Below are 230,686 nucleotides of genomic sequence, written 5' to 3'. Positions count from 1 at the left end.
GATAATCGTACGGTAGCCCTGCGGGCTCTTCCTCTTAATAAAAAATCTACTCGTCTTGAAACGCGAGTAGTAGGTTCAGATGTGAACCCTTATTTGGCGATGGCTGCATGTCTGGCCTCAGGTCTATATGGTGTAAGAAAGCAACTTATACTTGCTCAGCCTGCCACAATTGGTAATGGTTACCGTGATTACTCTAATGGAACAATGCCTCGAAGTTTAGAAGAGGCTACTCAACAAATGAAACAATCAACGCTTGCCAAAGAATTGTTTGGCGAGGCATTTGTTGAGCATTTTACATCAACAAGGGAGTGGGAGTGCCGCCAATTTGCAAAAGCAGTGACTGATTGGGAGCTCAAGAGGTATTTGGAGATTATATAACATAACACTATAAGCTCAAAACTTTCATTTATGATATTTGACAAAGTATATCAATATAATTTCCCAACAATCATTCGTTTTGGTGCAGGCGCTGTAAAGGAGCTTCCTGCCTATCTTCAATATCATGGTTTGAAGAAACCCTTGATTGTTACAGATGCGATAGTGGCTCAATTGCCTTTCTTTAAAGAGATCTTAGAAGATTTAAGACGAAACTCCATTGCAGTGGAAGTATTTTGTGATACACATAAAAACCCTGTAAAGTCTGATGTTTATAAAGGAACTGATGTTTGGGATCATACGGAGAGAGATTCTATTGTAGGAATAGGAGGTGGGGCTTCATTAGATATTGCCAGAGCAATTGTCTTGCGCATTAATCATCGTGAAGACCTGTTCAAATACGATGATTTAATTGGCGGTGATATCTATGTAACCAATGAAGTGCCCCATTTTATCGCAATTCCCACTACTGCAGGTACCGGTAGTGAGGTAGGCAGAAGTGCCATTATTGCCGATGATGAAACGCATCAAAAAAGGATTCTGTTTTCTCCTAAACTAATGGCTAAAGTTGTGTTTGCAGACCCAATCTTAACCTTGGAATTGCCGGCCTTTGTTACGGCTGCTACCGGTATGGATGCTCTTACGCATAATATGGAAGCTTTTCTTGCTAAAAATCCACATCCGATTTGTGAAGGTATAGCCTTGGAAGGTATTTACCTGATCAAGGAATCGCTCGAAAAGGCAACTAATAAGCCTGATTTGGAATCACGAAGTAAAATGATGATGGCCTCTATGATGGGAGCCATAGCCTTTCAAAAAGGGTTAGGAGTGGTACACTCTCTGGCGCATCCACTTTCGTCCTTGTTAGATACTCATCATGGTTTAGCCAATGCGGTAAACATTCCCTACGGCATGGAGTTTAATATTAAAGGGTTTGAAGATAAATTCAGGAGAATTGCACGAGCTCTGGAGTTAAAAGAAGAAACCGGCGAGGCAGTAGTGAGCTATTTGTTTGATTTAAACTCGAAGATCAATATCCCTCATAAGCTTCGGGAAATTGGAGTAAAGGATGTTCATATTGAAACCCTGTCAGATCTGGCTGCTGCTGACTTTGCCCATCCTAATAATCCTAAACCAGTTACAAGGGAAGATTTTAAGTCTTTATATTTAAAAGCATTATAAACGTTAATCTCTTCATTTAAATTCCATGATTTGAAAGATAAACTAACCATAGGTATTACTGATTGCAGTAAGTATAGTAATTATAGCAACTGGGTTATATCCTACGCCGATACAGTTGAAGTGTTGAAACTTGGTGTCGGAGATTTTGATGCTATTAAAAAATGTGATGGACTGCTGCTTACAGGAGGAGAGGACGTGAACCCTCGGTTTTATAATAAGCCCGAAAATCTTGAGTATTGCTATGCCGATGACATGAACGAGGCGCGTGATGAGTTTGAATTGAAATTATTAGAATATTCTCAGCAAAATGCATTACCTGTGCTGGGGATTTGTCGGGGGATGCAAATAGGCAATGTTTTTTTCGGAGGGACACTTATTCCTGATATTCCCTCCTGGGGTAAGCCTAGTCATGCAAAATTGGCCAATGGAAATGATAAGTATCATCCGGTGAATATTGATTCACATTCCTGGTTGAGAAGAATATTACAGGCAGACGAAGGACTCATCAACAGTAATCACCATCAGTGCGTAGATAAAATAGGTTATGGATTGGTGGTGAGTGCTCACTCGCTTGACGGTATAGCTGAAGCATTGGAGCGAAGCAGTCCCGAAAACAGTTCATTTTTGTGTTTGGTTCAATGGCACCCTGAAAGGATGCAAGATCAGCAAAGTCCGTTTGTAAGGAATATACTGAACGCGTTTATGGAGGCTGTAAGAACATGGAAGAGAAAATATTAAAGAACAAATTCCCAAAATAACTCCAATGAATGTCATTAACCCAGCCTCCGAAGAAATCATAACTACACTAAAAGAAGACGGCCAGGATTCCCTATCGATAAAATTTCAGCTCTTACAAGCAGCACAACCTAGTTGGGCCCAGAAGCCTTTGGAAGTTCGGATTGAGCTACTGCGTAATTTTTGCAATTTGCTGGAAAATGATAGCGAACACTTAGCAGGCATCCTTACTGCTGAAGTGGGAAAACCTATGCAACAATCCCGAAATGAGCTAAAAGGAGCAAGACGTCGAATTGATTGGATGCTCAAGAATGCTGAAAAGTATTTAACAGATGAACTTATGACCTTTGAAGAAGGTCTAATAGAAAAAATATCGTACGAGCCTTTGGGTGTTGTTTGTAATATATCAGCTTGGAATTACCCTTATCTGGTAGGAGTTAATGTTTTTGTTCCAGCGTTATTGGCGGGCAATGTAGTTATGTATAAGCCTTCTGAGTATGCCTCTCTAACTGGGTTACAAATAGAGAAATTATTAAAAAAAGCAGGGGTTCCCGAAGATGTTTTTCAGGTGGCCATTGGCGGAAAAGATACAGGAGAGCTATTGCTGGATATGGAGTTTGACGGCTACTTTTTTACCGGATCTTATAAAACCGGAAAACATATTTATGAATGTGTAGCCTCTAAAATGGTGCCTTGTCAATTGGAATTAGGAGGAAAAGATCCACTTTATGTAGCAGATGATGTACAGGATATTATTGCTGTGGCGGAGGCAACAGCTGATGGGGCATTCTATAATAACGGTCAGAGCTGTTGTGCTGTGGAGCGTATCTACGTACATGAAAAAATTTATGATCAATATGTAGAGGCATTTTTAAAAGAAGTTCAATCGTGGAAGGTGGGAGAGCCTACTGGGCAAGGTGTGTATATCGGGCCATTAACCCGCAAGGATCAAATAGCCATTTTGGAGCATCAGATTGACGATGCACTCGCCAAAGGTGCTACAGTATTAACAGGGGGTAAACGTTGTGAAGGAAAGGGATATTATTTTGAACCAACGGTTTTAATTGGAGTGACTAATACTATGAAAATAATGCAGGAAGAAAGTTTTGGCCCTGTTATCGGCATCATGAAAGTGAAAGACGATGCGGAAGCTTTAACGCTTATGCAGGATACCCAATATGGGCTTACGGCAGCCGTTTATTCCAGTGATGAAGGACGAGCAAAGAAAATATTGGAGCAAATAAATGCTGGAACCGGCTATTGGAATTGCTGCGATCGTGTGAGTGCGGCACTGCCATGGAGTGGTCGCAAACATTCGGGTATTGGAGCCACACTTTCGCATCAGGGCTTTCGAGTATTTACAAAACTCAAAGCTTGGCATTTAAGGAATTAATGGTTTTCTTATTGGCAATGTTTTCCAATAAGTTTAAATAAAGCCACGGTTTAAAATTAAGCAGCCCCAAGTGTCTAAACTTTTGGAGGTAGTCTAATTTGGACCGGGCTTTTTTCTTTTAAGTGAATGGGGGGGGGTGTTTTTTGATGCTTGCATGCTTTTGATTGAAAGTATATTAAATTGTTAATAAATTAAATTAAATATTGATAGAATAACAATAATTGTTAATTTGCGGTTATATTCAATTTAAACGCAATGGAACACCTGAGTGAAACATTACTGAATGATTTGCATTTGGCGAAAGAGCGGATGGGCAATTCTTTTCATGATTTGGAATTTATTTTGACCTGTTTTAAAGAGGTCTTGGAAGAAAGCGGCGAAAAGGAACTTGCCCGTTTTATTCCTTGGATACATGATGAAATTCCCAAGAGTGAAGAGCTTTCAATTAAGCATATTCAGTTGTATTCCATGGTTTTCCATGTTCTCAATCTCATAGAAGTTAATGGGGCTGTTCAGCATCGCCGTAAAAAGGAGAATGAACAGTTGAAAAGTGCTAATGGCTTATGGGCACAAAAACTTAATGCATTAAAAGAAAAAGGGCTTGATTCAAGCGCAATTGCTGGAAAACTTAATGCAATAAAAGTTGAGCCGGTTTTAACTGCGCATCCAACTGAAGCGAAACGTATTACAGTATTGGAGCATCATCGCCAACTCTATTTATTGTTGGTGCAACGCCAGAATACAATGTTTACCGGACTGGAACAAGAGCAAATTCGGAATGAAATTAAGCTGATACTAGATACACTATGGCGTACCGGTGAAATCTACCTGGAAAAGCCTAATGTTGAATCGGAGTTGAGAAATGTGTTACACTACCTAACTAATGTGTTTCCTGAAGTTTTACCAATTCTAGATAGCAGGTTAGAACAGGCTTGGGTTGATGCAGGTTTTGACATTGAATTAATACAGGATATCAGAAATCGACCTAAGATTTCTTTTGGTAACTGGGTTGGCGGCGACCGGGACGGGCATCCTTTGGTAACTGATCAGGTAACTGCAGAGGCTCTTAAAACCCTCCGTTTAAATGCATTTGTGGTTATCAGACGATCATTGCTGGAGTTGGTAAGAAAGTTAAGCTTTACTCATCCCTTTGAAGATGCAGATGCTGCTTTACAACAGCGTATGCTTGAAATGAGGGCCATTTTAGGAAAAGAAGGCGATGATGCATTTTTCCGAAATTCAGGAGAAGCATTCCGTCAGTTTATTAACCTTTGTTTGGCCATGTTGCCTGTTAAGGTTAAACGAAATCACCTTATTGAAATTAAAGAGGTTGAGGTAGGATATAAATATGCAAATGAATTATTGAACGACTTGGTACTCCTGCGTCAGTCGATGATAAAATATGGAGCCAAGCGCGCTGCATTGGGTTATCTTAACAATGCTATTCGGGTAGTCGATACTTTCGGATTTCATTTGGCCAAGTTAGATGTGCGTCAGAATTCAGCTTATCATGACAAAGCCATTAACCAATTATTGCAAGCGAGCGCTTTGCAAGGCGACAATTATGCGGAGTGGACAGAAGAACGTAAACAAATGTTCCTTAACTGCGAATTGCAGTATAACCGCCCGTTCGTTCACCCTTCTATAAAATTGCAGGAAAACGCTAGTGCTGTACTGAAAACTTATGACGAACTGGCCAAGCATGTTGAAAAATATGGAGCTGATGCAATTGGTTCACTCATTGTTAGCATGACCCGAAGCGTTTCAGACTTGCTGGCTGTTTACCTGTTGCAACGAGAAGCAGGTCTTTCTGAATTTACCGAGGAAGGCTTGGTTTGTCATCTGCCGGTTGTTCCGTTGTTTGAAACCATTGACGATTTAAATAATAGCTTGGCTATTATGGATACCTTCCTCGGCCATCCTGTTACCCAGCGAAGCTTGGCGTATCAAAGCAGACAAGCTGGCGGACAAGAACCAGTACAAATGATAATGGTAGGTTATAGCGATAGTAATAAAGACGGTGGTATTTTGGCTTCGCAATGGTCGTTGTATAAAGCGCAGTATGAATTGGCTGAAATTGGTCGTAAGCATGGTGTTTGTGTCCGTTTCTTCCATGGTCGAGGAGGTTCGGTAAGTCGTGGAGCCGGTCCGGCAAATTGGTTTATCCAGGCGTTGCCGCATTCTGCACTGCAAGGCGATTTACGAGAGACAGAACAGGGGGAAACTATTGAGCAGAAATATGCCAATAAAATGAACGCCAGCTATAACCTTGAATTGTTATTGGCAGGTACAACAGCCTCTACCTTATTGCACCAGCATACGGAGCGTCAACCTCATCCTTTGGCCGCAATATTTGAGTGGATGGCAAAAGAAAGCTGTTCATTTTATGGCGATTTAATCCATCGGCCTAATTTTATTCATTTCTTTAGCCAGGCCACCCCAATTGATGCAATTGAGTCAAGCCGTATTGGTTCGCGTCCGGCGAGAAGAACAGGAGAACGTACCCTGGCAGATTTGCGTGCTATTCCCTGGGTGTTCAGTTGGAACCAAACCCGCTGTAATATGACGAGCTGGTATGGCGTAGGTTATACATTGGAACGATTATTTAACGAACAACCTGAACAGTTTAAACAATTAAAAGATGCGTTAAATTCAGATCCTTTGGTTCGTTATGTGTTTACTAATGTTGAGTCATCATTAGACTCCACCGATGAAGAAATCATTTCAGCTTATGCTGATTTAATGACAATTATTGAAGCAAAAGAAGAGATATTAGCCTTGTTGCTGGATGAGTTATCCAGAACACGTGAGATGCTTGCTAAACTACAAGACCGTTCTTTTGAAGAGCGTCGTAAAAACCGTTACTATTCAACACAACTGCGGGCTGTAGCATTAAAGCCATTGCATCTAAGTCAGATTAATCTGTTGAAGGAGTGGAGAGAGATGAAGCAAAAAGGAAGCTCTGTGGTGGAAACAGAAAATGTGCTGATTACTTTGTTGACTTCAATTAATGCTATTGCAAGTGCATTGGGAACAACGGGATAAGTAAGCTTCTGTAGAGATAAAAACAAAACCGCTGTACTTTTTTTTACAGCGGTTTTGTTTTTATGAATAGTGTGTACTTAAGTGATTAATGTTACTTCTCCGGCACAAATTTCAACGAAACAGAGTTAATGCAATAGCGATCTCCTGTGGAGGTTGGTCCATCTTCAAATACATGGCCCAAATGACCACCGCAATTTGCACAGGTAACCTCGGTGCGTACCATTCCATAACTTAAGTCTTTATGATACTCAACTGTTCCGGCTATGGCATTATCAAAGCTTGGCCATCCACAGTGAGAATCGAATTTGGTGCCCGATTCAAACAGTTTGGCATTACATGCGGCACAGTGGTACGATCCTTTTTCGAAGAACTTATCATATTTTCCGGTAAAAGGTCTTTCTGTACCCTTTTGGCGTAATACCGAATATTGCTCAGGAGTTAGTTCTTTTTTCCACTCCTCATCCGTTTTGTGAACTTTATAACTCATCTTCTTTTCAGTTTTGGGATCTGTGTTTTTTTGTTGAGCGCAAGCGGTGAGCCCGCTTGTTATCAGTATCAGTGTAATTAACAATGTTATTTTTAACGTTTTCATCTTACTGAATTTTTGTTCAGTTTTAGTTACGAAACGGAAAGCATTACGGTTTTGTTTTAGTTAAACTGCTTGAAAAATGTTACAGTTGAGTTTACTTATTTTTCTAACTGTAGTTCTTTAAAGCTCTTGATGGCATCTTTCAGGTCCTGGTTGTTTTTTAATTCTTCCTTGGCTGCTTTATAGCCCAATTCGAAGATTTCATCTGTGCGCTTTACATGGAACAGGCTGGTTGCGCCTAAGCCCTTGGGCTCAATAATTACGTTGCAAAAACGCTTTTTGCTTTCGGTGCGTGAGTTGAGACTGATAACCACTGAACGTTCAATTACCGATTTGATTCCATTAACGTGGTCAATCTTTTCCAGATGGTTACAGCATGAACCAATAATGAAATCACAATCGTCCATGATAACTTCTACCGGAAAATTATCAAGTAAACCACCATCTACATATAATTTGCCGTCAATTTCAATCGGTTTAAAAACGGCAGGAATGCAACTTGAAGCCTGTATAGGTTTAATTAATTCACCAGAAGAAAAATAGGTAACTCGGGCATTGCCCAAGTCTGTTGTAGCCACAACTAATGGTATTTTCAGTTCTTCAAAGGTTTTAGGTAAAAACTGATGGTATAAAACCTCAGTGTTTTGTAATGAAAGCAATCCAAAGCCCTTAATGGTAGGTTTGATGTATTTAAACAGGTTGGTGACCTTAAACATGTTTAAGATATAATCAGGTTGGTAACCATTAGCCAAAAAGGAGCCCACAATGGCCCCTGCACTTGTGCCGGAGATCTTCGTAAAGGTTAAACCAGCTTCATACAAGGCCTTTGCAACACCAAGGTGCGCAATTCCGCGGATACCACCGCCCGACATAACAAATCCAATCTTCATAAAGTTTTAAGTTGAAGGTTTTATGAGTAGGTAATGATTACATTGTCAGTTTTCGTCTTAACCTTACTCAGTACTTATTACTTTATTTAGGTTTATACTTCGAATCCTTTAATATCTTCTGACTATCTGATTCGCTCATTAATTGTGCCAGTGTTATCTCAGGATGTTCATTCATATATTGACGAACAATTTGCCATCCTGTCCAAACTCCTAACATTGGTGCAGAGTCATTTTCTAGGCCCGAGGTAAATGGGGCATCGTTCAAGTATTTTGCATATTTCAGCTCGTCGGTCGAATACAAAATATTTTGCGCCATTAAATCAGTCCACACATCAGCTTTATAAGTGTTACACCAGTCAATTTGTTTTTGTGAAAAACCGATTTTTGCAGAATCCGGCATATCTGGCAAAATATTATCCAAAAAGTATAAAATTTTGCCCTGATAAATCATCTGATGAAGCAGGGTTTTGTCGGTTTCATCCAAAGGGTACAATTGCTGAGCAAAAGCTTTCATTGCTGTAGGTACAATGTGGTCTTTATTTAATTTGCGTTGAATAAAATTAGGAAGGTTGACATTTTTCGACTGGTAAAAACGATAGCCTTTGCCCATAAACATATCCAATTCAACGGCCAATGTATTATTTACTGTACTGGCTCCCAGTTGAAAATCAGCAATATAACTAACAAGTTGTGGCACATTGCCTTTAGGGAAATAATATTTATAGTACTTGAAAGCATCAGTAAACTGTTCTTCAACGTTTTGTAATTGCGGATATACCGAATCAACATCATGTTTGAGCAGTTTAAAATCATGATTGTTTCTAATCATTTGTATCAGCTGCAAGTTGTTGGGATCATTAGGATCATTGCTGCGTAAAATGTTACGGAAATAGACTGAGTAAAAATCAGGGTATTTTTTACGGAGCTGAGCAGCAGATTGGGCAATATTAGTAGTGTCTAAATTAAAAAGGTCGTTCTCAAACCGGTTTATTTTTATAGTAAGGTTGATGTTGGATACATCCGGGTGCTTTTTGTTATTATAACAACCAAACAACCCCAGTAAAGGCAAACAAGTTATTAGATAAGTAAATGTAACTTTTATTTTCGGCATAAAAATCTGGTTTTAATTGATGTAGACAAAGGTATCTTATTAAAGTCAGAAATTAGATAAAAGTAAGAAAAGCAAAGAGTAAAGATCTTTTAATAACGTAAACTTTTATTTTAAAAACTACCCGGATGGATAAACTCTGAAAGCTATGCAAATTAAAGGCTGCTTGAAACCTTTTTCATTTATCTTTGTCAATCAAAAAAGAGGCTGCTCAATAACAGAATAATTGTTCAGTTCTTTTTTTTACTTGAAAACACAGGTTAACTTTTATGAAAATAGCCCTAGCTCAATTAAACTATCACATAGGTAATTTCGAATTAAACACAAAAAAGATTATTGAAACTATACATGCTGCCAAAGCAAAAAAGGTTGATTTAGTGGTGTTTGCAGAACTGGCAGTTTGTGGTTATCCTGCGCGTGACTTTTTAGAATTTACCGAGTTCATTGAACTATGTGATAAAGCTGTTGTTGCTATTGCCGCTGAGTGTAAAGGAATTGCCGCCATTGTGGGTTGTCCTTCTGTAAATCCTAAGATTGAGGGCAAGAACCTGTTTAACTCTGCGTACTTTTTAGAAAAAGGACGAGTAAAGGCTAAAGTGCATAAAACACTTTTGCCTACTTATGATGTGTTTGACGAATACCGCTATTTTGAGCCCAATACGCAGTTTGAGTTGGTTGAACTTATGGGTAAGAAAATCGCTCTGACCATTTGTGAAGATCTTTGGAATGTTGATGAAGACCCGCTGTATGTAAAAGCTCCTATGGACGAGTTGATTCACCTCCGTCCAGATTTGATGATTAATATTGCGGCATCACCTTTCGACTATCGTCATCGTGAAGATCGTTTAGAGGTGTTGAGCAATAATTGTGAGAAATATAATTTACCCTTGATCTACGTAAATCATATTGGTGCTCAAACCGAGTTGGTTTTTGACGGAGGTTCGATGGTAATGAATGCAAATGGACATTTAATTGATGAGTTAAAATATTTCGAAGAAGATTTTTCAATAGTAGAATTTAACAGCGGATTATGCGCATTTGAAGCCAAAGAAGTTTCAATTGGGGGCGCCTGGCAAAATGAAGATAATGATAAACCACTTGATGTTTCGGGTCTTGAAACCATTGAGCGTATATACAATGCCTTAGTGTTAGGCATTCGCGATTATTTCCAAAAGTCTGGTTTCAGCAAAGCTACCTTAGGAATGTCTGGCGGAATTGACTCTGCAGTAGTGCTGGCTTTGGCTGCTGAGGCATTGGGTAAGGATAATGTGTTGCCGGTCTTAATGCCTTCGCAGTATTCAACAAATCATTCAGTTGATGACTCAATGGATATGATAAATCTCATTGGCTGTAAGCATGAGACGATTGCCATTAAAGATATCTTTGATTCATTTCAAACTGCTCTTAAACCTCAGTTTAAAGATTTGCCGTTTAATCTTACCGAAGAGAATATGCAGGCGCGTATCCGTGGGGTGCTGTTAATGGCAATATCCAATAAGTTTGGCTATATTTTGCTTAACACATCAAATAAAAGTGAAAATGCAGTGGGTTATGGAACCCTTTACGGCGACATGTGCGGCGGACTTTCAGTCATTGGAGATGTGTACAAAACACAGGTGTTTGCCTTAGCTCGTTACATTAACAGAAACGGAATCATCATTCCTGAAAACATCATTACTAAAGAGCCATCAGCAGAGCTTCGTCCAGACCAAAAGGACAGTGACTCATTGCCTGAATATGAAGCTTTAGATAAAGTACTTTATCAATACGTTGAGTTAAGGAAAAGTTCGCGAGAAATTATTGCTCAGGGTGTTGACGAAGTCTTGGTAAAACGAATTTTAAAGCTGGTGAATACTAACGAATATAAACGCCATCAAACACCACCTATATTGAGAGTGTCGCCAAAAGCATTCGGTATTGGAAGAAGAATGCCAATAGTAGGTAAGTATCTTTCTTAATTGTATTTTAATGTGCTTTCTTATAATTGGTTACCCGATATGATTGGTAGGTGTAATCTTTACAAGAAGTGCTTTTAAAAAGCATAAGAATAATTAAATTTACCTCACAAAAATTAAAACATGGAAAGATACCTAGGAATAGATGTGGGTGGGAATCATGTTAAAACCGGAATCGTTGATAATATAGGAGAGATTCAGGATTTTAAAAGTTATGAGACTGCCGAATTAAGAAAGAACGGTCAATTTGTTGAAAACCTGCTTGATCGAATGGTTTATAGACTTATCAACCATAAAGACGTAAAAAGAATCGGTATTGGTCTTCCGGGTACAATAACTAAAGATCGCTCAGCTATGATTGAAATTACAGCCATTCCTGAGCTTAATGGGGTAAAGCTGTTAAAGGCATTTGAAGATAGGTTTCCTGATATGGATATTTTTCTTGAAAATGATGCCAATGCTGCTGCTTTAGGTGAATTACATTTTGCTAAAAAAAAGGCGCCTGACACCTATGGCTTCATTACTTTAGGTACCGGTATTGGAAGTGCTGCGGTAATCGATCGAAAAGTTTTTACTGGTGGAGATGGAAATGGTTTGGAATTAGGGCATATCCCATCACGCAATAATAAGACCCTTGAAGAGAATATCGGTAAAAAAGGGATCTTGAATTTGATTGAAACCCGTTTGAGAGAATATTCAGGACATACTAAGGTGTCAAGAGAAGAGCCGGCCTCAGCTACTAAAACAGTTATTGCTGCAAACGAGGGTGATGAGTTTGCCCGTCAGGTGTTCTTTGAAGTGGGTGAAGTTTTAGGTGAGGGATTGGTTGCATTTATCCGAATTATGGATATTAAAACTATAATTATCGGCGGAGGCTTATCTGCAGCTTATGAATTTATTGAGCCTGGTATAAAAAAGCAACTGGAATATTTTTTAACTCCTTATTACCTCAAAGACCTTGATTTGCGTTTAGCATCTTTGGGTAATGATGCTGGGTTGTTGGGAGCAGCATCACTTTGTTTTGATTAAATTTCATAAGTAGTATAGGTTAATAAAAAGGGTCGGAAGTATCTTCCGACCTTTTTTATTAACTCTTAAACTTTGGTCCTTTACTGATAAATCGCCACAAGAAAGACAGTGCAATAAATCCTCCTGCACCAATGCAGGCGAGCATGGCAATAATGTCTCCACGCTTGCTGTAAAAGGTGATTTCGGTGTTCAGATTCAGGTCAGCTTTAATGGCAGCTTGTTTCCACCATTCGGTTTGCTGAATAATATCACCTCTTTGATTAATAAATGCAGAAATGCCGGTATTGGCCGACCGAGCTATACTCCTGCGGGTTTCAATAGCACGCAGTTTGGCATATTGCAAATGTTGCTTATATCCGGATGTGTTTTTCCACCAGCCGTCGTTAGTAATAATAGCTAACAATTGTGCATCTTTTTGAATATGATCAGCCATGAATGACCCAAAGATAGATTCGTAACAAATCGCCGGAGCCACACCAATGCCGCTTTGAGTATAAACAACCGGGTTGGGATTGTCTTTGCCATATCCGCCGGAAGTTCCCCCAAGATCAATCACTATGTTTCCCAGAAAGCCTAACACGTTGGAGTAGGGATAAGATTCAACACCTGGAACCAGCTTGCTTTTATGGTAAACCTGTACTTTTGAGGTGTTTTCAATCAATAAGCCGGCATTGTAAACATCATAATACCTGCTACTTTCTTTATTGTATCGGGCCGTTTGCGTTTTCTTATCGTTGTACCATTTTACCGTAACAGCACCCGTGAGAACATTTCCGTTTTTGTATTTTGACAGGAATTTCTGTATTAACTCAATGCTTGGATCATAGGAGAGATCATCCTCTCTAACTAATGGAATTATGGCTGTTTCAGGCCAGATAAAAAACTCAGTATTCGGTTGCCCAAGGGAGTCAGAAAGATGAATCAAACGTTCCATTTGCATTTCAGCAGGCATGCTGTCAAATTTCTCGGAAAAAGGATCAACATTGGGTTGCACGATTACTATATTGGCCGGATTGCCGGCTTCTTTATATCCGAAATAGATTTTTAATGAAATTGCAATGGGAATAATTAATAGTAGCGTTAACTGTCCAATTCTTACGATTAGCTTTGAATCAGACTCTTTAACAATGATTTTGTAAATTTTGTAGATAAAAATATTGCTAAGCAATATCCATAACGAACCGCCAAATACACCTGTATATTCATACCATTGTACTAATTGGTGATATTCGGCCAGGCCATTTCCTAATGTCATCCAGGGAAAAGCCAGTTGCCATTCCTGGTGAAGATATTCATAGCCCAGCCAGGCGCAAACCAGCGCTGCAAGGCCAATGTTTTCTCCAAAGTTCCTTCTTATTCGATGGTAAAGTAAAAACGGTAAGCTCATTAAGAGCGAGCCCAATAAAAGAGGAACACTAACAATACCAAGTGCTCCGGCAACACCTAATTCTTGTCCGGCATTATAAATCCAATAAAGACAAAGTGTATTCCAGATGAAAAAGCCGATATAGCTATTGGCAAATATCTTTCGGCCTGCCTTATGAGCATGCTTAAGTTGATCAGCAAGAATTAATAAAGGAACAAATGCAAAAAATAATAAAGGGGCATAGGGGAGAGGAGGCCAAGCTAACCACAATAATATGCCTGTTAATGCGGCTAGAAGCAAGTTCTTTAGTTTAGACATTTAATTTATTTAGGATTTACTTTATGTTTAACTTACTCTTCGTCGTTATCAGAGCTATCGTATTTGCTTTTATTTTTTTGTTTTTTATCCTTGCCTTCATTTCCAGCTACGCAAACTACAAATTCACCTTTTAATACATTGTTTTCAAAATGTGATTTTATTTCTTTTAATGAACCTCGTACATTTTCTTCAAACACTTTGCTGATTTCACGAGAGGCACAGGCCTGTCTGTCTTTGCCAAAAAACTGAATAAACTCTTCAATAGTTTTGAGTAGCCTGTGTGGTGATTCATAGAAGATCATGGTCCGGTCTTCATTAACCAGCTCTTTTAAACGGGTTTGTCTTCCTTTTTTTACCGGCAGAAACCCTTCAAAACAAAAGCGGTCGCAAGGTAAGCCTGAGTTAACCAGTGCCGGAACAAATGCTGTGGGGCCTGGCAGGGTTTCTAATGGGATCTCTTCTTTAATACATTCGCGTACCAATAAAAAACCCGGATCAGAAATTCCGGGGGTACCCGCATCACTAATCAAGGCAATGTTTTGCCCGGCCTTTAAAAATTTAATTACCTCAGCAACAGCCTTGTGTTCATTATGCTGATGATGAGAAAACATCTTTTTATCAATACCGAAATGTTTTAATAATTGTCCGCCATTGCGTGTGTCTTCAGCTAAAACAAGATCTGCTTCTTTTAAAATACGAAGCGCTCTCAAGGTAATATCTTCCAGATTTCCAACAGGGGTTGGAACCAGGTACAGCTTTCCAGTCATAATTAGTAATTGTGGGTTTGGGTTGTGGCTTATGAGATTTAAATGAACACTCTTAATAAGGGTTTAAACACTTATTATGTGCAATCTTCAAATCCGTAATCCACAACTCGTAATCAAAAATTTCTATCTTTACGCACAAATTTGAGAAACGATGCTGCAAATTAACTACATCAGAGAGAATAAAGAGGATGTTTTAGCCCGTTTGAGCAAAAAAAACTTTAAACAGCTCGAACTGGTAGATGAAATTTTAGAATTGGACCAAAAGCGTCGCGCAACACAAGCGCAGCTGGATAATGTGCTTTCACAATCCAATACAATGGCAAAAAGCATCGGAGAATTGGTTAAGTCCGGTCGTAAAGAAGAAATTGAAAAGATAAAAGAAACCACTTCATTATTAAAAGAAGATATTAAAGTTTTAGGTGAAGAACTGACTGAAATTGAGCAACAACTGCATAATAAATTGGTTCAGGTGCCTAACTTGCCACATAATTCAGTTCCGGATGGTAATACTCCTGAAGAAAATGAAGTGGTATTAACGCACGGCAATATTCCTACATTACCTGAAGGGGCACTTCCTCATTGGGAATTGGCTGCCAAATACGATATTATAGATTTTGAATTAGGTAATAAAATTACTGGTGCAGGTTTCCCGGTTTACAAAGGTAAAGGGGCTAAACTACAACGTGCTTTAATCAATTTCTTTTTAGATGAAGCGGAAAAAGCGGGGTATTTTGAGGTGCAGCCGCCAACTGTTATTAATGAAGCTTCAGGTTTTGGAACTGGTCAGTTACCAGATAAAGAAGGGCAAATGTATTTTATCGGTGAAGATAATTTATACCTGATTCCCACTGCTGAAGTTCCTGTAACGAACCTTTACCGTGATGAGATTGTAAAAGAGGAACAGCTGCCAATTAAAAATACAGCCTATACTCCGTGTTTCCGTCGCGAGGCAGGTTCATATGGTGCGCATGTGCGGGGCTTAAACCGTTTGCATCAGTTTGATAAGGTAGAGATTGTGCAGATTGCACATCCTGATAAATCATATGAGATCTTAGAGGATATGAGCACTTATGTACAAAGTTTGTTGCAAAAACTTGAATTGCCATATCGTGTATTGCGTTTATGTGGCGGAGATATGAGTTTCGCCGCTGCATTAACTTACGATATGGAGGTTTACTCAACAGCTCAGCAACGTTGGTTAGAGGTAAGTTCAGTTTCAAACTTTGAAGCGTTCCAGGCAAACCGACTAAAATTGCGTTTTAAAGGGAAAGAAGGCAAAGCGCAGTTGGCTCATACCTTAAATGGAAGTGCTTTGGCACTACCACGCATTGTTGCTTCTTTATTAGAAAACAACCAAACTGAAAACGGAATTAAAATTCCGGCTGCTTTGGTGCCATATACAAAGTTTGAGTATATCAACTAAGGATAAAAGTTAAAATGTTATTTATGGGGAGCTGCTGAAAATGCGGCTCTTTTTTTTGTACTTAGGGTAAGCTGCTGTGCTTTTTGGGGAAATCGGCTCAATAGTTAGAATTTTATATTTAGAATGGAGGTTTTGGAGGCATTATTATTTTGTTTGTTTTTGTTAGAATAGAATAAAAGTGTGAATATTACAAAGTTCGACTGTTGAAATTAAAATCTCTTTTATTTTTCTACCTTTGCTTTCGCGAGCCTGTCGACTATGAGCTCCTGATTTAATGAATTCGTATTGTTAAGTCGAAAAATATAAAGTAGTTTTATAGAAACGTCATTTAATTTGAATTTTTTTCAATAAAAGATTTAATTCTCAATAAAACATTTATTAATTTTCACTTATAGGTATTAACTGCTTAATTGGCATTCTTATAGAATGACTGGACGCAGAGGATAAAAATTCAACCTAACCTAAATAATGAAGATCAGGAAAGTACTCATTGCCAACAGAGGCGAGATCGCCATCCGTATTGCCCGCGCATGTAACGAGCTAAACATTGCTACAGTTGCTGTTTACACCTACGAAGACCGTTATTCTTTACACCGCTACAAGGCTGATGAAGCCTACCAAATTGGTGAAGATAATGATCCCCTAAAGCCTTACCTTAATATTGATGAAATTATTCGCATTGCCAAACAATGCAAGGCCGATGCTATTCATCCCGGTTACGGATTTCTTTCGGAGAACAAAGATTTGGCTCAAAGATGTGCCGACAGCGGAATCATTTTCGTTGGTCCGCGACCTGATGTAATGGAAGCTTTGGGAGATAAGGTTATTGCCAAAGAAAATGCGAAAAAAGCACAAATTCCAATTATTGAGGATAATGAACGTGATTTGATCGACTTTGGAGTTGCTTTGGAAGAAGCAAACCGAATTGGTTATCCGTTGATGTTAAAAGCTGCTGCCGGAGGTGGTGGTCGTGGTATGCGTGTAATTCGCAATGATGAGGAATTGGAAAAAGGTTTTCGCGAAGCAAAAAGTGAAGCAAAAAATGCTTTCGGCGATGATACTGTCTTTCTTGAGAAGTTTATTGAGAATCCGAAACATATAGAGATTCAGATTGTTGCAGATAGCTTTGGAAACATCCGTCATTTGTTTGAACGTGATTGTTCAGTACAACGCCGTTTTCAAAAGGTAGTAGAGGTTGCTCCTTCAGTGGGATTAAAGAAGGAAACTCGTGATAAGCTATATGAATACGCTATCCGTATATGCTCAACAGTAAATTACAATAATGTTGGTACAGTTGAGTTTTTGGTTGATGGACAAGAAAACATCTATTTCATTGAAGTAAATCCACGCGTACAGGTAGAGCACACCGTTACCGAAATGGTTACGGGAGTTGATATTATTAAAACGCAGTTATATGTTGCTGATGGTTATAAACTTACCGACCCTGAGATTGGCTTGGGTGATCAAAGTAAAATCAAGTGCAACGGAGTGGCAATGCAATGCCGTATTACCACAGAAGATCCTGCAAATGGCTTCAAGCCGGATTATGGTACGTTAATTACCTACCGAAACGCAACTGGTTTTGGTGTTCGTTTGGATGAGGGGTCTACTTATCCGGGGATGAAAATCAGTCCGTTTTTTGATTCGATGCTGGTTAAGGTGAGTACCTGGGGTAATGATTTAAATGATGCTTCTAAAAAGATGCATCGTGCACTTCGCGAGTTCCGTATTCGTGGGGTGAAAAATAATATTCAGTTCCTTGAGAATTTGATTTCGGTTCCTGAATTCGTTCAGGGAAAAGCTACCGTTGGTTTTATTCAGGAACATCCTGAACTGTTCAACTTTAAAACCCGCCTCGACAGGGGTACAAGGATATTAAAGTTTTTGGCTGATGTGGCTATAAATGGAAATCCTGACGTGACTAAGGTGAATCCTAATGCTCGTTTTGATAAGCCGATTATTCCGACTTTCGATCCAGCTGTTCCCTATCCAAAGGGGACCAAAGACTTATTGACCGAACTGGGACCTGAAAAGTTTGCAGAATGGTTAAAGAACGAGAAGAAAATTCAATATACGGATACTACGTTTCGTGACGGTCACCAGTCGTTATTGGCTACGCGCATGCGTACCTATGATATGCTAAGAGTTGCTGAAGCATTTGCCAAAACGCATCCACAAACATTTTCAATGGAAGTGTGGGGAGGTGCAACTTTCGATGTTTGTATCCGTTTTCTACGCGAAGATCCATGGAAACGCCTTGAATTGTTACGTGCCGCAGTTCCCAATATCTTGTTACAAATGCTTATCCGTGGTTGTAACGGAGTTGGATATTCGGCATATCCTGACAATTTAATTGAAAGCTTTGTAGAAAAATCTTGGGAAAAAGGTGTTGATATCTTCCGCATTTTCGATTCGTTGAACTGGATGGAAAATATTGCTCCATGTATTGAAATGGTTCGTAAGCGTACCGGAGGTATTGCCGAAGGAGCATTATGTTACACAGGTGATATCCTCGATCCGAAGAAAACCAAATACACACTTAATTATTATCTTCAATTAGCCAAAGATCTTGAAAATGCCGGAGCACATATTTTGGCAATTAAAGATATGTCAGGCTTGTTGAAGCCGTATGCCGCTTCAGAGTTGGTTGGTGCGTTGAAGGAAACCGTTAAAATTCCAATTCACTTGCATACGCATGATACTTCTTCGCTGCAACCTGCTACTTATTTGAAAGCTATTGAAGCCGGGGTTGATGTTGTGGACTGTGCTTTAGGAGCATTATCAGGCTTAACTTCTCAACCTAACTTTAACGCTGTGGTGGAGATGATGCGTTTCCACGAGCGTGAAAACCCTTATGATATCAAATCGTTGAATCAGCATTCAACATACTGGGAAGCTGTTCGGGAGTATTACTATCCATTCGAATCGGGGATGAAAGCTAGTTCTGCAGAGGTGTTTCAACACGAAATTCCAGGAGGACAGTATTCGAACCTAAAAGGCCAGGCCATTGCGCTGGGTCTTGGCGAGCGTTTTGAATTGATTAAGGAACGCTATGCAGAAGTGAATGAGTTGTTTGGTGATATTGTGAAGGTAACGCCAAGTTCTAAGGTGGTGGGCGACATGGCACAGTTCATGGTTTCTAATAATCTTACCAAAGAGGATGTGCTTACTAAAGGTGAAACCATTTCATTCCCTGAGTCAGTAATTCAATTCTTCCAAGGGGAAATTGGTCAGCCGGCAGGAGGATTTCCGCTTCAACTGCAGAAAATTGTGCTGAAAGATAAGGAACCTTATAATGATCGTCCGAATAAGCATTTGCCGTCAATCAACTTCACTAACGAATTTGAAGAATTTAAGAAAGAGTTTGGTGCAGAATTACAGTTCACAGATTTCTTATCATATAAATTCTACCCTAAAGTTTTTGAAGACGGGGTGAAATTCTGGAAAGAATATGGGGATGTTTCAACTATCCCTACCAAATATTTCTTGTACGGAATGAAACTGGGTGAAGAAACCACCATTGAAATTGCCCCTGGCAAGACTTTGCTGGTTCGATTGCTAAGTATCAGTCCTGCTGATGAAAATGGTATGCGTACTGTGTTCTTCAAATTGAATGGGCAAACCCGTAATATAGAGGTGCTGGATAAATCGATTAAAGTACTGAAACAAGAAAACAGGAAGATCGATAAATCAAACGGCAATCATATTGGGGCACCATTACAAGGCATGCTTTCGAAAATATTTGTAAAATCAGGAGATAAAGTGAAAAAGAACCAGCCATTGTTTGTAGTTGAAGCCATGAAAATGGAAACTAACATTACAGCTTCACATGATTTTACGGTAGGCGATCTTATTTTAACTTCCGGAACATTGGTCAATACCGATGACTTGGTGTTAGAAATTGCTTAGAATAGCTTTTTAATTTTTATCAATAGTTTGGGAAAGGCGGTCGTAGGGCCGCTTTTTTTGTAAAAAGATATGCATACAGGATTGGGAGTTAATAAATAAGAAAGTTTTGCTAGTGTAGGTTATGTTTGGGAATTTTCTCTATCTTTTTGACTTTCAATTTTATGTGTATGCAAACAAATCAACCAAAAACCAAAATTTGGGAAGTTATTTTCGCTTCCTCCGCCGGAACACTCATAGAGTGGTACGACTTTTACATTTTCGGCAGTTTATCATTAATCATTGCTGAAAAATTTTTCCCTGCATCTAATCCTACGCTTGCTTACATTTCTACCCTCGCCACTTTTGCTGTAGGGTTTGTTGTTCGTCCGTTTGGAGCTTTAGTATTCGGTCGCCTTGGTGATTTGGTAGGAAGAAAATATACTTTTTTGCTAACACTACTGTTAATGGGAGGATCCACCTTTGCAATAGGTTTGGTTCCTTCTTATCAGCAAATAGGAATTTTCGCACCAATAATTGTTTTGTTATTACGTTTGGTGCAAGGGCTTGCTCTGGGCGGGGAGTATGGTGGGGCAGCAACTTATGTAGCAGAGCATTCTCCCCAAAATCAACAGGGATATTATACCAGTTTTATTCAAACTACGGCAACATTAGGTTTATTCCTCTCTCTTGGTGTAATTCTTTTAACACGTTTGAGCTTATCTCCAGAATCCTTTAATGCTTGGGGTTGGCGAGTTCCGTTTTTATTGTCGGTGTTTTTGGTGATTATGTCCTATTATATTCGCATCCGCTTACAAGAATCACCATTGTTTACTCAACTTAAAACTGAAGGCAAGGTATCTAAAAATCCATTGAAAGAAAGTTTTGGAGAAAAGGAAAACCTTAAAATGGTGATGTTGGCTTTGTTTGGAGCTACAATGGGACAGGGAGTGGTATGGTACACAGGCCAGTTTTATGCTCTTTCTTTCTTGCAAAAAACCATGAACGTTGAGTTCGTGCAGTCGAACCTCATTATTGCAATAGCGTTATTATTAGGGACACCCTTTTTTATATACTTCGGTAAATTATCCGATAAATTGGGGCGTAAAAAGATAATGATGGCAGGTATGCTGATAGCAGCCATCGCTTATTATCCTATTTACAAAACAATGGATAATACCGTAAACCCAGATTTAAAAACAGAGTTAGCCTTTAAGCGTAAGGTTCAATACAGTACAGTTCAACGCGCTGATGGACAGTCGGGTCGACAGGCAATTGAAACCCGGTTTTATGATGATGAAACTGTTATAAAAGAAACTCGTATTACTTTACCCGGTTCGGCTGCAGCTACCGATCTGGAGTTAAAAAAAGAAGTAACCTTAGGTATTGGTAATATCATCAGGCTTATTTTTTTGGTGTTGATTCAGGTGATTTTTGTGACAATGGTTTACGGTCCGATTGCGGCATTTTTGGTGGAACTGTTTCCAACTCGTATTCGTTACACTTCTATGTCTTTGCCATATCACGTTGGTAATGGTATAGTTGGAGGCATTTTGCCTACCATTGCTACTTTGCTGGTGTATTCAACCGGAAACCATTTTGCGGGCTTAATTTATCCGATAACTGTTGCTTTAATATGTTTTACAGTTGGCTGTTTGTTCATTAAAGAAAAAAACGGAATAGAGGCAAACGTTAAAGAGAATGTAATGAGTGAAACGGTATAAAATTTAATTTAATACAACCTGGAATATTATTCCGGGTTGTACTTTTAAAATGGTTTTCCATGAGTTAGGCCAATTAAGGATGAAGTTAATGAAGGAAAACTATTTAATGCTCTAAGTGCTGTATTTGTTACCAGAGGACGACCAAATAATTGTTGAAACCAACGACCTGTACGTAAACGGGAATTAAACTGAGCCTTCCAAATCGAAGCGTATTGTCGCTCTGCATCCAATCGATTCAAATTCCCTTTGAGTAAATTATCCAAAATAGGAACTACTAGTTTTGATCCATGCAAGGCCATGCTCATGCCATTGCCACAAAGTGGGGCAATCATTCCAGCAGCATCTCCTACCATGAAAATGTGGTCGTTAATGGCTTCTTTCGAGGCAAAACTAATTTGTGAAATTACTAATGGCTCATTAAAAATGAATTTGGAGAACTGGAAGTATTGATTCAAGTGGGGATTTTTTGCCAGGTAAGTTTTTTCAAGTTTTTTAATATCATTATTACATTGCTGCAAATTGTAGGCTGTTGTAAGGTAGCATAAACATTGCATGTTGTTCTCAACTGTAGAAATGCCACAATATCCGTTTTCAAAATTGTGTAACTCTATTAGGTCATCTGGAAAATCAGTTTTAACATGATATTTAACTGCAATAAAATGCTGATTTTTTTTAGGGGGCTGATGAATGAACTCTCGCCGCAACTTTATATCAATATTGGCTCTTTTTCCCCATGATCCACAGGCGACTTTAGCATTGAAAGTAGCGGAGTTAGTTTTAATTACGCTTTTACCTTGGTAAAAATCAATGGCTAAAACTTTTGTGTTATCGTAGACGACAACGCCGCTTTGCTTTGCGAGTTGATGAAGTTCATTATCAAGGCTATATCTGCTGATTCCAAATCCGCCTGGGTTAAGTTTATGTGCCAGGAGTTTACCTCTGCAGTCAGAAATATGCAACCTGGTAATTTTAGGTAGTTGCATGTTTTCTAATGGAACTCCCAAACCTTGAAGAAAGTCCCAGGATTCCATTGCAATATATTCACCGCAAACCTTGTGGAATGGAAATGTTTCTTTCTCAAACAAAATAACTTCATAACCAAGTTTGTTCATTTGAATTGCGGTGCTTAAACCGGCCAATCCCCCACCAATAATAGCAAGGTCAAAATCAGTTTTTATCATTGTTTTTTACCACAATTAAATGCCTAAAAGCCCATCTCCATGATAAATGCCGTTTTCCAACTCCGGCCAATGCCAATAATTGCTTCCATTCATTTTTCAAAAAACCACGGGCTACAGATAGTTTAGCATCATTTTTTACCAAATATGATTTTGAAAATAATGCAGTTATCAACGCTATACTTTTATATGCCATGTAATGCCGATGAAGGTCATTAATGACAAATCCTATACGGGCAGTTTTGAGCATCCATTTTAGAAGATCAATAATTTCCTCATTAGTAAGGTGATGGCAAAATAATGATGAAATTATAATATCAGGTTGAATATTGAAAAGTTCAATATCCCGGAAATCAGACTGTATAAAGGAGATCTCCGGGTACTGTATGCTTCTTTTTTCTGCAAAATGAATACATTCATTTTTTAGATCAACGCCGATAAGTTTTACAGCGACTTTGTTGCTGCGAGCCCAAAGTGCTATAGCCCGTAACGTATCGCCTCCACCGCTTCCAAGGTCAAGAATTGTTATTGGTTCCTTACTGGTAATAAGTTTTTTTAGGCCTTTTATGGTAATAGAATGCCCTCCTAAAAAACGGTTGATGGTTTCAAGTTCATTTAAATTTTTAGCAAGGTCATGGTACGGAATATTACCGCTGTCAAGCAATTCCTTACGGTATGAACGTACGTTTAATTGCATTTATTTGTGTAAGCTAACTAGATAACAACATGCTTTCCATTGTTAAGCCTGGTCCGAAACCTGCTGCAAAAACCAGTTCTTCATTGGTGATATCAAGTTTGTTGTCTAAAATATCCTTTAAAACATACAGAACAGTGGGAGAGGACATGTTGCCATAATTTTCCAACACTGAGAATGCAGATGAAAGGTCGCTGGTTGCAAGAGCAAGTTCCTTTTGAATTACTTCAAGAATACGCTTGCCGCCTGGATGAATGGCCCAATGTTTTATTTCTGAGGCTGCTTTGTTACTTAGATTTAAGGTTTGGTTAACCAAGTTCTTTATGCCTTTTTCAACCAAGTCCGGGATATAGTTGCTAAGGGTCATTAAAAAACCATTAGAAGACAATTGCCAAGCCATGTCTTTTTTTCCGTTGTAATGAACCTCAGAATAACTGTTTTTTATTTTCATTCCCTTCCAGTTTTTCTCATTTGCAATTTCATCCGAACAAACCAACGCAGAGGCTGCCCCATCGGCAAATAACAGATTGGCGGTTAAATTATCCATGTCGATTTTGGGTTGAAAATGGATGGTGCAAACTTCAACTGAAACAATTAATACTTTTGCATTCTTGTCGGCTTTACAAATTAAATCAGCTTGTTTTAATGCATGTAAAGCTGCATAGCAGCCCATAAAATTGACAGAGGTACGATAAATCGTTGGGTTTAAGCCAAATTGTTCCATTAACTCAATGTCTAAGCCCGGTGCAGATAATCCCGTACAGCTAACTGTTATTAGGTGTGTAATTTCTTGTGGACTTATCCGTCCGTTCAGGCATTTTGTTGCAGATTCGAGGCCTAATTTACCGGCATGTTTATGGTAAATTTTCATTCGAGACTCCAGTGAAGCATCTTCTTCTACATTATCGAAAAATGAAGTATGGTGACTGGCATATCGTTCTGAAAATTCAGGTAAAACAGAATATCGATGCTTTATTCCACTCCGTTGGTATAAGATGCTGAGCAGTTTTCGCTCGTCCATTGATGGTTGCAGTAAATCAACCATGTACTGCAAAATGTCTTCTTGTTTGTGTTTAAAAGCCGGATTTGATGTGCCAATTGAAATTACAATGCTCATAAGAAGTGATTTAGTATGCTTAAAATAATAAAGCAGCCATTCATACACACTGAGGCAGTCAGGTTCATTTTCATGGTATGCTCAAAGTCTGCCTTGCAAGGGTTGTTCCAAACCTTCACTATCCAACTTACGAAATAAATTGCAACCGGAATAAAAAATAATTGCAGGATTATGAAGTTATTTAATTTTTGTGCCGAGTTGAAGTAAATGAAAAACAGAATATTTGTAATAATAAATTGGATAGCGCTAAAAATAAAGGTTCCTCTAAAGCCTAGTTTATAACTGATGGTGATGTCGCCATGTTTAATGTCCTCTTCGTGCTGATACACTTGTGTAAGGGGATATACTCCTGCAATTAATGTGCTGCAGGCAATTAAAGCCACAAGTTCAGTGGTTATTATATGCGAAATTTCAATATGAGTAACTGCAATATAGGCCATTAGATAAGAAAATCCACCTTGAAAGATAACAACTGTCAAAAAGCCCAGGTAAGGATATTTCTTTAACCGAATGCCTTTGTAACTGTACGCTCGTGAAGCCAGAATGTAGAGTAAAACACAAACAGAGAACACAGGAGAAATAAGAAATGAAAGCAGAAGGCCTGTACTATCAAGGATCAGTGAACCATAAAAAAGTTGTTGGGTTGGCTTGGGAGGATGTTTCAGGCCGCCAATGCTTCCTTCATCCTTATCCATAAAGCTGTTGTATCCATTGCTTGCAGGGTAGATAAATAGATGAAGTATTAAGAAGGATAAAATAGTCCCTTTCCAATTAATAAGCTTTGCTTGGCTTAATGCAAGTAAAAAGACAGGCATTAAAAAGAATGAGAAAGGAAAGCGAAGGAGCTTAATAGTGTTTTTAAGGGACATAGGGTAAAAAGATTTAATGATCCACAGTTAACTGATGTGGAAATGGATCATAGTCAGTGCCTATAATCTTATTCTTTCTGCAATCAGCCGAACTATTTCATCAGGATGCTGGCTTCCAATTACATAGATAAGGCCATCGTTGTCAGTTAATTTAATGGCATATTTACCACGTGTATAAAAACGAATGGTGCCTTTTTTATGCAGATTGTAAACCGGGTTGTTCATTAAAAAATTACTGTAAGGTGTTTTTTCAACAGTTTTAATACTGCCAAAGTCAATTTTAACCCTACTGGTCGTCCAAAAGCCATCCAGTACAAGTGATTTATCGTAAATAGATGTTTTATAATGAATGATAAAAGTTAGCAAGCTGGAAATTACTAAAATTGAAACTCCTACTACTAATAATAAATCAGCGTTTCTGTCTCGGTTTTCTTCAATGGAGTAAATAATGAAGCAGAAAATGGCAAGTACAAGTCTGGTAAGCAGCCAATTACGATTTAGTCCCAAATATTGTTTTTCTACGAAGATTGGTTTTTCTTTCATGCCAATAAACACCTATTTTTTGAACTCCAAAATATAAATTTTTTTAGTCTCAGGGGTGATTTTATAGCGGTCGTTAATCCGGTAGCCTGCCACCCAGATAATTTCCCGCCCTGATAAAACGACCTTCACTTTTTCTTTCTCACTTAAGGGTATTTTTAAATCAATAAGGAAGTCACTGAGTTTTTTGTGGGTTTTCATGCCAAGAGGCACAAAGCTGTCGCCATGCTGCCAGTTACGAACTTCAAGCGGAAGCGTTAATTTATCATAATCAAAGCAGCCAATAGCACTGCTAAACGGTATCCCAAATGATTTATTCTTCTCAACTCGTGCAGTAAACAAGTCATCAATTGTATACTTTTGACTCTCCGTAGTTATTTTTGATAGGATTAGTTCGGTTCTATCCTTTAATACTTTATGTGTTGAAGAATAAAATTGCTTGCCGGGTTGAGCATTTAAAGCATCAATTATTTCGGTTACAGTGCTGGCCACAAAGCCAAATGGTTTTAGTAAGCCAAATAATAAAGCTTTTAAGTGCTTTTGTTGCTTAAGTTTTTCAATACCGATTAATATTTCGTTATTACGATGTTGAAATAATTCATCCTTCTTTTCTTCCAAGTAAAGATTGACTAAATCTTCGCTCTCCTTTAAATATTCAATTGTTTGTGAAAAGGTGTGTTCTAAATCCGGGTTAATTTCTTTTAAAATGGGAATAACCTCATTACGTAATTTGTTTCGCAAGTATTTGGAAGAGCGGTTGGTGACATCTTCACGGAAATGAACATCACTTTGATTGGCTACTTTTTCAATTTCTTCACGGGTTAGAAATAGCAAAGGGCGAATAATGTCATCTCTTTTGGGTAAAATTCCATGTAAACCGGCAAGTCCGGTGCCGCGTAAAAGGTTAATTAACACAGTTTCAATTGTGTCATTTTTATGATGTCCTACAGCAATACAGTTATATCCGTATTCTTCTTTAATATTACGCAACCAGCTATAACGCAAATCACGGGCTGCCATCTGTACAGAAACCTTTTTCTCTTCGGCATAAGCAGTAGTATTGAGTCGAACCTGGTGGTAAGCAACACCCAGTTCAGCCGCAAGTTCTGAAACGAATGCTGCATCTGCTTCCGCATCTTCTCCACGCAACTGAAAATTGCAGTGTGCAATCCCGAAATTAAAATGCGCCGCTGCAAATAAGCGTGCCATCACAACGGAGTCTACGCCACCACTAACGGCAAGTAATACTCTGTCGGAAGGACCAAATAAGCCTTGGGTGCTTATAAAGTTTTTAAATGGAAGTAAATAATCAGACAACCTATACATGGGCGCTAAACCTACATGATTATTTAAACAATAGCAATATTCCCTTAAATGTTTGAACAATTTTTTTTGCTTGGCCTGGTCAGCAAGGATAGGAAAAACTCGGTCCGTTCAAATAAGTGAAAAAAGCTATTTTTGTGCTAATGAAATTCCGCATATTATTTCTACTGATTATATTCTTGTTTTGTGCAACGAACAATTTTGCACAAAAGAAAACTACACGCGTTCAAATTGAAAACTCTGATGATGCTGAATTCAGAATTAAGGAAGGAGTTTCTCACTTTGTAGGTAACTGCCGATTTAGACACGAAAATGCATTAATGTATTGTGATAGTGCAGATTACTTTGAAAAGGAAAACAGGTTAAATGCTTTCGGAAACGTACGCATTTTACAAGCTGATACTATCAACGTTACAGCCAAGCGACTGATTTACGATGGTAATACCCGTAGAGCCGAACTTTTTGAAAATGTAACGCTGACGGACGGAAAGGCTGTGCTTACCACTGAATATCTGCAATACGATATGGCGACGAGGATAGGAACCTATCCGAATTCAGGCAAAATTACCAACCAGCAAAATGTATTGACGAGCAATACCGGTTATTATTTTGTCGGTTCAAAAGATGCATTTTTTAGACACAATGTAAAAATTAATACACCTCAGACCGAAATTACCAGTGACACAATAAAGTACAATACCCAAAACCGTATTGCCAATTTCTTTGGGCCAACGCATATTAAAGGTAAAGACGATTATTTATATACCGAAAATGGCTGGTATAATACCTCTACTGATCAGGCAAAGTTTAACGAACGTTCTTTCTATCAATCAGGATCAAAAACCTTAAAAGGCGATACGTTGTATTACGACAGGAGAGCTGGGTATGGAAGAGCCGTCAAGAACGTTTACTTTATTGATACTGCCGACAAGGTGATCTTAACCGGAGGATATGGTCAGTATAACAAGCCATCTGAAATAGCTTATGTAACTAAAAGGGCACTGCTCTCCATTGTGCAGGAAAAAGATACCATCTTTTTAACGGCTGATACATTGAAAACAACACTTTCTGATCCGAAGCAAAAGTCTAATAAAAATGGTGAAATTTCAAAGGATACCACTGTTGTTACTAAAATTCAGAAAAAGGAGCAAGTTAATGCCGATGATGATATGCCTCCGATGGGACCAGGGATCACGGAGCCTATGAAGCCTGTTAGTAAAACAACTGATACGTTGAAAAGGGCGAATGAGGCAAAGAATGTAGCGGATAGCTTGCTGAAGAAAACAGATACAACAAAGGTTGTTAAAGAAGATACTACCCGTTATAGGATATTATATGCCTATAAAAACGTTCGCATGTATAAATCAGATTTACAGGCAGTAGCCGATTCGCTGGTTTATACTTACTCTGATTCAATTATGCGATGTTATAAATCGCCGGCTGTGTGGACGCAAGGCTCGCAAATAACAGCCAATCAAATTGATATCGAGCTGAAGAATAAAAAGATTGACCGGATGAAGATGAATGCTTCAGCTTTTCTGGTGGGTACGGAAGGAGATTCTACTTTGTTTAACCAAATAAGTGGTAAAAACATGGTGGGATTCTTCAATGACAATAAACTTACTCGCTTAAATGTTATTGGCAATGGCGAAAGTATCTATTACCCAAAGGAGGACTCTGTTACTTATACCGGAATGAATAGAGCCCTTTGTAGTAACATGACCTTAACATTTAAGAATAATAAAGTTGCCAGGGTGAAAATGGAAAAAGATATTGAAGGCAAATTGCACCCTTTGGACAAAATACCTGAGGGGGAAGACAAGCTTAAAGGGTTTATTTGGCGAGTTGAAGAGCGTCCGGTTTCTAAAGAGGATATTTATCGTAAGGTAGCGGTTAAGACGGTTGTTGATTCAACAGAAAAGAAGAATGGCCGTCAGATTCAGCAAGGAGAAAAGAAAACATCAGTACTTCCTGCAGCTCCTAAAAAAGCAACCATAGCCCCTGCTAAAAAGGAATCATTTACTCCTCGAAAGGAGCGATAAAAAACAAATGATTTGGATAGTTAAGAAAGTGCACATTGAATAATTTCATTATTTAGCGTGCATTTTTTTTTGACCATAAATATTATTCTGCCCCAAAAATAAAAAGCCCGTAATTTGCATTACGGGCTTTCGAAATAAATATCGTGTATGAATTAGATAACTTTTACGTTAACTGCATTCATGCCTTTTTTACCTCTTTCCAGTTCAAATTGAACACGGTCGTTTTCTTTAATTTCGTCGATAAGGCCGGTCACGTGAACGAATGTTTCATTGTTTGAATCATCGTGCTTAATGAAACCAAAACCTTTGGTTGAATTAAAGAATTTTACTACTCCTGTTTGCATTTTATTTTGATATTAAATTAAAAATTAATGACAAATGTATTTGCTTACCATTTACTTAGCAGGCAATACAGTTATTTTTTTAAAGATCTGATTAGGAAGTTTGATGATAAGGAAGATAAAATCTTTTACTTAACAGCCTACTACTCTGTATCAAAGCTTTGCAAAGATTAGGTTAATTATTTACAAAACCAATTTTATTTAAATTAAAATTCGAATTTGATGATTTATATATCAGATTAGAATAAGCTTTTAATAATAGTTTCTACACTTACTCCTTCAGCCTCGGCCTTGTAATTGCGAATAATACGGTGACGCAGCACTTCAATGGCAATCGCCTGTACATCTTCAATGTCGGGTGAGTATTTGCCCATAATAGCTGCATGACATTTTGCTCCTAATACCAAGAATTGCGAGGCACGCGGTCCTGCTCCCCAGGTTAGGTATTGGTTAACTTTATCTGTAGCGTGAACAGTTCCAGGGCGAGTTTTGTTGGCTAATTTTACTGCATAGCTTAAAACATTGTCTGTTACCGGTATGTTACGCACCAAGTGTTGAAAATATTCTATCTGTTCGGCTGATAGAATCGTTTCAAGTTCAGGCTTTACATTTGATGTGGTGTTTCTTACCACTTCCAACTCTTCCTCAAAACTTGGATAGTCCAGTTTAATATTGAACATAAAGCGATCTAATTGAGCTTCCGGTAGGGGGTAGGTGCCCTCTTGTTCGATGGGGTTTTGGGTAGCTAATACAAAAAAAGGCTTTGGCAATTTATGGTTTACGCCACTGGTGGTAACGGCTCTTTCTTGCATTGCCTCTAGTAAGGCAGCCTGTGTTTTAGGAGGAGTACGGTTAATTTCGTCAGCCAGAATGATGTTTGAAAATAATGGACCTTTTATAAATTTAAAGCTGCGATCCTCTCCTAATATCTCCGAACCTGTAATGTCAGAAGGCATCAGATCGGGAGTAAACTGAATACGGTTATTACTCAGATCAAGAACCTTAGAAACCGTTTGTACCAGTAAGGTTTTAGCCAGACCAGGCACTCCAACCAACAGGCAATGGCCATTACTAAAAATGGCAATTAATACTGATTTAATCACATCTTCCTGTCCGACAATAACTTTAGAAACTTCCGCTTGTATTTCTTTGTAAGATGCGGTAAGGGCTTCAACGGCTTCTACTTCTGAACTGTATAATGACATACTTTTGGTGCTGTTAAATTACTATGCCCTGAATGTACAAATACCAATGAATACAACAAAATCAAACTGATGAGTAATAATTATTTTGCAGTATAAAAAAATCCCGGCTGATAGGTCAACCGGGATTTTCTATTGTTCCACAAAATTGTTGGTCTTTTTATTTAGAGGCCTTTGGCTTTGGAGCGTCTTTTTTGATCCATGGTTGTATTTCCGGACAACTAGAATACTCAGTAGCGATGCGTATGTATTTCTCAGCACGTTTTTTGGCAACCCATTGCTCAAATTTCTTACGCTGTTTTTCCTGCAAGGCCGCATCTTGTATTCTTGAATAATCCAAATTTAAGTTGGCGCGATGAGGTTCAGATTGCGATTTAAAGTAGATTACTCTAAAGCCTTGTTTACCTTCTCTTGGATTAGCATAAGCCGCTACCTTACTAAAATCTCCAACCTTCATGCTATCCAGCATTGCAGGTAGAGCGCTGTCCATTTGTCCTAATAGTTCAAGTGGAATTGAATTAGAACGCTGACTTTCTGGATTGCGTAGCATACCTCCATTAGAGCGGGTTTCCACATCATCCGAATAAATAACCGCTGCCTCGGCAAAATTGATTTTGTTATTTTTAATGTTATAAACGGCACTATCCAGATCTGTACGTGCCTTTGTAAGTTCTTTTGAACCAAACTCCGGCTTAATTAAGATGTGACGAACATTCACTTGATCTCCTCTGCGATCTATAGATTGCAAAATATGATAGCCAAATTTAGTTTCTACAATTGGCGAAACTTCACCCGGTTTTAACTTAAAGGCAACAGCCTCAAAAGGCGTCACCATCATACCGCGACTAAAATAGCCGATTTCTCCATTTTGGCTGGCAGAACCTGGATCTTGTGAATACAATGCAGCTAATGTTCCAAAGTCTTCTCCTGCACGTACACGGGCACGTAAAGCTTCCAGTTTAGCCCGAGCTAAATCTTTTTGCTCTTTACTGTAAGAGGGGTACTTTACTAATTGACCGATTTCAATTTCGGTACCATACAGTGGTAAGCTGTCCAATGGAATTCTATCGTAAAAAGCTTTTACTTCAGCGGGAGAAATTGTTGTTCCTTCAGCAACCTTTCCTTGCATCTGACGTGCCAGTAACTGTTCACGAATCAAAGGGCGAATGTCTTCTTTAAACTGAAGAATGGATTTGCCTAATAATTCTTTTTCCAGTTTTTCTATAGAACCTCCCACTTGTTGGGTAAAATATTGTATACGCTGGTCTATAGTTTGTTCAACCTGTGCCTCGTCAACTATTAAACTGTCAAGCTGAGCTTGGTTTAATAAAAGCTTTTGAAGTAAAAGTTCATTTAAAATAGTGCACTTTACTTTTTCATTAGGCGGATTTTGTTGGCGCAAATACTCCAAGTATTGTGATTCTACGTCTGACTGTAGAATGATTTTGTCGCCTACAACACCAACAACTTTATCAATTGACTTTTTTTGAGCAAATGCCCCGAATGCGCCGGCTATCAATAAGCCAAATATTAAAAGTTTCTTCATCTGTAATCTTCGACCCAGTTAAGGGGCGGGTTTTAACTTTTTTAGATAACTGCCAAAAATACATTTTTATTTTAGTTGTGAATAAATTGTTTTTGAGAGTACTTAAGGTTTATTTTAAATGTATTTTTGAACCATGGAAAATCTGCAAACTCACCAGGATGCAATAATGCTGGCAACGTTGCTTACTGAAACAATTTATAAAGTTGATGAATGGGGGGCTGAAAAGGTTTTGTTTTCTGGTAATCAGGAGGTTGTGTCGGTTTTGCAGGAGGGTAGTGCAGATGCTTTGCCTACAGCAAGTCTAAATAGTTCCGGAGCATTTGATTACTTAGGTGAAAACAATAAATATATTTTGGTATTGGTAAAATATCCTAATTCAAAACATATTCCAGATAAAGACAAAGAGTTTTTGCTCAAAATAATTGGTGCTTTAAAATTGGGATTAGAGGATGTTGCCATATTAAACTATGCTCATTTTGCCTCGGCTGATCTGCAGATGCTGAAAGATTACTTCAGCTGTAATAAGATCATAGCTTTTGATTTAGCACCAACTGCTCCAATCTTCAAAAATTTAAATATTCAAGATTTTGCAACCACTGCTTTTAATGGAGTTTCAATTATGAGAACTCCAGATTCTTTAGCTATAATTGAAGCTGATAAGAATAAGAAGATGGTGTTGTGGAATGCCTTAAAATTGCTTTTTAATGTTAAATAAACTGGTTTTTGCTACCAATAATGCTCATAAGGTAGAAGAAGTAAGTGCTATGCTCGATGGCGCTTTTGAATTATTTACACTTGATCAAATTGGCTGCGATGCAGATATTCCTGAAACAGGCAATACCTTTGCTGAGAATGCCGGACAAAAGTCGTGGTATGTATATGATAATTTTCAATTGAATTGTTTTGGAGATGACAGCGGACTGGAAGTAGATGCGCTAAACGGCGAACCTGGAGTGTATTCAGCACGTTACTCGGGTTCACGCGACCATGATAAGAATATCGATATAGTGTTAGAAAAGCTTGGGAATGCCGCCAACCGTACTGCGCGCTTTAAAGCAGTTATTTCATTAGTGATAAATGGTAAAGAACATCTTTTTGAAGGAACAGTAGAAGGTACAATTAGAAATGCCCGCTCTGGAACAGATGGTTTTGGTTATGACCCCATTTTTCAACCCGATGGATATGATGTTACCTTTGCTGAGATGACCATGGAAGAAAAAAATGCCATCAGTCACCGTGGGCGGGCTGTTGCTAAATTAGTGGAGTTCTTAAATAATTTGTAAGGTCATCCATTTTTAAATTAAGAGTTTTAAGATAAGCCCAACTGCAGCGGCAGCAGCAATGATCATCGGTTCTTGAATTTTCTTAATATATAATAAGGTTAGAATAGATATCCCTGCTATTAAAACGGTAGGAATATCGATAAGAGTTCTCAATGCAATTACCACAACAGCGCCAGCTAAAGCTCCAACTACGGCGGCTGTGATTCCATCAACAAAAGCTTTAATGCTTTTATTGGCGGCTATCTTTTTAAAATAAGGTGCAGGGATAATGGTAAACAAATAACAAGGCAAAAATGTGGCTAAAGCTGCTATGCATGCCCCTTGAAGGCCCGCAACTAAATAACCAATAAATCCAACCGTAATTACCACCGGCCCAGGGGTAATCATTGCAACGGCCACAGCATCAATAAATTGTTGCTCAGTAAGCCAGCCATACTCATTAACCACACCGCTGTGTAAAAAAGGAACAATAGCCAATCCGCTTCCGAATACGAATGCCCCTGCCTTTGTGAAAAACCATGCAATTTTGATCAGTATACTTGATTCAGGTTGGCCTAGTGTACTGCTGATCAATAAAAAAGAAGAAGCTGTTCCCGGTTTTCGGAGCCAAAGTGGAGGCGCTTTAACAATCATGTAAATCATTCCTGCCGATATGAAAAGCAATACTTCTTCTCTTTCAGTCAGGATAGTAATTAATGCTGTTGAAAGATAAAAAAACCATAAAAGCCAGTTCTTTTTTGCCGAAGCGGCTTTACCAACTGATTTTTTAGTTAATTTATAAGCGCTGATGGCTATGATGCCTATAACTGCTGAGCCTACTCCATAGAAAACCGCTTGCATCCATGCCAGTCCACCGTAAAGTTTGTAAGCTATGCCTAATAACACAACCATAATGAAAGAAGGGATTACAAAAGCTAGTCCGGCAATGGTGGCCCCTAAAACGCCGTAATGCACAAACCCAATATAGATTCCTAATTGAGCTGCCAAAGGACCGGGAGCCAGTTGAGCTAATGCCAGCCCCTCTTTGTAGTCATCTTCGGTGATCCATTGCCGTTTTTCTACCAAATCACGGTGCATGTAGCCAACCAAAGCAATGGGGCCTCCAAATCCGGTAGTGCCTAATCTTAAGAAATAGCGAACGAGGTCAAATAATGAGTAGGCGGGTTGTTTTGTTATAACAGAGGGTTCCATATGTGTTTTTCTCCTTGTGCAAATTTTGCCCAGGCGTAAAGAGCGTCGTAAATTTTTAAGCCAATCTGAAGCATCTGATGGTCGTCCTGAAAATTATAGGAGAGCCCTGCAGAGATTGCCCATAACCCGGCAGCTTGTGGGGCTATATCAAACCGGTCAGTATCTGCCCCTCTGACAATTATAGCCAATTGGAGTAAGGACGGATCGGTTAATTGATGTTTTTTGATAATGTAGTCGAATGTGCAGAATTCGCCTTCGTGTGAGTATTCAGCACCGGGAATGTCATATGGAATAGCCTGAAGCTCTTTTGCCTTCTCAAAAACTTGCTCTTTCGGTACGTAAATAAATTCCGCATCCATATCAACAAAGTTCCTAATTAGCCATGGGCAAGCAATTCGGTCAATTTTGGGTCGTTCACGCGTTATCCATTTCATTTTATTAAAACTTAGACTACAAATTTGGTAGAGTTGATGCTTTTGAAATAGAATAGAAATGACCTATTTGTACATAAATTACTTTTTGAACAAATTTTTTCTGAACGCTGAGGGGCTTTGTCCTATGTGTTTCTTAAAGATGCGTGTAAAGTGACTTTGGTCTGAAAAGCCCGTTAGATATGCAATTTCTGTTAACGAGTAAACAGGTGATTGCAACAATTGAATCGCTTTTTCGATGCGAAGCTTACGAATGTATTCACCAAATGATAGATCATCAAAATACTTCGAGAATTCGCGCGATAGGTATGATGGGTTTACATTTAGATCTTTAGATAAGCCTTTTAGACTAAGGCTTAGTTGAGTGTCAATTTGATCCTGAATGATGTTTTTTAATTCTTTTGCCCATTTTGGAGTACGTTTCTTTGTCTCTTTCTTTTCATTAAGGTAGGCATTCAATGCTTGCAGAAGAAGCTGTTCAAAAGGATTTTGAGTATGTTTCTCTTTCTGAAGGTAACTTGCCCAGCTGTACAATGCATCGTAAATTATCAGTCCTTGTTGAAGCAGCTCCTGATCATTAGAAATATTATGGGCCAAGCCTGCTGAAATGGCCCAGAGTCCGGCTGATTGTTGAGATAGGTTATGCCGGTCGGTGTCAGCTCCCCGGATAATTAATGCCATGGTATGGATGGCTGGATCGTCGATTTCGTATTTTTCTACGAAATAATCGAAGCTACAGTTTTCTCCGTAATGTGTAAATTCAACTTCTGGAACGTCGAAGGGAATGGCTTTCTGTAATTCCGCCTGTTTCTTTACTTGGTCAAAGGGTACGTAAATAATTTCCGCTTCTTTATCAATAAAGCGTTTAATTAACCAAGGACAGGCTAATCGATCAATTTTGGGTCGTTCACGGGTGATCCATTTCATTCTTTATTCAACATTCTACTATAACATTCCCATTTTAATCAGGGAATAAAATATGGATGAAGTGTGCATGGCTTGAGGAATTTTGTTTTCCATAACCAGTGTTTTTAACTCATTGATAGAAATTAATTCCACCAAAATATCTTCAGAATGATCCAGCTGTTGTTCGCTCACTTTTCTGCCACCAGTGGCTAAGAAACTATAAACCTTATTGGAGGACGTTGATGGATTGGGGTATAAAACAGCAACCTGCTCCACTTTATCAAATTCATAACCGGTTTCCTCCAATAATTCTCTTTTGATTGTATCCTCCGGTGAGTTGTCGGTCGGATCAATAACACCACCAACAATTTCTAGCATGGTCTGTTCGGCGCCATGCCTGTATTGATGTACCATTATCACCTCATTGTCCTCAGTTAGAGCAACGGCATTTACCCAATCTGAATATTCCAAAACATAATAAGGTTCAATAATTTTCCCATTGGGCATACGACATGAATCCACTCGTAGGGTAGCCCATTGATCATTTAATATGTATTCGGATGACACTTTCTGCCAATGTAAGTCTGTTGACATAATTTAAATAAGGAGTTAAATGTTATCAAACATACAATGATTTTGCCGAAAATTCTGCTACTTTGGTAACGCTGAAATAGATCAATAATTTATGCGGAGTATATTGCTTTCCACTCTTTTGTTTGCGTTCGTTTTTATTGTTATTTTTTCTTGTACCAACAAAGGTTACAATAAAGAAATGAGATCCTCCGAAACAACTATCGATACAGGAAATTACGCTTTGGTAATTCATGGCGGAGCCGGTACTATTTTAAAGGAAAGGATGACGTCCAAAAAGGAGGCTGCATATAAAGCTGCGCTTACACAGGCCTTACAAGCCGGTTATGATATTTTAAAAAAAGGCGGTAATAGTTTGGATGCTGTAGAGGCAGCAGTTATAGTAATGGAAGATTCTCCCTTGTTTAATGCCGGAAAAGGGTCGGTATTTACCAATGAAGGAAAAAATGAAATGGATGCAGCTATTATGGACGGTAAAAGCCTGATGGCAGGTTCAGTTGCTTCGGTAACAACTATTAAAAATCCTATTATAGCAGCAAAAACTGTTATGTTAAAATCGCCTCACGTAATGATGATAGGGGCCGGAGCAGAGAAATTCGCCAAAGAACAGGGACTTAATATTGTTGATCCATCTTATTTTTACACGAAAGAACGTTGGGAGCAGTTACAAAATGCTAAGGAGAAAGATAAAATTCAGCTAGATCATACTGATTCAATTAAAAGTCATTCATTCCTGAAACAGCCTGAAAATCATGATTATAAATACGGAACGGTTGGGGCATGTGCGCTTGATATTCATGGTAATTTGGCAGCAGCTACTTCAACAGGAGGGATGACCAATAAACGTTTTGGCAGGGTAGGAGATGCTCCGATCATTGGAGCAGGTACCTACGCCAATAATAATAGCTGCGCAGTCTCATGCACCGGATGGGGAGAGTTTTTTATCCGTAATGTAGTAGCACATGATGTTGCCGCTTTGGTGGAGTATAAGGGGCTAAATTTAAAAGATGCTGCCGAAGAAGTAGTGATGAAAAAGGTGCCGGCCCTTGGAGGCGATGGGGGATTAATTGCTATTGACAGAAAAGGCAACATTGCTATGCCATTTAATACTGCCGGCATGTACAGGGGGTATGTAAAGAAGGATGGACAAATTGTAGTTGAAATTTATAAATAATCTCGTGTTTGAATTTAATTGGTTAAATTGAGAAGATTAGTGATTCAGTTCATTTAAAGCCCAAAAAAGGCTATTGAGCTGGTTGTGTTGAAGTTTCCAATTTCATTTCTAAATTCTTCTTTCATATTTAATTTATAATACCTACTTTTGCGGGCTAATTTACAGGTACGTACATTGAAACCGGATAAAGAGTATATTATTCCTTTTGTTGGCTTAAATTTTGGTGATAACCAATTTGAATATGTTATCAACAAAAAGTTTTTCGATGAGTATGAGTATTCTTTGGTGAAAGAAGGAGATGTTAAAGTGTATTTAACATTCAATAAACAAGAAAATTTGTTTGTTCTTGACTTTCATCTTGAAGGTACCATTGAGGTTATGTGTGATCGTTGCCTGGCGCCATATCCTCAAAATGTGAATGTACGCGAGCAGCAAATTGTGAAATTGTCTGATTCGGATTTTGATGATAGCGGAGAGGTGATAGTGATTGGTAGAAGCTCGTATGAGTTCGACGTTGCTCCGTTAATTTATGAGTACATTAATTTGCAAGTGCCAATTATCACAGCATGTGATGGAAAGCAGAGCTTCTGTGACCAAACAATGCTTGATAAATTAAATAAGCTTCGCACTGACGAAGAAAGAAGTGAAGATAAGCCTACTGACCCTCGTTGGGATGCTTTGAAAAACTTCGGAGATAATTAAGAAATAATATTTTTGGATATATAAAATTGTAATAAAATGCCAAATCCTAAGCGTAAATTTTCGAAGTCGAGAAGAGATAAGCGTAGAACTCACTACAAAGCATCGGCTACTCCGTTGTTCGTATGTAAAACTACCGGTGCTGTACACTTGCCTCACCGCGCTTACACAGTTGACGGTAACTTATACTACCGTGGTAAACTGATTGTTGAGAATACTGCACAAGCTTAATACTCTAACACTATCTTACCATGCGTATTGGTTTAGATGTGATGGGTGGAGATTTTGCTCCTAAAGCTGCTGTTTTAGGTGCTATTGAAACCTTTAAAACGCTGCCTGCCGACCAACATCTGGTTTTAATTGGCGACAGCAATCAGGTGAAAGAAATCTGTGCCGAAGTGGGCTTCGATGTGAAAAATTTTGAATTAGTTCACACCGATGATGTAATTGGTATGGGGGAACACCCCACCAAGGCCATCGTTAAAAAGCCTAACTCGAGTATTACCGTAGGTTTCGGATTGCTTAAAGAAGGAAAGATAGATACTTTTTCGAGTGCAGGTAATACCGGTGCAATGCTGGTAGGTGCTATGTTCTCGGTAAAAGCAATTCCTGGAGTAATCCGCCCTTGTATGCCAACCATTGTACCTAAGTTACATGGCGGTGTAGGTGTGATACTGGATGTAGGTGCAAATGCCGACTGTAAACCTGATGTATTGCTCCAATTTGGTGTTCTTGGTAAATTATTGGCCGAGAATATCTACGAAGTGGACAATCCGAAAATTGGCTTGTTAAATATCGGTGAAGAAGAGGAAAAAGGTAACTTACTAAGTTTAGCTACCTATCCTTTAATGAAGGATACCGAACTATTCAATTTCATTGGAAATGTTGAAGGACGAGATTTGTTCAATGACAAGGCCGATGTTATTGTTTGTGATGGCTTCACTGGTAATATTGTGTTGAAACTGGCAGAATCGTTTTATGTTCTTACCCGTAAAAAGGGTATGAAAGATGAATTCTTTGACCGCTTTAACTATGAGCAGTATGGAGGAAGTCCAATTTTAGGAGTTAATGCTCCTGTAGTAATAGGACATGGAATATCGAGCCCGAAAGCAATTAAGCATATGTTGCTGCTTTCACGCGATCTGATAACTTCAGGTCTTATTGATAAGATCAAACAAGCATTTAAATAAGAAATTATTTACTGAAACCCAACAACTTGATTTCCCGCAATTAATCAGGCTGTTGGGTTTCTCTTTTCTTGAAAATCTCGTATTTTCATAATAATTTCCTATTATTGCCGCGCTCTTCTAAAGAATTGCGATAATTATTTTCCAAACGTATGTCAAAAATTAGTGCTGCAATAACTTCGGTTTTTGGTTATGCTCCAGAAGACAAGCTGACTAACCAAGACCTTGAAAAAATGGTTGATACTAATGATGAGTGGATCCTTTCACGCACAGGTATCAAAGAACGAAGAATTCAAAAAGAGGGCGCAACATCAGACATGGGCGTTAAAATCATGGAAGGATTACTTGCTAAACGCGGTATTACTCCTGAGGAAATTGACCTGGTGATTTGTACCACTGCGACCCCTGATTATGTTTTTCCAGCCACTGCCAATGTTATTTGTGATAAAATAGGTGCCAAGAATGCCTGGGGATATGACCTCAGCGCTGCTTGCTCGGGCTTTATTTATGGTTTAACTACCGGAGCTCAGTTTATCCAAACGGGTATGTACAAAAAAGTAGTGATAATTGGTATCGACAAAATGTCATCGATTATTGATTACCAGGACCGTGCTACCTGTATCATTTTTGGAGATGGTGGAGGAGCTGTTTTGCTAGAGCCAAATGAAGAAGGCTTAGGCTTCCAGGATGCGATTTTAAGAAGCGATGGCGCTGGTCGTCAGTATTTACTGATGAAAGCCGGAGGTTCTGCTAAACCTGCATCTCGTGAAACAGTTGAAAATCGTGAACACTTTGTTTATCAGGAAGGTAAAACCGTATTCAAATTTGCGGTTACCAATATGGCCGAAACAGCTGCTGAAGTAATGGAGCGTAATAACCTTACGGCCGATGATATTGCATGGTTGGTACCACACCAAGCTAACAAACGCATTATTGACGCAACAGCTGATCGCTGTGGAGTGCCTGCGGAAAAAGTGATGGTGAACATTGAACGCTATGGTAACACTACCAATGGAACTATTCCTTTATGTTTATGGGAATGGGAAAGCCAGCTGAAGAAAGGCGACAATCTTATTTTAGCAGCATTTGGTGGAGGCTTTACCTGGGGAGCTGTTTATATAAAATGGGCCTATTAATTAAATCTAACCTAAAGTATGTGATATAGTGTAGTTGAATGTGTTGAAAACTTACTCATGAACTTACATTAAAATAACTAACTTTAATAAAACTACTTAAACAAACACGCAAACTAATGGAAATCAAGGAAATTCAGGAACTTATTAAATTCGTCTCTAAGTCAGGCGTTAATGAAGTTTCAATTGAACGAAAAGATTTTAAAATTACTATAAAAACTACTTCACAACAAACTGTACAAGCGGTTGTTCAGGCAGTTCCGGCTGCGGCCCCTGTAGCGGCAATTCCGCATGTAACAGCTCCTGCAATTCCTGCAGCAGCTCCAGCTGCCGCTCCTGTAGCACCAGTTGCTCCAGCTGCAAGTGAAGAAAACCTGATCACTATCAAATCGCCTATGATTGGTACTTTCTACCGTCAGGCAAGCCCTGAAAAACCTTCTTTTGTAAATGTAGGTGACGAAATTCGTCCAGGACAAGTATTATGTATCATTGAAGCTATGAAATTGTTTAACGAAATCGAGTCTGAAATTTCAGGTCGTATTGTTAAAGTTTTGGTTGAAAACGCAAGTCCGGTTGAGTACGATCAACCTTTGTTCTTGGTTGAGCCAATGTAATTTCAATTTGAAAATTAGAGAGTGGAACCCAACTCTTTGAAATGAGGACATTCTCAAACTCACACATTTTCAAATTTTCAAATTAGTAAAACATGTTTAAAAAAATACTTATTGCCAATCGTGGAGAGATTGCGTTGCGTATTATTCGCACGTGTAAAGAGATGGGCATAAAAACAGTTGCAGTATACTCAACTGCTGACCGTGATAGTTTGCACGTACGTTTTGCAGATGAAGCGGTATGTATTGGTCCTGCTCCAAGTAAAGACTCATACTTAAATATCCCTAATATTATTGCTGCGGCGGAGATCACCAATGCCGATGCGATTCACCCAGGTTATGGCTTCTTGTCTGAAAATGCTAAGTTTTCAGGAATTTGCCGTGAAAATGGGATTAAATTCATTGGAGCCAGTCCGGAGATGATTAATGCCATGGGCGATAAATCATCTGCGAAAGAAACTATGAAAAAAGCAGGAGTACCTACAATTCCTGGTTCTGATGGCTTGTTGAGCGATGTTAGTGAAGGGATTAAAGTTGCAAACCAAATAGGTTATCCGGTAATTTTGAAAGCGACTGCCGGTGGTGGTGGTCGTGGTATGCGTATCGTTTGGAAAGACGAAGACTTTGAGAACGCTTGGGATTCAGCTCGTCAGGAAGCCGGTGCAGCTTTCGGTAACGATGGTATCTATCTTGAGAAATTTGTAGAAGATCCTCGTCACATCGAAATTCAGATTGTAGGTGACCAGTATGGAAAAGTTTGCCACCTTTCTGAGCGTGATTGTTCAATTCAGCGTCGTCACCAGAAGTTGGTAGAAGAGTCTCCTTCTCCGTTTATGACTGATGAACTACGTCAGAAAATGGGTGACGCAGCTATCTCAGGAGCAGCAGCTGTAAACTACGAAGGTGCAGGAACAATTGAGTTTTTGGTTGATAAACACCGTAACTTCTACTTCATGGAGATGAACACTCGTATCCAGGTAGAGCATCCGGTAACTGAAGAAGTTATCAATTACGACTTGATTAAAGAGCAGATTAAAGTAGCCGCTGGTGTGCCAATTTCTGGCCGTTCTTATCTGCCAACAATGCATGCTATCGAGTGCCGTATTAATGCGGAAGATCCTTTGAACGGTTTCCGTCCGTCTCCAGGTAAGATTACCAATTTCCACTCTCCGGGTGGTCATGGAGTGCGTGTTGATACTCACGTTTACTCAGGCTATGTTATTCCACCTAATTACGACTCAATGATTGCCAAGCTAATCACCGTGGCGCAAACACGTGAGGAAGCTATTTCTACAATGGAAAGGGCTCTTAGCGAATTCGTAATTGAAGGAATTAAAACTACAATTCCATTCCATATAAAATTGATGCAGGATCCAAACTTTAGAGCTGGTAACTTTACCACTAAGTTTATGGAAACCTTTGAGATGGATAAATAATCATATTGAGAAAAATCAATAATGAAAATAACAGACAGCCGTATGATGAACTCATGCGGCTGTCTGTGTTTTAGCGAATAATAGTTTTTAGGATTGCTTGTTCGCTTATGGCTTTAAAAGTTCATTGTTTTCCCTATTTTTGCAGCTCATTTTAACTTCAGATGTCCGATAACAGTCGTAGAAATAACCTGATAACCAAATACGTTCTTAAAGAAAAACACACCATTGAGTCAGAGATGTCATTTTTCGACCACTTGGAAGAATTAAGGTGGCATTTGATTCGTTCTATTATCGCTATCTCAGTTTTTACCGGATTGGCTTTTAGCTATAAAGAAATCATCTTTGATCAAATAATTTTAGGGCCTAAAAATCCAAATTTCTGGACATATAGAAAGATGTGCGAAATTGCGGCCAAATACAATATACCTGATTTCTGTGTATCAAAGATCAATTTCGTGATTATGAATACGGAATTGTCCGGACAATTTGTTATTCACCTTACAAGTTCCATTTTAGTAGGTTTGGCTTTAGCCTTCCCCTACTTTATTTGGGAATTATGGAGGTTTATTAAGCCTGCTCTTCAAACTAGTGAACGGAGATATGCCAATGGATTAATCTTTTTTGCATCCTTACTCTTTGGAATAGGTGTCTTATTTGGTTATTATATCATTGTTCCGCTTACAATAAACTTTTTAGGCTCCTATACTGTAAGTGCCGAAATTATTAATCAGGTATCTCTTGATTCATATCTTTCAACGGTGGGGACACTTTCTTTGGGATGCGGTGTTACGTTTGAATTACCAATTATTATCTACTTTCTTTCTAAAGTGGGTATTGTTACGCCCAAATTATTGCGTGGTAACAGACGTTTTGCCATTGTTTTGATTTTACTTATTTCAGCGTTTATTACGCCAAGTCCGGATATGATGACGCAAACTATTGTAGCTATTCCGTTATTTATCTTGTTTGAAATCAGTATTTTAGTGTCGGCTTCTGTAGCGCGTAATAGAGCAAAAAAAGAAGCAGAATTTTACAATAGTTAATTAAGCAAACCTTATGGGGTTTGTAATGTATAGTAACAAAGTATCGCTTGGAAGTCGTAGGCTTAAGCGGAAGATTTTAATAATTAAAAGAAAATGAAAATTGCATTAGGTGGCGATCACGCTGGTTTCGAATACAAGAAAGCCTTAATTGAAGTGTTGGAAGCACAGGGAGTTGAAACGAAAGATTTTGGTCCTTATTCTACCGATTCTGTTGATTACCCTGATTATGTTCATCCTTTAGCTAAATCAGTTTTGGCTAAAGAAGCTGATTTAGGTATTTTAATTTGTGGCAGTGCCAATGGGGTAGCTATTACAGCTAACAAACATGCAGGTATTAGAGCTGCTATTTGCTGGAATCCTGAATTAGCAGAATTGGCAAGAGGACACAATGATGCAAATGTGGTATGCATACCGGCTCGTTTTGTTTCTTTGGATGAGGCGAAGGAAATTGCTAAGAAGTTCATTTCTTCACCTTTTGAAGGAGGCAGACATGCAAATCGTGTGAACAAAATTGACTGCATATAGCATTTCATTGAATTGATATAAAAAGTTTACAGGGCAGGATCGTACAAATTTGTGCGATCCTGCTTTTTTATATTACTTTAGGAATTCAAATTAAACTAATGAATAGAAAGTTCTTATTAAGCGCAACGATGTTATTAGCTTTTTCTGGGGCAGCTTTTGCTCAATCAGGAGCTAAAAAATATGCTGATAACATTAATGCACCTTTGCTAAAGCAACATTTGTCAATCTTGGCTTCAGATGCTTACGAAGGCCGCGAAACAGGTCAAAAGGGGTCATTGATGGCCGCTGACTATATTTCTGCTTACTTTAAAAAGCTAGGCTTGCAAGCACCTGTTGATGGTTCATATTTTCAGAATGTGCCATTAGTTGAACGCTCTATTGGTGAAGCGAAAATCGCGGTAAACGATCAAGCCTTTCATTTTGGAGATGATTTTTTGATGATTGGTCCTGGGGCCACTAATCCATTAAGTCTTAAAGAAAGTCAGTTTTTGTTTGTCGGTTATGGAATTAATTCTCCTAAATGGAATGATCTTGAGGGTATCGACATTAAGGATAAAGTGGTTTTGATATTGAGTGGAGAACCGATGACTCAGGACGGCAAAAGCATGGTTACTGGTGAGCAAGGTTATTCCGATTATACGCTTGTTGCACGTAAGAAACTTCGTGAACTACAAGCAATGCAACCCAAAGCAATTCTGACTGTTTACCCGCAGTTCAGAAGTTCTATGTCTAAGTATTCAGGGCAGCTGAAAGCAAAAAGTATCGATTTTCCTCAAAAGGCTGAGGGTAAGGATATTCCTGTGGTTTTTGTTTCTGAAGAGCTCGCCAATGTTTTACTAAAATCAACTGGAAAGTCATTGGCTGATTTAACAGGTCAAATGCTCTCGACAGGCAAGCCTCAATCATCCTCTGTTAATCAGGCTTTTGAGCTTGAGTTTAAAGTGAATGAAACTCCGGTAAAAGCAATGAATGTATTGGGTTACCTGCCGGGAACAGATTTAAAGGATGAGTTATTGGTGATTTCGTCTCATTACGATCATATTGGAATTGTGAACGGGGTAATTAATAATGGAGCAGATGATGACGGTTCGGGTACTACCTCAGTACTTGCAATGGCTAAAGCATTTACCGATGCTCAAAAATCTGGAAAAAAGCCTCGCAGAAGTATATTGTTTTTAACATTTACCGGTGAAGAAAAAGGATTGCTTGGATCTCAATGGTATTCTGAAAATCCAGTTTTTCCAATGAATAGCACAATAACGGATTTAAACATCGACATGGTGGGAAGAATTGATGATGCCCACTTAGCCGATACTAATTATATCTACTTGATTGGTTCTGATAAGTTGAGCACTGATTTACACAAAATCAGTGAGGACGCTAATAAAAACAGTGTAAACCTTAAACTTGATTATAAATACAATGATCCTAAAGATCCTAATCGGTTTTACTACCGTTCAGATCATTACAACTTTGCGAAGCATGGTGTTCCTGTAATTTTCTACTTTAATGGGGTGCATGCCGATTATCATCAACCAGGTGATGATGTTGAGAAAATCAGGTTTGAGCTGATGGCAAAGAGGGTTCAATTGGTGTTTAATACGGCTTGGGATTTGGCCAATAGAGAGAAACGACCAGTTGTTAATGTGAAAAACGATTTTCCAACCAGCAGGTAATAATAGAATAATTTCATTCTTGTTAAGAAGGTATTCATTTAAACGGTGAATACCTTCTTTTTTACTGCGTTATAGTGGATGCATAAGGGTGTCCTTAATACACGTTCGAAATTATTTTTCAAGATACAAAAAACTTTAATCTTCAAACACCTGGGACTTATTATTAAATCCCCATTGGATATCCCTAAGCCGGTCTGTCATTTCTTCTACATTACTACCTGTACCTTGGATCATTAATCTGATGAAAGGGCTTTTTTCATTCAACTCAATATGCTTATTCATTATCGATTCCAATCTTTTTATCAAACTTTCATTGCTTGTTGCTATTTTTCTCATTTCTCTCCCAATCACTATTGCCGAAATGTTCTCAAGACTGCGATCCTTCTCTTCATCAAACAGATCATTATGATCATTGTAAATAAGCTCGGAATTTAAATTAAAAAAATGCTTCAGCAGGTTAGTGATATCCAATACATCTTTTTGCCTTTGTTCAGGACGGTCATCATAAGCAATGAACTTTAACAAGGCAATAGACGGAAGTGTTGCGACTTTAAAAACATTTCCTGTTTCAAACTCTACTATTTCAGTTCCGGCCTTGTAAACTTCCTTCATGCCATCTACACGAATACTAGTCATCCCTGTACCTCTTATATCTACGCTACCTCCATTTTCAATTTCCCCAAAAGGCAGGATATCCACTTGTATACCATCTGGAGAAATTAATACAAAAGCATTTCCTCGATGTTCAGTAAATCCTTCATTAGTGATAAGATATTCTTTCACTCTATCATATTCTTCATGACTTCCTATCAATGCAGCGTAATCAACATCTTTCGTTGTTCTGAAATTCACATCAGCTTTTTCATACCATACCTGCCTAGCCAACGCACCAATAAGATAATAGTCTATTCCCAGGCTTTCAAATGCCTTTTCTAGAATATCAAATATATGTTTCAGTTCATTATGTCGCATATTATTCAAATAGTTGCTTTAAGTATTTATTGTAGATTATTTCAGCAACCTCTATGCATCTAGGATCATCGGTAAGCAAGAGATCTGCATATATGATTAATTGAGGTGCTATTGGAAGATTGCTCGCTTTTTCTTCGTTCCAAAACTTCTGATAGAGCTGCACATTACCCTTTGAATGGGGTATCAATTTCCAGCTCTTCATCAATTTATTCTTCTGTTCTTTTGTGTATATGATCAGTATTTCTGGATTAAGATAAGAAGTCAATAAATTTGCAGCCGGCTCCCCTCCCCATTCAGCCCCATCAAAGTGTAGATTTTGCCAGTTCGCTTTTTTATCCAATAACTGATAATTACCTAAGTGCAAAGTTGGACGTAAAGTTTCTCGATAGCCGGCTATCCACCGCTCAAGTAATTCCTTTTTATTCTGAAGTATTACCTTTTTCTTATCCATCTGAAGCAAATGCCCTGCCTCCTTTAATCCGGCTAGCACCAAGGGAATATTACCAAGGGCTACATTTGCTCTTTCTGCGATTTCTCTGAAAGGCAATTGAATTGCATCCTCTTGTGTCAGTAGCACATATATTACTTTAAGTCCAGTTTTGGTAAATGCTCGGTTGGGTGTTGGCTTTTCTTCTTTGGGAGGTTTATTACCCTCAAGCCACACAAAATGGGTATGATGACGTAAGAACAGATTTCCTCCGCCATCCAAATAAGCTATTCCATTCTTTCTTAGTTGTTCCTTAATTGTCGGAAAGATATGGTTAGCCACCAGCATAAATGGAGCATATTGATTAGCCAGATTCAAAATTTGACTAAGTTGATATTCACGTAACTCTCTCCTCACTTCTGCATGGAATATGAGTGTATCCATACCCAAATTCATAGTAATTTCACCATCGATACCTTTATCCTGAGGTTGTCGCATAGGCTTCCACATCCCTTTAATTCCAGCTAGATCCTCAAGATGGCTAAGGGCTCGCTCCACAATTACATCTTCTAGTAATGCAATTTTTTTGTTCATTTATTTTAAGAGTTCACGAAACGTGTACATTCAAAAATAATGAACACTTCTTGAAATATCAAGTTAAATATGAACAAACTTCTCACTACTAGTTGAAACAGTTTGATGGCTGCTATTCCCTAATGACTTTTTTGGGATAAAAGCATTTTAGTCAACGTTGATTTTTTGTTAATAAAATGAACAGTTTATTGGATTAAAATTTTGATCATTTTCTCTATTTTTGATTGCATGAGTCAGCATTCCGCGCAATTTCTCAATGATGCCGAAGCAAAGGCATTTGATCTCGATCACCGCCGTAAGATCAATTTCAATATAAATAAATACGATACTGCTGTTGCACGAGGTGTTTCCCGCTTTTTTGATCTTGAAAACTCCAAAAAGAAAGCCAATATTGTTAAGTGGCGAACAATGGAGAATCTGGAAAAATACCTGGTTGAATTTGAAGCTAACTTTACCCGCAGAGGAGGAAAAGTGATTTGGGCCAATGATGCTGAAGAGGCCCGTAAAGAGGTGTTGGCAATCTTTAAGAAATACAACGCCAAAACCATGGTGAAGTCAAAGTCAATGACTACAGAGGAGATTGAGCTGAATGAGTACCTTGAACATAATGGGATTGAGGCGCTGGAGACGGACCTGGGTGAATACATTGTTCAATTGCTAGGGCAAAAGCCTTATCATATTGTTACGCCAGCGATGCACTTGTCAAAGGAGGATATTGCCAAGTTGTTTCATGAAAAATTTGGTACCCCAATTGATTCTACTCCCGAACAGCTCACTCAAAAAGCACGTGAACTTTTAAGAAATAAATATGTTACCGCAGATATTGGTATTACCGGAGGTAACTTTCTGATTGCTGATACAGGAAGTGTTTGTTTAACTGAAAACGAAGGTAATGCAAGGTTATCTACTACCTTTCCCAAGGTTCATATAGCTATAGTAGGCATTGAGAAAATCGTTCCTAGTGTTTATGATCTTGACTTGTTTTGGCCCTTGTTGGCTACCCATGGGACAGGTCAAAATTTAACGGTTTATAATTCCATTATAAGTGGTCCGCGCCAACCAGAAGAGATGGACGGTCCGGATGAAATGTATGTTGTGTTGCTTGATAATGGCAGGACCAATTTGCTGGCACAAAAAGAACAGCGCCAAGGATTGTATTGTATTCGATGCGGAGCCTGTTTAAACGGTTGCCCTGTTTATAAAAATATTGGCGGACATACTTATGAAACTACCTATAGTGGCCCAATTGGGTCTATCATTACGCCGCATTTGCAAGGGATGGAAGAGTTTAAACATTTAAGCTATGCTTCAAGTCTATGCGGGAAATGTTCAGAAGTTTGCCCTGTCCATATAGATATTCATAAAATGCTTTTGCTGAATAGGAGAGATGCTGTGAATGAAAACCTGGCTCCTAAATCAGAAATGTGGACCTGGTATTTTTGGAAAAAAGGAATGCTGAAACGCAACCTTATGAATATGTTAGGAGGGCGTTGGAAAAGCTTTTTCTTAAAACGTTTTGCCGGGAATACCTGGGGTAAACGTCGAGAGCTGCCTCCAATAGCTCATAAGTCGTTCAATGAGCAGTGGAGAGAGATGCATAAAAATGTAAAATAAACTCTTTGAGCTGTCAATAAAAAACCAAGCACCGGAATATGTTTTATTATACTTCGGTGCTTGTCTTTTATCGTTTTAAGTTATTGCTTTTCTTGTGTGTCAGAATCGTTATCTCCTTTAAGTTTAAAGTTTTTATTCCGTTTTTTTAGTGCGTCAAACAAAATATACTCTATTTGTCCGTTAACGCTACGGAACTCAGCCGCAGCCCAACGCTCTAATTCTTTCAGCATTTCAGGATCCAAACGAAGTACAAATGCTTTTTTTGCAGCCATTGCAACGTGGGTAATTTTAGTGAACTTTAGGCAACTACAATAATGTTGGTTAACTTTTTGAATTTGGCAATTGAGTTTAACACTTTCTGCATCTCAACGGCTTGGTTAGTTCCGATCAAAATTCTTTTGCCATTGGTTAATTTAATTTGCAAGCCGATATCTCCAGAAACATTGTAGGCCCTACCGCTTTTGAAAGGCCATAAGCCCTTAATGCCCCAACCGCCGTATTCAGTAATCGGCTCATATTTACGAATGTAGGCTTGATCAATGTCATACCAGTTTATTGTTTTCATTCGTAGATGAAAAGGTTTAAACTGGAAATGGATGCCTTCTAAGTCAATCAATGTTTTAAGAGTAAAAAGCTGATGAAGAAGAAATACCATAAATAGTTCAAAGCCGATTACAGCCAACAGTGCTGGTTGATAGTTTTTCATTACTTTCCACTGGTACAGGAATAAGCCAAGTGTCATAGCAACAGAACTAAAAATCAACAAGGCTATCCACAGCTGATTAAACTTTTGCTTCTCTTCAAATTGCATAACCTAGTTATAAAGTGTTCCGGTGTTTAATACAGGGCTTACAGCCTTTTCTGCGCAAAGAACGACCAACAGATTGCTGACCATGGCAGCTTTTCGTTCTTCATCAAGCTGAATGATTTCCCTTTCAGAAAGTCGGGATAAGGCCATTTCTACCATGCTTACAGCTCCTTCAACAATTTGTTTTCGGGCAGCTACAACGGCAGTTGCTTGTTGGCGTTGGAGCATTGCTCCGGCTATTTCCGGTGCATAGGCTAAATGGCTTATTCGAGCTTCCAATACAATAATACCTGCAGGGCTTAGTCGTTCGTTTAGCTCATTCTCAAGCATCTCATTCACTTTTTCGGCTCCATCACGTAAGGTTAACGTAGCAGATTCATCTTCTAAATTGTCATAAGGACAACTTCCAGCTAAATGACGTACGGCGGCCTCACTCTGAATGTTTACGTATTGCGTGTAATTGTCCACAGCGAAGGTAGCTTTGGCAGTGTCTTGAACCTGCCAAACGATAACAGCTGCAATTTCAATTGGATTGCCCATTTTATCATTAACCTTTAATGATTGTCCATTGAGGTTGCGAGCCCTTAATGAAACCGATTGTTTTTTGTAAAGCGGGTTTACAAAGAATAATCCGTTTGCTTTAACTGTGCCTGAGTAGGTTCCAAAAAAGGTTAATACCCTTGATTCATTTGGATTGATGATTATGATACCCGCAAAGGTGATAAGAGAAGTAAACAGAAGTAATATGCCTAAAACGATCTGTTGAGAAAAGAATGAATAAGCAGTTCCTGCCAAACATACTATAGCAAAGCCAAGCATGGCGAAACCCGAAAGTGGGGTCTTGATTTTTTCGATCATTGTGGTAAATATTTGATATCATTTTGATATCATAATAATATGAAAAAAATAAGATAATTGCAAGGCAATTAGTGAGATGAATAATGATTTGATTTTACAAAAGGGATGGCATGTCGGCTTGCTGGTCCAGAGTTTCCAAGAAAAGTTCCATAGAAATACTTTCAGCTCCCAAGCTTTTCAAATGTTCAGTTTCCATTTGACAATCGATGATTGAGAAAGGTATTGATTGGGCTAAATAAATGAAGGCAATTTTTGAAGCATTACTTACTTTATGGAACATGGATTCTCCAAAGAATACGGTTCCTAAATTAATGCCATATAATCCGCCTACTAGTTCGTCATTAATCCAGACCTCTACTGAGTGTGCATAGCCAAGATTATGTAGGCGGATATAAGCCTGTTGCATTTCAGAGGTAATCCATGTTTCAGGTTGATCTTTTCTGGCAATGTGTTTACAGTTGGCAATTACACTCTTAAAATCTTTATTAATTGTGATTTTATATTTATTTGAACGTAATAATTGTTTCATGCTTTTGGATACCTTGAGGTTTTGAGGCCATAACACAAAACGTGGGTTAGGAGCGTGCCAAAGAATAGGATCCTCTTCAGAAAACCAAGGGAAAATACCATGGCGATAAGCTAACAAAAGACGTTCGGGGGATAAGTCTCCTCCGATGGCTAAAAGACCGCTATCATCAGCTAAAAGAGGATGAGGGAAAATCAGATCTTCAGACAGTTCATAAACGGGCATGTGCAAAGATAAAACTTTAGACAGGAGGTTTCGAGCTGTATCGTTTCATTAAAAGGGAAAGTGAAAAAAGGCTGGAAATATATTCCCAGCCTCTATAATTCATAAAATCTATGAAATGCTCTATCTCTTATAACCCCGGTGTAACAGTAAGCATCTTGTTTTCAAAGTAAATAGTTCCATTGGCTGAAATTCCTTCTGTCCGAACAATAATTTCCTTTATTTCTTTGGGTAAAGAAAACCTAAACTGAGCCTTTCCTGTTGAATCCGTTTGTACATCTGGTTTCCAGAAAAGCGTGGCATACTTTTGAAATGTTTCTGATTGCGGTGGCAAAGAATACTTTGGCGTATAAAATGCCACAGGCTTTGCATAGCCCTTTACTTGAAAGTTTCTACTGCTGCTTATCCCTTCAGGTCCCCAGTCAATCGGTGCTCTTCGAGTTACAATGTTAATCGAACCGTTGCCCCCTTTAAAGCCTAACATGGCATTGGCTGATTTGTTAATTGCAATGGCTTCAATATCCTGAACTTGTAAAATTGATAAGTAACTTAAATCATTCATTACCATGCCATCCACAATAAGAGTAGGGTCTGCGCCTCCTTGAAAACTGCTAACTCCTCGGCCCATATTTACTTTTAGTTCCCCCATTGGGCTACGTGTAACCTGCAGGAAAAATTCGTTCATCAGAATTTGCTCGATAGAGTTGTATCTGTAATAGTTCTCTTTATTAATTTCAAATACCCTGTCATTCATTGACCGATAAAGATTTCCTTCAAATGGGTCCTTCTTTTTTTCAGCCCTTATTACAACTTCTTTCAGTTCGAATAAGCGTTCGGTAAGGGGTTTGATAATTTCCTTGTCGGTTATTGTGCTTTTGGTAAACCTTTTAAATTGTTTAACAGCAATGGTGCTATCCAAGCGAGGATAAATAATGTTTGCTTTTAAGGTCCTGTTCCAAGAACTGCCTTTTAATGTTGATGCTGAAAGGAGCACTTTGCTTGAATCAGCCAGGTATAAGTTCTTAAATGAAACGTTTCCATGTTCATCTGCATTCTGTGATAGCATTAAGTCGTTTTCCCTAGAGAAGAGTGTAATATTTGATTCTTTCTCAGGCTTGCTTTTCAAACGATTCTCTGCAGTTGCATTTATGGTAAAGCCACTTTCAAATTCATGTTTAATGCCGGGAACCTTATCGAATAAAATATCTGACCATTCATATTTTCTCCAGCCTTGGGTGAGCAGTAAATTATCAAGATCTTTCTGACGCTGATAATCATTACTTTCAAAATAGTAATAAGTTGATTCAATAGCCCCTTTAAGTGAAGAGCTTAACAGTAAATCTGCCAAAAGTGATGATTGAAAATTGTTGCCGACGGTTTGTTTGGGCAAAATTGAGAAGCTAAGATTGGCTGTAGATCCTAGGCCACTTGTGTCAGCAGTGTTAACAGTAACCGTTAATGAATCGTTCATCATCTGATGAGAAAGAGAGAGGCTTCCTCTGATGTTTATTGTTGAATTGAAGATCAGGCGCTCAGCAATTGGTTTAAAATCATGGCTGAAAAGTGTAATGTAATTTACGCCCGGGCCAAGTAATTTTTTTTCAACAGAAAATATCTTTTCATTAGCATCTAGTTTAAAATACATGGATGAGTAAATGTTTCCATTGTTATGAACAAGAACAAAAAACTGTTGCTGATTAAATTCTGCAAGTGTTTGATCATTAGTTTTTACAGATGCAATCACTTTGTTTGGAAGCATATTGTTCACTAAAAGCGATAAGCCTTTAGGATTAGGTTCGGGAAGGGGCAATTCTTTAACTATTCCTTTGTAGTTAATCTTGATTTTATAATCTTTACCTGCATTGAATAACATAAACTCACCAATGCCTAACTGATTGGTTTGAAAGGTTTGTAAGGTGTCTTCTTTTGAATTAATCAGCCATCCCTTTGTTTCTGCGCCATGCCCGTTGGGAAGGGTAACTTTTATCCCAAAATGACAATCAACATCCTTCGTAAAGGTTCCTCCCTCAGCAAAAAGCTGAACATCTATATCTTCAGAAGGCTGTGGGTTTGGGGTTGTGGCCATCGGTTCACCAATTGCTCGCACATGAATAGTTTCACTGTAAAAGGCTTGATCTGTAAAGTTGCGCATCCAGTTAGTATAGGCTCTTACTGTATAATCTCCGGATTGAGCATTGGTTTTTAGCTGGAAAAGACTGTTCGCTGTTCCTTCATGAACATAAAGCGTTTTTCTTTCTATCAATTTGCCGCTTGGATCAAATAGTTCGGCGTATAATTTATTGGTTTCTTTAAATGGTAAACGGTTTTTGGCATTATAAACATAGGCCTTAAACCAAATGTTATCACCGGCTAAAAACTCAGAGCGATTAATATCCAAATAAACGCGCTCCCGCTCTTGAGCAAAATAGTTGCTGTAGGGGTCAATCAACTTTTTCTTTAGTAATTCTAGTATAGGATCATCGGCATAAGCATTGATAAAGGTAAATAGGGAAAGAAGAATTAGGAGATGTTTTAATTTCATATTAAGTAGTTAGTTTGAATTTAAGTACTAAAGTATAATAATCAGTTGAGTAGTTGAAATGATCAGGCTGAATTTTATCCCCAGCCAGCTCACACTTGTTATGAAAAATCAAAAAATATTCTCCATCTTAGGTTTGCCATGGAAACATCAATCGAAACCCTAAACAACACTGTGTATATGCAGTATGATCGTAAGCAATATGCTAATGAAACTTTAGTTGATTTATATAAAAACCTGCTGCGCCCTCGGATGATTGAGGAAAAGATGCTTATCCTCTTACGGCAGGGAAAGGTAGGTAAATGGTTCTCAGGAATTGGTCAGGAGGCCATTGCAATAGGAGCAACCATGGGCATGAATTCCGATGAATACATTCTTCCAATGCACCGGAACTTAGGTGTGTTTACCAGTAGAAATATTCCTTTAAATCGACTTATTGGACAATGGCAGGGGAAAATGAGTGGCTTTACAAAAGGACGAGATCGTTCTTTCCATTTTGGTACTCAAGAATATAAAATTATTGGGATGATCTCTCACCTGGGGCCTCAGATGGCTTTAGCTGATGGCATTGCTTTGGCAGACGTGCTTGAACAAAGAAATAAGGCCACTTTAGTTTTTACAGGTGAAGGTGCAACGAGTGAAGGTGATTTTCACGAAGCTTTAAATGTCGCCTCTGTGTGGAAATTGCCGGTAATATTTCTTATCGAAAACAATGGTTACGGACTTTCAACGCCAACTAATGAGCAATATAAATGTGAAAGTTTGGTAGACCGGGCAATGGGTTACGGAATTGAAGGAAAAAAAATTGATGGGAATAATGTGTTGGAGGTTTACGATACTATTCGTCGAATTGCAACTGATATACGGCATAATCCTCGCCCGGTATTAGTAGAATGTATGACTTTTCGTATGAGAGGGCATGAAGAAGCCTCAGGTACCAAGTATGTTCCTCAGGAATTGTTTGAGGAGTGGGCGCTTAAGGATCCGGTGCAAAATTTTGAGAATTATTTACTGCTGCAGGGAGTTATTGATAAGGATTATGTCGATGAGCTAAAAATCAGGATAAAAATTGAGATTGATAATGCTGTAGATATGGCCTTTTCTGAACCTGATATTAATGCTGATATTAATATTGAACTTGCAGATATGTATGCTCCAGTAGGGGATATAAATATGGAGCCTGAAAACTCTGCTAAAACTGATAAACGTTATTTAGATGCAATTTCAGATGCCATGCGACAAGCAATGCGTCGCCATAGTAATCTTGTGATAATGGGACAAGATATAGCTGAGTACGGTGGGGCATTTAAAATTACTCAAGGTTTTGTGGAGGAGTTTGGTAAAGGAAGGGTAAGGAATACGCCTATTTGTGAGTCTGCAATTGTAGGGGCAGCTTTTGGGCTTTCGATAAATGGATATAAAGCTATCATGGAGATGCAGTTTGCTGATTTTGTTACCTGCGGATTTAACCAGATTGTGAATAATCTGGCTAAAAGTCATTACCGCTGGGGACAAAATGCAGATGTGGTTGTGCGCATGCCAACAGGAGCCGGAACAGGTGCAGGACCTTTTCATTCACAAAGTAATGAAGCTTGGTTTGTAAAAACCCCGGGATTAAAAGTGGTTTATCCTGCATTTCCTAGTGATGCCAAAGGTCTTTTAACTGCAGCAATCGAAGATCCTAATCCAGTGATGTTCTTTGAACATAAATATTTGTATAGAGGGATTTCGGAGGAAATTGCAGATGAATATTACACTACACCTATCGGAAAAGCTAGATTGGTAAAAGAAGGAGAACAACTATCAATAATTACGTATGGTTTAGGTGTTCACTGGGCTCTTGATTATTTGAATGAGCATCTTGAAGTTTCTGCCGATTTGCTTGATTTACGAACGCTTTTGCCTTGGGATATTGAGGCTGTTACGGAAACGGTTAAGAAAAATGGTAAAGTGCTGATTTTGCATGAGGATACCTTATGTTGTGGCGTGGGAGCAGAGATTGCTGCCTTTATAGCAGAGCACTTGTTCAATTATTTGGATGGACCGGTAGTTCGTTGTGCGAGTATAGATACAGCCATACCAATGAGTAAATCACTCGAGGATAATTTTTTAGCCAAATCAAGATTAGATGAAGCAATTCAAAAAATATTACAATACTAGTAAGTTTAAAAATTTCGCATATGTAAACGGCTTTGATTTAAATCAGAGCCGTTTTGTTTAAGAAATTTACCGACGGAATTACAGCAATGTAGCGGAAAATATTTATCTTGATATTTACAATACGCTACTCTTATGAATAAAAATCTCTCTCTGTTACTCCTGTTGTTTCTTTTAGTTTTGTCGTCTAAAGCACAAAATGTTCAAAAAGCCCCTGAAAACCCAAATCATCCTGATTCCTTAAAGATATGGACTGTTATAGGTCAGAGTTCATTACTGTTCAATCAGAGTTCTTTTTCAAATTGGGCAGCAGGTGGTGTTAACTCTTTTGCCGGATCGTTATTGCTAGATTATAATTTTAACTATAAAAAAAACAGATGGAATTGGGATAACCGTGTGTTATTAAATTATGGACTAAACAAACAAAAAGATATTGGAGTACGGAAAACTGATGACCGATATATGTTGAGTTCAATAATAGGGTATCATCTTAAAAAGTATTGGTTTGCATCGTTTTTTCTCAATCTTCAAAGTCAGTTTGCAAATGGTTATGAATATAACGCGGATAATACACGTACATTAATTTCAGGGCCGTTTGCTCCCGCTTATTTGGGTTTTGGTCCAGGCATTAGTTATAAGAAATCTGATAACTGGAAGGTGAATATCTCGCCTATTGCTTCACGTATTACTTTTGTTAATGATGACTACCTTTCTTCGATTGGTGCTTTTGGTGTTGATCCTGGAAAGAAATCCCGGTACGAGCTAGGGGTCAGTATAGAGGCTTACCGAAAGGACGAGATCATGAAGAACATTAACCTTGAACATACCCTTTTGCTTTATTCCAATTATCTTGAAAAGCCTCAGAATATTGATGTTAACTATACCTTGAGCTTATTTATGAAGGTAAATAGTTATATCTCGGCAAATTTTGGCATACAGTGCATTTATGATGATGATACAACATTTCCTTACATAAATGATGCAGGAGAAACAGCTTATCGACCTCAGTTTCAGTTTAAGCAGGTTTTTGGAGCTGGTTTAACCTACAAATTCAACACTTCTGAAGCAAAAAAATAGTTAATATAAATTGAATTTTAAGAAGTTTAAACATGCTTTGATTTAATTTTGATTCAAATTCTCTGTTAAATTAGATGTATCATTAAATAAAGCGTTTTTAAAAGTTAATTTACCTTCAGCATTTCGGCCTTATTGGTTGTACTCTTGGCCTCAATCGATACACCTACGCTTGATTTGGCATCCTTGCCATTATGAATCACCAGATCATCCCATGGCTTTGATGTACCTTTTATTTTTAGTTGAGGTACGTAGAAAAAAAGTACACCTAACAGGGTTATTTAAACCCCGCCTCATGAAGTTGCTTACGTAATCTTATGGATGATATATTCTACAAATTTATATTAGTATCAAACTAAAATCTGCTTTTACGCCAAGCACTTGGGATATTTTTGTAAGAATATCAAGACCAACAGAATGCCCGATTCTTGACGGAAGGCAAAGATTGTTCGAGTGCCTGAGCCGTATACGGGGAAACTTGCACGTACGGTTCTTCTGAGAGCCGAAGAGAGTGATTTCTTCGGCTTACTTACCTGCCGGTGGGTGGGAAATCACCCACATATCTGATGACAATATCCTTGGTAACTTTTTGTTCTAAAAATCAATGTTCACAGTACGTGAACATTGTGAAATAATGAAAAGAGAAAAGTTTCTACTTTGTATGGTTAATACTGCTTATACATAACCGCCAGATATCCGCCATAACCGCCAGATATCCGCCATTTATCCGCCAGAGCTAATTTTATACACCGTACCTTTTTTCTGACCACTTTTAATGAGAATGTTTAATTCTACCAACTCTTCAAGATCACGTAGTGCAGTTCTACCTACTCAATTTTAGTAGAAGCATCTAACTCTTTCAAAAGTTTAATTCCCATTTCCTATTCTCCCACTTTTGAATCAGCATTTATATGTCCCAGATGATTATAGTCAATCTAAGCCCTTGAATCGAAATTATGAAAAATGCTGAAATAACTATCGTAACGGGTGGGTGCGATATGGCCTTCCTCAACCGCTTTTAGCACCGCGCAGCCTGGCTCATGTATATGGGTGCAGTTGTTAAATTTACATTGACTGCTGTACCCCCTCATTTCTGGAAAGTATCCGGCTAATTCTTGCGGCTCAATTTCAACAACTCCTAATTCGCGAATTCCAGGAGTATCAATTACAAAACCGCCAAAAGGAAGTTCGAACATCTCGGCAAAAGTAGTAGTATGCATGCCTTTTTGATGAACCTCTGATATGGCTGCGGTTTTAAGATTTTTTTCAGGGAATATGGCATTAATTAAGGATGACTTCCCTACGCCGGAATGACCGGAAAATAGAGTGGTTTTATCTTTAATGAGATCCTTAATCTGCTCAATATGGTACCCATTTAGGGCCGATATTTCGTAGCATTTATAGCCAATGCTTTCATAGATTGCTTCAACATCAGCAAGCATCTGCTTGTCTATATCATCGTAAATGTCAAATTTATTGAATACCAAAATAGTTGGAATATGGTAAGCCTCGGCAGTTACTAAAAAACGATCGATAAAACCCAATGAAGTTCGTGGGGCTGCCAGTGTTACCACCAAAATGGCTTGGTCCATATTGGCTGCAATGATTTGCGTTTGCCGTGAAAGGTTAACCGATTTACGGATGATATAATTATCTCTTTCATGAAGATGTGTAATTACAGCGGTTGGTTCACCTGGCTCCATTTCAAAGTCAACCATGTCGCCTACTGCTACAGGGTTCGTGCTCTTAATGCCTTTAATACGAAACTTTCCTTTAATGCGGCAATCGTAGTTTTGTCCGTCATTACCTAAAACGCTGTACCAGCTTCCTGTTGATTTTATTACTTTTCCTTTCAAGTGTGCAAAATTAGTTGATTTCAACTAGAAAAACCTTATTGAGTGTTTTAGTTCTTGTTGAAGGATTTAAAAAATCAAATCTTAAACGAGTAACCGGATATTGATAGGCTTCAAATTTACGCTTAACCTTAAGCCGTAAGTGCTGTAGCTCAGTAAAGTTTTTTTCTGTTACAAATAAGTAAAACCTAGTTCCCTCGGCATTTTTTGCCTTAATGTCTTCTGGTGTTAATTCAGGAATGGTTTTGTTAGAATAAAAATCAAATGAATAATATAGCCGGCCGAAAATGAAAGTTTTATTAGGTGAAATATTATTTTCTTTAGCTATATGCGCTAATGTGCTACCCGCCTGATAATGTAATACTTGGGGGTAAAAATTTGCATTAAGTAAAAAAGCTAGTCCTAAAATGGAGAAGGCAGAAGGAATAATTATTCGATATAAATGCCCTTCGGAGCTTCCTCTCATGACAATGAAAAACAAAACAGTTACGGCTATGAACGCTACGATACTAATCCACAACTGCTGCACAGGAAACATCCAATAATTAACAACAAGGGCTATGATGATAAGTAAACCAATAATGAATAGCTGAATTTTTTCCAGCACGTTTAGGAGTTTGCTATTGGTTTTTTGAACCAAATTATAAAGATACGATGCCATTAGAATAGCAAATAGTGGAAAAAGTATGTTCAGATAGTGTGGCAGTTTAAATTTTGAATATGAAATAACAATAAAAACGATCACAACTCCTCCTAAAGTAAGAAACTCAACACCTTTTACAGGCTTAAAGTGAGTTTTCCAAATTTCCTTTGCGCGACCAAATACAGATATGTATGCCAGCAGACTCCAGGGTAATATTGCCCATAAGAGGGTGTGGAAGAAGAAACTATACTCAGGACTGGTCACTAGTGCTCTTTCGCCTGCCAGGCGCTCAAAGCTTTGTGTCCAAAACAAAAAACTCACTCCAGATTGTTTGAATTGTCCATTAACCAGTTTTTCCGGATGCAGATCAAATTGTAAGTAATAGCAATACAATACAGGGAATAGAGTAGCAAAAAATGCTGCAATGCCGATCAATAATTTCCAGTTAAAAAATGATTTCCACTGACGAGAGTACAAAAGATAACAGAAAATTGCTATTCCGGCTACAAATAATGCAATCATGCCCTTGGTTGAAACCCCAAGTGCAATTCCTACTGCTCCCAGAATTATATTGATCAATTTATTTTGCTTAATAAACTCAATCAATTGCCATATTCCGAAAATAACAGTTGATGTTAATAATGAGTCAGTTCTTACATCATGATTAGCTAAAATAATAGCATAAGAGGTTGCAAAAATTAGAGCAGCCATCCGACCCACTTCCTTATTGTATAAGGCTCGCCCTAAGCCAAAAGTTGAATATGCTGCCAATACAGTAAATAAAACTGATGGCAGACGGTAAGCCCAGTCATAAAAACCGAACAGCTTGAACGAAAAGGCTGCTAGCCAAAAAAGCAAATGTGGTTTATCGAGGTATTCATACATTGCCCCATTATCCTCGTGACGGGAAATAAGGTTTACAAAATCATTGTTTTGACAAATACGCATAGCTATGCCGGCGTATTTATTGGGATCTGGATCAAAAAGTGGGAAAAAAAAGCCTAAAAAGTATACGAAGCCACAAAATAAAAAGAGAAGAAGATAGGTGCGTTTGCTTATAAACTGATCCATAAAATACAAGTTGCATTCAAAAATAGGAATTCGAATTGAAGAATGGGACTGCAGGCATCCCAGAGAACAATAGTGACATTAAAATCTTTCTATCTTTATCTGCGCAAGAATAGGTTCAATGGCATATAAGAAAATTCTGCCAAAGTTGGCTTTGGTAGTACCATGTTATAATGAAGAAGCAGTTCTAGAAACTACTATCAATGAGTTGTCTCAACTTCTAAATGAGTACAAATTGAAGGGGATTATTGACGCTCAAAGCTTCCTATTGTTTGTAGATGACGGTAGTCGAGATAATACATGGAACGTATTAGTGAGCAATTCAACAGAATTCATTAACGCCATAAAACTTAGTAATAATGTAGGGCAGCAATATGCACTTTTAGCCGGATTAACATTCGTAACTAATAAGGTTGATTGTTGCGTATCATTAGATGCCGATTTACAAGATGACGTTTCTGTATTGGAGCAAATGCTGCTTGAATATAAGGAAGGCTCTCAAATCGTTTATGGAGTTCGTAGTAGCCGAGCTACCGATAAGGCGTTGAAACGTGGTGCGGCACGAATGTTTTATAAACTTATGCACCGCCTTGGTGTGGACATGATTTATGATCATGCTGATTTTCGATTGCTTTCTAATAAAGTACTTAAGGAGCTTCAGCACTATCGTGAAGTAAATTTGTTCTTGCGCGGGTTATTTCCATTGATGGGTTTTAAATCATCCCAGGTTTACTACGAGCGCAGAGAAAGAAAGGCTGGAATAACTAAATACCCTTTCAGGAAGATGATTCAGCTTGCGATCAATGGTATAACATCCTTTTCCAATCTTCCTTTAAAAATGATCACATACATTGGCTTTGCTGTGTTTGTTGGTTCATTTATAATAAGTTTATGGGTGTTGTTTCAGCGTTTCTTTGGTCTTACGGTTCCTGGCTGGGCATCTATTACTTTACCTATGTATTTCTTAGGAGGAGTTCAACTACTTGCCCTCGGTATTATAGGGGAATATCTAGGCAAAATCTACCTTGAAACCAAAGCTCGTCCTCGCTATCACATTGATGAAGAGCTTTAAAGTCAATTAATTAGCTTTAAGAAACTTTCGTAATAATATCGCAAGTATTTAATCCTCTTAATTTGATATTAGGAAATTAAACTATAAATTTAATAGTAATAGTACCGTTGTCGATAAACAATTTCTGTTATGAAAGTTCTTAAGTTTTTAGCAATTATCCTAATTGCCTTGGTTGCTATATTCATTATTTTGGGCATTTGGGCTCCTAAAGATTATCAATTAGAACGATCAATTGTCATAAATGCTCCTCAAGAAATAGTGTTTGATCATATGGTGCATTTTAAAAAATGGACCCTTTGGTCACCATGGAAAAAGTTTGATCCTGTTATGAAAGAGGTTGTAAATGGAGAGGATGGAAATGTGGGTGCAACCTATCATTGGGTTGGCAATAAGCAAGTTGGGGAAGGTGAAATAGTGAGTAAAAAGGTAACAGATACCCGAATGGACTACGACATGCTGTTTATTAGACCTTTTGAAAGTCGTTCACAAGGATGGGTTATTGCCCTTCCAATAGATGATGGGACTAAAGCTACTTGGGGATTTAAAACAAAGTATGAGTTTCCTTTTAATGTGATGATGATGTTTATGGATATGGATAAAACCTTAGGAAAAAGTTTTGATGACGGTTTGATGATGCTTAAAGAAATATCAGAGAAAGAATCCCAAAAAACAGTTAATCCATAAAGGTTAATGAATACAAAAAAGCCGACCAAAATTAATTGAGTCGGCTATCCAAATAATGGATGATATAGGTTGTATATGAAGAAAGAAACTTGCTAATGATTTTCTCAATCTTCTTCAATATTAGTGTTATAGTTTATATAAAACAAATTTTTATTGAAAAATATTTAATAAAAAGATAAAAATATTGCAAAAATGAGAATGATACTTTACTGAAAATACGATTTAGTTAAGCCGTTATGCGGTTTTTCTTAAAAATTCATTCCATAGCTTTTTTTTGGCTTATTATCTCACCTTTATTTTAATATCAAGTTTCTTTCTGAAATAAATCTAACCAGATGTTAATTAAATCTGACTGATTTTTAATATTTTAAAGTGAATGATAATTTTATTATCTTGAATTATACTGTTTGATAAAATAAAGCGCACAAACATGCAAGGAATCTAAATTAATCAATGTTGTTTAATCTTTATTAATGCTAAAGTATGCAGATAATCCACTCATGCAGGTGGTTAAAGTTTTCCATAACTTTACTATCATTAATTTGTTTGCTGCTAAATCCTAGAGCAGCAATTGGGCAATCGAGCAAGTACATAATTAATGGAGTTGTGAAAGATGCGGTTACCGGAGAAACATTGCCGGGGGTACTTGTAAAAATTCAAAATAGCAGCCTAGCTACTACTACCTTAGAAGACGGACGATATTCATTAACAGCTACACTAAGTCAGGGCACATACAATCTTGAATTTTCATTATTAGGGTATAAAACTTTACGTAAGTCAGTAACGTTAGGCTCAGAATCGACCATTACGATGAATGGATCGCTTTCACAAGATGTAACAGGATTGGATGAAGTAATTGTTACAGGTGCATCAGCCGGTACAACACGTAAACAATTAGGTAGCTATGTAAGTACTGTTAGCGCCGAACAGCTCAATAAAGGAGCTTCCAGCAATATTTTGACATCATTGCAAGGTAAAACAGCAGGAGCTCAAATTGTTCAAAACTCAGGAGATCCTGGAGGAGGAATTTCAGTTAGACTTAGAGGGATTAGCTCAGTTTACTCTGGATCAGAACCTTTATATATTGTTGACGGCGTTATTGTAAACAACTCAACTACCCGTGTAACCAATACATCAAGTAACTATGATGGAGGAAACTTTGTGGGTAATATTGGTCAGAATCGGATGGCGGATATTAATCCGTCAGATATTGAACGGATTGAAGTATTAAACGGGGCTGCCGCAGCTGCAATTTATGGATCAAGAGCTAATGCAGGGGTTATCCAAATATTTACCAAGCGAGGCAGTTTGGGAACGCCAGTGGTTAATTTTTCAACTGCTTTAACTATTAGCGAACTTCGGAACAAGTTGGATGTCAATCAGGCGCCAACAAAGTTTGGAGGGTCTCCGGATGTACAAACCCAAGATATTTTAACGCCAACACTTACCAATACCACACCTGTAACTCGTTATGATTATCAGGATGATATTTTTCAGACAGGGGTGGGGTCCGATAATAATATATCTGTAAGTGGAGGAAGTGATGCAACCAAGTATTTTGCATCGGCATCTTATTTTACCAATGAAGGAATTATTCGGAATACAGGATTTACCCGATACGGTTTGAGGTTTAATCTGGATCAGAAAATTGCTAAATGGGTAAGTTTTACCAGCGGGTTGAACTACACAAATAGCTCCTCAAAAGAAAAACCTGATGGTAATTCGTTTTTTTCTCCAATGAACTCGGTAACCATTATTGGTAATTTCCATGACATTTATACAAGGAACAGTTTAACAGGAACATTACAAGCGGTTGGCGAAAGGGGGCGGGTTAATCCACTTTCGGTAATTGAAGATATTAAACAGCGGCAAGAAACAAATCGAATAATAGGTAATGCAGGAATTAAGATCTTTCCAGTTAAAAACTTGACAATTGATTATACCCTTGGAATTGACAATTACACTCAAAATGGGCAAACATTTATTCCTCCGTTTCCTTACAATGTTAATCCTGACTTTTACGGTGGAGGACCTACTTTAAATGCCACACAAAACGGGTATACAGGTAAAGCCAGTAATACTGTATTTCAAATTAATAATGAAGTGAATGCTACTTATGAATGGAATATCTCCGATGAGTGGGCTTCTACGACACAACTAGGCTATTCAAGCCAATATGAAAAGACTTCCTATTCATTACTTCAGGGTAGGGGTGTTGTTGTTGAAACTGTAAATGGGGCTAGTACTGTACTTCCAAGTACAGATGTGAGGGGGGAGATATCTGTTTCCGGGGCGTATTTGCAGGAAAACTTAAAATATAAAGGACATTTCTTTGTTACAGGTGCAGTTCGTTTCGACGGATCTTCGGTATTTGGTTCGGAGAATCGGGATCAGGTATATTTAAAAGCAAGCGCCAGTTATGTGTTATCGTCCGCTGATTATTGGAAAAACTTTGGTGTTTCATCTTGGTGGGACGTGTTTAAATTGAGGTTAGCTTATGGCCAATCCGGAAACTTAACAGGTATTGGAGCGTTTGAACGATTTAATGCATATCTCACCACTCCTTTATTAGGGAAGTCAGCTTTTTATTCGAGTACTCAACTTGCAAATCAGAACATCGCACCTGAACGTCAGAACGAATTAGAGATAGGGACGGATATGGCCTTTTTGAACAATCGGATTAGCCTTCAGTTTAATTGGTATAATAAAAAGGTTAATGACCTTCTTTTCCCTGTTGTAACAGCGCCAACAACAGGCTACTCTAGTTTATTGGACAATGTTGGGTCGATGGAAAATAAGGGATTTGAAATGGTGTTGAATGGTACTCCAGTACGAAAGGATAATTTTAGTTGGAATATTTCATTTATCTTTAACAGAAACAGAAACAAAGCCCTCGGAACTGGAGCTCTGAGATTGTTAAGTACTAATTCCGGCGCTCCTATTGCCATTATTGAAGGCGAGCCAATTGGTGTGTTTTATGGGACTTTCTTTGCAACAGATGCAAATGGGAATTTAGTAACTAATACAGCCGGGATTCCTCAGTTCGAGCGTGGAGTGCAAAATTCAACACTGTCATACACGACTCAACGAGATGCTAATGGACTTCCTACAGGAGCACAACTCCGCAGAGTGATTGGAGATCCCAATCCCGACTATACCTCAACCTTAGTAAATGACTTTATCTATAAGAAGTTATCTTTCCGATTTCAACTTGATGCTGTTCAGGGGGTAGATGTGTTTAATGCTGATTTCAGGACCCGACAGGGAGTTGGAAACGGTAAAGTTGCAGAGCAAGAGCATCTGGGCTTATTACCTCGTGGATACATAGCAGGAATTTATACGATTGAACAATGGCGTATAGATGATGGTTCTTTTGTTAAACTAAGGGAAATATCATTGGGTTATAATATCGGTAAGCTTAAGTTTTTTAAAGATTTAACAGTTAATGTAAGCGGACGTAACCTTGTTTCATGGGATGATTATAAAGGTTATGATCCTGAGGTAAATGCAGGTGGGCAAAGCACGGTATTAAGAGGAATTGACTTTGGTGCTGTTCCTATTCCACGGACTTATAGTATTGGAATTCAAGCTAAGTTTTAACCTTTAACTAAGACGATCATGATAAAAATCAACATAAAACGATCTCCCATTATCATATTGGCAGCTTGCTTTTTTATGGTGGTGGGATGCGGGAAAGATTTCTCAGATCCAACAAGGGTGCCTGAAGATGCTGTTTTTGGAACCTTACAAGGTTTAACGGGTGCAGTGATTGGCTTACAGCGCGATTATACATTTGGAAGAGCCAGCTCTTTGTATAACTCAGTGACCAGCAACGGATTTACCACTAAAGAGTTTTTCCTTGTTAACCCAGGCAATTTGCCTGAGGCTCAATTAAATACTGGAGGAATTGCAGTTGACGGGAATAACACTATTCTTGTAGGGTTGTGGTCCAATAGTAATAAAATTATTTACGATGCTAACAGGATAATTGAAGCATCACAGTTACAATCCGACAAAGGTTACGTAAGCGGCTTAATTGGTTATTCTACAATTTTCAAGGCCTTGGCATTGGGTAATATGGCAAGAGGTTGGGAGCAGGTGCCGCAAGGCATTGGAGTAAATATTGGCTTTGTAGGAAGAACAGATGGGTACAATATGGCAATTTCCGCAATTGATCAGGCATTGAGCATCATCAATACAAATCCTATTAGCACTACTTTCCTCGGTAATATTCCACCTGGCATTGATATTTCGAATACACTTAATGCCTTAAAAGCAAGGTATGCTCTTGCTGTAGGAAATTATGACTTAGCTTTATCTGCTGCCAATGCTGTTGACTTAACTAAAAGATCAGTATTGAATTTTGACGTAACAACACAAAACCCGATTTATCAGACCGCAACTGCATCCAACAATGTCTATCAGCCAATTGATTCTACTTTAGGGTTGAAAGTTCCTCTACAACCTGATCTGGCTGATCAACGGGTGCCTTTTTATACGGTTATTAATCCAACAATTCCTCCACGGTTTAGAATAAAAGGCTTTGGTGTTGCTTTAGACACTCCTTTTCCTCTTTATTTACCTGGAGAAATAACTCTGATAAAATCTGAAGTATATACTCGTAAAAATGATCTGGTGAACGGTTTGGCCGAATTAAATAAAGTGGTGACCAAAACAGCGGCTTCTGATCCATTTGGGGTAGGCGCTTCATTACCTCCGGTAAGCGTGGGTTCCCAACAAGAGTTATTAGATCAGATATATAAGCATAGGTGTATTGAGCTATACATGTCGGGTCTTAAGTTAGAAGATATGCGTCGCTTCAATAGGCCTAATTCTGAGAGGGGACGCAACTTTTACCCTTATCCAAATGCAGAAAGAGATAATAACCCTAATACTCCAAAAAATCCAGATTTTTAAGAAGGGATATATAAAAGAGGTACTGTTTTATTTGTTATTTAAAACAGTACCTCTTTTATAAGGTAAGTTTCTAATTAAAAAACTGCTTTGCCTATTCTTCTTATTGTATCTGATTTACCCATGGTATAGTAATGCAGGCATGGGGCCCCCAGATCAATTAAACCCTTTGATTGTTGAATACACCATTCAATACCCACTTCTCTTACTTCCTTGTCGGTTTTGCAGTCGGCAACAGCATCGGCTAATTCTTCCGGGATATCGATACTGAATACTTTAGGGAGTAAAGTCAGTTGCTTTTTGGTCGTTAAGGGTTTTAATCCAGGTATAATTGGAACATTAATTCCGTTTTCACGACAAAGAGTTACGAATTTCTCATATTTTTCATTGTCAAAAAACATTTGTGTCACAATGTATTCTGCGCCCATGTCAACTTTCATTTTAAGATAACGTAAATCCGTTTTCAAGTTAGGGGCTTCAAAATGTTTTTCCGGGTAACCAGCAACACCGATGCAAAAATCTGTTCCATTCGGGCCGCTGTATTCTTCATGCAAGAATTTACCATTGTTTAAGTTAATAACTTGCTCAATTAATTCAGAGGCATAGGAGTGCCCTCCTGTTTCAGGAATAAAACCACCATCTTCTTTGCGGGCATCACCACGAAGTACCAAAACGTTATCAATGCCTAAAAACTTAAGCTCAATAAGCGCATTTTCAGTGTCCTCCTTGGTAAAACCACCACATATTAAATGCGGTACAGCATCAACCTTATATTTAAATTGAATAGCAGCACAAATACTAACCGTTCCGGGACGTTTTCTGGTAGATACCTTTTCTAGTAGCCCGTTTGGTTGCTTTTTATAGATGAAATCTTCACGATGATAGGTTACATCAATAAAAGGTGGTTCAAATTCCATAAGCGGTTCAATCGCCTCAAAAATTTGATCGATGCTTTGACCTTTCATTGGTGGCAACAACTCAAAAGAGAAGAGTGGTTTCTTCGCGTTTTGTATATGTTCGGTTATTTTCATTTTAAATTTTGTGTGTTTTCATTTGTGTATTCTGCTATTGAATTCACAAATCTTAATCAAACTAATAAGCTAAATTCGGAGCCATCCATTTCTCTGCCTCTTCGATGCTCATATTTTTCCTGATTGCATAATCTTCAATCTGGTCTTTTTGAATTTTACCTAATCCAAAATACTTTGAATCAGGGTGCGAGAAATAAAATCCACTTACAGCCGCAGTCGGATACATTGCTAAGCTTTCCGTTAAAAAAATTCCAGTGTTGGCTTGTGCATCCAAAATATCAAACAAGGTGGTTTTCTCTGTATGATCTGGGCAAGCTGGATACCCTGGAGCCGGACGAATACCTTTATAACGTTCTTCAATCAATTCTTCGTTGTTGAACTGTTCACTAGCATCGTATCCCCAATATTCTTTACGTACCAGCTCGTGCATTCGTTCGGCAAATGCTTCTGCCAAACGATCCGCAAGTGCTTTGGCCATGATGCTGTTATAGTCGTCGTATTGGCTTTCAAATTCCTCTACCAATTGATCTAAACCGATTCCCGTTGTTACTGCAAATCCACCCCAATAATCTTCAATTTCGGTTTCCTTTGGTGCGATAAAGTCGGCTAATGCGAAATACGGAATGTTCTGAGCCTTTTCTATTTGCTGACGTAATGTGTGTATAGTTGTTAATTTTTCCTTACGGGATTCATCTTTATACAATTCAATATCGTCATGCCCAATAGAGTTTGCCGGCCAAAAGCCAATTACGCCGCGAGCAGTAAGCAACTTTTCATTAACAATGCGCTGCAGTAGCACCTGAGCATCATCAAAAAGTTTTTTAGCTTCAATACCAACCACTTCATCCTTCAAAATTTTAGGATAACTACCATATAATTCCCAAGTATGGAAAAATGGAGTCCAGTCGATATAGTTTACTAGATCAGCTAAGTTAAAGTCGCTAAAGACCTTTGTTCCAATAAATGAAGGCTTCTTAGGCTGATAGCCGTCCCAATTCAGTTGTAGTCTTCGTTCACGAGCCACTTCAATTGGCACAAATGTTTTAGTTGACTTTTTATTCAAATGGAAATCTCTTAACTGATCATATTCTTTGGTTATGCCAGCCATGAAATTTCCTTTCTGTTCATCATTCAATAAACTTCCAGCAACAGGAACAGAGCGCGATGCATCTAATACATGCACCACAGGGCCGTTATAATTTGGAGAGATTTTGACTGCTGTATGTACTCTTGAGGTAGTGGCACCACCGATCAATAATGGAATATTAAAGCCTTCCCGTTCCATTTCTTTGGCAACGTAAACCATTTCATCCAGCGAAGGGGTGATCAGGCCGCTTAATCCAATAATATCAACGTTCTCTTTGCGTGCAGTTTCCAAGATCTGTTGGCATGAAACCATAACACCTAAATCAATGATTTGGTAATTATTACATGCCAATACCACTCCCACAATATTTTTTCCGATATCATGAACGTCGCCTTTTACAGTGGCAAGGAGAATTTTTCCTGCTCCAGATCGCTGTGTTTCTTCCGAAGCATTCCCGCTTTCCTGAAGTAATATTTTCTCAGCCTCAATATATGGCAGTAAATAAGCAACAGCCTTTTTCATTACTCTGGCTGATTTTACTACTTGCGGCAAGAACATCTTTCCTGATCCAAACAAGTCGCCTACAACGTTCATTCCATCCATTAATGGTCCTTCAATTACTTGTAGTGGGCGGGGGTATTGCTGGCGAGCTTCTTCAACATCCTCATCCAGGTATTCAATAATTCCTTTGACTAAAGCATGGCTTAAGCGTTTCTCAACCGGCTCTTTACGCCATTCTTCGTCTTTAACAATAGTTTTACCTTTTGCTTTAACTGTTTCAGCAAAACTTACTAATCGTTCAGTAGCGTCATCTCTTCTGTTTAGAAGAACATCCTCTACCAGTTCAAGCAAGTCTTTGGGAATTTCCTGATAAACCTCCAGCATTCCGGCATTGACAATCCCCATGTCTAAGCCTGCCTTTATTGCATGATATAAAAAGGCAGAGTGCATTGCTTCGCGAACGGTATTGTTTCCGCGGAAAGAAAACGAAATATTACTTACGCCACCACTTACCTTGGCTAATGGCAAATTTTGTTTTATCCATCGGGTAGCTTCAATGAAGTCTACTGCATAGTTATTGTGCTCTTCTAACCCTGTGGCAACTGTTAAAATATTGGGATCGAAGATGATGTCTTGTGGTGCAAAACCAATTTCATCAACTAAGATTCTGTAAGAACGTTCACAAATTTCTATACGACGTTTATAAGAGTCTGCCTGTCCCTGCTCATCGAAGGCCATTACCACAGTTGCGGCTCCGTAGCGTTTTATTTTGCGAGCATACTCTTTGAACTTTTCTTCTCCCTCTTTTAGTGAAATAGAGTTGACAATGCCTTTCCCTTGCAGGCATTTTAAACCAGCTTCGATCACACTCCATTTAGAAGAGTCGATCATAATTGGCAATTTGGCAATATCAGGTTCAGAAGCTAATAAATTCAGGAATTTAACCATAGCCGCTTCTGAATCCAGCATGCCTTCGTCCATGTTCACATCAATCACTTGAGCGCCGCCCTCAACCTGCTGGCGGGCAACAGCCAGGGCTGCTTCATAGTCGCCTGCTAAGATCAGCTTAGCAAACTTGGGAGAGCCTGTAATGTTGGTTCGCTCACCTATGTTTACAAAATTGGTTTCAGGAGTTATGACTATTGGCTCCAGACCACTTAGGCGTAAATAAGACAACGGCTGCTTAAGCTGGCGAGGGTTGTGTTTTTTCGCTTCTTCTGCTATAGCTCGAATATGGTCAGGAGTAGTTCCACAGCAACCACCAATAATGTTTACAAAGCCGCTCGATAAGAAATCGCGAATTTGGCTAAGCATTTGTTCAGGAGTTTCGTCGTACTCTCCAAACTGATTGGGCAAGCCGGCATTTGGATAAGCTCCGATAAAAAATGGCGCTTTCTCCGCAAGTTCTTCCAGGTATGGGCGCATATCTTTGGCTCCCAAAGCACAGTTAAAACCGATAGATAGCAAGTCAAAATTTGATAGCGATATCAGAAATGCTTCAGCTGTTTGCCCTGAGAGGGTTCTACCACTGGCATCGGTAATAGTTCCCGAAACCATGATCGGTAGTTTAATATTATTGGTTTCAAAATATTGATCAATCGCAAATAAAGCCGCTTTGGCATTAAGTGTATCAAATATGGTTTCTACCAAAAGAATGTCAGCTCCACCATCAACCAACCCTCTTACTTGTTCTGTATAGGCTTCAACCAACTGGTCGAAAGTTATGGCTCGATATCCAGGGTCGTTAACATCTGGAGATAAAGATGCTGTACGGTTCGTTGGACCGATGGCGCCGGCTACAAAACGCGGATTTTCTGGGTTTACAGTATTGAATTCAGTGGTTACTTCCTTTGCAATTTTGGCTGATTCATAATTTAGTTCATATACCAAATCTTCCATGTGATAATCAGCCATAGCTATACTAGTGCCACTAAATGTATTAGTTTCAATAATATCTGCTCCAGCCTCTAGGTACTCGCGATGAATAGCTTTAATAACATCCGGCCGTGTAATGCTCAATAGGTCATTATTACCTTTAAGGTCGGAAGGATGGTTTTTAAATCTTTCGCCTCGGAAATCTTCTTCTTGCAACTTATAACGCTGAATCATTGTTCCCATGGCTCCATCGAGCACCAAAATCCGGTTTTTTAGTAGTTCTTTAATATCTGCCATCAATTTCAATCCATTCTTGGTTAAATCCAAAATAAAGTATGTTTGAACAATTACTTTTGTTGCCTAAAGGCCAACACGTGATAACTCAGTGTTAGTTTAAAAAATCTTGCTTATTAGAGTTCATCAAGTGGAGAAATCCACTATGCTCATCTGCTCCCATATAGTTGGGATAGAATTTGGCACCTTGTAAGCACAGGTTGCCAAGACTTCATTGGGTCTATTCCCTCCGTCTTTCTTTATAAGCGATACAAAAGTCATTAATTAACTGGTGAAAACCAAACGATTTTGTTAAAAAAGTGTAGCAATCCTTGCTATTTAATTTATCACAGGTTTAAATTTGAGGTATTTGTGTTAACATTAGGTGTTAAATGGCGGAAGTTAATGTTAATTAATTTGATGAAATGACTAGGCTGTTTGATGATGGTGAATGAAAATTAATATTCGGTTAATATATTTTATTAAATTTTTATTTAATAAATGCTTGTAATTCAGCGTTAAAGTGAATAAATTGTTAATCAAATGTTATTTAACATTTACTTAACATTGGATTAATATTTAAGTAATCTTTTTCTTTCTCTTTTGTGTTCGAAAACTTAGCCATCCAAGGAAAAATGAAAAGGATATTTTTTTTACTAACAACCGCGGCATTTTTAACATCATGTGGCGGCGGACAAAAAGCGAACACAAATAGTAATTCTGGCAGTCAAACCGGAAGTGTTAAAATTGACGGATCAAGTACTGTTTACCCAATTTCAGAAGCAGTTGCAGAAGAATTTAGAGGAGTGCAATCAGAAGTGAATGTTACTGTGGGAGAATCGGGAACAGGTGGAGGATTTAAGAAATTCTCAAGAAATGAGATTGACATCAGTGATGCATCTCGTCCAATTACTGCAGAAGAAATTGAAGCTTGTACTAAAGCCGGAATTAACTTTATCGAAATTCCGATTGCGTTTGACGGTTTAGCGGTAGTAGTTAGTAAACAAAACACTTTTATTGATCATCTAACGGTTGCTGAGCTTAAAAAGCTTTGGGAACCTGCAGCTCAGGGAACAATTAAAACTTGGGATCAGATTCGTCCGACTTTCCCTAAAGAGCCAATCAAATTATACGGAGCAGGTACTGCCTCGGGTACTTACGATTACTTCACCGAAGCTATTTGTGGTAAAAAAGGTGCTTCTCGTGGTGATTATACTGCTAGTGAAGATGATAACGTGTTAGTACAAGGAGTATCTCAAGATAAAGGCGGTTTAGCTTATTTCGGTTTAGCTTATTATGAGCAAAATCAGGATAAATTAAAATTAATTCCAATTGATGGTGGAAACGGACCTGTTTCTCCTAGTCAGGAAACTGTTGGAAATGGAACTTACCAGCCTTTGTCTCGTCCTATTTTCATCTATATCAACAGCAAATCATGTGAGCGTAAAGAAGTAGTAGATTTTGCTAAGTTTTACGTAGAGAACGCCGGTCGTTTGGCAAAAGAAATTGGTTACGTTCCTTTAAGTGCAGAAGAATACAAACTGATTCAGGATCGTCTAAACAAAAAAATTACAGGCACAGTATTCGTTAACGGAAAATCTACTGTTGGAACAAAAATGGCTGACCTTCTTAAAATTGAAGAAGGAAAGTAATTCAGTTTTTTAAACATATTTAATTGTAAGCCCCGGAATCTGCTCATTATACAGGTGTCGGGGCTTACATGAGTAATTGGTTCAAACATAATCTATTAAATGCAAAAGGTTAAAGAGAAGATAATTGAAGGAATACTGTTGTTTTGCAGTTCCGTCACTATCTTAACCACATTAGGAATCATTATTATCCTTACAATTGAAACGGTCCAATTTTTCAAAGACGTTTCAATTATTGAGTTTTTTACCGGTACAGAATGGACTCCACTTTTTGCCAATAAAAAGTTTGGAATATTACCCTTGGTTTCGGGTACTCTGTTAACAACCTTTATTGCTATTTTAGTTGCCTTACCACTTGGCTTAACTATCGCTATTTATTTAAATGAATATGCTGATAAACGCTTTAAAGCAATTATCAAACCTACGCTCGAAGTGTTGGCTGCTATACCAACGGTTGTTTACGGGTTCTTTGCCTTAACTTTTGTTACTCCAATTTTGCAAAGCTTAATTCCGACGCTAGGAGGCTTTAACGCTTTGTCGGCAGGTTTAGTTATGGGCATTATGATTATTCCTTATGTATCATCATTAAGTGAAGATGCATTGAGTGCGGTTCCTAATTCACTGCGCGAAGCAGCTTATGGAATGGGATCCACCCGCCTTCAAACGGCATTCAAGGTTATGTTACCTGCTGCTTCGTCGGGTGTTATCGTTTCTGTTATTTTGGCTATTTCAAGGGCCATCGGCGAAACAATGATTGTGGCCGTTGCCGCAGGACAAGAACCTCGGTTAACTTTAAATCCTTTAAATTCAGTAGAAACCATTACAACTTACATTGTTCAGGTAAGTATGGGTGATGTGCCGCAAAACTCAATTGAGTTCCGTTCAATTTTTGCGGCCGGAATTACATTATTTGGTTTAACCTTTATCCTTAACAATGTTTCGTTTTGGATGAAACGTAAATTTCAGCAGAAGTATGAATAATGCACGTAAAAACGAGCTGAAAGACAACGCTTTTAAAATCTTTGCACTTGTCTGTACTTCAGTAGGCTTAATTGTATTGGGCTTATTGCTTTATAATATTATTTCGGTAGGGGTAACCCGTATCAATTGGGATTTTATTACCAGCCTTCCTTCGCGTCGCCCAGGAAAGGCAGGTATTTATACTGCTTTAATGGGTATGATCTGGGTGGTTACTTTAACCTTGATGATTTCTTTCCCAATTGGTATTGGTGCGGGCGTTTACCTGGAAGAATATGGTAAGAAAAACCGATTTGCCCAATTTATTGAGGTGAACATCGCCAACCTGGCGGGTGTTCCTTCCATCATTTACGGTATTTTAGGTCTTGAATTATTCGGCAGATTGATGAAGCTGGGTAATAGTGTTTTGGCTGCCAGCTTAACCTTGTCTTTATTGGTGTTGCCGGTAATTATTGTGGCTACGCGAGAGGCTGTAAAAGCAGTGCCTAGTTCATTACGTGAAGCGTCTATAGGACTTGGGGCTACACGTTGGCAGACTATTAGCCGCATTGTATTGCCTGCCAGTTTCGGGAGTATTTTAACGGGTATGATTTTAGCCGTTTCTCGGGCAGTGGGTGAAACTGCACCCTTAATTGTAGTGGGAGCTTTGGTATATGTGCCATTTGCCCCTAAAACGCCAATGGATCAGTTTACGGTTTTGCCAATTCAAATTTTCAACTGGACTAGCCGTCCTCAGCAAGGATTTGTGGTAAACGCTGCCGCCGCTATCATTATATTATTGTTATTTGTATTTGTGTTGAATGGTATAGCAGTATTTTTGCGAAACCGTCATAACAAAAGAGTGAAGTATTAATTAGTTTTGAGAATTGCGATATGAAATGCGACCAGTGAGAAAAATGAGGTTCTCACAGCATACATCTCATATCTCGCATCCGAAAAGATATGTATAAATTAGAAGCTAAAGACGTTCAGTTGTTTTATGGTGAAAAGCATGCTTTAAAAGGTATCAGCATGGGTATTAAGGCTAATACTGTTACAGCATTCATCGGCCCGTCGGGATGTGGTAAATCTACTTTCTTACGTTGCTTTAATCGCATGAACGATTTGATCGAAAATTGCCGTATTGATGGGGAGATTTTTATTGACGGTAGAGATATTTACAAAAGTAAAATCAACGTTGTTGACCATCGGAAGAAAATTGGAATGGTGTTTCAAAAGCCTAATCCATTTCCAAAATCAATATATGAAAATGTGGCTTATGGGTTGAGAATTAATGGAATCAATCATAAGAAGTTCATTGATGAAACTGTTGAGCGTTCTTTGCGTCAGGCTGCACTTTGGGATGAGGTTAAAGATGATTTGAAAAAATCGGCATTGGCATTGTCGGGTGGTCAGCAGCAACGTTTGTGCATTGCCAGAACCTTAGCGGTAGAACCTTCCGTGATTTTGATGGACGAGCCCGCTTCTGCGCTTGACCCGATTTCAACAGCTAAAATTGAAGAGTTGATCCATGATCTTAAGAGCAGGTACAGTATTGTTATTGTAACACACAACATGCAACAGGCTGCTCGTATCAGTGATAAAACGGCCTTCTTTTATTTAGGTGAGTTAATTGAGTACGATGATACATCAGTAATATTTACTAACCCAGCAAAAGAGGCTACGCAAAATTACGTTACTGGAAGATTTGGTTGATTTTTAAAATTGCTTTTTCACTGTTGGAAGTTTATAAATTAACTTCTGCTAACAATCTAAAAAACTTACTTTGCGTTTTTAATCGCATTTGCTATGACACACTTAGAAGAAGAATTACAAAAACTTTTCTATCAAATGAACGATATGGCCAGTTTGGTTGAGGGCCAAGTGGAAAAATGTATCGCTTCATTGTTAGACGAGGATAAAGGTTTGGCGAGAGAAGTTATTTTCAATGAAAAAAGAGTAAATGCTTATGAGTTGAAAATTGACAAGGATTGTGAAAACATTTTCACGCTCTTAAATCCTTTTGCCAATGATATGCGCTTTGTTTTCGCCACTTTAAAAATCAATTATAATCTGGAACGTATTGGAGACAATGCTGAAGGCATAGCACATTATGTTTTGGAGGCCGAACGTGGTTTTGATATGCATTTATTGGAAGAGTGTCGTTTTCATGAAATGGCTGAAACGGTTAAATTAATGCTAAATGCGTCCAATCGTGCATACGCGGAGCGTAATGCAAAGCTAGCCCGTACAGTGTTTAGTATGGATAGTATACTTGATGAAATTAATAAATCTGCAACCGATATTATTGCAGCATATATCAGAGGTAATATTGATAACATGATGCAGGCTCTCTATTTGCTGACCATCATTCGTAAGCTTGAAAGAGTGGGTGATCATATTACCAATATTGCCGAAGAAATTATTTTCTTCCTTGAAGCCAAAGTGTTAAAACATGGTAAAAAGTCCAGTTTTATGGAAAACTTTAGTAAGGAAGAGGAATAGGGTTGGAATTTAAAGTATTAAAAAAGCAGGATTGAAATTCTTTTCATCCTGCTTTTTTTTAAAACGATAAGCGTTTCGTTATAAGATCTTCAACCTTCTGGTAAAGCTGTTGTGGTTTTTGCGTTCGCCATCCCAGGTCATCCAGTTCGCCTCCAATATTAACATAATAGTCAATGTTAGTGTTACGCATTTCACTGGTAACATGTTCTCTGAAATTGATCATTGCAATCCATCCTTCGTCAATTTCCTGAAACCATTCTTCATAATACGAATCATCGGATCCGTGAAAGTTTAGGACGTTTTCTCCAATCAATATAAATTTATCAACTCCTTCAATCATGATATTTTCAATAACTTCGCGCTTAAGAAGCATTATGTCGTTATTTATGCAGTCATTCCATTCTCCAATTAACTCAATAATGCAACAGCCTATTGCATAATCAACAAACAGAATTTTTATATAAAGTGTGTTGGAGCCGAAGAAATCCCATTGCGGGTGAATGTAGTAGTTGTAAACAGTTTTGTCGTAGTAGAACTCGCTGTACTCACGATTATAGAACGGAGACAATTTATCCTCAGATGCCACGTAATAATCACGCCAATTATAGTAAGGTTCTATATCGTGCATTTCAACCTCAGTTTTTATAGTTCTCTACAGCCTTTCGCACACTGCCGTATTCATTCAGAAGCTTTTCGGCTATGTCACGATTGGCACCAGTAGCATTCATTACCATGTTTATACCACGGTCAATCAGCTTATTGTTACTTAACTGCATATCAACCATTTTGTTTCCTTTAATACGGCCAAGTTTGATCATTGCCGAGGTGGAAATCATATTTAATACTAATTTTTGAGCAGTTCCTGCTTTCATACGGGTAGAGCCGGTAACAAATTCAGAACCTACCACAACTTCAACCGGATATTTTGCCAAGGCGGCAATTGGGCTTCCTTCATTGCAAACAATGCAGCCTGTAAGTACGTTGTTTTTATTGGCCTCTTCCATGCCCCCAATAACATATGGGGTGGTGCCTGAAGCTGCAATTCCGATTAAGGTGTCTTTGTCGTTTATTTTGTACTGCGAAAGGTCAAGCCAAGCTTGCTCGGTATCATCCTCTGCAAATTCAACAGCTTTGCGTATTGCAGAATCTCCGCCGGCAATAATGCCAATAACTAAATCAAAAGGTACTCCAAAAGTAGGAGGGCATTCAGATGCGTCAACAATTCCTAATCGGCCGCTGGTGCCGGCACCGATGTAAAATAGCCGACCGCCTTTTTTCATGCGAGCAACAATTTGTTCTACTAAGGCTTCAATGGCAGGTAGAGCTTTTTCAATGGCAAAAGGAACAGTCTTGTCTTCGTTGTTGATATTTATAAGCAATTCGGCAACCGACATTTGCTCTAAATGGTTGTATTTTGAATCCGACTCGGTAGTTCTATGCATAAAATGGGTCAGGGTTATATCTGCAACAAATTTCTGTATTGATTCATTTAAATCATAATGAAAATGAAGCTTATTTTCCTTAAATTAAGAAATACATAATTAAACGTAAGCGAAATATTACTATTTCTTTTTGTATACAAACAACAGCGGAACGCTAATTGTGTTAATTTGTAAGAGAGACAGATTATATGGGTACGACGAAAAATAATTTACGTTTTGCTTTACTTGCCGCTGTAATGATGGCTATTGGGATGCTAGTTGGCTCTAAGATGAGTGATTCCTCATCGGTAGAGTTAAACTTTAATTTCCCTTTTACTTCCCGTTCAACTGATAAGATGGGGCGCATTTTGCAGGTGATACAAGATCGCTATGTGGATTCGATTGATATTGAAAAGCTGGAAGAAGAGTCAATCAACGGAATCATGTCGAAATTGGACCCTCACTCGCAGTATGTTCCGCCTGATGAATACCGTGCCTTATCTGAGTCGCTTGAAGGTAATTTTGATGGCATTGGCATAGAGTTTTATATGCTGAAAGATACACTTTTGGTTGTGAATGTAGTGTCTGATGGACCTGCATACAACGCCGGTTTAGTAGCTGGAGATAAAATCATAACAGTAAATAATAAAAGTATAGTCGGGCTAAAAAATAGCGAGCTGATTAAACAGCTACGTGGTCCTTCAGGAACAGTTGTTAACCTGGGAGTAAAAAAAGTATCTGCTCATGGGGAGTCATTGACGGATGTTAAAATTGTAAGAGGTAAGGTGCCTTTTAACAGTATTGAAACTTCCTATATGTTAAATGCGGAAACAGGATATATTAAGATTATACGTTTTGCGGCTACCACCCACAAAGAGTTCTTGAAATCTATGAATAAACTCAAGCAGCATGGGTTAAAAAGTTTGGTGCTTGATTTAAGAGGTAATGGAGGCGGGTATTTGCGAGCAGCTATTGCAATTGCTGATGAGTTTTTGCCAAACGGACAACTGATCGTGTATACACAAGGGCGCAAACAAGGAAAAGAACAATATTTTGCGACAGGTTCAGGTGAGTTTGAAAAAGGTAATTTAATAGTCCTGATTGATGAAAACTCGGCTTCGGCAAGTGAAATTGTTGCAGGAGCATTGCAGGATACCGAAAGGGCTACAATAATAGGTCGCCGTTCATTCGGAAAAGGCCTGGTGCAGGATCAGGTTGCATTTTCTGATGGCTCAGCTTTGCGACTAACCGTTGCCAGGTATTATACCCCATTAGGTCGTTGTATTCAAAAACCATATGCAGAGGGTATTAATGTGTATAAGAATGAAGTTGGCGAGCGTTTAAAGCATGGGGAGCTTTATAGTGCGGATAGTAATAAGATTGCTTTTTTAAATGCCCCTAAGTTTGTTACCCGCTCAGGTAAAACGGTATATGGAGGAGGTGGGATTATGCCGGATGAATTCATACCGATTGATACTTCTTCGAGCTCAGCGCTGTATAGCTACATAAGCTATAAAGGGCTTATTGTTGACTATACTTATGATTATATTGAAAGAAATAATTTAACCCAAAACTCCTACAGCTCATTAACTGATTTTGTTAATTCGTTTGAAATGAGTGATAATGAATTAAAGCTGCTGTTGAAGATGGTTAAAGATCAAAAAATTAATGTGAATGAACCTGACGTTAAAAAAAGTAAGGCATTGATCAAAAATCAGGTGAAAGCCATAATTGCTCGAAGATTTTGGAATGATGAAGGTTTTTACCGTGTCCTTAACACCCGCGATCAGATAGTACTTAAGTCTGTAAGTAATCCGGTAGCAACAGTGGCCGGAAATATAAAGTTGAAATAGTTAATGGTAGATACAAAAAAAAATCCCGAAGCGATTGACTTCGGGATTTTTATTACTTGAGTTAGAATTACTTCTTAACAGTATCAACAGCAGCTGAATCAACAACAGCAGTAGCAGTGTCAACAGCATTAGCTAATGAATCAACAGTAGCAGATTGAGCAGAATCAGCAGCTACTGAATCAGCAGTACCTTCAGCTTTTTTACCTTCACCACATGCTACAACGGCAAATACACCAGCCGCTAATAATAATGCAAATACTTTTTTCATTTTGTTTTCTTCTTAATTAGATTTTTAAAACGTGTGCAAAGGTAGAAATTTCTTTTTTAATAAACCAAAAATATTTTCACTAAGTTTCTGATGTTTAGTTAGATACTGATCAAATGGAATGGCTTTAGTAGTTGAAAATCAGCATGAAAAAAGGGTAAAGAAAAATGCTTTATTTTCTTTACCCTTAACTATTATGAATTATAATTTATTTCTGACGGAAATAAATGGTTACTGGTACTCCTGTAAAATCAAAATTTTCACGCAACTGATTTTCCAGATAACGCTTATAAGGATCTTTTATATATTGCGGAAGGTTGCAGAAGAATGCAAATGTTGGCGCAACACCAGGAAGTTGTGTTATATACTTAATTTTTACAAACTTGCCTTTTAATGCAGGTGGTGGATAATGCTCTATAACTTCAAGCATTACATCGTTCAATTTAGAGGTGGCGATTTTCTTAGCTCTATTATCGTAAACCTGCTGGGCAACTTCTATTGCCTTAAAAATACGTTGTTTCTCTAAAACAGAAGTGAAAACGATGGGAACATCAGTGAACGGAGCAAGTTTTTCTTTGATTTGCTCTTCAAACTTCTTCATTGTTTTGTTGTCTTTCTCAACCAAATCCCATTTGTTCACCAAAATTACAATGCCCTTGCGATTTTTTTCTGCTAAATGGAAAATGTTGATATCCTGCGATTCAAGACCTGTTGTTGCGTCAACCATCAGAATGCAAACATCGGCTTCTTCTAAAGCCTTGATGGTGCGCATTACCGAGTAAAATTCAATGTTTTCTTTTACTTTGGTTTTCTTACGTAATCCGGCAGTGTCAATCAACATGAATTCATGACCAAATTGCTTGTAATGAATATGGATTGAATCTCGTGTAGTGCCGGCAACAGGAGTGACGATATTGCGGTCTTTACCTAAAAATGCATTGATGATGGACGATTTTCCTACGTTAGGGCGGCCAACAATAGCGAATTTAGGTAGGTGCGACGTGGTGTCTTCCTGTTCTGGTTCAAATTTCTCAATGATGGCATCGAGTAATTCTCCGGTTCCACTTCCGGTCATTGACGAAATGTTGTAAATATCGCCTAGGCCAAATGCATGAAATACTGCTGATTCGTGAACAAGTTTGGTGTTGTCAACTTTGTTGGCAACAACAAATACTGGCTTTTTAGTACGACGTAAAATATCAGCAATATCATCTTCTAAATCAGTGATACCCGTAGTAACATCAACCATGAAAATGATAGATGATGCCTCTTCAATGGCAATAAGTACTTGCTCGCGAATGGCCGTTTCAAAAACATCGTCAGAGTTAGTAACATAGCCCCCTGTGTCAATTACCACAAATTCACGGTTCAGCCATTCTGCTTTGCCGTAATGCCTGTCACGGGTAACTCCGCTCATGTCATCAACAATGGCTTTGCGGGTTTCTGTTAATCTATTAAATAAAGTGGACTTCCCCACATTAGGGCGTCCAACTATAGCTACTATGTTGCTCATGTTAATTTTGAGTTTTGAGGAATGAGTGTTGTCATCCAATCACCCACTCTGAATTCTATATCGATAGAATAAATTTAGTACTTGGTCTATTTCTCGTATCCAAATCTTTTAAGGTAATTGTCTTTGTTGCGCCAATCGTCCAGCACTTTAACAAATACCTCAAGAAATACTTTTTTCTGCAGGAAAGCTTCAATATCGTAACGGGCCGCGGATGCAATTTTTTTCAACATTGTTCCACCTTTGCCAATAATGATTGCTTTTTGTGTTTCGCGTTCAACAATAATTTCTGCACTGATACGATGCAGATCTTCTCCTTCCTTGAATGAAACGATTACAACTTCAGAGCTGTATGGGACTTCCTTTTCACAGCATTTGAAAATTTGTTCACGAATCATTTCTGCAACAAAGAAGCGCTCACTTCGATCGGTAAGTTCCTCCTTGTCGTAATAAGGCGGGTGTGCGGGTAAATTTTCTCTGATGAATCCCGTAATTGCCTCTATATTAAATTCTTTTAAAGCAGAAATAGGGATAATAGCAGTTGGGTTCAGCTCTTTTTGCCAATATTCAATCTTTTGAGAAACAAGATCTTGGTTGGATTGATCTACTTTATTAATTAATACCGCTATCGGCCCTTCGTACTTTTTTACCTTTTCAACCACATCAGTCTCATCGTGCTTTTCGTTAATGTCAGTTACAACAAGTAAAACGTCTGCATCGAGGAATGATTCATTAACTGCCGACATCATTGATTTCTGCAATCCATATTTGGGTTGAATGATTCCGGGAGTATCGGAGAAAATGATTTGTGTTGATTCGTCATTAATGATTCCGATGATACGGTGACGAGTGGTTTGCGCCTTGTGAGTGATGATTGACATGCGTTCGCCCACCAGAATATTCATCAAGGTTGATTTGCCGGCATTAGGTTTTCCTACAATGCTTACAAATCCTGCTCTGTGTTCCATTTCTTTTTGTTTAAGGTGATCTCAATTGAACTACTCAATTGACTTGAAAATTAATCAGTTGTGAAATTCGTACCTTTGTTAAGGTATTTAAGCAATTCCGGGTGCAAAGATACAGTTTTGATTTTTTTTAAATAATTTTTGTGGAATTAATTATCATTCTTATCTTTGCAGTCCCAAAAGGGAGAGGCGGGTAATGAACGCCAAACAAATCCCAAGACAGTGCGGGGTGGAGCAGTTGGTAGCTCGTCGGGCTCATAACCCGAAGGTCATCAGTTCGAGTCTGGTCCCCGCTACCCAAGAAAAAAAGGTCGACAGTGTGTCGGCCTTTATTTTTCAAAATTACAACAGTGCGGGATGGAGCAGTTGGTAGCTCGTCGGGCTCATAACCCGAAGGTCATCAGTTCGAGTCTGGTTCCCGCTACCCAAGAAAAGGTCGACAGTGTCGGCCTTTCTTTTTCAAATTTACAACAGTGCGGGATGGAGCAGTTGGTAGCTCGTCGGGCTCATAACCCGAAGGTCATCAGTTCGAGTCTGGTTCCCGCTACCCAAAGAAAGGTCGGTATGAAAATACTGGCCTTTTGTGCTTTTAGTGAAATCTCCCTTCTGGTTATTAAATCCCTTCTTTTCTTGAAAAGTTATCAGTTAAACTAGTGATAGTTTGCGTTTTTTTGCTTTTTTGTAAGGTTTGCTTACTAGTATTGTAGTTTGCGTTTTTTTGCATGATTTTGATATTTATTGCGTCAATCCTTTCTTTTAACGCCTTTTATGGAGTTTTATCGGTTGTAATCATTTTGTTACTTGCGTGTTTTTGCATTTTTTCAGAATAATATTTTATGTTTGGAAGGGTGAAGTTTGCATTTTGTAGTCGATTGATGTAATAAACAAACAAAAACAATTATGAGGCGTTGTGCTCTACTTTTATCGTTTTTATTAACTACGTTATTAGGCTATGCTCAATTAAAGCATAAAAACGACATTGTCACCGGTGCAGACCAAACAGAAAAGTATCTCCCTCTATTAAAAGGCAAACGAATAGGAATGGTTGTAAACCAAACCTCTATCATTGGAGATAAATTAAGCGTTGATAGCCTGAAAGTGTTAGGTGTTAATGTTGTTAAAATATTTGGTCCTGAACACGGTTTTAGAGGAAATGCTAGTGCTGGCGTTCATGTTGTCGACACTATTGATGGCCAAACCGGAATAAAGGTGATTTCCCTGTATGGCAAAATGAGTAAGCCAAGCAAAGAGAGCTTAGAGGGTATTGATGTAATGATTTTCGATATTCAAGATGTTGGAGCTCGTTTTTATACCTACACTATTACTATGCATCGGGTAATGGAGGCGTGTGCAGAAAACAATGTTGAGCTGTTAATATTGGATCGACCTAATCCTAACGGCTATTTAATTGATGGGCCCATCCTGGATATGAAATATAAATCAGGAATAGGGATACATCCCGTGCCTATTGCCCATGGAATGACGATAGGGGAGTATGCTCAAATGATTAATGGTGAAGGGTGGTTGGCAAACAAGGCAAAATGTAAACTAAAAATAATTCCGGTAGCAAATTACAGGCATAGTATGCTATACAAGTTGCCGGTTAATCCGTCCCCCAATCTTAATTCCAATCAATCCATTTTATTGTATCCTTCTATTTGCCTGTTTGAAGGCACCATTGTCAGTCAAGGCAGAGGAACATATTTCCCTTTTACGGTTCTGGGAAATCCTGATTTGAAAGGCCAATATGGTTTTTCATTTATGCCTAAGAGTATCAAAGGGATGAGTGAAACTCCGCTTTTTCAGGATAATGAATGCTACGGTTTGGATTTGCGTGAATATGATGTTAAAAAGCTAATTAAAAGCAAGCAGATTAACATTAGCTGGATAATGGAATTATACAAAGCCTATCCACAAAAGGAGAAATTCTTTGATGCAAAGCAAAGCAAAGAAATTGGAAATATCGATAAGCTGGCCGGAACGGATTTGTTTAAAAAGCAAATTACAGAAGGCAAAAGTGAAGCAGAAATTCGCAAAAGCTGGGAACCTGGCCTCAGCAATTATAAAAAGATGCGAGAAAAATATTTACTGTATAAATAGCAGTAAATGCTTTTGGAAATAGGAGCCTGAATGTCTTCAAGGTTCCTTAAATAAGGTTTTTTTAATCAAAAACATAAATCGTCAAACTTAAAAACTTAATCAATCCAATTATGAAAAAAAGACTACTCACTTTTTTAATGAGTTTCGTCTTCTTGTCGATGCATGTAGCCGCACAGCAAAAGCTTGTTAAGGGTACTGTTACTTCGGCCGGAGACGGTTTGCCCTTGCCTGGAGTTTCTGTTATTGTTAAAGGTTCCACTAAAGGTGCTCAAACTAATACCTCTGGAGAATATTCCGTTAACGCTGGCGCAAAAGATGTGTTAGTGTTTCAATTTGTAGGGTTTAAAACTGCTGAAAGGACTGTAGGGTCAAACGCTACAATTAATGTTCAAATGGTGGAGGACGCCAAAGCATTAGGGGAAGTAGTTGTTACTGCTTTGGGTATTAAACAAGAAAAAAGGGCTCTGGGATATTCTGTAACTGAAGTTAAGGGAAAAGCGATTGCAGAAACTCAAAGAGAAAACTTTGTAAATGCCTTGCAAGGACGTGTTGCTGGTTTAACAGTAACTAATACCTCTGGATTGCCAGGTGCTTCTGCATCAGTAACTATTCGAGGTATTAATTCATTAAGTGGTAGCAATCAACCATTATTTATTGTTGATGGGTTGCCGATTGATAACCAAACGTTTAATACTTCAGGTTTTGTTTCTGATCAGAACTCGAATATTATGTTTGCCAATCGTTCTTTGGACTTTACAAATCGCGGAGCGGATATTAATCCTGATGATATTGAGTCAATTACGGTGCTAAAGGGGCCTGAAGCATCTGCGCTTTATGGTATTGATGCGGCCAGTGGGGCAATTGTAATTACTACAAAACGAGGTAAAGCTGGTCAATCTCGTGTCAATTACAGTAATGATTTCCGGTTTGATAAAATCAATAAATATCCGGTTGTTCAACAAGTTTATGGCCAGGGAATATTAGGGGCTTCGGATCTAAATACATTTAACTATTTCGGTCCTAAATATGCAGAAGGAACAGTATTACACGATAACATTAGCCCGTTTTTTCAAACTGCATTTACTCAGCGCCATAACCTGGCACTCGAAGGTGGATCTGAAAGGCTGACTTATCGTGCATCCTCTAGCTATACAAATCAAAGCGGAGTTGTTCCAGGTTCTGCTTTAGATAAGATCAACTTGTCCTTAATGACTAACGCTAAGATTTCAAAATTCTTTAGTAGTGATCTTTCTTTCAATTATACCAATTCTGATAATACGCAGGTATTTAAAGGTGGAGATGCTATTAATAATAATTATGGGCCAATGTTAGGCTTGTTATTGTGGCCTAGTACTGATGATGCAAGTGTTTATCTTAATGCTGATGGTAGTCGTAAGTTTTTGACCAGTAATTTTGCCTCTGAAGCTGAAAACCCTTACTTCAATGTAGATAAGAATAAAATACAGTCAAAAACCAACCGTATTGCTTCGAACTTAGCGTTAAACTTCTCTCCATTGCCATGGTTAAAAGGAGTTGGTAATATAGGATTTGATATTTACACGACTGAAAATCAGGTATTGCGCCATCCTCAGTCAAATTATGCTGCAGCTAACGGTGGTATATTGGATAACGCAGTAAGCAATACCAAAAATCTGAATATACAATATTATGTTACTGCAGATAAAAAGTTTGGTAAGTTTAGCGGTAACGTAAAGTTGGGAAGTGCATTAAACAGCTGGAATACTTTTAATACTGCTGTAAGTGGCATTGGCTTCCTTGATCCGGAGTTTGTATCCATTAACAATACGGACATTACCAAACAAAGAGCCGTTACGCGATTAACAGAGCGACGTTTGATGGGTGCATTCGGCTCTTTCTCGCTAAACTATAATGATCTTGTTTATTTTAGTGCTACTGGCCGTAATGACTGGTCTTCTACCCTGCCAATCAAGAACCGTTCGTTCTTCTATCCTTCGGCATCATTAAGCTTTATATTCACTGAATTACCTTGGTTGAAAAACAATCAAGTCTTGTCTTATGGTAAACTAAAAGCTTCTGTGGCACAAGTTGGTAAAGATGCGCCTCCTTATAGTTTGATTCCTGCTTTGGAAAGCCAGCCTACCACTGGCGGAGGGTATGGATACGGGTTTACAGGCCCAAGCCCTAACCTAAAGCCGGAGAAAACAACTTCATATGAATTTGGAGCAGAGGTTAAATTTTTCCAAGATCGATTGGGGATGGATGTGGCCTATTACCGCTCTGAGTCTTCTGATCAAATAGTAAAAGATTTACGATTAAGTTATGCTACCGGGGCTGTATTGCGTGTTCAGAATGGTGGTAATTTAGAAAATAAAGGTGTTGAATTGCAGTTAAATGGTTCTCCTGTTAAGGGTAAAGATTTTACTTGGGATGTGCTGGCTAACTTTACCAAAACATGGAATAAATTACTAACTCTTCCTGCCGGATTACAAGAGTATTACGTTTCTGATACCTGGGTGTATGGAAACGTCAGAAACGGAGCTGTTCCTGGTCAAGCAATTACTACTTTTTCAGGGTTTGCTTACCAACGTAACAATAAGGGAGATATTCTTATTAACCCATCGACAGGTTTGCCTTTACGTCAAAGTGTTTGGACGCCTGTTGGTGATCGTAACCCTGATTTTACCGTTGGTTTGACAAATACATTTAATTATAAAAACTGGGGCTTGAATTTCCTTTTAGACATTCGTAAAGGTGGAGACATCTACAATGCAACAGAGCACTTATTAACAGTAAAAGGATTAAGTAAGCGCACTCTAAACCGTTATGAGCCGGTTGTTTTCAAAGGCGTAATGAAAGATGGTTTGGAGAATTCTGAATTCCCTACTCAAAATAATATTAGCATTATTCCAGCTAGCAGTTCAACTGATTATTACTCTGCAACAGGTGCACTGAGCGAAGCTGACTTCATTGAGAAGGATATTAATTGGTTGCGTTTAAAGGATATCACCTTAAGCTATACTGTGCCACAAGCGAAATTAGCTAAAATCAAAGGAGTTAAGTCATTAGGTTTCTTTGTTACCGGTACTGACCTATTTATTATTACTAATTATTCAGGTTTAGATCCAGTTGTTAACGGAAACTCTGCAGCAGTGGGTGGTAGTGGAGCTACGGGCTTTGATTTTGGAAACTTCCCAATGCCGCGTGGTTTTAACTTCGGTGTGAAGTTGGGGTTATAATTTGTTAAATATTAAATCTGAAATTAGAAAATGAAGAAAATATTCTATTCAATCATAGCAGCTGCCGGTATTATGGTTACTGCAACCGGTTGTGAAAAATACCTTGATGTAAATGAGAACCCTAATGGACCTCAGTCGGTATCTCCCAATTTGTACTTAGCTTCTATGGAATCCAATTTGGCATTGGGTGTCCAGTATGATTCACGATTCTTGGGTAAATACGTTCAGAATTTTGTATCAAATTCTGCAGGTGATACTTGGGATCGACATGGTTACCAGGCCGCAAGTGATAACTCAGGGCAGCAATGGCGTAGTGTTTACTGGAAGATGGGTATTAATCTTCAGGATATGATTAACCTGTCATTAGCTCAAGAGCGCTGGGACTTGGCAGGTATTGGTTATGCCTTAAAGGCATGGGGATGGCAATCGTTAACAGATTATCATGGTGAAATAATTATCAAACAGGCTTTTGATCCAAAACGCGATGTGTTTGATTATGATACCCAGGAGTTTGCTTATTCTGAAGTGAGAAGACTGTGTGATTCAGCTATGGTTTTATTAAATCGAACTGATGGAGCAATCTCAGCTGATTATGCCGCTAAAGGAGACCTGATGTACAAAGGGGACCGTAGCAAATGGATAAAGTTTGTTAACGGGTTATTAGCCTTAAATGCACATCACCTATCAAACAAATCAAGTTATGATCCTGCTAAAGTTATTGAATATGTGGATAAAGCTTTAGCTTCAAATGCTGATGATGCCAGCGTGCCATTTAATGGAAAAGTGAATGATGATACCAATTTTTTTGGCCCATTGCGTAATAACCTTGGCACATTCCGTCAGTCAAATTTTATACTTAGCCTGCTAAATGGTTCTGTTTTTGGAGGGGTTACCGATCCTCGTTTAGCGTTAATGCTTTCATCTTCTCCTGATGGAGCATATTATGGTTTGAATCCGAATGCTGGTTATGGGACATTAACCACCAATCAAAGACCAAACACACTTTGGGGTACGGCTGCCGCCACTACTGTTGGGGCGGGTAAATATTTGTTTAACAATGATGTTCGTTTTCCATTAATGACCTATTCTCAGCTACAATTCATTAAAGCAGAAGCGGCATTCTTGAAAAACGACAAGGCAACGGCATTGGATGCTTACAAAAAAGGCATTGATAGTCATATTGACTTTGTTAACCAATACACTTCTGTGGCAGCAAATCAAATTAAAGCAGCTGATAAAAGCACTTTTCTTGGCAAAACAGCAATTGTGCCAACAGATGCTAACAGCTTAACATTAAAAATGATTTTACTGCAAAAGTACATTGCTCAGTTTGGTTGGGGCTTTACTGAAACCTGGTGTGATTTACGTCGCTATCATTATGATAGTAACGTATTTACAGGATTTACTCTTCCTGCATCTTTATTTCCTGATAATAACGCCAAACCCGCTTACCGTTTCAGACCTCGTTATAATTCAGAGTATGTTTGGAATGCAGCAGCCTTAAAGGTGTTTGGAGGGCTAGATCTTGATTACCATACTAAAGAAATGTGGTTTTCTCAGCAATAATGAATGTTAACTCGAAAGATTAAAATCATGAATAATTTTAAAAAGCTATATATATTAAGCCTAATAGCGGGGGTGTTTGTTAATACTTCTTGTAAAAAGGACGGTATAATTGATCGTGCCGAATCAGTAAATGGCAATGCATTGTTGAAAATCTATCACTTATCTCCAGATGCACCTACATTGAACTTTTATGCCAATAATCAAAAGATTACAGCAGTAGGGCCGAACACAGCTGGAGCTGAGCAGGGGATTGCCTTTTCAAGCATTTTTCCTGGCAAAGAGTATTTCGCTTTACCGGCAGGTACATCTGCATTTAAAGCTGTTGTGCCGGCTTCCTCAACGGTTTTGCCTGGAGCGGTATTAAACCTTGGTTCTGCCGAGTTTAAAGCCAATTCGCGTTATAGTGTGTTTGTTATAGGTAAAATGAGTGAGGCTTCCACTTTAATTATCGAGGATGATGTAAATGTTCCAGATCCAACTAAAGCTTACATCAGGTTTATAAGCACTATCCCAACAGAACAAAAGTTGGATGTAACCTATACACAAACTAATGTAACTCCTAATGTAAAAGGAACTGTTTTTTCAAGTGCATCCTATAAAGAGATTAAGGGTTTTCAGCCTATTGAACCCAGCGGTGTTTATACTTTGACATTGGACACAACTGCTACTACAGGGAAAGTTTTAGGAACCTTCAAGGATTTTGTGCCGGTGGCAGGACGTAAATACACGCTAATTTCAACTGGAATATTAGGAGGGACTGGTTCCCAAGTGCCTAACTTAATTAATAGTACCAATAAATATTAACGGTATCTTAATTAATAAGATTTCTTAAAGCGCCTCAAACTTCGGTTTTTGGCGCTTTTTACTTGTGTTTTTACAGTTGTTTGGGCTCATATGTTAAAGAAAAAGCATAGAAGTTTTCTATATTAATGAAATGAAATTCTGGATAGTAACAATTTGGACTGCTTTTTTAAGTATTTCGACCTTTGCTCAGTCGGTCAATAAATTCAATACCAGTGATTTGTATATTGAGTGGAAATTGATTGATAATAACTACAAAGGTCAGGTTAAATCGCTGTGTCAGTTTGAAATAAGTAATAATGGCATTGAAACTCTACCTAAATCTGGCTGGAATATTTATTTCAGTTATATGAAAACCATTGATATAAACTCTGTGGATAAAAGAGTTAAGGTTGAACGTGTTAACGGGGATTTATATCGATTGTTCCCGTCAGAATTTTTTAAATCTCTTCCTCCCAAAGATAGTCTCCATATTTCTTTCGTAACCAATGGTCAGTATGTAAACTTTACAGATGTTCCGGCTGGTGTATACTGGGTTTGGGATTCTGATAAAACTAAAGGCATAGCATTAAAAAAATTTAAGGTTTTACAGCCAACAGAAAATAAATTATTTCAAAGTCCAGAAGTGCTTTATGAGCAAAATAAATCAATTGAAGTGCTTGATGCGGATCACTTAATAAAGGTTTTCCCCAGTCCGGTTTCTTACAAGGAAACAACCGGTAGCTTTTCATTAAGTAGTGCTTCGGGTATTTTTACGGATGCAACATTTCGTAATGAGGCTGAATATCTGGCAAATGAGATCGAGAACTTAACCGGCAAAAAATATAATCCTTCCGAATCAGCAGTGGTAGGAAAAGCTATTCATTTTCAAAAGGTTGATGGTTTGCCAAGTGAGGCTTATCGTTTAAATGTAAGTGCTGAAGAGGTGAAAATAGAAGCTTCCTCAGCTTCAGGCGCTTTTTATGCAGTTCAGTCATTGAAAACATTAATGCCATCAAATGCATGGAAGCAAAAACAATCAAAGCTCAATATTCCCCTGGTTTCAGTTATTGATTCTCCGCGTTTTGCCTACAGGGCCTTTATGCTGGACGTTGCCAGGAATTTTCATGCCAAGGAAGAGGTGTTAAAAGTACTTGACTTAATGGCCCTGTATAAGTTGAATATACTGCACTTTCATCTATGTGATGATGAAGCCTGGCGGTTGGAAATTCCTTCCTTGCCAGAATTAACACAAATTGGTGCCAAGCGAGGTCATACTATTGATGATAAAGAAATGCTTCGTCCAGTATATGGGGCTGGTCCGGATGTTAATGAAGGTTTAAATACCGGGTTTTATAGTAAATCTGATTTCATAGAAATCCTCAGGTATGCAGATGAGAGGCATATTCAGGTAATCCCTGAAATTGAAACTCCTGGTCATGCACGAGCTGCCATAAAAGCTATGGATGCTCGCTATGAGCGTTTAATGAAAGAAGGTAAAACGAAAGAAGCTGAAGAATTCATGCTGCGTGATGTGAATGATAAATCGGTTTATCTTTCTGCCCAATATTATAATGATAATGTGATGTGTGTAGCCATGCCTTCGGTTTATCATTTTCTTGGAGAGGTGGTTGAGGAGATCAAAGAAATGTATATGCAGGCTGGAATTTCATTAAAATCCATTCACTTTGGAGGAGATGAGGTTCCTGTTGGTTCGTGGCAAAAATCACCCATTGCCCAGCAGTTAATTAAGAATACTCCCGGTATGAAAACTACAGACGACCTATGGTATTATTATGTGAATAAGCTTGATGAGTTAGCCAAATCTAAAAACATAATATTGTCAGGCTGGGAAGAGATTGCTTTACGAAAGACCGCCATCGATGGCAAAAAACGATTTGTTCCCAATCCCCAGTTTAGCGGTAATAATTTTCAGGTAGATGTATGGAATAATGTGATTGGGGGTAGTTATGAAGATTTACCTTATCGACTGGCTAACGCCGGTTACAAAGTGGTACTCGCCTGTGTAAGTAACTTTTATTTTGATTTAGCTCATGTTAAATCGGCTGACGAGCCCGGTCACCGATGGGGAGGTTATGTTAATATTGATAAACCATTTGGTTTTATTCCTTTTGATTATTACCGAAATTCCACGCAGGATGCTAATGGTAATCCGGTTAAGCAAACGTTGTTTGTAGGAAAAGACCGTCTTACAGATTATGGGAAATCAAACATCATTGGCATTAAAGGCCTATTGTGGACAGAAAAAATAAAAACTCCTGAACGATTGGAATACATGCTATTGCCAAGGCTGTTAGGATTGGCAGAGCGTGCATGGGCTCAGGATCCTCGTTGGGCTCAGGTAAAAGATAGTGTCGAATTTTACAAAATGTATAATCAGGCATTTTCTACGTTTGCTAACGTAATAGGAAAAAGAGAGTTGCCCAGGTTGGATTACTATTCAGGGGGGTATCAATACAGAATTCCTCCTGTGGGGGCAGTAATTCAAAACGGAAAAGTAATGGCCAATATTCAGCTTCCCGGCTTTAAAATAGTGTATACTACCGATGGTTCAAATCCTAATCAGAAGAGCGCTGTGTATAATCAACCTATTGAATCCAAGGGTACTATTAAACTTCAGGCCCTGGATTCTAAGGGACGTGGTGGAAAAATAACAACGCTTGTGAATAACTAATTTTAATTAGAATGAAAAAGTATGTATTAGTTAAACAAGTCGCAATGTTGATGATAGCAATCCTTCTTCTATCATTTAAAAATGACGACGATACTAAAGAATGGATTCGTATCAATCAACTGGGCTATACTCCATTAGGTGTAAAGGTGGCAGTTTGGGGATGTTTATCTCAAGAAAAAATTGACGAGTTCGAGTTGGTGAATGCTATTGATGATAAGACGGTTTTCAAAAACAAGGCAGGAAAGGCGTTTGGTGCCTACGGTCCGTTTAAGGAATCATATCGATTGAATTTTACTTCATTCAAACAAACCGGTAGTTTTTATCTTAAGGCAGGAAAAGCCAAATCTCCTGTATTTAAAATTTCTTCTGATGTGTATAAAGGAACAGCTGATTTCGCTTTGCGCTACATGCGTCAGCAACGAAGCGGTTTTAATCCTTTTTTGAAAGACTCTTGCCATACTACTGATGGGTATACAATGTATGGGCCAATGCCTGATTCTACGCGCATTGATGTTTGGGGTGGCTGGCATGATGCTTCTGATTATTTACAATATGTAACCACATCGGCTAATGCTACCTATCATTTGTTGGCGGCTTATCGCGATTTTCCTGCTGTATTTACTGATAAATATTTGGCCAACGGGATAGATGGAACAAACGGAATAAAGGATGTATTGGATGAGGCAAAATGGGGGATTGATTGGCTGTTGAAAATGCATCCACGTGCTGATTGGATGTTTAATCAATTGGCAGATGATCGGGATCATCAAATTATGCGTTTGCCAAATGAAGATAAAATTGACTATGGATTAGGAGGAGGAAAAGGTCGTCCGGTGTATTTTGCAACAGGTAAGCCTCAGGGTTTGGGTAAGTATCAAAACAGGTCAACCGGAGTGGCTTCTACTGCCGGAAAATTTGTAAGTGTTTTCGCTTTAGGTGCACAATTGTATAAGGGAAAGGATGCTCAGTTAGTGCAGTTATTGCAAGAAAGGGCATTGTCGGCGTATTCTCTTGGTGTTCAGAAGCCCGGAGTTTGTCAGACAGCTCCAAATAGGGCACCTTATTTTTATGAAGAGGATAACTGGGTTGATGATATGGAATTGGGTGCTGCAGCTCTGTTTCAACTAAATGGAGTTAAGAAATACTATAACGATGCTTGGAATTACAGCATGCAAGAAAAAGTTACTCCTTGGATGGGGGCAGATACGGCCAGGCATTATCAATGGTATCCGTTTCATAATTTTGGACACGCCGAACTTGGTAAAAAAGCAAACGCTAAGGATCGTGCGATTTTAACAGATTACTACAAACAGGGTATTTTGAGAGTTGCTGAAAAAGCCTCCCAAAACGCTTTCAACAGAGGGATTCCGTTCATCTGGTGCTCAAATAATCTAACCACATCTTTTGCGATTCAATGTTCATTGTATGCAAGATTAACAAATGATAAGTCATTTGCAGAGTTGGAGCAAGCCAACTTCGATTGGCTTTTAGGGTGCAATCCATGGGGAACTAGTATGGTTTACGGGTTGCCGGGCAATGGTGATACTCCTAAGAATCCTCATTCAGCATTTACACAACAGCATGATTTTCCAATTGATGGAGGCTTGGTGGATGGTCCAGTTTACGGGACAATCTATAAAGGTTTGAAAGGGATAAAGCTTTATCAGCGGGATGACTATGCAGTTTTTCAATCGGATTTGGCTGTTTATCATGATGATTATGGTGATTACAGTACCAATGAGCCCACAATGGATGGGACAGCATCGTTGATCTACTTGCTTGCCGCAAAAGAACAAGGGGCTCAGGAGGAGTTCCTTAGAAAAAAGTAGTTGATACCTATGGAGCAATAATAAGGGGTGATACTTTAAGGCATGAAATCGCACTGGTATTTACCGGAGATGAATACGCCGATGGAGGTAGTTTTGTACATAAAACCTTGCAAGATGCCAATATTAAAGCTTCGTTCTTTTTCACGGGACGCTTTTACCGTAATCCGAAATTAAAATCGTTGGTAAAAAGATTGCGGCGTCAGGGTAATTATTTGGGTTCGCATTCTGATGAGCATTTGTTGTACTGTGATTGGATGAAACGAGATAGCTTGTTGATTAACTATAAAAAGTTTGTTGATGATTTGACAAATAGTTATGTAGCTATGGCTCATTTTGGAATTAGTAAAGATGATGCAAAATTCTTTCTGCCTCCATATGAATGGTACAACACCTCGATTGTTCATTGGACTAAGGAGGAAGGGTTGCAGTTGATAAACTTTACACCTGGTACACGATCTACGGCTGACTATACCTGGCCTGAAATGGGTAAGCAGTACCTGAGTTCAGATGAAATTTATAAATCAATTCAGAAAAAGGCTGCTTCTGAAAATGGATTGAATGGTTTTATACTGCTTATACACATTGGAACCGACCAAAGAAGAACAGATAAGTTCTATCATTATCTGCCAGGATTGATAAATGAGCTTGTAAAAAGCGGCTACAAATTCGTTCGTATTGATGAGTTGCTATGAAGTTAATTACATAGATAGTTTAAGTGTAAGTTGAATTGCGGTTTTGTGCGTTTTTATTTTAATGAAATGCATAAAACAAAATTTAATTTTTACATTTGTCATATTGAGGGCGTATTGATGCAAATTAAATAAGTGAATAGGCGTTAGTTTGCGTTGTTTTGCAGGTAAGAGATTAGACGTTTTGAAGTAGGGAAGAGCTGGGCGGCTTATTGGATTGTTTAAAAAACGAATAGTATATAACATACAGAAAGTATGAAGAAAAAATTGATGTTAGGTTGTATGGTAAAGCAATGTTTATTTATTGTTTTATTTTTTTGCACTACTGCTGCCTTCGGGCAGCAGTTTTTGCAGCCTTCTCCAAGGGGCAATTTTTGGGTAGACAGTGTATTCAAAAAACTGTCTAAAAAGCAAAAAATAGCCCAGCTTTTTGTTTTGAGAGCCTCTGAACGTAAAGGCAAAGAAGTTGTGTTTTACGAAGAAGACATCGCAAAGCATATTAAAAAATATAAAATAGGTTCTGTTTGCCTATTTCAGGGAATAGCCGAGCAACAAGCTGAGTTTCTTAACAGGATGCAGGGAATTTCATCGATTCCATTGATGGTTTGTGTTGATGGGGAAACTGGAGTAGGAATGCGCTTTTCTGACGTGTCTCCATTTCCGGATCAATTAACGATTGGCGCTGTTGCCGATGCGGCAGTCGCTTACAAAGTGGGGAAATCCATTGGCGAACAATGCAAGCGTATTGGTATTCATGTAAACTATGCCCCGGTTGTGGATATCAATAACAATCCGTTAAATCCAGTTATCAACTTCAGGTCATTTGGTGAAGATAAATATAAAGTTGCCCTGTTCGGTACCCAGTTGATGAAAGGTATGCAAAATGCCGGCGTAATGGCCTGTGCTAAGCATTTTCCAGGCCATGGAGATGTTTCAGTTGACTCACATTATGATTTGCCAGTAATCAATAAATCATTTAATCAGTTAGATTCTCTAGAGCAGTATCCATTTAAAAAGTTGATAAATGAAGGTGTTGGAAGTGTGATGGTAGCTCATTTGTACATTCCTGCAATTGATACTACTAAAAATCAGGCAACTTCACTTTCTCAAAGAAACGTGACCGGTTTGTTGAGAAATCAGCTTGGATTTAAGGGTCTTACTTTTACTGATGCACTTGAAATGAAAGGTGTGGCTAAGTTTTATCCGCAGGGCGCTGCCGCAGTGCAGTCATTGATTGCCGGAAATGATATGTTGTGTTTACCGGGCGATATAAAAGGAAGTATTAAAAGCACTTTAAAAGCCATTCGTCAGAAGAAACTTACGAAGGCAGAGGTTAATGAAAAGGTTAAAAAAGTGTTATTGGCTAAGTATAATTTAGGGTTAGATACCTTAAAACCTATTCAAATCGCTCAGTTAAAAGAAGATTTGAACAAAGATGTAGCCGTAATTAAGCAAAATGTTTACAGGCAGGCAATCACATTATTAAAACAAACTGATTCCTCGTTAATTCCATTGAATAAAGTTAAAAGACTTGCTTACGTAGGATTTGGCCTTTCTCAATCAAATTCCTTTGCAGAGCAGTTACAAAAGGAGTTTAAAGTGGATTGCTTCTACTTCGACTATCAGGCAAGTGAAGAGCAAGCAGCAACGCTTATTCAAAAACTTGCAAAAGGTTATGAGGCAATAGTATTAGGGGTGCATCAATACAAAAAATACCCTGCTAATAATTTTGGAATCAGTAATGTGGCTTTGTCGTTATTAACCAAGCTTCAACAGCAACCTAAAACGTTAAGTTTGGTTTTTGGTAATCCGTATTTAATTGCCAAAATGCCCGTTGCGCAAAATTTGGTGGCTTGTTATGAGGATGATCCTCTCATGCACCAGGTTGCAATTGATTTGTTAACAGGAAAGATTACGGCCAAGGGTAAATTGCCTGTAACTGTTTCAAATGAATATGTTTATGGAAGTGGAATTACCAATAATTACTACTTTCCTGTTTCAAGTCCTCAGGAAGCAGGTTTAAACCCCAAAACGCTAACAAAAATTGATTCTATTGCAGCAAATGCAATTGAAAAGGGTGCAACTCCTGGTTGTGTTGTTTTGGTGGCCAGAAAAGGCAAAGTTGGGTTTTTAAAAGCTTACGGAACCACCAATTACAACTCAACTGAAAAGGTAACTACCGAAACGGTTTACGACTTAGCTTCGGTTACAAAAACCACAGCAACTACCATGGCTGTGATGAAGGTTTATGAAGAGGGTAGGTTGAATTTAGACGCCCCCATTGGTTTATATGTTCCTTGGCTAAGTAATGCTGAAAAGGCGAAAATTAAAGTAAAGGACCTTTTATTACATCAAGCTGGTTTGGTTTCCTTTATACCGTTTTATAAAGAAACCTTAGATGCATCAGGTAAGCCAAAGTCGGGTTATTACAGCAATTCTCCATCAGAAGCTTATAGTGTGCGCATTGCCGAAAATATGTACATGCGTAAAAGCTATTTAGATACTATCTATAGTAGAGTTGATAACAGTAAACTTGGTGTGGCAGGTAAGTACATCTACAGTGATAATGATTTTATTCTACTGGGTGAAATTGTTGCCAGTATTACTAAGCAATCGCTAAGTGATTATGTCCGCAATACGTTTTATCTGCCAATGGGTATGACGAGTACTTCATTTTCGCCATTGCAGCACTTTCCTGTAGAGGTTATTGCTCCAACCGAGAAGGAAAAGTATTTCCGTTTGCAACAATTAAGAGGTGATGTTCATGATCCCGGAGCAGCTATGTTCGGTGGCGTTGCCGGTCATGCCGGATTGTTCAGTAACGCTTATGATTTGGCACAGGTTTACCAAATGCTGTTAAATGGAGGCGAGCTAAATGGCATACGATACCTTAAAAAATCGACAATTGATTTATTCACTTCATATCAAAGTGAGATCAGCAGAAGAGGATTAGGGTTTGATAAACCTGAAAAGGACAATGCCACCAGTAAAGCTCCCTATCCATCGTTAAGTGTATCACCGTTAACCTACGGGCATACAGGTTTTACGGGCATTTGTGTATGGGCCGATCCAAAATATGATTTGTTATACATTTTCTTATCGAACAGAGTTTGCCCTGATGGAGGAGATAATAATAATTTGGGTAAGCTGAATGTTCGTCCTGATATACAGGAAGTGATTTACCGTTCCTTAGTGAACTGAAATAAAGAATTTTAAACGATTAATTACGAAATCTTAATAGTAAAGCAATGGAGTTGACGACAGAGAAAGATTCAAATTACAATCATTTGGAAAAAATGACCATGCGCGATATCATGGTTAATATCAATAATGAGGACAGGTCAGTGCCAGATGCTGTGGGTAAGGTAATTCCTCAAATTGAAAAGCTTGCAACTGTTACCGCTCAAAAGATGAAGGAAGGAGGGCGTCTGTTTTATATTGGAGCGGGTACCAGTGGGCGTTTAGGCGTTCTTGACGCATCTGAATGCCCTCCAACATTTGGTGTTCCGTTTGATTTGGTTATAGGAATTATTGCCGGAGGAGATAAAGCAATTCGTAAAGCGGTTGAATTTGCTGAGGATAATATCGAGCAAGCTTGGAAAGATCTTTTGGAGTATGATATTAACGAGAAGGATGTGGTTGTTGGTATTGCTGCTTCAGGAACAACACCTTACGTAATTGGCGGACTGCAAACTGCTAACAATGTGGGTATTTCAACCGGATGCATTGTTTGCAATATTGGTAGTCCGGTTGCTGCTCTTGCCAACTACCCTATAGAGGTTGTCGTTGGGCCTGAGTTTGTCTCAGGTTCCACACGCATGAAGGCCGGAACAGCACAAAAGCTTGTTTTGAATATGCTTAGCACCTCTGTTATGATTCAGCTGGGAAGGGTTAAAGGAAACAAGATGGTTGACATGCAGTTTACCAACCATAAGCTTTATAATCGCGGCATCAATATTATCATGAAAGAAACCGGCTTGAACAGGACGGTAGCAGCAGAATTGCTTGAAAAACACGGAAGCGTACGTAAGGCAATTAGTGCTGCTAAATAGGGCAATCATCAATCAGGTGTTAGTTTAAAAGAAAAACAATTTATTATGTCGTCGGTAGCTTTGCTTTGCTTTCTGATAGGGTATTTTTTGCTCTTAACAATTATCTCTTATGTAACTTCAAAGGGCTCATCAGATAATTCGAGTTTTTTTATTGCCAACAGAAACTCAAAATGGTATTTCGTTGCTTTCGGAATGATTGGTACCGCTTTATCAGGAGTGACATTTATTTCCGTGCCAGGAGCGGTACACAACAGTGGTTTCGGTTATTTTCAGTTTGTTCTGGGAAATGCAGTTGGATTTATACTTGTGGCAACGGTTTTACTCCCATTGTATTATCGTATTAATCTAATATCGATTTATACATATTTGGAAGAACGATTTGGTTTCTGGAGCTATAAATCAGGAGCAATGATTTTCCTGATATCACGAACAATAGGTTCAGCCTTTAGGCTATATCTTGTCGTTATCGTTTTGCAGAAGTTTATTTTTGATGCATGGAATGTTCCGTTCTGGGTAACTATTGCCATTTGCTTGCTTTTGATTTTTTCTTACACTTTTAAAGGCGGACTTAAAACAATTATTATTACTGATACTTTACAAACCGTTTTTCTTTTATCATCAGTAGTCTTATCAATTTACTTTATTTCAATAAGTCTCAACCTGAATGTTGCTCAAACAATTGAAACTGTAAAGAGCAGTACATATTCTCAATTATTCTTCTGGGAGGATTTCATGGGTAATAAGAATCACTTTTTGAAACAATTTTTAGGCGGAATCTTTATCACCCTAACCATGGTAGGGCTTGATCAGGATTTGATGCAGAAAAATCTGAGTTGCAAAAACATTGGTGAAGCTCAAAAGAACATGCTCACCTTTACCGGGATTTTTGTGATAATGAATATCTTCTTTTTAAGCGTGGGAGCATTGTTATATACCTATGCAGAGGCCAATAATTTATCAGTTGCTGCCTTAGGGACTCCTGATCACCTTTTCCCTGAAATAGCCTTAAAACATTTAGGAGCATTGCCGGCAATTGTATTTATGCTGGGTTTAACTGCAGCCACTTTCGCTACTACTGATTCAGCTTTAACGGCTTTAACCACTTCTTTCTGTGTTGATTTTTTAGGTTTTGCTAAGAAAAAGGATCAGGACGAAAAAAAGCTGGTGAGAGCTCGTCATACAGTGCACATTGTTTTTTCAGTAATTATGCTACTGGTTGTATTAATATTTAAGGTGCTGAATGACGATTCTGTAGTAAATGCAATATTCAAAGCTGCAGGATATACATATGGGCCCTTGCTTGGCTTGTTTGCATTTGGTATGATTACCAAAAGGTCTATTGCCGATAAATGGGTTCCGTTTATTTGTATTGGTTCGCCGATTATTACTTACCTGGCGGAACAATTTGCCAAAGCTTATTTCGGGTATTCAATGGGGTTTGAGCTAATTGTAATTAACTCATTGGTTACCTATTCTTTATTGTTGATGATAAGCCGTCAATCTAAAGCAGTATTTACAAGCAAAACTATTATTACTCAGGAAGTGGAAATATAAATCATTAATTTTATCAATTAGTTAACAATAATTATTGATTTAGCAAACCAATTGAATGGAGATTGGAAAAGAATTAGAGTCGATTTTACCTAAAGATCGTATTAAAACCCGTCTTATAGATTTGGTTTCTTACGCCTCTGATGCAGGATTTTATCACCTGCAACCCAAAGCCATAGTATTGCCGCAAACTGAATTGGAAATAATTCGTTTGTTTGAATTTTCTCATCAAAATTCAATACCGCTAACTTTTCGTACTGGTGGCACCAGTTTGTCAGGCCAGTCGATTACAGATGGTATTTTGGTCGACTTGAGCCAGTATTGGGATAGGGTTACTATTGAAGAAGATGGGATAACGGTACGGGTACAACCCGGTGTGATAGGTGCAATGGTAAATGCCCGTCTTAAAAACTATAAAAAGAAAATTGGTCCGGATCCATCAAGCATTAACTCTGCCATGATGGGTGGCATTCTTTCCAATAACTCTAGCGGAATGTGCTGTGGTGTGGTTAACAATTCGTATCATACTACAAAGTATATTCGTTTTATCCTTCCTAATGGAAAGGTGTATTCTACAGAGCGAAAGGAAGACTACGGCCGATTTGAAATTGAGTGTCCGGAGATTTACGAGGGTATAAAATCATTACGTCAATCTATAGTCGGGAATGAACGGCTGACGGCCTTGGTGCGGAGAAAATATAAAACTAAAAACACAGTAGGCTATTCTGTCAATTCATTTATTGATTACAATGAACCACTGGATATTTTAGCCCATCTTTTAATAGGGGCCGAAGGTACTTTAGGGTTTATTGCAGAAGCTGTTTTGAATACTATTGCTGATTACCCGTATAAAGCTACTTCTCTACTTTATTTTCAAACTATTTACGATGCCTGTCAGGCCATTGTTCCTTTGACTGTTGCCGGGGCAGAGGCTGTTGAGCTGATGGATCGTGCTTCATTGCGGTCAATAGAGCATATTAAAGGAGTTCCTGAGCAATTAAAATCGTTGCCAGAAACGGCCGCGGCATTATTGGTTGAGTTTCAGGATAACAGCCAGGATGAATTAAAAAGTAAAGTCGATAAATTTTTAGCAGTATCATCAGGAATATCACTGATTAATGCTCCTCAGTTTACAACCAATCAGACTGAGCAAGATTTTCTTTGGAAATTGAGAAAAGGTATGTTCCCCGCTGTAGGAGCAGTGAGAGCTAGCGGAACTACGGTCATTTTGGAAGATATTGCATTCCCAGTTGATAAATTAGGGGACGCTATTCTCGACTTGCAGCAGTTATTTACTGAGTTTAGGTATGATAATGCCATTATTTTTGGACACGCCAAAGATGGTAATATTCATTTTGTTGTAACGCAGGCGTTTGATTCGGAAGCGGAGATTGAACGTTATGATCGCTTTTTAAACAAAGTGGTTGAACTTGTGGTGAACAAGTATGACGGAACATTGAAAGCTGAACATGGAACGGGTCGTAATATGGCCCCATTTATTGAAACTGAATGGGGGGGCGAATTGTATGAGGTGATGAAGCAACTTAAATCAGTTGTCGATCCTCATAATTTGCTCAATCCCGGAGTTATTATTAATGCGGATAAAAAAGCACATATAAAAAATCTGAAAGACCTGCCGCAAGTTGAAGAAGAGGTAGATAAATGCATCGAATGCGGCTATTGCGAGCATAAATGCCCGAGCAGAAACCTCACAATGACTCCTCGCCGGAGAATTGTTGTTAGAAGGGCACTGCAGAATTTGAAAAAGTCGGGAGATAGTGGATCATATCAACAATTGTTGCAGGAATATCAGTACGATGGTTTGGATACCTGTGCTGTTGACGGATTGTGTGCAACTGCCTGTCCTGTCGATATTAACACGGGTGATTTAGTGAAGAGACTTAGAAGGGAAAATCATGGAGATTTCTCCAATAGCATAGCTTTGTTTTCTTCAAAGAATTTCACAACGGTTAGCACTTTGGTAAAGGCAGGGCTAACAATAGGAGATGGGGTAAATAAGGTGTTTGGAAAAACCACTATGACCAATCTTACTGGAGCCATTAAAAAAGTGGTTCCAGCAATGCCATTATGGTCAGAGCAACTTAAGGTTAGTAATTCAGCATCTTATAAGAATAAAAGCATTCAATTGGACAATGGAACAGTTGGAGTAGTTTATTTTCCAACTTGCATTTCAAGAGTAATGGGCGCTTCGGTTGATGGAAAAAAAAATACCATTGAGGCATTTATGAGTGTAGCTCATAAAGTGGGTATAACTTTGCATATTCCTGAAGAAATTGAACACACCTGTTGTGGACAGATTTACTCATCCAAAGGATTTGCAAAAGCTTACGAGCATAAATCAAATGAGATGATTGAAGATATTTGGCGCTGGACTGATGGCGGCAAATGGCCGGTTGTGCTTGATATAAGTTCTTGTACTTACACACTTCACCATTGTCGGTCGGTGTTGACTGAAGAGAATAAGAGAAAATTCGACAAGTTGAATATTATTGACAGCGTTGATTTTTTGGCCGACTACGTTTTACCTAAAGCACAGATAGTAAAGAAGAAAAAAGAAATTGTTTTACACCCTGTATGTTCGCTGCAAAAAATGGGTTTGGTAGGTAAGTTCCAGTCAATAGCCAATCAATTGGCCGAATCTGTAACAACACCATTATCAGCGGGTTGTTGCGGTATGGCAGGCGACAGGGGCTTTTTATTTCCTGAATTGACCAAATCTGCAACTCATATTGAAGCTATAGAAGTAAAATGCAAGGAATACGAAGGCTATTATTCAAGTGCTAAAACTTGTGAAATGGCTATGTCAGAAGCAGTTGGTAAAAACTATGAATCAATCGTTTATTTGTTAGACGAATGTTTGTAAAACGCACCCATAATTAAACCTTAATAAAAACCCTCGGACTTAAGCCGAGGGTTTACTTTTTATAATACTTCCACAGAAGCTGAATAGCCTTTTAATGCGTTATTCGTCACGTCTAAATCAGTAATTAAGTAGTGAATGGCATTTAGGTTACAAACCTTCAGTTTTTGTGTTGACTCTAATTTTTCAGCAATACTTACAATTGCAGTTTTGCGGGCAGCCTTTATCATGGCTTTTTTAACCTGTACGGCTTCCCAATCTGAGTCAGTAAGGCCATTTTCTAGTGAGAGACCGTTTGTTCCTAAAAGGCAAAGATCCACCTGGATTTCGGAAAGCTGATTGATCACTTGAGATCCTATGGTAATATGAGCACTAGGAGATAGGTGGCCGCCAATGAGTATTACATCACTTGTCGACCCTTCAACCAGTTCAAGCGCTACCAAAGGACTAATGGTGAAAAAGGTGCATTTTATGTGTTTAGGTATTGCTCTGGCTATTTCAATCATAGTAGTACCACCACCGGCTAAAATAACCATTCCGTCTTCAATCAGGCTTGCTGCTTTTTTTGCAATTATCTTCTTAGCTTCTTTGGCATAGGTTTCATTATCGGAAAACGGGAAGTGGAATGATTTTGATAAGGCTCCTCCGTAAACTTTAATAATCTTGCCATTTTCGGCTAATTCATTTAAATCTCTTCTTACAGTATCTTCCGAAACATTCAGTTGCCGGCTTAGATCTGTTGAAAGTACTTTATTGTGAAGGTTGATCTGCTTTATTATAAATGCCTGACGTTCTTCTTTTAGCATGCTATTCTATTAGTTTAATGGATAAATATAATTGAAATTTGACAATTACAATTCTTCCTTACTTCTCCTACTGTCAATCTCAATCACCGTGGGGCATTAGTTTTAATGAATGGTTTCATTTTAATTCATTGATTTTTAGTGTTGTATTGCGATTCTTTAAGTTTTTATTTAGGTAGCTGTAGCATTTTCTTAGGGTTGTGCGTATTGATAAATGTAGCCGCTGATTTATTTGCGCGGAGTAGGACTTCGGTTACATGCCTTCTGTCGACAGGTTGGTGCTCTCCCCGGAATTTTCCGGAAAAAATTAAGAAACATAATTCTGATTAAGAGAACAACATGAAAACAAACTTAATAGCCATAGCAACTATAGCTTTTGCCTTTACGGCATGTAACGATAATGATGATGTAAAACCTGAAGCAGAAGTACCTCAGGGTTCATGGAAGTTAAAAGCTTTGCATCATTTTGATAAAACCGGGAAAGATTCAGCCATAACCAATTTGCCAAACAGTACGGTGTTAATTTCGTTTGATAAGGCTAATAACCTGGCCGCTTTTAATGGCAAACCTGAACAGGTTATCATTAACGGTTCATATAAAATGGAGGGCGATTATAAACTTGTTCCTGGAACTGTTTCGTCTGATAAATCAGCCGCTTCTGAAGGAGATATAAAAACGATCGACTTTTTGAAGACTGGTTACAAATATGATGTTAAGAAAGATTCAATAATTATTTACGCAAAAAATAAGGGTTATATGGTTTATAGTGCCGTAAACCCATTAAAATAATCGGTTTAGATTAGTTGTAAGCAACGAAGGTTGAGCATTACAGATGACACAGTCTTTCATCCTGCTTAAAAAGATGATTGTCAATATTTTGTTAGCGTGAGCAAAATGTTCGTCTGTGTGCTCAATACTTTGTTTCTTTGCACCGGTTAATTAATTAAGGTAGAGATTTTTAGAATGATTGTTTTATTTACAAGAAATACACCTGTTTCTTAGCAGTAGTTACTAAATGATTAAACTGAACCAGCTTACAGATTCGGAAATCATTGAACGTTGCTGCAAAGGGGATGCGCGGTATCAGGAAATGCTTTACAAACGTTTTTATGGCTATGCAATGGGCGTATCCTTGCGCTATAGCATTGATCGTGAGGATGCTTTGGAAGTTGTAAATGATGCATTTTTGAAGATTTTCGATAAGCTGGCTCAATTTGATGCTCAACGTTCATTTAAACCCTGGCTTCGTAGGATTATAGTTAATCAAACCATTGACAGAAAACGCAGCCTATTGAAAAAGGAGGCTGAACAACCGATTGATGAAGTTGCAGAGCCGTTGTGGCAAGATGCCGATGCAATCAGCTCGCTCGGTTATAAGGATATTTTGGAAATGCTGGATAAACTGCCTTCAATACAATCTGTCATATTCAATATGTATGAAATTGATGGGTACACGCATGACGAAATTGCGGAAACTGTTGGAATTACAGCAAGTAGCTCTAGAGTTTATTTGTCGAGGGCAAAAGAAAGATTAAGAAAACTTATTGGAGAACTTAATACGGAAGGCTATGGAAGAGCGGTTTGATAAGTTATTATCGGAACAAATTCGTTCTGTATTTGATCAGTATGATGATGGTTTAGCTAACGAAGGGTGGAATAAACTGCTTGAAAAGAAGCAGGCTGCCGAGCGAAAAAATAAAAAGGTGGTGCCACTATGGTTGTTAAGTATAGTTTCAACTGCTGCTGTGCTGACTTTTTTTGTACTAAATCTTAATTATCTAAAAAATGATAAGGTAAATGCTCCAAATAATGCCTTTAATACAAAGCATGTTACTAAAAGGGAAGTAAAGGCTTTGACTCAAAATTTAGAGGAAGGGTATAGTGAGAAAATAAAGACCTTTACTAATGAAGAATCAGTGCTAATAACCAGTTCATCTAATTCAAAAGCTAAAGTGCAAAGGTCTAATGGCTCTTTAATTGAGAAATACAATGAGCCTGAGGTTTTTAATAAAGCTGATGTTGTTGATGAAAGGTATTTCCTTGTTTCTTTAAGTCCGCAGCCTCTTGCAAATGAGCAATTGCGAACTCCTGAAATTATCCAAAGAGAATTGAGAACAATCTCTAAATCACCCCAGCCAATCGTAACCAATAGCATAAAAGAATATATTGCGGGAGAAACTAAGAACAAAGAAGGCGTAGATTTTTCAATGATGGCAGGCTCATTTATGAGTTATGCCAAAGGATCTTCGGGGAATAATTTGGGCTACAGAGCAGGTTTCGATGTTGATATTCCAATTTCTCCTAAAGTTCAGATAAATACTGGTCTTAGTTTGGGGAACCAGTCTTTGGCATTTAATACCACTAATACCACCCATTCATTGCCAGCCGCAGTGGAAGCAAAAGCCTATAAAATCAATACGGTTTCCAATGTTTTATCAGCCCCAGAGAGTTATAAAACGAGCATGTTGGCCGTTGATTTGCCAATAAATGTAAAAATCGTTTTTCCAGAAACAAAGTATGCATGGTTTATAAGCGGAGGGTTTAGCAGTTATACTTATTTAGACGAATCCAATTCAACAGTTTATTCCGCCTACCCATTTGGTGCCGCATCTGCTTTTGATGCAACATCTAAGTTTGAGACAGAAGAGAATACAGGGAAAGTTTTTTCTCGATTTGATTGGTTTAAAACTTTGAATCTTTCATTTGGGGTTAATTATGCACTGAAAAACAGTAAGTTACAGGTTGAGCCGTTTGTAAAATACCCACTTTCCGGTATCGGTGCAGATCAACTGAAATGGAACTCTGTTGGGTTGAACTTAAAACTTTCGTTTTCAAATTAAGTCAACCAATAGTTATTTAAACTAGCTATTTATTACAAATCATTCTTATGTACATAACTTATTTGATGTGACTTATAAAAAGGTCATAAAAGCTTATCTATCTTGTTGATAGAAGCCAATCTTCCCGTGCCAATAGAGGTTGTTCTCATTAAATTATTATGAAATTATTAAGAAAATAACATTGGTGTTTCAGAACTTATAGTTTTAAACCAGGTCACGGTTTTGATAATTTTAGGGTAAATAAACTTCTTCGAATTTTCATTCCTCTTATACTTTTAAGAAACATGTTACTTAAAATTTAAATTGGTATATAAATTGATTATACATAAACAAAAGCTTATGTATTAAATCATAATCAAATACCATGAAATTTACGCGCATTCTATTCTCCAAAATTCTACTCTTTTTTACTATTGGCATAACTTCATGCGCTTCAACTGAGAATATCCCTTATTTTAAGGGTGCAGGGATCGATTCAAAAGCAACTCAACAAGCGATAAATAAATATATTCCTAAAATTCAGCCAAATGATATTCTTTCAATAAGTATTACCAGTTTAAATGCGGAAGCAACGAATATGTTTAATCCGCAATCTGTCGTTGGGAACTCAAATTCACTTGAACTTAGACAAATAGATGGTTATCTTGTAGATAGAAGCGGCTCTGTTGAAATTCCTATAATTGGCAGAATAAAGGTGGAAGGCTTGTCTACAGATGAAGCAAATGAATTGGTAAAATCAAAATTGGTTGACTATTTAAAAGAGCCATCTGTAAAAGTAAAGTTCTTAAACTTTCGTATCTCAGTATTGGGAGAAGTTGCACGTCCAGCGATTTATAATATTACTAATGAAAAAGTAACATTGACTGAAGCATTGAGTATGGCCGGAGACATAACCATTTATGGTATAAGAGAGAATGTTTTGATAATTAGGGAAGAAAACGGCGTACGGCAATTCGGACGTCTTAATCTGAATCAAACTGATATATTTAACTCACCCTATTATTATTTACACAAAGGTGATGTAATTTATGTTGAACCAGGTCCGCGTAAAGTATACGCCAGTGAAAACAGGACCTACCAAATGTTAACGATTTTAATTGGGTTGTTAAATGTTGTTGCGATATATGCTCTTAAGTAATTAATATCCTTGTAGTTTTATCTAAATACGCTCAAAATGATTTTTAACTCCTCACAGAATAGTGCTGAACCTGAAATTGGATTCAAGGATTTTTTTGAAAAATGTCTTAAGAAATGGTATTGGTTTGTATTATCTGTTTTATGCTGCTTTATATTGGGATGGAGTTATTTGAAAATTACACGTCCCCAATACCAAATCACCAGCTCAGTGCTTGTTAAGCAAGAACAAAAAAGTTCAGAAAAAAAAGAAAGTGTTCTTGAAGAATTAAACGTATTTAACGATAGTAAGCTCATTGATAACGAGATGGAAATTGTTAAGGCTCGATTGTTAATGGAAAATGTTGTTAATGATCTAAACTTAACAGTTAACTATTATTTGATAGAACCTTTTACCTGGGAACGTTTCTTCAAAGGGCCATGGAGAAGTAGAGAAATTTATAAAAATGTTCCGATAAAGGTAATTCCTCAATCTCTTGAGGATTATGCCTATGAAAATGAATTGGAGTTGGTAGCTATTGACAGCTCCTATTTTAGGATTTTAAATGGAGGCGGAAGTTCACTTTATAAATTTGGCTCAACTGTTCATAACGAGTTTGGTAGATTTAGAGTGGATCGGGTTTTCTATTCTGCCGATGCATTTAAAAGCTTTCGAATAAGATTCAAATCCAACGCCAAAACTATAGAGGATTATCGGGATAAATTGTTAGTAGCTCCAGCAAGTGAAAATGCCACGGTGTTTAATATCAACTTATCTGAGTCACTTCCTGATAAAGGGATTGATATTGTTAATGCCTTGGTTCAGGAGTATAATAAGAAGAAACTGGAGGTAAAGAAAAGAGAAGCATTAAAAGCACTTACTTTTCTGGATAATCGATTAAAGCTTTTGTCAGGAGAGCTTAAAAATGCCGAAGAGAATGTTGAGCAGTATAAAACAAGTAAAGAAATTACCAATATAAGTTCAGAGTCGGCTATATTATTAGAAAAAGTAAAAGAAAATGACCTGATGCTAAACCAAGTTGATAATCAACTTAAAATGTTTGATAATATTGGATCTTCCATCAGTTCCGGGCAACCAATCCCATCATCATTATTGTCTGATAATAAGGTGTTACAAGATAAAATTGGTCAACTTAATACCATGGAACTGGAAAAAGCCCGTCTTTTGCAGAGCATGGGAGAAAAAAATCCTTTAGTTGAGACAGTTAATGAACAAATAAAGAATAGTCGTGAAAGCATAGATGCTGATATTCAGCAGATAAAGAGGGAACTGCAGATAACCAGAAGTAATTTACAACGAAATAATTCCAAATTTGATGCTTCTATTCGTTCAGTTCCCCTGAAAGAAAGAAATTTGGTAACTGTTGAAAGGCAGAAAAACCTAAAAGAAGGACTTTATATTTACCTTCTCCAAAAGAGAGAAGAAACTGCATTGTCTTACGACACAAAAGTGTATGATAGTAACCTGATTGACCCTGCGCACAGTAGCATTTTACCAATTAGTCCGGTTCCGTTGAAAACCTATTTGATCGCGTTTGTTTTAGGGTTAGCCATTCCAGTGATAAGTTTTTGGTCTAGTTCATTGATTGGCTCAGAGAAGGTAACAGATCAAAGATTAATATCAAGTATAACTCAAGCGCCTGTGTTGGGTGTGATTGGTAAAAATCATTCTAAAGACAGATTGGTGGTATGGCCTGGAAGTAGAACAGTAATTTCTGAGCAATTCAAGTTTTTAAGAACCAATTTACTTTATGTAAACAAAGGGCTTGAAAGAAAATTTATTTTAGTAACTTCTAGTGTAAGTGAAGAGGGCAAAAGTTTTGTTTCTTTAAATCTTGCCGCCAGCATTGCTCTTACTGGTAAGAAAGTTATGTTGATTGAATTTGATTTGCGTAAACCAGATTTAAGCGCGGATGTAATAAAAGGATATACCAAAGGGATATCTGATTATTTGAAGGGACAGGCTACTAAAGAAGAGATTATTCAACAGAGTGACCGATTTGACGACCTATTTTTTATCGGTTGTGGAACAATTCCTAATGATCCTGCTGAATTATTATTAAATGACCGGTTGAATGATATGATGAAGTATTTAGAAGAACGATTCGATTGTATTATAATGGATTGTTCGCCAATAGGGTTAGTATCAGACGCGATGGTTGTTGAAAAGTTTGCTGACATGTCGTTGTACATAATTAGATATAATCATACCTATTATCAGCAATTAAAGAATATTACTGAATTATACTTATCGGGTAAATTCAAAAATATGGGCATTGTTTTTAATTCGGTGGATACTAACAATGGATATGGCGGTAATTATGGTAAAAATTATAAAAACTATTACTCAGAAGATCCGAGTCATAAAGGGTTATTGGAACGATTTGTTTCATAGTCCATATACAGAATACAGGTGTTATTGGTAATAATTAAAACCAGAGATTGTAAAGTTAATTTATGAATATTTCAGACTCTAAAATTGCGATTATTGGATTAGGCTATGTAGGCCTGCCTCTGGCTGTAGAATTTGGAAAACAATATCCTACCGTTGGATTTGATATTAATACAGAACGAATTAATGAGCTTAACGCAGGCCATGATAGAACTCTTGAGGTTGAGGGAGCTGAACTTAAGGAATCAAAAAAATTAAAGTTTGCATCAGACCTTAAAGAGATCGCAAAGTGTAACTTTTTTATCGTTACAGTTCCAACGCCGGTAGATGAGTTTAAAAATCCGGATTTAAGACCACTATTAAAGGCAACGGAAATGATTGGAGGAGTTCTGAAAGCAGGTGATATTGTTGTTTATGAATCTACGGTTTATCCTGGCTGTACGGAAGAAGACTGTGTTCCGTTGTTGGAAAAGGTTAGTGGATTAAAGTTTAATACAGACTTTTTTGCCGGATACTCACCTGAGAGAATTAATCCTGGGGATAAAGTGAACACACTTCGTACTATTAAAAAGGTGGTAAGTGGAAGTAATCCGGAAGTAGCCCAAAAAGTTAAAACATTATATGATTCTATAATCGACGCCGGAACATTTTTGGCGGCATCAATAAAAGTTGCCGAGGCGTCAAAAGCAATTGAAAATGCTCAACGTGATGTTAATATTTCATTCGTAAATGAGCTTTCATTGATTTTTGATAAAATGGGAATCGACACTCACGATGTGTTGGAAGCCGCAGGTACCAAATGGAATTTTCTGAAATTCAAACCAGGACTTGTTGGTGGGCATTGTATCGGTGTTGATCCATATTATTTAATGCACAAGGCCCAAAGCTTAGGGTATTATCCGCAAGTAATTCTTTCAGGAAGAAGGATTAATGACAATATGGGCATGTTTGTTGCCAATAAAGTAGTAAAGCTGATGATCAAGAAAGGTCATAAGATTGATGGATCAAAAGCCTTGATTTTAGGAATAACTTTTAAGGAAAACTGTCCGGATATAAGAAATTCTCGTGTTGTTGATATTTATAGGGAGTTAAAGCAGTTTGGTCTTTCGGTTGATGTTTATGACCCTTGGGCTTGTAAATGTGAAGTATTAGAGGAATACGGGGTTAGACTTTTAGAAGATTTAGATGGGAAAAATTATGATGTAATAATACTTTCTGTTGCTCATGAAGAGTTTAAATGTTTAGAATATAATAATTTAACGCATAACAAATCATCTGTGATTTTTGATACCAAAGCATTTTTAGACAGAGAATTGGTTGATGCTCGCTTGTAAAATTTGATAAACTTAATACGCTCTCAATTATGAACCCAATTCAAATGGTCGATTTACACGGCCAGTACTTACGCATTAAACCTCAGATAGATGCGGCCATTAATGAATGCCTTGCTGAAACAGCATTTATTAATGGGCCACAGGTAAAAACTTTTCAGGATAGTTTAGCGGCTTATTTACAAGCTGAACATGTGATAGCTTGCGGAAATGGAACCGATGCCCTCCAAATTGCAATGATGGCTTTGAATTTATCTGCGGGTGACGAAGTAATAGTTCCTGCATTTACTTACGTGGCTACAGCAGAAGTTATTGCCTTATTGGGTTTAACTCCTGTGATGGTTGATGTTGATCCAAATACGTTTAACATAACTGCTGATTTAATTACGCAGGCTATAACACCAAAGACAAAGGCAATTGTACCCGTTCATTTATTTGGACAATGTTGCGATATGGAGTCAATTATGATGCTTGCCAAAGAAAATGGCTTGTATGTAATTGAGGATACTGCTCAGGCCTTGGGAGCGAAGTATACTTTTTCTGATGGAAGAGTGATGTATGCAGGGACTATTGGTGATATTGGCTGTACCTCTTTCTTTCCTTCAAAAAATTTAGGATGCTTTGGCGATGGAGGTGCATTGATGACTAATAATGCTGATTTAGCTTTAAAGATTAGAAAAATTGCAAATCATGGCCAGGCAAAAAAATATCATCATGAGATGGTAGGCGTTAACTCTCGTTTGGATACCTTACAAGCTGCTATTCTTAATATAAAACTTCAATATCTTGATGAATATGCTAGTGCCCGAAATTTTGCAGCAAGTTATTATGATCGGGCATTTGAGACATTAGAAGGAGTTCAAATACCAGTTCGTCAAGTAAATTCTACTCATGTTTTCCATCAATATACTTTGTTGTTAGATAATGATATTGATCGTGAAAGTTTAAAGAAATACCTCGAATTAGCGGGTATACCATGCATGGTTTATTATCCGCTTCCGTTACATAAGCAAGAAGCCTTTAAATCGGAAAGATATAAAGACGGAGATTTTTCAATAGCTGAATCATTATGCAATAGGGTGTTATCATTACCCATGCATTCAGAGTTAGAAGAAGATCAATTGTCTCATATTACGAATAAACTCACTGCTTATGTTAACTCAATTAAACAACTTGCCTAAGACAGAAAATGATTTTTTTGTTCATGAATCTGCCATTGTTGATCCTGGTTGTGAAATAGGTTCAGGTACCAAAATCTGGCACTTTAGTCATATCATGTCCAACTCTGTAATAGGAGAAAACTGCAACATCGGACAAAATGTGGTTGTTTCACCAGGTGTGGTTTTGGGTAAAAATGTTAAAGTTCAAAATAACGTTTCAATCTATACCGGGGTAAACTGCGCCGATGATGTTTTTTTGGGTCCATCAATGGTGTTCACCAATGTCATAAACCCCAGGAGTGCCATTAATAGAAAAGATCAGTATTCAAAAACCAATGTAGGAAAAGGAGCCTCAATTGGGGCCAACGCAACCATTGTTTGTGGCCATGATATTGGAGAATACGCTTTTATAGGAGCTGGAGCGGTGGTGACCAAAACAGTGCTCCCTTATGCATTAGTTGTAGGTAATCCGGCCAAACAAATTGGTTGGGTGGGAGAATATGGTCATCGATTGGTATTTGATTCTAACGGAATCGCCACCTGCCCGGAAAGTAATCAGCAATATAAATTTGAAAATAATTATGTAACACGTATCACCTAAACAGAAACTTATGTACGCTCTCGATCAAAAAATTAAGTTTGCCGTTGTAGGCTGTGGCCACATTGGTAAACGTCATGCCGAAATGATACTCCGTAATCAGGAAGCTGAATTAGTAGGCCTTATTGACGTAAGGCCCCCTGAATTAATTGGAGTAGGTAAATTTAACGCCCCTTTCTTTACAAGCCTGGAAGAGTTTATTCTTTCAGGGATTGATGTCGATGTCATTAACATTGCCACACCTAATGGATTGCATGTCCAACAAGCTTTAAAATGCTTGGAAGCTAAAAAACATGTGGTTGTTGAGAAACCCATTGCATTGCGCAAAATTGATGCTGAAAGATTGATTTATAAAGCGTTGCAGGTAAATCGTCAGGTTTTTGCTGTAATGCAAAACCGTTACTCTCCTCCTTCAGAATGGATCAAGGAAGTTGTCGATTCAGGAATTCTTGGTGAAATATACATGGTACAGCTTAACTGCTATTGGAACAGAGATAACAGATACTACACATCAGAAAGCTGGCATGGAACCATAGACCTTGATGGCGGGACACTATTTACTCAGTTTTCGCATTTTATTGATATCATGTATTGGATTTTTGGTGATATCAAGAACATGCAGGCAAAGTTCGCCGACTTTAACCATAAAAAATTGACTGATTTTGAAGATAGTGGTTTTATCTCTTTTGACTTTGAAAGAGGAGGGATGGGATGCATAAACTATTCAACTGCAGTTTGGGATGAGAACCTGGAAAGTAGCATGACCATCATTTCCGAAAATGGTAGTGTAAAAATTGGTGGTCAATACATGGATAAAGTAGAGTATTGCCATATTAAAAATTATGAAATGCCGGAATTAGCTCCCACTAATCCAGGGAATGATTACGGTGCCTATAAAGGATCTGCTCAAAATCATCATTATATTATCGAGAATGTTATTAATACATTAAAAGATAAGTCAACTATTACAACCAATGCCCTGGAAGGATTAAAAGTAGTGGAGATAATTGAAAGGGTTTATGCTTTACGCAAAAAAGAAAAGGTTAGGATTAATCACGTAACTGATGAAATGCTGAAAGTAACTGAATTGTAAAAAGTTAATTTTATCAGTAATGCAGGTTGTTATTCTTACGTCTAGTAAAGATGTTAAATCGATTGTACAGGCATTGTTAAACTCGAAACATACGGTTGTTGGCATTATACAGTCTTGTGTTCTGCCTAAGAAGAAAAAAAAGGTTTTTAAACTACTCACGCAGTTTAAAAGGGTAGTTAAAGTTCTGTACAAAGGTTTTAAAAGTGACTTAATTCTTTTTGCAAAGAAAAAGAATATACCCTACTTTTTGTTAACAAAGCACAATAAATCTGAACTAGAACCCTGGCTAAAAGAACTGGATGCGGGTTTGATTGTGGTACGGTCTAGTCATCACATGTTATGGAGCAATATTCTTGAAATTCCCAAACATGGAGTTATTAACGTTCATCCTTCATACCTGCCAGAATATAGGGGGGCAAATCCAATGTTTTGGGCTTATCATGATATGGAACTGAATCCTGGAGTTACGGTGCATTATATAGATGAAGGAGAGGATACAGGTGACATTATTTATCAGGAACGGTATTCATTGAATGTGGGCAGTAAGCTGGATGAGGCGGAAAAAAACATGGGAAAGGTTGGAGCAAAGTTGCTTTTACGTGCAATTGATGATATAGAAAACGGAACGGTTATACGGGTAAAGCAAGAAGAAAGTAATAGCAATTATAGGGCAAGAAAGATAAAAGAAAGTGAAATAGCCTCATTAATTAACTGGAACGAATGGCCAGTAACCAGAGTGTATCATTATTTGAATTACAGAGATAATGTCTCTAAAGTTATTTCAAAATCTGCCACTAAAGCAATAGGAGTGCTTTGGGAAGTTACTGGATATAAATCCATAAAAAAACAACGGCATATAAATCACAAACCGGGGTTGATAATTAAAGAAAATGAAAAATACAAGCTAATATGTAAAGATGGAGATGTGCTCATAAGAAGAAGATTTAGCGTTAAGAGATTATTTCAGGATTTAACTCACTTAACGATGATTGTAATACAAGTTCAAGATCTTTATAATAGTATTTATTTGGGTATTAATTCTTTATCTTAAAAATATGAACATCGCAATTCATCAGGATAAGCTTGTAAAGACATTTCATGATAATTCAAATCTTCAAATGAAGACTGATAAAGAAAAATATAGAGCTATTTGCAAGATTGAGCGTATTTCCCTTTTCTCTATGGACTGGTGGTTAGATGCAGTTTGTGGAGAAGACAATTGGGAGGTGATATTGATTGAAGCAAATGATAAAGTTGTTGCGGCATGGCCTATCTATTTAAAGCGAAAAATTGGTTTTACGGTAATTACACTTCCACCAATGACTCCTTTTGCAAGTATTTGGGTTCATCAACCGGAGGACCAAAAATATAGCACCAGATTGAGTCGTGAAATAGACATTTACTCACAACTTATTAAAAAGTTGCCAAAATTTGACTCCTGCTCAGTGTCATTTGATTATGACTTTAATAACTGGATGCCTTTCTACTGGAATGGTTTTAGACAAACCACAAAATACTCTTTCGTAGTTGAGGGTATTTCTAATCAAGAGAAATTACTTCAAAATTTTTCAAAGGAGTATCGGAGCCGCATTAAAAAAGCGGAACAGAACCTTCAAATTAAATTTGGTCTTTCACCAGAAGCGTTTTATGCCCTTCATGTTAAAGTACTGCAGGGTATAGGGAAAAAGATTAATTATTCATTTGATTTACTTCAGAGAATCTATAATGGTATTAAGGCAAATAACTGCGGAGAAATTCTGTATGCACTTGATGAATCTAATCAATTAATAGGAGCTTCATTGATAGCAAGGGATAAAAATTGTGCATATGCTATAACGGGAGCTTACGATAGAGAAAGTAATTCAACAGGGGCTTCAAGTTTATTATACTATGAAGCTATGAAATACAGTTCGGCATTTGTGGACAAATATGATTTGGGTAATACGATGATCAATTCCCTATCACTTACAAAAAGGCATTATGGCTCAGTTCAGGTTCAGTCGCACAGGATATCAAAGAACAATTCGAAACTACTAAAGATACGTTCGTTTATTATGAATGACTTATTTGAATAACAAGTTTTGCTGTCAGAGTTGAGTAAGAAATAGTTCAATACTAGCTTAATTAAGAGAATAATGTGGTTGGTTAATGATTTTAAATCAAAATCTGGTTTTAAGAAAAATTTCATTACTGTTTTTACAGGTACCACTATATCTCAGGTCCTACCAGTACTGATAAGTCCAGTTTTAACCAGATTATATTCTCCTCAGGAAATAGGGATATTTACGCTTTATAATAGTATTGCGCTAATTCTTGCAACTTTAATAACAGGCAGATATGAGTATGCTATTTTATTGCCGAAGGAAGATGTTGAGGCCCGTGAAGTTGTTATGCTTTCCGTTATTAATGCGATTATAGGAGCACTATTCATTTTTGTCCTGCTTTTATTTTTTGGTGATGATTTGTCACGTTTATTTAACATAGAAGTTAATCATGAACTAATCTATTCTTTGCCACTTCTGTCTTTAAGTTTGTCTTGCTTCCAAGTTTTTAATCTTTGGTTAAATAGGAAAGGTGATTATCCGTCGATGTCAATAGGTAAAGTTGGACAGATGGCCATTATGTGCCTGGGGCAATTGCTATTTAGTGCTCTTGGCAGCATTGCTTTAATAGGAAGTAAAATACTCGGACAAGTACTTAGTGCAATATTTTATATTAAAAAATCAATTACTTCAAATGGCTTTACTTATAGCAAGGGTGTAGAAAATAAAAGAAGGGTTAAGGAATTACTAATAAAATACAAAGATTGGCCCTTGTATTCTTTGCCCAGCGCCTTGTTAAATCAATTTTCAGGGAATTTGCCTGTATTTCTATTAGGTAGCTACTTTAATCTTCATGTTTTAGGGTTGTATTCATGGTCCTATAGAATAGTTCAAACCCCTATGAATCTAGTAACTTCTTCTACACAGCAAGTTTTTTTGCAGGAGGCAAACAGATTAAAGCATGAGAACAAGAGCTTGTTACCATTGGTGTTAAAGATTTATAAGAAGCTTTTTGTGGTAGGATTGCCATGCTTCGGAATCTTAGGAATATTTGCGCCAAGCATTTTTGGAATAGTCTTTGGCGCTAAATGGGAAGACGCAGGGGTTTATACACAACTATTAATTCCTGGTTTGTTTTTAGGATTTATGAATGCTCCTATCATTCCAATTACAGGGGTTTTAAATAAACAGAAAGAACGACTTAGATATGAATCAGTGTTGATTGGTTTTAGATTCCTGGCGTTGTTTTTAGGATATTATATCTGGAAAAGTCCAATTATCTCGGTGGCGCTTTTTGGCCTGGTTAGTTTCATCTATCATATCTTTTTTTCAATCTTTCTGTACAAGATTGCAAAAGAGGATAGCAAAGTTGTTGAAACAAGTATTAAAAGAAATTTAACCTTGGCTAAAGAAGGATATTAAATAGGTAAAGTAGAGCAATTATTGAGATAATGGTTTCATTTTAATCTATTATTTATCAAAGGGAAGCCCCCATTAGCAGTAAATTACCATGGAAAGTATCAGTAAATCAAAATACAGAGAGCTTTGCAAGCAGGAATCATCCTCCCTTCATGTTTTCAATCAGGCTTGGTGGTTGGATATTGTATGTTATGAAGGTTACTGGGATGTGGTAATTGTTGAAAGAGATGGAGTTATAATGGCAGCATGGCCATATTATTTCAAAATTCGCCATGGGGTTAAAGTTATTACCAAGCCTAAACTAACACAGTTTACAGATATTTGGATCAGACCGCTTCCCGATCAAAGTCATGATGAAAGAGTTTTCTTTCAAAAAGAATTGTTTAGGGAAATGATTTCAAAGCTGCCTGGTTTTCAAAAATTTTATCAATCGCTTGACTATAAGCTTCAGGAGAGTCTGTTTTATAAAGATTGCGGATTTAAATTGTCAACAGCTTATACGTATGTGATTGAGCCTATTAAGAATATCGATATGGTAAGAGAAAACTTTGATTACAATAAAAGACAGCACCTGAACAGGGCCCGAAAGGAACAGCTTGAAATAAAGTATGACCTTTCTGCCAATGATTTTTATGAATTCTATTGCAAATCTTTGCTAAAAAGGAATAAAACGATCTCCTATTCAAAGGCTCTATTTATTGATTTATACAATGCTGCTTACGCTAAGAATTCCGGAAGAGTTATTTATGTTGTTGGTCCTCAGGGTGATATTCATTGTGCTGAGTTTTTAGTATGGGATTCGGATCGGGCATATTATTTGATAAACGCTATAAACCCTGATTTCAAAAATTGTGGAGGGGCCACATTGGCCGTCTTGGAGTGTATAAAGATTGCGAGCCAGTATTGTAACACTTTTGATTTTGAAGGAAGTATGATTGAAGAGGTTGCTGATTCATTTCGTCGGTTTGGTGCTATTGCGAAACCATACATCAATTTATCAAAAACAAATTCTAAACTGCTCAAAACATTCAATTTTATTAAAGAGGAGTTTTTTTATTAATTAAAAAAGCTATGATTATTACAGACTGTCAAGATAAAAGGATTGAAAATGGGAAGAGCGAGGCTAATAGGACACATCAATTATCCTTGACTCCTAAAGAAGAGTTTAGCAAGCTGTGTCAACAGGAAGACTCGATTCCTTTATTTAATAGGGATTGGTGGTTAGATATAGTATGCGGTGAAGGTAATTGGGATGTGGTATTAACAGCATCTGAAGGGGTTATACAGGGAGCTTGGACTTACTGTGTTCAGCGAAAGTTTAATCGGGTTGTAAGCAAAATGCCAAAGCTGACTCCGTTTCTTGGGGTATGGATCAGACCTTGTACTTTAACCATGAGCTATAAACAAATACACCATGAAAAAAAGGTCTGCAATGAGCTAATAAATAAGTTGCCAAACTTTTCATTCATCAGTCAAAAATTTGGAAGCCAGTTTACAAACTGGCAACCCTTTTATTGGAAAGGATTTAAGCAAACAGTGAATTACTCTTACTTTATAGAGGACATTCTGAAATGGAAAGAGGCTACAAGTCACTTGTCTGTGTTAAAGCAAGTACAAAATTCAGAGTTCAATGAAATCAGACTTGGACTTCCTTCCCCTCAGGATTTTAATGATTTAAAAAGAAAGCATAATGGGGCAAACATAACCTTGCCCTCGTATTTAATGCTTAGTGAGGTTCACAAAGAGCTAAAGCGTCGAGGTGCAGGTGAGATTATTTATATTGTAAATCATCTAGGCAAGATTAATAGTATCATATTTACTGTTTGGGACTCTATTAAGGCATATACAATAATATGGAAAAGTAATGATCCAAACGAGACAATCCACTTGTTAAATAAGGCTGTTGATTTGGCCTCATTTAATGTAAATAAAATGGAGCTATTCGAAGTGACTGGCAATGAAATTGAGCGACATTTACTAAAAGGAGGAGCATGTCAATTGGCATATCATTCTATTTTTAAGGCAAATAAATTTATTTACAGGTTGGCATTATTTTTAGGGTTGAGATCATATAGTACAATGTAGTATTCTGAAAATTTTCGTTATGAGTGCGTTAATTATAAGATTTCCCAATTGTTACGAAATAGAAAAGCAATACATATGTAGCGTTATTTTTAATGATTTTTTAGGAATTGAATTCGAACTTCTTTTTGAAGAAAACAGAAAGGATATAGAAATAGGTATGCAAGGGACAAATAATAGTAGTATTATATTTCCTGAAGTTCTATTTAGTACTCCCTTGGAGAAATGGTTGCATCCATCTACCTTACCATCGCTGCCTTTAAGAGTCAGATCACTGCAAGATTTTCCATCAAACTCCTTTATCCAACCATCAGTTCCGGTCTTATTTGGCGATAGTGGGCCAATCGAATGTAATTTGGAAGAAAGACAAACTTATTTTGACATTGACCTATTGGGGGGCATTTTTTTCTGCTTAACGCTATATGAAGAAGTGAATGCCACCGCAAGTGATAAGCATGGCAGGTTTCCGGTTAAAGAATCTATTTTGTATAAGGCCGGAATTTATGAAAGACCAATAGTGAATGAGTATGTTGAAATACTCAAAGAACTTCTTCGGTTGAAGTTTAATTTGCTATTTAAAAAGCCTAGAAAATATAAGCTGGTTTTGAGTCATGATATGGATTTTTCATTAACTCATGAAACAGATTTTATTCATTTTCTCAAAAGTTGTTTAGCTGATCTGATCTTTAGGAGGTCACCTTCTTTATTGCGTAGAAGAGTGTGTTCAAGGGCATTAAAGAAAGAAAGCCTGGAAAACAATCCTGATCCGATGAATAACGCGGATTTTATAATGGATGTCAGCGAGTCTTTGGGAGTAGTGAGCGAATTTAATTTCATAGTGGAGCAGGGCATTGGTACAAGTGATGTGCGTTACGATATTGAAAAAAAATTCTATAAAGATTTATTAGTTAGAGTACGGGAAAGGGGACATGTAATAGGTTTGCATCCAAGTTATCACACTTATTGTGATTTAAATAAAACAGACAAGGAGTTTAAAAAAATTAGAGCATTGTGTGATGAATTAGGCATCCAACAGGAGAGTTGGGGAGGTAGGCATCACTATTTGCGATGGAAAAATCCAATTTCATGGCAGATTTGGGATCAGATGGGCGCAGATTATGATTCGTCTGTGGGAGCAACAGAAGAAATGGGGTTTAGAGCAGGTACCTGCTACCCGTATACTGTATTTGACCTTATCGAGCGAAAGAGTTTGAAACTGAAAGAGCGTCCACTAGTGGTGATGGATCATTCAATATTTAAAATCGAAAATAAAGCAGAGGCGCATAATAAGGTAATTCATTTAAGCAAGGTCTGTAAGCATTTCGGAGGCGAGCTTAGTCTATTATATCACAATAATTATATTGTAACAACAGGGCAAAAAAGAAACTATTATGAGCTTGTGAAGCAACTGACTTAAATATCTGTTGAAATGTTAAGTAATAATTTACGTATTCTCTTATTCACCTGCTTTTATATTTTGACTCTAAAATCAGGGTACGTTAAATGGATTCCTATTTGGTTCATTGAGCCGGTGTACGTTGGCATCTTAGGTCTTGGACTCCTATTCTTTCTTACGCCCCGTATTATACCTGTATCCAGAACTATTCAAAGTATATTATTTACCGTTGTGTTGGTATTGTTATGGATAGTATTTTCGTGCATCTACACTTCTTCTCCAGAGATTTACAAGCATAAGTTTGAAAAAACCATTTTGGCCTTTTTATTATTCTTTATCCCATTCCTTTTCATAAGAGAAAAAAAAGATTTAAGGTTTTTCATTCCAATCTATAACACATGTGCACTAATCGGGGCGCTACTGGTAATATGGGCATTTATTACAAATAAAATGGATATGTTCATTATCATTGAAAAATCTGATGAAAGTACAGTACCTAATTATTTGTTTTTGTCGATCTTCCTTTGCAGCGCTTTAGTCCTGAACCTTCCTAATAATAAACTTCCGGCAATCCTGTTTAAAGTATTGCTGTTTACTTCAATGATAGTTTTGGGGGCTAGGAGCCCAATTCTATTTGGTTCCTTAATAATGATCGTTTACTATTCTGTTAAGTACATAACCAGCATAAAAAAGATGGTTTTGTTTTACACTCTAGCAGTAATTGCAGGTACGGGTTTTTTTTCATGGAAAGGAAGTGAAAGATTGTTTGATCGCTTTGAGAGTATTAGCTCAGTGCGCGGAAACCGTTCTTTTGATAATCGAGTCTATTATCAGCAGAAAAGTATAGATATGATTTTTCAGAGACCTTTTTTAGGAACTGGCTTTGGCTCATTTGCAAAAGAAATGAAGGGTAAGGATATTATTGATTCGCCTCATAATTTATTTCTGGAAATGGGATTTGAAACAGGTATAGTGGGTATGCTTTTAATGATTTTGTTCTTTGTTTTTACCTTTCGTTTTATGATAATGATTATCAGGCAAACAGGTGATTTACAGTTAAAAGACTTAATCTTGAGGTTTGGATTGATTATTGTTTACTTCTTTTTAACAGCCTTCGTTTCTCTTTATTTAAGTAATAGCAAAGACATTTTTGGCCTGATAGGCTGTTTTCTTGCATTAGGTAATGCAATAATCTATGAGGAAAAATGTCAGAATAAACAACAATTGGAGTCAGGGGATGAATTGAGAGTAATGACTTGATTTTAATTGTTTTAAGTGTAAAAATCTGACTATGTAAATTAGTTACAATCGTATTTAATATGATAGCTCGACATGATAGAAAGGTGTGTCATTTAACCTCAGTTCACAGGCGATATGATATGAGAATCTTTTATAAGGAGTGTCAGAGTTTGTATAATGCTGGATATGATGTTAACCTGATCGTTGCAGATGGAAAGGGGGATGAAGTGAAAAACGGGGTTAAAATTTACGATGTGGGGGGGTATAAAAATCGTGTTCAACGCGTTTTGAGCATTGGTGAAAAAATATATAGAAAAGCGTTGGGGATTAATGCTGAATTGTTTCATATCCATGATCCTGAACTTTTGGTGGTTGGCTGGTTACTGGTAAATAAAGGAAAAAAGGTGATTTATGATGTTCATGAAGATTTGCCACGTCAAATTTTAGCGAAGGCCTATATTCCAACAATAGTAAAAAAATCGTTGTCAATTATCGCTGAGAAATATGAGAACTTTATTTCTAGACGAATGACAGGAATAATTACGGTTACACCATTAATTAATGATCGATACTTAAGATTAAATAAGGAAGTTGTTGAGGTTAGAAATTACCCAATGATGTCCGAAGGTGTTAGAAAAGCTGATTGGGCAACAAAAAAAGAAGTGTTGTGCTACATTGGCGGGATCTCTGAAGTACGAGGAATTAAGCAAATGGTTCAAGCTATGAAGTATGCAAACGGATACAGGCTTAATTTGGGAGGAGTATTTGAATCAGCTTCTTTGCGTGAGGAAGTAACGACTTATGAGGGATGGTCAAAAGTAAATGAACTGAATTTTTTAGATAGGAAAAGTGTAATTAGGGTATTAGGAGAATCGAAAATTGGTCTTGTTACCTTGCAGCCAACGGAGAATTATAAAGACTCTTTACCGGTTAAGTTATTTGAATACATGCTAGCTGGGATTGCGGTAGTTGCCTCAGATTTTCCGTTATGGAAAAGTATAGTGGAAGGACATCAGTGTGGTATTTGTGTAGATCCAACAAACCCGGTACAGATAGCTGAAGCGATCAATTATTTAATGAAAAACGATCAACTTGCTAAGGAGATGGGAGAACGGGGGTGCCGAGCCGTATCGATGAACTATAATTGGTTAAATGAAGAAAGGAAAATAATAGATGCATATGATAAATGGATAAGTATTTAGTGAATCTAATTCCATTTAAGAAGTGATACGATCAGATTTATAACATTTAAATTTTACTCTCTCTATGTTAATTGACATCATTGCAGGTGCTCGTCCGAATTTTATGAAGATAGCACCAATTATTAAAGCCATTGAAAGCGCTCATGCTCAATGGGAGGTTGACCTTCAATATCGTTTAATACATACAGGGCAACACTACGATAAAAAAATGAGCGCAGATTTCTTCGAACAACTAAATATCCCAACTCCTCATATCAATTTAGAAGTTGGCTCAGGTACTCAAGCTGAGCAAACGGGTAAAATTATGTTAAGGTATGAAGAGGTACTTTTACACGAGCCTTCCGACCTTTGTATAGTTGTGGGAGATGTAAACTCTACCATGGCATGCGCCATCGCAGCAAAAAAACTAAACATAAAAGTGGCTCATGTCGAAGCCGGCATCCGCTCAGGAGACATAACAATGCCTGAGGAGATTAATCGAATTGTGACTGACTCCATCACTGATTATTTCTTTACAACTTCTGAAGTTGCTAATCATAACCTGCGACATTTAGGTATAAATAATGATCGCATCTTTTTTGTTGGCAATACAATGATTGACACCTTATTGAGTCAATTGCCAAATTTTCGAAAACCCCATATATGGGAAATTGCAGACCTTAGAGAACGTAATTATTTGGTCATGACCCTTCATCGACCTTCAAATGTTGATGATCCTTCGATTTTTAAACAATTGATGAATGAGATAATAGCATCGGTCCGTGGTCTACCAATAATCTTTCCTGTGCATCCCCGTACCAGAAAGATGCTTGCCAATCTGGATATTAAGGTGCCCAATTTATATCCAATTGAACCACTTGGATATTTAGAGTTCAATTATTTGGTTAATCATGCCAAAGTTGTTATTACCGATTCTGGGGGTATAACAGAAGAAACAACAATTATGGGAGTTCCTTGTATGACATTGAGAAATACCACCGAACGACCTGAGACATGTACAATTGGAACAAATCTATTATTAGGAGATGATCCTAAGGCGATTAAGCCTGCAATGGATATACTATTTGAAGGAAACTGGAAAAAGGGACATATTCCTGAGCTTTGGGATGGTAAAACTGCTGAACGAATTGTAGATGTAATTATTCAATTATTTAACAAAAGCAGCAGCGTTTCTTCAATTGAGAATCAAGTAGTGGAAAGTAAATAACTCCTGTTGTTAATCAAATTTTAGATTTATGCTCAAAATTGTTTATTTCTATCAGTACTTTTCTACTCCTAAAGGATCTTGGAGTACGCGCGTTTATGAATTTACCAAATATTGGGTGGAACAGGGGTATGATGTTACAGTTGTTACCAGTATTTTTGCCAAATCTGACCTAAAAGCCTCAAGTTTTATAGAAGATCAAATTATTGAAGGCGTACGCGTGAAAGTAATCAATGTGAAAATTGATAATAAAAAGACATTTTTTACTAGGGTATTATCCTTTTTAAAATACTGTTCTGTAGCATCTTTTTTTGCTTTATCTCTTCCGGCAGATGTTGTTATTGCTTCATCAGGGCCGTTAACGGTTGGAATTCCAGGGCTGGTAGCCAAGTACATAAGACGAAGAAAACTGATTTTTGAAGTGAGGGACATATGGCCAGATGCCATTATTGAACTTGGAGGATTAAAAAATAAGTTCAGTCGAAATCTGGCATATAAATTAGAGAGAGCTTGCTATAAGGCTGCTGACTTGATTGTAGCCTTGTCCCCCGGCATGCAAGAGAATATTCAAAAGCGTTTTAATATTGGGAAAGTTATTTCCGTTACAAATTCGGCCAATATTGATCTTTTTGCCACGCCTGCATTCTCCCCAAAAATGCCTGGTTTTTTTAACACGCATAAGGTGGCCATTTATACAGGCAATATTGGTAAAACTAATAATTCAGAACTACTGTATTTAGCGGCCAAAGAATTAATGATCAGAGGGCAAGATCATATTAAGGTTGTATTGGTAGGTGATGGGCAACAAAAAGAAATGTTAAAGAATAGGGCAAAAATCGAAGGTATCCATAACTTCATTGTTTTAGATTTGATGCCTAAAACAGAGCTGGTGGCTCTGCTTCAATGTTCATTTGTATCTTTAATTCCTCTTGCTAGTGCACCACTTTTAGATACATCCTCTCCTAATAAACTTTATGAAGCCCTGGCTGCAGGTGTTCCTGTGATCCAAACTACTCAAGGGTGGATTAAAAGATTTCTGGATGACAATAAATGCGGGTTTACTATTTCTGCATCAGATCATTACGGGTTAGCCACTTTGCTTAACGAGTTGTCTTTAAATCATGAGATTATAAAATTGTATGGTGAGAATGCAAAAAGAATTGCTATTCAGCAGTTTGATAAAAATATTCTTGCTGAAAGGATGCTTGATGGCATACTGAGTGTTTGTGAAAAAGGAAAATTAAGTACTGTTTATAAATTTTAATAAAATTATTATAAATAGGAAAAGCCTTTTGAAGACGTAATGATGATATGATTCAGATGGTGGTTAAATAGTAAAAAACCGGTCTCAAACCGGTTTTTTACTATTCCTAATAGCTGTGTATTTACATACTTGATGGGCCTGGATTTACAGTTGCTATTGAAGTATTGTAAGTATTTCCGGTACCGATAAACACTTTGGATGAAGAGCTGAATATATTCAGCGCCGATGCCTCAGATTTGTGAGCAAACTTATTGTTTGAAATGTAAACACCTTGCGTAGGAGTACCACGAACGGTAATAGCTCTGTAAGCTGTCATGAAAAAAATGTTGTCATGAATCTTTACATAATCTCCAGCTACATATTGAGAGCCATCTCCTCCGTAGCCATGCATGTCAAATGAGTGTGCGGTTGCATGAGAAAGTACTACATTGTAGGCTGCTTCATAACCGGAACCTGCAATACCTGAACCCGCAACAGCATGGCGGTTATAATCAAAATAGTTATACATGATTTTAGCAGTAGCTTTGCTCATGCTAACTCCGTATCCTAAACCATTTTGTTGATTATGGTGAAAGTAACTGTGGTGGATATAGGAGTTATATGCGCCATCAGCTAAATAAATACCGGCATGATTCCATCCATAGATCTCACAATTATCAACCTCTAAATTTGAGTAATTTGAATAAATTCCACGGCAATAAGTAGAACTTCCGCTAGTTCCAGTAGAGGCTCCTCGAACACGTAAGCCAATGAATTTAACACCAGTTCCACCTGCCTTGAGCATAATGCCATGGGCAATGTTGGTAGTATAAATTAGGCCGCCTAAAGTTGAGCTGGTTTTACCGCGCCCACTTTTTAAAGTTACTCCAGCCGGTACTGTTAATGTACCTTTGTCAGTCATATTGATTTCTGCATTGTCTGCAACATAAACTACTTGGCCAGAAGTCGCTTTGCTTAATGCTGATTTTAGTTGGTCATAAGTGCTTACCAAATAGTTATAAGATCCACTACTTGGCGGAGTTGTCGGCTCTGTTGTCGAAGGTGGGGGAGTCGGTACAGGCGTTGCTGGTGGAATTCCTGAAATAATAGTGTCTCCCGGAGTCACAATTGCAACGTCATCTTTTGGAGTAATTGCCTCATCCTGTTTACAAGAAATTAAAGAAGTGAAGCTAAATGCTATTAATAACGAAAGCACTGTTGTTTTTTGGTTATTTTGGTTTAATTTAAAAAAAATCTTACGCATTTTGGTTTGTTTGTTTTTTAATTTTTGATTTTGGAATTGATTGTTAATCGAATCTTTTAATAGTCGGTTTCATAAATGGAAGTACTTAAATTCATGCTCTTTGTTTTCGCCTCCTTTCTTAAAAGTTTAAATCTAATTCCACACACTTATCTTATGCTTGTATAGTATAGTGCAAGGCTACACGATTGACCTGCATAATTTTAACCTGCTACATAAAAGAGAGCATAGTTTTCTTATACTTCCATAAGGACTAATCGTATTAAATAAATTTAGAGGAGCGTGGAAAGCGTGTTGGAAACATTAAGTCAATGTTTTTTGCCCGTTTATTTCCGCGGAGAAAATTTGCAACTCGGGTGCCAATGCCAAAATAGACTAATAATGAATGGATTATGAGTTAATTTTCTAGTCCATAACGAAAGGTTTAAATGATTTTCATTTATATTCTTTGTTGGTGGGGTAGATAATTTAATTAAAACTTACTGTTTATGTAGTTTTTATGAAATTCATAATTTTGATTTAACTTGTTGATCTGCCTTTAGATATTTGGTCATCATTCTAATTTTTTTGTGGAAATGGGGGAATATAAAACTCAATGTGAGATTTTTTGACTCTCATCATTATATGATAAATCCATAAGTAAGAGTTAGGTCAATTATTGATTTTAATCAATTCGAATTAAATGATAAAGAGATCCAATAACCTTTTAGAGTATTATCCACCAGTGTGTACAATAGTGTTCATTTATCTGAAGAGACATGATTCATTTATGTCAGATTATTTAAAGTTTATGTTTTTTAGGTTAATAAAATAATTGACTATTTTATTTCATAATGGTCTGTTTCTTTTATAAGAACCTTAAATTCACGGTATAATATTTGTAATTTGAACTATGTCCTAAATCATAGAGGATATGTGACTAGTCATTTTGTTTAGTTTAAATAATCAGAAAATGGATTAAAAAGCATGTAGTATTTATACTGATTATCTATGTTTACGCTCTCTCTCTCAAAAGTAAAAAAAGTAGCTTTTTTTACTTTAAATAGGTCGTTTCCTATAATTGGAATTCGATCCACGGGTCTATGCACGATCCATCGGTATTTTACTTCTCAGATAAAGAGATCATCATCCTGGAATGATCCTTTCCTCATTAAACATCCTAAAGATAAAGCCGTTTTTTATCCAATTTCTTTGCGTCACTTCTGTTTAAGAGCCAATTTACTCAGGATTTCGTACTGATGATGTATCCAGATTAATTGATACCATAACATTACTGCATATGTGAACCTTAAACTTTTATCCATGAATTATTCTCTATCTAAACGCGCTCTCGATCTTGCCATTGCAATACCTGCATGCATTGTATTAGCACCTGTTTTTATTTTACTTTCCATCCTTTTAATGATCGTACTGAAAGGTAATCCATTCTTTGTTCAATCCAGACCTGGTAGGTATGAACAGCCCTTTAAGATGATTAAATTCAGGACAATGAGCAATGCTCGTGACAAAGAAGGTAAACTCCTCCCCGATGAGATTCGATTATCCAAAATTGGGGAATTTATTAGAAAAACATCTCTAGATGAGACCCCGCAATTATTCAATGTTATTTTAGGAACAATGAGTATTGTTGGCCCTCGGCCATTAATGAGGGAATATTTGCTGTTTAGTGATGATACGCAAAAGTGCAGACAAAACGTGCTTCCTGGAATTACTGGCTGGGCTCAGGTGAACGGTAGAAATTCATTGACCTGGGATCAAAAGCTTTCTTATGATATTTGGTACGTTGAAAACGCAAGTATGGCAACAGATATTCGAATTCTATTGAAAACCTTTAAGGTGGTATTATTAGGCACTGGTATAAATCAACCAGGTTGTATAACTACCGCTCCTCCAACTAAGGCCCCGGTTGTCACCTCTGTTACTGAAAACCCTCAAACAGAAGTCTATCAACCAACTTATGCAAGTTTGAGCAACTATTCAAATATCAAAATTAGGTTCAAAATTCAATTTAACAATAAAACAAAACTTGGCCAGAATGTCGATTTTTCCTCAATAAGTCTGAAAACTAAAACAGATAATCATACTGATGATGCTTCTGTTACGAATGATTAAGTATCAGCCCAGTTGAGTAAATAATCGATGGCTTTACGTTGCCCTGCCCCTGCATGTACAAATGATGGAGAACAATCCAAGCCGTTCTAAATAACTTTGGTGGCACAAAGACTTTGCAGATTTGGCGGTTAAGTTTGGAATAGAAATGTTTGGAGTGATTTCTACTGATAAGTTGTAAAAATGGTTCGGTTATTCCGAGGCTTAGAAAGCAAATGCCAAAGGTGGGCCAGTACTGTTAGAATTGGTTATGGAATCTCATGTTAAAAAATAGTTCAGAAAATGAAGCAAATTGTTCAAGCGTTTAAGAGTAAACATCCGTATTCGAATCACAAGATGGAGTTGATAAGTCAACGATAGTGAACTGAAGATTATAAGGAAGGACGATCCAAAAGGTATAAAATGAAAAAAACCGGGCCAATAACCCGGTTTTTTTAACTTTTTACTTATATCCTATTATTACATAGTAGCAGGACCTGGATTTAAAGTTGGAGTAGCAATACCATAGGTGTTGGTTGAAATGGTATTGTTAGTCGCATATAAGTTTAATGCTGCTGATTGTGATGCATGCACAAACTTGTTGTTCTTAATGGTAGTACCTTGCTTAGGAGTACCGCGCACGGTAATTGCATGGAACTTACCATTGTAGAAGGTGTTGTCGTGAATGTTTACATAATCACCTGCAGTGTACTGAGCTCCGTCGCCACCGTCTCCATGCATGTCGAATGAGTGTGCCCAAGTAGCGCTCGTATTTGGCATTACCACGTTGTAAGCCGCTTCATAACCTGATCCAGCTATACCTGAACCTGCGATACAGTGACGGTTGTAGTTGAAGTAGTTATACTCAATCTTAGCATAAGCCTTGGTCATTGAGACGCCATAACCTAAGCCATCTTGTTGGTTGTGGTGGAAATAGTTGTGGTGAATATAAATATTGCTTGCACCGCCTGACAAGTAAACACCTGCATGGTTCCAGCCAAAGATCTCACAATTAGATACCTCAAGGTTGCTGAAAGAAGTATAAATACCACGGTTATAAGTTGAGCTACCGCTTGTGCCAGTTGACCCACCGCGAACACGTAAACCTACTACCTTAACATTTGTTCCACCAGCTTGGATTAAGATACCATGTGAAAGGCTTGTAGTGTAGATCATACCTCCCAAAGCACCGTTATCACCACGACCACTCATTAAAGTTACTCCGCCAGGGATTTTCAATGTACCCTGACCAGTGAAGTCGATTTGAGCACTATTATCTACGTAAATCACTTGTCCGCTGGTTGCTTTTGAAGCCGCTGCTTTTAACTCTGACACAGTCTTAACTAAATAGTTGTATGACGGGTTTGTAGGAGTAGTAGGAGCAGTAGGAGCAGTAGGAGCAGTAGGCTCAGTAGGAGCAGTAGGCGCAGTAGGCGCAGTAGGCTCAGTTGGAGCTGCAATGCTTACAACTTTCATTGAGTTTAACCAGTAAGAACCCGATGAGATGTTGTTTTTTGAACCTTTAGAAACTTCAATCCGGATTTTACCTGATGAATTTGGTTTTATAGCTTGTGTAGTAACAACTTTTGAAGTGTTGTTCGCTGCCTCAAGTAATAAAGTTTGAGTACTAGCTCCAATAACTTTGTACTGAGTTTCTAAGCTGGTAGTACTGTTTACGCCCACTCTTGAAGCGAAGAACGATAAGTTGTATTCAGTTGCAGGATCAAGATTTGCAAGTTCCAGTACTGCACGGGTGCGAGAAGTAGTGTTTCCGTAGCCAGCATCAACTGCAGCAGCTTGAGCAAAACCTAAGGTTGACGAATAGGTTTGCGAGTTTGTATAAGTACCAGCGAAGGGTTCAACAGTTGCAAGCGTAACTTTGGTCGCCGCTCCACTATTAAAATCAGCTAGAGTTTTTGTTCCAACAGCAATAGAACCACTATTGTATTTTGTTGCCAGAGTGCTACCGCCAAAGTCAACACGCACATCCAATGCAGTAGTTGTAGTTGTTAAGGCCTCAACTTGTGGGCTGGTTTCTTGAACTGTTGCTTCACTTTGTTGTTCTGTTGGGGTAATTGCTTCATCTTCTTTACATGAAACTAATGATGTAAAGCTAAAAGCAGTTAAAAGGGTAAATGCAGCTATTTGGTTTTTGGTCAGGTTTAAATTAAAAAATTTCTTATGCATACTATGAATTTTTTTGGTTTTCAGATTTTAATTAATATTTCAAGCTACTTGCTTGAGGTTTTGGTTTGTTGTAATTGAAGGAAACTTTCCATCACATTAATTGAATTCATACTCTTTTCTACTGAGCCTCCTTTCATTAAGGTTATTTACAATAACTTCTACAATAAGTCTTATTATGTTATGCTAGCATAGTTTTATTGCTGGGCATATTTCTACCTCCTGGCTTTTCCCATGCTTAACATTATTCATCACTTTGTTGTGAATAATTATTTGAGAGAGAGCGGAAAGTTAATTGAAGGCAGGTTTTTGGTTTATTCGGTTTAGTACCCACATTCGGCAAGAAAATTTGCAACTCATATGCCATCGAAAAAAAACAAAGGTGAATGGTTCAGTTCCCAGTTAATAAGTCTGTTCTTTTGAGGAGCAGTTATAAAAGATCTATTTATTTTATTTGTGGGAATTACTATAAAAAATAACTCAAGATTAAGATTAACTTGTGTATTATAAATTTTACAATTTTATTTAACTGGTTGATTTTGAGTTATATGTATGAACATATGGGGAATTGCAGGAAATGATATTGGGGAAAGTGTGGAATATGATTCCCGATTCGGGGTTTTTGTATCTCTTAAAAGTTTTAATAAATGATTAATAATTAGACTGTTGAGTTGATTTTGAGAGTAGAATGTCAATATTTTAATCCTATTGATAAATAAAAAGCTTTGATTAATAGGGCTTTTTCATCAATCATATAATCTATGCTATGATTATATTTTAGCCTTTTGGGGCTTGTTCAAGTGGATAATGATTCTCTTTTCGAATAAAATTGAATTGCGCCTTATATCTAATACCTTTTCGATTCAATTTTCTACTGATTCATTCAATTTGTTAGAAGGTCAAAAGGTCAATAAATTATGGCACAAGAAAAAATAGCTGTGTAAACAACTAATCTTTTTTGAGTTAAGTAGTAGCTTAATACAATTGTATAAAAGCTTAAAATAAACTTATATGGTGAGTATGCTTACTGAGGAGTAAATCAGTATAGTGATAAGATAAAAATATAAGTAGATAGAATTATTTTGTAACTATCTCCAGAATAGGTGTTTTTATTTTTTCGTACAGGTTCTTTTTACGACTGTTTTTTTAAATAGTTTCAAAAAAAACAAAAAAAATAGGAAGGCCCTAATTAGGACTTTTAAAATAGGTTACAGGGGGATTATTGGTGGTACGTTGCAATTGCCGGTCAGGCAAAAGTTTTTATTTAGTAATTGAAAAAGGCGACCCATAAGATTTTTTGCCAATAACAATTTGCGTGTAGTAAATTCCTGAACTTAGTCCATCCAAGGCATATTCACGACTAACTGGGCCACTGTAGTTCGTCAACGACTCCGTATAAAAGATCTGTCCAATTGAATTGATAATACTTATATGTACATCATTGGGCTCCCAAACGTTAAACTTTACATTCAAAAAATCATCTGATGGAACCGGATATAATTTTAATCCGATATCAGAAGGTACAAAAGGGAGACTAAAAAATAGTTCATTAGAAGTAGCCGTGCAACTATCAATCAATTTAACAGTATAGGTTCCGGTATATGAAGGTGTATAGGTGTTTGAGGTAGCCCCTTCAATGGGACTTCCATTTAAAAACCATTGATTGGACACCAATGAATTTGAGAACAGCACGCCATTCTTTTCTTCTATTGTCAGGTTAATTACATCAGTTGATGAACGTTCGCTAATACATCCCAGAGGTTTTACGCTTAAATCATAGAAATAGTACCAATAATTTTTATAGTCTACTCCTGCACTGGAAGTGGCTGTATTGCCTGTTACCGACAATAGCCCTGGTATGGTAAACGGATACGGTAGTGTTGCATTATCCTGCCTATTTCTGAAAATTGTTGCATCGCCTTCGTAATCAATATTAATTAAGTAATTTCCGGCAGACGGTATTTTCAGATTTAAATCATAAACCATTCCCTGGTCATTCACATCAATTCCTTGTGATCCGGAAGCTTCAGGATTTCTTGTGGCCGTAACATCTAATTTAACTGATGAAACTTCTTCTCCTGATTGCTCATTTGTAACTGTAAAACGAATTACTCCAGAATGGCCAATGTATAATCGTGCACGCTGCAATTCAATTGGAGTCATGGCTGTAATTTTTACCGATGGGGTAAACTGATTGTAGACATTGGTTGTTCCGCCATAAATAGTGCGATCTTTAGGCCCAATTGTTCCTTCAAAAGTATTTAATGAACCGTAAACTTTGCTTATGGATGCATTTAAGGCTGTATTATTTCCGATGGCAACTGGAGTTGTAGCATTTGCTGAATCATACCAGATTACTGTTCCATCAGTTGTGGGCGATGTTAAGAGGATTTGATTATCATCACATTTAAAGGCTTGTAAAACCGGAGCAGTCGGATTATTGGCAGTATTTACCGTTGTTTGCAACGTGTCATTTCCAGGAACCTGATCATTGGGAACTCGACTAAAGCACTTGATGACATAGGAAATACCAGCAGAGCTGGTAAAAGTTTCTTTAAATGAATAAGTTATTGATTTTCCAGGTTGGATTGTCTGATTAACATTTTCTGTTATGGTTTTTAATAAGTTGCCGTTTGAGCGAATTTCTGCAGTTACAGGGATTGAGTTTTGACTGCTTTTTCCATTGTTCGTAATTGTAACTGCTATTTTTTGGGTGAATGTTGCACATGATAAATTAGTCGGAATAACCAATTCATTAACGCTGCAATCTACTTCAGGTTGATTTACTTTTAATATGTATTCTTCGGTTTCACCATTGGCATATTGGCCACAAGAATTTAGTTGATTAGGGTCATTGGTTTCCATTGCAATGATCCGCATTCGGATTGCATTGCCAATTGCCACAGAAGAAGGTACATTGATTGAGGTTGAGAATGTAGCAGGTGCAATCAATCCGTTACTGGTTGCCAATAATTCTCCTGAATCATTAAAGTTTCCATTTGAGTTCCAATCAACATAAACTTTTAAAAACCCATTCGATTGAGCGCCGCAATTACCCAGGGTGACATTTAATGGAATAGCCTTTCCTGGTTCCACACTTATCGGGGTGGTTAAGTATTTATTATTTCCATTACAGGTTGAGGTTGGATTGGTAAAACTTCCTGCTTGTACATTATTGATTTTTATTCCCGTAGTTGATGTTGCCCCTGATAAACAATAGCTGTTGCCACCAATTCCGGAAGCAATAAGGGAGAATGTCTGGTTGCCGTTGCTTAGCGAACCTTTATGGTTAATACGTATGGTATAAACCTCTCCAGGTTCAGGATTTTCAATGAATATTTTTTCAATATTATCTCTAAAATTGTCACCGTTGCCTGCCGCTTTTGACGGATCTGATGGGTCTAATATCCAAGGAGAAAAGATGGTGCCATTTTTAATAACTCGAACATCAAGGTCATTTATAAGTTTTAAATTAGGGCTGTCTACCGTTCCATCAGGGGTGACTGGTCCTACCGGGTCGGTCCAACTTAAGGTTACAATTAATGGTTCTTTACCTGAGGCGATAACATTCTGTTCAAATTGTTGTCCCTGTGATAATGTGGCTTCCTTGATTAAGCTGTTTAGGTTATTTTCACTGATAACTTTGGTGGCCTTATTGGTATTCATTAATCCCCAGCCGAATTTGTAATCGGGGCCGGGGGCAGGTCCTGTTTCGTCAGTGGTATGCGTAATTAAGCCTTTTAATGTGGCTGAGCGCATAAAATTGTTATTATTCAAGTTTGAATAATGCTGTTGTAAAAGCAGGGCAGAGCCGGCAACAGAAGGAGCTGCCATTGATGTGCCGTTTAAAGTACCATAGGAATCATTGGAGCCAGCATATGTTGAGAGTACATTGACGCCGTTTGCAACAACATCAGGCTTTATTCGTCCATCATCAGTGCCTCCCCAGCTGCTAAAAGGAGCCAAAGAAATATCATCAACTTTAGTGTATCCATTAGCAAGCCCGCTAATTGCCCCTACAACTAAAATATTTTTAGCGTTTGAATTGGTGGAAAGATTATCATAAGAATCATTGTTGGAAATGGCGCCTTTCTGTCGGGCAGTGCGCAAGGCGAAAACTCCGGATGAATTACGCTGATAATAGGGTTCACCTATGGCTGGCCCGTTTTGATTTTGATTGTTTCCTGCTGATTTAACTATCAGATAATAAGGAGCATTAAACGCTATTTGATCCCACATTGCAACGTCTGCATTGTAGATTCCAAATTTATAGTCCTCAAAGTCTCCATCATTGCCCCACCATTCCCAGTTTGGGTCGGTTGCTGTTCCTGCTCTGCTATCATTAAAGCGCCAGCCTGCAATATTACCATATGAGTGGTTAGATACTAATAAGCCATATTTTGCGGCTGCCTCGGCCATTTCAGAATTGTCGTTGTCAAAATCAAATGCAACAGCACCCTGAAGTTGAAATGCCATTCCTTTTGCGGGAGGACTAATGCCTCTGGCCATTAAAGTACCGGCCACATGGGTACTATGATTTTGGGCATCATCTCCTTTATCTCCAATAGTAATTCTGTTTTCGAACTCACGATGTGTTAAGAGGGGATGGGCGCCATCCCATAAAGCCAATTTGTTTGTTATTTGAGCTTTATTGCCGCTTAAGTTCAAGCCTGATGTGCCTCCAGGCCATACTTTATTAGTTCCGATAGTCGCTGCTGAAATGGCATTGTTATGCGTTGTCAGGAATAAAGGCATTCCATTGTTGTCAAGGCCCTGAAGCTTAATAATATTTCCAGATTTATCGACCCAGAGAATAGGAAGGTTGTGTTTTTTTGCAAATTGTTCTGCCTTCTTAAAATTTGTCTTGTGGGTATCCTTTATTTTTTCTGCAAGTAGTTGTAAAGTTTTCTTTTGCTTTTGTACAGCTTCCGAATAAGTTTGGGCATATAGTAACGATGGGGAAAAAGTTAGGAAGACAAGTAACTGCAAAAGGCTTTTTTTCATGAATTTAAGCAGGACAAAGTATTTGCTTTAAAGTTATTCTTTTTTGGTTATCAATTAGAAAAATTGTCGACTTTAATAAATTGTTAACCAGTATTAATTAAATCAGTTTTTGCAAGGCTTATAAGGTCACTTTTTAAGATTAAAATAAGTAGATTTAGTTATGAAATCTATCGTTTTTACTTTTTACTGTACGGTTTTGCTGTTGTTTAGTATTGAAGAAAGTGCTAATGCACAAAGCCAAACCGGGGTTTATGGAATTGTCGTTTTTAAATCAGGTAATCAGATGCCTTCTCCGGATATTCCTAAAGAGCAACGAGGAGGCAAAGCCGTTCGTCGTTCTATTTATATCTACGAGCTGACTAATGTGAACGAAACTAAAGCAGAGGGAGTTTTTTATAGTGAACTAAAGACGAAATTGATAAAGCAAGTAAAGTCTGATAAAAACGGTCGCTTTAGTGCCAAATTAAAACCAGGGAAATACTCGGTATTTGTAAAAGAAGAAAAAGGATTGTTTGCCAATATGTCTGATGGTGATCAAAACATTTGCCCTATTATAGTAAAGAATGGGCAAATGACAGAACTGAATTTGGTAATTGATTATAATGCAGCTTATTAGTCAATTTCGTGGTGGGCAGAAAACTCTTCTTCTAAAATCTGACGGGTAAGGGGTTTTCCTAAAAACTTCTTAACAAATTTATAATTTGCTATACGTTCGTGGTCAACCGGGTCAAGAGAAGAGGATAACATATAGATTTTGCATTTTTCTAAAATTGAAGGATTCAGTTGCTCAAACATTTTGAGAAAATCAAAACCATTCATTTCAGGCATTCTTATGTCTAAAAAAATCAATTCAGGAAGCTCGGCATTATTATCCAGCTGATACTGTAAATAATCTAAACCGTCCTTAACCGAAACCACACAATGAACATTCTTTACAAAATAATAATTCACTAGAATTTTCTTGTGTATCAGGTTGTCAATAGTGCTATCATCAATAATAAGCGCTGAATTAAAAATAAAGTGCTCCATCCGCTCGAATTCTGGTATTGGTTGTTTATACGTAAATGCTGACAATAAAGTTCTATATTATGAAAAAAAACTTCAAAATCAAAGCGTTCTACCTTAAATTACCAGCTAATAATTTTAAACCAATTTCAGCAGTTTTGGCTTCGAACTGGGCGTTTATATATCTGAAGTCTGCAATGATATAGTTTTGTTGTGCCTGGCGCATTTCAACAGCTGTAATGCTTCCAAGCTTGTATTTTTCGTAAGTAATATCCTGGTTTTGACGGGCAATTTCTCTATTGTTAGCTTCAACTTTTACTAATGACAAACTGTTTTGATAGTTAATATAAGCCGTACTTAATTGCGCATCCAAATCTTGCTTTAATTGTTCATATAATAAATTGGCCGTATTTATTTCGGTTTTTGCGTTCTGTTCTTTTTTGTTTTGGATTAACCCACTAAAGAGATTGACCGAAGCTGTGGCGCCATAGGATAGTCCTGAACTTGTGTTTTTACTCGCAAACCCAAATTCTGATTCTGAGTGTGCAAAGTTATAGCTGCTATTAAGTTTTACTATCGGAAACCGGTCTCCACGGATTTCTTTATAGGTTAAATTTGATATATTCTGATTAAACTTAGCCGCCTTCAGCTGAGGATTGTTTGTCAAAATATTTTGTCTGACAGTTTCATACTTTAAGTTATAGTCTATTATGATAGTATCAATTACTGTAAAGTTTGTAGTTACATCGCGGGCCAAAAGTTGGTTTAATCTGATTTTTGAAGATTGTAACGCTTCTAGCTGACGCATTAAATTAGTGGTGTCGGCGTTTAAATCAACCTGAGAATTTAATACGTCTAATTTGGCCGCTCGACCTACTGAGTATTTATTTTGAGCATCATTAACTCTTTTTCTTGACAGTTCAAGTGCATCTTCCAGACTCCTGGTTTGATGTTGCTGACTGACCAAAGTATAATAGGTAGAGGTAATGGCATAAATAGTTTGTAAAACGGTGATTTTTGCGTTTTCCTCTCCTAATTTTTCGAATTCTTTATACTTATCATAAGTAGCAAACATTCTCATGCCATCAAAAACAGTCCAGTTCAAGCCTACATTAGCATTTGAGTTTGTCGAGTGCGCCCAATTAAAATCCCGGGTTCCACTACTTGTAGTTTGGGAAGTATTGGTTCTGCTGCCATTCGTACTTGCAGAGGCAGAAGCAAAAGGTAAAAGTGATGCATACAAATCTCTTGCATTATTTCTGCTGATTGTTGCATCGTTACTGGAAATCCTGATAGCATAATTGTTTTCTAAACCTATTTGGATAGCATCATTAAGATTTAATACTTGCTGAGCTTTTGCTCCAAAAGAACATATTAAGGTTAGGGTAAGAACAATACTTATTTTCTTCATTCTATAGTTTTTAAAATGATGTTATGGATTTAAGCCTCCGTAACAACAAGTTTAGGCTCAGTTTCTTCTTGTGTAAATTGTTGATCAGGATGTGGTTTATGCTCCCTTGATAGGAATGAATAGATGGCTGGAATCACAAACAGGGTTAATACCAACGAGAACAATATTCCTCCAATAACTACTATACCCATGCTCATACGGCTCTTAGCCGCATCTCCTAAAGCCATTGCGATAGGCAGAGCTCCCAAGGAAGTAGCCAAGCTGGTCATTAATATAGGACGAAGCCGTGCAGCTGAAGCATCTCTAATTGCTTTTTGTAAGGGAACGCCACGTTCTTTTAGCTGATTAGCAAATTCGACAATCAGGATACCGTTTTTAGTTACTAAACCAACCAGCATGATGATGCCAATTTGACTGAAAATGTTAATTGTTTGGTTGAATAACCACAATGATAATACTGCTCCGGCAATAGCAAGCGGAACTGTTAACATAATGATGAACGGATCAATAAAGCTTTCAAATTGAGCTGCCAAAATCAAATAAATCAATATCAGGGCAAGTATAAATGCAAACATGATATTTGATGAACTTTCGGCAAAATCACGGGAAGCACCGGTTAAAGAAGTTTGAAATGAATCATTCAAAACTTTTTTAGCAATCTTGTCCATTGCTTCAATTCCATCACCAATGGTTTTGCCCGGAGCCAGTCCTGCAGATACAGTGGCTGAGGTGAAACGATTAAAGTGATACAATTGAGGCGGAGAGCTATTTTCCTGTGTTTTTAACAGGTTGTCAAGTTGAATTAGTTTATTTTCATTGTTACGTACAAAGATGGAGGTAAGATCCAAAGGGTCATCCCGGTCTGCGCGATCAAATTGACCAACTACTTGATACTGCTTACCATTCATAATAAAATAACCAAAGCGTTGACCACTTAAGCCCAACTGTAAGGTTTGCGCTACATCCATGAATGAAACACCAAGGCTTTTAGCCTTATCTCTATCAATAGTAATATTGAGCTCCGGCTTGTTAAACTTCAGGTTTACATCTGTCATTGTAAAGGTAGGGTCCTGTTGTACCGCTGCCATGAATTTAGGCAGTATCTCCTTCAGTTTGTCAAAGTTAGGGGCTTGCAAAACGTATTGAACGGGTAACCCTCCGCGTGCCCCGCCCGCTGATATTGTTTGTTGCTGAATTACAAATGTTCTAGCCTCAGACATTCTGGAGGTTATTTTAGTCAAATAATCTGCAATTTGCTGCTGAGAGAGGAGGCGCTCATCAGGGTATGTTAAGCGCAAACGCGCAAATCCGCTATTGGCGGCTCCCGAACCCAAAAAGCTTGGTGCTGTTACCGTTAAGAGTACCTTCTTTTCAGGAATTGAATCAATAACAGTTTGTGTTACCTTTTTTATGAAGTTGTCGGTATAGTCAAAAGATGCTCCTTCAGGGGCGGTTACCTGTAAACTGATAAAGCTGCGGTCGTCCAAAGGTGCCAGTTCAGATTGGAGGAACTTACCGAAAAGGAAAATCATTCCAACACAAAGTATAACAATTGGTATTGCTACCCATCTATGTAATAAAAAATTATTCAGTGAAGTTCGGTAGCTTTCAACCATGTTAACAAAGAAAGGCTCTGTTGCTTCATAAAAGCGACTTTGTTTTTGATTTTTGCGGATCATTTTGGCATTAAGCATTGGAGTTAATGTTAATGATACGAATGCCGAAATCAACACTGCTGAAGCGATAACAATACCAAACTCTCTGAACAATCGGCCCACAAATCCTTCAAGGAAAATGATTGGCAAGAAAACGGCCGCCAGTGTAATGGAGGTTGAAATAATGGCAAAGAAGATCTCATTTGAACCCTTAATGGCAGCCTCAAAGGGAGAATAACCTGCTTCTACCTTTTTATAAATATTCTCAGTTACTACAATACCGTCATCGACCACCAAGCCCGTTGCTAAAACGATGGCAAGTAAGGTTAAAACATTTATGGAAAAGCCCATTAGGTACATGATAAAAAAAGTACCTATTAATGAAACCGGAATGTCAATCAGTGGCCGGAAAGCAATACTCCAGTTACGGAAAAAGATATAGATAATCAGAACTACCAAAAGAAGGGCTACAATAAGAGTTTCACCCACCTCATTAATTGACTTCTTAATGAAAATGGTATTGTCAACTGCTATGTCTGTTTTAAAGTCTTTAGGCAGATCTTTTTTAATTTGTTCGTATCGTTTATAAAACTCATTGGCAATATCTATGTAGTTCGCTCCTGGCTGAGGAACCAAGGCTAGTCCAATCATTGGAATGCCTGATTCCCGTAAAATGGTTTCCTCATTCTCTGGCCCCAGAGTGGCATAACCAATATCGCGAAGTCGGATTATATTTTCAGCTGTATTTTTTATAATCAGATTGTTGAATTCTTCTTCGGTTGACATATTACCCGCTGCGTTAACAGTCAGTTCTGTATTGTCGCCTGTTATTTTCCCTGTAGGTAATTGAACATTTTCACGGTCTAGGGCATTTTTTACGTCCAGCGTAGTAAGACCATAAGAAGAAAGCTTAGTAGGGTTGATCCATAAACGCATGGAATAGCGTTTTTGTCCCCAAATCTGAACTGAGCTTACCCCCGGAATAGTTTGTAAGCGTTCAGCCAAAACATTTTCAGCATAATCACTTACCTGTAATTGGTTGCGGGTATTGCTTTGCAAAGTCATGGAAATGATCGCATCTGAATTGGCATCAGCTTTACTCACTACCGGCAAGCCGTCAATATCTTTCGGTAAGCTTCTGACTGCCTGAGCAACTTTATCGCGCACATCATTTGCGGCATCATCAAGGTCCTTGCTAAGATTGAACTCTACAGTAATATTGCTTGAGCCTTGATTGCTCGAAGAGGAAATGGTACGGATTCCGTCAATACTGTTGATGGCTTTTTCAAGTGGTTCAGTAATTTGAGACTCAATCACATCGGCATTAGCTCCAGGATAATTAGTTCTTACGTTAACAATGGGAGGGTCAATAGACGGGTACTCCCTGACGCCCAAGTATTTAAAACCGATATAGCCAAAAAGGATAATGATTAGGTTCATTACTATGGCCAAGACCGGACGCTTAATGCTCGTGGTTGATAAACTACTCATAGTATAAGTTTGGGCAGTTGGTGCTATTTGCTCCACTGCAAATGCTTGATTATCTTAAATTTATGAAGAAAATAGGAGTAAGACGCCGATCTTGCTCCTAATCTTTTGTGTTTCAGATTATTGTAAAGTAACTTTTACAGGAGTTTCAGGTTTTAGAGACATGATACCTGTTGTGATCACCGTATCACCGGCTTTTAATCCATTAAGAACCTGAACACGAGAACTGGTCCGAACTCCTGTTTCAATAAGGGCATCTGTAGCCATCCCGTTTTTGCTCACAAATACTTTTTTCCCTTTCAATAATGGAACGACCGCCTGAGTAGGGACAAACAATGCATCTTCTATTTCTTTAAGAGCTAGCTCAACTTTTGCAAACGAACCTGGCAGTAAACTGCCATCATTGTTTGGAGCTGTTGCTTTTAGTTGCACAGTTCGGGTCGTTTCATCAATTCTAGGCTCAACAGCGTAGACAGTTGCATTGTAAACACGGCTGGTGCCTTCAACAGTAAACTTAATAGTTGATTTTTGTTTTAGAAGCTGCACATATTTTTCGGGAACTGTAAAGGTTATTTTTGCCGGATTTACATTCACTAATGTGGTAATATCTGTTTGAGGGGTAATGTAATCACCTATTGATACCGATCTTAAACCAATGGTTCCGCTAAAAGGGGCTCTTATTTCAGTTTTTATAATTTGAGTTCGTATTAATTGCGTTTCAGCTTTTAATGCATTCAAATCAGCTAAATTCGCATCGTAATCTTCTTTACTTACGGCCTCTTTTTGTAATAAAATACGGGCTCTATATTCTTTTTCTTCAGCTAACTTTTGGAGAGTGATGGCCTTGGTTAGCTGGGCCTGCAGATCTTTATCATTAATCTTCACCAAGAGCATTCCTTGTTTTACTAGGCTTCCCTCTTTAAAATAAATACCCGTAATCAATCCTGAAGTTTCCGTACGAATTGCAACTTCTTCATTGGCTACGATATTACCTGTAATATTAAGGTTATCAGTGAAGCTTTCAGATTTTACAACAATACCATTTACCGACATCGGTCCACTTGGTTTTCCTCCTCCTTTAGCTCCTGAGGCAGCAGGTCCTTTACCTGGAGTAGGAGAGGCCAGTCTGTTGTAAACGAGATACCCTAAGACAATGGCTATTAATGTGTAAATGATGTGTTTAACTTTCATTGATAAAAGAAGATTATAATAGAATATATGTGATAACAAATTTATTGCAAGTAAGTTCATTTTGTCCTAAATCTGATTACTGTATCAACGTTTTTACCTGTTAAAATTCAAATTGGAGGTATAACTAAAGGGGTGTAAATATTGTATTTAGGTGCAGTCGCTCAGGCTATAGGGGTAGACTGAAAAACTGTCGATGCTTATGTGAACCGTTTTAGAGCATTGAAACTGTCCTATGATGAACCTTCTACTTTAATTGAGAAAGCTCTGCTGGAGCTTTACGGTAGAAAGTCAGGCTGAGAAAGATCGTTACGAACAACTGGCCGTTACCGCTATACTCAATTCTGCATGCACTTTCGCAACTGACTGTACAAATTTAAACACAAAGCTTAAATAGGTTGAATGGGAGGGCTTTAAATAGCAGTAAATTAATAGTTTACTTCCATTCATTCAGATTATGTTACTTGTTTTAAAAGTAATGAGGTTAAGTGTTTTGTGTTTGTTTTAATTTTTAGTTGGGTTTGGATGATTGAAGTTTAATAAAATAAAAGTTGGCACAAATAATGTTCAATACTCTGAAATTCAATTTTTTAAATCATAATTATACTCAGGATATGCAAAGCTGCTAGAGTTTGCAAATTGAGAAATTGACCGTTTTATTCACTTCAAATAATGAATTTTAATACGCTTTCATTCATTTTATTTGTGTGTGTAGTAGTAATATTATTTAATCTTTTAAAAGATAGACATCGTGTTTATCTCTTATTGATTTCCAGTATAATATTCTACTGCTCGTTTTCTTTTTTGCATTGTCTGTTAATAATTGGTATTGTTTTACTCAATTATTTTATTGCGCTAGGCATAAAGAATAATAATAACAAGGGCTATAACAAAACTGTCTATATAACCGGATTAGTTGTAAATGTGGCTATTCTGGTTTACTTTAAATATTCTAATTTCTTTATTGACAATATAAATACCGCCCGAATGTGGGTAGGATGGCCTGGAAACCTATCCCATTTGAATGTATTATTACCCATAGGGCTTTCCTTCTTTACATTTCAATCTATTAGCTACTTAATTGATGTCAAGCGTGGCGGTATCATTGCTGAAAAGAATCTGATTGACCTACTTACTTATTTTCTGTTTTTTCCAAAAATTATTGCAGGTCCTATTGAGCGTTCCGGTCCGTTTCTAAAGCAGCTTAAAGCGTCTTTAGAGGCTTCAGAATCAATGATTCAAAGTGGATTGCTGTTATGTTTAACGGGTTTTTTCAAGAAACTGGTTGTTGCTGATCGATTGGGAGTATACGTCGATAATGTTTATAGTACTCCTGAACTTTTCGGATCCGGAGATTTAATTACTGCCACAATTTTCTTTACAATACAATTGTATTGTGATTTTTCCGGCTATTGCGATATCGGAATGGGAATAGCCCGAATGCTAGGCATAAGACTTACTCAAAACTTTAACCATCCTCTATTTGCAGAATCATTTTCTGATTTCTGGAAACGTTGGCATATAACTCTATCCAGCTGGTTACGGGATTATATTTTCATTCCTTTTTGTGGACGAAGGGCTAAATACATCAAAATATATAGTAGTATCCTTATTGTTTTTTTTATAAGTGGTTTATGGCATGGTGCCAATTGGACTTTTATAGTTTGGGGATTAATGCATGGGACTTTTATAGTTTTTGAAAATATTTATAAACGATTTTTTGAAACCTCTTTAGGATTCAAAGTTCCAGAGTGGTTGCGTAGAGGTTTGTCGATAATTGTAACTTTTATCCTGGTCGCATTTACTCGAATCTTTTTTAAGTCTAATAGCATTGAAGAGGCTTTTGAGATTTTAAAAAGGATTGTAAATGTTAAGGCTCCTCCAGAGTTTTCTGACGGAAGGTTTTTCATTTTTTTAGCCTTAGCGTTTATTCTATTGTATGAAGTGACAACAGAGTTCTTCAAAGAAAGGCTCAGCCTAAATAATGCCACTTCTCAGTTGGTAAAGATGGCATTTACCGTAAGTGTGATTGTATTGATATTGCTTATGGGAGAGTTTGAAGGAGGTAGATTTATTTATTCACGATTTTAAAAATAATGAGGTAATGAGGAGGTTAATGCTTCAGTTAGGATTGATTATTGTTGTGCTCATAATTGTTGATCGGTTTGTTGGCAACACCTTAGATAGTTTAATTCCTAGGCATAAATGTGGGTATTATAAAAAAATAAACACTTACCTTAATTCTGTAAACAATTATGACATTGTCATTTTTGGAAATTCCAGGGGGATGCATCAATATGTTCCAAAGGTATTTGAACATAGTTTAAATACTAAAACTATTAATGCAGGTATTGATGGGGCAGGGTTACCATATTATAAAGCATTAATAGATTTTTATTTAAAAAGGCATAAGCCTAAGTTGATTATAATTGACATAAATAACCGTGAACTAGAGGAATCAATTGTTGGCGATAAATATAATGCAATTAGATTCTTATCTCCATTTTTTACTAATGAACCTGAATTAAAACAAAGTTTAAATCTATCATTTAAAGATAATATCATTCAAAGCTCTGGTTTAGTCAGGTACAATACCCGATTCTATGGTATTATTAAAAATTGCATTTCCTGTAAGGATGATATATCAGAGGGGTACAAGCCTTTTTTTGGGACTGCAAAAAGGGATTTAAGAAATTATAGGGATCCAGTTGGTCCAATTGATAATGAGCGAATCGATGATTTAGAGTCAATTATTGCTTCATGTAAAGAGAAAGGGGTGAAACTACTATTTATATTTTCTCCTAAGCGAAATATTGATGATCGTAAATTTTATTCCAGAAAATTACTGACAAAAATTCTTGAAAAGCATAAGCTGCAATACTGGGATTTTACAATTAGCGACAAATTCAAAGCAAAACAAATTTTTTATGATTCGGCTCACTTGAATCATCAAGGGGCAGTGAGGTTTAGCGATTTCATCTCAAGGAAAATTATCGAAAGTCAAATACTTTAAAAAATGAAGAAATGAGTAACTCAGAAAAACTAATTGGGGCATTCTCAAATGCCCTTGGAATTCAGAGAGAAAAAGTAAATGAACAATTAAGTTATCAATCTGTGAAACAATGGGATTCTATTGCTCACATGGTATTGGTTGCCGAAATAGAGGATTCATTTAATATCAGGATAGAAGATAAGGATATAATGGAAATGGATACCTTTCTCAATACGAGGCAACTTTTGGAAAAATATGATATTCAGTTTGACTAGTGTCTGAATTTATGAAGCTGCTTGAACTTGTTAGAGCCAATAAGAACCTAGGTTTTCACGATTTAAAACAATCGAAAGAAGCTGGAATCGATGATTTGATAGTAAATCTTCCTGGTTGTGGGGATAGTAAGTATTTGGTGTTTCTTTACACCAACAACTCTATAGAATCTTTGCAAGCCTTGTTCAGTTTTTGGAATTGTGAAAAGGCAGTTATTGCACTGTTTGGTGATACTATTTCTGTTGAACTCAAACAGTCACTTGAGCAGCTTTATCGGCCAATGATGATAGCTGATGCCAGTCGTAAGGCAATAGAGGGGTATGAACAGATAGGAACCGAACTTGAGACCACTCTTTATGTTTCATTGCAAAAGTGGAACTATGTGATTGCGCCTGAAGTGAAATTGCTCCTATCAACATCTGGCACAACAGGCTCTCCTAAGCTAGTGAAGCTTTCAGAGCGAAATGTTGTTGAAAATGCCCTTTCTATAATTGACTACCTGCCAATTCAGTTGACAGATAGGACTCCATTGAATTTACCAATTCATTACTCTTATGGCCTTTCAGTTTTGACTACAAATGCAATTGCTGGAGGTACAATTTTTACTTCAGTTGATGACATTTTGAATCGCTCATTTTGGGAGCATTTCAAGCAATATAATTTTACAAGCATTGTTGGGGTGCCGTTTGTTTATGAAATGTTAAATCGATTAGGTTTCTTAAATGAACAACTACCAAGCCTTAGGTATTTCACGCAGGCAGGAGGGCGATTAAGTGAGGATTTGATTGAGAAATTTTATTACTATTCTATCAGTAATACAACTCAATTTTTTGTAATGTATGGGCAAACCGAAGCCACAGCGAGAATGGCGTTTTTGCCTCCCGCAAAAACAGCGGAAAAATTAGGGTCCATAGGGTTGCCTATAAAAAATGGTCAGTTTAGCATTGATAGCGAAACAAGTGAATTGCTGTATTCCGGTCCAAATATTTTTGGTGGTTATAGCGAAGGTTATTCAGACCTTGATTCGTATCATCAAACACTATGGCTTAAAACAGGAGACTTAGCTCGGATGGATACTGACGGTTATGTCTATATAACCGGACGTTTAAAGAGGTTTACTAAAATTGCCGGTAACAGGGTTAATTTAGATGAGCTCGAAAACCACCTGAAACAACATTTTGCTATTTCGTTAATAGCATGTACAAATTTTGAGGATAAAAAACTGTTAATTTTCCTGACTAAAAGTAACGAGACTGAAACAGATCCAATGACTGATTTTATACGAGAGAAATTTGGTATTCACCATTCATTGGTTAAAACTGTTCTGGTAGACGAAATTCCGCTTACTGCCAATGGTAAAACTAATTATCAGTTACTGCAAAATAGTTTTATTGAGAACATTGGCGATAAGATCAGCAAATGAAAGAAGATAAATTGAGGCGAAACTTTATTGATCTTTTTTTGTAATTTATTAAACAAAACAGAAAGCTTATGAATCGGTTTTTTGTACTCTTTATATTACCATTAACATTGACTTTAGTAAGAATTACTCTTGCTTTAATTTGGTTTCTAAGGTCAATTGTAGTAAGATCCAAGTAGGGTTTTTTAATGTTCGGCCGCCTTGAATAAATTAAGTTGAAGTTTATCTGACAGGTAACGAATCGTTTTAATGGCTTTAACACTATTTCCAGCTTCATCTAATGGTGGTGCAAATACGGCAATTCCCATTTTGCCAGGAGCAACTGCAATTATTCCTCCTCCAACACCGCTTTTAGCAGGTAACCCTATACTGTATAGCCATTCTCCACTAGTTTCATATAAGCCATTGGTGGCCATAACTGCTAAAACTTTTGGAATATGATCGGTTTCAATAAGCCGCTCTTTTGAAATCGGCTGTATTCCATTATTGGCCAAAGTTGCAGCCATCATTGCCAGATCCTTGGCTGTTGTCCCAAATGAGCATTGTTTAGTATAAATATCACATGACTCTAAAGGATTGTCATAAATGGCATTATATGATTGTAATAAAATAGCAATGGCTTGGTTATGCTGGTTGGTTTCAGCCTCTGATTGATAGAGTTCGTCAATGACCTTAATTTCTCTCCCCGCTAGTTTGTTGAAGTAGTCATTGATCTTTTTCCATTTTGCAGCACCGTTTTCGGCTTTTACCAAGCTGGTGGTAGCCATGGCCCCGGCATTAACTAATGGATTAACAGCTTTCTTGCCTTGCAGTTCGATCGAGGTAACAGAGTTAAACGGAAATCCGGTAGCATTAACTCCTATTTTCTGCATAATATCTTCAGGTGTATGACTTTGCATTGCAAGGCACAATACAAACACTTTTGAAATCGATTCAATACCGAATTCGAAGTTTGTGTCGCCTAATTCATAAACTTTTCCTTCGGCGGTAACAACGGTAATTCCATAAAGATTTGGGTCAACTTTGGCCAGATAAGGTATGTAATCCGCGTTTTTTCCGCTTTTATCAGCTTTGTAAAGCTCATAGGCTTCTTTCATAATTTTTAGAATGTTGTCGGAGGCTTTCTTTTGAGAAAAAGCAGGGCCAATGAGCAATAGATTAAAGCAAAGAAGAAATAAGAGCCTGTTTAAAGAGCGTAGTTTCATAGTTCGATCGGATTAAATGGAACTAAAAGTTAGCGAAAAAATATGGCAAATTGATGAGCGTCTATTATGCTTCTGTCTGATTCTGAGATATGTCACTTTTTTATTACTTAAAAGTGTGTGTTGAGAGCATTAACATTTTCGTAATATTGTGCCCTTACGAAAGAGAGCTAAATCAATGAAAAAGTTAAGCGCACTTATTTTACTATCCGTATTTTTTATGAGTACAGTTTCAGCTGCAACCAATCCTAAACTAACCTACAAACTTTCATTTAACGATGCTGCCCAGCATTATGTGGATGTCCAAATGGATGTAAGCGACTGGAATGGAAAAGATTTAATTGTAAAGTTACCTGTATGGGCTCCAGGTTCATACTTAGTTCGCGAATTTGCTCGCCATGTTGAGCAATTTGAAGCTTTTTCAGGTTCTACAGCTTTAAAAGCAAAGAAGATTAATAAAAACACATGGAAAATTGCAGCTAATAAGGCTTCAAACATCAGTATTAAATATAAGGTGTATGCATTTGAACTTACAGTAAGAACTAGTTTCATTGATGCTGCTCATGCTTATTTGAATGGTTCGAACGTGTTTATGTATATTGATGGAAAGAAAGAACTACCTTCTACTGTTAAAATAACTCCAAGCAAAAACTGGAAAGAGATTTCTACAGGATTAGAGGTTGTTAATGGCGATAAATGGACTCGTTATAGTAATGATTATGATGTTTTAGCAGATTCTCCTATTGAAATCGGTAATCAGGATATTTTCACCTTTGAAGCTGCAGGTGTTCCGCATGAAGTAGCTATGTACGGTGGAGGAAATTACGATAAAGCTCGCTTAGCAAAAGACTTAAAACGTATTTGTGAAGAAGCAACCAAAGTATTTGACACCAATCCTTGTAAACACTATACCTTTATTGTACACTGTTTGCCAACTGGTGGAGGAGGTTTGGAGCACTTAAACTCAACAACAGTACAAACTGCAAAATTTAGCTTTACTAATGATAAATCATATAAATCATTCCTTTCACTAATTGCCCATGAGTATTTCCACTTGTGGAACGTAAAGCGTTTGCGTCCTGAAGCTTTAGGTCCGTTTGATTATGATAATGAGAATTATACTTCAATGCTTTGGTTTTCAGAGGGTTTTACAGCTTATTATGATAATCTATTGACTCGTCGTGCTGGTTTTTATACTCCTGAGGCATACTTAGATATTTTGATTTCAGACATTAACAAGGTTACCAATCAGCCTGGTAATTATGTGCAACCTGTTGCCGAATCTAGTTTTGATGCATGGATCAAATACTACCGTTCAAACGAAAACTCGGCAAACTCAACCATTAGCTATTATGACAAAGGTTCATTATTAGCACTAATGATGGATATGGAGATATTGCGTAATTCAAAGGGTGCAAAAGATTTGGATGATTTAATGAAGTACTTATATAACGAGTATTATCAGAATGAGAAAAGAGGGTTTACGGATGCTGAATTTAAAGCGGCTGCAGAAAAAATTTGTGGTCGTAATTTAGATGACTTTTTCTCTAAGTATGTTAATGGTACGCAGCCCATTCCTTATAATGACTACTTAAATGCAGTCGGGTTGCAGTTGGTAAACCAAAATGAAGGCAAATCTTCTGAAGTTTTATTCGGAGCCAATACCAAAACAGACAATGGTAAAATTATCGTAACCGGAGTAGTAAAAGAAACTGCCGCTTACGAAGCCGGAATTAATGTTAATGATGAAATAATTGCTTTTGATAATTATCGTGTTGATGATTTGGCAAAGTGGTTAGGGTATAAAAAAATAGGCGATAAGGTTGATGTTTTGGTAAGTCGTGAAGGATCATTACAAACCATACCTGTTGTGCTGAAAGCTAATACTAACGTGAAATATAAGTTTGAGGCTATTAAATCAGTTAATACTGATCAAGCCAGAGCTTATAATTACTGGATGAAATTTGATACTACAGCCATAAGATAGGTTGGGTGACAGGAAAAACGAAACAGCGGATAAGAGTAAAACTTATCCGCTGTTTCGTTTTATGCACTTAGTTCACAACAATTTCACCATTGGCATTGATGTTTGTTCCAAAAGCTGATGACAACTGCTGCATGTGTCTCATGATATCATTATAATCAGAGTTCTGGGCAACATTCGCTTGCATGTTCTCAAGTTTAATTGGTGTCAGCTTCAGTTTCTTGATGCCGTTTTTATCTATTTCACAAGAAAAGAAAAAGGACTCGTTATTTTTTACATTCGGATTTAAGTCGAAATCATCAATTAAATCACCGGTGTCATACATTATTAATTTGCCATTGTAAATTTCAATGCCTTGAAACACGTGAGCTCCATGGCCGTGAATGATATCTACCCCTGAATCAATAATTTTATGTGCAAAAGAAACAAATTCAGGCATCGGCCTGTCAGCAATTCTATCTCCCCAGTGCATACTTAAAACTAAAATATCAACTTTATCACGTATGGAATTAACAACCTCCTGAACTGGTGTAATATCACCAACCTGAACGTAGTTAGTACCAGGCTTATCGACAGCCAGCCAATAAGGTTCATTATCGGTGAAGCCGATAAAACCAATTTTGATATCGTTTTTAGAGATAATGACGGGCTGAGTGGCTTGTTCGATATTATTTCCCGCACCTATATGCTGTATGCCTGCTTTATTCAAAAGATCAATGGTTTCAAGCATGCCTTCTTCATAAAAGTCAAGTATGTGATTATTGGCAAGGTTAACCACATCAATTCGTGCGTCAATAAGGCTCTGAATTGTTTTAGGATCTGCTTTTATGTTATTTCCCCTTCGTCGTTGTTCTTTATTATAATGGGTTAACGGAACTTCTAAATTTACCAGGTTTAAATCGGTGTTTTTAAAAAGTGGGAGCATATTGCCCCAAGGATAATTATAACCCTCTTTTGAAATTTTTTCAGTGACCATTCGACCTAGCATAACATCACCTGCAAAGCCAATAGTTACAGGTGTGTGGTTGTTAAAATTATCAGTTGCCATAGAGTTAACTTAGTTTATAGGTGTGAACAAGAATAAGTAAAGGATTGTTAAAATCTGTTTTACTTAGCTGTACTCATAAATTTAATCAATTTTTGTCATAAACTCTTTAATGTCCAGTAAGTTAAGAGGGCGTTTGCTCTTCTGATTAACTCTTTTTGATGAATGGTTAGGTAGCGTTTTTATCCCATCCTTCCTGGATTGTTAATGCGGTTTTATTTAACTATCTTGTAGTTAGTGGTTTATAATTATATGTTTAAATTCATTGTAAACACAACTTCAGTTTTGATGGATGTTATCATGAGGCGTTATTTATTTTTTATCGCCATTTTATTGAGCTACCCTGCCATCCTTTTTGCCCAAAAAGTAGTAGAGATAAGTATTGATGAAACCATAAATCCTGTTTCGGCGGCATATGTTAGTAAGGGCATTGAGTATGCATCAAAAGAACGAGCTGAATGCCTGCTTATTCAACTCAATACCCCTGGAGGTTTATTGAAATCGACACGGGTAATTGTGAGCGCTATATTAGAATCCCCTGTGCCTGTTGTTGTCTATGTTTCACCGGGAGGAGCGCATGCCGGCTCAGCAGGTGTCTTTATCACCCTTTCAGCTCACATTGCTGCAATGGCACCGGGAACCAACATCGGTGCTGCTCATCCGATAAATATTCAGGGACCGATGGATTCCGTTATGAATAACAAAGCCACCAATGATGCGGCGGCATTCATACGTTCCATTGCCGAAAAACGAAAACGCAACCTGGAATGGGCCGACGAAGCAGTAAGAAAGAGTATTTCAATAACCGAGAATGAAGCACTAAATAAAAGCGTGATTGATGTGGTAGCCAATAATACAACTGACCTGCTCAGAAAAATTGACGGAAAAAAAATTGAAACAAGTGCAGGAGTAAAAATTCTTCATACCAGAGCGGCAAGAATTGAGCCTTTGACCATGAGTACTACCGAGAAAATTCTCAATCTGTTAAGTGATCCGAATATTGCTTACATTTTGTTATTGTTGGGCATGTATGGTATCCTATTTGAGCTCTATAATCCAGGCGCCATTTTGCCGGGTATTATCGGTGTAATTTGCCTCATTCTTTCGTTTTACACGATGCATAGCCTGCCTATTAATTATGCAGGGCTCGCCTTGATTATTTTCGCGATCATCCTCTTTTTGCTCGAGATAAAAATTGTTAGTCACGGCATGCTTGCCATTGGAGGGGCAATCTCATTAATCCTTGGTTCTATGATGTTGATTCGGAGCGATTCTTCCTTAGAGCTTGTTAAAATCTCCCGGGGAGTTATTGTATCATCCACCGCGATTACTACGTTGTTTTTTCTTTTTGTAATTGGTGTGGGTCTGAGGGCGCAACGGGCAAAGCCTGTAACTGGTATAGAAGGTTTAATTGGAGAAGTTGGTTTATCATTGGAAACACTTGACCCCAGAGGCTTGGTACGAATGCATGGAGAAATATGGAAGGCCGAATCAATCAGCGGAAAAATTGACAAGGACAGTAAGGTCCGCGTGGTTGCAATGGAACATATGAACCTAAAGGTTGAATCACTATTGAACGGTTGAATTCATGTTATAGAAATTAAAAACAATACTTATGGAACCGGCATCTATTTTAATAATTGTTGTTGTTGTATTTGCCATCATTGTTTTGGCAAATGCCATCAGGATTTTACGCGAATATGAACGAGGTGTTGTTTTCCGGCTTGGTCGTTTGGTGCCAGCTACCGGATCTAAAGGACCGGGTTTGATATTGCTCATACCCATTATAGATAAAATGGTGAGAGTAAGTTTACGAACTGTAGTTATGGATGTTCCTCCTCAGGATATTATTACTGAGGACAATGTTTCCATAAAAGTTAATGCAGTGGTATATTTTCGTGTTATTGAACCGCAAAAGGCTATTGTGGAGGTAGAGAACTACTTGTTTGCCACATCACAACTTTCACAAACAACCTTGCGAAGTGTTTTGGGGCAATCTGAATTAGATGATTTGCTATCTCAGCGAGAAAAGATCAATCAGAAGTTACAACAAATTATTGACGCTCATACAGAGTCATGGGGAATTAAGGTTTCTAATGTTGAAGTTAAGCAGATTGATTTGCCTCAGGAGATGCAGCGGGCAATGGCCAAGCAGGCGGAAGCTGAGCGTGAACGTCGTTCAAAAATTATTGCCGCCGAAGGGGAATTTCAGGCATCTCAACGTTTGGCCGATGCTGCCAAAATTCTTAGCGACCAACCTAGTGCATTAACACTCCGGTATCTTCAAACGCTGCGGGAAATTGCGACAGAAAATAATTCAACTACAATCTTTCCTGTTCCAATAGATTTGTTAACACCATTTTTAGGGGCTAACCAAGAGAAGAAAAACTATGGCAGCCCATCATCGTCTTCGGATATAGTATTATAAGTTGACTGCAGCTTCTATACCTTAGTCTTCACTTTATCCCATCTCTTAATTTGCCAGTTCACCTTGGCAGTGCAAATAAGATTGTTCATATTATCATATACCGGTAGCTCGAAATTTTTGAAAACAGCGTCTGTAGAGAGCAGTTCATTATTGATAACAGCGGCATCATTGTCCGAAAACTTAAAGTTTACGGTAACATCCGTTTTTCCTTGAAAATGGTATTCCATTGTCAAATCTTTCATTATAATGCGATAGTTGGCTGCACCCAAAATGTTCATCAGCTGTAAGCCGCATGCATATTCACAAAGAGTAGCCAATCCACACGCGTGCAATCCCTTAATGTGATTAAGATTTTTACGGATGTAAGGCATTTTAATCTTTACATTTTCGTTTGTTATCTCAGCTATCTCAAATTTATGCGGGCTGTTAAATGGTATAGCTCTCCATAAAACCCTGTTTAATACCCAAAGGTTAAATGAAGAAGTTTTGGCTTTATTGATGAGGTTATTTAGTTGTTTCATTATTGTACAAGAGATAGGAATAGGTTTAAAGTTTTGCGATTTTATTTAGACAGATTGACAGCTAATAACTCTTGTTGTAATAGTTCATAGGCTTCATCCAACTCTCGGAGTAATCTTTCAGTAATCTCTTTGGTTGGTAAAATATCATTAATAAGCTCTACCGATTGACCTGCACACCAAAGGGTTTTATAATTATTAGGTCGTATTGCATCTTCCAGCTTTTTCATGCCATTAATTTGCACAAGCATTTTAAAATATTTTTTGGTGGTCTTATTGGTTGATAATAGCTTTTCAAACCAATTTTGCTTGTAACCTAATTTTTTTGCGTAAGGTGTATTGATAATATTGCAAGGCGTGCCTGAAAGCTTTTCCGTAAGCACAATGTCTTCCATTTTAGCATCAATAATTCCTTGTTTGTATGCATTGCTTACCGAACTTTCTGTTGAGTTGATGAAACGGGTTCCAATTGAAACCCCCATGGCTCCTAAGCTAAGAGCTGATAAAATGCCCTTGCCATTGGCAATGCCTCCGGCTGCTACAATTGGTATTTCTGGAAAATGATATTTTAAAGAAGGTACCAGTAAATGGAGTGGACTAGGACCTGCATGGCCTCCAGCACCTTGTCCTACTGCGATAAACCCGTCGCAGCCAAGTTTGGCGCATTTGGTAGCATGATCAATATTGGTGACATCGCAATATACTTTGGCTCCATAAGAGTGTGCTAAATCAATAACAGGCTTGGGGTTGCCTAAGGATGTAATGTAAAAAGGAACCTTATGGTCAATACAAATTTTTAAATGCTTTTCATATAATGGATTAGATCGTTGAACGATAAGATTGACGCCATAGTTTCCACTGAACTCAGGGTGTGTTTCTTTATACTCTTTAAGGTTATTTAAAACATTCTCCAATTCGCCTTCATTCCTAAAATTCAAGCTAGGGAAAACACCCATCATGCCACTTTCAATAGCCGCTTTCATCATCGCTTCATTAGAAACAAGAAACATAGGAGCCATAATGATAGGCTGCTCTATATTAAGTTCTTGCGTCATTTTATTGCTTATCTTCATAACTTTTGAGCTTCCGCAAAGGTTGGTTGTAAGGTTTATAAACGGCAAGATAGGGAAAGAAAATACAATCTCAAAAAATTATGCATGCATAATTAAATGCATGGTGATTAAATTTGTAAAATGGGCAACAATCATCTAAAAAGTCGTATTCTTGCTAATATTAAAAATTATAAATCTTAGTTAAAGTTGTTGCTTTGACAGCTTGTTCTGCATAAAAAGGAAACCAATGAGTGTAACGACAATTGTTGATTTGTTTGATTCTTTAGGGAAACGTTATGGCGCCAAGCCATTTGTGTGTGCCAAAGAAAATGGACGTTGGCATGAATATCAGGTAGACGAATTCACCGATCAAGTAAATCAGTTGAGTTCGGGACTGATAAGTATAGGTGTTGGTCCGAATGATAAAGTAGCAAATATGTCCTTTAACAGGCCTGAATGGAATTTTGTTGATTATGCCATAACTCAGATAGGTGCTGTTCACATACCCCTGTATCCAACCTTAGCAGATCAGGATATCAAATTTATTTTAAATGATGCCGAGGTAAAAGTGATTTTCGTTTCAACTCGTGAATTATATGAAAAGGTGGATGCACTGCGATCAGAAATTCCATTATTAAAGGCAATTTATACCTATGATGATATTTCTGGCATTCTTTCATGGAAGGAATTGTGCAATCCCCAAAATGATATTGAGGAAATCAACAAACGAAGAGCGCAAATTTCACCCAACAGTATTTTAACCATTATTTACACGTCTGGGACAACAGGAACTCCAAAAGGGGTAATGTTGAGTCATCATAATATTATAAGTCAGCTACAGGCTTTGCATAAGTTTATTCCGCAAGGGGTGGAACGTGCATTGAGTTTTTTGCCACTTTCACATGTTTTTGAACGGGTAGCAAATTACCTCTGTGCTTTTTTGGGAATTACAGTTTATTATGCAGAAAGTATAGAGGCCGTCTCAGCTAATTTACAAGAGGTAAAACCTCATTTCTTTACCACTGTACCTCGCTTGCTGGAAAAAATTTACGATAAAATAACCATTAAGGGGTCAGAGCTTACCGGTATTAAGAAAACGCTTTTTTATTGGGCTTTAAATTTAGGTTTAAAGTATGAGTTGAACGGAGCCAATGGTTGGTGGTACGAAACACAATTAAAACTGGCTAATAGACTTGTTTTTAGCAAATGGCGAGAAGCGCTTGGCAATGAGGTGAAATTGATTGTGTCGGGAGGTGCTGCTTTGCAGCCTCGCTTAGCCAGAGTTTTTATGGCTGCCGAAATAACTGTTTTGGAAGGCTATGGTTTAACTGAAACATCACCGGTAATTGCTGCCAATCACTTTGATCCGAAGAATTATAAGTTTAACAGCGTTGGAAAACCTATTGACGGCATTACTGTAAAAATTGCAGACGATGGGGAGATTCTTTGTAAGGGGCCAAATGTGTTTAGTGGGTACTATAAACGTCCTGACCTAACGGAAAAGGTTATAGATGCAGAAGGTTGGTTCCATACAGAAGACATTGGAGAATTAGACCCAAATGGCTTTTTACGAATTACTGACCGGAAAAAAGAAATGTTTAAAACTGCAGGTGGAAAATATGTAGCCCCGCAAATCATTGAAAATAAGTTTAAAGAATCACTGCTCATAGAACAGATTTTAGTTATTGGGGAAAATCAGCGTTTCCCTGCGGCGTTAATTGTTCCCAGTTTTGAGAATTTAAAAGAATGGTGTTCTCGCCACTCTATTCAATATACCAACAATGCCGAAATGATTAAACATCCTGAAGTGATTAAGAAATACGAAGCGGTGATAGCACTTTTTAATCAGGGTTTTGGTAAGTGGGAGCAGGTGAAAAAGTTTGAATTGCTTTCAAAAGAATGGACTATTGATGGTGGGGAAATGACTCCTAAATTAAGTTTAAAACGCAAAGTAATTATTAATAACAATCAGCAACTGATTGAAAAAATATACATGCAATAAATCAGATTGCAGTGCCATAAATTCTCAGAGGGAATACGTCTTAACTGATGTATTCCCTCTGTTTTTTAAATTTCTAAAGTATAACCTGTTGGAGAAGGGATGAAGTTTCTTCCTTTACTGTTTTCTTTTGGGCGTTACTTCTTCAGGTGGAGAATATGGCTTGCTTTTTGATTGGTTTCCCTATAGGAAAGTATTTAAATTAAATGGCAAAAGTTTTTTAAATTCAAAATTATATTTAGTAAATAGTGTTGTAGGAAAAATTTTTGTTGGAATATTGCTTTGTTGGTCTATAAAAATATCTTTGTACCAAATACTGATTTGGTATAAGGTTTATCAAATGTGAATTTTATATGAAAGGGGAAATCGATAAGCCGGTTATTTTAGGTATATTATCAATTTCAGAAAGTTAAACCAAATTCAATAATTATACACCTTTAACCATACCTTATGATGCAATTGAACACCATTGTCGACCTTCTCAATACCATGCCTGATCGTTATCAGGGGAGAGAGGTTGTAGCAGCTAAAAAAAACGGTGCATGGATTAAATATTCAGCTCAGGAATTTAGAGAACAAGTAGACTTATTAAGTTTAGGTTTGCTACAATTAGGTATTGGCAAACACGATCGTGTGGCCAATATGTCACCTAATCGCCCTGAGTGGAATTTTGTTGATTTTGCAATTTTGCAAATTGATGCCACACATGTTCCTTTATACCCAACTTTGGCTGAAAATGATTTAAAATTCATCTTAAACGATGCCGAAGTAAAGGTATTGTTTGTAGCCAATGCAGAGCTATATGCAAAGGTTCAGCGGGTACGTCATGAGGTACCGTCGTTAATGGCCATTTATACATACGATGAGGTAAGCGGAGCCCATTCGTGGGAAGAAGTGAAAGAATTAGGCAAAGAAAGCAACCGTTCTGTTTTAAAGGAATGGAATGGGCAGGTACAGGCTGAAGATTTACTAACGTTAATTTATACTTCAGGTACAACCGGTAACCCTAAAGGCGTAATGCTTACTCATGGGAACTTAGTAACCAATGTAATGGCTTGTCAAAAAATTTGCCCTCCTGGTACCCATAAAGCATTAAGTTTTTTACCCCTTTCGCACATTTTTGAGCGAATGGTAGTTTATATGTATATGTCTATCGGTGTTTCTATTTATTATGCCGAAAGTACTGAAACAATTGCAGCCAACCTGGGCGAAGTAAAGCCTGATTGTTTTTCTACCGTTCCGCGTTTATTGGAAAAGGTCTACGATAAAATTGTGACCAAAGGTGCAGCCTTAACCGGGGTGAAGAAAAAATTGTTTTTCTGGGCGCTAAATTTAGGGCTGAAATATGAACATGATGGTAAAAACGGATGGTGGTACGAACAGCAATTGAAGCTGGCTCGCAAGCTTATTTTTTCTAAATGGAAAGATGCTCTTGGAGGTAATGTAAAAGCGATTGTTTCAGGGGGAGCTGCTTTGCAAGAGCGACTGGCTCGAGTATTTTACGGGGCAGGCATTCCGGTATTGGAAGGCTACGGGTTGACAGAAACATCCCCGGTAATAGCAGTAAATACTTTAGAGCCCGAGGGTCATTATTTCGGAACCGTAGGTAAGATCATTGACGAGGTTCATGTTAAAATTGCTGAAGATGGTGAGATTCTGTGTAAAGGTCCAAATGTTATGAAAGGGTACTACAAACGCCCCGAACTCACCGCAGAAGCCATTACAGATGGATGGTTCCATACTGGAGATATTGGGGTTATAGTAGAAGGGAAGTACTTAAAAATTACCGATCGTAAGAAAGAAATGTTCAAAACCGCCGGAGGTAAATATATTGCCCCGCAGATGATTGAAAATAAATTCAAAGAATCGGTGTTTATTGAGCAAATAATGGTGTTGGGTGAAAACCAGCGTTTCCCTTCAGCCCTTATTGTTCCGGCATTTCCAATTTTGAAAGAATGGTGTGAGAAACATAGTTTAAACTGTGGCTCTAACTCCGAAATGATTAATAATCCATTGGTTATAGCACGTTTCCAACAAGAGGTAGATAAATATAACGACGGCTTTGGTAAATGGGAAAAGGTGAAAAAGTTTGTGATTTTGCCTAAAGAATGGTCTATTGATGCAGGAGAAATGACTCCGAAGCTTAGTCTTAAGCGTAAAGTTATTTTAGAAAAGAATAAAACTGCTGTAGAGCAAATTTATGCTCATGATGAACCTTTGGCAGTTTAATAAGATAATAATTTGTTTAGTGTTTGTTTATTGCCCTGGGGGATAACCGCAGGGCAATTTTTATTAAGAAGGCTTGATTCACCCGGTTATCATTTTATCTTTGGTTTAAACCGATTAAAAGCATATGATCCATTTATCTAATAAGTTATCCCTGTTTCTGACCTTAACACTATTATTTACATCATGTGTTAAAGGGCAATTAGGGCAATCGCCGGAAAATAAATACGATAACGGAGTTGTTGTAAGTGCTCATCCTGAAGCCTCAAAAGTGGGTGTTGAAATCCTTAAGAAAGGCGGGAATGCTGTTGACGCTGCCGTTGCGGTTCAGTTTGCACTGGCGGTAGTATATCCAATTGCAGGTAATATTGGCGGTGGAGGTTTTATGGTTTATCGTTCGGCAAAAGGTGAAATTAATTCTCTTGACTTCAGAGAAACTGCACCAGCTGCAGCAAGTAGAGATATGTATCTTGATGCACAAGGGAATGTTATTCCTAACTTAAGCTTACAAGGGCATTTGGCTGTTGGGGTGCCGGGATCAGTTGATGGAATGGTTCAGGCTCATCAAAAATATGGTAAATTAAAATGGTCCGAATTGCTTCAGCCTGCAATTGATTTGGCAAGAGACGGTTTTACGCTAACTGACATGCAGGCCGGAGAATTAAATAAGTATAAGGCCGATTTTGTAAAATATAACCAGCCAGAGAATAAATATTTTATAAAGGAAGAAAATTGGAAGGCTGGAGATAACTTAAAGCAAGAAGATTTAGCTATCGCTCTTGAACTTATTAGAGATAAGGGACGAGCCGGATTCTATGAGGGTAGAACTGCCGATAATATTGTTAAAGAAATGCAATGGGGTAAAGGGTTGATAACGCATGCTGATTTGAAAAATTATCAATCAATATGGCGTAAACCCATTACCGGCTCCTATAGAAACTGCAAGGTTATATCAATGCCTCCGCCCTCAAGTGGAGGGATCTGTTTAATTCAGTTATTGAAAATAATGGAAGCCTATGATTTGAAAGCTTTGGGGTGGAATACAGAAAAGAGTGTTCAGTTAATTACTGAGGCAGAGCGTAGGGTGTATGCCGATAGATCTGCTTACTTAGGTGATCCGGAGTTTTATAGTGTTCCTGTTCAGGCCTTGCTCAATCCTGATTATTTGAAAAAAAGGATGGCAAATTTTTCATTTGAAAAGGCTACTCCAAGTTCAGCAATTCAACCGGGTGATTTAGGATTCAAAACTCCTGCGATTAATGTTAAGGAAAGTGACCAAACCACGCATTTTTCAGTGGTCGACAGGGAAGGAAATGCAGTGGCAATTACAACAACACTCAATGCTAATTTTGGATCACAGGTTTTTGTGCAAGGCTCAGGTTTTTTACTGAATGATGAAATGGATGATTTTAGTGTGAAGCCTGGTGTTCCAAATTTATTTGGAGTTACAGGAGGTGAGGCCAATTCAATTCAGCCCGGAAAACGGATGTTGAGTTCAATGGCGCCAACCATACTAGAAAAAGATGGCAAATTGTTTATGGTAGTAGGAACCCCCGGAGGATCAACCATAATAACAACAGTTTTTCAAAATATTATGAATGTTGTTGACCATGGAATGAGCATGCAACAGGCAGTTAATGCCGGCAGGTTTCATTTTCAATGGACTCCGGATTCGATTCAATATGAAAAAAGTGCAATAGACAGTCTTACAATTGAAAAACTTAAACGCAAAGGATACAACTTTAAATCCAGGGCTGCAATGGGTAGAGCCGATGCTATTTTAAAAACGCAGTGGGGATATTATGAAGCGGGAGCGGATAAGCGGGGTGACGATAAAGCCGAAGGATGGTAAGGGTTTAATCTATTGTCTATTTCTTGAAAAATAGCTGGATCAATCAAAAAATAAGAAATATTAATAGCGCTATCACCACGTAGCGCTTTTTGTTTTATGCTTTTTTTTTTGAGAGAATAATTTGATATTTTTTATTCATTATGCTTGCATAGTAATTTTCTTTTGCTTAGATTCGCTATGCGTGCATAGTAAAAATGCTTGCTTGACCAATTTAGAATAAAGTTTTCAAATCATCAACTAAACCAATAAATAATTGAAAGAGCTAAATACTATTGATTACTATTTGAAAATCAGCTGGCAAAGTATTGCTAATAAATACAATCAAATTGCTGCTGAATATGGAATTACACATGCCTTTGGATATCTGTTAATGAATGTAGCTAAGGAGGGAACAACAGTGTCACAATTGGCCGGTTTACTGGGTCAAAAGGCAACCAGTTTATCCAGGTTACTCAACAGTATGGAAGATATGGGAATGATTTACAGAGAAACCGATACCCATGATAAGCGCCTTGTTAAAATATTTCTAACTCCACTGGGGGTTGAAAAAAGAAAGATAGCCAGCGGGGTTGTGAAGAAATTCAATGAGTACCTGGCCGAAAATTTAACCGAAGAGGAAAAAAATATTTGCATTGAAGCACTTCAGAAAATAAACAAACTGACTCAGGATTACCAGCCAGACGAAGACGAAGCTATAGAGTAATTTCCTAAACATAAGTTAAGATCAATAATAATCAATCAGTGAATTCAAAATATGAAAAGAATCATTAAAAAAGTCGCGGTGTTAGGATCGGGAATTATGGGTTCTCGAATAGCATGCCACTTTGCCAATGTCGGTCTAGAGGTTTTATTACTTGATATTGTGCCTAAAGAATCTTTAGCGGCCGATACTGCAAATGTGTTAACATTAGAAAGTCCGATTGTTAGAAACAGAATAGTAAACAGTTCATTAGATACCGCTGTTAAAACCAATCCTTCACCTGTTTATAATAAAGAAGTTCTTAGCAAAATAACCACAGGAAACTTTGAAGATAACATGAAGGATATCGTTAAATGTGACTGGGTTATCGAAGTAGTTGTTGAGAATCTTGAAATAAAGAAAAAGGTATTTGAGCAAGTGGAGAAATTCCGCAAGCCGGGAACATTAATAACATCGAACACATCAGGAATTCCTATTCATATGATGGCTGAAGGCAGAAGTGAAGATTTTAAAGCTCATTTCTGTGGAACACACTTTTTTAACCCGCCGCGTTACCTTCGTCTATTAGAGATTATCCCTACTCCTTATACTAAACCAGAAGTTGTTGACTTTTTGACGCACTATGGCGATAAATTCTTGGGAAAAACAACAGTATTGTGTAAAGATACGCCTGCTTTCATTGCCAACCGTATAGGGGTTTATGGTATTATGGCCATGCTGCACCTGGTGGAGAAAATGGAGCTTACTGTAGACGAGGTTGATAAATTTACCGGTCCGGTATTAGGTCGGCCAAAATCCGCTACTTTCCGCACAACTGATGTGGTAGGGATGGATACCATGGTTAAAGTTGCCAAAGGATTATATGATAATTGTCCGGAGGATAAAGCTCGTGATTTATTCAAACTGCCTGACTATGTTGCTAAAATGGAGCAGAATAATTGGTTGGGAGACAAAACAGGACAAGGCTTTTATAAAAAAATTAAAGGAGCAGATGGTAAGTCTGAAATTCTTTCATTAAACCTTAAAACTTTAGCGTACGAGCCACAACAAAAGGTTAAATCGGCAACATTAGAAATGCTGAAACCTATTGAAGACTTACGAGCTAGAATGAAAGCTTATGCCCAAGGACCTGACAAGGCAGGAGAGTTTTTCAGAGCGTCCTTTTCAGGTCTGTTTGAGTATGTTTCTGATCGAATTCCTGAAATTTCAGATGAATTATATCGTATTGATGATGCCATGCGTGCCGGTTTCGGTTGGGAGCTTGGTCCGTATGAAGTTTGGGATGCCTTAGGCGTTGCGGCAGGTATTGAAATGATGAAGAAATACGGTCATGTTCCTGCTGCCTGGGTAACTGAAATGCTTGCCGCCGGAAATACTTCATTCTATAAAATCGACAACGGGCAGAAATTGTACTATGATATTCCTTCAAAATCATACAAAGCAATTTCTGGAACATCAGAATACATCATTTTAGATGCTGTCCGTCCAACGAAAACGGTATGGAAAAACGCTGGGACTACAATTACTGATATAGGAGATGGTATTCTTAACGTAGAGTTCCATACTAAAATGAATACCATAGGCGGAGAAGTTTTAGCCGGTTTGAATAAAGCCGTGGAACTGGCAGAGAAAGATTTTCGTGGTTTGGTTGTGGGTAATGATGGAGCCAATTTTTCAGCTGGAGCCAATGTGGGAATGATTTTCATGATGGCCATTGAACAAGATTGGGATGAGGTGGATTTTGCCATTCGTCAGTTCCAAAATACCATGATGCGTATGCGCTACTCATCCATACCGGTTGTTGCCGCTCCTCATAATTTAACTCTGGGAGGTGGTTGCGAGCTTTGCTTGCATGCAGACTTTGTTCAAACTAATGCAGAAACCTACATGGGATTGGTTGAGTTTGGAGTAGGACTAATTCCTGGTGGAGGAGGAACTAAAGAGTTTACGCTGAGGGCTTCGGATGCCTTTGGCGAAGGCCAAATTGAACAAAATGTACTAAAAGATCGTTTCTTAACTATAGGGATGGCCAAAGTTTCAACTTCAGGATTAGAGGCTTATGATTTGGGGTACTTGCAAAAAGACAAGTTTGATATTTCCATGAATCGTAGTCGGCTAATTGCTGATGCAAAAGCTAAGGCAATAGAATTGGCTGAAGCCGGCTATGTTCAACCTGTACAGCGAAAGGATATTAAGGTACTTGGAAAATCAGGATTAGGTATGGTCTATGCAGGAGCAAATACCATGTATTCAGGCAGCTATATTTCTGAGCATGATAAAAAGATTTCAGAAAAGCTGGGTTGGGTAATGTGTGGCGGAGATTTATCGGCTCCTACTGTTGTTACTGAGCAATACCTCCTTGATCTTGAGCGAGAAGCTTTCTTATCGCTATGTGGTGAGAAGAAAACGCTTGAGCGTATCCAAAGTATATTAACCAAGGGTAAGCCACTTCGCAATTAGAAAAAGTAAAGAAAATAAAACAAAGATATTTTTAACCGGTCTTGAATAGTTATTCACGACTTAAGAATCTAATAAAACATGGAAGCATACATTATAGCAGGATATCGCACCGCCGTTGGTAAGGCGCCACGCGGAGTGTTTCGTTTTATGCGTGCGGATGATCTGGCTGCTGAGGTAGTTGGACATATGGTGGCATCTGTGCCCAATCTTGATAAAGACAAAATTGACGATGTAATAGTGGGTAATGCCACACCTGAGGCTGAACAGGGCTTAAATATTGGTCGCATGATCTCTTTGATGGGGCTAAAAACTGATAAGGTTCCTGGAATGACAGTGAACCGTTATTGCGCTTCCGGCTTGGAAACCATCGCGATCGCAGCTGCCAAAATAAAGGCTGGTATGGCCGATTGCATTATTGCAGGTGGAGTAGAAGTAATGTCGGGAATGCCCTTTGGCGGATGGAAGATCGTGCCAAACTTTGAAGTAGCTAAAAATAACCCTGACTATTACTGGGGAATGGGGTTAACTGCAGAAGCGGTTGCTAAAGAGTTTAATGTTTCTCGAGAAGATCAGGATGAATTTGCATTTCAGTCACATCAGAAAGCAATTAAAGCTCAACAAAACGGGGCCTTAAAAGCCGGGGTTATTCCAATTACGGTAAAAGAAAATTACCTGGATTCGAATATGAAAAAGAAAACCAGAGAGTATGTGGTTGATACAGATGAAGGTCCTCGTGCCGACACAGCACTTGATAAACTGGCAAAATTAAAGCCAGTGTTCGCTGCAAATGGGTGCATTACCGCCGGTAACTCTTCTCAAACCTCTGACGGAGCTGCATTTGTTTTAGTGGTTTCTGAGAAAATGTTAAAAGAGTTAAACGCTGAACCTATTGCACGTATGGTTAGTTACGGCGTTGCCGGTGTCCCTCCTCGTATCATGGGTATAGGTCCAATTGAGGCTATTCCGGTAGCATTGAAAAAAGGTGGTTTGAAGAAAGAAGATATTGGTTTAATTGAATTGAATGAGGCTTTTGCCTCACAATCACTGGCCATTATTCGTAACCTTGAATTAAACCCTGATTTAATCAACGTGAATGGGGGAGCTATCGCCTTAGGGCACCCTCTTGGCTGCACGGGAGCCAAGCTTACAGTTCAGATCCTGAATGAGCTTCGTGCCCGTAAACAAAAATACGGTATGGTAACCATGTGTGTTGGAACCGGACAGGGAGCAGCCGGAATATTTGAGTTGCTGAATTAGTTTTTGAATCGATAATAATCAACCATTATGGAAGAAATTAAAAATAAACAAATTAAAGGTGGAGAGTTTTTGATTAAAGAAACTGACGCCGCTGATATTTTTATCCCCGAACAATGGGATGAAGAACAATTGATGATTGCTAAAACTTGCTCTGATTTTCTGGAAGCCGAAGTGTTTCCGAAGCTGGATGCCATTGATAACCATCAAGAGGGGTTAATGGAAAGCTTAATGGACAAAGCCGGAGAATTAGGCATTTTGGGAGTTTCTGTACCTGAAGAGTACGGAGGTTTTGGTAAAAACTTTAACACCTCAATGCTGGTAGCCGAAGTTATTGGAGCAGGGCATTCATTTGCAGTTGCCATGTCGGCTCATACCGGCATCGGAACACTCCCAATCTTATACTACGGTAATGCCGAGCAAAAAGATAAATACATTCCTAAATTGGCTACCGGAGAGTGGAAAGCAGCTTACTGTTTAACTGAGCCAAACTCGGGGTCTGATGCAAACTCTGGTAAAACTAAGGCTGTTTTATCGGCAGATGGAAAGCATTATGTAATCAACGGGCAAAAGATGTGGATAACCAATGGTGGCTTTGCTGACGTGTTTATCGTTTTTGCTAAAATTGATAATGACGAGAACTTGTCGGCATTTATCGTTGAACGAGACTTTGGCGGTATCACCATGAACCCAGAAGAACACAAAATGGGAATCAAGGGCTCTTCAACCCGTCAAATCTTCTTTAATGATTGCCATGTTCCGGTAGAGAACATGTTATCCGAAAGAGGAAACGGATTTAAAATCGCTGTAAACATCTTAAATATCGGCCGTATTAAATTGGCTGGCGCAGCAATTGGTGCTTCAAAAGAGGTAGTTAATAAAGCTGTAAACTACTCAAATGAGCGTGTACAGTTTAAATTGCCTATTTCCAAGTTTGGAGCCATTCGCTATAAGCTTGCCGAAATGGCTACAAAGATTTACGCAGTTGAGTCGGCAATGTACCGAGCAGGACAAAATATCGACGATGCTTATGAGGCTTTAGTTGCCGACGGCATGGAACCTGGTAAGGCAAAACTAAAAAGTACAGAGCAGTTTGCGGTTGAATGTGCCATTTTAAAAGTTTACGGTTCTGAGGCTTTGGATTATGTAACCGACGAAGGTGTGCAGATTTATGGCGGTATGGGCTTCTCTGCTGAAGCTCCAATGGATCGGGCGTATCGGGATTCCCGCATTAACAGGATCTTTGAAGGGACAAACGAGATAAATCGTTTGTTGACTGTAGATATGATGTTGAAACGTGCCATGAAAGGTGAATTGAACCTGATGGGCCCGGCTCAGGCAGTTGCACAAGAGTTAATGTCAATTCCTGATTTTAACGTTTCTGATGAAGGTCTGTTTGCATACGAAAAACGATTAATCAAGAATATCAAAAAAGCCACATTAATGGTTGCCGGTGCAGCTGTTCAAAAATTAATGATGACCCTGGCTAAAGAACAGGAAATTTTAATGAACATAGCAGATATGGCATCATTGGCTTATGTGGCAGAATCAGCCTTGTTACGTACAGAGAAATTGATTGGAATGCGGGGAGAAGAAGTTTGCGCCAATCAAATTGATATTACTCGTATTTATTTGAATGAGGCAATGGATCAGGTTTGGTTACACGGTAAGGAGGCACTAAATTCATTTGCAGAAGGTGATGAGCTTCGAATGATGATGATGGGCTTGAAACGTTTCACCAAAACAGAACCGTTTAATAGTAAAGATGCTCGTCAACGTGTTGCTAAAACCTTGATTGAGGAAAATAAATATTGTTTTTAAAAGCGAATTGAGTTTAGAACTATGAGGATTACACGGCGATAACTTTTGATATCGCCGTTGTTTTTTCAGGAACATTCTTAGCTGACAAGGGTTTGAAGCGGGATTTTGTCAGATAAACAAAAAAATATTTTTATAACTATCCGATTCCAAGCATATTTGCGTTCTCTAATAAAATATAAAGAGTAAACTGAATGAAGAAATTATTCCTCCCTTTATTGTTGGCCCTGGGCTTTTTGATGAGTATGTGTGGTACGGATCCTTACGCTCCTGGCTGCGTGAATGAATATACAGCAACGCAAGATTCGGCAGATAGAAAGGCCATTCGTGAGTTTGTAGCTCGTAAAGGAATGACTGGTGTGATAACCACCCAGTCGGGTTTGTCTTATGTTATTTATAATGCAGGAGAAGGACAAAAGCCACGTTCAAGTTCTATTATAAAGGCTGATTACAGAGGTTCATTTGTAACAGATGTCTCTGGTAAGGCGTTCGACTCTGCCGGGTATAAACCTTCCTTTAATTTAAAACAGGTAATAAAAGGTTGGACAGAAGGCTTGCAATTAATTGGAACAGGTGGTAGAATTCGTTTAATGATTCCTTCTCATCTGGCTTACAGTAGCTGTGGAAATGCAGCTGTGCCTCCGAATACACCTTTGGTGTTTGATATCAATTTGGTTGAGATTGAAAAGTATTAGTTCAAATTAGATAATAATTAAGGTATTGGTCCGTAATGCGGACCTTTTTTATGGATGTTTATATGAGAAAATTAGTTTTAGCATTAACAGTTTTATTCGCAGCATTTGCTTTTACTGCTTGTTTAAAATCAGAGGAGCCGACGCCTTTTGATTATCAGGCACAATGGAAAACTGACAGTACCACTATTTCCAATTATATTAATACGAACAGTTTGACAGGAGTTCAGAAAACGTCAACAGGCTTAAATTATCAAATCATTGAAGAAGGTACAGGAGTAGCTCCGGCTGCCGCTTCAATTGTTACTGTTGGTTACACTGGAAAATTTACTAATGGTAATGTTTTTGACTCAAGTGAGAGTTTTAAGTATCAATTGAATCGATTAATCCCTGGATGGATTGAGGGATTGCAAAAAATTAAGGAAGGTGGAAAGATGAAATTATTGGTACCTTCTCATTTAGGTTATGGGCCATACGCAAACGGTCCAATTCCAGCCAATTCAGTTCTGATTTTTGATATTGAACTGAAGAAAGTTGAATAAATAAACTGTTACAGCAGAGGATTAGTGAAATTTATTAGGTAAATTATATATACCTAATAAATTTCAATATGAAAAACCTTCTATTACTTCCATTGTTAGCCTTCGTGCTACTTATCTCCTGTAAAAAAGATGATTACGATCCGTTGCAACAGCAACGTGATGAGCAGCGTAAATTTGACGAGCAGCTCGGCAAAGATACAGTAGCTATCCAAGGCTTTCTGAAACAAAAAGAGTTGCCTTATATTCGAACTTCAAGCGGAGTTTATTATAACATCGTTCAGCCAGGTACAGGCAATATCATTTATAATGCGGGTACCAGAGTGCAGGTAAAGTTCAGAGCATTGTTGCTTGACGGAACGGTGGTTGATGAAAGTACAATAAATGCACCTGCCACGTATACCCTTGGTGATTTAATTGCAGGGTTTCAAATAGGCATACCTCTGATTCAGCCAGGTGGGAAAATTATCTTATACGTTCCTTCAGGATATGTTTTTGGAGAACGAACAATTACCGATGGTCAAGGGAAAACACTGGCACCAGCCAATTCCAATTTTATATTTGAGTTAGAACTACTTCAGGCCATTTAGAGCCATTTTGTAAGCTTTTAAACACCGTTCTCGAGCATATTTATGATCCACAATAGGTAAAGGGTAGCTGAATTCCATATATTCAGGTACCCATTTTTTTATGTATAAATGATGCGGGTCGAACTTTTTCGTTTGTTCATAAGGGTTAAAAATTCGAAAATAAGGTGCAGCATCACAGCCGGATCCGGCTACCCATTGCCAACCTCCATTGTTACTTGAAAGTTCAAAGTCGAGGAGTTTTCTGGCAAAGTAAGCTTCCCCCCAACGCCAATCAATCAAAAGGTGTTTTGTTAGGAAACTTGCTACAATCATTCGTACACGATTGTGCATAAATCCGGTACTATTAAGTTCACGCATGCCTGCATCCACAATAGGGTAACCTGTATTGCCATTGCACCACCTTTGAAATTCCTGGTCATTAGTTCTCCATTTTATCCGATCATATTCTGGCTTGAAGGCAGAATGGGTAACATGCGGGAAATTCCAAAGAATCATAAAATAAAACTCCCGCCAAATAAGCTCATTTAACCAGGTGTCGGCCTTTGCGGCAATTGCATTTTGTACGAGCTCCCGGATGCTTACTGTACCAAAGCGTAAATGTATGCTGATAAGACTGGTACCCTTTATGCCCGGATAGTCACGTTTTTCTGCATATTCCTTCATTACAGATTGATATTTTTTTTCAGGTATAGGTATGGTTGATTCTTGAAAACCAATGCTTTTAAGAGTTGGAATGTCAAACAATGGTGCTTTAAGAAAATTTGAGTAGTACTTTTGAGTAGGGTAAGACTTAAAGTAATAATCATTCAGGTTTTTAATCCATTTGTTTTTATAGGGAGTGAATACGGTATAAGGTTTTTTATCATCTTTTAAAACCTCACCTTTTTCAAAAATTACCTGGTCTTTATATGTGTTAAATTTAATAGTATGTGTGCTCAATAGACTGGCTATGCTGGTATCTCTCTTAATAGCATAAGGTTCATAGTCGTGATTGGTATACACTTCTTTTATATTATAAGTATTTATTAGCTCTTCCCAAATCTGCTGGGCAGATCCGAACTTTACCAATAGGCAAGTGTCAAGCATCTTAAGTTCACTATTAAGCTTTAGTATTGTTTTGTGAATAAAATGCACCCGTGCATCGTCTTTATCTTCTAATTTGTTTAGAATTTCAGTGTCAAAAATGAAAATGGGGAGGACAGGATATTCAGATTTTAACGCATAATACAGTGCTGCATTATCGCTTATTCTTAAGTCCCTGCGAAACCAGAAAATACTTATTGCTTGTTGCATTAACTAAAAAGAAAGATTGTTAAACTGGTACTACTTAACTGTTAAAACGTCTGTATAATTAGATTAAGCCTGTTACAGGTTAAGCTTAAAATAAAATAATGATTTTTTGACTGCTTTCGACTGCTTTCTTTTGATTAAGAATGAAATAAGTAAAATTGTTTTTCAAACCTTAAAACATGAAATATATATCAGCGCTATTATTTATTTGTCTATTTACAATAAACCCAAAAAAGTCATTAGCCTCAATTTCTAATGACCGCCATTAGAAATTAAGAGTGTTAACTTGTTGATAACTATTGGTTTTATACCAATGTAAATTGGAGGAAATTGCAGTAAGTAAACCTTATTTGAACTTGGACCTGAAAATTGACTTTACAGACAAAGAAATAACTCCTTGGTCGGGTATTATTTTGATGAAAAAAATGTTGGACAGGATGGATTTTGAAGCTGCATTGGATCAGTTGCCATTGCCAGCCCCAGGGTCAAACCGGGGGTATTCTCCGCATCAACTCATCCAACAGTTTATGACCAGTATATGGTGTGGGGCCAACAAGTTTGAACATTGCGAGGTAACGCGCCATGATGCGGTCATGAAACAATGCTGGGGTTTCAAACAAATGGCAGGCAGTAAAGCCATCCAGCGCTTTTTTAATAAACATACCCTGGCCACCAACCAGCAGATCTTCACCCCTTTATACCAATGGTTTTTTGGCAATCTGCAGTATGATAATTACACGCTGGATGTCGACTCCACCATCCTTACCCGATACGGCGGGCAACAGGGTAGTAAAAAAGGATACAACCCCCTTAAGCCAGGCCGCAACAGTCATCATCCTTTAATCGCCTTTATAGAGGAAACAAAAATGGTCGCCAACTTTTGGCTGCGAAGCGGCGACAGCTATACGAGCAATAATTTTCAGGGCTTTTTAGCCGATACGATCGAAAAACTAAACGGTAAAAAAATAGGCTTATTCAGGGCCGACAGTGGATTTTACGGTAAAGAAGTATTTGAGTATCTGGAGCAAAGTCCACAAGTGGGCAACTACATCATTGCCGCCCGGCAGTACAAACCGATCCAACAAAAACTCGCCGCACAACACCTGTGGGTAAAAGTTACTGCTGGTATCGAAGTGGCCGAAAGCACTTATCAAAGTCCCCTGTGGGATCAACCCAGAAGGCTGGTCATGGTCCGCCAGCAAGTCAGTGAACGCCCCTGTGCAACGGGCAAAACGCTGAAACTATTTGAAGACGAGGGCATTTATAAAAATTACCGCTACAGTTGTTTTGTCACCGATTTAACCCTGCCGGCACTTCAGGTGTGGAATCTGTACCGGCAAAGGGCCAATTGCGAAAACCGGATCAAAGAACTGAAATACGATTTTGGGGCAGACAGCTTCAATCTTAAAAACTTTGATGCCACCGAAGCGGCCCTGAACTGGGTGATGATGGCCTATAACTTCATCAGCCTTTTCAGGCAGGTCGTGCTTAATACCCAAGTAGAACAACGCCTGAAAACATTACGCTACAAGGTGTTTGCCATTGGCGGGTATATGGTAAAAAACGGCAGCCAGAAAATCCTAAAACTGTCGCTGGCCATGAAACGAAGAGAATGGTTTACCGGCCTATGGAATTGTAATAAAACATTTGACTTGACAAAAACTTAAATCCCTAATGACTTTTTTGGGATAAAAGCATTCTCTCAGCAATTTAGTGTCAGCTCTCCCAATAAGACTATCATTATTAAAGTTAGCACCAATCCTGCAATTACTTATTCCGTATGGGTTGACGGTAAAGAAACTATTGCTTCTTCAGCAATTGATTTGAAACTTGATAATGCCCTTCCTTTTGTAAAAAATGTAAAGGCCCAAACAAATAGTGTTAACGAGGTGTTACGCCCTGTGGTAAAAGAAAAGAAAAAGGAAGTTGAGAATAAGTATAATGAACTTATTCTCAACTTAAATAAGCAGGTAAAGTTAGCTTTCAGAGCCTTTGATAATGGAGTTGCCTATCGATGGATGATTACAGCAAGTGGTGATTATAAAGTAGTAGATGAGGAAGTGAATGTTAACTTTTCTTCAGCGAGTAAGGCCTGGTATCCGTTGGAGAAAAGCTTTTACTCTCACAATGAGCGTACCTACGTTCAATGGCCTCTTGATTCAATTGATAAGGATAAGCTTGCAAGTTTGCCTGCTTTAGTAGATGCAGGAAATGTTAAAGTGTTGCTTACTGAATCGGATTTATTCAACTATCCCGGGTTGTGGATTGTTGGAAATGGAAGGAATGGGTTTCATGGAACATTACCGCAATATCCGCTTGAAGAAAAAGAAACAAGCGACAGGGATGTTAAGGTGATTAAAAGAGAGAACTTTCTGGCAAAATTAAACGGTCCGCAACAACTGCCATGGCGCCTGTTGATGATTGCTAAAAACGATGGAGATTTATTAACCAATCAATTAGTTTATCAGCTAAACCGAGCTACAACGGATGACTATAGTTGGGTGAAAGCAGGCAAAATTTCCTGGGATTGGTGGAATGCAAATAACATTACAGGTGTTGATTTTAAATCAGGGATAAATAATGAAACCTACAAATATTACATCGATTTTGCATCTAAATACGGGTTAGAGTATGTGGTTTTGGATGAGGGTTGGTCTGATACGCGTGACTTGTTAAAGTCGATTCCGGCTATTAATATGGAAGAACTGACAGCTTATGCAAAGCAAAAAAATGTAGGGTTGATACTTTGGACAACATGGACGGCATTGGATAAAAATATGACGAGTGCACTCGATCAATTTGTAAAGTGGGGAATTAAAGGAATCAAAGTTGATTTTATGCAGCGCGATGACCAGAAAATGGTGAATTATTATGAACGTGTTGCACAGGAGGCCGCTAAGAGAAAACTATTAGTTGATTTCCATGGTAGCTACAAGCCAACCGGTATTCAACGTTTGTATCCAAACGTATTAACTCGTGAAGGGGTATATGGATTGGAGCAAAATAAGTGGGATGATAGCAAAAAGATTGATGCAAAGCATAATGTCACGCTTCCATTTATTCGTATGGCAGCCGGGCCAATGGATTATACCCCTGGGGCTATGATTAATGCACAAAAGGACGATTGGTATCCATCATTTAATAAACCAATGAGCATGGGTACTCGCTGTCATCAGTTAGCAATGTATGTGGTTTATGAAAGCCCATTGCAAATGTTGGCTGATAATCCTACCAATTACTACAAGGAACCTGAGTGCATGGAGTTCTTAAGCAAAGTACCTGTTGAATGGAACGATACCAAGGTGCTGAACGGAAAAGTTGGAGAATACGTTACGATGGCTCGTAATGCAAGTAATGGTGATTGGTATATTGGTGCTATGAATAACTGGACGGCTCGTGAATTGGAAATTAATTTATCTTTTTTAGACGATAAGCAATATAAAATTACCATTTGGAAAGATGGAGTTAATGCTGCTAGAGACGGTATTGACTACAAAATGCAAAGCGAAGAAGTAAATAAAAATAGTAAATTAAAAGTGCTCCTTGCTCCGGGAGGAGGTTGGGTTGGAAGAATTACTGCTAAATAAGCTGAATTGCTTAACGGCTCAAAAGATTAGTAAGAGCTTCATCAAGATTTTCGTACTCAAACAGAAAGCCGGATTCAAGGATTTTTTTAGCAGAACAACGGTCGCTGTCAAGCACAAGGTGGCTCATTTCTCCTAAAGCAATTTTTAAAACAAAACCAGGGACATTAGGTAGCCAAATGCTTTTATTTAGGCATTTGGCTATGCTATTTGTAAACTGCTTGTTAGTGACAGGATTTGGAGCCACAGCGTTGAATGCCCCGCTTAACTGTGGGTTCTCAATGGCATGAAGGTAAATGTTAACCATATCAATTAAATGTATCCAGCTCATCCACTGTCGCCCTGTTCCTAATGCCGCACCTGCTCCCAATTGTACTGGTTTAAGCATTTTGGGTAAGGCTCCATTACGCATGCTCAATACGATGCCGGTTCTCAACTTTACGGTTCTTACTCCAAGTTGATTAATTTCATCCGCAGCGTTTTCCCATTCAACACAGCAACGTCCTAAAAAATCGTTGTCAGGCAAGGCGTTTTCCATTAAAACTTCATCATTCCTGTTGCCGTAATAACCCACGCCCGAAGCCGAAATAAAGGATTCAATTGTTTTATCAATAGCCTTAATCGATTGGGCGATCAGTTTGATACTGTTTACACGACTGTCAATAATTTCCTGTTTACGTTGTGTAGTCCATGGTCTGTCGGCAATGCCTGCGCCTGCAAGATTTACGATAACATCAGCAAAGTACAGTGCATTAAGGTCAATTTCCTGATTTTCTACATCCCAATTGAATAACTCAATAGATGAATTTTTAGCTGATTTCGAGCGTGACAACCAGCCAACTTTGTAACCCTTACGTTGTAATAATGAGGTTAGCTCAGTGCCGATTAAACCACTGCCGCCGGTAATCAGGATGTTTTTCACCATAGTAATTGAATTTTAATAGACTTTAGCGATTACCGCAGAAAAAGCGTTAATCATCTTCTTCCTAAAAATAAAACTAATAAGATTTACCTTTGTTTCCGTTAATAAGAATTAAAAGGATAGGATGTTGCATAAAATGAAATACGACAAGCATATTTTTGTTTGCACCAATGAGCGTGCTCCGGGAACCAGAGTTTGTTGTGGAGAAAAGCATGGTTTAGCATTGGTGGCTGAATTTAAGAAGCTGATTAAAGATAAAGGACTGAATTCTGAAATTAGAGCTCAGCGTGCCGGATGCCTTGAAACCTGTGAATTGGGCCCGTCTGTGGTGGTATATCCCGAAGGCATTTTTTACGGTAAGGTGCAGTTAGAAGATGTGAAAGAAATTGTTGAAGAACATATTGTCAATAACCGGGTAGTTGAAAGATTGGTTATGGATCTTGATTTATTAGAGCAATTACAGACGAAGTAGGCAATAAAAGTTAAGGCCGAGCTTTAATGCTCGGCCTTAACTTTTAAAAGTCAGTTTTACAGTCACGTATTTGATGGCCTAAGTCATCTATAATCATTTCATAAATTTCCATTAAGTATTTTACCACGTCTCCAATTGAAATCATTCCAACCAGCTTAAAATCCTCTTCAACAGGTAAATGCCGTAAACGATTTTTGGTCATTAAGTCCATGCAATCTTCTACTTGAGTTTGTGGGGTAGTTGTTAAAAGCTGGTCGCTCATAATTTCCCTCACCCTCGTTTCTTTTGATGAACGACTTTTCAGAATTACTTTACGAGCATAGTCTCTTTCGGTAATAATACCAATATGTCTGCCGTGGTCAGTAACTACCAAAGCCCCAATATTCTTCTCAACGAGATCTTCCAAAGCATCATAAACAGTTTCATCGGCATCAATAGTATAAACAGTATTGCCTTTTCTATCTAGAATATCCTGAACTTTTAACATAACATGCTGTTTTTCTTAAATATACTTTAATTTACTTAATCGAGGAAATTGTTCGACTGCAATTATGCTTGCTTGAGGTTTCTTTGAGTAGTGTAGTTAACAATTCGATTGGCCATTCCGTTAAACAAAATGAGATGAAATGGCCACATTAACCACCAGTAAATTCTTCCCCATAAGCCATGAGGCCTGAATGTTGCAATCTGACTAAGGTATTGTTTTTTGTCATGTTGAACTATCTTAAATTCAAGCCATGCTTCCCCGGGTAGTTTCATTTCTGCATAAAGTAACAGTCGTAAGTTTTTATTATCAATCAGCAAAACCCTCCAGAAATCAAGTGCATCTCCCGGCTCAATGGTTACATTGCTTGTTCGGCCTCGACGAGAACCAATGCCTCCAACAGTTTTGTCAAGAAGGCCTCGTAAATCCCAAATCCAATCCCAGAAGTACCAACCCCGGTTTCCTCCAATTTGGGTGAAATTGACAAATACCTCTGCCGGTGCTCTTAAGAAATCTACTTTAACTTTATAATTCAGAACACCGTTTACGGGGACTTTTACTTGGTTCATAAACTCAGTTTTTAATAAACCTGAGTTTAGTGCATCTTTCCAGCTCGAGACAATGGCGTTTTGTTCGATTTTGGAAAAAGCTAATGACAAGGCATCTGCATAGGTTATTAAATTAAAATTTAGCAGTTTTCTAATACTTGTTTCTTTACACACCACCTCATTGCGCATACTTTCAACCAGGTTTTGAGCAAGAGGAAAAGAGGTGGATGTTACAAAATAGAGCCAGTAAGAAGACAAACGGGGCGTTAGAACAGGTAGTGTTATAATCAGTCGGTTTAACTTTCTCACCTTAGCATAACCAAGGAGCATTTGCTTGTAAGTCAAAACATCGGGGCCGCCTATGTCAAATTGTCGATTATAAGTTTCTTTATTTCCCAAAACACCCTCCAAATACTGTAAAACATTTCTTATTGCAATTGGCTGACAACGTGTTTTTAGCCATTTTGGAGTTATCATTACTGGAAGCTTTTCAGTTAGATCTCTGATGATTTCAAAAGAAGCACTGCCCGAACCAATTATTATAGCTGCTCGTAAAATGGTATATGCTATAGGCCCTGATTTTATTAAGTTCTCAACATGGAGACGAGAGTTAAGATGGGGAGATAGATCGTTGTCATTGGAGATGGCCCCGAGATAAATTATTTGCTTGCATTTAGTTTGGGAAAGTTTGTTAATGAAGTTTCCTGCCGCAATTGATTCTAATTCTGAAAATTCCCTTATGCCGGCCCCCATTGAATGGGCTAGGTAATAAGCAGCATCAATATCATGCGGAATGTTGTCCAACGATTCGCTTTTTAGAAGATCTCCTTCAATAACGCTAATTTTGGAGTTTGTGCCCAATTGTTCATGAAATCTCCTTCGGTCACGCACCAGGCAAACTAATTCATGGCCTTTTTCAATTAAAACTGGCAATAGGCGAGTGCCTATGTATCCATTGGCGCCGGTGAGCAGTACTTTCATAAACAGTAAGTATTGAAGTGTTATTGGGTTTGTATCCTTTTGAGTTGTTTATGCATTTTCCTGTAACAAATGGGGTTTATAAGTGTCCGTTCTAACGGTTGCTCCTAGATCATTTAAAATATTGTATAAGCCGAAATTAGTTCGGTTTACATAAATAAAATCCTTAGCACCTCTGGCTTGCTTAAATTCTCTCATTTTAGATACTTTTTCACCTAAAAAGAATAGCTCATTAAAAAAATCGGGTTTACTAAAGTCGAATACTTTTTGAACGAACGGCCTTGCAAATAATCCTATCATCTCTCTATAGCTCTGATAATAAAACTCAACCATTTCAGGAGAGTCATCATCAAAAATCATGTGTAATTGCTTGAAATAATCAATAGTGCGATGGCGATCTTCAAACGGGTTATTAACGAAGGCGAAAAAAGGATAGTAAAAATTATCAGGCAATTCTTTTATGCAACCAAAATCAATTATGCCGAGTTTACCTTCAGGAGTTATTAAGAAATTTCCTGGATGAGGATCGGCATGAACCTCACGTAATTCATGTTGTTGAAAATTATAAAAGTCCCAAAGAGCCTGACCAATCCGGTTGCGTTCGGCTTGAGATGGATTGGTTTCCAGGTATTCTTTCAGGTGCATCCCTTCAATCCAATCCATGGTGATGATCCGTTTGCTTGAAAGTTCGGGGTAGTATTCAGGGAATACTAAATTTTGTAAATGAGCACACTCTTTAGCAAAATATTGTGATCGCCTGACCTCTAGTTCATAGTCCGTTTCTTCCAAAAGTTTCTCCTCTACTTCTTTAATGTAAACAGTCAACTCAGCTTCACTCATTCCAAGTAACCTAAAGGCGAAAGGTTTTATCATTTTCAAATCAGAGCTGATGCTATCACCAACTCCCGGATACTGAATTTTAACGGCCAGCTTTTTGTCCTTTAGCCATGCTTGGTGTACTTGTCCGATTGAAGCCGCATGTGTTGATTTAAGGTTGAACGAGTCATAGATTTTTTCGGGAGTTTTTCCGAAGTATTTGGTAAAGGTCCGTATAATCAAGGGGCCGGAAAGAGGAGGGGCGCTATACTGTGCTTGTGAAAATTGATCGGAGTAAGCTTTGGGCAGAATATTCTTATCCATACTAAGCATTTGTGCAATTTTAAGGGCACTGCCTTTTAATTGACTCAATGCCTGATATATATCCGATGCATTGTCTTCATTAAGCTCATCTTTAGATAATTCCGGATTTACCAGCTTTTTGGAGAAATGCTTTAAATAATTCACTCCTACCTTTGCTCCTGTAGTTACAAATCTGACAGAGCGCTCAACTTTTGTGACAGGTATACTGTTTTGTTCTTTCATACTATATTACACTGATGATAACAGGTAATTATCCCAATGAAATCTGCATTGGGCTAAATAAATTGGTTAAGTGATTTCCCGTAGGTTGGTGAGCTTAAAACGGAAACCTGACTTTCTCTTTTCCTTGCTGTGCTAAAAATTTACCATATTCAAGCAAATTGTCAATTGGGCCTCGGCTCATTAAATCAAGCGTTACATTAATGCCTTTTTCTATGGCTTCATCGGTTTTCTCAAAGTTTTCGCTATCATCATTGATCCAAAAGTTTACAACAAAGGCAAACTGTAGCCAAAGTGCATCTTTATACTTTTTAGAAAAATATTTACGGTCAGCTATTTCGTTTTTATCAATACCTTCATTCAATACCTCAGCAACAAATGACTCAAACTCGGTTTTGGCTTTTTTTAAAACAGTTGGGGTTGAAAAACTTTTGCCGGCATGTTTAAGCGAATAGTTGATAAAGCTTCGATGAGGCTTCATGGCTTCAACTACTGTAAAGAAAAAAGAAAGTATGCGTTCGCGGGCAGAATAATGCTTGAAAACATCCTGCGATTTAACATTTTCTGCCGTTTGAGAGATTAAGTCAGCCCAAATGCCACTTTCGATGGCATTAAATGAGTTGAAGTGGCTATAGAAATCTTCTTCACCAAGCTTTAGTTTTTTAGTGAAGGCATAAACCGATTTCGGTTGTTCATCATTGCTTAGCACATAATCAACGTAAGCCGACTGGATTTTTTCACGTAAATTCATATCAGTAGAGCATTTAAGAGATGAGTTTTGAGAAATTGTTTTAAACGTTTTAATTTATTCTATAACATCAGGTTAATTGTTTGGTTTGAAGAAGTTCAGATAAACTTTCCTTTTCAAACAAATTGATTGTTAAATCGTTATAAAAAAACGAGTGGAGGTTATAATTGGATGAAAAATTGCTGAGCGTTAGAGAAATGACTTTATTGTAACCTAAATTTTAATTATTCGTAAAGCGGTACAATGCATATCACAAAACAACTTTGGAAAAACAATTGTTAAACTTGCAGAAAATTTAGGAAAAGTGAAAAAGTTCTCGATTAGTGACATAGAATGTTTGACCGGTATTAAAGCACATACCATTCGTATTTGGGAACAGCGCTACAATTTAATTACACCTAAAAGAACATGCACCAATATCAGGTATTATGATGATAATGACCTGAAAAAATTTCTGAACATCTCTTTGCTACTCGATTCAGGTATGCGAATTTCCGAAGTGGCTAAGATGTCGGAAAAAGAGATCTGTTTATACATCGAAAAACTATCAGAATGTGAAATTAACGGATGTTCCTGTACAATTGGAGCCTTCTGCAATTCAATGTTAACACTTGATGAGACTTCCTTTGAACAAACTTTTCAATCGAGTATTGATGCTTTGGGCCTTGAACGTACAATTTTGGAGGTGATTTATCCTTTCCTTCATAAGATAGGTATCATGTGGCAAGCAGGTACCATTAACCCTGCTCATGAACATTTTATTACCCATCTTATTAAGCAAAAGCTTCTAACGGCAATTAATAGCCTTCCGACTCCCGATCCCGAGCATTCAAAAAAATATATGTTGTTTTTGCCCCAAGGTGAAACACACGAGATCGGCCTTATATTCACTAATTACCTGATTAAAGCCCGGGGGCATCATGTGTTGTACTTAGGTGCTAACTTGCCTTTTGAGGATTTATTGCAAGTTGCTACCTATTACGATCCAGATTATGCGGTTACTTTCCTGATTTCAGATACCGATTTTGGAGATGTGAACATCATTCTAAAGAAAATCCTTGATAACTTACCCAGATGGCCTCTTCTGGCTTCAGGCAACCTGACTGTTAGTGGTCATATTGAGCCACAAGATCGTTTAACAGTAATAAAAACAGTTGCTGAAATGATTGACTTCGTCGATACAAATGCCGAGGTTCAACGCCTGTATTTTACCTGTTAAAAACTGATTATTGACAATATGTTCGCTCTGACTGTGCAGATAGAGCTGGTGAGGTGAATTACTGCTATAAATCAATACAAAATTGCCTTTTTCTTTTCAATATACACCTAAGTTAACTACTTTTGCTACCCGACAGATTTTTTGGAAAATAAGTAAGTAGAATGGATAACCTCACGTATCTTACCAACGCGCACTCTTCGTATATCGAATCGCTTTATCAACAATACAAGAACGATCCAGCTTCAGTAGATTTTAGCTGGCAGAAGTTTTTTGAAGGCTTTGAATTGGGTAAATCTGATGGCGGAGCCGAAGTGCCTGTTTCTAACGAGCACTTTGATAAAGAAATGAAGGTGTTAAACATGATTAATGGCTACCGTCAGCGTGGTCACTTATTCACAAAAACCAATCCTGTTCGCGAGCGGATGAAATTCTTTCCAGGCAAAGAACTGGAAACATTTGGGCTTAGCGATGCTGACCTGGATACAGTGTTTAACGCAGGTGCTGAAGTTGGTTTAGGTCCAACTACATTAAAAAATATTCGTCAATTGCTGGAAGAAACCTATTGCGAGTCGATAGGGGCTGAATACAAATACATCCGTAACCCTGAGAAAATGAAGTGGTTTGAGGAGCGTATGGAGAAAAGCCGCAATAAACAGCAATTTTCTGTTGATGAGAAAAAACGCATTCTTCATAAGCTGAATCAAGCTGTAGTTTTTGAGAACTTTTTGCATACCAAATTCTTAGGGCAAAAACGTTTCTCTTTAGAAGGAGCTGAAGCTGTAATTCCAGCTTTGGATTCAGTAATTGAGAAGGGTGCAGATTTAGGTATTCAAGAGTTTGTTATTGGTATGGCTCACCGCGGTCGTTTGAATGTGTTGGCCAATGTCATGAACAAAACCTATAAAAATATTTTTACTGAGTTTGAAGGTAAGAACTATGATGAAAGCGCTCCGTTTGGTGGTGATGTAAAATACCATATGGGCTTTTCTACCGATGTTCAAACTGCAGGAGGTAAAGATGTTCACTTGAGTCTTTGCCCTAACCCTTCACACTTAGAAACTGTTGATGCAGTTGTTACCGGTATTGCCCGTGCAAAAATTGACCAGAAATACAGTAACGACTACACTAAACTGGCACCGATCTTAATCCACGGTGATGCTTCTGTTGCTGGTCAAGGTATTGTATATGAGGTTTTGCAAATGGCAAAATTAGATGCCTACAAAACAGGAGGAACCATCCACTTGGTAATTAACAACCAGGTAGGATTTACCACTAATTACCGTGATGCCCGTTCAAGTACTTACTGTACTGATATTGCAAAAGTTACGCTATCTCCGGTATTCCACGTAAATGGAGATGATGTTGAGGCTGTTGTTTATGCCATCAACTTAGCGATGGAGTACCGTCAGAAATTCCATAATGATGTGTTCATCGATATTCTTTGCTACCGTCGTTACGGTCATAACGAAGGAGATGAACCTCGTTTCACGCAGCCTACCTTATACAAGGCAATTGAAAAACATCCTAACCCTCGCGAAATCTATAACGAGAAATTGATGAAGCAGGGTGAAGTTGATGCAACTCTGGCCAAAGAAATGGATAAGAGCTTCCGTAAAATGTTGCAGGAGCGATTGGATGAGGTGAAACAAGAATCCCCAGTATTTAACAAGCCTGATTTACAAGGCCCTTGGAAAGGAATGCGCTTTGCAACCCCTGAGGATTTCGTAAAATCTGTTGATACCGGAGTTGCTGAAAAGACCTTAATTGACTTGGGTAATAAAATTACGGCCCTTCCTAAAGATAAGAAGTTCATCAACAAGATAGAGAAGTTGTTTGCGGAGCGTAAGAAAATGGTCAACGAAACCAAGTCTCTTGATTGGGCAATGGGTGAGCTTTTAGCTTATGCATCATTAGTAAATGAAGGTTTCCGTGTTCGTTTTACCGGAGAAGATGTTGAACGTGGTACATTCTCCCATCGTCATGCAATTGTTAAGGTTGAGGAGTCGGATGAAGAGTATAATCCAATTCAAGCAACTGTGGCTACCGAAAATGCCCCATTCGATATTTATAACTCTCACCTTTCTGAATATGGTGTTTTAGGTTTTGAATATGGTTATGCCATGGCTTCACCTAACACTTTAACTATTTGGGAAGCTCAGTTTGGCGATTTCGTAAATGGAGCACAAATTGTTATTGACCAATACATTGCTGCTGCCGAGACTAAATGGCAACGTAGCAACGGTTTAGTAATGTTGTTGCCGCATGGTTTTGAAGGACAAGGACCTGAGCACTCATCTGCACGTATTGAGCGTATGATGGAACTTTGTGCAGAATACAACATGTATGTAGCTAATCTGACTACTCCGGCACAGATCTTCCACGCAATGCGTCGTCAGCTTAAAAATGAATTCCGTAAACCGTTAACAGTATTCTCTCCTAAGAGCTTGTTGCGTCATCCTGCGTGTGTAAGCCCACTTGCCGACTTCACTAAAGGTGGATTTAAGGAGATAATTGATGACAACTTCGTAAAAGCTAAGGATGTTAAGCGCGTGTTGTTCTGTTCAGGTAAAATTTATTACGAGTTGCTTGATCAACAGCAAAAAGATAAACGTAAAGATGTTGCAATTGTTCGTTTAGAACAGATTTATCCGTTCCCTTATGAGCAATACAATGAGATCAAATCAAAATATAGTAACGCTGAAGAATTGATCTGGGTACAGGAAGAACCTGAAAACATGGGAGCTTGGCCTTGGTTGGTGCGCCACCTTCGTCGCGAACCATTGGATGTAATTTGTCGTTTAGAATCAAGCTCACCTGCAACCGGTTATTCTAAACTACATGTTGCACAACAACTCAACATTATTGCCAATGCTTTTGCCAGTAAAGTAAAGTCCTCGGTAAAAGAAGGTGTTAAAAAAGAAACCGAAAAGGCAATCAAAGTAGACTAATAAAAATAGAATCAGGAGAAAGAAGTAAGATTCCATCGATCGAACTTCTTTCTTCTTATATCAAGCTAATACAAATCGATTATTACAGATAACCAATATCATGGCCATAGAAATGAAAGTGCCCGCCGTGGGCGAATCAATAACCGAAGTAACCTTATCTCGCTGGATTAAAAATGATGGCGAGTATGTTGAAATGGATGAAGTGATTGCCGAGTTAGAATCAGACAAGGCAACTTTTGAATTAACTGCAGAAAAGGCTGGTGTTTTAAAAACATTAGCTGCTGAAGGCGATACTATTCCTGTTGGCGCTGTAATTTGTGCAATTGAAGAAGGAGCAGCTGCTCCTTCTGCAGCTCCGGCAAAAGAAGAAAAAGCTGTTGCCGCTTCAGCTCCAGCCGCTGTTGCTGCTGCAACCAACAGTTATGCTGCCGGACATCCTTCGCCTGCTGCTGCTAAAATTTTGGCAGAAAAAGGTATCGATCCAAATGATATAAACGGAACCGGTAAAGATGGTCGCGTAACAAAAGAAGATGCTGAAAAGGCTCAGAAGGCTGCTACAACTACTGCTCCGGCTAAGGCTGCAGCTGTTGCTGCCCCTGCAGTTCCAGCAGGCCCTCGTGCTGAAAAACGTGAAAAAATGTCGAATCTTCGTAAAACGGTTGCAAAACGCTTAGTAGCTGTTAAGAACGAAACTGCGATGTTAACTACTTTTAATGAAGTGGATATGTCGCCAATTATGGAGATTCGTGCTAAATACAAAGATAAATTCAAAGAAAAACATGGTGTTGGTTTAGGCTTTATGTCATTCTTTACCAAAGCTGTGTGCGAAGCATTAAAAGAATTCCCTGCTGTTAATGCCCGTATTGACGGTGAGGAAATTGTGTACAGCCAGTTTGTTGACTGTTCAATTGCGGTCTCAGCACCTAAAGGATTGGTAGTTCCGGTAATCCGTAACGCCGATTCAATGACTTTGGCTGAGATTGAAAAAGAAGTTATTGCCCTTGCGACTAAAGCTCGTGATAATAAACTTTCAATTGAAGAAATGACCGGTGGAACTTTCACCATTACTAACGGTGGTGTGTTCGGTTCAATGATGTCAACCCCGATTATTAATGCGCCGCAATCGGCAATTTTGGGTATGCACAATATCGTTGAGCGTCCGGTTGCTGTAAATGGTCAGGTGGTTATTCGCCCAATGATGTACGTAGCCCTTTCTTATGATCACCGCATTATTGATGGTCGTGAATCTGTAGGCTTCTTGGTACGCGTAAAACAATTATTAGAAGATCCTACTCGTTTGTTATTGAGCGTGTAGTTTGCTGATAAAACTATTAAAAAGGCCTTTCTGTAGTAATCAGAAAGGCCTTTTTTGTTATCTTAAGCTAATCAAAACGTTAGTAATACAGCCCCGTCATCATTTTATTTTCCTTCATAACTTCATAAAAAATTCATAAAACTGCTTTTGCTTTGTTCCCTAAATAAAGCAATTCGATTGATTTGTTTTCATACAGATCAACTTTCCCTGTGTTTAATTGAAAATTTAATAATCAGATTTAAGAACCATTATAATGAAAAGAATTGTAATGCTTGCAGGTTTTTGTGCCTTGCTGTACAATACAAGTTGTAAACAAGCTAAAGAAGAGAAAGAAGAAAAAAATAAGTATGCTGTTACAAGTCCAGTGATAATAGATACTTCATTCACAAAGGAATACGTTTCGCAAATCCGCTCAGTTCGTAATATCGAGATTAGAGCACAGGAAAAAGGTTATTTACAAAATATATATGTTGATGAGGGTCAATCGGTAAAGGCTGGTCAATTATTATTTAGGATTATGCCTAAAATTTATGAGGCAGAATTGTTGAAAGCCCAGGCAGAAGCAAAAGCTTCGGAAATTGAGTACGAAAACACCAAATCTTTGGCCGATAAAAATATAGTCTCAAAAAATGAATTGGCAATGGCCAAAGCCAATCTGGATAAGGCAAAGGCTGAAGTTGCGCTTGCAAGTGTGCATCTTTCATTTACTGAAATCAGGGCTCCGTTTGATGGTACTATTGACCGTATTCCGTTAAAACTGGGGAGTTTAATTGATGAAGGCGAATTGCTGACCAGTCTTTCAGATAACAGTCAGGTGTTTTCTTATTTTAATGTTTCTGAGCCGGAGTATTTAAACTACCAAAGCAGCACTAATAAAGGGCAGAAACAAAAAGTTAGCTTAGTTTTGGCCAATAATGAAGTGCTGAAAACCAAAGGCGAAGTAGAGACCATTGAAAGTGAGTTCGATAACGAAACTGGAAACATTGCGTTTAGGGCACGATTCTCTAACCCGAATCAGTTGTTGAGAAATGGTGAAACTGGAAAAGTGCAAATGGTTGTGCCGATCAAAAATGCACTTGTCATTCCTCAAAAAGCTACTTACGAGCTACAGGATAAAATCTTTGTATTTGTTGTGGATAAGAATAACGTAGTAAAATCGAGAGAAATTACTGTGACTTCACACCTTCCTGATATCTATATTGTTAGCAACGGCTTAAATGCGTCGGATAAAATCTTACTTGAAGGAGTGCAAAAAGTTAAAGACGACGATAAAATCGCCTACGACTTTCAAGATCCTAAAGACGTCATAAGTCAGTTAAAGCTAAAAACGGAATAGTCTTTACCCTCCAAACTTAATTTTATGTTTAATAAATTTATACAAAGGCCCGTCCTTTCTATAGTAATATCACTCATCATAGTGTTTTTGGGCGTACTGGCAATTACTCATTTGCCGGTAACTCAGTTTCCGTCCATTTCTCCGCCTAAGGTAAATATCACTGCAGAGTACCCGGGTGCTAACAATGAGCTCTTAATTAAATCAGTAGTAATACCTTTAGAAAGAGCCTTGAATGGTGTGCCTGGCATGAAGTATATTGCTTCGGATGCAGGAAACGACGGGGAAGCCACCATTCAGGTGATCTTCAATCTTGGTACTGATCCTAATCAGGCCTCGCTAAACGTGCAAAATCGTGTAGCAGCCGTAACCAATAAGCTTCCGCCGTTGGTAATTCGTGAAGGTATCAAGATTAGTCGCGAAGAATCCAATATGTTGATGTACATCAACCTTTACAGCAAAGACCCTAAAATGAATGAAAACTTCCTTTACAACTTTGCGGACATTAATGTCCTGTCGGAGTTGAAAAGGGTAAACGGAGTTGGCTTTGCTGATATTTTGGGTAACAGGGAATACGCTATGCGAATTTGGCTAAAACCTGATCGCATGCTGGCTTATAAAATCTCTGCTGAAGAGGTGATGAATGCTTTGAACGAACAGAGTATTGAAGCCTCGCCGGGCAAAACCGGAGAGAGTTCGGGTAAGCGTTCTCAAGCCTTTGAATATGTATTAAAATATCCGGGTAGATATACCTCTAAAGAAGGGTATGGAAATATAGTATTGCGCTCAAGTTCTAATGGCGAAATACTAAGGTTAAAGGATGTTGCCGAGATAGAATTTGGCAGCTCAATGTATGACCTGTACTCAACGCTTAATGGAAAAGGTTCTGCAGCTATCGTTTTAAAACAGGCTTATGGAAGTAATGCAACTCAGGTTATTGAGGACGTCAAAGAGAAAATGAAGGAACTCAAATCGAAAGATTTTCCTAAAGGTTTGGATTATGAGATCAGTTACGACGTTTCAAAGTTCCTGGATGCTTCTATCGAAAAAGTAGTGCATACCTTGGTTGAGGCCTTTATCCTGGTAGGTATTGTGGTCTTCATTTTCCTGGGCGACTGGCGATCTACCATTATTCCGGCCATTGCCGTTCCGGTTTCTCTTGTAGGAACATTTGCTTTCATGCAATTCTTTGGCATCACGCTTAACTTAATAACACTGTTTGCATTGGTTTTGGCCATTGGGGTCGTGGTGGATGATGCCATTGTGGTGATTGAAGCCGTGCACGCCAATATGGAAAAATATCACCTCTCCGTATTGAAGGCCACCCAACGGGCTATGCGTGAAATCAGCGGAGCAATTATAGCTATTACCTTCTTAATGGCGGCTGTATTTATTCCTGTGGCTTTCATGTCAGGTCCTGTAGGTATTTTCTATCGCCAGTTTTCCATCACTATGGCTACATCGATTATCCTTTCAGGATTAGTAGCGCTTACTTTAACTCCTGCACTTTGTGCGATAATGTTAAAGAATAACCATGGAAAACCTAAAAAGAAAACACTTGTAGATAGATTTTTAGATGGCTTTAATCGTTTGTTTGAGAAGTTATCCATTAATTATGAGATCGTATTAAATAAGGTTGTAAGCAGACGCATTGTAACTTTTGGAGTTTTAGTGGCGTTTTGTGTTGGTATCGTCATCTTAAATGACAATGTGCCTTCAGGCTTTATTCCTAACGAAGATCAGGGAATGGTTTATGCCATTATTCAAACGCCTCCGGGGTCCTCTTTGGAAAGAACAAATCAAATCTCGGAAAAGCTGCAGAAACTTGCTGAAGGCATTGATGGTGTACAATCGGTTTCTTCACTGGCCGGTTATGAGATTTTGACAGAAGGTACCGGTGCCAACTCGGGTACGTGTTTGATCAATTTAAAGGATTGGAGTGAACGCAAAGAATCTTCGCAGGAGATCATTGAAGAACTTGAGGAAAAATCAAAAGATATTGCCGGTGCCAGTATTGAGTTTTTCCAACCGCCGGCAGTACCCGGCTATGGAGCAGCAGGTGGTTTTGAGTTGCGCTTATTGGATAAAGCCGGAAGTGGCGACTACAAAAAAATGGAAACCGTAAGTAGGGATTTTGTCAATGAGCTAAGTAAACGTCCTGAATTGTCATCTGTATTTACGTTCTATAGCGCAAGTTTCCCTCAGTACATGCTACGCATTGACAATGATATTGCTCAGCAGAAAGGAATAACTATTGAAAATGCCATGAACACCCTTTCGACGCTCATTGGTAGTAACTACGAAACCAGTTTTATCAAATTCGGACGTCAGTATAAGGTGATGGTGCAGGCCCTGCCTCAATATCGTGCTTTGCCTGAAGATGTATTAAAGCTTTATGTGAAAAATGATAAAGGTGAAATGGTTCCGTTTTCAGCATTTATGAAGATGGAGAAAGTTTATGGCTTATCTGAAATTACACGTCATAACATGTATAATGCTTCTGAAATCAGTGGATCGGCTGCGCCAGGGTATAGTAGTGGTGAGGCTATTAAAGCTGTAAATGAAGTTGCTGCTAAAACATTGCCAAGAGGTTTCGGTATTGACTGGGCAGGTATTTCTAAAGATGAAGTATCAAGAGGAAACGAGGCCATCTATATATTCCTTATTTGTTTGGGCTTTGTTTACCTCATTTTGGCGGCGCAGTACGAAAGTTTCATCTTACCATTGTCGGTTATTCTTTCCTTACCTGCAGGGATTTTTGGAGCCTTCTTATTCCTGAAATTATTTGGGCTGGAGAATAATATTTACGCTCAGGTAGCAATGGTTATGCTAATTGGTTTGTTAGGCAAGAACGCTGTGTTGATTGTTGAATTTGCAGTACAGAAGCACAGTGAAGGAGTTTCGGTATTTCGAGCTGCAATGGAAGGGGCTAAGGTTAGGTTCCGTCCGATTTTAATGACCTCATTTGCTTTTATCGCTGGATTAATTCCATTGGTGGTGGCCACCGGTCCCGGGGCAATTGGAAACCGTACCATCGGATCTGCTGCGGCAGGAGGTATGTTGTTCGGTACCGTGTTCGGGGTTGTTGTGATACCTGGTTTGTATTACATCTTTGGTAAGATTGCTGAAAGACATAAACTGATCAGAATTGAAGACGAACAGCCATTAACTGAAGAGCTTGAAAACAAATTAGTTGATAGTCATATGGCTGAAATTGAAGATGTATTAAACTGAAGAAACAGAAGGTAATGCTTAAGAAAAAAATATATTGGGGGCTGGGGTTGGCTGGTATTTGCGTCGGATTGGCGAGCTGCAAAGTGCCCTCAATAACTCAAAAGGTAGAAAATAAACAAGTTCCATCAAGTTATGGAAGCTCAACCGACACGCTGAATACGGGGAAGGTTCAATGGAAAGCGTTTTTTGCTGACCAAAACCTTAATAGTTTGATCGACTCAGCGCTAAAGCGTAATCAGGAGTTGCAAATCACGCTGCAAGAACTGGAAATTGCCAAAAGTGAAGTCAGAATACGCCAGGGGCTAATATTGCCTACAGTTGGCGTTAGAGCAGGTGTTGGTCTGGAAAAAGTAGGAAGATATACCAGTCAGGGGGCAGGTGATGCCTCAACTGAAATTACACCGGGACGAGAAGTTCCGGATCCACTAGCTGATTACTTAGTAGGTGTTTATGGTAACTGGGAGGTTGATATTTGGCACAAGTTGCACAATGCAAAGAAAGCAGCTGTTAGCCGTTACCTTTCAAGTGTTGAAGGTAAAAATTTTGTAGTGACCAGCCTGGTTGCTGAAATTGCAAATTCCTATTACGAATTGCTGGCCTTAGATAGCCAATTAGCTATTATTAAACAAAACATTGACTTGCAAAGCAAAGCCTTGGAGATTGTTAAGATTCAAAAGGAGGCAAGCAAGGTTACTGAGTTGGCTGTTCGTAAGTTTTCTGCCGAACTTTCAAGTACACAAAGTTTGCAATTTGAGGTTCAGCAAAAGATTACTGAAACGGAGAATAGAATTAATTTTTTGTTAGGCCGATATCCTCAGCCAATTGTAAGAGCTTCAACCAGTATTACTGATCTTACTCCGGCTAAAGTCTATGCAGGCATTCCATCACAGTTATTATCTAACAGACCGGATGTTAAGCAGGCTGAGTTGGCACTGGCGGCAGCAAAATTGGATGTAAAGGTAGCCCGTGCAGAGTTTTATCCATCACTGGGAATTTCTGCTTCATTGGGTATGCAGGCATTCGATCCTCATTATTTGGTTAAGTTTCCTGAATCGATGCTTTATTCATTGGCTGGAGAGTTAGTTTCTCCACTCATCAATAGAAATGGGTTAAAAGCTGAATATTCAATTGCAAATGCAAAGCAAATACAAGCGGTTTATAATTATGAGCGCACAATTTTAAATGCTTATGTTGAAGTTGCTAATCAATTGTCCAATATAAGCAACTCGCAAAATAGTTATGAATTGAGGTTAAAGCAGGTAGATGAGCTGACCAAATCAATTGATATTTCTAATGATCTTTTCCGCTCTGCAAGAGCTGACTATCTGGAAGTATTGACGACTCAACGTGATGCCCTGGAAGCTAAATTGGAATTGGTGGAAACCAAGAAAAAGCAAATGAATGCAGTGGTAAATATTTACCAGGCTTTAGGTGGCGGATGGAATTGAGTTAAAACAAAATTGTAAACTGTGTTTCAATTATAATTTTTAGATTAAACAACCTTCTCTAAAGCCAAGAGAAGGTTGTTTTTTTATTAAAGGCCTTGCTTCCACAGACTTTAATAAACTTCTACTTTTTGCGATGCATATTTCTTTAAAATCTGTTCAGGAATTTGCTCCATACACGAAACTTTATGCACAAAATGATAGCGGGCAAAATGATAAGCCATGTTTTCACCGTAAAAGTTCTCCTCCATTTTCTCTAATTCTTCGCTTCTGTATGCAGCTAAAGGTTTATAATTTTCATCATTTTCCCGTTGCCTTTGTTTATCTCTGAGCGTTTGAACATAGTTTATTCCGAAAGCAATCTTTTCAGCTTCAACTTTGACCGTTTTACAGAAATCGCCGGTATAATCACCCCAGTAATCATCTATAAGTCCAATCGATTTTGCCTCATAAGTTGATATAGGTTCACAGTTTTCGGTAAGAGCATGAGCCTTTGCCATGCCCACCCGTTTGGGTAATAAATAAGTCCAATATTCTGAACCGTATAAGCCTCCCATTTTTTTATAATGAGGATTAAGCACCACTCCTTTGCGAGCAAATACTTTATCGGCAGCAAGAGCCATTATTACTCCACCGGCACCGGCATTACCTTGCATAGCTGAAATCACAATTTTTGAAGTCGTATTAATTACTTCTTTTACAAAATCATTAATAGCATTTATGTTTTCCCATGATTCATCTGCAGGGCTCTCCGCATGTTCGATCGTATTCAAGTCAATTCCGTTCGACCAGATATCCTGTCCTCCCATCAACACCAAAACACGTATGTCTTTTTTTAAAGCTTCTTTGTAAACTTCTGTAAGCCGTCGGCATTGTTCGGTGCTCATTGCTCCATTGTAGAAATTAAAATGCAGGTAACCCACTCTATTTTCTTCCTCATACCAAATTTCGCGGAAGGTTTTTTTGTCTTCATTTAAACGATCAAAAGGAGAAAAGTCGGAATGAGGAATTTTTTTAACTACCGATGGATCTAAAGCTAGTGTTGCTTTTACTTTGTAGGAGGCATTCTTGATTTTCAGGTGAGTTAACCAGACCGCTCCATTGTCTGCAGCAATACAAATTGCGCCATTACGCTGAGCTATGATTTCTCCAGGAGTATTGCCTTTTACTATTTCTTCGGTGTGAGCTCCGTATACATAATACTCATTGCCCCCTATGGTAGCTAAAACACCGGGAGTACTGTCGGCGGCTTTAATCTTCCGGACAATACAATTTGCCGCATCGTTCCAGCTAAAGGATCTGTTCTTTTGTTTGATAACCGGATGAAGGGTTCCCTTTATCTCAGCATTAAGATAGTTTAATGGTTCAGGCCGAAAATAAGTTGACTCAAATTTCTTTACCGCCTCTAAAATGCATTCCATTGCAGCTTGAGTAACCTCGTGGCGATAGATATTGCCTTTAGTAATGGTTGCCAGGTCTCGCATTTTGAAAGTTTTATAGGCCCAGATATCGCCGCCATCCATCGTTTCATTTGCTTGAAGTAAGGTCACTCCCCATTCCTTTTCATTGTTCATAATGGCCCAGTCTAGTGAATAAGCTCCCCGATCACCCCTTATGCCCGGATGTACAATCAGGCAGACATAATTTTTCCAAACTTCCGTAGGGATAGCCTTTTTTAGAAATGGGGCAATAATCAGGTCGGGTTGAAAGCTTTCTACAGCCTCAATAAACACTTGTTCATCGTTTATTTGATGCACCTCAATTAAATGTCCTGCTTGTGTAAGTTCTACATACGCGCGTTGACTAAGGCCGTTAAAGGCACTAACAGCAAATACAATTTTCATAGTGTGAGATAGGGTGTTTGACTTAACTGAAAAGATAATAATACTTTATAAACTTTAAATTAAGTTAATTTTAGTGATGGTTAATATAGTATTTTTAAATAAAAGTAATTATGTCAATGAAAAATCATTGTCCACCATGATAGTGTTCGATTTTATTAATTCAGTTGTGAAAGCGAATGGAGCGTTTCGCTTTAAGTAGTTTATGCAGCCACTAGCTTGGTAAAGTTCAGTTGGAGGATGCTAGCTTATTGCTGGAGGAAATACTAATTTAAAAGTTGTGCCGATGTTTATTTCTGAGTTTACTGTCAGTTTCAAATCATGATAGGTTACTATGCTTTTTACAATTGCCAAGCCCAAACCATAACTTTCATTATGGGTATTTTTCCCTTTTTTAAAACGGTTGAAAATTGAATCAAGCTCTTCTGTGGCAATTCCCACACCTGTGTCGCTTACAGTGATGAAATACCGGCCATTGTCTAAGCCGTCATTTATCATAATTCTGCCATTAGGCTTGTTATATCTTATTGCATTGTTAATCAGGTTGTAGAACAGCTGATATAGCAGCGTATGATTGATGTTTCTTAGTGTGGTGTTTTGTGAAAGATTAACAGAAAGCTGGATACCCTTTTCTTCCATCCGGTGACTTAAATCTTCAGTTACTTCATTAATTAATGTATTAGAACTTGCTGTTTCAGCTTTTGCGAATTGTTCGTTTTCAATACGAGAAATCAACAACAAAGAATGAACAATTTTCTTTAAACGATTAAGAGTTCTCATCATTTCAGAAAATTTCGATTGCATATGCTCATTCACCGGACTGTCGAGCATCAGGTTTTCAATTTTGGTTTGAAGAATACTAATTGGGGTCATCAATTCATGAGAAGCATTGGCCGTAAACTCACGTTCTTTCTCAAAAGTTTCATGAATCTGATCCATCAACCTGATAAACGATTCATCAAGTAGTTTAAAATCGGTTGTTGAAGTCCTTACAGAAGGAATTACTTCTTTAAACGGAAATTTTCGATTCAGTAATTTGGATTTAATAATTAACCCTAGGGGACGTAATAAATAGCGGGTGAAAATTAAATCGATCAATAGGGTAAGTATCACCAATGCTGATAAAACGTATAGAGCAATTCGCTGTAATGGGGTATTGTACTGATTGATAGTGGCCGTTGTTTTGCCAATCTCAAGAATGTAATTATGCTTGTTGTAGGTAAAGGTATGGCTAAGTACCCTATAGGTAAGGGTGTCCCTTTCAATTATCCGTTCAGAGGTTTCAATGGTATCAATTTTTTTGTAATGGGTGATGGGTTCCAGTGATATATACTCTTCTTTCAGCATGGTGTAGCTACCATAGCTGTTATCTCCCTGCAAATAATAATCAATACCATTTTGCTCAATAACCTTAAGTACTTTTCTCTGTTGTTCGCGCAGGTATTGGTTAGTGTATTGAAACGCAATTTTTCCTATCAGTGTTGGCAAAAGCGCCACAAAAAGAGCCACAATGACCAATTTTGATAGTGTAATAAACAGAGTAAGTTTGGTTAAGAGTTTCAATGTTTATTCCTGTTTGTATTTGATTTTGTAACCAACTCCTCTGATGGTTTCCAGCCATTCAGTAGGTGCAAAGGCTCCTAATTTTTTGCGGATGTTTTTTATTGTCGCATCTATGTAATTGGAGTCATAATCATCATCGGCAAAATTGCCCCAAATATGCTCACTTAGTTGCATACGGGTAAGCGGACGATTTTTGTGCAGCAATAAATAACTTAAAAGATCAAATTCCTTACGGGAAAGTTCAATTTCATCAATCCCAAACAATACTAATCTTTTTTTCAAATCGATTTTAAACTCTCCTAAAGGAGTCAGCTGATCAGATACGCCGAACTTTCGACGAGATATAGCATGTATTCTTGATTGAAGTTCGAGCAGCGAAAAAGGTTTAGGTAAATAATCATCCGCTCCCAGATCAAGCCCTTTAATCCGGTCTTCTATATTGCCTCTTGCAGTTAAAATGATGTAAGCTGCTTCAGTATTGTACTTTTTAGCCTCCTGCAATAGGGTTAACCCATCAATATCAGGCAGTCCTAAATCAAGCAAAATAAAATCATATTCATTTACACCGATTTTTTCAAGCGCCTGTTTGCCGTTTTCAGCCAAGTCACATAAAAAAAAGGCTTTCTTTAGAAAAGATTCCATTTCAGTTGCTAAGGAGCGTTCATCTTCAACAATTAAAATTTTCATAACTAAAACTGATAATAAAAGCTTAGGTTGAAAAATGACCTTGTTGCGCCCGCCGGAAGTTCAGTGGTTTTGCCCAAAACGGAGAATTGATAAGCGATTTCGGCCAGATAACTGGACCGGCTATAGGCCAGGGGAAGTTTAAAATTGGTGGTTAACAAACCAAATTTAGACGAAATAACTGAAGTTTCTACAATTCCACCGTTGCCGGGAATCGTAGGTTTTCCCTTAAGAGGGTTTTTTCTAGTGGCATAGTATTGAGTAAAGCGTTGGGTGCCTCCAATGAATTCAATTGCGGGCTCAAGTGTTAAGAAATCGCTTTCATCAATTAAATGACCCAGCTCGATAGGCTTTGAATTATTCAGGGTAATAAACCAGTCTTGTTCTTGCCCAAAAGCATAGTCAACCGATAAACCTGTTGTAAGCCAATGAGTATAAGTTAACGCAGCGCTGGCCGTATTGGGGTTGGAGGCCTGTAATAATGGTGCATTTTCAGGTATAAAAGCCCGGCTAATGCTTATAGTTGAAGCAAGTTTTTCAGCGAGTTTAAAGTCATAGCCAACATCCACATTGAAAACCATTCCTGAACCAGTGGTAAACAGGTTGTAAGCACTCGAGGATACATACAAGCCGAAAGGAAATTTTACTGTAGCATTAGTAAGAGCCATTGGCATTTTCTCGGAAGTGGTTTGGCCATAATAACTTACATTGCTATTATAAATTGCAGCCAAGGTAAGCGTGGTTTTACTGCTGTCAGCCTGGGCAAAGCATTGTAAAGTTGTAAAAAGGCAAAGTAAAAGCGTGTAAAAATAATTCATAGCGCTTATCTAACTATCTCGGTATACGGATATTTAGCTTAATAGGTTTAGGTTTTACAACTTTTATCGGTTTTATTTTTATTGGTTTGTTGACAGCAATGGGTTTTGCTTGTCTGCGTGATTTAGGAACTTCTTTTATTTCATCTATTATCTCGTCATCTTTTCCATTGCCTTTTTTACGGTCAACGTTTTTTATTGAGTCAATAGAAACAGCGTGCACAACAGGCCAGTTAGCATAAACTATTCCTTTGTCTTTGTTTTCAGTAGTTGCCGCAAAACTTGTTGATGCAACGAAGAAGAAAAGAAACACAAAAAACTGGCTATATGGATTGAATTTGAACATTAACGCAAACTTAAGAAGTTTAAAATTAAACTACCAAGTGAATTAGAATGAAGTATATATCATAAATGGCTCTGCCCGGTTAAAGGCAGAACCAATTTATTGACCACGTTTTTTAGTTTATTTCTTTTTTACAGTAATGGCACCTAACGCGGTAGTTTTTCCTGCTTCAATAACAACATTATTTTTTAATGTGGTATCTCTGTAAGTTTCATCCTGAACATCAAGGGTTACTTTGTAGCTACCTGCTTTTAAGCCTCCGATAGAGAAAAATCCATTTGTTGCGTCAGAAATAGTTCCTACTGTTTCATTAGCGGCATTAATTACATATACTTTTGACTGAGCAGCAACCGGATCAACAGTTCCTGTTAAAATACCTGAAGTTGCTACTGCTATACCTCTTACCACAGGTTTTAATATGAATCCTTCATTTCCTGTTTTAACAATTGATTGTGAAGCATCAAAGTCAAGAACTAAAGAATAAGCAATACCAGGAGATAATGAAGGCTCTTCAGTTAATTTTACTTTCCATCCTGATGAGGAACCACTAGGGATTTTTAAATCGTAAACCTGACCATCAACTTTAATGGTGTTGCCGGTTTCATTTAAAACCAAACGCACCTCTTTGATTTTGCCCGAAGGAACTTCTTCCTCAGCAACTAAAATATCCGGAGTAGCGGCGCCTGCTTTAAAATCCAAAATGTTGAAGTGTTTATCAGCTTCTAAAACGTAGGGCTCATTTTTTTCATCGTTTACTTTAACAACGATTTCTTTGACACTTAGGTTGATTTCTTCGTAATTACCTGGAGCATCTGTCATGCGTACTTGAAGACGGGTAGATGCTGATTCAGTTTTTGAACAAGATGAAAAACCAATTGCCGCAGCAGCTAGTAGTGTTAAGATTCTTAAGTTTTTGTTCATGGTTATTCTATTTAATTGTTTATTTCTTCAAATCTGCGGCACGAAAATGAAATGAAGATGAAAAAGGCGGATAAATAAAAAAAACTATGAAAATGATACCCCATTCTTTCAAAGATGGATTGGTTTGATGGGGAAAGTGTCAAGATGATTCCAAGAGAGAAGGAGAGACTTATTTCGAGTATCGCGTTTCGGCGCTTGCAGATGGCACGATGAAAAACACCTGCATCAAAGTCCGTCTTGATGTTATTCTTGGTTTTTTATTTCATTTCGCATCCGATCAATCGAAAAGCCATAATTTATTGCTTTCATTGGAGTCGAATTAAGTAGATTGCCAATCATATTTGGGTTTGCGTTTTTAATTCCACCGTCATCGGCTACCATGAATTTTAAGTTATATACGTAATCATTCATTGATCCAATTACTCTTTTGTCATTGTCGGTGTTACTTAACACGATTTTGTCGTAAAGTTTTCTTATCTCTATTTCTTGATGGTCATCTATTAACTGATCAAATTTGAGTTGATTGATAAATCCGTCAGTGAACAAAGCATTAAAATCGGCTAAGTGTGAGCAGAAAATTTGAACCATAGGTCTTAAAAACATACGTACTCGAGTATAAATGCATCGAATCCCTTATCAAGGTACTCTGAACTTGATAGGAGATCTTTAAATAGCCTAGAAAGGTAATTTTTTAACACATTTTGACTACTGTTCTTTTGTTAATTCTTCAATGATTTTTACGAAATAATTATTGTCCTCATATTTTTTAATGCCATTTTGTGGATCATAGGCTTTATAAGGAAAATTTCTTTGTATATATCTGATATACCCATCTTTATCAATAAATATATTATAAGGCATAGAACGAATCTTTAAAGTTTTCCTATAATTATCTGCATGTTTTAGTATATGATAATTATAGGGACATTTTTCTAAAAATGTAATCAACTGCTCATCCGTGTTGGGCTTCTCTGTAAGAGCTAAAAAAAACATTTTATCGCTATATTTCTCTTTTAATCCATTTAATTCCGGTATTTCAGCAATACATGGAGAACAAAGTATTCCCCAAAAATTGAGGAGCGCTGGCTTACCTATAAGTTGAGAAGAAGAAAATTCATTGCCTTGCAGATCTGTTAATTTGAATTCAGGCAGCTTTTTCCCAAGTAATAGAAATACCGAATCCTGCTTAAATGAAAATTTAAAATTCATATCAGCTCCGGCTTCACCTCTTTGAGCCCTAAACTCTAAATAATTTATAACTGAGTCCTTCTTAATTATTTTGTGATAAATTGTCGGAACGACTGTAAAACCTGAAGGCAAACTTTTCACGATTGTTTCAAAACCTGATCGCACACTCTTTTCAGTAACTATGGAATCATTGTTAAACGTGTAATAATTTGTCTGCCCATAAGTTAACTGTACAAGCATTAGTAAGAGTGGTAATAGAAGTTTTTTCATTTTAGGTGTGTTGTCAGGTGTGTTTTTAGATATCAGCTAATTAGTTAGATGTTAAAGGGGGTAAAAGCAAACAGCCCTGAGCTGATGATTTAGGATGGCCATCCGCTCAGGACTGTCAGATTTTTATGATTTAGCCTTGTCTTTCGGCTTTTCCATTTTTACTAAATCCATGTTGCATTTTGAACACTTACCAGGTTTCTTAGCAACCTGGCCGTCGCACATTTTGCAATAATACATTCCTTCTTGAACCAGTGTGGCTCCGTCGGTACATTTTCCGGCCTTGTTATAAACATAACCGCAACTTGGACAGATATAAACAAGGCTTGGTTTCTTTTTTACAGTTTGAGTAGGAGTGTTTTGGGCAAATGCCACACTACTGGTAAACAGCATAAATGCCGCAATGAGAATACTTTTCATGGTGGTTAGTTTTTGTGAAGTGCTAAGATAGGTAAATACCTTCTTTTAACCAGTAAAAGATTTGATTTACTGCAAAATAGACTGTATGAATTCGACCAGTTGAGTGGGGTAAATGCCAAGGTAAATCAAACTTATAGCTAGTAAGAACAAAACGAAGGTATTAAGGATGGGAGAAGATGTTTTTTGCGGCATTGCTTCCGATTGCTCGGAAAACATGGCCACTATAATCTTTAAATAATAAAACAATCCAATAGCGCTTGCTAGTATAAGTGTGAACATTAACAACCATTGATGGGTGCTTATGCCAGCTTTAAGCAAATAAAATTTGCCGATAAAACCAGCCGTAAGCGGGATGCCAGCTAGTGAAAGCATCGAAATGGTCATAATGGTAGCTAATACTGGCTGATTTACAAATAAGCCTTTCAGGTCATCAAGTTTGTCGGCCTCATTTTCTTTAGAAGCTAACAAGGTAATGACGCCGAAGGATGCAATTAGTGCAATAAAATAAATGGAGGTATAAAGAGTTGCAGTTTCAACACCGTTTCCATGTTTCTTCATGCTTAATAGTGCCATAATAAGATAACCCATATTGGCTATAGAAGAGTATGCTAATATGCGTTTTACATTATTTTGTTTAAGAGCCAGAATATTGCCTACCAGTGCAGATGCTATCGCAATGACTGATAAAATGATAGAAACAGTTTCCAGCTCAGTTAACCGGTATAAACCAAAAAAACGAAGAGCGATGATCAACATGCCGCCTTTGGAAATTGTTGCAATAAAAGCAGTAATAGGAGTTGACGCTCCTTGATAAACATCTGCAGCCCAAAGGTGAAATGGAACTAATGAAAGTTTAAAGCCAATACCAACCAAAAAAAAGGCAAGGGCAATTATAATAAAAGGTGAGGTAATTGCTTGCTGTCTCATTGCTGTGGCAATGGTCGCAAAAGCCATTGTTCCGGTTTCAGAATAAATGAGCGCCATTCCAAACAATAAGAAAGAAGAGGAAAAAGCTGCCATGATCAAATATTTCATTCCTGCTTCAATAGCTGTTTTACGCTCTCTTTGGTAAGCAATTAGCGTGTAAAGTCCGACGCTTAAAATTTCCAAACCTAAAAATAAACTTATAAAATGAGTGCTTACACAAAGTACCTGAGCTCCGAGTGTACTAAGCAATAATAAAACATAATATGTTCCGGGATTTACTTCTCGAATTTTAAAATAGGGGTAAGAGAGTATTGTAAGAAGACCTCCTGCTGTTAAAATCAAGCCCATAAACAGTTTGCCAAAGCCATCAAAAGTAAATAGTAAGGATTGGTAATATGGCTGAGTGTTGAACAAGGAGCCTATTCCCATCATGTAAACGAATAAGCATCCGCCGGTCATAAACAAATGTCCGGGTTTAATTACCAATAGTAACATGAGCATAACTGCTCCCGTAGCTGTGATAATTAAAGGTGTTAAGTTGCTCAATTCAGTTGTAAGCATAGTTTATTAGTTTTTTCGTTCAGGCATTGCAGCTCTTGGTTCTGTTTTACTATTTATTGGTATTATTTCTTTTTTTGAAAGTGATTTAGCAATACTGTTATTAAGCATTGTTATAACAGGCTGAGGATATAGTCCAATAAAAATAATGGCAACCGTTAGTAAAGTCATTATCAGTTTTTCACGCCAAGTAAAATCTTGCAAGTTATGCGTAGAAGGATCCAAAGGGCCAAAAAATACTTTTTGCATTAACCTAACTGCATAAATAGCTGATAAAATTAATCCTATACTGGACAGGATGGTAATTAATGGATGATTCTGAAATGTTCCTAGCAGAATCAAAAACTCTGCAATAAAATTACCCAGTGCCGGTAGGCCACAAGCGGCCATTGCAAACAATAATGCGCTGGAACCCATTTGGGGAGCCAATGCCCATAGCCCTCCCATGTGATTCATATCACGGGTATGCAAGCGCTCCTTTAGCTGCCCCGCCAAAATGAACAAAGCAGCAGTGCTAATGCCATGTGTGATTATTTGAAGGACAACTCCCTGCATGGCAAGCTGGTTAAAGGAAAAAATGCCAATAATGATAAACCCCATATGACTTACACTGGTATAGGCCACCATTCGCTTTAAATCGGTTTGGCCGAAAGCTTGTAAAGCGCCATAAAGAATAGAGATAACTCCCAATATCATTCCCCAGCTGCTTATTTGTACTGAGGCTGCAGGAAATAATGTTATAACAAATCGGATTAAACCATAAGCGCCGGTTTTAAGCATAAGTCCGGCTAGAATTACACTGCCTGCTGTAGGAGCTTCAGCGTGTGCATCGGGCAGCCAGGTATGAAACGGAAACATTGGTAGCTTTACTGTAAAGGCAATGAAAAAGCCCAGGGCGATATAAATGGCATAGGGGGAGACTACGGCACTGTTTACTAAATGTTGATAATCAAAAGTGTATAGGCCTGTTTGGCCTCCATTGACAAAATAAAGAGAAAGGATGGCCATTAACATCAACAAGCCACTTGCTTGGGTGTAGAGAAAAAACTTATAGGAAGAGTAAATCCTCTTTTCGCTGCCCCATATGCTTATGAGAAAATACATGGGAATAAGCATCATCTCCCAAAAAAAATAAAACAGAAACAAGTCAAGGGCTAGAAAAACACCCATTATTCCGGCAAGGACCCATTGCAGATTAAAGTAAAAGAAGTTCTGTTTTATGGAAATTTCATTCCAGGAGCAAATTACGGCCATCAATCCTAAAACAGACGTTAGAAGCAACATGATGAGATTAAGGCCATCAAGCCCAAAATGAAACTGAACACCAAGGGAGGGGATCCATGAAGAGACGAACTCAATTAACCAGTTTGAAGAAGCACTTGTCGGTTCTATCGGATAATAATCAATCCAAAGGCTAACACATATCAATAAAGTTATTAATGTTGAAAGCAAGGCTATCCATTTGGCCAGTGAAGGTGTAAAATATCCAATCAGCCAAGCAAGCATGCCTCCCAAAAGTAAAACGCCGATAAGCCAGCAAAGTATCATAATACAAGTTGAAGTGTTAAAAGCATTATTACTCCGGCAATAATACCCATCATATACCACCTTATTGACCCTGTTTGCGAGCTGGCTAACTGATAGCTAAGCCAGCTGCTGAATTTTACGACAGCATTGTTGAATGCATCTATAATGTCATTTTTGTTTATTCTTGCCAAAAAGTTATAAGGTTGCTGAAATACGAGAGAATATAGTTTATCAAACTCCCACCCATTTAAAAAGAATCGAAACAACATGTTCTGCTCCCGTTTGGTAATGTCAATTGTATCAGTGCTATAGAGTTTCCAGCCTAAGAAAATGCCCAGTAAACAAACCGTTGCAGCAATTAATTGAAATAATGATTCATTGGGCTCAATTTTTAACTGTGTTGCCGGAAGCGTTTTATTGAGTAAATCAGAAAATAAAGTGAAATGCCCAAAATTATGTGGGAGTTCAATAAAACCACCGACAATTGAAAGAACAGCCAGTATAATCAAGGGCAGAAGCATCCCTTTGCCAGGTTGGTAGCTTATCTCAGTCTTAGAGGGGCCGTAAAAGGTTAACAGCACCATCCGTGTTGTGTAAAGAGCGGTAATAAACGAGCCTGTTAAAGCTGCAATCCATAAGATGTTTGATCCATTTTTTGCCGTAAGTGAATACCATAAAATGGCATCTTTGCTATAAAAACCTGCACTTATTAATGGTAAGGCAGCCAATGCTGCAGCCCCAATTATATAAGTTTTAAAAACGAGAGGAAGTTTGTCTTTTAATCCACCCATTTTAAACATGTTATGCTCATGATGTTGAGCTTCAATAATTACTCCTGCACCTAAAAACAACAAGGCTTTAAAAAATGCATGAATCATAAAATGAAAGATTGCTGCTACCCAAGCTCCCACTCCTAAGGCTAAAAATATATAACCAAGTTGACTGATGGTTGAATAAGCTAAAACGCGTTTTATGTCCTGCTGGGCCATTGCAGAAGTGCCGGCAATCAGCAAAGTTGCAGCCCCTGTAATGGCAACTATGTTCATTGCAAATGGGGAAAACTCAAAAATGTTATGCATGCGAGCAATAAGATAAACCCCTGCTGTTACCATTGTTGCCGCATGAATAAGTGCGCTAACCGGTGAAGGGCCTGCCATGGCATCGGGCAGCCATGTTTGCAAAGGTAACTGCGCTGATTTGCCAACAGCCCCGCCCAGCAATAATAATGCGGCACAAGTAGCAATACCTGTTTGATGATCCCAATGTTGCTGAACGTATTCCTTTATTTCAGGAATGATCAAACTACCTGTTTCATAAAATAGTAAAAACAGGCCGATGGCTAGTGCTGTATCGCCAATACGGGTTATAATGAACGCTTTCTGTGCAGCCGTGCCATTTTTAGGGTTTTCGTACCAAAAGCCAATTAATAGATAGCTGCAAAGGCCAACACCTTCCCATCCTAAATACAATAAAACCAGATTGTCGGCCAGCACCAAAATGAGCATTGAACAAACAAATAGGTTCATGTATGCAAAAAAACGGGCGTAGCTTTTATCATGCTGCATAAACTCTGTTGAATAGAGATGAATAAGAGCTCCCACAAAGGTGATTACAAAGACAAATACCAGGGTCAATGCATCATAATAAAGATTTATTCCGACGCGTAAGTTGTTTGCTTGTAGCCAGTTCCATAAGTGTTGTTGGTAGAAGCCACTTTCCGGTGGAATTCGGATGAAGTTTATAGCAATGTAAAGACCAATCAATGCAGCTGCTGAAACACTTCCTGTACCTATAATGGCAATAGATTTTTTGCTTAACCCTGTGCCGAATAATGCCAGCAGCAGAAAGCCAAGCAATGGTAAAGCAGGTAAAAGCCAAAGTAGATGTTGCATTGTTTGTTATTTAATTCATATTAGGAATATATAGTTTCATAAGCCTTTCAATGAATACATCGAAAATCATTCTTCCCTTAATTGCTCCAATTCATCAACATCTAGTGTTTTATATTGATGGTAAATTTGAACAATAAGCGCAAGTCCAACTGAAACTTCGGCTGCAGCCATTGATAAAATAAAGAGGAACATAACCTGCCCGTCAGCCTGGCCCCACTTAGAACCCGCGGCAACAAATGCGAGTCCTGCTGCATTTAGCATAATTTCTACTGAAATCAACATAAATAATACGTTGCGGCGGATAACCACACCAGTTGCTCCCAGTCCAAATAGCAGCGTAGCCAATACCATGATGTATTCTGTTGAGATCATTGATCTTCCTCCTTTAAAAAGCGATGCCAGTGTTTGCGTTTTTGTTTTCCAATATGCGCTGCTCCAATTACTCCAGACATTAACAGCATGGCCGCCAGTTCAGCACCAATGAGATAGGGGCCATATAGTGATAATGCTACAGTTTTAGGTTCAATCTCCTTAATGGTAATATTCTCATTAGGTTGAATGAATACCAAGTAAATTAGTTCAATCAGTAGTACTGCCGAAAGGAGGGCCGGTAATAACCAGGTTTTGCGACTTAACCATTGAGTTTCCTGTAAATCAGTAGCTTTTCCAAGGTTAAGCATCATTACTATAAAAATGAAGAGTACTACTATGGCCCCGGCATATAAAACTATTTCCAAGGCAGAAACAAAAGGAGCTCCTAGCAGAAAAAATACGACAGCTACAGCCAAAAAAGAAACAATAAGGTAAAGCAATGCATGAACAGGATGCTTACATGTAATTACCAGCATTGTTGAAACAATGGCCACCAAGCCAGCTATGTAAAATAATAGAGTCATAATTATGGTAATAAGCTGTGAATGTCTATCGGAGGATCTTCGTTTTCTCCAGTGCCTTTGTTTTTTACACCGGCGTCAATTCCTGCAACTTTATAGTAATTGTAACCCGGGTATTTCCCCTGACTGTTAATTAATAAATCCTCTTTTTCATATACCAGGTTTTGGCGGACATATTCAGCCATTTCAAAATCTGGAATAAGTTGTATGGCATAAGTAGGACAAGCTTCTTCGCAAAAACCGCAAAAGATGCACCGTGAAAAATTAATGCGGAAAAACTCCGGGTAACGCCTTCCGTTGTCATCTTCAGTTGCTTGCAGGGCAATGCAGTCAACAGGGCATGCGGCAGCACATAAATAACAGCCTACACAGCGCTCGTCTCCATCCGGGTCCCGAGTGAGGACAATTCGTCCTCTGTATCGAGGGTGGAGCTGTACTTTTTCCTCGGGATACTGAATTGTTTCCTTCTTATGAAAAAGATGCAAAAACGTCAACCATATACTGCGAATGAGACTAAACATGTTATGAATGATTTAAAAACAAAACAATAGCTCCGGTAACCAGTAAATTCAGTAAGGTTAGGGGCAGCAGAATTTTCCATCCGTATTCCATTAATTGATCATAACGCGGGCGAGGCAGCGATGCTCTAAGCAAAATGAAAAACAATATAAATCCAGCCGTTTTGATCGCAAACCAAGCCAAAGGCGGTAAAAATGAAGGGCCTAGCCATCCCCCGAAAAACAAAACCACTGTTATTGCAGAAATCAGCGTTATTCCTAAGTATTCACCAATGAAAAACATCCCGAATTTCATCCCTGAATACTCTGAATGAAAACCTGCCACCAGTTCACTTTCCGCCTCTGGGATATCAAATGGTAAGCGATGTGTTTCAGCAATGCCGGCAATAAAAAAGATAATGAAACCTATAGGCTGTAAAAGAACAAACCAATAGCTCTGTTGTGCAGAAACAATATCCTTTAAACTAAACGAGCCAGAGAGCATTACTACTCCCATTAATGAAAGTCCCATAAATACCTCATAGGATATCATTTGTGAAGCTCCTCTTAAAGCTCCCAGTAATGAATATTTATTGTTCGATGCCCATCCTCCCAAGACAATGCTGTAAACTCCTAAGGATGACATGCCTAAAAAGAAAAGTACTCCTATGTTTAGATCAATAATTTGAATTTCGGGGGCAAAAGGAATAATGGTAAAACTCATCAATACGCTAATTACCACCACTGCAGGGGCCATAACAAACACTGGTTTATCGGCAAAAGGCGGTATCCAATCCTCCTTAAAAAAGAGTTTTAAGGTATCTGCCAAAATTATAAACAAACCCAATGGTCCTGCGCGGTTTGGACCTAAACGATCTTGCCAAAGTGCCAGCATTCGCCTTTCAACCCAAATTAATAGGGCTGCCAGGTTTAATAATACCAGTAAAACTCCCAAAATGATAAGCCAATAGTTCATAACATTTCTTTGCGTTTTATCCTACTTTTATTTCTATCAGGCCAGGAAATTCAATATAGCCCAACTGTTCTAATCCTGCCGGTATAAGAGCAATGTGGTTAGCAAGCTCCGGTTTTACTTTCACAGGCAACTGATACGTTTTATTATTAAGCTCAAAGGAGAGTTTTTCGTTCTCTTTAATGTTCAGTTTTTGTAATGAATATTCATTTAAGGCGATATAGGGTTCCGGAATAAGTTCATTTACAGCAATAGACTTTGAACTCAACTCTTCTGATCCAAACAGATGATATACAGGAATAACAAGCCGCTCATTATCTTTTATTTGTAGTTTGTTAATGGTCGGGGCGTAGTATTTAGGTGGCTCATTTTCTTTTGTATTAAGTATTTTGATTCCTGGTTTTTCATTATGGAGTGGTCCGCCAACTTCAATCTGAAACTTATTGATTGACTGAACGGAGTTCCAGCCTGCCGACCAGAAAAAAGGAGTTAATGGAGATGGAGCCATTCCTCTGAATCCTTCCATGGTGAAGGTCATAGGGGAATCATTATCGGTTAAAGGTTTTGGCTCGCTGACGTTTATATTCGTCTGAATAGCCGTTCGGCCACTATACCGATGAGGAGCGCGCGGTATCCGCTGTCCATAAACTCTATAATCTTCTGAAGGGGCGGTTTGTTCCAACCCTTTAAATTGCGGTAATGTTTCCGTTAATTGTTTTTGGAATTGGTTAATGGATAAATTTTCATCAATCGCAATTCCGTTTTTTAGAGCATAGCAGTAATGTAACCAGCGCCAACTTTCTTTTAACCATTCGTTTTTGGGTTGAAACACCTGGAAGAAACGTTGCGCACGTCCTTCATTGTTGATCAAGGTTCCATCACATTCTGAAAAAATGCCTGCTGGAATGATAACTGAAGCTTTGGCACTGGTTGCAGATTGGGTATGATCAATCACAATAATTTGTTTGCATCGGCTAAAAACATCCTTTAATCGGGTTTCTTCATATATTCTGAATAAATCGTTCTCCAAAACGATCAATACTTCGGACTGATTGTTTTCAATCGCCTCAAAAGCCTGGGATATTGGTTTGGGATTCATTAAAGCCAGTCCTAAACTATTGCTTTGGGTTAGTGTGAAGAAAATACCGACTTGTTTTCCTTTGTTTTTTAATGCTAAGGCTATATCTGAAGCTGTTTGTAGCAAAGCTTCATTCATTAAACTTGTGCCGGCAATAATCAGCGGCCGTTCTGCCATTAAAAGCGATTGTGCAATTTCATCAGCTGAAGCTCGCTGAGGAGTATTGCCAATCAGAGTTTCTTCAATTGCACTTCTGACGGCTATTCCATAGGAAACAATTTCATCCGGCGGCAAGTTTGCCACCTGTTTGGCCAGTTCGTCTAATTTGGTTGCATGAGGATGTAGGATAAACAAATCATTACTATGATGTTGTGCGTACTCGCGTAGAGCCGTGTCATGCCACGGAGCCAGATTAATAGCCTGTGAGGCATAGCTAAACGAATTCTTTTGAAGCGCTTGCCGTACCGCCAAGGCGGCCATAGGAGCCGTATTGGTTAAATCTTCTCCTAAAATTAATATTGCATCATGTTGTTCAATTTCTTTTAGCGAAATCGGGCTTGCCACTCCACTTTGAAGAATGGTTAAAACGGTTTGATTTATTAAATGCTCGTTGTCGGCAACTCCGGAATAAAAATTTTCCCTGCCTACCAATTGTTGCAATGCATAATTTGACTCAACTGAGGCCCGTGGGGATCCGATACCTGAACATTTTTGGCTTGAAAGAATCCCGCCTACATAATTCAATAAATATTTTGGGTCGATATTTTCATTATGGTTTAAGATCAATGGTTGATTAATGCGTGTGGGAATGTTAGCTACCTCGTAACCAAAACGTCCTCTGTCGCAAATAAAGTAACCGTTAACCATGCTGTTAAAGCGGGCCGTAATTTGCCTGAGTTCTCCATAGCGTTCACCTGCTATGATGTTACAACCCAGACTGCAATGTTGGCAAACAGATGGAGCAAAAGTAAAGTCCCATTTACGGGTGTAATGGTCTTTTAGGGTCTTATCGGTAAAAACTCCAGTGGGGCATATTTCTGCAAGATTGCCGCTAAATTCACTTTCTAAAACCCCATCTCTTTCCCTGCCAAAGTAAACATGGTTATGTGCTGCATACACGTCCAAATCTTTTCCGCCGGCATAATCTTTATAAAAACGAACGCACCTATAACATTGAATGCAGCGGTTCATTTCATGGTTAATCAATGGGCCGAGGTATTGATTGATATAAGTCCGTTTTGGGAATTCAAACCTGCGATAATTGTGTCCAGTCATTACAGTCATATCCTGCAGGTGACAAGATCCGCCTTCGTCACAAACGGCGCAATCATGCGGGTGATTTGTCATCAGCCATTCAATTACTTGTTTTCTGAAATTTTGTGCATCAGGGTGAAAAACAGAGATTCGGGTTTCTTTACCCATTGGTTCCATGCATGCCATTATAAGCCGTCCGGTTTGGTCCGTTTCATCTTTATAAATCTTAATGGCACACTGACGGCATGCTCCAACCGAGCCCATTGCGGGATGCCAGCAAAAGTAAGGCAGGTCGATTCCTAAAGACAGGCAGGTTTCCAGGAGGTTTTTACCTTCTTTAACATCAAATGGCCGGTTATCAATATAGAGCGTTGCCATAAGCTAATCATAAGGACATTGTTTATTTCTGATATGCCTTTCAAAATCTTCTCTGAAATATTTTAAAGCACTTTGCAAAGGTTCTGCAGCACCTGGTGCCAAAGCACAAAAGGTGTTGCCTGGACCTAATAATTTTGCATGCTGGTCCAATAAATCAAGGTCTCCGGGTTTTCCCTGTCCTTGTTCAATCGACCATAATATTTTCTCAACCCAGGGAAGTCCTTCCCGGCAAGGAGTGCACCAGCCACATGATTCATGAGCGAAAAACTGTTGGAGATTATGAACAAAGCCCACCGGGCAAGTCTTGTCATCTAAAACAATCATGGTTCCGGTTCCCAGTCTGCTCCCTGCCATTGCTACTGACTTAAAATCCATTTTGATGTCCAGGTGCTGCTCAACTAAAAAGTCGGTAGAAGCTCCTCCTGGTAAAACTCCTCTAAACCGATAGCCATCCTGCATTCCTCCAGCATATTCCTCTATTAGCTCGCGGATGCTGATACCCATTGGTAACTCCCAGCATCCCGGATGTTTAACACGTCCGCTTACTCCATAAAGTTTAGTACCTCCGTCTTCGCTATAACTTAGATTTTTAAACCAATCGGCGCCATTATTTATTATGTGGGGGATGTTGCATAAAGTTTCCACATTGTTTACAATAGTTGGTTTTCCAAACAACCCGCTTATTTGTGGAAAGGGAGGTTTTGCTCGTGGTGTAGCACGTTTCCCTTCCAGAGCATTTAACAGGGCCGTTTCTTCTCCACACATATACCGCCCCACTCCGGTATGCAAATGCATTTGCAAATTATAGCCACTACCTAAAATATTGAAGCCAAGATAACCTGCATTGTAGGCTTCATTTATGGCATTGGTAATTTTAACGGCAGCCTCCTTATACGCATAGCGCAAAAAAACATAGCCAGTGGTTGCTCCAATAGCATATGCTGCAACGATCATTCCTTCTATTAGTTGGTGAGGATTCCCTTCAAGTAATAAGCGATCTTTAAACGTTCCAGGCTCCATTTCATCTGCGTTAGCCACCAGGTATTTTGTAGCCGGCGAATTTTCTCCATAAGGGACAAAACTCCATTTCATTCCTGTGTTAAATCCAGCTCCTCCCCGGCCTTTTAAATTGGATTCTTTTACTAGATCAATTATTTCTTTTGGAGGTATGCTTAGTGCTTTTTTGACAGCCAAATATCCTCCTGCCATCTCGTACTCTTTAAGGGTAAGGGGTGGGCGGTTAGGGTGAATATTTCGTGTCAATGGTCTTTCCATTATTTAAAATGATAATATTCTAATTGATTGATGAACAAAAAGGGTCTTTAATTTATTCGTATCTGTTTAAGATCATTTCAAGTTCATCTGCATTAATATTTCTGTACAAATCATCATCAATAAGCATAGTAGGGGCATGATCACAACAACCCAGGCATGCATTTGGTAAAAGGGTGAATTTTCCATCAGTTGTGGTTTCACCAAATTTGATATTCAGTTGCTTTTGTATCGCTATATATAAAGCTTTATAGTCCATTATCCAGCAAGTAATGCTATCGCATACCAAAATGATGTGTCTTCCAACAGGCTTACGGAAAATCAAATTGTAAAATGTGGCAACGCTGTCAAGCTCAGCGGTTGACATTTCAAGATAATCCGCTATTGCTTTCAGTGCATCGTCCGAAATCCAGCCCCTGTTTCTTTGAACTATCTTCATTGCTTCGATACAGGCCGCCTTTTTATAAGGAACCAGGCTGATTTCGTGATCGATTTCTTTTATTTCTTCTGTTGAGAGCATTGTTATCAAATTAAAGTCATTTGTGATCATTTATAAACTTGAGAACCGTGCTGTTGAAAGCTTCCGGATTTTCTAATTCAAGCCCATGAGAAGCATTTGGAATAATTATGTATTCCTTATTGATCAAACAGGTTTTAAGTTCTGAGTTTATGACATGAAAAAGCCTTGGACTTTTCTCCCCTTCGAGTAATAATACCGGTGTTTTTATTGTGCCGAGCTCTGTGCAGGTAGTTGGGGGGAATACATTTTCAGATGTTAAAACTCCTTTTAGTTCAAAGAGGTTGCTCTTCATAATCTGTTTTGTTTCAGCAGGAAGATTACTGTAGAAATCCTGAATGCCGATTACGCCTGCAAGAAATAAGGTCAATGCTTGTTCATTATCCCCGTTTTTAAGCGCTTCTCCTGTTGGAGACAAGGTATTACTTACAAATTGATTAAGCAGGGAATCTCCATTGGTTGTGTTTTTAAGCAGGGACATTACAGGAGGTTCTCCAAGTGTTAAACTTCGAACAAGCTCCGGATGTTTAATTGCTGTTATCAGCGCAGTATAACCTCCGTAAGAATGACCAACAAGGTGAACCGGGCCAAGCTTTAACGCTTTAATAAACGCTATAAGATCTTCAGCATTTATTGCAACTGAGTAGCCTTTTGAGTGATCGGTGGTATCATTTGGATAGGCATATCTTCGGCTGTACGCTATAACCCTATGGTTTTTAGAAAGTGCATTCATCTGACCTTCCCATGTACGATAGTCACCAATTGCCCCATGAACCAGGATTATAGGTATGCCTTTGCCTTGTTCAACATAATGCAGTGTAACTCCATTTACGGTTATCTGTTTTGTCGCTTGCTGAGCAATAATCTGCGTTTGTGTTGACAAAATGCAGATTACTAAAAAGATGAAATTTCTTATTAAAATTTTCATATGATCATTTCGGATTTGCCGGTCAAATTTTAGTTATCATTCTTATCTGTCTATATCTGCAAGTACATAATCCATGCTTCCCAATATGGACAGCAAATCAGCTACTGTATAGCCCTTGCTTATATATGGTAACATTTGCATATGGGGGAATGAGGGTGTTCTTATTCTTGAACGGTATGGTGATGTATTTCCATCGCTTACCATATAATAGCTATTCCATCCTTTGGTGGCTTCAATACAACTCATTGCTTCTCCCGCTGGTATAACCGGCCCCCAACTCACATTTAAAAAGTGATTAATTAGGGTCTCTATGTCCTGCATGGTGTAATTTTTTAAAGGGGGAGTAGTGAGCGGATGAGTCGCTTTATAGGACCCTTCAGGCATATGCTTTAAGCATTGCTGAATAATTCGCAAGCTTTGATACATTTCAAGTTCTCTCACAACGGCGCGGTCGTAACAATCGCCATTGTGAGCAATGGGAACATCAAATTCGAAGGCTTCATAACCAGAGTAGGGCTGCTTTTTACGCATATCCCATTCCAGTCCGCAAGCCCGTAAGCCCGGTCCTGTAACACCCCATTCAATCGCCTCTTCTAAAGTATAAATGCCAATGCCAATAGTGCGCGCTTTGAAAATAGAGTTGCGCATTACCATGTTATGATATTCTTTCAAACGCTTAGGGAAGTAGTTCAGGAAGTCAGTCACCAGTGCATCCCAACCTTGTGGAAGGTCTTGGGCTACACCACCAATGCGAAACCAGTTAGGGTGCATGCGTCCGCCACTGACTGCCTCTACAATATCAAAAATTTTTTCACGGTCGGTAAACATATAAAACACCGGAGATAACTGACCAAGGTCTTGTGCAAAAGTGCCATACCAAACTAAATGGCTGGCAATACGAAAAAGCTCGCACATCATCACCCGTATTACCTTGGCTCTTTCCGGAACATCAATGCCTGCCAGTTTCTCTACTGCCAGCAAATAGGCCAGGTTGTTCATTACACCACCCAGGTAATCAATTCGGTCGGTGTAAGGGATGTATGTATGCCATGATTGCCTTTCTCCCATTTTTTCGGCACCACGATGATGAAAACCAATGTCTGGCACCGCATCAACAATATCCTCTCCGTCTAATTGTAAAATAATTCGTAAAACTCCATGGGTTCCAGGGTGTTGAGGTCCAATGTTTAGAAACATAAAGTCAGTGTCGTCTGATTGGCGCTGCATGCCCCATTGTTCAGGTTTAAATTGCAGCATGCCTTGTTCGATGTCTACTTTTTCATCCCACAGCTTAAAGGGGCCCATTTCTGTAGCCCTGGCAGGGTGCTCTTTGCGGAGCGGATGTCCCTGCCAGGTTAAGGGCATAAGTATCCGTTGTAGATGGGGGTGGCCTTCGAAATGAATTCCGAACATATCATAAACTTCCCGTTCGTACCAAGCGGCGGATGGCCACAGACGGGTGAGGGTCGCGACTGTTGGAAATTCACCTTTAGTGGCAATTTTAAGGCGGACGAATTCGTTTCGGACAAAGGAAAATAGGTGATAAACTATCGTAAATTCTTTTGAAGGATATGTTTTATGATCCGCTCTTGATCGCTCGTCGATAGCGAACAAGTCATAAAGCATTGGGAAAGGTTGGGGACTTAAGTCTTTAAGGTAGGCTAAAATGACAAGAAGTTGTTTATCATCAACCCAAAAAGTGGTAACCTCATCAGCGGTTTGCTGTTGGGTTAAAACTGAATCACCAAATTTTAGTGTCAGTTCCTCTACCAACTTTTGGGTTGCGTTCATATCATCGTTTCATCATAAGAAATTAAAAACGGTGTCGTTAATTAGATTTATTAATGAGCCCTTGAATTCATCTAGTCTAATTTTGGTTAATCCGGCTTGCTTTAGTAATTTCATTTCGGCGCTATCTTTTAGCCCTTTAGTCAAGGTGGCAAATTCTTCTTGAGTAAGTTCTTTCTTTGCCAACAATTGGGTCCATCGTTTCAGTTTTTCTTCTGAATTTGTCAAAAACTCTCTAACATCCGTTTCCGCTTCGTTTTTATAGTTTTTAAATGTGAGCTTTGCCAGCTCAATGATGTCTTTTTTTAATTCGGTTAATATATTTTGAAATTCAGGCATATGATTTTATGTTGGTAATTATTTAATTTTTCTTGATTCCAACTGAAGCATGTCGTTAAAGCCTTCGGCTATTTCAGCCTGAAACTCGCCTGTAGCAGCTTTGCTCAATTTTCCTGATGATTTCCATACCTTTTTAATTCCCTCCCAGCGACCATCTCCATTAATCATAATATCCATCATTTTTGTTGTTTCAGCGTTTTTAGGCAGGCCTTTTATGTATTCATGAAGCTTTTGCAGGTCTTTGTCGAGCTGTTCAATTTCAGTTTCAGGGTTTGTATAGTCATTGGTTGCTTTGCCAATCAAGGCATTGGTCTCAACTTTTAATGAAGTCAGTTCTCGATAAACATGTTCATTATAAGAGGCAATAAGAGGACTGCAACTGCTTATGATTAGTAATAGCAGTAATAAGGGTTTAAGTAGAAATGAATAGTTGCGTAAATAGTGTTTCTGTATTCTCAACATAGATTTTTTATAAAAATTATACTTTATCAGGTGTTCGAAAGTCAATCATTTGGTTTCTTTCGTCACGCTTCAAATCTTTCATTGACGGTTTGTTGGGTTTAATAACTCCTTGCTCACCTATTACCCAGCTAAGAGGCCGCCTTTCTTTGCCAACGGATTGACTTAAAAGAACCAGTCCCTGCATAAAAGCATCAGGGCGTGGTGGACAGCCCGGAACATAAACGTCTACAGGTAAAAATTTATCAACTCCCTGAACAACACTGTAAATATCATACATACCGCCCGAATTAGCACAAGATCCCATGGAGATTACCCAGCGAGGCTCCATCATTTGTTCATGCAATCGCTTAATAATAGGGGCCATTTTAATGAAGACTGTGCCCGCAATTACCATGACATCAGCTTCACGAGGGGTTCCTCTGATTACTTCGGCACCAAAGCGGGCTACATCATACTTACTGGTAATACTGGTCGCCATTTCAACAAAGCAGCACGATAAACCAAAGTGAAACGGCCACATAGAGTTTTTGCGGCCCCAAGCCACAAGGTCCTGTACGGTGGTAAGCAGCACACTTTGTTGGATGGTTTCTACCATCGAACTTTCCCCGCTGCTTTTGCCGGTAGGATCATCAGCCTTTGTAAGCCACCACTTCATTGTTTGTTTATTTGGGTATTCACTCTTTTCTCTTTCTATATGCTTTCAGTATTTTCTTGCCATTAGGGCCAAAGTCCAGGGCGCCTATGCTCCATTCATATATTAGTACTGCTATTAATATTCCAATGAAGGCACAGATGGATAAATAGCCAATCCATCCTAATTCTTTAAATACCAGTGCCCATAATACGATGAAAATGGTTTCAACATCAAAAATGACAAACAACATGGCAACAAGATAAAACTGTACTGAAAAACGTAAGCGTGCAGGACCGGTTTGCTTTATGCCGGATTCATAGGGTTCGGCAGTAGCATGCTCTTTATGATGTTGCCCCAGTAAATAGGAGAGAAGTAGAATAATTGAAACCAGCAGAATGACAATAACTGCATATGCCATAAACGGCCACAAAACAACGGTGAGTACGGTTGGGTTGTGCATGCAATTTGCCTCCCTGCGAAATTTTTATAAAATCTGGAAAACTTTCAGATTATTTTTGCCCGGTGATATAGTGTTCAAGATTTTCTATAATGTACCTTTGTTCATCAATAATGTACTTAACAACATCGCCAATTGACACTAATCCCGCTAGCTGCCCGTTGTCCACCACAAGTAAATGCCTAATGAATTTGTTGGTCATCAATTTCATGCATTGTTCGATAGTGTCATCAGAAGCAACATGAATAGGAGATTCGGTCATAATTTCGCCGATGAGTGTTTCCTTTGATGAGCGACCTTTTAGAATCACTTTACGGGCGTAATCTCGTTCGGTAAAAATGCCCGCAAGTTTATCCTCTTGAGTTACAACAACCAAGGCGCCGATGTTTTTATCTACCAAAACTTCAAGTGCTTCGTAAACCGTTACATCAGGGCTAATAGTATAAACCGCATTCCCTTTGAGCTGTAGTATGTTTCTTACCTTTCCCATGATTGGTTATAGAAAAAAGGTTTATTAATTGATACCAGTTACGTGAATATAAGTTTTTTGAGGGTAAAATCAAACTAATCAATTGTTTATTTGTTGAACAAGGAGCTTGTTTTTCTTAAGTATTCAAAAATCCAGTTTTATCCTAAATATCAATTCCATACTTTTACGGCCGAAAAATTTATCCTATAAATACTCTAAATCTTTAAGCAATAATAAAAATGAAATACGACGTCGTAGTAATCGGTTCCGGACCGGGTGGATATGTTGCGGCAATCCGTTGCGCTCAATTGGGTTTAAAAACAGCAATGGTTGAGCGTTACAACACTTTTGGCGGTACTTGTTTAAATGTGGGATGTATCCCTTCAAAAGCTTTGTTAGACTCATCGGAGCATTATCATAATGCGTCTCATACCTTTAAAACACATGGTATTGAGTTGAGTAATCTTAAAGTAAATATTGAGCAAATGATCAATCGTAAGAACGAGGTAGTGAAACAAACTACTGACGGGATTACATTTTTGATGAAAAAGAACAAAATTGACACTTATAACGGTCATGGTTCATTTGTTAATAAGAATACAATTAAGGTTACTAAAGCTGATGGTACAGAGCAATTGATTGAAACCGACAAAACTATTATTGCTACTGGTTCAAAGCCTGCTACCTTACCTTTTATCCAAATTGATAAAAAGAGAGTTATTACTTCAACTGAAGCTTTAAATCTTAAAGAAGTTCCTAAGCACCTGATTTTAATTGGTGGCGGTGTTATTGGATTAGAGCTTGGATCGGTTTATGCCCGCTTAGGAGCAAAGGTTACTGTGGTTGAATACATGAATTCTATTATCCCAACTATGGATAAAGAATTGGGTAAACAATTACAACGATCATTAAAAGGCTTAGGATTTGAGTTTTTATTGAGTCACAAAGTTACCGGAGTGGCTGCAAAAGGTAAAGAAGTAACTGTTACTGCTGAAAATGCAAAAGGTGAGCCTGTAGAAGTTAAGGGAGATTACTGCCTGGTTGCAGTTGGTCGTACTGCTTATACAGAAGGTTTAGGTTTAGAGAATATTGGAATTGCTGTTGAAGAGCGTGGTAAAAAGATTTCAGTAAATGATCATCTGGAAACCATTGTTCCTGGTGTTTTTGCAATTGGTGATGTGGTGCGTGGTGCCATGTTGGCGCATAAAGCAGAAGAAGAGGGCGTATATGTTGCTGAATTAATTGCCGGACAAAAACCACATATGAACTACAATCTGATTCCTGGCGTAGTATATACCTGGCCTGAAGTTGCTTCAGTTGGTAAAACTGAAGAAGAACTGAAAGAGGCTGGAGTGAAATATAAATCGGGTTCATTCCCATTCAAAGCCAGTGGCCGTGCACGTGCAAGCATGGATACCGATGGTTTAATTAAAGTGTTGGCTGATGCGCAAACTGATGAAATTTTAGGTGTTCATATGATTGGTCCTCGTGCTGCAGATATGATTGCTGAGGCGGTTGTGGCAATGGAATTCCGTGCTTCTGCTGAAGATATCGGTCGTATTTGCCATGCTCACCCAACATTCACTGAATCATTTAAAGAAGCAGCTCTTGCAGCAACTGCAAACAGAGCACTGCATATTTAATCCGTTGGCGGATTGATAAGAAATAGTTCATGGATATAGCTTAGTGCTGAATGTATTGGTGCTAACTATGGTCTGTGAACTATTTTCTTTTCAAAATCTAAGCTTTACCTTCGCAAGAAAATAAAAATCCAAGCACCGTATTCATGGTTATTCATCATAATAAATCTCTTAAACGTTTAAATACTTTTGGGGTTGAAGTGAACGCCCTCAACTTTGTAGAAATTTTGCATGCTGATCAGTTAGCTGATCTATTCAAAAATAAGGAGGTTGTGAACCAATCTTTGTTGTTTTTAGGAGGAGGTAGCAATATGCTTTTTACCCATGATTTTAATGGGTTGGTGATTAAAATGGGTATTAAGGGCATAACTACTCGTATTGATGGAGACAATGTATATGTTCAGGCAGGTGCAGGTGAGGTTTGGAATGATTTGGTGAACTACTGTGTAAATAATAATTACGCCGGTATTGAAAATTTAAGTCTTATTCCCGGGTCAGTAGGAGCCTCTCCAATCCAAAATATAGGAGCTTACGGAGTTGAACTGAAAGACGCTTTTTATGAATTGAATGCTTTTGATACGGAAACATTTACTATTAAAACTTTCAATAAAGAAGAATGTGAGTTTGGGTACCGGGAGAGTGTGTTTAAATCCAAATTAAAAGGTCGTTATATCGTCACCTCTGTTACCTTGAAGTTGTCATTAAAGCCGAGTTTAAATACATCATACGGGGCCATTGAAGCCGAATTGAAAAATCGTGGTATAGATAATCCTACTATTAAAGATATTAGTCAGGTTGTGTCTCATATTCGTGTGTCAAAATTGCCCGATCCTTCTACTATTGGAAATGCCGGAAGTTTCTTTAAAAACCCAATTGTGTCTGAAGAGGTATTTGAAGCGGTGAAAAGCAAAAACGGAGAAGTGGTGAATTATCCGGCTGGAAATGGAAAAATAAAACTTGCTGCCGGTTGGTTAATTGAACAATGCGGTTGGAAAGGTAAAGTAATTGGCAATACCGGAACATGGAAAAATCAGGCGCTGGTATTGGTTAATCATGGCGAGGCTACCGGAAGAGAGATTTATGACTTTTCAGAAGTGATTATCCAATCAGTAAATGAAAAATTTGGCGTCTCGCTTGAGCGCGAAGTGAATATTTTTTAAAGTCGATTATAATCGATTCTTATGCCCAGGCTAAACCAGCTTGGGCTTTTGCTTGTAGTTAAAGTCACCTGATATAATAAATCTGGCTTGTAAGTTTTACCGGCAGGCTTTTTGTGTCAACTCACAAAAAAAACGCATCTAAAACTTACCCAAAGCTAAATAACAAAACAGCATCTTAAATAAATAAGGCCGCTCACCTGGATAGTGCCAAAGCTGTTGTGATAGCATGGCACAGCGGGTTTTGCCAGAGGAGCATAGCTTTTTAAGGAGCCAAATTGGCTCCTTAAAGCGAGGCGAGCATACAAAATATCTTCCCATGGCGTTTACTGGGGGTAGCCATGTTATCAACTATCTCAATTTGAATAAAGCTTTTTTTTGAAAAGCTCTTTTAGTAATAAGTATAATTGATTATGTTTTTCTGAATTCCTTTCTTTCAACTTTTCAAGATTATGAAGCTTCCATCGTACAGAAGGAAAATCTGCATAATTATATTTGTCCCATATAGGTGAAAGATTCTTAAACCGTAATAAGAATTCCTTGTCCTCCTCAGTCAAGCTATTTCGTATCAGATCAATAAGCTTTGTTCGTACTTGTTCATATTCTTCATAGTCAAACGATTCCAGAGTCATCCCATCAAATTGGTTTTCCAAAGCAAGCTTTTGATCTTGCAGATTTGGGTTCAGTATTTCGTTTATTGGTCGTTCGCTTCCCAGCAGACAGTATAAGAACCCCTTTTTTATCTCTTCGTTAAAACCTTCGTTTTCTAGCAAATGCTTAACATCAAATAAATCTCTGGGATGCTGCCTGTCAAGGGCCGCGCAAATTTTTCCTCCGTAAAGTTGACTCAATGGAACAACTTGGATTTCACAAAAAACCTCGTAGTCTCTTTGGGCACTTTCGCATAACATCATTGTCGCAGGTTCCGCAATAACGCCCCTTCCTACGAGGTTTACTTCCAGCTTTATGGATGCTTCCTTTGCAGTAATAAGCAGCTTCCCAATATCCATTTTTAAGGTCGCTGATAGTCCTGGTATCTTTTTTTCGATACTTTCCTTTATTCGAGTTAAGGCTTGCGCAATGTTATTGATCGTTGTTTGCCTGTCTTCTATGGGTAAGTATGTCAGATCAATATCTACCGACAGCCTAGGCATATCTCTGATAAATAAATTGATTGCAGTGCCACCATGTAGAGCAAAGCATTTTTCTTTTGCTACCTCTGGTAGCACATTTAGTAGGAGTCTTACCTGATTCTTATATTCTTGATTCATTATTCACCAATTCTTTAGGTACAGTTATTTCATATTTCGGTATGTATATTCCATCGGGCACGATGCTTCGCTTACCCTTGCCTAAGTTTATCTTATCATATTTGATATACTTAAACCAAGAATGTTCAGCCTTTTCAGCCATGAACAGAAATAACCTTTTTACTTTGACTGAGTTGCATCGTTCCAGGATTGTCTGAACAGCAATTGGAGGAAGGTTATTCAAACTTTCTATTAGCTCGTAGCATTCAACCAGACTTTGTTCTTTCGGGGCCAGATAGAGACATTCCATCAATGCACGTATTGGTCCTGAGATGCTAATATTGAAGGCTCCGACTTGAAAATCTACCATATTGAGGTCTTGGGGTAAAAAGTTCGATTGATGGTATTTAATCTTTTGATCCCAAAGATAATCTGAGAACCATTTAGGAACTTTTTCCTTTACCGGTCCAAACAATGTAACTTCTTTTTTATCGAATTCGAGATAATGCGATTTTCCTAGCATTGCTAAGGCCGACTTTCCTCCGATATGGACTGACATATTAAGTTGTTTTTGTAACGCATATATAGCTCCTTCGATCTGCACTCGGTCTCCGGTTCTTTTCATGGCACCAGTACCTATGGATTCCAGCCAGCGACTTTTTTTGTACCGTTTTTGCAAGTCAAGACTATAGCCTTGCTCACTAAGCCAAGAACTGAGCAAAATAGTTCCATAAGGTTGAGATTGCATTAGTTGGTTTATTTTGGATACTTTATCGGTACTCATGGTACTAATTTAAGTAAAATTTTAAACAGATCGAAGTGTTTAGTTTAAATAATTCAACAAGTAGGGACTGATAGTACTATCTTTAGAAACAATATAAACTCATAGTAAAAGCTGGCATCCTATAAAATTTCCTTTTTTAACCACTAAATGAGCCAATACTGGAATCAACCGTTCCATCTCAGCTTGAATCAAATCCTGAACACCTTGCTTTATTTGAAGATAATTTCGTTGAACTACTGTTTCATTCACTTTTCGCATAACCGGTAGTTCTTCAACATCATTAATAGCCTGTTTTGAATCTGCACAATCTGGAGGCGGGAATAGCTGTTTCCAATTGTTTTGAGCGACCTATAGAGGTGTCTAAACGATTGATTGAAAGACTTTTCCGGTCTTGCAGAATCTTGCCGATACGATCAGTAAGTTGTTTGGCGGTATCACCTGAAGCCTGTCCTTAATAACATTGCCTATAATATTTATTAGTACCTCAGCTTGCTCTTTTTCGTATTCATTACGCCATTGAGAAAGATCCTGAACCCTAGGCAGGTGGCTGCTTTATTACTTCGAGCATAGTAATTAAGCTTTCCATATTGTTAAGGTAAATGGTCAGGAACTTTGATCTGTTGTCGTTTTTCCATTCATTTCTAAGTTGAAAACGTGTTTGTAACCTTTATTTTGATGTTTAGACATTTTGTTTAGCTATGTAACTAAAATATTAAACAGATTTTTTGTTTTTATTTGGGTCTTTCGTAATTTTGTTTAACTTAATATATGAAAGGTTAAACAGCATGACTCGCATCGAATTTAACACGTTAGTGCTTCGCCAGTCTTCTTCGTTAAAGTTATACGCTTTACACTTTACCAAGGATTCAGACGATGCCAATGACCTTGTTCAAGATACATTGCTAAAGGCCATTACTTACTATAATAAATTTAAAGAGGGGACAAACCTAAAGGGTTGGTTATATACTATCATGAAAAATACGTTTATTAATAATTATCGTAGGTTAGTGAAAGTAAATAACATAGTAACTCAGTCGGATGATATTTTGCCCGCCAATTTATTATACAGTGCAGCCAGCAATAGTGCCGAGGGGAAATTTGTATTGGAAGATGTAAATAAGGCGCTCTCCAATCTTTCGGGAGAATACTATACTCCATTTACAATGTATTTTGAAGGTTATAAATACCACGAAATAGCTGAAGAGCTAAATATTCCAATTGGTACAGTTAAAACCCGTATTCACGTAGCTCGTAAATTGTTGAAAAGTCAGTTGAAAGATTATGCAGCAGGAAGAACGGGGAAAGTTGTTTATGAAGATTAATTGCCTCAGACAGTAGCAAATATTGGTTTTGTGTTAAGGTTAAGTTAATTACAGGGGTAGTAGGCGCTGCCCCTGTAATTTTAAGCGGGATTCTCATTCTCAGATTTATTGCCGTCATTTTCTTTGGTTTCATCGTTGTCGAAGAAATCTTTTACTTTTCCCCATAAGTTCTTGGCGGCTTCCTTTGTCTCTTCTGCTTTTTTGTCCAAATCAACATTAAGAATTTCTTCAGCCTCCAGTTTTTCTCTTCTTCTTTAACGTCATCTGCAATTTCAGAGGCTTTGCTTTTAAGTTGATTAAGTTTCACAGTGGAATTTAGTTCTTGTGAGTTGTTATCCAAGTTTTCGGCAGGTTTGCCTGAAGTTTTTTTATTCATAGCGCGTAAGATTAGAGATACTTAAGTTAGTGAATTTTGCCTTACTGTGGTGATAATAAGTTGGTTAAGGATATGTTGGTTGCCCACAGTTCTGAGAAGGGGTGAATGAGTGATAAAGTATCTTATTTTTGGACAATGGACGAAATACAGACGTATACGCGTGGGCAACTGGCCTTGCGCAACGGACAAGATAAACCACAAATTTGGATAGCCTTTAAAGGCTTAATTTATGATGTTACGGAAAGCAGATTGTGGAGAGGGGGGAAGCATTACGAACACTGGGCAGGGCAGGATTTAACTGAAGAGTTAAAGGATGCCCCGCACAGTGAAAAAGTTTTTGAGAAATTTAAGGTTATTGGTAAGTTGTTATGAGTTATGAGTTCTTTTCTGAGCCTCCAATAATTCAATTTCCTTTTTGATTTTATCCATCTTAAGTTCGGTAAGTTCTGTTTGAGCTTTTAAAAAACGAATTCCGTACCATAAAATGGCAGCAGTAACGCAAAGTGATAAGATTGCAATAAAGCCGTTGAAAATATATTCCATTAAGTTTTAAATAATTTAGCGTCCAAAGGTAATATTTAGTAACCAGTTATTACATATTAAGTTTTAGTTAAACTACCGGAAATTAGTTAGTTTGCCGGTAGTTTAATTGTTTTAGAACTGGACTAGTTTTGAAAACTCTGCAACTCGTGCATCAATCTCCTCTTGCGATAAATTTTTAATACGTTCAGTTCCGAATTTCTCAACGCAAAACGAAGCCATTGCCGAACCGTAAATAATCGCTTTTTTCATTTTGCTAAAGTTTATTTCATTCTGGCCGGCAAGGTAACCAATGAATCCTCCTGCAAAGGTGTCTCCAGCTCCTGTCGGGTCAAATACATCCTCTAACGGGAGGGCAGGGGCCGAGAAAATCTGACCTTCGCCAAATAATAAGGCTCCATGCTCACCTTTTTTTATTACAAGGTATTTAGGGCCCATCTCCTGAATTTTCTTTGCTGCCTTAACCAAAGAATACTCTCCGGATAATTGACGTGCTTCTGCGTCGTTAATCGTTAAAACGTCAACCATCTTTAAGGTTTCTTTCAAATCATCCATAGCAATGTCCATCCAAAAGTTCATGGTATCCATTACAATTAGTTTAGGGCGATTATTCAGGCGGTTGATAACTGTTTGTTGAATTTTAGGAGTAAGGTTGCCAAGCATTAGGAATTGGCAATCCTGGTAATTTGCCGGGATGATAGGATCAAAGTCGGCTAATACATTTAAGTCGGTTACCAATGTATCACGACTATTCATATCGTTATGATAGCGGCCTGCCCAAAAAAAAGATTTTTCACCTTTTTTTATTTGCAATCCATCGGTGTTAATACCATGATGATTTAAATCTGCAATTTCTTCCTGTGGAAAATCATCACCAACAACGGCAACTAAATTTGCATTTTTGGTAAAATACGAAGCGGCTAAACAAACGTAAGTTGCTGCTCCTCCGACAATTCTGTCTGTTTTTCCAAAAGGGGTTTCAATGGCATCAAAAGCCACGGTTCCAACGGCCAATAAACTCATTTAATTTTTTTTAAAATTTTTCACTGCAAATATTGCATAATTAATTCTAAATCCCGAATATTGCACTCCCAAATCGATGGAACGCCATCTGAAAATAAGGGGAAATAAGGTTGAAAATGTTAGTTTTGGCCTTAATGAAAAGATAGAAATTACCGGTCCCGATACTTATTGGGATTTTAAAAATACTCACACTCCTGAGTAGCTCAGCCGGTTAGAGCATCTGACTGTTAATCAGAGGGTCGCTGGTTCGAGCCCAGCCTCAGGAGCCATTACAAAAAGTAGTTTTGTAATGTAAAAAGGGACGACTCCCACTTCTCACAAACTCCTGAGTAGCTCAGCTGGTTAGAGCATCTGACTGTTAATCAGAGGGTCGCTGGTTCGAGCCCAGCCTCAGGAGCAAAAAATCCCGATCAGTTTACTGGTCGGGATTTTTTGTTTAGCCAAATCGTAGGTTTTCCTGAATCTAGCCTTGATGGTATATTAGGATCAAGTACAAAAGTTGTGGAGTAGGGAATAAAAGTTCATTTTTGTGCATCCTAAAAACACCATGCACGAGTCCTATAAAGCCCTGATCCCACTGATCCTTCCTGAATCCATTGAGGAATATTTTGAATTAACCGAGGTGGAGAAAAAAGACGCCGCTATCCATATCTATTTAAAGGAAGTAAAGGATCAAGTACAAAAGTTGTGGAGTAGGGAATAAAAGTTCATTTTTGTGCATCCTAAAAACACCATGCACGAGTCCTATAAAGCCCTGATCCCACTGATCCTTCCTGAATCCATTGAGGAATATTTTGAATTAACCGAGGTGGAGAAAAAAGACGCCGCTATCCATATCTATTTAAAGGAAGTAAACAAGACCCCTGAAGAGTATGCGGCAAACAAATTGCACTCCAAAGGCTTTTTTGAGCCCATCACCCTGCAGGATTTTCCCATTCGTGGTTTTCAGGTGTACCTCCACATTACCCGCCGCCGCTGGATGAACGAGGATACCGGCAAAGTCGTTTACCGCAATTGGGATTTAGTGGCCCAAGGCACCCGCATTACCAAGGGTTTTGCGGCTTTTTTAAAAGCATTCAGCCGATACACAGGCGCATAGCCTGCAAACCATCGCCGGTTTCTATGGCGTGAATGGCAAGAAACTTCATCGCAGCTACCGGAACCGCTTAAGTAATTTTAACTCCTGGAAAGCGGGCAACGATATCGAAAAAGGACTTTTGTTTCCCCAAAACATGGGACCTTATCTTTCCATTGACGAAACTTCGTTGTCCTTAGGGGAACTCTATACCATCATTACAAATAAAGACGCCAGGGGCAAAAAAGGGACCGTTGTGGCCATCGTCAAGGGCACACAGTCCGATGGGATTATTCCCCTGCTCAAGCGGCTTCCCAAACGGTTACGGAACGAAGTAAAAGAAGTAACCATGGACCTGGCAGGAAGCATGAACCTTATTGTCAAACATTGTTTTCCCTATGCCAAACAGGTGATCGATCGTTTTCATGTGCAACAACTGGGGGGAGAGGCCTTGCAGGAAATTCGCATCCAGCATCGCTGGAAGGCCATAGAGGCGGAAAACAAGGCCTTGGAAAAGGCCCGAAAAACCCAAGCAGAATATCATCCGAAGATCTATGCCAACGGGGATACGCTCAAGCAATTGCTGGCCCGCAGCCGCCACCTGCTGTATAAAGCCCAGGTGAACTGGAGCCAGGAACAAGAAAAACGGGCAAGTCTCCTCTTTGAGCTATATCCAGATCTGGGACAGGCTTATGCATTGGCTCAAAAGCTCTCCTGGATTTACAACCACTCCTCATCTAAATCCCTGGCCTTAACACGCTTGGCCCAATGGTAGGACCAGGTAGAAAAGGCCGGCTTTAAAACGTTTAATACCCTGTCCAAAACCATACAGCTCCATTACGAACGGATCCTGAACTACTTTGACAACCGCAGCACCAACGCTTCGGCCGAATCGTTCAATGCTAAAATTAAAGCCTTCCGGAGTCAATTCAGGGGTGTAAAGGATGTACCTTTTTTCCTTTTCAGGCTTACTAAATTATTTGCTTAAGAAAGGGTTGCTCCACAGGTTTTGGGATTGATCCGTATATTAACTTCTATATTTTATTACAAAAAGTCTTAAATGTCAATTGCAGTAATCTTTTTTCAGTCTTTCATTTGCTAAGCTTCTGGAAAGTAGGGAACAGATTGCAGAATGAAAGCGCGATACCGGTAGGATGGTATGAAGCATGGATAGGTGTATTAAGAGTGCATGAAAACCATATCTAGTTGAGATAGTTATGCTCATACTTTAGATAGGATCGATTGGTAAAAAATCTTTAGGGGAACACTTCAATATCTTAGCTTACCGCTGGGCAGGGTTGGACCCTGCAACGGGTGACCCGCAAGGGTATCTGCCCGATGGCACGGTGAGTAAAGACTATGCGGCCTTATTGAGCGTTGCGCCCAAGCAGTTGATCTACCACGGCCCGGCACGGCCGCCTTTTTTCGGCAGTATCCGCAATACCTTTT

The 230,686-nt window shown here is 38.1% G+C and carries 185 protein-coding genes, 5 tRNA genes, 1 pseudogene and 1 riboswitch (2 of these 192 running past the window's edge); of the genes and pseudogenes, 107 read left to right on the top strand and 84 right to left on the bottom strand.

Annotated elements, in window-relative coordinates; genetic code table 11:
• From L2B55_RS17585 to L2B55_RS17565, 5 genes are all read left to right on the top strand, one after another.
• Positions 1 to 378 carry the 3' end of a glutamine synthetase family protein gene (locus tag L2B55_RS17585; protein ID WP_237847551.1) on the top strand. Its footprint begins 981 nt before the window's first position, so 378 of the gene's 1,359 nt are visible here — the last part of the coding sequence; its start codon lies off the left edge, out of view; the stop codon is at positions 376 to 378.
• A 30-nt stretch (positions 379 to 408) separates the two neighbouring features.
• Positions 409 to 1,557 (top strand): iron-containing alcohol dehydrogenase, encoded by a 1,149-nt coding sequence (locus L2B55_RS17580; RefSeq protein WP_237847549.1) that lies wholly within the window; start codon positions 409 to 411, stop codon positions 1,555 to 1,557.
• 30 nt (positions 1,558 to 1,587) lie between these two features.
• Positions 1,588 to 2,295 carry a gamma-glutamyl-gamma-aminobutyrate hydrolase family protein gene (locus L2B55_RS17575; protein ID WP_237847547.1) on the top strand — a complete coding sequence of 236 codons (708 nt, stop codon included), beginning with the start codon at positions 1,588 to 1,590 and terminating at the stop codon, positions 2,293 to 2,295.
• A gap of 25 nt (positions 2,296 to 2,320) precedes the next feature.
• Positions 2,321 to 3,685, top strand: a complete 1,365-nt coding sequence (locus L2B55_RS17570; RefSeq protein WP_237847545.1) for an aldehyde dehydrogenase family protein — start codon at positions 2,321 to 2,323, stop codon at positions 3,683 to 3,685.
• A 255-nt stretch (positions 3,686 to 3,940) separates the two neighbouring features.
• Positions 3,941 to 6,730 carry a phosphoenolpyruvate carboxylase gene (locus L2B55_RS17565; RefSeq protein WP_237847543.1) on the top strand — a complete coding sequence of 930 codons (2,790 nt, stop codon included), beginning with the start codon at positions 3,941 to 3,943 and terminating at the stop codon, positions 6,728 to 6,730.
• A 91-nt stretch (positions 6,731 to 6,821) separates the two neighbouring features.
• Here the strand turns inward: L2B55_RS17565 and msrB are convergent, their stop codons facing one another.
• The 3 genes from msrB to gldB all read right to left on the bottom strand — a co-directional run bounded on the left by msrB (position 6,822) and on the right by gldB (position 9,320).
• Positions 6,822 to 7,217: a peptide-methionine (R)-S-oxide reductase MsrB gene (gene msrB / locus L2B55_RS17560; RefSeq protein ID WP_237847541.1), complete on the bottom strand. Its 396-nt coding sequence runs from the start codon at positions 7,215 to 7,217 to the stop codon at positions 6,822 to 6,824.
• Between the two features lie 200 nt (positions 7,218 to 7,417).
• Positions 7,418 to 8,209, bottom strand: coding sequence for a patatin-like phospholipase family protein (locus tag L2B55_RS18975; RefSeq protein ID WP_276573978.1), 792 nt, complete (start codon positions 8,207 to 8,209; stop codon positions 7,418 to 7,420).
• A gap of 82 nt (positions 8,210 to 8,291) precedes the next feature.
• Positions 8,292 to 9,320 (bottom strand): gliding motility lipoprotein GldB, encoded by a 1,029-nt coding sequence (gldB, locus tag L2B55_RS17550; RefSeq protein ID WP_237847539.1) that lies wholly within the window; start codon positions 9,318 to 9,320, stop codon positions 8,292 to 8,294.
• Positions 9,321 to 9,586: 266 nt separating this feature from the next.
• Here gldB and L2B55_RS17545 point away from each other — a divergent pair, with 266 nt between their 5' ends.
• Both L2B55_RS17545 and L2B55_RS17540 read left to right on the top strand, forming a co-directional pair.
• Entirely contained in the window at positions 9,587 to 11,275 is a 1,689-nt protein-coding gene (locus tag L2B55_RS17545) for an NAD+ synthase (RefSeq protein WP_237847537.1), read from the top strand.
• 120 nt (positions 11,276 to 11,395) lie between these two features.
• Positions 11,396 to 12,301 carry an ROK family protein gene (locus L2B55_RS17540; RefSeq protein WP_237847535.1) on the top strand — a complete coding sequence of 302 codons (906 nt, stop codon included), beginning with the start codon at positions 11,396 to 11,398 and terminating at the stop codon, positions 12,299 to 12,301.
• Between the two features lie 58 nt (positions 12,302 to 12,359).
• Here L2B55_RS17540 and lnt read toward each other — a convergent pair whose 3' ends face one another.
• Together lnt and rsmI are read right to left on the bottom strand one after the other, a co-directional pair.
• The gene (gene lnt / locus L2B55_RS17535) at positions 12,360 to 13,985 is read right to left on the bottom strand and encodes an apolipoprotein N-acyltransferase (protein WP_237847533.1); all 1,626 of its coding nucleotides are present in this window, start codon (positions 13,983 to 13,985) and stop codon (positions 12,360 to 12,362) included.
• A gap of 32 nt (positions 13,986 to 14,017) precedes the next feature.
• Entirely contained in the window at positions 14,018 to 14,752 is a 735-nt protein-coding gene (gene rsmI, locus L2B55_RS17530; RefSeq protein WP_237847532.1) for a 16S rRNA (cytidine(1402)-2'-O)-methyltransferase, read from the bottom strand.
• Between the two features lie 151 nt (positions 14,753 to 14,903).
• Here rsmI and serS point away from each other — a divergent pair, with 151 nt between their 5' ends.
• From serS to L2B55_RS17515, 3 genes are all read left to right on the top strand, one after another.
• Positions 14,904 to 16,175: a serine--tRNA ligase gene (serS, locus tag L2B55_RS17525; protein WP_237847530.1), complete on the top strand. Its 1,272-nt coding sequence runs from the start codon at positions 14,904 to 14,906 to the stop codon at positions 16,173 to 16,175.
• A 468-nt stretch (positions 16,176 to 16,643) separates the two neighbouring features.
• Positions 16,644 to 20,084, top strand: coding sequence for a pyruvate carboxylase (locus tag L2B55_RS17520; RefSeq protein WP_237847528.1), 3,441 nt, complete (start codon positions 16,644 to 16,646; stop codon positions 20,082 to 20,084).
• A gap of 167 nt (positions 20,085 to 20,251) precedes the next feature.
• Positions 20,252 to 21,784 carry an MFS transporter gene (locus tag L2B55_RS17515; RefSeq protein ID WP_237847526.1) on the top strand — a complete coding sequence of 511 codons (1,533 nt, stop codon included), beginning with the start codon at positions 20,252 to 20,254 and terminating at the stop codon, positions 21,782 to 21,784.
• Between the two features lie 44 nt (positions 21,785 to 21,828).
• Here the strand turns inward: L2B55_RS17515 and L2B55_RS17510 are convergent, their stop codons facing one another.
• Genes L2B55_RS17510 through tilS form a run of 6 tightly spaced genes read right to left on the bottom strand, consistent with a single transcriptional unit; the run spans position 21,829 to position 27,508 of the window.
• Positions 21,829 to 22,965 carry an NAD(P)/FAD-dependent oxidoreductase gene (locus L2B55_RS17510; protein ID WP_237847524.1) on the bottom strand — a complete coding sequence of 379 codons (1,137 nt, stop codon included), beginning with the start codon at positions 22,963 to 22,965 and terminating at the stop codon, positions 21,829 to 21,831.
• Positions 22,952 to 23,659, bottom strand: a complete 708-nt coding sequence (locus L2B55_RS17505; protein ID WP_237847523.1) for a methyltransferase domain-containing protein — start codon at positions 23,657 to 23,659, stop codon at positions 22,952 to 22,954. Before L2B55_RS17505 ends, L2B55_RS17510 begins: the two co-directional genes overlap by 14 nt.
• Positions 23,660 to 23,672: 13 nt before the next feature.
• Positions 23,673 to 24,773 (bottom strand): type III polyketide synthase, encoded by a 1,101-nt coding sequence (locus L2B55_RS17500; protein ID WP_237847521.1) that lies wholly within the window; start codon positions 24,771 to 24,773, stop codon positions 23,673 to 23,675.
• Positions 24,770 to 25,642: a UbiA family prenyltransferase gene (locus L2B55_RS17495; protein ID WP_237847519.1), complete on the bottom strand. Its 873-nt coding sequence runs from the start codon at positions 25,640 to 25,642 to the stop codon at positions 24,770 to 24,772. Before L2B55_RS17495 ends, L2B55_RS17500 begins: the two co-directional genes overlap by 4 nt.
• 60 nt (positions 25,643 to 25,702) lie before the next feature.
• Entirely contained in the window at positions 25,703 to 26,185 is a 483-nt protein-coding gene (locus tag L2B55_RS17490; RefSeq protein WP_237847517.1) for a hypothetical protein, read from the bottom strand.
• A gap of 12 nt (positions 26,186 to 26,197) precedes the next feature.
• A complete protein-coding gene (gene tilS, locus L2B55_RS17485) occupies positions 26,198 to 27,508 on the bottom strand; it encodes a tRNA lysidine(34) synthetase TilS (RefSeq protein WP_237847515.1) in 1,311 nt (436 codons plus the stop codon).
• A gap of 140 nt (positions 27,509 to 27,648) precedes the next feature.
• Here tilS and L2B55_RS17480 point away from each other — a divergent pair, with 140 nt between their 5' ends.
• The gene (locus L2B55_RS17480) at positions 27,649 to 29,547 is read left to right on the top strand and encodes an OstA-like protein (protein WP_237847513.1); all 1,899 of its coding nucleotides are present in this window, start codon (positions 27,649 to 27,651) and stop codon (positions 29,545 to 29,547) included.
• A 152-nt stretch (positions 29,548 to 29,699) separates the two neighbouring features.
• On the opposite strand, the gene L2B55_RS17475 is transcribed toward L2B55_RS17480, so the two are convergent.
• The 3 genes from L2B55_RS17475 to L2B55_RS17465 all read right to left on the bottom strand — a co-directional run bounded on the left by L2B55_RS17475 (position 29,700) and on the right by L2B55_RS17465 (position 32,636).
• A complete protein-coding gene (locus L2B55_RS17475; protein WP_237847512.1) occupies positions 29,700 to 29,891 on the bottom strand; it encodes a cold-shock protein in 192 nt (63 codons plus the stop codon).
• A gap of 236 nt (positions 29,892 to 30,127) precedes the next feature.
• Positions 30,128 to 31,093 carry an AAA family ATPase gene (locus L2B55_RS17470; RefSeq protein WP_237847510.1) on the bottom strand — a complete coding sequence of 322 codons (966 nt, stop codon included), beginning with the start codon at positions 31,091 to 31,093 and terminating at the stop codon, positions 30,128 to 30,130.
• Between the two features lie 157 nt (positions 31,094 to 31,250).
• Entirely contained in the window at positions 31,251 to 32,636 is a 1,386-nt protein-coding gene (locus tag L2B55_RS17465; RefSeq protein WP_237847508.1) for a peptidylprolyl isomerase, read from the bottom strand.
• A 133-nt stretch (positions 32,637 to 32,769) separates the two neighbouring features.
• Here L2B55_RS17465 and L2B55_RS17460 point away from each other — a divergent pair, with 133 nt between their 5' ends.
• Together L2B55_RS17460 and rdgB are read left to right on the top strand one after the other, a co-directional pair.
• Positions 32,770 to 33,351 carry a hypothetical protein gene (locus tag L2B55_RS17460; protein ID WP_237847506.1) on the top strand — a complete coding sequence of 194 codons (582 nt, stop codon included), beginning with the start codon at positions 32,770 to 32,772 and terminating at the stop codon, positions 33,349 to 33,351.
• Positions 33,341 to 33,919, top strand: coding sequence for an RdgB/HAM1 family non-canonical purine NTP pyrophosphatase (gene rdgB, locus L2B55_RS17455; RefSeq protein WP_237847504.1), 579 nt, complete (start codon positions 33,341 to 33,343; stop codon positions 33,917 to 33,919). The genes L2B55_RS17460 and rdgB overlap by 11 nt, the downstream gene beginning before the upstream one ends.
• A 12-nt stretch (positions 33,920 to 33,931) precedes the next feature.
• Here the strand turns inward: rdgB and L2B55_RS17450 are convergent, their stop codons facing one another.
• The 4 genes from L2B55_RS17450 to L2B55_RS17435 all read right to left on the bottom strand — a co-directional run bounded on the left by L2B55_RS17450 (position 33,932) and on the right by L2B55_RS17435 (position 37,041).
• The gene (locus tag L2B55_RS17450; protein ID WP_237847502.1) at positions 33,932 to 35,110 is read right to left on the bottom strand and encodes a chromate transporter; all 1,179 of its coding nucleotides are present in this window, start codon (positions 35,108 to 35,110) and stop codon (positions 33,932 to 33,934) included.
• A complete protein-coding gene (locus L2B55_RS17445; protein ID WP_237847500.1) occupies positions 35,092 to 35,544 on the bottom strand; it encodes a chromate resistance protein ChrB domain-containing protein in 453 nt (150 codons plus the stop codon). The genes L2B55_RS17450 and L2B55_RS17445 overlap by 19 nt, the downstream gene beginning before the upstream one ends.
• 78 nt (positions 35,545 to 35,622) lie before the next feature.
• Complete coding sequence (locus L2B55_RS17440) at positions 35,623 to 36,468, bottom strand: chromate resistance protein ChrB domain-containing protein (protein WP_237847498.1); 846 nt, start codon at positions 36,466 to 36,468, stop codon at positions 35,623 to 35,625.
• An 18-nt stretch (positions 36,469 to 36,486) separates the two neighbouring features.
• The gene (locus tag L2B55_RS17435; protein WP_237847495.1) at positions 36,487 to 37,041 is read right to left on the bottom strand and encodes an NUDIX hydrolase; all 555 of its coding nucleotides are present in this window, start codon (positions 37,039 to 37,041) and stop codon (positions 36,487 to 36,489) included.
• A 178-nt stretch (positions 37,042 to 37,219) separates the two neighbouring features.
• Here L2B55_RS17435 and L2B55_RS17430 point away from each other — a divergent pair, with 178 nt between their 5' ends.
• The 10 genes from L2B55_RS17430 (at position 37,220) to L2B55_RS17385 (ending at position 46,522) form a co-directional block, all read left to right on the top strand.
• On the top strand, positions 37,220 to 38,212 hold the full coding sequence (locus L2B55_RS17430) for an isoaspartyl peptidase/L-asparaginase family protein (protein ID WP_237847493.1): 993 nt from the start codon (positions 37,220 to 37,222) through the stop codon (positions 38,210 to 38,212).
• 147 nt (positions 38,213 to 38,359) lie between these two features.
• On the top strand, positions 38,360 to 38,914 hold the full coding sequence (locus L2B55_RS17425) for a YceD family protein (RefSeq protein ID WP_237847491.1): 555 nt from the start codon (positions 38,360 to 38,362) through the stop codon (positions 38,912 to 38,914).
• Positions 38,915 to 38,950: 36 nt separating this feature from the next.
• Positions 38,951 to 39,142 carry a 50S ribosomal protein L32 gene (gene rpmF / locus L2B55_RS17420; RefSeq protein WP_103789768.1) on the top strand — a complete coding sequence of 64 codons (192 nt, stop codon included), beginning with the start codon at positions 38,951 to 38,953 and terminating at the stop codon, positions 39,140 to 39,142.
• A gap of 20 nt (positions 39,143 to 39,162) precedes the next feature.
• The gene (gene plsX, locus L2B55_RS17415) at positions 39,163 to 40,101 is read left to right on the top strand and encodes a phosphate acyltransferase PlsX (protein WP_237847489.1); all 939 of its coding nucleotides are present in this window, start codon (positions 39,163 to 39,165) and stop codon (positions 40,099 to 40,101) included.
• A gap of 149 nt (positions 40,102 to 40,250) precedes the next feature.
• Positions 40,251 to 41,234 (top strand): beta-ketoacyl-ACP synthase III, encoded by a 984-nt coding sequence (locus L2B55_RS17410; RefSeq protein ID WP_237847487.1) that lies wholly within the window; start codon positions 40,251 to 40,253, stop codon positions 41,232 to 41,234.
• Positions 41,235 to 41,350: 116 nt separating this feature from the next.
• Positions 41,351 to 41,845, top strand: a complete 495-nt coding sequence (accB, locus tag L2B55_RS17405) for an acetyl-CoA carboxylase biotin carboxyl carrier protein (RefSeq protein WP_237847485.1) — start codon at positions 41,351 to 41,353, stop codon at positions 41,843 to 41,845.
• Positions 41,846 to 41,937: 92 nt separating this feature from the next.
• The gene (accC, locus tag L2B55_RS17400) at positions 41,938 to 43,278 is read left to right on the top strand and encodes an acetyl-CoA carboxylase biotin carboxylase subunit (protein WP_237847484.1); all 1,341 of its coding nucleotides are present in this window, start codon (positions 41,938 to 41,940) and stop codon (positions 43,276 to 43,278) included.
• Between the two features lie 161 nt (positions 43,279 to 43,439).
• Positions 43,440 to 44,321 carry a twin-arginine translocase subunit TatC gene (gene tatC / locus L2B55_RS17395; RefSeq protein WP_237847482.1) on the top strand — a complete coding sequence of 294 codons (882 nt, stop codon included), beginning with the start codon at positions 43,440 to 43,442 and terminating at the stop codon, positions 44,319 to 44,321.
• A gap of 93 nt (positions 44,322 to 44,414) precedes the next feature.
• On the top strand, positions 44,415 to 44,846 hold the full coding sequence (gene rpiB, locus L2B55_RS17390) for a ribose 5-phosphate isomerase B (protein ID WP_237847480.1): 432 nt from the start codon (positions 44,415 to 44,417) through the stop codon (positions 44,844 to 44,846).
• A gap of 98 nt (positions 44,847 to 44,944) precedes the next feature.
• Entirely contained in the window at positions 44,945 to 46,522 is a 1,578-nt protein-coding gene (locus L2B55_RS17385; protein ID WP_237847478.1) for a M28 family peptidase, read from the top strand.
• Positions 46,523 to 46,657: 135 nt separating this feature from the next.
• Here L2B55_RS17385 and L2B55_RS17380 read toward each other — a convergent pair whose 3' ends face one another.
• Positions 46,658 to 47,494 (bottom strand): nucleotidyl transferase AbiEii/AbiGii toxin family protein, encoded by an 837-nt coding sequence (locus L2B55_RS17380; RefSeq protein WP_237847476.1) that lies wholly within the window; start codon positions 47,492 to 47,494, stop codon positions 46,658 to 46,660.
• Position 47,495: 1 nt separating this feature from the next.
• A complete protein-coding gene (locus tag L2B55_RS17375; RefSeq protein WP_237847474.1) occupies positions 47,496 to 48,515 on the bottom strand; it encodes a type IV toxin-antitoxin system AbiEi family antitoxin in 1,020 nt (339 codons plus the stop codon).
• Positions 48,516 to 48,743: 228 nt separating this feature from the next.
• On the opposite strand from L2B55_RS17375, the gene L2B55_RS17370 reads away from it, so the two are divergent.
• Positions 48,744 to 50,129: a LutB/LldF family L-lactate oxidation iron-sulfur protein gene (locus L2B55_RS17370; protein ID WP_237847473.1), complete on the top strand. Its 1,386-nt coding sequence runs from the start codon at positions 48,744 to 48,746 to the stop codon at positions 50,127 to 50,129.
• Positions 50,130 to 50,209: 80 nt separating this feature from the next.
• Here the strand turns inward: L2B55_RS17370 and L2B55_RS17365 are convergent, their stop codons facing one another.
• The 5 genes from L2B55_RS17365 to L2B55_RS17345 form a co-directional block, all read right to left on the bottom strand.
• Complete coding sequence (locus L2B55_RS17365) at positions 50,210 to 50,401, bottom strand: type II toxin-antitoxin system antitoxin (RefSeq protein WP_237847472.1); 192 nt, start codon at positions 50,399 to 50,401, stop codon at positions 50,210 to 50,212.
• A gap of 26 nt (positions 50,402 to 50,427) precedes the next feature.
• Positions 50,428 to 50,940: a hypothetical protein gene (locus L2B55_RS17360; protein WP_237847471.1), complete on the bottom strand. Its 513-nt coding sequence runs from the start codon at positions 50,938 to 50,940 to the stop codon at positions 50,428 to 50,430.
• Positions 50,941 to 50,943: 3 nt separating this feature from the next.
• On the bottom strand, positions 50,944 to 51,795 hold the full coding sequence (locus tag L2B55_RS17355) for an SPFH domain-containing protein (RefSeq protein WP_237847470.1): 852 nt from the start codon (positions 51,793 to 51,795) through the stop codon (positions 50,944 to 50,946).
• 94 nt (positions 51,796 to 51,889) lie between these two features.
• Entirely contained in the window at positions 51,890 to 52,546 is a 657-nt protein-coding gene (aat, locus tag L2B55_RS17350; protein ID WP_237847469.1) for a leucyl/phenylalanyl-tRNA--protein transferase, read from the bottom strand.
• 127 nt (positions 52,547 to 52,673) lie between these two features.
• Positions 52,674 to 55,085: a hypothetical protein gene (locus L2B55_RS17345; RefSeq protein WP_237847468.1), complete on the bottom strand. Its 2,412-nt coding sequence runs from the start codon at positions 55,083 to 55,085 to the stop codon at positions 52,674 to 52,676.
• A 138-nt stretch (positions 55,086 to 55,223) separates the two neighbouring features.
• On the opposite strand from L2B55_RS17345, the gene L2B55_RS17340 reads away from it, so the two are divergent.
• Both L2B55_RS17340 and L2B55_RS17335 read left to right on the top strand, forming a co-directional pair.
• Entirely contained in the window at positions 55,224 to 57,242 is a 2,019-nt protein-coding gene (locus tag L2B55_RS17340; RefSeq protein WP_237847467.1) for an alpha-ketoacid dehydrogenase subunit alpha/beta, read from the top strand.
• Positions 57,243 to 57,374: 132 nt separating this feature from the next.
• Positions 57,375 to 58,316 carry a DUF3078 domain-containing protein gene (locus L2B55_RS17335; protein ID WP_237847466.1) on the top strand — a complete coding sequence of 314 codons (942 nt, stop codon included), beginning with the start codon at positions 57,375 to 57,377 and terminating at the stop codon, positions 58,314 to 58,316.
• Positions 58,317 to 58,420: 104 nt separating this feature from the next.
• On the opposite strand, the gene L2B55_RS19105 is transcribed toward L2B55_RS17335, so the two are convergent.
• The 3 genes from L2B55_RS19105 to L2B55_RS17325 all read right to left on the bottom strand — a co-directional run bounded on the left by L2B55_RS19105 (position 58,421) and on the right by L2B55_RS17325 (position 61,880).
• Entirely contained in the window at positions 58,421 to 58,588 is a 168-nt protein-coding gene (locus L2B55_RS19105; protein ID WP_420854529.1) for a DUF7149 domain-containing protein, read from the bottom strand.
• A 660-nt stretch (positions 58,589 to 59,248) separates the two neighbouring features.
• Entirely contained in the window at positions 59,249 to 60,169 is a 921-nt protein-coding gene (gene rsgA, locus L2B55_RS17330; RefSeq protein WP_237847465.1) for a ribosome small subunit-dependent GTPase A, read from the bottom strand.
• A gap of 10 nt (positions 60,170 to 60,179) precedes the next feature.
• Positions 60,180 to 61,880, bottom strand: coding sequence for an ArnT family glycosyltransferase (locus L2B55_RS17325; protein ID WP_237847464.1), 1,701 nt, complete (start codon positions 61,878 to 61,880; stop codon positions 60,180 to 60,182).
• Positions 61,881 to 61,998: 118 nt separating this feature from the next.
• On the opposite strand from L2B55_RS17325, the gene L2B55_RS17320 reads away from it, so the two are divergent.
• The 4 genes from L2B55_RS17320 to L2B55_RS17305 all read left to right on the top strand — a co-directional run bounded on the left by L2B55_RS17320 (position 61,999) and on the right by L2B55_RS17305 (position 68,550).
• Entirely contained in the window at positions 61,999 to 62,949 is a 951-nt protein-coding gene (locus L2B55_RS17320; protein ID WP_237847463.1) for a glycosyltransferase family 2 protein, read from the top strand.
• A 129-nt stretch (positions 62,950 to 63,078) separates the two neighbouring features.
• Positions 63,079 to 63,633 (top strand): SRPBCC family protein, encoded by a 555-nt coding sequence (locus L2B55_RS17315; protein ID WP_237847462.1) that lies wholly within the window; start codon positions 63,079 to 63,081, stop codon positions 63,631 to 63,633.
• 483 nt (positions 63,634 to 64,116) lie between these two features.
• A complete protein-coding gene (locus L2B55_RS17310; RefSeq protein WP_237847461.1) occupies positions 64,117 to 67,233 on the top strand; it encodes a SusC/RagA family TonB-linked outer membrane protein in 3,117 nt (1,038 codons plus the stop codon).
• Positions 67,234 to 67,251: 18 nt separating this feature from the next.
• A complete protein-coding gene (locus L2B55_RS17305) occupies positions 67,252 to 68,550 on the top strand; it encodes a RagB/SusD family nutrient uptake outer membrane protein (RefSeq protein WP_237847460.1) in 1,299 nt (432 codons plus the stop codon).
• Positions 68,551 to 68,624: 74 nt separating this feature from the next.
• On the opposite strand, the gene metF is transcribed toward L2B55_RS17305, so the two are convergent.
• On the bottom strand, positions 68,625 to 69,578 hold the full coding sequence (metF, locus tag L2B55_RS17300) for a methylenetetrahydrofolate reductase [NAD(P)H] (RefSeq protein ID WP_237847458.1): 954 nt from the start codon (positions 69,576 to 69,578) through the stop codon (positions 68,625 to 68,627).
• Positions 69,579 to 69,639: 61 nt separating this feature from the next.
• On the bottom strand, positions 69,640 to 73,338 hold the full coding sequence (gene metH / locus L2B55_RS17295) for a methionine synthase (protein ID WP_237850305.1): 3,699 nt from the start codon (positions 73,336 to 73,338) through the stop codon (positions 69,640 to 69,642).
• A gap of 143 nt (positions 73,339 to 73,481) precedes the next feature.
• Positions 73,482 to 73,583, bottom strand: a riboswitch (SAM riboswitch).
• Between the two features lie 366 nt (positions 73,584 to 73,949).
• On the opposite strand from metH, the gene L2B55_RS17290 reads away from it, so the two are divergent.
• The 5 genes from L2B55_RS17290 to phoU all read left to right on the top strand — a co-directional run bounded on the left by L2B55_RS17290 (position 73,950) and on the right by phoU (position 78,425).
• On the top strand, positions 73,950 to 74,966 hold the full coding sequence (locus tag L2B55_RS17290; RefSeq protein ID WP_237847456.1) for a PstS family phosphate ABC transporter substrate-binding protein: 1,017 nt from the start codon (positions 73,950 to 73,952) through the stop codon (positions 74,964 to 74,966).
• Positions 74,967 to 75,065: 99 nt separating this feature from the next.
• The gene (gene pstC / locus L2B55_RS17285) at positions 75,066 to 75,944 is read left to right on the top strand and encodes a phosphate ABC transporter permease subunit PstC (protein ID WP_237847455.1); all 879 of its coding nucleotides are present in this window, start codon (positions 75,066 to 75,068) and stop codon (positions 75,942 to 75,944) included.
• Positions 75,937 to 76,794, top strand: a complete 858-nt coding sequence (pstA, locus tag L2B55_RS17280) for a phosphate ABC transporter permease PstA (protein ID WP_237847453.1) — start codon at positions 75,937 to 75,939, stop codon at positions 76,792 to 76,794. The genes pstC and pstA overlap by 8 nt, the downstream gene beginning before the upstream one ends.
• Before the next feature lie 89 nt (positions 76,795 to 76,883).
• Positions 76,884 to 77,636 carry a phosphate ABC transporter ATP-binding protein PstB gene (gene pstB / locus L2B55_RS17275; protein WP_237847452.1) on the top strand — a complete coding sequence of 251 codons (753 nt, stop codon included), beginning with the start codon at positions 76,884 to 76,886 and terminating at the stop codon, positions 77,634 to 77,636.
• Positions 77,637 to 77,729: 93 nt separating this feature from the next.
• A complete protein-coding gene (gene phoU / locus L2B55_RS17270; protein ID WP_237847451.1) occupies positions 77,730 to 78,425 on the top strand; it encodes a phosphate signaling complex protein PhoU in 696 nt (231 codons plus the stop codon).
• A 58-nt stretch (positions 78,426 to 78,483) separates the two neighbouring features.
• Here the strand turns inward: phoU and L2B55_RS17265 are convergent, their stop codons facing one another.
• Positions 78,484 to 79,053: a hypothetical protein gene (locus tag L2B55_RS17265; RefSeq protein WP_237847450.1), complete on the bottom strand. Its 570-nt coding sequence runs from the start codon at positions 79,051 to 79,053 to the stop codon at positions 78,484 to 78,486.
• 7 nt (positions 79,054 to 79,060) lie between these two features.
• Entirely contained in the window at positions 79,061 to 79,867 is an 807-nt protein-coding gene (gene murQ, locus L2B55_RS17260) for an N-acetylmuramic acid 6-phosphate etherase (RefSeq protein ID WP_237847449.1), read from the bottom strand.
• A 188-nt stretch (positions 79,868 to 80,055) separates the two neighbouring features.
• Here murQ (L2B55_RS17260) and L2B55_RS17255 point away from each other — a divergent pair, with 188 nt between their 5' ends.
• Positions 80,056 to 81,699, top strand: a complete 1,644-nt coding sequence (locus L2B55_RS17255) for a S41 family peptidase (RefSeq protein WP_237847448.1) — start codon at positions 80,056 to 80,058, stop codon at positions 81,697 to 81,699.
• A gap of 67 nt (positions 81,700 to 81,766) precedes the next feature.
• On the opposite strand, the gene L2B55_RS17250 is transcribed toward L2B55_RS17255, so the two are convergent.
• The 3 genes from L2B55_RS17250 to era all read right to left on the bottom strand — a co-directional run bounded on the left by L2B55_RS17250 (position 81,767) and on the right by era (position 84,442).
• Entirely contained in the window at positions 81,767 to 81,967 is a 201-nt protein-coding gene (locus L2B55_RS17250; protein WP_237847446.1) for a PG1828 family lipoprotein, read from the bottom strand.
• Between the two features lie 205 nt (positions 81,968 to 82,172).
• Positions 82,173 to 83,477: a ribosome biogenesis GTPase Der gene (gene der / locus L2B55_RS17245; protein WP_237847444.1), complete on the bottom strand. Its 1,305-nt coding sequence runs from the start codon at positions 83,475 to 83,477 to the stop codon at positions 82,173 to 82,175.
• An 86-nt stretch (positions 83,478 to 83,563) separates the two neighbouring features.
• The gene (era, locus tag L2B55_RS17240; RefSeq protein ID WP_237847442.1) at positions 83,564 to 84,442 is read right to left on the bottom strand and encodes a GTPase Era; all 879 of its coding nucleotides are present in this window, start codon (positions 84,440 to 84,442) and stop codon (positions 83,564 to 83,566) included.
• A gap of 220 nt (positions 84,443 to 84,662) precedes the next feature.
• Between era and L2B55_RS17235 the strand changes: the two genes are divergently transcribed.
• The 14 genes from L2B55_RS17235 (at position 84,663) to L2B55_RS17170 (ending at position 105,803) form a co-directional block, all read left to right on the top strand.
• A tRNA-Met gene (locus tag L2B55_RS17235) sits at positions 84,663 to 84,739 on the top strand.
• A 51-nt stretch (positions 84,740 to 84,790) separates the two neighbouring features.
• Positions 84,791 to 84,867: transfer RNA gene (locus L2B55_RS17230), tRNA-Met, on the top strand.
• A gap of 46 nt (positions 84,868 to 84,913) precedes the next feature.
• Positions 84,914 to 84,990, top strand: a tRNA-Met gene (locus L2B55_RS17225).
• Between the two features lie 349 nt (positions 84,991 to 85,339).
• Positions 85,340 to 86,539 carry an exo-beta-N-acetylmuramidase NamZ family protein gene (locus tag L2B55_RS17220; protein WP_237847440.1) on the top strand — a complete coding sequence of 400 codons (1,200 nt, stop codon included), beginning with the start codon at positions 85,340 to 85,342 and terminating at the stop codon, positions 86,537 to 86,539.
• A 110-nt stretch (positions 86,540 to 86,649) separates the two neighbouring features.
• Positions 86,650 to 89,757 carry a SusC/RagA family TonB-linked outer membrane protein gene (locus L2B55_RS17215; RefSeq protein WP_237847439.1) on the top strand — a complete coding sequence of 1,036 codons (3,108 nt, stop codon included), beginning with the start codon at positions 86,650 to 86,652 and terminating at the stop codon, positions 89,755 to 89,757.
• Between the two features lie 30 nt (positions 89,758 to 89,787).
• Entirely contained in the window at positions 89,788 to 91,323 is a 1,536-nt protein-coding gene (locus tag L2B55_RS17210) for a SusD/RagB family nutrient-binding outer membrane lipoprotein (protein WP_237847438.1), read from the top strand.
• 27 nt (positions 91,324 to 91,350) lie between these two features.
• Entirely contained in the window at positions 91,351 to 92,127 is a 777-nt protein-coding gene (locus L2B55_RS17205) for a DUF4397 domain-containing protein (protein WP_237847437.1), read from the top strand.
• 130 nt (positions 92,128 to 92,257) lie between these two features.
• Positions 92,258 to 94,798 carry a family 20 glycosylhydrolase gene (locus L2B55_RS17200; protein WP_237847436.1) on the top strand — a complete coding sequence of 847 codons (2,541 nt, stop codon included), beginning with the start codon at positions 92,258 to 92,260 and terminating at the stop codon, positions 94,796 to 94,798.
• Between the two features lie 11 nt (positions 94,799 to 94,809).
• A complete protein-coding gene (locus L2B55_RS17195; protein ID WP_237847435.1) occupies positions 94,810 to 96,627 on the top strand; it encodes a glycoside hydrolase family 9 protein in 1,818 nt (605 codons plus the stop codon).
• Between the two features lie 107 nt (positions 96,628 to 96,734).
• Complete coding sequence (locus L2B55_RS17190) at positions 96,735 to 97,319, top strand: polysaccharide deacetylase family protein (RefSeq protein WP_237847434.1); 585 nt, start codon at positions 96,735 to 96,737, stop codon at positions 97,317 to 97,319.
• A gap of 252 nt (positions 97,320 to 97,571) precedes the next feature.
• Positions 97,572 to 100,517: a serine hydrolase domain-containing protein gene (locus tag L2B55_RS17185; RefSeq protein WP_237847433.1), complete on the top strand. Its 2,946-nt coding sequence runs from the start codon at positions 97,572 to 97,574 to the stop codon at positions 100,515 to 100,517.
• Between the two features lie 47 nt (positions 100,518 to 100,564).
• Complete coding sequence (gene murQ / locus L2B55_RS17180; protein WP_237847432.1) at positions 100,565 to 101,368, top strand: N-acetylmuramic acid 6-phosphate etherase; 804 nt, start codon at positions 100,565 to 100,567, stop codon at positions 101,366 to 101,368.
• A 45-nt stretch (positions 101,369 to 101,413) separates the two neighbouring features.
• Positions 101,414 to 102,922, top strand: a complete 1,509-nt coding sequence (locus tag L2B55_RS17175) for a sodium:solute symporter (protein ID WP_237847431.1) — start codon at positions 101,414 to 101,416, stop codon at positions 102,920 to 102,922.
• Positions 102,923 to 102,977: 55 nt separating this feature from the next.
• Positions 102,978 to 105,803: an FAD-binding and (Fe-S)-binding domain-containing protein gene (locus L2B55_RS17170; RefSeq protein WP_237847430.1), complete on the top strand. Its 2,826-nt coding sequence runs from the start codon at positions 102,978 to 102,980 to the stop codon at positions 105,801 to 105,803.
• Between the two features lie 59 nt (positions 105,804 to 105,862).
• Here L2B55_RS17170 and L2B55_RS17165 read toward each other — a convergent pair whose 3' ends face one another.
• Positions 105,863 to 106,606, bottom strand: coding sequence for a DeoR/GlpR family DNA-binding transcription regulator (locus tag L2B55_RS17165; protein ID WP_237847429.1), 744 nt, complete (start codon positions 106,604 to 106,606; stop codon positions 105,863 to 105,865).
• A gap of 336 nt (positions 106,607 to 106,942) precedes the next feature.
• On the opposite strand from L2B55_RS17165, the gene L2B55_RS17160 reads away from it, so the two are divergent.
• The 19 genes from L2B55_RS17160 to L2B55_RS17070 all read left to right on the top strand — a co-directional run bounded on the left by L2B55_RS17160 (position 106,943) and on the right by L2B55_RS17070 (position 128,999).
• On the top strand, positions 106,943 to 107,392 hold the full coding sequence (locus tag L2B55_RS17160) for a hypothetical protein (protein WP_237847428.1): 450 nt from the start codon (positions 106,943 to 106,945) through the stop codon (positions 107,390 to 107,392).
• A 226-nt stretch (positions 107,393 to 107,618) separates the two neighbouring features.
• A complete protein-coding gene (locus L2B55_RS17155) occupies positions 107,619 to 108,188 on the top strand; it encodes an RNA polymerase sigma factor (RefSeq protein ID WP_237847426.1) in 570 nt (189 codons plus the stop codon).
• Entirely contained in the window at positions 108,172 to 109,443 is a 1,272-nt protein-coding gene (locus tag L2B55_RS17150; RefSeq protein WP_237847425.1) for an outer membrane beta-barrel protein, read from the top strand. The genes L2B55_RS17155 and L2B55_RS17150 overlap by 17 nt, the downstream gene beginning before the upstream one ends.
• A 364-nt stretch (positions 109,444 to 109,807) precedes the next feature.
• Positions 109,808 to 110,581 carry a polysaccharide biosynthesis/export family protein gene (locus L2B55_RS17145; protein WP_237847424.1) on the top strand — a complete coding sequence of 258 codons (774 nt, stop codon included), beginning with the start codon at positions 109,808 to 109,810 and terminating at the stop codon, positions 110,579 to 110,581.
• A gap of 36 nt (positions 110,582 to 110,617) precedes the next feature.
• Positions 110,618 to 112,972 (top strand): GumC family protein, encoded by a 2,355-nt coding sequence (locus L2B55_RS17140; RefSeq protein ID WP_237847423.1) that lies wholly within the window; start codon positions 110,618 to 110,620, stop codon positions 112,970 to 112,972.
• Positions 112,973 to 113,034: 62 nt separating this feature from the next.
• The gene (locus tag L2B55_RS17135; protein ID WP_237847422.1) at positions 113,035 to 114,303 is read left to right on the top strand and encodes a nucleotide sugar dehydrogenase; all 1,269 of its coding nucleotides are present in this window, start codon (positions 113,035 to 113,037) and stop codon (positions 114,301 to 114,303) included.
• Between the two features lie 29 nt (positions 114,304 to 114,332).
• Positions 114,333 to 115,481 carry a DegT/DnrJ/EryC1/StrS family aminotransferase gene (locus L2B55_RS17130; RefSeq protein WP_237847421.1) on the top strand — a complete coding sequence of 383 codons (1,149 nt, stop codon included), beginning with the start codon at positions 114,333 to 114,335 and terminating at the stop codon, positions 115,479 to 115,481.
• Positions 115,453 to 116,061, top strand: a complete 609-nt coding sequence (locus L2B55_RS17125; RefSeq protein ID WP_237847420.1) for an acyltransferase — start codon at positions 115,453 to 115,455, stop codon at positions 116,059 to 116,061. Before L2B55_RS17130 ends, L2B55_RS17125 begins: the two co-directional genes overlap by 29 nt.
• A gap of 10 nt (positions 116,062 to 116,071) precedes the next feature.
• Positions 116,072 to 117,151, top strand: coding sequence for a Gfo/Idh/MocA family protein (locus L2B55_RS17120; protein WP_237847418.1), 1,080 nt, complete (start codon positions 116,072 to 116,074; stop codon positions 117,149 to 117,151).
• A 19-nt stretch (positions 117,152 to 117,170) separates the two neighbouring features.
• On the top strand, positions 117,171 to 118,202 hold the full coding sequence (locus L2B55_RS17115; protein ID WP_237847416.1) for a methionyl-tRNA formyltransferase: 1,032 nt from the start codon (positions 117,171 to 117,173) through the stop codon (positions 118,200 to 118,202).
• A 4-nt stretch (positions 118,203 to 118,206) separates the two neighbouring features.
• Positions 118,207 to 119,226, top strand: a complete 1,020-nt coding sequence (locus tag L2B55_RS17110) for a GNAT family N-acetyltransferase (RefSeq protein ID WP_237847415.1) — start codon at positions 118,207 to 118,209, stop codon at positions 119,224 to 119,226.
• Between the two features lie 66 nt (positions 119,227 to 119,292).
• Positions 119,293 to 120,615: a lipopolysaccharide biosynthesis protein gene (locus L2B55_RS17105; protein ID WP_237847414.1), complete on the top strand. Its 1,323-nt coding sequence runs from the start codon at positions 119,293 to 119,295 to the stop codon at positions 120,613 to 120,615.
• An 88-nt stretch (positions 120,616 to 120,703) separates the two neighbouring features.
• On the top strand, positions 120,704 to 121,672 hold the full coding sequence (locus L2B55_RS17100) for a GNAT family protein (protein WP_237847413.1): 969 nt from the start codon (positions 120,704 to 120,706) through the stop codon (positions 121,670 to 121,672).
• Positions 121,673 to 121,683: 11 nt separating this feature from the next.
• Positions 121,684 to 122,697, top strand: coding sequence for a hypothetical protein (locus L2B55_RS17095; RefSeq protein WP_237847411.1), 1,014 nt, complete (start codon positions 121,684 to 121,686; stop codon positions 122,695 to 122,697).
• A gap of 19 nt (positions 122,698 to 122,716) precedes the next feature.
• Positions 122,717 to 124,111 carry a polysaccharide deacetylase family protein gene (locus L2B55_RS17090; RefSeq protein ID WP_237847410.1) on the top strand — a complete coding sequence of 465 codons (1,395 nt, stop codon included), beginning with the start codon at positions 122,717 to 122,719 and terminating at the stop codon, positions 124,109 to 124,111.
• A gap of 12 nt (positions 124,112 to 124,123) precedes the next feature.
• Positions 124,124 to 125,350, top strand: a complete 1,227-nt coding sequence (locus L2B55_RS17085) for an O-antigen ligase family protein (protein WP_338092187.1) — start codon at positions 124,124 to 124,126, stop codon at positions 125,348 to 125,350.
• Positions 125,351 to 125,469: 119 nt separating this feature from the next.
• The gene (locus L2B55_RS17080; protein WP_237847408.1) at positions 125,470 to 126,531 is read left to right on the top strand and encodes a glycosyltransferase; all 1,062 of its coding nucleotides are present in this window, start codon (positions 125,470 to 125,472) and stop codon (positions 126,529 to 126,531) included.
• A gap of 64 nt (positions 126,532 to 126,595) precedes the next feature.
• On the top strand, positions 126,596 to 127,738 hold the full coding sequence (gene wecB / locus L2B55_RS17075; protein ID WP_237847407.1) for a non-hydrolyzing UDP-N-acetylglucosamine 2-epimerase: 1,143 nt from the start codon (positions 126,596 to 126,598) through the stop codon (positions 127,736 to 127,738).
• 28 nt (positions 127,739 to 127,766) lie between these two features.
• Positions 127,767 to 128,999, top strand: coding sequence for a glycosyltransferase family 4 protein (locus L2B55_RS17070; protein ID WP_237847406.1), 1,233 nt, complete (start codon positions 127,767 to 127,769; stop codon positions 128,997 to 128,999).
• 121 nt (positions 129,000 to 129,120) lie between these two features.
• Here the strand turns inward: L2B55_RS17070 and L2B55_RS17065 are convergent, their stop codons facing one another.
• Positions 129,121 to 130,242, bottom strand: coding sequence for a right-handed parallel beta-helix repeat-containing protein (locus L2B55_RS17065; RefSeq protein WP_237847404.1), 1,122 nt, complete (start codon positions 130,240 to 130,242; stop codon positions 129,121 to 129,123).
• A gap of 1,299 nt (positions 130,243 to 131,541) precedes the next feature.
• Between L2B55_RS17065 and L2B55_RS17060 the strand changes: the two genes are divergently transcribed.
• Complete coding sequence (locus L2B55_RS17060; RefSeq protein WP_276573977.1) at positions 131,542 to 132,351, top strand: sugar transferase; 810 nt, start codon at positions 131,542 to 131,544, stop codon at positions 132,349 to 132,351.
• A gap of 456 nt (positions 132,352 to 132,807) precedes the next feature.
• Here L2B55_RS17060 and L2B55_RS17055 read toward each other — a convergent pair whose 3' ends face one another.
• Both L2B55_RS17055 and L2B55_RS17050 read right to left on the bottom strand, forming a co-directional pair.
• Complete coding sequence (locus L2B55_RS17055) at positions 132,808 to 134,514, bottom strand: right-handed parallel beta-helix repeat-containing protein (protein ID WP_237847403.1); 1,707 nt, start codon at positions 134,512 to 134,514, stop codon at positions 132,808 to 132,810.
• A gap of 1,257 nt (positions 134,515 to 135,771) precedes the next feature.
• Positions 135,772 to 139,515 (bottom strand): S8 family serine peptidase, encoded by a 3,744-nt coding sequence (locus L2B55_RS17050; RefSeq protein WP_237847402.1) that lies wholly within the window; start codon positions 139,513 to 139,515, stop codon positions 135,772 to 135,774.
• Positions 139,516 to 139,675: 160 nt separating this feature from the next.
• On the opposite strand from L2B55_RS17050, the gene L2B55_RS17045 reads away from it, so the two are divergent.
• Entirely contained in the window at positions 139,676 to 140,131 is a 456-nt protein-coding gene (locus L2B55_RS17045) for a hypothetical protein (RefSeq protein WP_237847401.1), read from the top strand.
• On the opposite strand, the gene L2B55_RS17040 is transcribed toward L2B55_RS17045, so the two are convergent.
• The 4 genes from L2B55_RS17040 to L2B55_RS17025 all read right to left on the bottom strand — a co-directional run bounded on the left by L2B55_RS17040 (position 140,128) and on the right by L2B55_RS17025 (position 146,265).
• Positions 140,128 to 140,589 (bottom strand): response regulator, encoded by a 462-nt coding sequence (locus L2B55_RS17040; RefSeq protein ID WP_237847400.1) that lies wholly within the window; start codon positions 140,587 to 140,589, stop codon positions 140,128 to 140,130. The two genes, L2B55_RS17045 and L2B55_RS17040, sit on opposite strands and share 4 nt — an antisense overlap.
• A gap of 43 nt (positions 140,590 to 140,632) precedes the next feature.
• Positions 140,633 to 141,931 carry a TolC family protein gene (locus L2B55_RS17035; RefSeq protein WP_237847399.1) on the bottom strand — a complete coding sequence of 433 codons (1,299 nt, stop codon included), beginning with the start codon at positions 141,929 to 141,931 and terminating at the stop codon, positions 140,633 to 140,635.
• Positions 141,932 to 141,960: 29 nt separating this feature from the next.
• Positions 141,961 to 145,077 carry an efflux RND transporter permease subunit gene (locus L2B55_RS17030; RefSeq protein WP_237847398.1) on the bottom strand — a complete coding sequence of 1,039 codons (3,117 nt, stop codon included), beginning with the start codon at positions 145,075 to 145,077 and terminating at the stop codon, positions 141,961 to 141,963.
• Between the two features lie 117 nt (positions 145,078 to 145,194).
• Complete coding sequence (locus L2B55_RS17025) at positions 145,195 to 146,265, bottom strand: efflux RND transporter periplasmic adaptor subunit (protein ID WP_237847396.1); 1,071 nt, start codon at positions 146,263 to 146,265, stop codon at positions 145,195 to 145,197.
• 921 nt (positions 146,266 to 147,186) lie between these two features.
• On the opposite strand from L2B55_RS17025, the gene L2B55_RS17020 reads away from it, so the two are divergent.
• Genes L2B55_RS17020 through L2B55_RS17005 form a run of 4 tightly spaced genes read left to right on the top strand, consistent with a single transcriptional unit; the run spans position 147,187 to position 150,950 of the window.
• Entirely contained in the window at positions 147,187 to 148,353 is a 1,167-nt protein-coding gene (locus L2B55_RS17020) for an MBOAT family O-acyltransferase (protein WP_237847395.1), read from the top strand.
• Positions 148,319 to 149,275 carry a hypothetical protein gene (locus L2B55_RS17015; protein ID WP_237847394.1) on the top strand — a complete coding sequence of 319 codons (957 nt, stop codon included), beginning with the start codon at positions 148,319 to 148,321 and terminating at the stop codon, positions 149,273 to 149,275. Before L2B55_RS17020 ends, L2B55_RS17015 begins: the two co-directional genes overlap by 35 nt.
• Before the next feature lie 11 nt (positions 149,276 to 149,286).
• Positions 149,287 to 149,529, top strand: a complete 243-nt coding sequence (locus L2B55_RS17010; protein ID WP_237847393.1) for an acyl carrier protein — start codon at positions 149,287 to 149,289, stop codon at positions 149,527 to 149,529.
• Positions 149,530 to 149,540: 11 nt separating this feature from the next.
• Entirely contained in the window at positions 149,541 to 150,950 is a 1,410-nt protein-coding gene (locus L2B55_RS17005; RefSeq protein ID WP_237847392.1) for an AMP-binding protein, read from the top strand.
• Between the two features lie 182 nt (positions 150,951 to 151,132).
• Here the strand turns inward: L2B55_RS17005 and glsA are convergent, their stop codons facing one another.
• Positions 151,133 to 152,152, bottom strand: coding sequence for a glutaminase A (gene glsA, locus L2B55_RS17000; protein WP_255696510.1), 1,020 nt, complete (start codon positions 152,150 to 152,152; stop codon positions 151,133 to 151,135).
• Positions 152,153 to 152,369: 217 nt separating this feature from the next.
• Here glsA and L2B55_RS16995 point away from each other — a divergent pair, with 217 nt between their 5' ends.
• On the top strand, positions 152,370 to 154,136 hold the full coding sequence (locus tag L2B55_RS16995) for a M61 family metallopeptidase (RefSeq protein ID WP_237847389.1): 1,767 nt from the start codon (positions 152,370 to 152,372) through the stop codon (positions 154,134 to 154,136).
• A gap of 67 nt (positions 154,137 to 154,203) precedes the next feature.
• Here the strand turns inward: L2B55_RS16995 and L2B55_RS16990 are convergent, their stop codons facing one another.
• The gene (locus L2B55_RS16990; protein ID WP_237847388.1) at positions 154,204 to 155,181 is read right to left on the bottom strand and encodes a CapA family protein; all 978 of its coding nucleotides are present in this window, start codon (positions 155,179 to 155,181) and stop codon (positions 154,204 to 154,206) included.
• A 249-nt stretch (positions 155,182 to 155,430) separates the two neighbouring features.
• Here L2B55_RS16990 and L2B55_RS16985 point away from each other — a divergent pair, with 249 nt between their 5' ends.
• Together L2B55_RS16985 and L2B55_RS16980 are read left to right on the top strand one after the other, a co-directional pair.
• Positions 155,431 to 156,762, top strand: coding sequence for an NfeD family protein (locus L2B55_RS16985; RefSeq protein WP_237847387.1), 1,332 nt, complete (start codon positions 155,431 to 155,433; stop codon positions 156,760 to 156,762).
• 31 nt (positions 156,763 to 156,793) lie between these two features.
• Entirely contained in the window at positions 156,794 to 157,606 is an 813-nt protein-coding gene (locus L2B55_RS16980) for a slipin family protein (RefSeq protein ID WP_237847386.1), read from the top strand.
• A gap of 14 nt (positions 157,607 to 157,620) precedes the next feature.
• Here the strand turns inward: L2B55_RS16980 and L2B55_RS16975 are convergent, their stop codons facing one another.
• Both L2B55_RS16975 and L2B55_RS16970 read right to left on the bottom strand, forming a co-directional pair.
• A complete protein-coding gene (locus L2B55_RS16975; protein WP_237847385.1) occupies positions 157,621 to 158,127 on the bottom strand; it encodes a PaaI family thioesterase in 507 nt (168 codons plus the stop codon).
• 41 nt (positions 158,128 to 158,168) lie between these two features.
• Positions 158,169 to 159,197 carry an NAD(P)H-dependent flavin oxidoreductase gene (locus L2B55_RS16970; RefSeq protein WP_237847383.1) on the bottom strand — a complete coding sequence of 343 codons (1,029 nt, stop codon included), beginning with the start codon at positions 159,195 to 159,197 and terminating at the stop codon, positions 158,169 to 158,171.
• Between the two features lie 226 nt (positions 159,198 to 159,423).
• On the opposite strand from L2B55_RS16970, the gene L2B55_RS16965 reads away from it, so the two are divergent.
• The 10 genes from L2B55_RS16965 to L2B55_RS16920 all read left to right on the top strand — a co-directional run bounded on the left by L2B55_RS16965 (position 159,424) and on the right by L2B55_RS16920 (position 173,306).
• Entirely contained in the window at positions 159,424 to 161,178 is a 1,755-nt protein-coding gene (locus tag L2B55_RS16965) for an AMP-dependent synthetase/ligase (protein WP_237847382.1), read from the top strand.
• Positions 161,179 to 161,625: 447 nt separating this feature from the next.
• Positions 161,626 to 163,404 carry an AMP-dependent synthetase/ligase gene (locus L2B55_RS16960; protein ID WP_237847381.1) on the top strand — a complete coding sequence of 593 codons (1,779 nt, stop codon included), beginning with the start codon at positions 161,626 to 161,628 and terminating at the stop codon, positions 163,402 to 163,404.
• A gap of 124 nt (positions 163,405 to 163,528) precedes the next feature.
• Positions 163,529 to 165,253, top strand: a complete 1,725-nt coding sequence (gene ggt, locus L2B55_RS16955) for a gamma-glutamyltransferase (protein WP_237847380.1) — start codon at positions 163,529 to 163,531, stop codon at positions 165,251 to 165,253.
• Positions 165,254 to 165,506: 253 nt separating this feature from the next.
• Entirely contained in the window at positions 165,507 to 165,956 is a 450-nt protein-coding gene (locus L2B55_RS16950) for a MarR family winged helix-turn-helix transcriptional regulator (RefSeq protein WP_237847379.1), read from the top strand.
• 51 nt (positions 165,957 to 166,007) lie between these two features.
• On the top strand, positions 166,008 to 168,413 hold the full coding sequence (locus L2B55_RS16945) for a 3-hydroxyacyl-CoA dehydrogenase/enoyl-CoA hydratase family protein (protein ID WP_237847378.1): 2,406 nt from the start codon (positions 166,008 to 166,010) through the stop codon (positions 168,411 to 168,413).
• Between the two features lie 78 nt (positions 168,414 to 168,491).
• A complete protein-coding gene (locus L2B55_RS16940) occupies positions 168,492 to 169,670 on the top strand; it encodes an acetyl-CoA C-acyltransferase (RefSeq protein WP_237847377.1) in 1,179 nt (392 codons plus the stop codon).
• Between the two features lie 27 nt (positions 169,671 to 169,697).
• Positions 169,698 to 171,488: an acyl-CoA dehydrogenase family protein gene (locus L2B55_RS16935; protein WP_237847375.1), complete on the top strand. Its 1,791-nt coding sequence runs from the start codon at positions 169,698 to 169,700 to the stop codon at positions 171,486 to 171,488.
• Between the two features lie 191 nt (positions 171,489 to 171,679).
• Positions 171,680 to 172,180, top strand: a complete 501-nt coding sequence (locus L2B55_RS16930) for an FKBP-type peptidyl-prolyl cis-trans isomerase (RefSeq protein WP_237847374.1) — start codon at positions 171,680 to 171,682, stop codon at positions 172,178 to 172,180.
• 62 nt (positions 172,181 to 172,242) lie between these two features.
• Positions 172,243 to 172,719, top strand: a complete 477-nt coding sequence (locus L2B55_RS16925) for an FKBP-type peptidyl-prolyl cis-trans isomerase (protein WP_237847373.1) — start codon at positions 172,243 to 172,245, stop codon at positions 172,717 to 172,719.
• 68 nt (positions 172,720 to 172,787) lie between these two features.
• Positions 172,788 to 173,306, top strand: coding sequence for an FKBP-type peptidyl-prolyl cis-trans isomerase (locus tag L2B55_RS16920; protein WP_237847372.1), 519 nt, complete (start codon positions 172,788 to 172,790; stop codon positions 173,304 to 173,306).
• Here L2B55_RS16920 and L2B55_RS16915 read toward each other — a convergent pair.
• On the bottom strand, positions 173,289 to 174,599 hold the full coding sequence (locus L2B55_RS16915) for a cryptochrome/photolyase family protein (protein ID WP_237847371.1): 1,311 nt from the start codon (positions 174,597 to 174,599) through the stop codon (positions 173,289 to 173,291). The two genes, L2B55_RS16920 and L2B55_RS16915, sit on opposite strands and share 18 nt — an antisense overlap.
• A gap of 317 nt (positions 174,600 to 174,916) precedes the next feature.
• Here L2B55_RS16915 and L2B55_RS16910 point away from each other — a divergent pair, with 317 nt between their 5' ends.
• The gene (locus L2B55_RS16910; protein ID WP_237847370.1) at positions 174,917 to 176,263 is read left to right on the top strand and encodes an IS1380 family transposase; all 1,347 of its coding nucleotides are present in this window, start codon (positions 174,917 to 174,919) and stop codon (positions 176,261 to 176,263) included.
• Positions 176,264 to 178,183 (top strand): glycoside hydrolase family 97 protein, encoded by a 1,920-nt coding sequence (locus L2B55_RS16905; RefSeq protein WP_338092204.1) that lies wholly within the window; start codon positions 176,264 to 176,266, stop codon positions 178,181 to 178,183.
• Positions 178,184 to 178,193: 10 nt separating this feature from the next.
• Here the strand turns inward: L2B55_RS16905 and L2B55_RS16900 are convergent, their stop codons facing one another.
• Positions 178,194 to 179,105 (bottom strand): TIGR01777 family oxidoreductase, encoded by a 912-nt coding sequence (locus tag L2B55_RS16900; protein WP_237847368.1) that lies wholly within the window; start codon positions 179,103 to 179,105, stop codon positions 178,194 to 178,196.
• Positions 179,106 to 179,238: 133 nt separating this feature from the next.
• Here L2B55_RS16900 and L2B55_RS16895 point away from each other — a divergent pair, with 133 nt between their 5' ends.
• Positions 179,239 to 179,574, top strand: a complete 336-nt coding sequence (locus tag L2B55_RS16895; RefSeq protein ID WP_237847367.1) for a (2Fe-2S) ferredoxin domain-containing protein — start codon at positions 179,239 to 179,241, stop codon at positions 179,572 to 179,574.
• A 43-nt stretch (positions 179,575 to 179,617) separates the two neighbouring features.
• On the opposite strand, the gene L2B55_RS16890 is transcribed toward L2B55_RS16895, so the two are convergent.
• The 4 genes from L2B55_RS16890 to L2B55_RS16875 form a co-directional block, all read right to left on the bottom strand.
• Positions 179,618 to 180,061: a CBS domain-containing protein gene (locus L2B55_RS16890; RefSeq protein WP_237847366.1), complete on the bottom strand. Its 444-nt coding sequence runs from the start codon at positions 180,059 to 180,061 to the stop codon at positions 179,618 to 179,620.
• A 62-nt stretch (positions 180,062 to 180,123) separates the two neighbouring features.
• Complete coding sequence (locus L2B55_RS16885) at positions 180,124 to 181,587, bottom strand: SDR family oxidoreductase (RefSeq protein ID WP_237847365.1); 1,464 nt, start codon at positions 181,585 to 181,587, stop codon at positions 180,124 to 180,126.
• 48 nt (positions 181,588 to 181,635) lie between these two features.
• The gene (locus L2B55_RS16880; RefSeq protein ID WP_237847364.1) at positions 181,636 to 182,946 is read right to left on the bottom strand and encodes an ABC1 kinase family protein; all 1,311 of its coding nucleotides are present in this window, start codon (positions 182,944 to 182,946) and stop codon (positions 181,636 to 181,638) included.
• A 94-nt stretch (positions 182,947 to 183,040) separates the two neighbouring features.
• The gene (locus L2B55_RS16875; RefSeq protein WP_237847363.1) at positions 183,041 to 183,694 is read right to left on the bottom strand and encodes a TetR family transcriptional regulator C-terminal domain-containing protein; all 654 of its coding nucleotides are present in this window, start codon (positions 183,692 to 183,694) and stop codon (positions 183,041 to 183,043) included.
• Positions 183,695 to 183,995: 301 nt separating this feature from the next.
• Here L2B55_RS16875 and L2B55_RS16870 point away from each other — a divergent pair, with 301 nt between their 5' ends.
• The 6 genes from L2B55_RS16870 (at position 183,996) to L2B55_RS16845 (ending at position 195,188) form a co-directional block, all read left to right on the top strand.
• Positions 183,996 to 184,910 (top strand): MerR family transcriptional regulator, encoded by a 915-nt coding sequence (locus L2B55_RS16870; protein WP_237847361.1) that lies wholly within the window; start codon positions 183,996 to 183,998, stop codon positions 184,908 to 184,910.
• 161 nt (positions 184,911 to 185,071) lie between these two features.
• Positions 185,072 to 187,858 (top strand): 2-oxoglutarate dehydrogenase E1 component, encoded by a 2,787-nt coding sequence (locus L2B55_RS16865; protein WP_237847360.1) that lies wholly within the window; start codon positions 185,072 to 185,074, stop codon positions 187,856 to 187,858.
• A 100-nt stretch (positions 187,859 to 187,958) separates the two neighbouring features.
• A complete protein-coding gene (odhB, locus tag L2B55_RS16860; protein ID WP_237847359.1) occupies positions 187,959 to 189,173 on the top strand; it encodes a 2-oxoglutarate dehydrogenase complex dihydrolipoyllysine-residue succinyltransferase in 1,215 nt (404 codons plus the stop codon).
• A 253-nt stretch (positions 189,174 to 189,426) separates the two neighbouring features.
• On the top strand, positions 189,427 to 190,509 hold the full coding sequence (locus tag L2B55_RS16855; RefSeq protein ID WP_237847358.1) for an efflux RND transporter periplasmic adaptor subunit: 1,083 nt from the start codon (positions 189,427 to 189,429) through the stop codon (positions 190,507 to 190,509).
• Positions 190,510 to 190,533: 24 nt separating this feature from the next.
• Complete coding sequence (locus L2B55_RS16850; protein WP_237847357.1) at positions 190,534 to 193,740, top strand: efflux RND transporter permease subunit; 3,207 nt, start codon at positions 190,534 to 190,536, stop codon at positions 193,738 to 193,740.
• Positions 193,741 to 193,754: 14 nt separating this feature from the next.
• The gene (locus tag L2B55_RS16845; RefSeq protein WP_237847355.1) at positions 193,755 to 195,188 is read left to right on the top strand and encodes a TolC family protein; all 1,434 of its coding nucleotides are present in this window, start codon (positions 193,755 to 193,757) and stop codon (positions 195,186 to 195,188) included.
• A gap of 110 nt (positions 195,189 to 195,298) precedes the next feature.
• On the opposite strand, the gene L2B55_RS16840 is transcribed toward L2B55_RS16845, so the two are convergent.
• The 26 genes from L2B55_RS16840 to L2B55_RS16715 all read right to left on the bottom strand — a co-directional run bounded on the left by L2B55_RS16840 (position 195,299) and on the right by L2B55_RS16715 (position 220,091).
• Positions 195,299 to 197,029, bottom strand: a complete 1,731-nt coding sequence (locus tag L2B55_RS16840) for an enoyl-CoA hydratase-related protein (protein WP_237847354.1) — start codon at positions 197,027 to 197,029, stop codon at positions 195,299 to 195,301.
• 240 nt (positions 197,030 to 197,269) lie between these two features.
• A complete protein-coding gene (locus tag L2B55_RS16835) occupies positions 197,270 to 198,589 on the bottom strand; it encodes a sensor histidine kinase (protein ID WP_237847353.1) in 1,320 nt (439 codons plus the stop codon).
• A 3-nt stretch (positions 198,590 to 198,592) separates the two neighbouring features.
• Positions 198,593 to 199,276, bottom strand: a complete 684-nt coding sequence (locus L2B55_RS16830; protein WP_237847352.1) for a response regulator transcription factor — start codon at positions 199,274 to 199,276, stop codon at positions 198,593 to 198,595.
• Between the two features lie 2 nt (positions 199,277 to 199,278).
• Positions 199,279 to 200,091 carry a hypothetical protein gene (locus tag L2B55_RS16825; protein ID WP_237847351.1) on the bottom strand — a complete coding sequence of 271 codons (813 nt, stop codon included), beginning with the start codon at positions 200,089 to 200,091 and terminating at the stop codon, positions 199,279 to 199,281.
• Positions 200,092 to 200,104: 13 nt separating this feature from the next.
• Positions 200,105 to 200,434: a hypothetical protein gene (locus L2B55_RS16820; RefSeq protein WP_237847350.1), complete on the bottom strand. Its 330-nt coding sequence runs from the start codon at positions 200,432 to 200,434 to the stop codon at positions 200,105 to 200,107.
• 117 nt (positions 200,435 to 200,551) lie between these two features.
• On the bottom strand, positions 200,552 to 201,352 hold the full coding sequence (locus L2B55_RS16815) for a DUF4382 domain-containing protein (protein WP_237847349.1): 801 nt from the start codon (positions 201,350 to 201,352) through the stop codon (positions 200,552 to 200,554).
• Positions 201,353 to 201,595: 243 nt separating this feature from the next.
• Positions 201,596 to 201,955 carry a DUF6933 domain-containing protein gene (locus L2B55_RS16810; RefSeq protein WP_237847347.1) on the bottom strand — a complete coding sequence of 120 codons (360 nt, stop codon included), beginning with the start codon at positions 201,953 to 201,955 and terminating at the stop codon, positions 201,596 to 201,598.
• 102 nt (positions 201,956 to 202,057) lie between these two features.
• Positions 202,058 to 202,810 (bottom strand): TlpA family protein disulfide reductase, encoded by a 753-nt coding sequence (locus tag L2B55_RS16805; protein WP_237847346.1) that lies wholly within the window; start codon positions 202,808 to 202,810, stop codon positions 202,058 to 202,060.
• A gap of 123 nt (positions 202,811 to 202,933) precedes the next feature.
• Complete coding sequence (locus L2B55_RS16800) at positions 202,934 to 203,227, bottom strand: heavy metal-binding domain-containing protein (RefSeq protein WP_237847345.1); 294 nt, start codon at positions 203,225 to 203,227, stop codon at positions 202,934 to 202,936.
• A gap of 66 nt (positions 203,228 to 203,293) precedes the next feature.
• On the bottom strand, positions 203,294 to 204,715 hold the full coding sequence (locus L2B55_RS16795) for an NADH-quinone oxidoreductase subunit N (RefSeq protein ID WP_237847344.1): 1,422 nt from the start codon (positions 204,713 to 204,715) through the stop codon (positions 203,294 to 203,296).
• 6 nt (positions 204,716 to 204,721) lie between these two features.
• Positions 204,722 to 206,260 carry a complex I subunit 4 family protein gene (locus L2B55_RS16790; protein ID WP_237847343.1) on the bottom strand — a complete coding sequence of 513 codons (1,539 nt, stop codon included), beginning with the start codon at positions 206,258 to 206,260 and terminating at the stop codon, positions 204,722 to 204,724.
• Entirely contained in the window at positions 206,257 to 208,131 is a 1,875-nt protein-coding gene (gene nuoL, locus L2B55_RS16785) for an NADH-quinone oxidoreductase subunit L (protein ID WP_237847342.1), read from the bottom strand. Before nuoL ends, L2B55_RS16790 begins: the two co-directional genes overlap by 4 nt.
• A 66-nt stretch (positions 208,132 to 208,197) precedes the next feature.
• Positions 208,198 to 208,503, bottom strand: a complete 306-nt coding sequence (gene nuoK / locus L2B55_RS16780) for an NADH-quinone oxidoreductase subunit NuoK (RefSeq protein WP_237847341.1) — start codon at positions 208,501 to 208,503, stop codon at positions 208,198 to 208,200.
• Complete coding sequence (gene nuoJ / locus L2B55_RS16775) at positions 208,500 to 209,027, bottom strand: NADH-quinone oxidoreductase subunit J (RefSeq protein ID WP_237847340.1); 528 nt, start codon at positions 209,025 to 209,027, stop codon at positions 208,500 to 208,502. The genes nuoK and nuoJ overlap by 4 nt, the downstream gene beginning before the upstream one ends.
• Positions 209,028 to 209,029: 2 nt before the next feature.
• Positions 209,030 to 209,545, bottom strand: coding sequence for an NADH-quinone oxidoreductase subunit NuoI (gene nuoI / locus L2B55_RS16770; protein ID WP_237847339.1), 516 nt, complete (start codon positions 209,543 to 209,545; stop codon positions 209,030 to 209,032).
• Position 209,546: 1 nt separating this feature from the next.
• On the bottom strand, positions 209,547 to 210,497 hold the full coding sequence (gene nuoH / locus L2B55_RS16765; protein WP_237847338.1) for an NADH-quinone oxidoreductase subunit NuoH: 951 nt from the start codon (positions 210,495 to 210,497) through the stop codon (positions 209,547 to 209,549).
• 16 nt (positions 210,498 to 210,513) lie between these two features.
• On the bottom strand, positions 210,514 to 213,204 hold the full coding sequence (gene nuoG, locus L2B55_RS16760; RefSeq protein ID WP_237847337.1) for an NADH-quinone oxidoreductase subunit NuoG: 2,691 nt from the start codon (positions 213,202 to 213,204) through the stop codon (positions 210,514 to 210,516).
• Between the two features lie 3 nt (positions 213,205 to 213,207).
• Positions 213,208 to 214,479, bottom strand: coding sequence for an NADH-quinone oxidoreductase subunit NuoF (gene nuoF / locus L2B55_RS16755; RefSeq protein ID WP_237847336.1), 1,272 nt, complete (start codon positions 214,477 to 214,479; stop codon positions 213,208 to 213,210).
• A gap of 52 nt (positions 214,480 to 214,531) precedes the next feature.
• Entirely contained in the window at positions 214,532 to 214,996 is a 465-nt protein-coding gene (gene nuoE, locus L2B55_RS16750; protein ID WP_237847334.1) for an NADH-quinone oxidoreductase subunit NuoE, read from the bottom strand.
• Between the two features lie 16 nt (positions 214,997 to 215,012).
• Entirely contained in the window at positions 215,013 to 215,921 is a 909-nt protein-coding gene (locus L2B55_RS16745; protein ID WP_237847333.1) for an alpha/beta fold hydrolase, read from the bottom strand.
• Between the two features lie 42 nt (positions 215,922 to 215,963).
• Complete coding sequence (gene nuoC / locus L2B55_RS16740) at positions 215,964 to 217,712, bottom strand: NADH-quinone oxidoreductase subunit C/D (RefSeq protein ID WP_237847332.1); 1,749 nt, start codon at positions 217,710 to 217,712, stop codon at positions 215,964 to 215,966.
• A gap of 12 nt (positions 217,713 to 217,724) precedes the next feature.
• Positions 217,725 to 218,048, bottom strand: coding sequence for a hypothetical protein (locus L2B55_RS16735; RefSeq protein WP_237847331.1), 324 nt, complete (start codon positions 218,046 to 218,048; stop codon positions 217,725 to 217,727).
• 18 nt (positions 218,049 to 218,066) lie between these two features.
• On the bottom strand, positions 218,067 to 218,510 hold the full coding sequence (locus L2B55_RS16730) for a hypothetical protein (RefSeq protein WP_237847330.1): 444 nt from the start codon (positions 218,508 to 218,510) through the stop codon (positions 218,067 to 218,069).
• A 16-nt stretch (positions 218,511 to 218,526) separates the two neighbouring features.
• The gene (gene nuoB / locus L2B55_RS16725; protein WP_237847329.1) at positions 218,527 to 219,165 is read right to left on the bottom strand and encodes an NADH-quinone oxidoreductase subunit NuoB; all 639 of its coding nucleotides are present in this window, start codon (positions 219,163 to 219,165) and stop codon (positions 218,527 to 218,529) included.
• Positions 219,166 to 219,184: 19 nt separating this feature from the next.
• Positions 219,185 to 219,604, bottom strand: coding sequence for an NADH-quinone oxidoreductase subunit A (locus tag L2B55_RS16720; RefSeq protein WP_237847328.1), 420 nt, complete (start codon positions 219,602 to 219,604; stop codon positions 219,185 to 219,187).
• A 49-nt stretch (positions 219,605 to 219,653) separates the two neighbouring features.
• Positions 219,654 to 220,091: a CBS domain-containing protein gene (locus L2B55_RS16715; protein WP_237847327.1), complete on the bottom strand. Its 438-nt coding sequence runs from the start codon at positions 220,089 to 220,091 to the stop codon at positions 219,654 to 219,656.
• Positions 220,092 to 220,309: 218 nt separating this feature from the next.
• On the opposite strand from L2B55_RS16715, the gene lpdA reads away from it, so the two are divergent.
• Both lpdA and murB read left to right on the top strand, forming a co-directional pair.
• Positions 220,310 to 221,713: a dihydrolipoyl dehydrogenase gene (gene lpdA, locus L2B55_RS16710; RefSeq protein WP_237847326.1), complete on the top strand. Its 1,404-nt coding sequence runs from the start codon at positions 220,310 to 220,312 to the stop codon at positions 221,711 to 221,713.
• Positions 221,714 to 221,856: 143 nt separating this feature from the next.
• The gene (gene murB / locus L2B55_RS16705) at positions 221,857 to 222,870 is read left to right on the top strand and encodes a UDP-N-acetylmuramate dehydrogenase (RefSeq protein WP_237847325.1); all 1,014 of its coding nucleotides are present in this window, start codon (positions 221,857 to 221,859) and stop codon (positions 222,868 to 222,870) included.
• 353 nt (positions 222,871 to 223,223) lie between these two features.
• Here murB and L2B55_RS16700 read toward each other — a convergent pair whose 3' ends face one another.
• Positions 223,224 to 224,138 (bottom strand): nucleotidyl transferase AbiEii/AbiGii toxin family protein, encoded by a 915-nt coding sequence (locus L2B55_RS16700; protein ID WP_237847324.1) that lies wholly within the window; start codon positions 224,136 to 224,138, stop codon positions 223,224 to 223,226.
• Complete coding sequence (locus L2B55_RS16695; protein WP_237847322.1) at positions 224,122 to 224,901, bottom strand: type IV toxin-antitoxin system AbiEi family antitoxin; 780 nt, start codon at positions 224,899 to 224,901, stop codon at positions 224,122 to 224,124. The genes L2B55_RS16700 and L2B55_RS16695 overlap by 17 nt, the downstream gene beginning before the upstream one ends.
• 785 nt (positions 224,902 to 225,686) lie before the next feature.
• Between L2B55_RS16695 and L2B55_RS16690 the strand changes: the two genes are divergently transcribed.
• Positions 225,687 to 226,223, top strand: a complete 537-nt coding sequence (locus L2B55_RS16690; protein ID WP_237847321.1) for a sigma-70 family RNA polymerase sigma factor — start codon at positions 225,687 to 225,689, stop codon at positions 226,221 to 226,223.
• A gap of 151 nt (positions 226,224 to 226,374) precedes the next feature.
• On the opposite strand, the gene L2B55_RS16685 is transcribed toward L2B55_RS16690, so the two are convergent.
• Positions 226,375 to 226,599: a hypothetical protein gene (locus L2B55_RS16685; protein ID WP_237847320.1), complete on the bottom strand. Its 225-nt coding sequence runs from the start codon at positions 226,597 to 226,599 to the stop codon at positions 226,375 to 226,377.
• 135 nt (positions 226,600 to 226,734) lie between these two features.
• On the opposite strand from L2B55_RS16685, the gene L2B55_RS16680 reads away from it, so the two are divergent.
• Positions 226,735 to 226,971: a cytochrome b5 domain-containing protein gene (locus tag L2B55_RS16680; RefSeq protein WP_237847319.1), complete on the top strand. Its 237-nt coding sequence runs from the start codon at positions 226,735 to 226,737 to the stop codon at positions 226,969 to 226,971.
• On the opposite strand, the gene L2B55_RS16675 is transcribed toward L2B55_RS16680, so the two are convergent.
• Both L2B55_RS16675 and L2B55_RS16670 read right to left on the bottom strand, forming a co-directional pair.
• Positions 226,966 to 227,142 (bottom strand): hypothetical protein, encoded by a 177-nt coding sequence (locus tag L2B55_RS16675; RefSeq protein WP_237847318.1) that lies wholly within the window; start codon positions 227,140 to 227,142, stop codon positions 226,966 to 226,968. The genes L2B55_RS16680 and L2B55_RS16675 overlap by 6 nt on opposite strands.
• A 111-nt stretch (positions 227,143 to 227,253) precedes the next feature.
• A complete protein-coding gene (locus L2B55_RS16670) occupies positions 227,254 to 228,162 on the bottom strand; it encodes a PfkB family carbohydrate kinase (RefSeq protein ID WP_237847317.1) in 909 nt (302 codons plus the stop codon).
• A 192-nt stretch (positions 228,163 to 228,354) separates the two neighbouring features.
• On the opposite strand from L2B55_RS16670, the gene L2B55_RS16665 reads away from it, so the two are divergent.
• From L2B55_RS16665 to L2B55_RS16640, 6 genes and pseudogenes are all read left to right on the top strand, one after another.
• A tRNA-Asn gene (locus L2B55_RS16665) sits at positions 228,355 to 228,431 on the top strand.
• A gap of 54 nt (positions 228,432 to 228,485) precedes the next feature.
• Positions 228,486 to 228,559 (top strand) — tRNA-Asn (locus L2B55_RS16660).
• Between the two features lie 150 nt (positions 228,560 to 228,709).
• Entirely contained in the window at positions 228,710 to 228,865 is a 156-nt protein-coding gene (locus L2B55_RS16655; RefSeq protein ID WP_237847316.1) for a hypothetical protein, read from the top strand.
• 30 nt (positions 228,866 to 228,895) lie between these two features.
• The gene (locus tag L2B55_RS16650; protein WP_237847315.1) at positions 228,896 to 229,261 is read left to right on the top strand and encodes an ISAon1 family transposase N-terminal region protein; all 366 of its coding nucleotides are present in this window, start codon (positions 228,896 to 228,898) and stop codon (positions 229,259 to 229,261) included.
• A 28-nt stretch (positions 229,262 to 229,289) separates the two neighbouring features.
• Positions 229,290 to 230,225: pseudogene (locus tag L2B55_RS16645) on the top strand (ISAon1 family transposase).
• A 310-nt stretch (positions 230,226 to 230,535) separates the two neighbouring features.
• A protein-coding gene (locus tag L2B55_RS16640) for a hypothetical protein (protein ID WP_237847314.1) crosses the window boundary here: on the top strand, positions 230,536 to 230,686 show its 5' end (the start). Its footprint extends 443 nt past the window's final position; only the first 151 of its 594 coding nucleotides appear in the window; the start codon lies at positions 230,536 to 230,538; its stop codon lies beyond the right edge, outside the window.

This window comes from Solitalea lacus (genome assembly GCF_022014595.1).
Lineage (GTDB): Bacteria > Bacteroidota > Bacteroidia > Sphingobacteriales > Sphingobacteriaceae > Solitalea > Solitalea lacus.
This window is presented reverse-complemented; position numbering and strand designations above follow the sequence as displayed.

Excerpts from the sequence above, each read along its gene's own strand:
- L2B55_RS17580 (WP_237847549.1), top strand. The coding sequence starts at position 409 with ATGATATTTGACAAAGTATATCAATATAATTTCCCAACAATCATTCGT.
- L2B55_RS17570 (WP_237847545.1), top strand. The coding sequence starts at position 2,321 with ATGAATGTCATTAACCCAGCCTCCGAAGAAATCATAACTACACTAAAA.
- L2B55_RS17565 (WP_237847543.1), top strand. The coding sequence starts at position 3,941 with ATGGAACACCTGAGTGAAACATTACTGAATGATTTGCATTTGGCGAAA.
- msrB (WP_237847541.1), bottom strand. The coding sequence starts at position 7,217 with ATGAGTTATAAAGTTCACAAAACGGATGAGGAGTGGAAAAAAGAACTA.
- L2B55_RS18975 (WP_276573978.1), bottom strand. The coding sequence starts at position 8,209 with ATGAAGATTGGATTTGTTATGTCGGGCGGTGGTATCCGCGGAATTGCG.
- gldB (WP_237847539.1), bottom strand. The coding sequence starts at position 9,320 with ATGCCGAAAATAAAAGTTACATTTACTTATCTAATAACTTGTTTGCCT.
- L2B55_RS17545 (WP_237847537.1), top strand. The coding sequence starts at position 9,587 with ATGAAAATAGCCCTAGCTCAATTAAACTATCACATAGGTAATTTCGAA.
- L2B55_RS17540 (WP_237847535.1), top strand. The coding sequence starts at position 11,396 with ATGGAAAGATACCTAGGAATAGATGTGGGTGGGAATCATGTTAAAACC.
- lnt (WP_237847533.1), bottom strand. The coding sequence starts at position 13,985 with ATGTCTAAACTAAAGAACTTGCTTCTAGCCGCATTAACAGGCATATTA.
- rsmI (WP_237847532.1), bottom strand. The coding sequence starts at position 14,752 with ATGACTGGAAAGCTGTACCTGGTTCCAACCCCTGTTGGAAATCTGGAA.
- serS (WP_237847530.1), top strand. The coding sequence starts at position 14,904 with ATGCTGCAAATTAACTACATCAGAGAGAATAAAGAGGATGTTTTAGCC.
- L2B55_RS17520 (WP_237847528.1), top strand. The coding sequence starts at position 16,644 with ATGAAGATCAGGAAAGTACTCATTGCCAACAGAGGCGAGATCGCCATC.
- L2B55_RS17515 (WP_237847526.1), top strand. The coding sequence starts at position 20,252 with ATGCAAACAAATCAACCAAAAACCAAAATTTGGGAAGTTATTTTCGCT.
- L2B55_RS17510 (WP_237847524.1), bottom strand. The coding sequence starts at position 22,965 with ATGATAAAAACTGATTTTGACCTTGCTATTATTGGTGGGGGATTGGCC.
- L2B55_RS17505 (WP_237847523.1), bottom strand. The coding sequence starts at position 23,659 with ATGCAATTAAACGTACGTTCATACCGTAAGGAATTGCTTGACAGCGGT.
- L2B55_RS17500 (WP_237847521.1), bottom strand. The coding sequence starts at position 24,773 with ATGAGCATTGTAATTTCAATTGGCACATCAAATCCGGCTTTTAAACAC.
- L2B55_RS17495 (WP_237847519.1), bottom strand. The coding sequence starts at position 25,642 with ATGTCCCTTAAAAACACTATTAAGCTCCTTCGCTTTCCTTTCTCATTC.
- L2B55_RS17490 (WP_237847517.1), bottom strand. The coding sequence starts at position 26,185 with ATGAAAGAAAAACCAATCTTCGTAGAAAAACAATATTTGGGACTAAAT.
- tilS (WP_237847515.1), bottom strand. The coding sequence starts at position 27,508 with ATGTATAGGTTGTCTGATTATTTACTTCCATTTAAAAACTTTATAAGC.
- L2B55_RS17480 (WP_237847513.1), top strand. The coding sequence starts at position 27,649 with ATGAAATTCCGCATATTATTTCTACTGATTATATTCTTGTTTTGTGCA.
- L2B55_RS17475 (WP_237847512.1), bottom strand. The coding sequence starts at position 29,891 with ATGCAAACAGGAGTAGTAAAATTCTTTAATTCAACCAAAGGTTTTGGT.
- L2B55_RS17470 (WP_237847510.1), bottom strand. The coding sequence starts at position 31,093 with ATGTCATTATACAGTTCAGAAGTAGAAGCCGTTGAAGCCCTTACCGCA.
- L2B55_RS17465 (WP_237847508.1), bottom strand. The coding sequence starts at position 32,636 with ATGAAGAAACTTTTAATATTTGGCTTATTGATAGCCGGCGCATTCGGG.
- L2B55_RS17460 (WP_237847506.1), top strand. The coding sequence starts at position 32,770 with ATGGAAAATCTGCAAACTCACCAGGATGCAATAATGCTGGCAACGTTG.
- rdgB (WP_237847504.1), top strand. The coding sequence starts at position 33,341 with ATGTTAAATAAACTGGTTTTTGCTACCAATAATGCTCATAAGGTAGAA.
- L2B55_RS17450 (WP_237847502.1), bottom strand. The coding sequence starts at position 35,110 with ATGGAACCCTCTGTTATAACAAAACAACCCGCCTACTCATTATTTGAC.
- L2B55_RS17445 (WP_237847500.1), bottom strand. The coding sequence starts at position 35,544 with ATGAAATGGATAACGCGTGAACGACCCAAAATTGACCGAATTGCTTGC.
- L2B55_RS17440 (WP_237847498.1), bottom strand. The coding sequence starts at position 36,468 with ATGAAATGGATCACCCGTGAACGACCCAAAATTGATCGATTAGCCTGT.
- L2B55_RS17435 (WP_237847495.1), bottom strand. The coding sequence starts at position 37,041 with ATGTCAACAGACTTACATTGGCAGAAAGTGTCATCCGAATACATATTA.
- L2B55_RS17430 (WP_237847493.1), top strand. The coding sequence starts at position 37,220 with ATGAGATCCTCCGAAACAACTATCGATACAGGAAATTACGCTTTGGTA.
- rpmF (WP_103789768.1), top strand. The coding sequence starts at position 38,951 with ATGCCAAATCCTAAGCGTAAATTTTCGAAGTCGAGAAGAGATAAGCGT.
- plsX (WP_237847489.1), top strand. The coding sequence starts at position 39,163 with ATGCGTATTGGTTTAGATGTGATGGGTGGAGATTTTGCTCCTAAAGCT.
- L2B55_RS17410 (WP_237847487.1), top strand. The coding sequence starts at position 40,251 with ATGTCAAAAATTAGTGCTGCAATAACTTCGGTTTTTGGTTATGCTCCA.
- accB (WP_237847485.1), top strand. The coding sequence starts at position 41,351 with ATGGAAATCAAGGAAATTCAGGAACTTATTAAATTCGTCTCTAAGTCA.
- accC (WP_237847484.1), top strand. The coding sequence starts at position 41,938 with ATGTTTAAAAAAATACTTATTGCCAATCGTGGAGAGATTGCGTTGCGT.
- tatC (WP_237847482.1), top strand. The coding sequence starts at position 43,440 with ATGTCCGATAACAGTCGTAGAAATAACCTGATAACCAAATACGTTCTT.
- rpiB (WP_237847480.1), top strand. The coding sequence starts at position 44,415 with ATGAAAATTGCATTAGGTGGCGATCACGCTGGTTTCGAATACAAGAAA.
- L2B55_RS17385 (WP_237847478.1), top strand. The coding sequence starts at position 44,945 with ATGAATAGAAAGTTCTTATTAAGCGCAACGATGTTATTAGCTTTTTCT.
- L2B55_RS17380 (WP_237847476.1), bottom strand. The coding sequence starts at position 47,494 with ATGCGACATAATGAACTGAAACATATATTTGATATTCTAGAAAAGGCA.
- L2B55_RS17375 (WP_237847474.1), bottom strand. The coding sequence starts at position 48,515 with ATGAACAAAAAAATTGCATTACTAGAAGATGTAATTGTGGAGCGAGCC.
- L2B55_RS17370 (WP_237847473.1), top strand. The coding sequence starts at position 48,744 with ATGAGTCAGCATTCCGCGCAATTTCTCAATGATGCCGAAGCAAAGGCA.
- L2B55_RS17365 (WP_237847472.1), bottom strand. The coding sequence starts at position 50,401 with ATGGCTGCAAAAAAAGCATTTGTACTTCGTTTGGATCCTGAAATGCTG.
- L2B55_RS17360 (WP_237847471.1), bottom strand. The coding sequence starts at position 50,940 with ATGCAATTTGAAGAGAAGCAAAAGTTTAATCAGCTGTGGATAGCCTTG.
- L2B55_RS17355 (WP_237847470.1), bottom strand. The coding sequence starts at position 51,795 with ATGATCGAAAAAATCAAGACCCCACTTTCGGGTTTCGCCATGCTTGGC.
- aat (WP_237847469.1), bottom strand. The coding sequence starts at position 52,546 with ATGCCCGTTTATGAACTGTCTGAAGATCTGATTTTCCCTCATCCTCTT.
- L2B55_RS17345 (WP_237847468.1), bottom strand. The coding sequence starts at position 55,085 with ATGAAATTAAAACATCTCCTAATTCTTCTTTCCCTATTTACCTTTATC.
- L2B55_RS17340 (WP_237847467.1), top strand. The coding sequence starts at position 55,224 with ATGGAAACATCAATCGAAACCCTAAACAACACTGTGTATATGCAGTAT.
- L2B55_RS17335 (WP_237847466.1), top strand. The coding sequence starts at position 57,375 with ATGAATAAAAATCTCTCTCTGTTACTCCTGTTGTTTCTTTTAGTTTTG.
- L2B55_RS17325 (WP_237847464.1), bottom strand. The coding sequence starts at position 61,880 with ATGGATCAGTTTATAAGCAAACGCACCTATCTTCTTCTCTTTTTATTT.
- L2B55_RS17320 (WP_237847463.1), top strand. The coding sequence starts at position 61,999 with ATGGCATATAAGAAAATTCTGCCAAAGTTGGCTTTGGTAGTACCATGT.
- L2B55_RS17315 (WP_237847462.1), top strand. The coding sequence starts at position 63,079 with ATGAAAGTTCTTAAGTTTTTAGCAATTATCCTAATTGCCTTGGTTGCT.
- L2B55_RS17310 (WP_237847461.1), top strand. The coding sequence starts at position 64,117 with ATGCAGATAATCCACTCATGCAGGTGGTTAAAGTTTTCCATAACTTTA.
- L2B55_RS17305 (WP_237847460.1), top strand. The coding sequence starts at position 67,252 with ATGATAAAAATCAACATAAAACGATCTCCCATTATCATATTGGCAGCT.
- metF (WP_237847458.1), bottom strand. The coding sequence starts at position 69,578 with ATGAAAATAACCGAACATATACAAAACGCGAAGAAACCACTCTTCTCT.
- metH (WP_237850305.1), bottom strand. The coding sequence starts at position 73,338 with ATGGCAGATATTAAAGAACTACTAAAAAACCGGATTTTGGTGCTCGAT.
- L2B55_RS17290 (WP_237847456.1), top strand. The coding sequence starts at position 73,950 with ATGAAAAGGATATTTTTTTTACTAACAACCGCGGCATTTTTAACATCA.
- pstC (WP_237847455.1), top strand. The coding sequence starts at position 75,066 with ATGCAAAAGGTTAAAGAGAAGATAATTGAAGGAATACTGTTGTTTTGC.
- pstA (WP_237847453.1), top strand. The coding sequence starts at position 75,937 with ATGAATAATGCACGTAAAAACGAGCTGAAAGACAACGCTTTTAAAATC.
- pstB (WP_237847452.1), top strand. The coding sequence starts at position 76,884 with ATGTATAAATTAGAAGCTAAAGACGTTCAGTTGTTTTATGGTGAAAAG.
- phoU (WP_237847451.1), top strand. The coding sequence starts at position 77,730 with ATGACACACTTAGAAGAAGAATTACAAAAACTTTTCTATCAAATGAAC.
- L2B55_RS17265 (WP_237847450.1), bottom strand. The coding sequence starts at position 79,053 with ATGCACGATATAGAACCTTACTATAATTGGCGTGATTATTACGTGGCA.
- murQ (WP_237847449.1), bottom strand. The coding sequence starts at position 79,867 with ATGCATAGAACTACCGAGTCGGATTCAAAATACAACCATTTAGAGCAA.
- L2B55_RS17255 (WP_237847448.1), top strand. The coding sequence starts at position 80,056 with ATGGGTACGACGAAAAATAATTTACGTTTTGCTTTACTTGCCGCTGTA.
- L2B55_RS17250 (WP_237847446.1), bottom strand. The coding sequence starts at position 81,967 with ATGAAAAAAGTATTTGCATTATTATTAGCGGCTGGTGTATTTGCCGTT.
- der (WP_237847444.1), bottom strand. The coding sequence starts at position 83,477 with ATGAGCAACATAGTAGCTATAGTTGGACGCCCTAATGTGGGGAAGTCC.
- era (WP_237847442.1), bottom strand. The coding sequence starts at position 84,442 with ATGGAACACAGAGCAGGATTTGTAAGCATTGTAGGAAAACCTAATGCC.
- L2B55_RS17220 (WP_237847440.1), top strand. The coding sequence starts at position 85,340 with ATGAGGCGTTGTGCTCTACTTTTATCGTTTTTATTAACTACGTTATTA.
- L2B55_RS17215 (WP_237847439.1), top strand. The coding sequence starts at position 86,650 with ATGAAAAAAAGACTACTCACTTTTTTAATGAGTTTCGTCTTCTTGTCG.
- L2B55_RS17210 (WP_237847438.1), top strand. The coding sequence starts at position 89,788 with ATGAAGAAAATATTCTATTCAATCATAGCAGCTGCCGGTATTATGGTT.
- L2B55_RS17205 (WP_237847437.1), top strand. The coding sequence starts at position 91,351 with ATGAATAATTTTAAAAAGCTATATATATTAAGCCTAATAGCGGGGGTG.
- L2B55_RS17200 (WP_237847436.1), top strand. The coding sequence starts at position 92,258 with ATGAAATTCTGGATAGTAACAATTTGGACTGCTTTTTTAAGTATTTCG.
- L2B55_RS17195 (WP_237847435.1), top strand. The coding sequence starts at position 94,810 with ATGAAAAAGTATGTATTAGTTAAACAAGTCGCAATGTTGATGATAGCA.
- L2B55_RS17185 (WP_237847433.1), top strand. The coding sequence starts at position 97,572 with ATGAAGAAAAAATTGATGTTAGGTTGTATGGTAAAGCAATGTTTATTT.
- murQ (WP_237847432.1), top strand. The coding sequence starts at position 100,565 with ATGGAGTTGACGACAGAGAAAGATTCAAATTACAATCATTTGGAAAAA.
- L2B55_RS17175 (WP_237847431.1), top strand. The coding sequence starts at position 101,414 with ATGTCGTCGGTAGCTTTGCTTTGCTTTCTGATAGGGTATTTTTTGCTC.
- L2B55_RS17170 (WP_237847430.1), top strand. The coding sequence starts at position 102,978 with ATGGAGATTGGAAAAGAATTAGAGTCGATTTTACCTAAAGATCGTATT.
- L2B55_RS17165 (WP_237847429.1), bottom strand. The coding sequence starts at position 106,606 with ATGCTAAAAGAAGAACGTCAGGCATTTATAATAAAGCAGATCAACCTT.
- L2B55_RS17160 (WP_237847428.1), top strand. The coding sequence starts at position 106,943 with ATGAAAACAAACTTAATAGCCATAGCAACTATAGCTTTTGCCTTTACG.
- L2B55_RS17155 (WP_237847426.1), top strand. The coding sequence starts at position 107,619 with ATGATTAAACTGAACCAGCTTACAGATTCGGAAATCATTGAACGTTGC.
- L2B55_RS17150 (WP_237847425.1), top strand. The coding sequence starts at position 108,172 with ATGGAAGAGCGGTTTGATAAGTTATTATCGGAACAAATTCGTTCTGTA.
- L2B55_RS17145 (WP_237847424.1), top strand. The coding sequence starts at position 109,808 with ATGAAATTTACGCGCATTCTATTCTCCAAAATTCTACTCTTTTTTACT.
- L2B55_RS17140 (WP_237847423.1), top strand. The coding sequence starts at position 110,618 with ATGATTTTTAACTCCTCACAGAATAGTGCTGAACCTGAAATTGGATTC.
- L2B55_RS17135 (WP_237847422.1), top strand. The coding sequence starts at position 113,035 with ATGAATATTTCAGACTCTAAAATTGCGATTATTGGATTAGGCTATGTA.
- L2B55_RS17130 (WP_237847421.1), top strand. The coding sequence starts at position 114,333 with ATGAACCCAATTCAAATGGTCGATTTACACGGCCAGTACTTACGCATT.
- L2B55_RS17125 (WP_237847420.1), top strand. The coding sequence starts at position 115,453 with ATGTTAACTCAATTAAACAACTTGCCTAAGACAGAAAATGATTTTTTT.
- L2B55_RS17120 (WP_237847418.1), top strand. The coding sequence starts at position 116,072 with ATGTACGCTCTCGATCAAAAAATTAAGTTTGCCGTTGTAGGCTGTGGC.
- L2B55_RS17115 (WP_237847416.1), top strand. The coding sequence starts at position 117,171 with ATGCAGGTTGTTATTCTTACGTCTAGTAAAGATGTTAAATCGATTGTA.
- L2B55_RS17110 (WP_237847415.1), top strand. The coding sequence starts at position 118,207 with ATGAACATCGCAATTCATCAGGATAAGCTTGTAAAGACATTTCATGAT.
- L2B55_RS17100 (WP_237847413.1), top strand. The coding sequence starts at position 120,704 with ATGGAAAGTATCAGTAAATCAAAATACAGAGAGCTTTGCAAGCAGGAA.
- L2B55_RS17095 (WP_237847411.1), top strand. The coding sequence starts at position 121,684 with ATGATTATTACAGACTGTCAAGATAAAAGGATTGAAAATGGGAAGAGC.
- L2B55_RS17090 (WP_237847410.1), top strand. The coding sequence starts at position 122,717 with ATGAGTGCGTTAATTATAAGATTTCCCAATTGTTACGAAATAGAAAAG.
- L2B55_RS17085 (WP_338092187.1), top strand. The coding sequence starts at position 124,124 with ATGTTAAGTAATAATTTACGTATTCTCTTATTCACCTGCTTTTATATT.
- L2B55_RS17080 (WP_237847408.1), top strand. The coding sequence starts at position 125,470 with ATGAGAATCTTTTATAAGGAGTGTCAGAGTTTGTATAATGCTGGATAT.
- wecB (WP_237847407.1), top strand. The coding sequence starts at position 126,596 with ATGTTAATTGACATCATTGCAGGTGCTCGTCCGAATTTTATGAAGATA.
- L2B55_RS17070 (WP_237847406.1), top strand. The coding sequence starts at position 127,767 with ATGCTCAAAATTGTTTATTTCTATCAGTACTTTTCTACTCCTAAAGGA.
- L2B55_RS17065 (WP_237847404.1), bottom strand. The coding sequence starts at position 130,242 with ATGCGTAAGATTTTTTTTAAATTAAACCAAAATAACCAAAAAACAACA.
- L2B55_RS17060 (WP_276573977.1), top strand. The coding sequence starts at position 131,542 with ATGAATTATTCTCTATCTAAACGCGCTCTCGATCTTGCCATTGCAATA.
- L2B55_RS17055 (WP_237847403.1), bottom strand. The coding sequence starts at position 134,514 with ATGCATAAGAAATTTTTTAATTTAAACCTGACCAAAAACCAAATAGCT.
- L2B55_RS17050 (WP_237847402.1), bottom strand. The coding sequence starts at position 139,515 with ATGAAAAAAAGCCTTTTGCAGTTACTTGTCTTCCTAACTTTTTCCCCA.
- L2B55_RS17045 (WP_237847401.1), top strand. The coding sequence starts at position 139,676 with ATGAAATCTATCGTTTTTACTTTTTACTGTACGGTTTTGCTGTTGTTT.
- L2B55_RS17035 (WP_237847399.1), bottom strand. The coding sequence starts at position 141,931 with ATGAAGAAAATAAGTATTGTTCTTACCCTAACCTTAATATGTTCTTTT.
- L2B55_RS17030 (WP_237847398.1), bottom strand. The coding sequence starts at position 145,077 with ATGAGTAGTTTATCAACCACGAGCATTAAGCGTCCGGTCTTGGCCATA.
- L2B55_RS17025 (WP_237847396.1), bottom strand. The coding sequence starts at position 146,265 with ATGAAAGTTAAACACATCATTTACACATTAATAGCCATTGTCTTAGGG.
- L2B55_RS17010 (WP_237847393.1), top strand. The coding sequence starts at position 149,287 with ATGAGTAACTCAGAAAAACTAATTGGGGCATTCTCAAATGCCCTTGGA.
- L2B55_RS17005 (WP_237847392.1), top strand. The coding sequence starts at position 149,541 with ATGAAGCTGCTTGAACTTGTTAGAGCCAATAAGAACCTAGGTTTTCAC.
- glsA (WP_255696510.1), bottom strand. The coding sequence starts at position 152,152 with ATGAAACTACGCTCTTTAAACAGGCTCTTATTTCTTCTTTGCTTTAAT.
- L2B55_RS16995 (WP_237847389.1), top strand. The coding sequence starts at position 152,370 with ATGAGTACAGTTTCAGCTGCAACCAATCCTAAACTAACCTACAAACTT.
- L2B55_RS16990 (WP_237847388.1), bottom strand. The coding sequence starts at position 155,181 with ATGGCAACTGATAATTTTAACAACCACACACCTGTAACTATTGGCTTT.
- L2B55_RS16985 (WP_237847387.1), top strand. The coding sequence starts at position 155,431 with ATGTTTAAATTCATTGTAAACACAACTTCAGTTTTGATGGATGTTATC.
- L2B55_RS16980 (WP_237847386.1), top strand. The coding sequence starts at position 156,794 with ATGGAACCGGCATCTATTTTAATAATTGTTGTTGTTGTATTTGCCATC.
- L2B55_RS16975 (WP_237847385.1), bottom strand. The coding sequence starts at position 158,127 with ATGAAACAACTAAATAACCTCATCAATAAAGCCAAAACTTCTTCATTT.
- L2B55_RS16970 (WP_237847383.1), bottom strand. The coding sequence starts at position 159,197 with ATGAAGATAAGCAATAAAATGACGCAAGAACTTAATATAGAGCAGCCT.
- L2B55_RS16965 (WP_237847382.1), top strand. The coding sequence starts at position 159,424 with ATGAGTGTAACGACAATTGTTGATTTGTTTGATTCTTTAGGGAAACGT.
- L2B55_RS16960 (WP_237847381.1), top strand. The coding sequence starts at position 161,626 with ATGATGCAATTGAACACCATTGTCGACCTTCTCAATACCATGCCTGAT.
- ggt (WP_237847380.1), top strand. The coding sequence starts at position 163,529 with ATGATCCATTTATCTAATAAGTTATCCCTGTTTCTGACCTTAACACTA.
- L2B55_RS16945 (WP_237847378.1), top strand. The coding sequence starts at position 166,008 with ATGAAAAGAATCATTAAAAAAGTCGCGGTGTTAGGATCGGGAATTATG.
- L2B55_RS16940 (WP_237847377.1), top strand. The coding sequence starts at position 168,492 with ATGGAAGCATACATTATAGCAGGATATCGCACCGCCGTTGGTAAGGCG.
- L2B55_RS16935 (WP_237847375.1), top strand. The coding sequence starts at position 169,698 with ATGGAAGAAATTAAAAATAAACAAATTAAAGGTGGAGAGTTTTTGATT.
- L2B55_RS16930 (WP_237847374.1), top strand. The coding sequence starts at position 171,680 with ATGAAGAAATTATTCCTCCCTTTATTGTTGGCCCTGGGCTTTTTGATG.
- L2B55_RS16925 (WP_237847373.1), top strand. The coding sequence starts at position 172,243 with ATGAGAAAATTAGTTTTAGCATTAACAGTTTTATTCGCAGCATTTGCT.
- L2B55_RS16920 (WP_237847372.1), top strand. The coding sequence starts at position 172,788 with ATGAAAAACCTTCTATTACTTCCATTGTTAGCCTTCGTGCTACTTATC.
- L2B55_RS16915 (WP_237847371.1), bottom strand. The coding sequence starts at position 174,599 with ATGCAACAAGCAATAAGTATTTTCTGGTTTCGCAGGGACTTAAGAATA.
- L2B55_RS16900 (WP_237847368.1), bottom strand. The coding sequence starts at position 179,105 with ATGGTGAAAAACATCCTGATTACCGGCGGCAGTGGTTTAATCGGCACT.
- L2B55_RS16895 (WP_237847367.1), top strand. The coding sequence starts at position 179,239 with ATGAAATACGACAAGCATATTTTTGTTTGCACCAATGAGCGTGCTCCG.
- L2B55_RS16890 (WP_237847366.1), bottom strand. The coding sequence starts at position 180,061 with ATGTTAAAAGTTCAGGATATTCTAGATAGAAAAGGCAATACTGTTTAT.
- L2B55_RS16885 (WP_237847365.1), bottom strand. The coding sequence starts at position 181,587 with ATGAAAGTACTGCTCACCGGCGCCAATGGATACATAGGCACTCGCCTA.
- L2B55_RS16880 (WP_237847364.1), bottom strand. The coding sequence starts at position 182,946 with ATGAAAGAACAAAACAGTATACCTGTCACAAAAGTTGAGCGCTCTGTC.
- L2B55_RS16875 (WP_237847363.1), bottom strand. The coding sequence starts at position 183,694 with ATGAATTTACGTGAAAAAATCCAGTCGGCTTACGTTGATTATGTGCTA.
- L2B55_RS16865 (WP_237847360.1), top strand. The coding sequence starts at position 185,072 with ATGGATAACCTCACGTATCTTACCAACGCGCACTCTTCGTATATCGAA.
- odhB (WP_237847359.1), top strand. The coding sequence starts at position 187,959 with ATGGCCATAGAAATGAAAGTGCCCGCCGTGGGCGAATCAATAACCGAA.
- L2B55_RS16855 (WP_237847358.1), top strand. The coding sequence starts at position 189,427 with ATGAAAAGAATTGTAATGCTTGCAGGTTTTTGTGCCTTGCTGTACAAT.
- L2B55_RS16850 (WP_237847357.1), top strand. The coding sequence starts at position 190,534 with ATGTTTAATAAATTTATACAAAGGCCCGTCCTTTCTATAGTAATATCA.
- L2B55_RS16845 (WP_237847355.1), top strand. The coding sequence starts at position 193,755 with ATGCTTAAGAAAAAAATATATTGGGGGCTGGGGTTGGCTGGTATTTGC.
- L2B55_RS16840 (WP_237847354.1), bottom strand. The coding sequence starts at position 197,029 with ATGAAAATTGTATTTGCTGTTAGTGCCTTTAACGGCCTTAGTCAACGC.
- L2B55_RS16830 (WP_237847352.1), bottom strand. The coding sequence starts at position 199,276 with ATGAAAATTTTAATTGTTGAAGATGAACGCTCCTTAGCAACTGAAATG.
- L2B55_RS16825 (WP_237847351.1), bottom strand. The coding sequence starts at position 200,091 with ATGAATTATTTTTACACGCTTTTACTTTGCCTTTTTACAACTTTACAA.
- L2B55_RS16820 (WP_237847350.1), bottom strand. The coding sequence starts at position 200,434 with ATGTTCAAATTCAATCCATATAGCCAGTTTTTTGTGTTTCTTTTCTTC.
- L2B55_RS16815 (WP_237847349.1), bottom strand. The coding sequence starts at position 201,352 with ATGAACAAAAACTTAAGAATCTTAACACTACTAGCTGCTGCGGCAATT.
- L2B55_RS16810 (WP_237847347.1), bottom strand. The coding sequence starts at position 201,955 with ATGTTTTTAAGACCTATGGTTCAAATTTTCTGCTCACACTTAGCCGAT.
- L2B55_RS16805 (WP_237847346.1), bottom strand. The coding sequence starts at position 202,810 with ATGAAAAAACTTCTATTACCACTCTTACTAATGCTTGTACAGTTAACT.
- L2B55_RS16800 (WP_237847345.1), bottom strand. The coding sequence starts at position 203,227 with ATGAAAAGTATTCTCATTGCGGCATTTATGCTGTTTACCAGTAGTGTG.
- L2B55_RS16795 (WP_237847344.1), bottom strand. The coding sequence starts at position 204,715 with ATGCTTACAACTGAATTGAGCAACTTAACACCTTTAATTATCACAGCT.
- L2B55_RS16790 (WP_237847343.1), bottom strand. The coding sequence starts at position 206,260 with ATGATACTTTGCTGGCTTATCGGCGTTTTACTTTTGGGAGGCATGCTT.
- nuoL (WP_237847342.1), bottom strand. The coding sequence starts at position 208,131 with ATGCAACATCTACTTTGGCTTTTACCTGCTTTACCATTGCTTGGCTTT.
- nuoK (WP_237847341.1), bottom strand. The coding sequence starts at position 208,503 with ATGATCTCAACAGAATACATCATGGTATTGGCTACGCTGCTATTTGGA.
- nuoJ (WP_237847340.1), bottom strand. The coding sequence starts at position 209,027 with ATGACTCTATTATTTTACATAGCTGGCTTGGTGGCCATTGTTTCAACA.
- nuoI (WP_237847339.1), bottom strand. The coding sequence starts at position 209,545 with ATGTTTAGTCTCATTCGCAGTATATGGTTGACGTTTTTGCATCTTTTT.
- nuoH (WP_237847338.1), bottom strand. The coding sequence starts at position 210,497 with ATGAACTATTGGCTTATCATTTTGGGAGTTTTACTGGTATTATTAAAC.
- nuoG (WP_237847337.1), bottom strand. The coding sequence starts at position 213,204 with ATGGCAACGCTCTATATTGATAACCGGCCATTTGATGTTAAAGAAGGT.
- nuoF (WP_237847336.1), bottom strand. The coding sequence starts at position 214,479 with ATGGAAAGACCATTGACACGAAATATTCACCCTAACCGCCCACCCCTT.
- nuoE (WP_237847334.1), bottom strand. The coding sequence starts at position 214,996 with ATGCTCTCAACAGAAGAAATAAAAGAAATCGATCACGAAATCAGCCTG.
- L2B55_RS16745 (WP_237847333.1), bottom strand. The coding sequence starts at position 215,921 with ATGAAAATTTTAATAAGAAATTTCATCTTTTTAGTAATCTGCATTTTG.
- nuoC (WP_237847332.1), bottom strand. The coding sequence starts at position 217,712 with ATGAACGCAACCCAAAAGTTGGTAGAGGAACTGACACTAAAATTTGGT.
- L2B55_RS16735 (WP_237847331.1), bottom strand. The coding sequence starts at position 218,048 with ATGCCTGAATTTCAAAATATATTAACCGAATTAAAAAAAGACATCATT.
- L2B55_RS16730 (WP_237847330.1), bottom strand. The coding sequence starts at position 218,510 with ATGTTGAGAATACAGAAACACTATTTACGCAACTATTCATTTCTACTT.
- nuoB (WP_237847329.1), bottom strand. The coding sequence starts at position 219,165 with ATGAAGTGGTGGCTTACAAAGGCTGATGATCCTACCGGCAAAAGCAGC.
- L2B55_RS16720 (WP_237847328.1), bottom strand. The coding sequence starts at position 219,604 with ATGCACAACCCAACCGTACTCACCGTTGTTTTGTGGCCGTTTATGGCA.
- L2B55_RS16715 (WP_237847327.1), bottom strand. The coding sequence starts at position 220,091 with ATGGGAAAGGTAAGAAACATACTACAGCTCAAAGGGAATGCGGTTTAT.
- lpdA (WP_237847326.1), top strand. The coding sequence starts at position 220,310 with ATGAAATACGACGTCGTAGTAATCGGTTCCGGACCGGGTGGATATGTT.
- murB (WP_237847325.1), top strand. The coding sequence starts at position 221,857 with ATGGTTATTCATCATAATAAATCTCTTAAACGTTTAAATACTTTTGGG.
- L2B55_RS16700 (WP_237847324.1), bottom strand. The coding sequence starts at position 224,138 with ATGAATCAAGAATATAAGAATCAGGTAAGACTCCTACTAAATGTGCTA.
- L2B55_RS16695 (WP_237847322.1), bottom strand. The coding sequence starts at position 224,901 with ATGAGTACCGATAAAGTATCCAAAATAAACCAACTAATGCAATCTCAA.
- L2B55_RS16690 (WP_237847321.1), top strand. The coding sequence starts at position 225,687 with ATGACTCGCATCGAATTTAACACGTTAGTGCTTCGCCAGTCTTCTTCG.
- L2B55_RS16685 (WP_237847320.1), bottom strand. The coding sequence starts at position 226,599 with ATGAATAAAAAAACTTCAGGCAAACCTGCCGAAAACTTGGATAACAAC.
- L2B55_RS16680 (WP_237847319.1), top strand. The coding sequence starts at position 226,735 with ATGGACGAAATACAGACGTATACGCGTGGGCAACTGGCCTTGCGCAAC.
- L2B55_RS16675 (WP_237847318.1), bottom strand. The coding sequence starts at position 227,142 with ATGGAATATATTTTCAACGGCTTTATTGCAATCTTATCACTTTGCGTT.
- L2B55_RS16670 (WP_237847317.1), bottom strand. The coding sequence starts at position 228,162 with ATGAGTTTATTGGCCGTTGGAACCGTGGCTTTTGATGCCATTGAAACC.
- L2B55_RS16655 (WP_237847316.1), top strand. The coding sequence starts at position 228,710 with ATGCACGAGTCCTATAAAGCCCTGATCCCACTGATCCTTCCTGAATCC.
- L2B55_RS16650 (WP_237847315.1), top strand. The coding sequence starts at position 228,896 with ATGCACGAGTCCTATAAAGCCCTGATCCCACTGATCCTTCCTGAATCC.